The following is a 218,577-nucleotide window of genomic DNA, read 5'->3' as shown; positions in this document are numbered from 1 at the left end:
TGATGTCGTCCTCTTCGGCCAGCAGCCTTTTCAGGCCGTCGCGGAAGATGGTGTGGTCGTCGACGATCAGGACACGGATCATGGCGGCGGCTGCGGCGGCGCTATTGCCCGCCGCGGGGAACGTTGAGGGAAGCAAGGATGCGGTTTTCCTTTTCGACGGATTCCTGCGCGAACTGGCGGTAGGCCGGCCCGTCCAGGTATTGCTGTTCCATATCATAGTTCGCCAGCGCGTCCTGGAACGGCTTTTGCGCCATGGCCTGCCTGAACCCGTCGTGCAGGCGCGCGATGACCTGCGGGGGCGTGCCCTTGGGCGCGGCCAGCCCCCAGGGCGAGGTCTGCACCATGTCGATGCCCACCTCGCGCAGCGTCGGCACGTCGGGAAAGCGCGGCACGCGCTTTTCGGTCCACACCACCAGCAGGCGCATCTTGCCGGAGGTGACGTAGGGCACCCAGGACGAGGCGTCGGCCACCGACATGATGTGTCCGCCCATCAGGGCGGGCAGGGCTTCGGCCACGCCCTTGTACGGGATGTTGCTGAGCTGGATGCCCAGGCTGGCCGAGATCTGCTCCATGGTGAGGTGCTGCGTGGTCAGGCTGCCCACCGTGCCGTAGGTCAGCTTGCCCGGGTTCTGGCGGGCGTAGGCGACGTAGTCGTCGAAGGTCTTGATGGGCGAATCGGCCGCCACCACCAGGCCCCAGGTGAAGCCGGTCAGGCGGATGACGTAGTCCAGGTCGGTGACGGGGTTCCACTTGATGTTGGCGATGTAGGGCAGGCGGAACACGCTGTGCGCGATCAGCCCCACCGTATAGCCGTCGGGCGCGGCGGTCTGCAGCTGGTAGGCCGGCATGACGCCGCCGGCGCCCAGCTTGTTCTCGACGATGATGGGCTGGCCGAAAATGTTCGAGGCGCTTTCGGCCAGCGCGCGCACCACGATGTCGGTCACGCCGCCGGCCGAGAAGCCCACCAGCACGCGGATCGGCTTGGCCGGGAAGGCGTCGGCGGCGCGTACGGCCGAAGGCAGGCCCAGCGCGGCCGCGCCGGCGGCCATGGTGGCGGCGCCGCCCAGTTTGATGAAGGAACGTCTTTGCACAGTAGGTCTCCCGTTACCCTGGTCCATGCCCCGTCGATTGACACGCAACGTTGGGGTCATTTAGTGTGCGGACAGTGTAAAGAGCGGCATGATGATTTATCTGTCAGATTTACCCGATTTATTTGTCATCTTTTTCTTACCTTGCGCCGACGTCCATGCATGATTTTCGCTGGCCCCTGGACCAGGATGATGCCAATTATCGCTTGCTGTTCGAGGGTTTGATCGAGCAGTCGGTGGCCGGCATCTACCTGCTGCAGAACGCCCACCTGGTGTACGTGAACGAGGCCTTCGCGCGTATGTGCGGCGTGCCGCGCGAGAAGCTGATCGGCCGGCCGCTGGCCAGGGTGGCGCCGCCGCAGCAGCGCGAGTCGCTGCTGCAGCAGTACGAGCGGCGCCTGACCGGCGGCGACAAGGACGCCACGTTCATGGTGCACGTCCAGCGGCCCGACGGTCAGCCGGTGGCGATCGAGATCCATGGCAGGCTGATCGACTTCCGCGGCCAGCCGGCCGTCATCGGCGTGGGTATCGACGCCACGCTGCGCCTGCGCCGGCAGGAGGAGCTGCAGCAGTCGCGGGCGGCGCTGTCCGAGCTGGTCAGCCATATCGAATCGGTGCGCGAGGCCGAGCGCCAGCGCATCGCCATGGAACTGCACGATGCGGTCGGCGGCATGCTGTCGGCGCTGAAGTTCGACATGTCGCGCCTGGCGCGCCATATCGACCGGACGCTGGCCGGGCCGGGCCAGGACGAGCGGCGCGCGCAGCTCGAAGGCGTGGTGGGCGAGTGCCTGGGCCTGGTGCAGGACACCATCGCCACGGTGCGGCAGATATCCGAGGACCTGCACCCCAGCGCGCTGCCGCACCTGGGCCTGGCGGCGGCCATCGCCAACCACCTGCGGCAGTTCGAGGCGCGCTACGGGATCGCGTGCCGCTATGCCGGCGAGACCGGCGAGCTGGGGCTGGACATGGAAGCCATGGGGCACCTGTACCGCATCTTCCAGGAAAGCATGACCAACGTGGCCAAGCACGCGCAGGCCAGCGAGGTGCGGGTGCGGCTGGGCCGCGACGCGGCGACGCTGGTGCTGTCGGTGCGCGACAACGGCGTGGGGCTGTCGGGCGATGACCGGCGCCCGGGCGCCTACGGCCTGCTGGGCATGCGCGAGCGGGCGCGCCGCCTGGGCGGCACGCTGTCGATCGGCGCGGCGCCCGAAGGCGGCACCGTGCTGACCGTCGAGATTCCCGCGCCGGGCGGCTAGCGGCCCTGGAAGCGCGCGTCGCGGCGCTCGATGAAGGACTGGATGCCTTCCTTGAAGTCCTCGGAGGCGAACACCTTGGCGCGGATGTCGGGGATGCAGGCGATGGCGGCCGGCTCGCCGCCTTCCAGGTATTGCAGCGCGGCCTGCTTGGTGGCGCGGATGCCCAGCGGCGCGTTGCGGCAGATGCGGCGCGCCAGGTCGAGCGCGCGCTCGATGTGCTGGCCGTAGGGCACCACTTCCTGCACGAAGCCCAGCTCCAGCGCCCGCTGGGCGCCGAACTCCTCGCACAGGAACAGGTGATACATGGCGTTGCCCCAGCCGGTGCGGGTCAGGTAGCGGAAATGCGCCCCGCCCAGCGGCGCGATGCCGCGGCGCGACTCGAGCTGGCCGAAGCGCGCCGTGTCGGCCGCCACCACGATGTCGCAGGCCAGCATGATCTCGATGCCGATCGTGAAGGTAATGCCCTGCACGACGGCGATGACCGGCTTGGTGGTGCGCCGCTTCAGGCCGAACGGATCGACCCAGGCGTCCGGGCGCGGCTTGGCGGTGGCGTCGGGGCCGAAGAATTTCGGCATGTCCAGGCCGGCGGTGGTGTGCTCGCCGGCGGCGCACAGCACCGCCACCCACAGGCTGTCGTCTTCCTCGAAGGCGGTCAGGTGCCGGGCCAGCTGGTCCATCATCTCCGGCGAGAAGGCGTTCTTCTTGGCGACGTTGTCGACCGTGATGATGCACAGCGGGCCGTCGCGCTCCAGGCGCACTTCACCGGCTTGCTTGGCTGCTTCCATGTCTGTCTCCGTGCGGGGGCTCAGGATACGGCCTTGGCGCGCTTGATGGTGGAGTCCAGCCCGCGCTTGAGGTGGGTCTGGAATTCCTCGGTGACGTGCGAGAGCTGGTGCACGTCGAAGTGGGCCTGGACGGCGGCGCGAAAGCCCTGCGCGTCCCAGGTGCGGTTCAGCGAGCGCTTGGTGAAGCGCAGGCCGTAGGGCGGCGCGGCGGCGACGGTGTTGGCCAGTTCCAGCGTGGCCTGCTCCAGCTCGGCCAGCGGCACCACGCGGTTGATCATGCCGATCTGCAGCGCCTCGGCGGCGGGCAGGCGCGCGCCGGTGAAGATCAGTTCCTTGGCCTTGCGCATGCCCATCACCCACGGGTGGATCAGCACTTCCAGGCTGGCGGTGCCCATCGAGTGCGCCACCGGGTCCGAGAAGAAGGCGTTGTCGGCGCAGACGATCAGGTCGCACATGTTGGCGACCATGTAGCCGCCGGCGATGCAGGCGCCCTGGACCTGGGCGATGGTGGGCTTCTTCAGGTCGTGGATGCGCAGGCAGTATTCGAGGAAGTGCTCCTCCTCGTACTCCCAGCGTTCTTCCACGGTGGGGTTGGGGCGTTCGACGCGGGCCGACTTCAGGTCGTGGCCGGCCGAGAAGTGGTCGCCGACCGCGCCGATGATGAGCACGCGCACGGCGTCGTCGGCTTCGGCGGCGCGCACGGCGTCGTCCAGCTCGCGCAGCAGCGAGCGGCTCTGGGCGTTGCGCACCTCGGGGCGGTTCAGGTAAATGCGGCAGACCGGGCCGAGGTGCTCGACGCGGATGAACTCATAAGACATGGCGATCTCCTACGCTGCGGCCGGGTCGGCCGTCTCGATGAAATACGGGATGGTGAACGTGGCCAGGGCGTCGCGTACCTGCTGCGGCGCCATGCCGGGTTCGAGCAGGCGGATGCGCACGGCCGGGCCGTCGGCCAGCGCCAGCGCATAGCCGCTTTCGATGCCGGCGTCGCGCAGCGCCTTTTCGAAGCCGCGCAGCATGGCGTCCTCGCGCAGCCGGTGCTTGAGGATCTTGCCCACCGGCGACTTGGGCAGCGCGGCCATCAGGTAGCAGTCCTTGGGCACGGCGGCGCGCTCGGCGATGTCCGGCCGCACCGCGGCCAGCAGGCGGGCCGCGTCGAGGTCGGCGCCGTCGACCAGCTGCACATAGGCCACCGGCACTTCGCCGGCGTAGCAATCGGGGCGCGCCACCACGGCCGCCTCCAGCACCTGCGGATGGCGGTAGAACGCCTCTTCGACCGCCTTGGGGTCGATGTTGTGGCCGCCGCGGATGATCAGGTCCTTGGTGCGTCCGGTGATCCAGATATAGCCGTCGGCGTCGATGCGCGCCACATCGCCCGTGTCCAGCCAGCCCGGCTCCAGGAAGCCGCCCTGCGCGCCGGCCGCATAGCCGTCGAACACGGTGGGGCCCTGCAGCGCCAGCACGCCGGTCTCGCCGGGCGCGCAGTCGCGCGGCGCGGCGCCGGGCTCCAGGCGCACCACGCGCGCGCGGTGGTACGGGAACAGCAGCCCGACCGAGCCGGTCTTCACCGGCCCGCCGCGCGGGTTCATCATGCAGACCGAGGTGGTTTCGGTCATGCCGTAGCCCTCGCGCACCGGCAGGCCGGTCAGCGCCAGGAAGCGCCGCGCCACGCTCTCGGACAAGGGGGCCGAACCCGACAGCACGCCCTTGACGCACGAGATATCGTGGCCGCCGATGGGCAGCTGCACCAGCTGGTTCATGATGGTGGGCACGATGGTCAGGTAGTTGACCTGGCAGGCCTGCACCACTTCCCAGATGCGCGGCAGCAGCTGCGGGTGCTTCCAGCCGACCGAAGTGGCCAGCACCAGGGTGCCGCCGCGCGCCAGCGTGGCCAGCGAACCGGCGAACGCGCCCACCACGTGGTAGAGGGGGGTGGCCGACAGGCGGCTCTCGCCTTCGACGATGCCGGCCACCGCGGCGCTGAGCCAGGCGCTGACCACTTCGTTCCAATGGCTGTGGCGCACCAGCTTGGGGTCGCCGGTGGTGCCGCCGGTGGGAAACAGCGCGGCGAGATCATGCGGCTCGATGGCGCGGGCGAAATCCAGCGCGTCGGCGCGGTAGCCGTCGATCACCGCGTCGTAGTCGAGGAAGCGCCGGCCGGCCGGGGCGGCGCCGGTGCGCGAGCCGCCCAGCCGCACGATGGTGCGCAGCTGCGGGCACAGTTCGGCCACGCGCAGGACCTTGTCCCAGATGTCGAGCTGCGCGTCGCCGCCGTAGGCCATCAGCATGCGCGCGCCGGCCGCGCGCACGATGGCGGCGATCGCCTCGGGCTCGAGCATCCAGTTGATCGGGTTGACGATGGCCGCGGCCTGGCCGCCCCACAGCGCGTACTGGCCCTGCGGCGTGTTCGGCAGCAGCAGGCTGACCACCTCGCGCGGGCCCACGCCCTCGGCGTGGATCAGGTTGGCGGTCTGGTGCACGCGTTCGAGCAGGCGGCCGAAATCGATGTCCTCGCGTTCCTGGCAGGCGGCCGGGTCGGGCAGGTAGCGGATGGCCGTGGCGCGCGGCGCCTGGCGGCAGCTGCGCGCCAGGAAGGCGTAGGTGCTGTCCGGCAGGCCGCGCTCGTGCAGCGGCACGGCTTCGAACTGCCGGATGCGCTCGGCCGTGGACAGGTCGGCGCGGACCCAGTAGCGGGGTGTCTCCATATGCTCTTCGGGACGGCGCGCGGGCTTCAGGCGGCCAGCGCGCAAGGGGTTGTCAGGCAGTCGGCGGGCACGAACAGCCGCCGCAGGCGCATTTCGGTCTCGGGAAACAGGTGTTCGAAGTAGAAACGCGCCGTGGCCAGCTTCTCGGCCCGCAAGGGGTCGTCTTCCGGCAGCCGGGTCAGCGCGGTTTGCGCGGCCCGGCTCCAGAAGTAGCCGTATACCAGATGTCCGACCAGGCGCAGGAAGTCGGTGGACGAGGCGCCCACCTGGGCGGGGTCGCGCGCGGCCAGCTCGGCCAGGCGCGGCACGGCGTCGGCCACCTGTCCGGCCAGCTCGCGCAGCGGCTGGCCGAAGCGCGCGCCGCCTTCGACGGCGCTCACCGCGGCGGCCTGCGCCTGCGCCATCGCCAGCAGCTGGTTCAGGCGCGCGCCCTGGTCGGCCAGCACCTTGCGCGCCAGCAAGTCATGCGCCTGCACGCCGTTGGTGCCTTCGTAGATGGGCAGGATGCGCACGTCGCGCAGGGTCTGCTCGATGCCGGATTCGACGATGTAGCCGCTGCCGCCATGGACCTGCACCGCCAGGTTCACCGACTCCACCGCGTTGTCGGAAACGAAGGCCTTGGCCACCGGCGTGAGCAGGCTGAGCAGGCCGCCGGCGCGGTCGCGCTCGGCCGGGTCGGCGGCGTGCAGTTCGGTATCGATCTGCAGCGCCAGCCAGTAGAGGAACATGCGGGCGCCCTGCGCCCAGGCCTGCTGGGTCAGCAGCATGCGGCGCACGTCGGGCTGCAGGATGATGGGGTCGGCGCGCGTGATGGCCTTTTCCTGGCCGGGCGCGCGCGATTGCAGGCGCTCGGCGGCGTAGGCCAGCGACTTCTGCAGGGCCGTCTCGGTCAGGCCCAGCGCCTGCGCGCCGGTGCCCAGGCGCGCCGAGTTCATCATGACGAACATGGCGGCCAGGCCCTTGTCGGGTTCGCCCACCAGGTAGCCGCGGGCGTTCTCGAAGCGCAGCACGCAGGTGGCGTTGGCGTGCAGGCCCAGTTTGTGCTCGATGGCGTCGCAATAGACGCCGTTGCGCTCGCCGGGCTCGCCTTGCGCGTCGGGCAGGCGCTTGGGCACCAGGAACAGCGAGATCCCGCGCGTGCCGGCCGGGGCGTCGGGCAGGCGGGCCAGCACCATGTGCACGATGTTGGACGCCAGGTCGTGCTCGCCCGAGGAGATGAACATCTTGCTGCCGGTGATCCGGTAGGCGCCATCGCCGTCCGGCTCGGCCCGGGTGCGCAGCAGCCCCAGGTCAGTGCCGGCCTGCGATTCGGTCAGGCACATGGTGCCGGTCCATTCGCCGCTGGCCAGGCGGGGCGCGTAGATCGCCTGCAGCGCCGCGCTGGCGTTGGCGCGGATGCAGCGGTAGGCGCCCTCGGACAGGCGCGGGTAGAGCGCGAACGAGATGTTGGTCGCGCCCAGCATTTCGCCGACGATGGCCGAGGCGACGGTGGGCAGGCCCTGGCCGCCATGCTCGGGGCTGGCGCACAGGCCCGACCAGCCGCCTTCGGTATAGGCGCGATAGGCCTCGACGAAACCGGCGGGGGTGCGCACTTCGTGGCCTTCCAGGCGGCAGCCGGCGCGGTCGCCGCTGGCGTTCAGCGGCGCCAGCACGCCGTGGCACAGGCGGTCCGCGCCCTCGATCACCTGGTCCAGCGTCTCGCGGTCGATGGCCATGGGGGCCGCGCGCCGGGCCAGTTCGCCTTCGATGTCCAGCACGTCGTAGAGCGCAAACTGCATATCGCGCTGAGGCGCCGTGTATAGCCCGTCTTTCATGTCGTCCTGCCGCTCCTATCTGTGATGCATGGCAGTGTGCATCAGTCATTACCATGAGGTAATGTCAGAATTTGACTATGTATCTGTCAGATAAATCTGAATAGTGGCGGGATGTCCATGGACGAAGGCATTGCCGCCGCGGCGCGTGCGCTGGCCCTGGGCGACGCGCTGGCGGCGCTGAACCGGGTGGCCTTGCGCGACGACGCGCCGGCGCTGGCCCTGCGCGGCATCGCGCTGGCGCAGCTGGGCGATTTTGACCGGGCGCGCGCGCTGGTGCGCCGCGCCGCGCGCGCCTTCGGGCCGGGCAATGCCCTGGCCCGGGCGCGTTGCGCGCTGGCCGAAGGCGAGATTGCGCTGGCCGCGCGCGACCTGGCCTGGCCGGGCGCCGCGCTGCGGGCCGCGCAGCGCACGCTGGCCACGCATGGCGACCCGCGCAACGCGGTTTATGCGCAGTACCTGGAGGTGCGGCGCCTGCTGCTGGTGGGCGAGCTGGCGCGGGCGGCCGAACGGCTCGACCGCCTGGCTGACCCCTCGCAGCCGCACGACCTGCGCGCCATCCACGATTTGCTGGCCGCCGGCCTGGCGATGCGCCAGTTGCGGGCGGGGGCGGCGCGGGCGGCGCTGGCGCGCGCCGCCCAGGCCGCACGCCAGGCCGCCATCGCGCCGCTGGCCGCCGAAGTCGCGCGGGCGGCCAGGCTGCTGGATGCGCCGGTGGCGCGGGTGCGGTCGGGCGGCGGCGAGCGGCCGGCGCGGCTGGACGAGGTCGAGGCCTTGCTGGCCGGGCCGGTGGTGGTGGTCGACGCCTGCCGTTACGTGGTGTGCGCGGGCGCCGCGCGGGCCGTGCTGGCCCGGCGTCCGGTGCTGTTCGCGCTGGCGCGGGCGCTGGCCGAGGCCTGGCCGGGCGAAGTGGCCCGCGAGGCGTTGATTGCCCAGGTGTTCCGCATGCGCATCCCGGATGAAACGCACCGCGCGCGCCTGCGGGTGGAGATCGGGCGCCTGCGCACGGCGTTGCGCGGCATGGCGGCGCCGCGGGCCACCGGCCGCGGCTACGTGCTGGCGCCGGACGGGGCGCGCCAGGTGGCCGTGCTGGCGCAGCCGGTGGAGACGCCGCACGCGGCGGTGCTGGCCTTGCTGGCCGATGGACAGGCGTGGTCGAGTTCGGCGCTGGCCCTGGCGCTGGATGCCAGCCAGCGTTCGGTGCAGCGGGCCTTGCGGGCGCTGGCTGCGGCCGGGCGCGCGCAGGCCCTGGGCCGGGGACGCACGCGCCGCTGGGTGGCCGCCCCGGCCGTCCCGTTCGCGACAAACTTGTTGCTGTGCACCGCCTTGCCGGCGTTCTAGCATGGGGCCGTATCCACTTTCTTCCGGAGCCAGCCATGAAGCGATCCCCCGCCCATATCGTCCGCGAATACGGCCCGTTCGCGGGCGTCGAACAGGTGCACGGCCTGACCTATGACGGGCGCCACGTCTGGTTCGCCGTGGGCGACAGCCTGGCCGCGCTGGAGCCGGACAGCGGCGAAGTGGTGCGCCGCATCGATGTGCCGGCGCAGGCCGGCACCGCCTTCGACGGCCGGCACCTGTTCCAGATCGCCGGCGAGGTGATCCAGAGGATCGACCCGGCCAGCGGGCGCGTGCTGGGCACCATCCCGGCGCCGCCGGGCGCCTGCAACTCGGGCCTGGCCTGGGCCGAGGGCATGCTGTGGGTGGGCCAGTACCAGCCGCGCCAGATCCTGCAGCTCGACCCGGCGACCGGCGCCGTCCTGCGCACGCTGCAATCGGACCGCTACGTCACCGGCGTGACCTGGGTGGACGCGCAGTTGTGGCACGGCACCTGGGAAGACGGAACGGCGGACCTGCGGCGGGTCGACCCCGCCACCGGCGAGGTGCTGCATGTGCTGGAAATGCCCGCGGGCGCGGGGCTGTCGGGGCTGGAGTCCGACGGCGCGCAGCGCTTCTTCTGCGGCGGCGGCGACCGCGGCGTGGTGCGCGTGGTGCGCCGGCCCGCCGCCGAATAGCGCCCGCGCGCCTAGCGAGCGCGGCCGCGCGCGGTCTTGCGCGGCGTGGCGCGGGCGCTTTCGCGCGCCGCGGGGGCGGCGCTGGCGGCGAGTTGCTCCAGCCAGCCCAGCGCGTCCACGTACGACAGGAACTGCTGCAGGTAGCCGGGCGACAGCCCTTGCATCAGCGACAGAGAGCGGTGCGCCAGATGGCTGGAGTTCAGCGGGCCGGCGTTCTCGGGCACCAGTTGCTCGGACTGGCGCAACTGCCGGTCGGTGCTCAGGCGGGTCCACGTCTGGCGGAACTCGTCGAGCAAGGGCAGTTCCGGATAGGCGGGCCGCGCCGGCGCGGCCGCCGCGATCTGCGCGCATAGCTGGCCCAGCGGGCCAGGCGTGCGCGCCTGGTCCGCTTCGGCCCGTTGCGCGGACGCCGGGGTGTCGGGGCAGGCGGCCATCAGGCCGGCCAGGCGTTGGTCCAGCAGCTGGCGCGCCTGGCCCTCGTGGCGGGCGGCGCGGCGCGCCAGCGCCTGCAGATAATGAAAGCGCACCGGGTCGGCGAGCTCGCCGCCGCGCTCGCGCCAGGCGTCGAGCCGGGCCTGGGCCTGGCGGGCGGCGTCGTCAGTCACGGGCTTGCACCTGGTCGGCGGATTGGCGCGGAATGGGCGCGATCTCGACGCGCCGGTTGCGCGCCCGGCCGGCCTCGTCGGCGTTCGAGGCCACCGGCTGCTCGGCGCCGAACGCGGCGGCGAAGACCGCGGCGGCCGGGATGCCGGCGTCGATCAGCGCGCGCGTGACGGTCAGGGCGCGCTGCGCGGACAGCTCCCAGTTGTCGGCGTAGCGGCGATTGCCCTGGTGCACCTGCTGGTCGTCGGTGAAGCCGCTGACCATCAGGATTTCGTCATGGGCGCGCAGATAGGCCGACAGCGGCGCCACCAGGCTGGCCAGCACCTCGCGGCCCTCGGGCTGCAGCTGGTCGGAGTTCAGGGCGAACAGCACGTTGCCGCTGATGCCGATCCGGCCGTCGACCAGTGTGACGCGGCCGGCTGCCAGCGGCGCGGCCAGGGCCTGCTCGAGCGCCTCGCGGCGCTGCGTCTCGGCCTGGCGCTGCTCGACCTCCGCCTCCAGCCGGGTGGACAGTTCGATCTGCACGCCGATCACGCCCACCAGGATCAGCACGAAAGCGCCCAGCAGCACCGACATCAGGTCGCCGAACACCGCCCAGGTGGGCACGGCGGCGTCGGGGCCGGCGTCCGGATGCTCGTTCATGGCGTTTCGGCGGCTTCGGCGCCGGCCGGCTCGGGTTGCTGCGCCAGGCGCTGCAGGTCTTCGAGGATCTGCTTCTGCGACAGGACGCTGAGGTCGACCACTTCGCGCGCTTGCGCCACGTAGTAGGCCAGCTGCTCGTCGCTGCGCGCCAGCGATTTGTCCAGCGCCGTTTCGATGCGGCCCAGCTGCTCGGCCAGCCTGTCGTTGGCGGCGCCAAACACCTGCGCCGCGGCGCCGAAGGCTTCGCCCAGGCTGGCCACGTCGGCCGCGCTGGCGGTGGCCTGCGCGCTGGCCGCCTCCAGCCGGCCGGCGCCGCTTTCTATGCTGTCGGCAAAGCGCGCGCCCACGCGCTCGAGCAGGTCGGCCGACGAGGCCACCAGGGCGTCGATCGCCTCGCGCTGCTCGCTGGAGGCGTGATTGACCGCGCCCAGCAGCGTCTCGACCGTGGCCAGCAGGCGGCTGCGTTCCTCCAGCATGGCGTTGTCGCGCTCCATGCTGTCGACCAGCTTCTGGCGCAGTTCGGCCACCACGTCGGCCGCGGCGCGCGGCGCCTGCGCGGCCGCTTCGAGCAACTGGCCGATCTCGGCCACGGTGCGGGTGGCGTGTTCGCGCGATTGCAAGGAGATGTCCTGGGCGGTCTGCGCCAGGGTGGCGCAGATCTCGCGCTGTTGCTCGGCTGTCTGTGCGCCGGTTTCCTGCCAGGCGGCGCGCAGCTGCGCCGCCATGGTTTCCAGCGCCTGGGTCCAGGCGCTTTCGCGTTGCGCGTCGCGCGCGGCCAGCTCGGCCTGCAATTGCGTCTGCGACTGCTCCACCGCGTGCAGCAGCTCGGCCGTATGGCGTGCGAAGGCGCCGGCCGCCTCGGCCACGGTCTGGCCTTGCTGGCTGGCCAGCGCGGCGGCCGCCTGTTCCTGCCGCGTCACGGCGTCGCGCCAGCCGTCGCGCACCTCGTCGGTGGCGCCTTGCAGGCGCGCCGCCACGGTGTCGAGCAGGGCCGCCGAGCGCTGCTCGAAATGCGTCGCCAGCTGCTGTTGCGCGCTGCGCAGCGATTCGGCCAGCGACTCGCTGGCTTGCTGGTGCCGCGCCAGGGCGTCGTTCCAGATGCCGGCCACGCCGGCGGTGCTGGCTTCGAAGCGGCCCGACAGTTCGGCCAGTTGCTGTTGCACGGCTTGCCCGATGGTTTCGCGCCAGGCGGCCGTCTCGCTGGCCAGGCCGGCCAGCGTCGCCTGCACCGCCGGCTGGATGGCCGCGCCGGCGGCCTGGGCGCTGGCCGCGACGCTGTCGTCGAGCGTCTGCCGCACCGACGCCGCCAGCGCGGTATAGGCTGCGCCGGCTTTGTCGTGGAAGGCGTCCTGGCTGGCGGCCAGCCGTTCGGCCATCGCCTGGCTGTGCTGGCCAAGGGCGTCGGCCACGGTCCGGCCCTGCAGGTCCAGCCTGGCCGCCAGCTCGCGCGTTTCGCCGGCCAGCGTGCCGGCCAGCGATTCGCCCTGTTGTGTCAGGGCGGTGGCCAGCGATGTGTTCTGTTCGGTCAGGGTGGCGGCCAGCGTATCGCCCTGGCGCGCCAGGCCGTCGGCCAGCGCGGCGCCTTGCCGCGTCAGCGTGCCGGCCAGCGATTCGCCTTGTTGCGTAAGCGTCTGCGCGAGCGCGCTGCTTTGCCGGGCCAGGGTGTCCGAGAGCGAATCGCTTTGGCGGGTCAGGCTGGCGGCCAGCGTCTGGCTGTGCTCGCCCAGGCTGCTGGCCAGGGTCTGGCTCTGCCGGTCCAGGCGCTCGGCCAGGGTGTCGCTTTGCCGCGTAAGCGTATCGGCCAGGGTCTGGCTCTGGCGGGTCAGGGTGTCGGTCAGTTGGCGGCTTTGCTCGGCCAGGCCGTCGTTGACCGCCTGGCTGTGCCGCTCCATGGCGGCCAGCATGGCCTGCAGGCGATCGACCAGGGCCGGCATGCCCTCGGCCTGGCGCTGCAGCAGCTGGAAGCTGGCTTCGCGCTGGTGGGCCAGCGAATGCGGGCGCAAGGTGGAGGCGATCCGCGCGTCCAGCGCCTGGCCGGCCTGGATGCGTTCGCGCCGGCACAGCGCCGACAGCAGCCCCAGCATGGCCGAGGCTGCCACGCCGGCCACCGAGGTGCCGAAGGCGAAGCCCAGGCCCTTGACGGGCGCGGCCAGCGAGGCGCGGATGGCCTGCAGGTCGGTGGCGGTTTCCAGCGCGATGCCGGTGCCGCGCAGCGTCGCCACCATGCCCAGGAAGGTGCCGAGCATGCCCAGCAGCACCAGCAGGCCCACCAGGTAGGGCGTCAGCGCGGGGCCGGGCAGGGCGGCCCGCTCGCCCTCGATGCGCAGCCGCGTGGCGTTGCGCAGGCTGGGATGCAGCGGCGCCAGCCAGGCGGACAGGTCGGCGGGCGGCTCGGTGGTGGCGGCCAGCGTGCGGTTCAGGGTGGCGGTGGCGCGCTGGTAGCGGTACAGCTCGAGCGCGCCGGCCAGGTAGATGGCGCCCACCAGGGCGGTGATGGCCAGGCCCAGGGGGTTGGAGCCGACATAACCGGCGCCGATCCAGCACACGGCGCCCAGGCCAGCCAGGAAAACGGCAATGTTGATGAGGGTTCTGATCATGGGTTTCTGGTTAGCTGGCGCGAAGGGCCGCCAGCAGCCCCTCGACCGGTTGTAAACGGATATCGAGCTCGGCCAGCAGCACGCTGCGCATGTCGCGGCCGAAGGTCGCCAGCCACGCGCCGGGCTGCGGCGGGGGCGCGTCGCCGGCCTCTTGCGGCCCGGCCAGCGCGGCCTGGCGCAGGCGCTCGAAGTGGCGCTCGAGCAGCGTCGGCACGGCGGCCAGCAGCGTGCGTTCGCGCGCGCCCAGCGAGCGTTCCATGATGGCGTCGACCACCGCCAGGCGCGTGAGCGCCGGCGCGCGCGCGGCCAGCGCGGCGCGCAGGCGGCCGCGCAGGACGGCGATGGTGTTTTCCATCGTCTGCTGCAAGGCCTGGTAGCGCTGCCGATACTCGGTGTATTCGACGTCCTCGTCGCGCGGCGCGGGCCGGGCCGGCGCGCGCGCGCGGTTGCGGGCGGCGGCCCCCTTGCCCTTGCCGGCAATGGCCTCGATCAGCGTGGCGCGCACGCGCTCGCATTCCTGGGCTTCGGCGCTGCCGTCGGCGGGCTGGCCGCGCGGCACGGCCGGCGGTTCGCCGTTGAGCGCCGCCGATAGCGCGATGGCGTCGGTCCAGCCGAGCCAGTGGCTCAGCCGGTCCGAGAGGGACTGTCGGGATTCCGGAGCATCGACCTCGGTCAGGCGCGTAAGCAGGCGTACGAGCGTCGGACCGCTGAAACCGGTTCGCTGTGGCACTTGCACCATACCGGCAGAGTCAAAAACCGTGCAGTTTACACGCGGGGCGGGCCGGCTCCTACTGGAACGGCCTGGCGGCGGCCGCCAGACGGGTCCGAGTGGCCGTGGATTGAAGTGATTTGATACAAAGCGGGGGAATCCGCCGCACTGTGTCGCGGCGGGAATGGCGGTTGCGCGCCCGCGTAGACCGGTCCCGTCCCGGGGCCGGATCGAAAGGAGGACCGCCATGAAACCCGAAATCGCTCCCGGCCGCCGCCTGGCCGACTACGTCCTGCCCGACCACACCAAGACGCCGCGCCGGCTGTCGGCCCTGCAGGGCGACGACCCCATGCTGCTGGTGCTGATCCGCGGCTTCTTCTGCCCCAAGGACCGCGAGCAGCTCAAGGCGCTGACGCGCTTTCATCCGCAGCTGGTGGTCGGCAACTGCCGCCTGGTGGTCATTACTACCGACGACTGGCACACCACCAACAACCTGCGCCAGCAGCTGGGCGCCCATTATCCGTTCCTCTACGACGAGGAGAAGCGGGTGCGCGACGACCTGGACATCCTCGAATACACCGATCCGCAGCACGAACCCATGGTTCCGCATACCTTGCTGCTGGCACCGGGGCTCGAGATACGGCGCATCTGGAACGGCTATTACTACTGGGGCCGTCCGTCCACCGCCGAGTTGCACGACGCCTTGCGCGAGGTGACGCGCGACATCCGGCCGGACTGGGATCTGTCGGATCCGGAGCTCAAGCGCCGCTGGGCGGCCGGCGACAAGTCGGCGTTTTTCCCGTATGGCAGCAAATCGATGGAGCAGACGCTCAAGGAGATGGCGGGCGCCGTCGACCAGTACGCCGGCCGCGCCTGAACCGCCGATTCCCGTGCGTGGCCGCCAGCCCCGCGCCCGCGGCCGGCACGGCGGTTGCTGAAGGAGCGGCGGTCCGCAGGTTGGCTGCGGCCGCCTTTTCCAGGAGCAAGCCATGACTCGCAAAACCCTGCAGGAACTGTTCATCCACGAGCTATCGGACATCTACAGTGCCGAGAAACAGCTGACCAAGGCGCTGCCCAAGATGGCGCGCTCGGCCAGCGACCCCAAGCTGGCCGAGGCGTTCTCGGCCCATCTGGAGGAAACGCGCGGACAGGTCGAGCGCATCGACCAGATCGTCGAAGGCTCGGACTTGCGCCTCAAGCGCATGAAGTGCGCCGCCATGGAGGGGCTGGTCGAGGAGGGCAAGGAAGTGATGGACGAGATCGAACCAGGGCCGGTGCTGGACGCGGCGCTGATCGCCGCCGCGCAGAAGGTGGAGCATTACGAAATTGCCAGCTACGGCACGCTTTGCACCTTCGCCAAGCAATTGGGCGAGACCAAGGCGCTGGCGCTGCTCAAGGAAACGCTGGCCGAGGAAAAGGCCACCGACGAGAAACTGAGCATGCTGGCGCTCAAGCAGGTCAACGCCGAAGCGGCCGCCGCCGGCAAGGCGAAATAGCGTGGCCTAGCGGCGCTTGGCGCCCGCCGGCTTGCCGGCCGGGCGCGGCGCCGCGCTGTCGACGTCGGGTTGGCCGGCGATGCGGGCGGGCTTGCGCGCCGGCGCGGCGCCATGGTCTTTGCTGTCGCTCATGAGGGGGCTTCTTGCGTCGGCCAGGTCCGACGCCGTCACGCGCACGCCGCCGTCCAGCGTGCTGGGCGCCAGTTGCCGCGCCACGGCATGGATGCGCGGCCAGTGGGCGCGATAGCCTTGCAGCAGGCCCGGCCCGCTGTTGTCGGCGCCGCAGTGCTCGACCAGCGCCTTGGCCGTGACGGCCACCACCGTGGGGCCGTGCGGCGACTGCAGGGTGAAGCGCACGCAGGCGCCGTCTACGGTGGCGTTGTCGTCTCGTTTCATGGCGGTCTCCTGGAGCCGCGGCCTGCCGCAAGGCGCGTGCCCGCGGCGGGCGGCGTGCTCACAGCCCCAGCGCCACCAGCATCAGGAAGGCGGCGAACAGCACGAAGTGGGTCATGCCCTCGATGGCATTGGTCTGGCCGTCATTGAGGTTGATGGCCGCCGCGATCAGCGTCACCAGCATCATCACCGTCTGCAGCGGCGTCATCGCCATGCGCAGCGCCTGCCCGCTGTAGAGGGCCATGGCCTCCATGGCGGGCACGGTCAGGATGACGGTCGACAGCGATGCCCCCATCGCGATGTTGACCACGGACTGCATGCGATTGGCCAGCGCGGCGCGCAGGGCGGTGAGGATTTCCGGCGCCGCCGATATGCCGGCGATGATGAGCGGCACCACGCCGGCCGGCACGGCGACGCCGTGCAGGCCGCGCTGCATCGAATGCGACATCAGCTCGGCCAGCAGGCCGACGATGGCGATGCCGGCGATCATGACCCCGGCCGAGCGGGGCGTGTGCACCGGCACGGGCGCTTGCCTGCGCCGCGCGTTCTTTTCCGGATAGCTGTAGCTGAAGAAATAGCTGTGCGGGCCGGTCTGCATGCGCAGGAAGACGCCGTACAGCAGCACCATGACCACGATGGTGAACACGCTGTAGGCGCGCCAGCGCGCGCCCGGGATGAATTCGGGAATGATCATGGAAACGGCCACGGCCGTCAGGATCATGACGCCGTACGTACGTGCCGAGTCGTCGTTGTAGGCCTGTTCGCCGTGCTTGAATCCGCCGATCAGCGCCGCCAGCCCCAGGATGCCGTTGATATCCAGCATCACCGCCGAATAGATACTGTCGCGCACCAGTTCCGGCGAGGCGCCGCCGCGCGCGACGATGCCCAGCACGATTACCTCCACCAGCACCGCCGACAAGGTCAGGATCATGCTGCCGTAGGGATCGCCCAGCTTGCGCGCGATCAGCTCGGCGTGCCGCACCACGCTGAGCGATGCCGCCAGGATGGCCGCCACCAGCACGACCGTCTCCGCCATCGCGGCCGCGGCGCCGGCGTGCCGCCAGGGGCCGGGCAACAGGTCCGCCAGCGCCGCCAGCAATGCCAGGACGATGAATTTCTCCTCGCGCAGCAGTTGGATCATGGGTGCGGAACTCCGGGGCGGGCCGCCCCTGTCCGCAGCAAGTCGCTTGCCTGGCCCGGCGCCTCGCAAACGCCCGCCTCGGGGCGCGGCATTGACGCTTGCGAGATGCGGCGCGGCGGGCATACGCTGGCGTGGTTGCCAGGTTTTCCCGCCGCGCGGGACGCTCGGAAGGCGCGCCGCGCACATACACGAGGAGGTCCGAAATGCGATTCATGGTACTGGTCAAGGCCGACCGCAACAGCGAAGCCGGCGTCATGCCCGAAGAGCGGCTGCTGGCCGAAATGGGCAAGTTCAACGAAGCGCTGGTGCAGGCCGGCGTCATGCAGGCCGGCGAAGGCCTGCACCCCAGCTCGCGCGGCGCGCGCGTGCATTTCTCGGGCAAGGACCGCAAGGTCGAGCGCGGCCCGTTCGAGACGCCGGGCCTGATCGCGGGTTTCTGGCTGTGGCAATGCGCCTCGCTCGAGGAAGCGATCGACTGGGTCAAGCGCTGCCCCAATCCCATGCCGGGAGACTCCGAAATCGAGATCCGCCAGGTTTTCGAGGCTGAGGATTTCGGCGAGGCCTTCACGCCCGAACTGCGCGACCAGGAAGCGCGTTTGCGCCAGCAGATCGACGCGCAAGCCCGCAAGCCGTAGGGCGGCCGCGGGCGCCTGCGCGCCGGTTCTGCATGGATGCACAGATCATGACATAATGACGTCATGATGTCTGAGTCGAACCATGCTCCGCTCTATGCCCGGGTCGAGGCCGTGCTGGCCGAGGCGATCGCCGCGGGCGAAATGGCGCCCGGCAGCCAGTTGCCCGCCGAGGACGGCCTGATCGCACGCTTTCAGGTCAGCCGCACCACGGTGCGCAAGGCCATCCAGAACCTGGCCGAGCGCGGTCTGGTCGAGATCCGGCGCGGCAAGGGTACGTTCGTGGCGCAGCCGCGGGTGGTGCAGGAGCTCACCGAGCTCACCGGTTTCGTGGAAGACATGCAGGCGCTGGGCCGCGTGCCCTCGGCGCGCCTGCTGGATACGGCGATCGTGGCCGCCGACGAGGCCGTGGCGCGCCAGCTGGCGGTGGCGCCGGGCACCCAGGTCATGCGCATCCGGCGCGTGCGCCTGGCCGATGGCGTGGCCATGTCGCTGGACGAAACCTACCTGCCGCGCGAGATCGGCGAGCGGGTCGTCACGCACGACCTGGAGGCCGAGCCCATCTTCGCGCTGCTCGAGCAGAAGTACGACCTGCCGCTGGTCGAGGCCGAATACCGGCTCGAGGCCGCCATCGCCACGCCCGAGGTGGCGCGGGCGCTGGAGGTGCCGCCCGGCAGTCCGGTCTTCCTGATCGAGCGCACCTCGTATTGCGCGGGGCCCCGGCCCATCGACTACGAAAAGCTGTACTACCGCGGCGACCTGATCCGCTTCGTGACGCGGCTGGCGCGGCGCTCGCGGCCCACGCCGGCATGACCGTGGCCGGCCTGTGGCTGTTCGCGATGGCGCTGGGCGCCAGCGCGCTGGGCGGCATGCTGGGCATGGCCAGCGGCATTTTCATCGTGCCCCTGCTGGTGCTGTGGGGCATCGACGTGCACGCCGCCATCGCGGCCAGCATTGTTTCGGTGATCGCCTGTTCCTGCGGCAGCGCGGCGGCTTTCCTGCGCAGCGGGCTGACGCATGTGCGGCTGGCGGTGGTGCTGGAGACGGCCACCACGCTGGGCGCGCTGACCGGCGTATTCCTGGTGGGCGTGGTGCCGGTGGCGGCGCTGTACGCGCTGTTCGCCGTGGTGCTGGTGGTGTCCGCGTGGCAGATGCTGGCGCGCCGGCGCGACCCGGCGCGCGCGGACGGCGCGCCGGCCTGCCGCTGGGCCGGCGCCTTGCGGCTGCACGGCCGCTACCATGACCCCGCCGTCGGCCAGCAACGGCACTACCACGTGCAGCGCCTGCCGCTGGGCATGTCGCTGATGTACGGGGCCGGCGTGCTGTCGGCGCTGCTGGGCATCGGCAGCGGCGTGCTCAAGATTCCGGCGATGGACAGCGCGCTGCGCCTGCCCCTGAAGGTGTCGTCGGCGACTTCCAATTTCATGATCGGGGTGACGGCGGCGGCCAGCGCCGCGGTGTACTTCGCGCGCGGCGAGATCGATCCGGTGATCGCCGGGCCGGTGGCGCTGGGCTCGGTGGCCGGCTCGGTGCTGGGCGCACGCATCCTGATGCGGGTGTCCGGCGAGCGGCTGCGCCTGCTGTTCGTGGCGGTGCTGGCGGTGCTCGCGGTGCAGATGCTGCTGATGGCGCTGGGCGTGCAATGGCCGGGAGGCGGCCGATGAGCGCGCGCGCCGGGCAAGGGCTGGAGATGCGCCTGGCCGCGCTGCTGCGCGCCGGCACCTGGGCGGCCTGCCTGGTCGTCGCGGCCGGCATGGCGCTGGGCATGTACGACGCGCCGGCCGGCGCGCGCGTGGTGAGCGCGGGCATCGTGCTGTTCATCGCGCTGCCGGTGGCGCGCCTGCTGGCCATGCTGGCGGCCTTCGCGCGCCAGCGCGACTGGCGCTATGCGCTGATCGTGGCGCTGGTGCTGGCCATCATCGCGGCGGGCCTGGCGCTGGGCTTGCGCGCGGGCTAGCTAGGGCTTGACCATCGAGCGGGGCAGGTTGATGAGAAAGTCGGCCAGGCCCTTGGCGCCTTGCGCCAGGCTGATGTGGCGCATCATCATCCGGTGCGCGCGCTCGGGGTCGTGGGCCAGGATGGCCTCGACCAGTTCGCCGTGCTGCTCATACGAGGCGCGCACCCGGCCCACCGCGATGAAGGCGTGGCGCAGATAGGCGCCGGTGCGCGCGCGCAACGCCAGCAGCTGCTCGCGCAGGTAGGGATTGCGGCAGCCGTGGTACAGCACTTCGTGGAAGCGGTGGTTGGCGTCGCGCCAGGCCTGCGGGTCGTCGGCCTGCACCACCGGGGCGGCCTCGCGATGCACGCGGGCCAGCTCGGAGCGCTCCTCGGCCGTCATGCGCTGGCACGCCATGCGGGTGCACACGCCTTCCATCTCCGCCATCAGCTCCCAGATCGCCAGCAATTCCTGCACGTCCATGCGCGCCACCACCGAGCCGCCGCGCGGCTGGCTGTCGAGGATGCCCTGGACCTTCAGCTGCAGCAGCGCTTCGCGCACCGGGGTGCGCGAAACCTGGTGGCGGGCGGCCAGTTCGTGTTCGTCGATGGCATCGCCCGGCAGCAGGACGCCGTCGCGGATATCGGCTTCGAGCGCCAGCCGGATGCGGTCGCTGACCTTCATGGCGTAGGGGCAAACGTGGCTTGCATGAAATTATTCGGTAGTCTATAAATATATTTATACTCTGATTAAATAATACATCAAGGGGTGTTTGGGTATGCAGGATAAACCGCTGGCGCCGCCTGACCCGGCTGTCGCGCCGCCCGACGAAGCCGCCGTGCGCGCCCTGTTGGCGAGCCAGGGCATAGCCGCCACCGAGCGCGAGGCGCGCGCGGTGGCCAGGGCGCTGGCGCGGCTGGCGGGCGCCGCGCCGGGAGGCTCGGCATGACCCCGGCCGGACTGCCCGACACCATTGCCGGCCTGCGCGCGCAACTGGCGGCGGGCGCGCTGGACGTGGCGCAGGCGCTGGCGCTGCAGCGCCAGGCCTGCGAGGCCGATGCCTGGCATTGCGTGGTGGCGCTGCCCGACGAGGCGGACGAGGCGCCGCCGGCATCCCTGCCGCTGGCCGGCGTCGGGCTGGCCCATAAAGACATCTTCGTGCTGCCCGGCCGCGTGCCCGAGTGCGGCGCGCGCCATCCCTGGCCGGACGCGCCGGTGCGGGCCGCCACGGTCATCCGCCGCCTGGCCGCCGCCGGCAGCCGGCCGCTGGCGGCCCTGGCCATGGCCGAGCACGCCAGCGGCGCCACCGGCGAAAACCCGCGCTATCCCTTGCCGCGCAATCCGCTCGACGCGGACGCTGCGGTGGGCGGTTCTTCCAGCGGCTCGGCCGTGGCGGTGGCCGCGGGCCTTTGCTATGGCTCGCTGGGCACGGATACGGCGGGGTCGGTGCGCATCCCCGCGGCCACTTGCGGCGTGGTGGGCCTGATGCCGACGCGCGGCCTGCTGCCCGGCGATGGCGTGGCGCCGCTGGCCGGCGAGCTGGACACGGTGGGCGTGCTGGCGCGTTGCGCCGACGACGCGCAGGCGGTGCTGCACGCCGCGCTCGACGCCGCGCAGGCGGCCGCGCTCGATGCGTTCATCGCGCCGGCCATGGCGCAATGGCGCATCGCCACGTGCTGGATCCATCCCGACCCGGCGGTGCGCCTGGATGCGGCCGTGCACGCGGCGCTGGAGGACTTTGCCGGCCTGTGCAGCGCGCGCGGCCGGCGCCGCGAGGCGCGCCTGGCCGCCTTGCCGCAATGGATACGCCTGGCGCAGACGCTGCTGTATGCGGGCAGCGCCGCCGCGCATGCCCAGGCCTTGCGCGGACAGGCGCCGGCGCTGGGGGCGCTGGCGCGCAACCTGGCGCTGACCGGCGCGGCCATGCCGCCGGCCTGGGCGCGCGCCGCCCTGGCGCAACGCCAGGCGCAGGTCGATGCCTTCGTGGCCGAGGCGCTGGCCGACAGCGACGTGCTGCTGACGCCGGCCTTGCCCGGCCCGGTGCCCGACTGGTCGCAGGTGCTCACCAGCTCGCCCGATTTCGAGGCGCGACGCCTGCTGGACCTGTTCTGCTGGCTGTCGTTCGTCAATTACCTGGGCCTGCCGGCGATCGTGTTCCCGATCGGCCGCGACGCGGCCGGGCGGCCGATCAGCGTGCAGGCCATCGCGCGGCCCGGCGGAGAAGCCATGCTGCTGGCGCTGGCGCGCCAGGCCGGGCAAAGCCATTTCGGCGGCCGGGGCTTCGTGCGCCAGCCCGGCGTTCCCCTTATCCCTTCCCGAGGCCGAGCCTGACCATGCCCCAGCTATCCGCTTCGCCGGCATTGCGGCGCTTTCGCGTCCTGGACCTGTCGCGCGTGCGGGCCGGCCCGACCTGCGTGCGCATGCTGGCCGATTTCGGCGCGGACGTGATCCGGATCGAGCCGCCGCCGGGCGTGGACCCCAACGAGGCGATGTTCGCGGCCGACCGCTGGAGCGGCGATTTCCAGAACCTGAACCGCAACAAGCGGTCGCTGACGCTCAACCTGAAAAAGCCCGAGGCGATGGCGGTGTTCAAGCGCCTGGTGGCCGGCGCCGACGTGGTGGTGGAGAACTGGCGCCCCGACGTGAAAGCGCGCCTGGGCGTGGATTATGAATCGCTGCGCGCCATCAACCCGCGCATCATCCTGGCCAGCATTTCCGGCTTCGGGCAAAGCGGCCCGTATGCCGGCCGGCCCGGCTTCGACCAGATCGCGCAGGGCATGGGCGGGCTGATGTCGGTGACCGGGCTGCCCGGCCAGGGGCCGGTGCGCGCCGGCCTGGCGGTGGCCGATTCCAGCACCGGCCTGTATGCCGCCATCGGCATCCTGACCGCGCTGCTCGAACGCGAGCAGTCCGGGCAGGGGCAATGGGTGCATGCCTCGTTGCTGCACGCGCAGATCGCCATGATGGATTTCCAGGCGGCGCGCTACCTGAACGACGGCGACGTGCCCGCGCAGGAGGGCAACGACCATCCCACCAGCAGCCCCATGGGGCTGTTCGCCGCCAGCGACGGCATGTTCAACCTGGGCGCTTCCGGGGAAGGCAACTGGAAGCGCTTCTGCCAGGTGCTGGGGCAGACCGGCTGGCTGGACGATCCGCGCTTCCAGACCGAGAAGCTGCGCGTGCGCAACCGGCGCGATCTCAACGCCCTGATCGGCGCGGTGTTCGCCGCCGGCACCGTGGCGCATTGGGTGGGCCTGCTCAACGAGGCCGGCGTGCCGGCCGGGCCGGTGTACACGGTGCCGCAGATGTTCGACGACGAGCAGGTGCGCCACCTGGAAGTGGCGCGCCGCTGCGCGGCCTGGCAGGGCGGCGAGCGCGTGATGGTCACGCAGCCGGTGACGCTGGCGCGCACGCCGGCCGACATCGCGCGCACCGCGCCGGGCTGGGGCGAGCACACCGACGAAGTGCTGCGCGAAGCGGGCTACGGCGAAGACGAAATCGACAGGCTGCGCGCGGCAGGCGCGGTCTGAACCACAAAGGAACCTGATCCATGAGCACGGACATCCATCCTCCCGGCCGCCTGGCCATCGACGACGCCGACGGGCTGCTGCGCGTGCGCATCGTCAACCCGGCGCGCTACAACGCCATGTCGCTGTCCATGTGGGAAGCGCTGGGCCAGGCAGTGCGCGACGCGCAGGGCCGCGACGATCTGCGCGCCATCGTGCTCGAGGGCGAGGGCGAGCGCGCCTTCGTGTCGGGCGCCGATATCTCCGAATTCGCCTCGCAGCGCAAGGACCCCGCGCAGATCGCGCGCTATGACCGCGCGGTCACGCAGGCGCAGCAGGCCCTGTCCGAGAGCGCCGTGCCCACCATCGCGCTGGTGCGCGGCATCTGCATGGGCGGCGGCATGGGCCTGGCGCTGGCCTGCGACCTGCGCTATTGCAACGAGAGCGCGCGCTTTCGCATGCCGGCCGCGCGGCTTGGCCTGGGCTATGCGCTCGACGGCGTCAAGCGCATGTGCGACATGCTCGGGGCGGCGCGCGCCGCCGATCTGTTCCTCACCGCCCGCACCTTCGGCGGCGCCGAGGCCGGCCGCATCGGCCTGGCGCACGAAGTGTTCGCCGACGCCGATTTCACGCAGGCGGCGGCCGAGCGCGTGGCGGCGGTGGCGGGCAATGCGCCGCTGACGCTGCGCGCGGCGCGGCTGGCCCTGCGCCACCTGCTGGGCGGCGCGCAAGCGCCGTCGGCCGACAGCGTGGACCAGGCCGTGCGGGCCTGCTTCGACAGCGAGGATTACCAGGAAGGCCAGGCGGCCTTCCGCGACAAACGCCCACCGGTTTTCAAGGGGAGGTAGGCCCGCGCCGAACTCCCGCCATCGAACGGCCGCCCGCAGTCTGCTTTGGCCACCATGCAGCAAGCACAAGGGGAAATCGCATGAAAACGCTCCATCGGACGGCCCTGGCCGTCCTGTTTTCCGGGTACGCCGCGGTCGCCGTGGCGCAGTCCGCGCAGCCGCCGGCCGCGCCGCAGAAACAAGTGCTGACCATCGGCTATGTGAAGGTGGGTCATCTGTCGCCCATGATTTTCGTCTCCGAGCCGCTCAAGGCATGCAACGTGGAGGTCAAGCCGGTCGAGTTCGTGCGCTATGCCGACGCGCGCACCGCGCTGCTGTCGGGCTCGATCGACGTGTCCGGCATCGGTCCGGCCGACCTGGCCATCGCGCTGGCGCAGGGCAGCGACAAGATCGTGGGCCTGGCAGGCGTGGCGTCCTCGCCCAAGTACCTGGTCACGCGCAAGGGCGTGAAGATGGACGACTGGAAAGACCTGGCGGGCAAGCGCGTGGGCATCGCACCGGGCTCGGCGGTGTGGTTCCAGTGGGCCGCCACCCTGGCCGAGAAGGGCATTCCGTACAACAGCTTCACGGCCGTCAACATCCAGGGCGGCGGCACTGCGTTCGTGCAGGCGCTGCAGCGCGGCGACGTCGACGCGGTGGCGCTGTGGGAGCCGTTCGAATCGCAGCTGGTGGCCGACGGCACCGCGTTCTTCGCCAAGAACCTGGAATACAGCCAGTCCAAGGCGGTGGGCGCCGAGCTTGGCCTGCTGGCGGCCACGCGCGAGGCGTTGCAGACCAAGCGCGAGGCGGTCAAGTGCTTCCTGTGGGCCTACCAGCGCGCCGAGAAGCAGCTCGAACAGGATCCCGAGGCGTTCGCGCAGGCCTATTCCAAGTACACCAACCTGCCGCTGTCGGTGACGCGCGAGTCGGTCAAGCTGATCAAGCTGGGCGGCGTGCTCGATCTCGACCAGCTGCGGCGCCAGGCCAAGACCTTCAACGAGCTGGGCGTCATTCCCAAGGATGTCAGCGGCCAGATCGACAAGGTCTGGGACCCGACGCTGGCCCGGGAAGTCAGGTAAGCACGTGGCGCGCCGGCGCGTCCGCCGCGTGGCGGGCGCGCCGGCGCCAAGGAGATGGCGGTGAGTTCTTCCATATTGAAACGTCCCGCGGTTCCCGCGCCATCGGCGCCGGCCGGCGCGCCGGCCGGGCGGGCCCTGCGGCGTCTCGGGCTGGGATTGGCCGTGCCCGTGCTGATCCTCGTGGTGTGGCAATTGGTGGGGCAGTCGGCCGCGATGGCCGGCGTGGTGCCCACGCCGGTGCAGGTGGCGCGCGCCTGGTATGCGTGGATCTTCGGCGATCCGGGCATGGGGCTCAATCCCTACCAGGGCACCTGGGTCAGCAACGTGCAGTACTCCACCATGCGCGTGGCGCAGGGGTTCGGGCTGGCCATGGCGGCGGGCATACCGCTGGGCCTGGCCATAGGCTGGAGCCGCCTGACCTCGCAGCTGCTGGACCCGCTCATCCAGGGGCTGCGGCCGATTCCCATCACGGCCTGGCTGCCGTTCTCGATCGCGCTGTTCGGCATCCGCGACATGGGCTCGATCTTCCTGATCTTCCTGGGCGGCTTCTACGCCATCGTGGTCAATACCACGCAGGGCGCGCGCGACGTGGACCGCAACCTGGTGCGCGCCGCCAGCATGATGGGCGCCTCGTCGGGCCAGCTGATGCGCCGCGTGGTGCTGCCGGCGGCGATGCCGTCGATCTTCACGGGCCTGCGCATCGGCCTGGGCATTTCCTGGACGGCGGTGATCGTCTCGGAAATGGTGGCCGTCAAGTCGGGCCTGGGCTATGTGCTGTGGGACGCCTACTACGTGGGCCGCATGGACATCGTGCTGGCCGACATGGTGTCCATCGGCATGATGGGCTTCCTGAGCGACCGGCTCATCGTCGCCATCGAGCACCGCGTCCTGGCGTGGCGCATGCTGCAAAACCACTGAGGCCGCCATGTCGCACATTTCCGTTACGCAACTGAGCAAGACCTATCCCGGCGCGACCCCGGTGCATGCGCTGGACCAGATTGACCTGCAGGTCGCCGAGGGGGAGTTCATCGCCCTGCTGGGGCCGTCGGGCTGCGGCAAATCGACCCTGCTAAACCTGATCGCCGGGTTCGAGGCGCCGTCGGCCGGCGAACTGCGCGTGGGCGGGGGCGCGGTCGAGCGGCCCGGCCCCGAGCGCGGCGTGGTGTTCCAGGAGGCGGCGCTGTTTCCCTGGCTCAACGTCTGGGAGAACGTGGTGTTCGGCCCAAAGATCGCCGGGCTGCCGCGGCGCGAGTACGCCGCGCGCGCCGAGGAGATGCTGGAGATCACCGGGCTGTCGGCCTTCAAGCGGCACCTGCCGGTGCAGCTGTCGGGCGGCATGCGCCAGCGCGTGGGCATCGCGCGCGTGCTGACGCTGGGTTCCAGGGTGCTGCTGATGGACGAGCCGTTCGGCGCGCTGGACGCGCAGACGCGCCTGACCATGCAGGAGCTGCTGCTGTCGGTGTGGCAGACGCTGCGCACCACGGTGGTGTTCGTCACCCACGACATCGACGAGGCCATCCTGCTGGCCGACACCATCTACGTCATGTCGGCGCGCCCCGGCCGCATCGCGACCCGCATCGAGGTGCCCATCGAGCGGCCGCGCTCGCTGGACCTGATCACCGGCGAGGTGTTCAACGGCTTGAAGCGCGAAATCCTCAAACAGATGCGGCACTGAGCCGCCACGCCGGAGCCCGCCATGGCCAACCCCCGCATTGCCCACGCCTTTCCCGACGACCGCGCGCCGTGCGCGCCGCCCGCCGGCGGGCGCATCATGGTGCACCTGGTCGTCAACGTCGAGAACTGGCGCTTCGACCAGCCCATGCCGCGCACCCTCATCACGCCGCCGCATGGCCGCGAGACCGTGCCGGATGTGCCCAACTTCAGCTGGGTCGACTACGGCATGCGCGCCGGCCTGGCGCGCATGCTGCAGGCCATCGGCGAGCGCGGGCTGCCGGCCTCGACCAGCTGCAATGCCAGCGTCATCGACGCCTACCCGCGCGCGGCCGAGGCCATGCTGCGGGCCGGCTGGGAGTTCATCGGCCACGGCATGCACCAGCAGTCGCTCAACCATGGCGACGGCGAGGCCGAGCTGATCGCGCAATGCCTGGACAAACTGCGCGCCTTCACCGGCGCGCGCCCGCGCGGCTGGCTCAGCCCGGGCCTGCGCGAAACCGTGGATACGCCGGATATCCTGGCGGACGCGGGCGTGGAGTACGTGTGCGACTGGGTGGTCGACGACCTGCCCAACTGGATGCGCGTCGAGCGCGGCGCGCTGATCCAGATGCCGTACAACCTGGAGCTGAACGACTCGGTCATCTACGCGGTGGAAAAGCATTCCTCGCCCGAGTTCCTGCTGCGCCTGGAGCGCACCCTGGCCCTGTTCGAGCGCGAGTGCCGGCGCTGGCCGCGCGTGCTGGCGCTGGGCCTGCACCCGCACCTGATGGGCGTGCCGCACCGCTACGGCTATTTCGAGCAGATGCTGGACCTGCTGGCCGGCCACCCCGACGTGGTGTTCATGAACGGCGGCCAGATCGCGGACTGGTTCAAGTCCCAGTATCCTGCTCCCTGACGGACAACCCTGTACAACCGGAGCACATATGGATCTGCAATTGGCGGGCAAGCGCGTATTGATCACCGGCGCGTCCAAGGGCATCGGGCTGGCCTGCGCGCTGTCGTTCGCGCGCGAGGGCGCCACGCCGGTGCTGGTCGCGCGCGACGCGCAGGCGCTGGCGCGCGCGGCCGACGCGGTGCGCGAGCAGACCGGCCAGGCGGCCGAGACCCATGCGCAGGACCTGGCGCTGCCCGGCGCGGCCCAGGCGCTGGCCGAACGCGCCGGCGAGATCGATATCCTGGTCAACAACGCCGGCGCGGTGCCCGGCGGCGCGCTCGACCAGGTCGAGGACGAGCGCTGGCGCGCCGGCTGGGAGCTCAAGGTCTATGGCTATATCAACTTGGCGCGCGCCTACTATCCGCGCATGCGCGCCGCCGGCGCGGGCGTGATCGCCAACGTGATCGGCATGGCGGCGTCCAGCCCGCGCCACGACTACGTCTGCGGCGCCGCGGCCAACGCGGCGCTGGTGGCGTTTACGCGCGCGCTGGGCGGCGAGGGGCCGCGCCATGGCGTGCGGGTGTTCGGCGTCAACCCGTCGCGCACCCGCACCGACCGCGTGCTGGGTTTGGCGCAGCAACGCGCCCAGGCGCGCTGGAACGACCCGGACCGCTGGCAGGAAACCCTCAGCGGCCTGCCGTTCGACCGGCTGATGGAGCCGGCCGAAGTGGCCGACGTCGTGGTGTTCGGCTGTTCGCCGCGCGCGGGCTACCTGAGCGCGACGGTGATCGACCTGGACGGCGGCGAGCAGTACCGCGGCGCCGCGTAACCGGGGGCGCGGCGCCCGCGCGGCGCCGCCGCCTCAGGACAGGCCGGCGGCGCGCGCGCTTTCGGCCGACAAGCCGGCCGACAGGCCGCTGGCCATGCGCGCCGCGTAGGCCATCATGCGCTCGGCGGCGCGTTCCACGCCCAGCGCCATCACCCTGTTCATCGGGCCGGTCAGGCCCAGGCTGTACAGCCCCGCCTCGCCGCCCACCTCGATGGGCACGGCCACGGCCGCCAGCCCTTCGTCGATTTCGCCGATGCAGGTCGCCACGCCCGAGCGGCGGATCGCCGCGTATTCCTCCAGCAGGCGTTCCTTGGACAGGTTGGTCTGCGGCGTCAGCTTCTCGAACGGCTCGCGCAAGGCGCGCTTGAGCGTGGCGGCGTCCTGGAAGGCCAGGATGGCCTTGGCCGACGCAGCCGCGTTGGGGTGCATTTCGTAGCCCGGCAGGATGAAGCCGCGCCAGGGCGTTTCGGGGGCTTCGAACGCGATCGTGCGCACCGAGGCGCCTTCGAGCCGCGCCACGAATGCGGTTTCGCCCATCTCCTGGGTCAGCTCGCGCAGGAAGGGCCGCAGGATGGCCACCACCCATTGCGCGTTGGCGCTCATGAAGGCCAGCTTGCGCAGGCGCGGGCCGGTCACGTAGGTGGCCGAGCCGGGGCTGCTGGTGGCGGCCAGCTCCAGTTCCTGCAGGGTCTTGATCAGGCGATGCGCGCTGGCCTTGGGCAGCTCGATCATCGCCGACAGTTCGCTCAGCGCCAGGCCGTCCGGGAACGCGGTCAGCAGTTCCAGCATGCGGATATAGCGTTCGAGCGGGGGAAGTTTCTCTGTAGCCATGGGTTCGGATAGGAACGCCCGCGCGGGCGGGCCGGAAGGGTTCTGGTCTGGCCGCGCAGCGTACCCCGTCTGGGGCGGCATTGGTGCAAACACCAATGTTCTCACGTCGGCTCCGTTCTTATCATAATCGAAAATAGAGACGAAGTTCCGAAAATCGAGACTTTTCAGGGGGCGGCCCGGCCGGACGCACCTGGTTTTCGAAGCGCAACCCACGCGCCGCCCGCGGCGCCACCCTAGCGAGGACCTTATGCTTCCCACTTCCCTCCTGCGCCGCCTGGCGCTCGTCGCCCTGCCGCTGGCCCTGTCGGCCGGCATGGCGCCCGCCGCCGCGGAACCCGGCGTGACCGCCGACAGCCTCAAGATCGGCATCCTGGGCAGCCTGACCGGCCCGTTCGCCATCTTTGGCTCGGGCAACCTGGCCGGCGCCACGCTGGCCTTCGAGCAGGCCAACGCGGCCGGCGGCATCCATGGCCGCAAGCTGGAATGGCTGTCGCTGGACGACGAGTCCTCGCCGCCCAAGGGCATCGCCGCCTACAAGCGGCTGGTCGGCCCCGAGCAGGTGTTCGCCGTGTTCGGCCCGTCGGCCAGCGCGGTGGGCCAGGCCATGGTGCAGACCTTCAAGACCTCGGCCACGCCGACGTTCATCTCGGTGTTCTCCACGCCCATCGTCACCGACCCGCCGCTGCCCAATGTGTTTCGCACCGGGCCGATGAACGACCGCGAGCAGGGCGTGGCCATCGCCAACTACGCGCTCGACCACCTCAAGGCCAGGCGCGTGGCGCTGATCCGCCAGTCGGACGAGTACGGCAAGAGCGGCGGCGAAAGCGTGCTGCAGCGCCTGAAGGCGCGCGGCGCCGAGCCCGTCGCGCTGGAGGTGTTCAACGTGTATGACACCGACTTCAACGCGCAGCTGACCAAGATCGCCGCGGCCAAACCCGACGTGCTGGTGGTGTACGGCTATCCCAACCCCTCGGCCATCATCACGCGCCAGGCGCGCCAGCTGGGCGTGGAGGGCGTCATCCTGGGCTCGAACTCGGCCGGCAGCCGCAAGTATCCGGAGATCGTCGGCAAGGCCGCGGCCGGCACGCAGAACATCATGACGCTGGAGATCCTGCCCGAGTCGTCCAGCACGCCGCAGGCGCAGGCCTTCCGCGAGGCGTTCGTGGCGCGCTTTCCGGACCTGGCGCGCCAGGGGCGTCCGGACCTGGGCGATGCGCTGGGCTACGGCGGGGCGCTGGTGTTCCTGGAGGGCATCAAGCGCGCCGGCGCGCAGCCCACGCAGCAGGGCCTGGTCAAGGCGCTGGAGTCGCTGCAGGGCTTCGAGACCGGCATCACGCTGCCCACCACCTTCGGCCCCGGCGTGCGCGAGGGCAACCGCGCCACGCGCATCGTGGAGGTCGGCGACGATCTGTCGCGCCGCATCCTGCCCATCGTGGTCAGCGTCGATGGCGTGAAGCAATGAACACGGCCAGCCAGCGCGGTCAAGCCGCCCAGCTGTACGGCGTGGACCTGCGTCCCGGGCTGGCCAGCCATGGCTCGCCCGCGACCATCACCCGCAACGAGAACCTCGGCTTCGCCGCGCTGACCGGCGACAGCCATCCCATCCACTACGACGAGGCGTTCGCGGCGCGCACGCGCCACGGGCGCTGCGTCGTGCACGGGCTGCTGCTGGCCTCGCTGGGCGCGTTCGGCGCCACGCCGCTGTCGCGCCGGATCGAGGACGCCATGGTCGCTTTCGTCGACAGCCAGTTCTCCTTCCTGAAACCGGTATTCATCGGCGATACCGTCACCAGCCATTTCGAGGTGGCGCAGGTCGAGCACAAGCCGGCGCGCAACCTGTCGCTGCTGCGCTTCGACATGTGGCTGACCAACGACGCGGGCGACACCGTCATGCAAGGCAAACACACGTACCTGGTCCGGATGCAGCCGGACGCCTGACAGAGGATCACCAAGCATGTCTCCCGAATACACCGCCGCGTGCCAACAGTTCGACTGGCGCGCGGTGCGCGGCGCGCTGGGCTGGGGCGAAGCCCACGCCGTAGGCCTGGCGCACACCATCATCGACCGCCACCGCGACAGCGGGCGCACGGCCCTGGTCTTCATCGACCAGCAAGGCCGCGAGTCGCGCCACTCGTACGCGGAACTGGCCGAGCAAAGCGACCGCGCCGCCAACCTGCTGGCCCGGCTGGGCGTGCGGCCGGGCGACCGCGTGGCCGGCTTCCTGCCGCGCGGCCCGGAAATCCTGGTCGCGATGCTGGCGGCCATCAAGATCGGCGCCATCTACGTACCCATCTTCACCGGTTTCAAGCGCGACGCCATCGAGTACCGCCTGGGCCACAGCGGCGCGCGCGTGGTCTTCACCCACGCCGCCCTGCGCGGCCAGTTGCCGGCCGTGCTGCCCGGCCAGGCGCGCTGCGTGACCGTGGCGGCCGGCGCCGCCGACACGGCCGCGGGCGATATCGATTTCGCCGCGGCGCTGCGCGAGGCCGAGCCGCGCTTTGCGGCGCGGCCGCGCGAGCGCGAGGACATCGCCGCGCTGATCTATACCTCGGGCTCGACCGGCCGGCCCAAGGGCGGCGCCATCGCGGTCAACTTCCTGGCCGCGGTCTGGCCCTACCTGACCTACGGCGCGGACATGCGCGCCGACGACGTGGTCTGGCCCACCGGCGATCCCGGCTGGGGGTACGGCTTCGTGTGCTACCTGGGCGCGCTGGCCATGGGGGCGACCATCGTGTCGCTGGCGGCCAATCCGACGCCCGAGGCGTGCCTGGACGTGCTGGCGCGCCAGCGGGTCAGCAACTTCGCGACCACGCCTACGCTGTTGCGCGGCGTGATGGCGCTGGGGATGGACGCCGTGCGCGCGCGGCCCAACGCGGTGCGGGCCATCTCCAGCTGCGGCGAGCCGCTCAACGGCGAGGTGGTGGAATTCTTCCAGCAGGCCTGGGGCCGCACGCCGATGGACCATTTCGGCGCCACCGAGTACGGCCTGCCGGTGGGCAACTTCAACGCGGTCGCGGTGCCGGCCAAGGCCGGCTCGATGGGCCTGCCGTTTCCCGGCTACGAGATCGCCGTGCTGGACGACGCCGGCCAGCCGCTGGCCGGCGCGCACGCCAGCGGCTGGCTGGCCAAGCGCCGCAGCGCCGACCGGCTGTATTGGAGCCATTACTGGGACGACGCCGGCGCGACCGCCGAACTGGAGCGCGGCGAATGGATCGTCACCGGCGACCTGGCGCATCGCGACGCCGACGGCTACTACTGGTTCGACGGCCGCGCCGGCGACATGATCAAGAGCGCCGGCTATCGCATCGGGCCGTTCGAAGTCGAGAGCGCGCTGCTGGCGCATGGGGCCGTGGCCGAGGCGGCCGTGGTCGGCGTGCCCGACGCCATGCGCGGCGAGCTGGTCAAGGCCTACATCGTGCTGTTGCCCGGCCACGCGGCCAGCCCGGCGCTGGCCGAGGAGATCCAGCTGTTCGTCAAGAACCATTGCGGCGCCCACCTGTACCCGCGCATCGTCGAATTCGTGCCCGACCTGCCCAAGACCGACACCGGCAAGATCCAGCGCTTCGCGCTGCGCCAGCGCGCCTAGGGCCATTGCAACCACTACGAGGAAACCCAGCATGTCCAGAATCGAAGCCATCGTTCCCTATCCCTGGCATCCCGGCTATACGTACTCGCCGGCGGTGCGCATTGGCAACACGGTCTACCTGTCGGGCACCACCGCGACCGACGAGCAGGGCAATCTGGTCGGGCCCGGCGACATCGAGGCCCAGACCCGGCAGATCTACCGCAAGTTCGACCTCATCATGCGCAGCGTCGGCGGGTCGCTGCGCGACATCGTCGAGACCACCGACTACGTGCTGTCGCTGGACGAGTACCGCAAGACCGCGCGCGTGCGCCGCGAAGTGTTCGGCGACCCCTGGCCGGCGGCCACCGGCGTGGTGGTGGCCGGGCTGATCCGCCCCGACGCGCTGATCGAGATCAAGGCCATCGGAGTGCTGCCATCATGTTGATGCAAATCCTCATCGGCTCGCTCACGGCCGGCGCGGTCTACGCGCTGGTCGCGCTCGGGTTCGTGCTGATCTACAAGGGCACCGGCGTGGTGCACTTCGGCTACGGCGAGCAGCTGACCTTCGGCGCCTACATGGCGCTGATCGGACAGTCGCTGCTGGGGCTGCCGTTCGGCCTGGCGCTGCTGTTCGCGCTGGCGGCCTCGGCGCTGCTGGGCTGGCTGATCTTCGGCCTGTTCGCCGGGCCGCTGCGCCACGCCACGCTGTGGACCCGCATCATCGCGACCCTGGCCATCGGCATTGCGCTGCGCGAGGGGTTGCGGGCCTACATGGGGCCGACGGCCTGGCCGTTTCCGTTCCTGCTGTCGCAGCAGGCCTTCGAGGCGGGCGGCATCTACCTGGTGCCGGCCAACCTCGCGATCGCCGGCATCGCGGTGCTGATCCTGGCCGCCCTGTTCCTGTTCCTGGAGCGCACCCTGCGCGGCAAGGCCATCCTGGCGGCCTGCGAGAACCGCACCGGCGCCAGCCTGGTCGGCATCCGCGTCTCGCGCGTGTACCTGACCATCTGGATTCTGGCCTCGCTGCTGGCGGCGGTGGCCGGCATCCTGATCGCGCCGCAGCTCACCCTCTCGCCCGACATGGGCATCATCGCCATCAAGGGCTTCACGGCGGCGGTGATCGGCGGCTTCGCCAGCCTGCCCGGCGCGGTGCTGGGCGGCCTGCTGCTGGGCGTGCTCGAAGGCCTGGCCGGCGCGTACGTGTCCAGCGCCATGAAGGACGTCATCAGCTACGCCGTGCTCATCCTGGTGATGCTGCTGATGCCGCACGGCCTGTTTGGAAAACTCATCGTCAAGAAGGTGTAGAACATGCTTGCGAAAAAATTGCCGGCATACGCCGCGGCCGCGCTGCTGTTCGGCCTGGCCTATCGATACCTGCCCGAGTACCAGCTCTACCAGGTCAGCCTGATCGCCGCCACGGCCATCATCGTGCTGGGCCTGGTCGTGGTGTGCGGCATCGCGGGCCAGATCTCGCTGGGCCAGGCCGCCTTCGTGGCGCTGGGCGGCTATGGCGCCGCCATCCTGGCCACGCGCCTGGGCGTGCCGCTTTACGCGGGCATACCGCTGGCGGCCGCGGCATGCGCGCTGCTGGGCTACCTGCTGGGCCTGGCCACGCTGCGCGTGTCGGGCCACTACCTGGCGCTGGCCACCATGGCGGTGACGGCCATCGTCCAGTTGGCCGTCATCAACCTCGACGACCTGACCGGAGGCGCGGCGGGCATGCCCATGCCGCCGCTGGAGATCGCCGGCCACGTGCTGGACAACGGCGCCTCGCTGTACCTGGTGATCGTGCCGGTGTTCGCGCTGTCGTATGCGCTGGTGCGCAACCTCATGCGCTCGCGCATCGGGCGCGCCTTCGGCGCGGTGCGCCAGGGCGAGATCGCGGCGGCCGCCATGGGCGTGAACGTGCTGCACTACAAGGCCAGCGCGTTCGCCGCCAGCGGGTTTCTCGGCGCGCTGGGCGGCGGGCTGCTGGGCGCGCTGTCGTCCTATCTCGATCCGTCGCAGTACGGCATCACGCAGACCGTGTATTACCTGGCCATCGCCGTGGTGGGCGGGATGGCCAGCCCGCTGGGCGCGCTGATCGGCAGCGCCATCTTCGTCTTCATTCCCGAAGTGCTGCAGGGCCTGCAATCGTACCTGGGCCTGGTGTTCGCGCTGCTGCTGCTGGCCTTCATCATGCTGCGCCCGGCCGGCCTGGCCAGTTTCATCGTGCGTCCGCGCCCCGCGCCGGCCGCGCTTTCCACCGTGCCCGGGGAGGCGAGCAAATGACCCATCCCATTCTCGAGGTGGCGCGCGTCACCATGCGCTTTGGCGGCATCGTGGCCCTCAACGACGTGAGCCTGCAGGTGCGGCCGGGCGACATCCACGCGGTCATTGGCCCCAACGGCGCGGGCAAGAGCACGCTGCTCAATGTCATCACCGGCATCTATCGTCCGACCGCGGGCGCGGTGCGCCTGCGGGGCTGGCAGCTCGATCGCCTGCCGCCGCATCGCATCTGCCGCCTGGGCGTGTGCCGCACCTTCCAGAACACCGAGCTGTTCGGCGAGATGTCGGCGCTGGAGAACGTGCAGGTGGGCTTGCACCTGGCGCCGCCGTACGGCATGGCCGGCGCGCTGCTGCACGGCCCGCGCTACGCGCGCGGCGAGCGCGCCCTGCGCGCGCAGGCCATGGAACTGCTGGAGCTGGTCGGGCTGGCGCAGGATGGCGACACGCCGGCCGCGGCGCTGCCGTTCGGCAAGCAGCGCCGGCTGGAGGTGGCGCGCGCGCTGGCCACCGCGCCCAGCCTGCTGCTGCTGGATGAACCGGCGGCGGGCCTGCGCGCCGCCGAGATCGAGGGGCTCAACGACATCCTGCTGCGCGTGCGGCGCGAGCGGGGCCTGTCCATCCTGGTGATCGACCACGTCATGGCGCTGGTGATGAAGATCTCCGACCGCATCACCGTGCTGAACTTCGGCCAGAAGATCGCGGAGGGCCGGCCCGAGGAAGTGCGCCAGTCGCCGGCGGTCATCAAGGCTTATCTAGGGGAGAGGGGGCGCGATGCTGTCCTTGCATAATGTGGACGCCGGCTACGGCGGCAAGACGGTCCTGAAGTCGGTCAGCCTGACGGTGCCGCAGGGCGCCATCGTGACCCTGCTGGGGGCCAACGGCGCGGGCAAGAGCACCACGCTCAAGGCCATCGTGGGCCTGGTGCAGCCCACGGCCGGCACGATCGAGCTCGATGGCGCGCCCATGCCCAACCGGCGCGCCGACCAGGCGCTGGCCGCCGGCGTGGCGCTGGTGGCCGAGCAGCGCGAGCTGTTCCCGAGCATGAGCGTGGCCGACAACCTGCTGCTGGGCGGCTACCTGCAGCGCGACCGGGCGCAGGCGCGGCGCGACTACGAGTCGCTGTTCGACCAGTTCCCCCGCCTGCGCGAACGCGCGGCGCAGCCGGCCCGCACGCTGTCCGGCGGCGAGCAGCAGATGCTGGCGATCGCCCGCGCGCTGATGGCGCGGCCCAGGCTGCTGCTGCTCGACGAGCCGTCGCTGGGCCTGGCGCCACAGCTTGTGGACGACATGTTCCGCATCATCCGGCAGATCAACGCCAACGGCACCACCATCCTGCTGGTGGAGCAGAACGTGGCGCTGGCGCTGGACGCGGCATCGTACGGGTACGTCATGGAGACCGGCGCGATCACGCTGGCGGGGCCGGCCGGCGAGCTGGCGCATTCCGAGGCCATACGCGCCTCCTATCTCTGATATCGCCCGGAGGAAAGCATGCCGGCATTGTTCTCCCCCTTGCGGATCGGCGCCCTGGAGCTGCCCAACCGCATCGTCGTGTCGCCCATGTGCCAATACTCGGCGCGCGAGGGCCAGGCCAACGAGTGGCACATGCAGCATCTGATGCAGCTGGCGCTGTCGGGCGCCGGCCTGGTGATGGTCGAGGCCACCGCGGTCGAGCCGCGCGGGCGCATCAGCCACGGCTGCCTGGGCCTGTATTCCGACGAGACCGAGGCGGCGCTGGCGCGGGCGCTGGCCGCCGCGCGCGCCGTGGCCGCGCCGCACGCGCGCCTGGGCATCCAGCTGGCCCATGCCGGGCGCAAGGGTTCGGCCGACGCGCCCTGGCTGGGCGGCCGGCCCCTGGCGCCGCAAGCCGGCGCCTGGACCTGCGTGGCGCCGTCGGCCACGCCGTTCGCCGAGGGCTGGCCGACGCCGCGGGCGCTGGACGAGGAGGGTATCGCCGGCGTGGTCGAGGCCTTCGGCGCGGCCGCGCGGCGCGCGGCGCGGCTGGGGTTCGACGTGGTCGAGCTGCATGCCGGGCACGGCTATCTGCTGCACCAGTTCCAGTCGCCCCTGGCCAACACGCGCGCCGACGCATGGGGCGGGACGGCGGCCGGGCGCCACCGCCTGGCGCTGGCGGTGGCGCGGCGCATGCGCGAGGCCCTGCCGGCCGGCTGCGTGCTGGGCGCGCGCATCACCGGCACCGACTGGCTGCCCGGCGGCCTGGACGTCGAGGATGCCGTGCTGCTGGCCGGGCAACTGCGCCAGGCCGGCGTGGACTACGTGTGCGTGACCAGCGGCTTCGTGGTGCGCGGGGCGCGCATTCCGTTCGGCCCCGGCTATCAGGCCGGGCTGGCCGAGCAAGTGCGCCGCCGCACCGGCATGCCGGTGCGCGCGGTCGGCGGCATCGCCGACCCGCGCCAGGCGCAGGCCATCATCGAGGCGGGGCAGGCCGACCAGGTGGCGCTGGCGCGCGCGTTCCTGGCCGATCCGCGCTGGGTGTGGCGGGCCGCCGAGACCCTGGGCGCGCCGGCCTACTATGCGCCCCAGTACCGGCTGGGCGCCGGGCTGCGGGCGTAGCGCGCCGGCTTCAGGCGTCGTTGGGAAACAGGCGCGCCGCCACGGCGCGCAGCGCGGCGATGTATTCGTCGCGGTTGGCGCTGAAGCGGTCCGACGGGCCGGAGATCGCGATCGCGATGGGTTCGTCGCTCAGCTGGCCGGATACCGCCAGCGCATCGGCGCCGTCGCTGCCTTCGCCACGCGTGTGGTACCAGCCGCGTTCGCGGCTGGCGAGGACTTCCTCGAGCAGGTCCTCGGGTTCGGTGACGGTGGTCGCCGTCAGCCTGCGCAGCTGTTTGGTCTTGAGCAGCCTGCGCGCCTCGTCGGGCGGCAGCCGCCCCAGCAGCGCCTTGCCCATGGCGGAGGCGTGCAGGGCGATGCGCTCGCCCAGGTTGAGGATATAGCGCAGCGGATACCGGCCTTCGCGCACCGCCACGATCTTGACGGCGGCGCCTTCGATGCGTCCGACATAGGCCGTTTCGCCGGTCTGTTGCGACAGCTGTTCCAGTGCATCGCGGGTGGCGTGCACGACGAGGTCGAAGGTGCTGATCTGTTGTGCCGCCTGCAGCAGCTTGCCGGTGGGGTAGTAGCGGCGCGATTGGGTGCGCAGCAGGTAGCCCAGTTGATGCAGGGTGTGCAGCAGGTCGAGGCAGCTGCTGTCGGGCAGTTCCAGCAGGCGGGCGAGGTCCGAGTTGGACAGCTCGCGCTTTTCCCGGGCAAACACTTCAAACACCGCCATAGCCCTGGCGGCGGCACTGACGAAAGTGGGCATATGGCGCTCTGTTGGCAGGGGTTTGCCGCGCGGCCGCCAGGCGGCCGCGCGGCAAAGCGCGAAGGCCGGGCGCGACCGCGGGCCGCCGCGCCGCGCCCCTTTATTTTGCGTCGGCAGTGTATCCCATGTCAGCGAGCAGGGGCAACATTGCGCGGGTCCTGCGCCAGCACGAGGTCCCACAGTTGCTGGCCGATCGGATCCTGGCGTTCTTCATACAGATGGGCCACCAGGCCGCCGGCGCGACCCACCAGCATCAGGCCGCGGGCGATCATGGGATCCAGCCCCATGTCGCAGATGATGGCGCCGACCGCGCCCACCGCGTTCATCGGCAGGTTCTTGCCCTTGTCCTGCAGGAACACGCGTTGCACCGCTTCCATCAGGCGCCAATGCTTGCCGTAGTAGCCCAGCTCTCGGGCCAGGCGGCGCAGGGTCGGCACGCGCGGGTCGCCGTCGATGTGGATGGGGTGGCCGATGCCGTAGATGGGCTGTTTCCTCTCGCGGCTGGCCGCCATCAGCGCGCGCGCGGCCGCGTCGATCTCGGCGTCCGGGGCGTCGGGCGTCAGGCCGGCGCCGCCGGCGGCCAGGATCTCGGCGCAGTTCTGCGTCGTGCCCAGGAACACGCTGCCCGCGCCCAGCAGGCCGGCGGCCACCGCCGCCTGCATGGCCTCGGGCGCGCCCAGATAGGTCAGGCGCGCGCTCATGGCGCTGGGCGTCAGGCCATGATCGCAGGCGGTGACCAGGATGTGGTTGACCATGGTCTTCTCCGCCGCGCTGGGCAGGTGGCCGAAGATGGTCATGAGCATCATGTCGACGAAGTCGACCTGCCCCAGCAATTCGTTGGCCAGGTCTTTGCCGCGGACGGTGATGCGCTCGGGGGTGGTGTAGCCAATTTCGGTCTTGACCAATTCATGCCTCGTTCGGTTGGAAGTCGGGGGAGGGGCCGCGGCGCGCCACCAGCAGCTTGGCGACGCAGGCGCAGACGGTATCGCCATGCTGGTTGATGCCCAGGCGCTCGAACTCGACCACGCCCCGGCGCGGGTCGCTGGAGGGACGGCGCGCCGTCACCGTGATGCGCACCTTGATGGTGTCGCCCACGAAGGTGGGCCGGGTGAAGCGGTACGTCATTTCCAGCAGGCCCAGGATGGATGGCTCCAGGCATTGGTTGAGCACGGTGCGGGTGTTCAGGCCCGACATGATGGAGGCCACCAGCATGCCGTGCGCGATGCGCTGGCCGAACTTGCTGGCGCCCGCGTACACCGCGTCGGTGTGCAGCCGGTTGTAGTCGCCGCTGAGCGCGGCGAAGCCCACCACATCGGATTCGGTGATGGTGCGCGCGGCGGACTCGACCACCAGGCCGGGCTCCAGGTCTTCCCAGCCGTAGCGCAGGGCTTCCAGCGCGGTCGGCGGCAGGGTGTCCATGGCCGTCATGCCTTGTTCTCCGCGGCGTTGATGGCGGACATGCCCAGCACTTCGCGTCCGACGATCAGGGTCTGCACTTCGGCGGTGCCCTCCGGGATGACGCCGCCGCTGGTGTCGCGGAAAATGCGCTCCAGCGGATATTCGGTGGAGTAGCCCAGGCCGCCGTGCACGCTGAGCGCGATCCTGGCGACCTCATGCGCGGCCTCGGCGGCGTACAGCTTGGCGATCGAGCATTCGATGCGCGCCGGCTGGCCCTTCTGCAGGGCCGCGGCCGCCTTGTAGCCCAGCGCGCGCGCCGCCTCGGTGCGCACCATCATGTCGACGATGTGCTTCTGTATCAGCTGAAACTCGCCGATCGGGCGGCCGAACTGGCGGCGCGTCTTCGCGTACTCGACCGACAGGTCCAGCGCCGCCTGCGCGGCGCCCACGGCGCCCATGGCGATGTTGAGCCGGCCGTAGTTCAGTCCGGCCAGCATGGTCTTGAGCGCCACGCCCTCGGCGCCCAGCAGGTTTTCCTTCGGCACGCGCACGTCGTCGAAGCTGAGTTCGGAGGTGCCCGAGGCCTTGAGCACCATCTTGTCCACCAGCCGCGCCGCGTAGGGCGAGGCGGCGCGCTCGACCAGGAACAGCGAGGGCTTGCCCTGGCAGGTGTCGCTGTACGTGCGAGCCAGCACGATGGCGTAATCGGCGTTCACGCCATTGGTGATCCACAGCTTGCTGCCATTGAGCAGGTAGTGGTCGCCGCGGTCGTCGGCGCGGCACTCGATGCCGGCCACGTTGGAGCCGTGGTTGGGTTCGCTGATGGCCACGCACACGCTTTTCTCCCCGGCCAGCACCGGTGCGAGGAAGCGTTCGCGCTGCCGCGGCGTGCCGTGGCCCTGGACGAGGCGCAGGAAGATGTTGGTGATGTTGACGATGGTGCGCAGCGAGCCCCAGCAGTAGCCCGCCTCCTCGACCATCATGGCCCAGGTGACGAAGTCCAGGTCGAAGCCGCCGGCGTCCTCGGGCAGCAGGCCGCCGATGTAGCCGAACTGGGCCAGGCCTTGCAGCAGGTCCTGCGGAATGCGGCGCTCGGCCTCGCAGGCGTCGATGCGCGGGGCCACTTCGGCCTTGAGATAGCGGCGAATGCTGTCGCGCAACGCCTGTTGGTTGGAGTCGAAATCGAAATCCATGTCGTCCTCGAATGATGGCGGCGCGCCGCTCAGGAAGAAAAGCGTCCGCCGGTGACATACAGCGTCACCCCGGTGATGTAGCGGGCCCGCTCCGATGCGATGAAGGCCACGGCGTCGGCGATGTCGCCAGGCTGGCCCAGGAAGCCTACCGGGTTGCGCGCCAGCGCGCCGTCGCGCAGCCGCTCGTAGGTGGGCAGCGACCGCATCAGCTCGGTTTCGACGAAACCCGGCGCGATGGCGTTGACGGTGATGCCGAACTTGGCCTGCTCCAGCGAGAGCGCGCGGGTGAATCCCACCAGACCCAGCTTGGCCGTGGTGTAGTTGGTCTGGCCGGGGTTGCCGAACACCGAGCGCGACGCGATGTTGACGATACGGCCCCAGCGCTTTTGCATCATGCCGGGCAAGACGGCCCGGCTGCAATGGAACGCGCCCTTGATGATGGTGTCGACCACGGCGTCCCAGTCGTCCTCGGCCATTTTGCCCAGGTACTGGTCGCGGGTGAACCCGGCGTTGTTGACCAGGATGTCGACGCCGCCGTAGGCCTTGGTGGCGGCGGCGACCAGGGCGTCGACGTCTTCGCGCCGGCAGACGTCGCACTTGACGCCGATCGCCTCGTGTCCGTCGGCGCTCAGCCGCGCCGCGGTCTCGCGCGCCGTTTCCTCGTTGATGTCGGTCACGACCACGCGCGCGCCTTCCTCGGCCAGGGTGCGCACGGTCTGGGCGCCGATGCCGCGCCCGGATCCGGTGACCACGGCGACTTTTCCTGCAATTTTCAGATCCATGGGGTGTGCTGCTCCTGCGCGGACCGCGCCAGCCGGGCGGTCCGCTTGCGATTCAGAAAAAGGGGCGCCAGATGCCGCCCGGCCCGTCTCCGGCCGCCGGCGATCCACGCTTAAATTCATAATATCGTATTAAACAACGATATGTCGAATTATTTGTTCGTTGACTGGTTCGATATATCGAATTAAAATTCGGCACATCGTATCAAAGAGCCGGATTCACGCCCCAGGCAGGTCCGGACATTCAGCCAAGGAATCGCATGTTCCAGAACCTCGCGCCCCTGTTCGCGCCCGAATCGCTGGTATTGATAGGCGCCTCGGATCGTCCCGCCAGCATTGGCCAGCGCACGCTGGTCAATATCGTCGAGCACTCCCGCTTCGACGGCGAACTGTTCCTGGTCAACGCCACCAAGGACGAGGTCATGGGGCGACGCGCCTATCGCTCGGTGCTGGACTTGCCGCACGCGCCGCAGACCGCCATCGTGGTGGTGCCGGCCAAGGCAGCGGTGGCGGTGCTGGCCGAGTGCGGGCGCAAGGGCGTGCGCTTTGCCATCGTGCTCAGTTCGGGTTTCGGCGAAACCGGCGAAGCGGGGCGCCAGCTCGAGGAACAGATGCGCGCCATCGTGCGCGAGACCGGGCTGCGCATCTACGGGCCGAACTGCCCGGGTATGACCAACAACAATCGCGGCCTGGGCTTCACGTTCTCGCCCGCCTACCAGCACGACCGCATGGCCGGCCCCATCGGGTTGGTGACGCAGGGCGGCGGCCTGGGCCGCACGTTCCTGCAGGCCTGCGGGCGCGGCGTGGGCATCGGACTGTGGTGCTCCAGCGGCAACGAGGCCGACCTGACCGCCAGCGACTACATCAATCACATGGTGGAGATGCCCGAGATCAAGGTCATCGTGGCGCTGCTCGAAGGCATCAACGATCCTGCGCGCTTCGCGCTGGCGGCGCTGAACGCGGCGCGCCAGGGCAAGCCCATCGTGGCGCTGAAAGTCGGCAAGTCGGCCTACGGCGTGCAGGCGACGCAATCGCATACCGCCGCGCTGTCGGGCAGCGCCGAGGTCAACAGCGCCGCGTTCCGCCAGTTCGGCATCGTCGAGGTCGACGACATCGACGAACTGATCGACACCGCGGCCCTGCTGGCGCGCGGCGCGCCGGCGCGTTCCATCCGCGCCGCGGTGTATTCGTTTTCCGGCGGTACGGTCGCGCTGGCGGCCGACATGCTGGGTTCGGCCGGGCTGGAGCTGTCGCGCTTCGAGCCGGCCACGCGCCAGGCACTGGCCGGCATGCTGCCCTCGTATGCCGCCATCGACAATCCGGTGGACACCACCGCCGAGATCCTGGTGCAAAGCGACATCAGCTACGGCTCGCTGCTGTGCGTGGCGCGCGACCCCAACGTCGACGTGGTGCTCTACCCGATTCCCATGGAGTACGGCGACACCACGCTGGCCGCCTGCCGCAACATGGTCAAGGCGCAGGCCGAGGTGGAAGTGCCCATCGTGCCGGTATGGATGAGCGACAAGCTGGGCACCGGCTTCCAGTGCCTGGTCGATGCGGGGCTGACGCCGGTGCGCACGCTGGGCAAATCCGTCAAGGCGCTGGCGCACTGGAACCGCCATGGCCAGTGGGTGCGGCGCTTCGAGCGTGACTGGGAGCCTGCCATGGTGCGGTCCGCGGGCGCCCCGGCGCGCTCCGAGCCGCGCACCTACGCCGAACTCGAAGCCAAGCAGATGCTGGCCGCCGCCGGCGTGGCCGTGCCTTTCGGGCAGGTGTGCCGCAGCGCCGACGAAGCGGTGCAGGCCGCCGCGCAATGCCAGGGGCCGGTGGTGGCCAAGATCGTCAGCGCGCAGATTCTGCACAAATCGGATATCGGCGGTGTGGCCGTCGGCCTGCGCACGCCGCAGCAGGTGCGCGACGCCTGGGAGACCATCGACGCCAACGCGCGCGCCGCCTGCCCCGACGCGCGCATCGACGGCATTCTGATCGAGCAGATGATAGGCGGGCCGGGCGTCGAGACCCTGGTCGGCGTGCACGAAGACCCCTTGTTCGGCCACGTCATGACTTTTGGCCTGGGCGGCGTGTACGTCGAGGTGTTCAAGGACGTCAGCCGGCGCCTTTTGCCGCTGACCCCCCAGGATGCGCGCGACATGATCCGCGAGACGCGCTGCCACCAATTGCTGCAGGGGTGCCGCGGCCAGGCCGCGGCCGACATCGAGGCGCTGGAGCGCCTGCTGCTGGCGGTGTCCGACTTCGTCGTCGACGGACCGTGGCATATCAAGGAACTGGACCTCAACCCCGTGCTGGCCGGGCCGGCCGGCGCGACAGCGCTCGACGCGGTGCTGATCGGCGCGCCGCGCTGACAGCCCAGCCAACCCGCCGCGCTAGACGGCGACTTCAACCCCAGGAGACTCCACATGTTCAACAAGCACGCCTTCATCGCGGCGCTGGCGGCGCTGGCCGCCTGCGTGGCCGCGCCCGCGCTCGCGCAGGCCTATCCGGAACGGCCGATCCGCTTCGTGGTGCCGTTCACGGCCGGCGGCATCACCGACAACGTTGCGCGTACCGTGGGCGCGCGCGCCGCGGAACTGCTGGGCCAGCCCATCATCGTGGAAAACCGCGCCGGCGCCGGCGGCAACATCGGCACCGAGTACGCGGCCAACAGCAAGCCGGACGGCTACGTCATCTTCCTGGGCACCCAGGGCACGCAGGTGACCAATCCGTTGCTCTATACCTCGGCGCCCAGTTCGGCCGACCGGCTGCAGGCCGTGCAAGGGCTGACGGCCATTCCCAACATCGTGGTCGTCAATGCCGAGCGCCCCTACGATACGCTGGCCAAGCTGGTGGATTACGCGCGCGCCAATCCCGCCAAGCTGAACAATTCCAGCGCCGGCGCGGGCACCGGCACGCACTTGGCCGCCGAATTGTTCCAATCGGTGGCGGACGTGAAGTTCAGCCACATCCCGTTCAAGGGCAGCGCGCCGTCGATCACCGCCCTGATCGGCGGACAGGTCGATCTGTCGTTCGACTATCCGGTGTCCACCGAAGCCTACGTCAAGGCCGGCAAGATCCGCGCCGTGGCGGTGACGGGCGAAGCGCGTCTGGGTTCTCTGCCCGACGTGCCGACGCTGGCCGAACTGGGCTACCCGCAGGCCACCTCCGTGTCGTGGATGGGCGTGTTCGTGCCCGCCGGCACGCCGGACGCCGTGACCGCCAGACTGCGCCAGGCCTTCGCCGCCGCCATCGCCGAGCCGCAGATCGCCGCCAAGCTGGTCGAGTTCGGTGGCGTGCCGCTGCAGAAGTCGGGCGCCGATTTCACCGCGTTCGTGCAGGACGAGGCGGTGAAGTGGGGCAAGGTGGTCAAGGCCGCCGGCGTCAAGCTGGATTGAGGGCGGACGCCATGACCCGCGCCGCGCCGCTTGCCGGCATCTCTGTCGTCGATTTCTCCGAATTGCTGCCCGGGCCGTTTCTGACCCAGAACCTGCTGGAGCTGGGCGCCACGGTCGTCAAGGTCGAACGTCCGCCGCACGGCGACAACGCCCGCCGTCTCTACCCGGGCGTGTACGCCTCGGTCAACCGCGGCAAGCGCAGCGAAATGCTCGACCTGAAACAGGCCGAAGGGCGCGCCCGGGCGCGCGAGCTGGTGGCGGGGGCCGATGTGCTGGTCGAGGGGTTCCGGCCCGGCGTCATGGCGCGGCTGGGGTTGGACTACGAGCAGGCCCGCGCGCTCAACGAGCGGCTGGTCTATGTATCGCTCAGCGGCTACGGCCAGGGCGGCCCTCAGGCGCTGCAGCCAGGGCACGACATCAACTATCTGGCGGCCGCCGGCGCCCTGGCGCTGGCCGGCAGCGATCCGGCCAGGCCGGCGCCGGGCGCCGGGCTGCCCGTGGCCGATCTGTGCGGCGCGATGTATGCGCTGTCGAGCACGCTGGCGGCCCTGCTGCAGCGCCAGCACACCGGCCGCGGCCAATGGCTGGACATCGCGCTGGCCGATTGCGTCATGCACTGGATGAATCCGCGACTGGGCCAGTTTGCCTCGGCCGGCCTGGCCACGCTGGCGCAGCAGCGCCAAGACGTGCTGTGCAAGCCGGCCTACGGCGTATTCCGCACCGCCGACGATGCCCATGTGGCCATCGCCGCGCTGGAGGACCACTTCTGGCAGGCGCTGCGAGGCGCCTTGCCGCTGGAGGGGCTGGCCGGCCCGCTGGCGACCTACCGCGAACGCGAGGCCCTGGCCGGCCCGATCAACGACGCGCTGGCGCGCGCCGTGCGCGACCGTACGTGCCAGGCGCTGATGGAAGCCCTGACGGAGGCCGACGTGCCGGTGTCGCGGCTCGAGCTGCCCGGCGAACTGGCGCAATCGGCGCTGGCGCGCCAGCGCGGCCTGTTCGACGCTGGCGACGGCTACGCGCGCTATCCGGTGCGGCTGGATCACATGGGGGCGGCGTGAATGGACGCCCCGCGCACCGGCCTGGACGCGGCCGGGCTGTCGGCCCGCGAGACCTATCGGCTGTTGACCTCGTGTCTGGTGCCCCGGCCGATTGCCTGGATTTCCACCTGCGACGCGCGGGGCACGGGCAATCTCGCGCCGTTCAGCTTCTACACCATGGTGTCCACCGTGCCGCCGCTCATCGCATTGAGCATCAGCCTGCACCAGGGCCAGGAAAAGGACACGCTGGCCAATATCCGCCAGACCGGCGAGTTCGTCGTCAATGTCGTGACGCGCGAATTGCTGGCGCCCATGCATGCCTGCGGCGAGCGCCACGCGCCCGGGGTCGACGAGGCGCAACTGCTGGGCGTGCGGATGCGGCCCAGCCAGCGCGTGCGTCCGGCCGGCGTGGCGCTAAGCCCCGTGCGGCTGGAATGCCGGCTGTCGCAGGTGCTGGAATTCGGCGTGCACGCGGCGCGCCTGGTGGTGGGCGAAGTGCTGCACTTCAGCATCGACAGCGAATACATGCGTGACGGCCGCCTCGACGGCGCGCGCCTCGACCCGGTATGCCGCCTGGGCGGCCCGTGGTACGGCGTGCTGGGCGAGCGCCTGGCAGCGCCTGACCCATCCACTCCTTCAACCTGATTGCGGCATTCTCCATGAGCCAGTACCGAGCCCCTTGGGGCGACATCGAATTCCTGCTCGAACACGTCTTTGCGCGCGACGACCAGGCCGCGCTGGACCTCGACCTGGCGCGCTCGGTCGCGCACGAGGCCGGCAAGTTCGCGCAGGCGTTTCTCGAACCGGCCAACCGCCGCGGCGACCAGGCCGGCGCGCGCCTGGAGCAGGGCGCGGTCGTCACGCCGCCCGGCTTCGCCCGGGCCTACGCGGCGTTCTGCGAGGCCGGCTGGAACGGCCTGCGCCATCCCGAGCGCTTCGGCGGCCAGGGCCTGTCGGCCGTCCTGTCGACCCTGACAGAGGAAATCTGGCATGCCTGCAATGCCAGTTTCGCGCTGTGCCCGATGCTGACCGGCGGGGCCATCGAGGCCTTGCTGGCGGCGGCCGACCCCGCGTTGCAGGCGCGCCTGCTGCCGCGCCTGGTGAGCGGCGAGTGGACCGGCACCATGAACCTGACCGAACCTGGCGCGGGTTCGGACCTGGGCGCGGTCAAGACGCGCGCGGTGGCGCGCGGCGACGGTACCTACGCGATCACCGGACAGAAGATCTTCATCACCTACGGCGACCACGACATGGCCGCCAACATCATCCACCTGGTGCTGGCCCGCACCCCCGACGCGCCGGCGGGCGTGAAAGGCCTGTCGCTGTTCGCGGTGCCCAGGCACCTGTTGCGCGACGACGGCTCGCCGGGCGAACCGAACCGCGTGGCCTGCGTGGCGCTGGAGCACAAGCTGGGCATCCACGGCAGCCCTACCGCCGTGATGCAGTTCGGCGATGACGAGGGCGCGACCGGCTACCTGGTGGGCGCGCCGAACGACGGCCTGAAGACCATGTTCGTCATGATGAACGAGGCCCGCCATGCGGTCGGCATCCAGGGACTGGCCCTGTCCGAGCGCGCCTACCAGCACGCCGTCTGGTACGCCGGCGAGCGCCGCCAGGGCCGCATCGTCGGCGAGGACGGCTCGCGCGGCGATACGATCCTGCGCCACCCCGACGTGCGGCGCCTGCTGCTGGGCATCAAGAGCCGCATCGACGCCATGCGCGCGCTGGCGATCTACCTGGCCTTGCAGCGCGACCAGGCCCACGGCGGCACCCAGGCGTCGCCGCGCGCGGCGGCCCAGGCGCGGCTGGACCTGCTGGTTCCGGTGATGAAGGGCTGGTTCACCGAGACCGCCCAGCGGGCCACCTACGATGCCATGCAAGTGTTCGGCGGGATGGGGTACATCGAGGAAACCGGCGCGGCGCAGTACTACCGCGATGCGCGCATCCTCACGATCTACGAGGGCACCACCGCGATCCAGGCCAACGATCTGGTGGGCCGCAAGACGGTGCGCGACCAGGGCGCCGAAGCGCGACGGCTGCTGGAAGAAATCGCCGCCGCCGCGCGGCCCGAGCTCGATGGCGAGGGGCTGGGCGAGGCGTTGGGCGCGGCCTGCGCGGACTTGCGCGCCGCCGTCGACGCCATTCTCGAACAGGCCGGCTCGGCACCGCGCGCGGCCTACGCGGGCGGCGTGCCGTACCTGGAGCTATGGGGCGTGGTGGCTGGCGGCTGGATGCATGCCCTGCGCGCGCGCGCCGCCGCGCGTCTGCCCGAGGCACGACGCCAGGCCGTGCTGGCCAGCGCCGCTTTTTATGCCCGGCATGTCCTGCCGCAGGCCGCTGCGCTGCGCCAAGCCATCGTCCAGGGCGGCACGCAGGCGGATGCGTACCCGGACGACTGCTGGGTGGGGTAGGAGGGCGAGGGCGCCTGGAGCAGGTGCCAGGCTCCCGCGGCGCGGCTCGTCTCGTGCAAGCAGGCCTGCGCAGCGGGTGCCTGGCACCGAAGTGCCGTCGCCTCGGGCACGGCCCCAGGGTGTCAGGCACCCGCCCAAGGTGTCAGGCGCTCGCCATGGCCGCGGCGCGCTGTCCGCAGTGGGCGGCCAGGGCGTCGCGCAGGTCGCGTCCGGCCGCGCCCAGCCGGGCGCGCGCGTACAGCCCCAGCTGCAGGCCGTCGACCGGCGCGAATCCATCGCGCTTGCGCAGCTCCCGCAACTGCCCGCCGGCGCTGGCCGCCGGCAGCAGGCTCACGCCCAGGCCGGCGCCGACCGCCGCCACCAGGCCGGCCAGGCTGGTGCTGGCGTAGCGGATGTGCCAGGGCCGGCCGCCGGCTTCGAGCATGCGCGTCATTTCCTGGCGGTACAGCGCGCCGGCCGGGAACACCACCAGCGGCACCGCCTCGCCGGCGGACAGGGTGGGGCCGTCGCGGGCGGCCACCCAGCGCAGCGGCTCGGGCCAGTGCGCCTGGCAGTCCGCGTCCACCTCCCATTGCTTGACCAGCAGCAGGTCGAGTTCGCCATCCCGGTAGCGCCGCAGCAGCTGGTGGCTCAAGCCGCTGTCGAATTCCAGCCGCAGCAGCGGATAGCGCGCCAGCAGCGGCGCAAGCACGGGCATCAGCGCCGCGCCCATGAAGTCCTCCGGCGCGCCCAGCCGCAGCACGGCGTTGCCCTGGGCCGCCGCCACGCTTTCGCGCGCCTCGTCGGCCAGCCGCAGGATGCTGCGCGCGTAGCCGAGCAGGCGCTCGCCTTCCTCGGTGGGCAGCACGTGGCGCTGGCCGCGGTCGAGCAGCCGGCAGCCCAGGTTTTCCTCCAGGCGGATCACGTGCTGGCTGACCGTGGACTGGGTCAGGTGCAGGTGCTCGCTGGCGCGGGTGAAGTTGCCGGTATCGACCACCGTGACGAAGCTGCGCAGCAGTACGGGATCTAGCATCGCGTTTCCCACTGATGTTCATTAAACCAATTAATTTCATAATACTTGAACAAACGCCGATACTGGCGGCATGTTCAAGCATGGAGGGTTGGAAATGCCCATCATCAGGTTTTACCGGTGCTGGCTGGCCGCGTTTCTCGTGTCGCTGGGCGGCGCGTCCGTGGCGGCCGGCGACGCCGGCCAGGCCTTGCTGCGGGCGGCCGCCGACGGCGACGCGGCGCGCGTGAAGACGCTGCTGGCCGATGGCGCGCCGCTGGAGGCGCGCGACGCGCAAGGCAACACGCCGCTGCTGCGCGCCACGCAGGGCAACCATGTCGAGGCGGCCGGCGCGCTGGTCGAGGCCGGCGCCGACGTCAACGCACAGAACCGCATCCAGGACAGCGCCTACCTGCTGGCCGGCGCGCGCGGTTACCGCGACATCCTGGCCTTGACCCTGGCGCACGGCGCGGACCTGAAAAGCACCAACCGCTACGGCGGCACGGCGCTCATCCCGGCCTGCGAACGCGGCCATGTCGAAGTGGTCGACATGCTGCTGCGCGCCGGGGTGGACCCCGACCACGTCAACCGGCTGGGCTGGACCGGCCTGCTCGAAGCCATCATCTTGGGCGACGGCGGCACGCGCCACCAGGCCATCGTGGCGCGCCTGATCGAGGGCGGCGCCGACGTGAACCTGGCCGATGGCGATGGCGTCTCGCCCCTGCGCCACGCCCGCCAGCGCGGCCAGACCGCCATCGTCCAGCTGCTGGAGGCCGCCCATGCGCGCTGATTCGAACCCGGGCGTCGCCGCGCCGGATGACGACACCCTGTTGCGCGAAGCGATCGCGCTGGCGCGCGCCAACGCGCGCGCCGGCGGCCGGCCGTTCGGCGCGCTGGTGGCCAGGGACGGCGTGGTGCTGGCGCGCGGCGTCAACCGCATGCTGGCCGACCACGATCCGACCGCGCATGCCGAGTTGCTGGCGCTGCGCGAGGCGGGCAGGGCGCTGCGCTCGGCGCGGCTGGACGGCTGCGTGGTGTACGCCAGCGGCCAGCCTTGCCCGATGTGCCTGGCGGCCATGCGCATGAGCGGCGTGGCGCGCGCCGTCTACGCCTATTCGAACGAGCAGGCCGAGCCCTATGGCCTGTCCACCGCGGCGCTGGCCGCCGAGCTGGCGTTGCCGCCGCAGCGCCAGCCCGGCTTCGCCTTCGAGCACCGGCCCGGCGCCGCCGCGCCGGACGCGGACTTGTACCGCGAGTGGCGGGACGGGCCGCACGCGCCATGACGGCCGCGCGCTTGGGCGCCGCGCCGCGCGCCTGGGCCATGCTGGCGCTGGTGGCGCTGATCGGCCTGAACCTGCGTCCGTTCCTGACCGGCCCAGGCACGGTGCTGGCCGGCATCGAGGCCGACACCGGGCTGGGCCACCTGGGCGCGTCCATGCTGACCGTGCTGCCCATGCTGCTGATGGGCGTGGGCGCCTTGCTCGCGCCCGCGATCCAGGCGCGCGTGGGCACGCGGCGCGGCGTGCTGGCCGCGCTGCTGGCGCTGGCCCTGGGGTCGGCGCTGCGGCTGGCGGCGTGGGACGGCGCGCTGCTGGTGGGCACCGCCGCGCTGTGCGGCTTGGGCGTGGCCTATATCCAGGCCGTGTTTCCGGGCGTGATCAAGGACCGCTTTCCCGGCCGCATGGCGGCCGTCATGGGTGTGTATTCGGCCATGATGATGGGCGGCGGCGCGCTCGGCGCGCGGCTGACCTCGCGGCTGGCCGGCGGCGCCGGCGACTCGTGGCGCGTCGCCCTGGCCTGGCTGGCGGTGCCGGCGCTCATCGCCTTCGCCGCGGCCTGGCGCTGCCTGGCCGAGACGCCGGCGGCGCGGCGCGATGGCGCGCTGGCCGGCACGCTGATGCGCCGGCCCCGCACCTGGTTGCTGATCGCGGCGTTCGGACTGGTCAACGGCGGCTATTCATCGATGGTGGCGTGGCTGCCTGCGGCCGTGCAGGCGCAGGGCTGGAGCATCGCGCAAAGCGGCGACCTGATGGTGGCCATGACCATCGCCCAGGCCGCGGCGGCGCTCGCGCTGCCGGTCCTGGCCGCGCGCCGCGCTGACCGTCGCCCGTGGCTGTACGCCACGCTGTCGATGCAGGCGGCGGGCTTTGCCGGCATGGCGTTCTGGCCGGCGGCGGCGCCGCTGGCCTGGGCGGTGATCGGCGGCGCCGGCCTGGGCGGCTGTTTCGCGCTGACCTTCATCGCCGCGCTCGATCATTTTTCGCAGGCCGAGCCGGCCGGCGTGCTGGCCGCCCTGATGCAGGGCGGGGGCTTTCTCATCGCCGCGCTGGCGCCGTTCGCGGTGGCGGCGCTGCGCGCGGCCACCGGCGGCTTCGCGGCCGGCTGGGCGATGCACCTGGCTTGCGTGGCGATCGCGTGCCTGCTGTACCGGCGGCTGGATCCGGCGCGCTACGCGCGGGTCATGGCGGCGGAGCCTGCCGCGGCAGCGATACGTCGCGCACCCAGCGCCTGAAGGTGTCGAGCGCCGGCGAGCGGCGCTTGTAGCCTTCGGGCGGCAGCACGAAGTAATAGGTGTAGTCGCCCTGGTCCACGCTCAGGTCGAAGGGCGTGACCAGGCGGCCCTCCTGCAGGTCCTTGTCGATCAGGGCCTTCTGCGCGATGGCGATGCCGTAGCCTTCCAGCGCGGCCTCGTAGGCCAGCGCCGACGATTCGTACTTCATGCCGCGCTGCACGTCCACGTGCTTGACGCCGGCCGCGCCCAGCCACGCCACCCAGTCGTCGGGGCGGCCGAACACGTGCAGCAGCGTCTCGTCGGCCAGGTCGGCCGGGTCGCGCAGCGCGCGGGCCTTGTGCGGCGCGCAGACCGGGATCAGTTCGTTGCGTATCAGCATGTGGCTGACCAGGCCCTTCCACTGGCCGCGTCCCAGCATCACGCCGGCGTCCAGGTCTTCGCGTTCGAAGTCGGGCGGCGTCAGCGAGGTGTGCAGCTTGACGTCGATGTGCGGATGCGCGGCATGGAAGCGGGCCAGCCGCGGCAGCAGCCAGCGCATCGCGATGCTGTGCGGCGCGCGCACGGTGAAGACCGCGCGCTGGCGCGGCCTGGCCGCCTCCGAGGTGGCGCGCCGCACCTCCACCAGGGCCTTGGAGATATCGCCCAGGTACTGGTGGCCGATGGTGGTGAGGACGACGCCGCGGTGCTGCCGGACGAACAGCTTGCGGCCCAGGTGTTCCTCCAGCAGCCGGATCTGCCGGCTGACCGCCGAAGGGGTGACGCACAGCTCGGCGGCCGCCTCGGTAATGCTGCACAGCCGGCCTGCTACCTCGAAAGTCCGCACTGCATTGAGAGGCGGCAAACCATCCATGCCCGATCCCGCGTTCGCTTAAGAAAATGTAAACCATCCTAGCGATAAAGTCGTTTGAGCGCAATCTCGCCAACCCTCACTATGGCCCCGCATCCGGCGCCGTCGGCGGCCGGACGATCACAAGCACAAAGGGGGTTCAAATGAGTCGTGGATTGAGGCTTGCCTGCGCCAGATGGCTGCTGGCCTGCATGGCGCCGCTGGCGGGCGCGGCGGCCGTGGCCGAAACGTATCCGGCGCGCCCGGTCACCATCGTCGTGCCCACCACCGCGGGCGGCACCGCGGACATCCTGGCCCGCCTGATCGGGCCCAAGCTGACCGCGCTGTGGGGCCAGCCGGTGGTGGTGGAAAACCGCTCGGGCGCCGGCACGCTGATCGGCACCGAGTTCGCCGCGCGCGCCCAGCCCGACGGCTATACGCTGATGATCACCTACTCGGAGCTGGCGACCCTGCCGGCGCTGAACAAGAACGCGCGCATCGACGTGGTCAAGGACCTGACGCGGGTGGGCAAGATCGGCAGCCTGCCGGTGTTGATCCTGGCGCATCCGTCGATGCCGGCCAACACCATGGACGAACTGGTCGCCCGCCTGTGCGCGGACCCCGGCAAGTATACGTACGCCTCCAACGGCATCGGCTCGGCGCTGCAACTCTATACCGAGATGTTCCGCCAGGCGGCCAAGGTCGACATCATGCACGTGCCGTACCGCGGCGCGCTGGAAGCCTCGCGCGCCGTGCTGGGCGGGGAGGTGGACCTGCTGGTCCAGCTGGGCAATGGCAACGTCATCGGCTACGTGACCAGCGGCAAGGCCAAGGCCTATGCCGTGGCTTCGCCGCAGCGGCTGGCCGCCTTGCCCGACGTGCCCACCACCGCCGAAGCGGGCCTGCCCGGGTTGCAGCTGGAGGCGTGGTACGGCCTGTTCGCGCCGGCCGGCCTGCCGCCCGAGCAGGTGGAGAAGCTCAACCGCGACCTGGCCACGGTGCTGGCGATGCCGGAGATCCGCGATCGCCTGGTGTCGTTCGGCATGCAGGTGCAGCCCGGCACGCCGCAGCAGTTCGACGCGTTCTTCCATGACGAATATCAGCGCTGGACGCGTCTCATCGAAGACGCCGGCATCCAGATCAACTGAGCCGGCCGACCGCCCGGTTCATTACCCAGGAGCAGACCTTGAATTACCACCCGAGTACGCACACTCCCCTGACTTTCCATGACCGCACGCAAGCGTTCCTGGACGGCGGCGATTCGCCGCGCGACTACCTGGAGCGCTGCCTGGACACGATTGCCCGGCGCGAACCGGTGGTGCAGGGATGGGTGGTGCTCAACGAGGCGGGCGCGCGCGAGGCGGCCGACGCCTCGGCGCGCCGCTATCGCGAAGGCCGCCCGCTGTCGGCCATCGACGGGATGCCGGTGGGCATCAAAGACCTGATCGAAACCCGCGACATGCCCACGCAGATGGGCAGCCCCGCCTACACCGGCAATTTTCCCAAGCGCGACAGCGCCGTGGTGCGCGCGCTGCGCGAGGCCGGCGCGATCGTGCTGGGCAAGACGGTGACCACCGCGCTGGGGTTCCTGGATCCCGGGCCCACCACCAATGCGTTCGACCCCGAGCGCACTCCCGGCGGCTCGTCGAGCGGCTCGGGCGCCGTGGTGGGCGCCAACATGGTGCCGGTGGCGGTCGGCTCGCAACTGGTCGGCTCCATGCTGCGGCCGGCCAGCTTCAACGCCAACTGGGTGCTCAAGCCCACCTATGGCGGCATGAACCGCGGCGAGCGCCAGGGCTTCAGCCAGTCGCACGTCGGCATCCATGCCGGCAGCGCGCAGGATATGTGGACCACCTCGATCGAGATCGTGCGTCGCGTCGGCGGCGACCCTGGCCATCCGGGCCTGTACGGCGAGGCGGCGCCGCCGGCCGGGCGCAAGCCCGCGCGGCTGGCGGTGATCGAGACCGAGGGCTGGGAGCGTCTGGACGCCGCTTCGCGCGCGGCCTTCGAGGCGGCGCTCGAGCGCATCGCCGGGCAGGGCGTGCGGATCGTGCGCCGCGCCGACTGCTCGCTGGTCGACGGCCTCGAACGCGCCATCGCGCAGGCGGGCGCGCTGTCGATGCGCCTGATTTCCTGGGAGCACCACTGGAGCCTGAAGAACATGGCCGAGCAGCATCCCGGCACGCTCGGCCCCAGCCTGGTGCGACAGCTGGAACTGGGCCAGGCCATGACGCTGGAGCGCTATCGCCACGACATGCTGGAGCGCGAGGCGGCGCGCCAGCGGCTGGCGGCGCTGGCCACCCAGTGCGACGCGCTGCTCAGCCTGGCTTCGAGCGGGCCGGCCCCGCGCATCGCCGACCTGCGCGGCACGCCTTATCCCACCGGCGATTATTCGTTCAGCTGCGTGTCCTCGCTGCTGGGGGCGCCGGCGATCAGCGTTCCGGCGCTGGGCGTGGACGGCATGCCGGTGGGCCTGCAGGTGATCGGCCAGCCGCATCGCGACGAGCAGGTCACCGCCATCGGCCGCTGGCTGCACGAGCTGCTGGCCGCGCCGCGCTGAGCGGCGGCGCCTGGCCGGCCCGGCCGGCCGGGCCGGCTTACTTCAGCGCCGGCGGGCGCACGAAGTCTTCCAGGCTCAGGCCCTTCTCCTTGAGGATCGCCTCGAGCACGGGCTGCAGCCTGCCCAGGCTTTCCTGCACGGCTTCGCGCACCGTGTCGACCACCACCTGGGTGCTGCGCTCGATTTCGATGTTCAGCGCGTCGCCGGCCTGCTTTTCCTCGAACACCGTCATGCGGCGCGTTTCGGGAATCAGCCAGACCTCGAACCAGCCTTCTTCGCGGTCGACTTCCGAGACGGTCAGGCTGGCGCCGTTGACGGCGATATAGCCCTTGGCGAACACATACTTGCGAAACGCCGGCGGGATGCCGATGCGCAGCACGCGGTTGTTGTCCAGGGTCTGGACGCGTTCGACGGCGGCGGCGAAATCGATATGGCCCGACAGCGGGTGGCCGCCGATCTCGGCGCCGTCCCGGGCGGCGCGCTCGACGTTCACGCGCGCGCCGACCGCATAGCCGCCCAGCGTGGTGATGTCCAGGCTTTGCAGCATGACGTCGAAGGTGGCGGTGTCGGCCGACACGATGCGCGTGACGGTCAGGCACACGCCGTCGACCGAGACGCTGGCGCCGATGGCCAGGTCGACGCAGAAACCGGCCGGGAAATCGATGGTGAAGGTGCGCAGGCCTTGCCGGTCGGCGATGCCGGCGATGGTGGCGGTGCCTTGGACGATGCCAGTAAACATACAACTCCTGATGCGGGCGAGGCGGCGGGGCGCCTGGACAAACGAGGAGAGTAACCGACTTCGCCGCCGGCCGACGCGGCGGCGCCGCGCCCGCCCGGATCGCCTATAGTGAAAAATAGCCGCACGATATAACGAATAATTGTAAGGGATTACCCTGCGAGCCGGGATATATTAGAAATTAATTTCCGGTTTGACGGTTTTCGAGCCAGAAGTCGCAAATATATTTTCCTGCGCGACTTCCATAATGCCGGGAACGGGGGCTGATGCTGGCAAGGCGCAGCCATACAACACCTCTCTAGGGGAATTTCCAATGAAGTCCATTCAATCCCGCCTGCTGGCGACCTGGGCCGTATGCGCCGCCGCGGGCATGCTGGCCGGCCCGGCCGTGGCGAGCGGGGCCGCGTATCCGAGCAAGCCCGTGACGATGATCGTGTCGTTCCCGCCAGGCGGCAGCTCGGATTTCTTCACGCGCCTGGTCGCCAACAATCTCAGCAAGATGTGGGGCCAGCCCGTGGTGGTCGAGAACCGGCCCGGCGCCGGCGGCAATATCGGCGCCCAGGCCGGCGCCCACGCGCCGGCCGACGGCTACACGCTCTACATGAGCTCGATCAACACGCACGCCATCAACCCGGGCCTGTACCAGAACCCGGGCTACGACCACGTCAAGGACTTCGCGCCGATCTCCGAGATCGCCACCGTGATGAACGTGCTGGTGGTCAACCCGTCGGTGCCGGCCAAGAGCGTCGGCGAACTGCTGGCCTATTTCAAGGCCGATCCGTCCAAGGCGTTCTACGCCAGCCCGGGCGCCGGCACTTCGCCGCACCTGTCGTCCGAGCTGTTCAAGCGCATGACGGACACGCCCATCACGCACGTGCCGTACAAGGGCAGCAACGCGGCGCTGACCGATGTGATGGCGGGCATGGTGCCGATGGCGATCGACAATCTTCCCGCCGCCCTGGCGCATATCAAGGCGGGCAAGCTGCGCGCGCTGGCGGTGACTTCGCCCAAGCGCTCGCCCGACCTGCCCGACGTGCCGACCATGGACGAGGCCGGGGTCAAGGGCTACGACGTGACGACCTGGTGGGCGCTGTTCGCGCCGGCGGGCACGCCGCAACCGATCATCGCCAAGATCAACAAGGACGTGAACGCCTTGTTGGCGCTGCCGGATGTCAAGCAGAGCATTGCCAAGCAGGGCGCCGAGCCGGCGCCGTCCACCCCCGAGGAACTGGCCCAGCTGGTCGAGAAGGAAACCGCGCGCTGGGGCAAGGTCATCAAGGACGCCAAGGTCACCATCGATTGAGCGGTACGGCCGCGGCGGGCGCGCCCGCCGCTCATCCCGGCGCGGACGGCTTCCCTGGTGGGGCCGCCGCGCCTTTTCATGGCGGTGCGAACATGGATGCCACAGACAGGAAGATCATTGCGATTCTCCAGGAGAACGCGGAGACGCCGATCCAGTCCATTGCGGACCAGGTCAGTCTCTCTACCACGCCATGCTGGCGGCGGGTGCAGAAGCTGAAGGAAAGCGGGGTAATCCGGCGCCAGGTCGCGCTGTGCGATCCCGTCGCGCTCAACGTGGGGGTGACGGTCTTCATATCGGTCAAGACCAACCAGCATTCGCAGGCCTGGCTGGACCGCTTCGCCGACCACGTGACCGACATCCCCGAGGTGGTCGAGTTCTATCGCATGAGCGGCGACATCGACTACCTGATCCGCGTGGTGGTGCCCGATATCGCCACCTACGACACGGTCTACAAGAAGCTGATCCGCATCGCCGACCTGCACGACGTCAGCTCGTCGTTCGCCATGGAGCAGCTCAAGTACACCACCGCGCTGCCGGTCGACTACGCGTCGTAGCGCCGGCGGCCGCCCTCAGGCGGCGCGGGCGATGCGGTTGACGTGCGTGGCGACCCGCTCGCCTTCGACGCCGTAGACGTGCAGCGAGATCGCCGTGCCGGCGCCGACGTTGCGCAGCCGGTGTATGGCGTCCAGCCCCGCCAGGCTGGCCACGCAATCGCCCGGCGCGCGCGCCACCACGCGCGTGGCCAGCGCGCGCTGGCCGGCCGCGTCCCAATCGTATTGTTCTTCCTGCATGGCGCCGCGCAGCACCGCGTAGGCGCACCAGGTGAAATGGCCATGCACCGGCGTGCATTGCCCCGGCTGCCAGGCCAGCGCCACGATGCTGAAGCGCCCCAGCGGATGGGCGTAGAGCAGGTGGCGGGCGTAGTGTTCGGCGCTGCCGGCCTGCTGCGCCGGCGTCAGCAGTTCGTCGGGTTCGCGGTAGGCGGCCAGCACGCCGGCCACCGCGGCCGGGGTCTCGGCCGCGCTGGCCGCGGCGACGGCGCGGTCGATGTCGGCCGCCAGGCCGTGCAGGCGTTGCGGCTGCGCGGCGCCGGCAACCGATGTGGCATTGAAGCGCATGTCTCCACCTTCTTGATCTGATGGATCCATGCTACGCCCCGGCGCGTGGAAAATAAGTGCCTTCTCGGGCGTGTCCGGGCCCGGAATTGGAATGGGCTGCTCATCGAGCAGCCCATTGCCGATCGGCCCCGCCTTTTCGCGCTACGCCTCGGCCTGGGCGCGCTGCGCCAGGGCGCGCCGGTCCACCTTGCTGGTGGCGGCCAGCGGCAGCGAATCGACGAAGAACACGCGGCGCGGATGCTGGTAGGCGGGCGCATTGGCCAGCACGTACGACTTGACGTCCTGCTCCGACAGGCTCATGCCCCGCTGCAGCACCACGAAGGCCACCGGCTTCTGGCCCTTGATCTCGTCGGCCACCGGCACCACGCAGGCCTGCATGACCGCGGGCAGGCGCTCGATGACCTGCTCGATCTCGCCCGGGTAGATGTTCTCGCCGCCGCAGTTGAACATGTCGTCGGCGCGGCCGATGAAGTAGTAGCAGCCGTCGCCGTCGCGCCGGAACACGTCGCCCGAGATATACCAGCCGTCCTCGGTCAGGACCTGGCGGGTCTTCTCGGGCAGGTTCAGGTAGCCCAGCATGTTGGCGGGCGTGCGCATCCACAGCTCGCCTTCGTCGGCGTCGCGGCCCTGCGCGTCCACCAGGCGCACTTCCACGTCCGGCAGCACCCAGCCCAGCCCGCCGCCGCCCGGCAGCGCGCGCCCCTGGGTGGGGCCGAAGACGATGGGGCCGGCCTCGGTCGTGCCGTAGCCGCCGGCGATCGCGGCATTGGGAAAGGCGCGCCGCACGGCCTCGTAGAGCTGGTCGGTGGCCGGCGCCGAGCCCATGCGAATATAGCGCACGCGGGCGGTGTCGATCTGCGCCAGCGCCTGCTTTTCCTTGACCACCAGGGCCATCATGGTCGGCACCGAGGTGATCCACGTCACGTCGTGCCGTCCCAGCGCCTCGATGAAGCGGTGCGTGTCGAACTGCGGCAGCAGCACGATGCTGGCGTGGGCGGCCAGCGCGAACTTGCAGTTGGCCAGCGCGTTCATGTGGAACATCGGCGCGGCCACGATGAAGCGCTCGTTGTCGAAGTCCTTGCGGTTCAGGAAGCGCGAGCGGATGGTCCAGAGCTGGCCGTCGTGCGACAGCTGCACGCCCTTGGGACGGCCGGTCGAGCCCGAGGTGTACAGGATCATGGCGGTGGTGCGCGGCGGCGGCGCGTACGTCTCGAACGGACCCGGGTCGAGGAAGTCGTCCCATTGCGCGGTGTCGAAGCGCACCGTGTCCAGCCCGGCCGGCGCCAGCGCCGCGCGCGGCTCGTCGACGAAGGCCAGCCGCGCCTGGCAGTCTTGCAACAGGTACGACAGGGTGTCGGGCGCCAGCTTGTAGTTGACCGGCACGGCCACCATGCCGGCGCGCATGATGCCGAGGTAGGCGATCAGGAACTCGGCCCGGTTGATGCCCATCAGAGCGACGGCGTCGCCCGTTTTCAAGCCCTTGCGCAACAGGCCGCGCGCGCAGGCGTTGGCCAGCCGGTCCAGGTCCCCGTGGGTGTAGATCCGCGGCGCCTCGTGGTCGAGGCAGTCGATCAGCGCGATGGCGGCGGGGTTCTTGTTAGGGTCCGTAAGCTGGCCCAGATTCAACGACATGATTTCACCTGTAAACGGCATATCTCGAGCGGGAAAACGAAAAAAAATTCCAGAACCATTCCGTAGAATGAGTTGAATTTGCCAACCCACGCCTTGGAGTCAATGTGCACGCATCCGATCCTTTCTCCGAAACCTATGCGCAGGCCCGCGCCAAATTCCTGGAAGCGGCGCGTGCCGCCGGGGCCGCTATCCATTCCTATTGCCACGATACACAGCGCGGCCCGGACGGTGAAGCGCTTTATCTGGACGTGGCGCGGCTGGGCGGCGAGCAGGCCAGCCGGATGCTGGTGGTGGGCTGCGGCACGCACGGCATCGAAGGCTACAGCGGCTCGGCGGCGCAGACCGATTGGCTGCGCCGTCTCGATCCGTCGAGCCTGCCGCGCGATACCGGCGTGCTGCTGCTGCACGCGCACAACCCATGGGGGTTCGCGCACGCCTTGCGGTTTACCGAGGAAAACGTCGACCTGAACCGCAACTTCGTCGACTTCAGCCAGCCCCTGCCGCAGAATCCGCGCTACGCCGAGGTGCATGCGCTGATCGCGCGCGATCACTGGGACGAGCAGGACGTCGAGGCGATTTTCCGCAAGCTGTCGGATTTCCGCGAATCGGTGGGCGAGCAGGTCTACTCGGATGCCTTCAACGGCGGGCAGTACAGCCACCCGACCGGCATCTTCTATGGCGGCACGCGCCAGCAATGGTCCAACCGCGCCTTGCGCGAGGCCATCGCCACCCATCTGGCCGGCGTGCGCCAGGCCGCCTTCATCGACCTGCACACCGGCATCGGCCCCGAGCGCGGCCATGTGTTCCTGTGTTTCCACGAGGCCGGCAGCCCGGCCTACGAACGGGCGCGGCGCTGGTGGGGCGAGCGCGCGGTCAACCGCGAAGGCGTGACGCACAAGGCCGTGGCGCGCTACCAGGGCCTGCTGGTCGATGCCTTCGTGGCCATGCTGCCCGAGACCGAGACCACGGCGGTGGTGGTGGAGTTCGGCACGCTGCCGCGCCCGCGCATGCAGCGCGCCTCGATGGCGGCGCGCTGGCTGTGGGAGCACCAGGACGCCGACAGCGCGCTGCGCGCCACGCTGATGCGCGACATCCGCGAGGCGTTCTACCCCAGCGCGCCGGACTGGCGCGCCGGGGTATTGGTGCAATCGCGCGAGATCTTCGACCGCGCCTTGGCGGGGCTGGGGCAAGATTAGCGCCTACTCGGTGAGGGTCCGCCCGGCTTCGCCGCGGTCCCAGAACACCAGCTTGCGATGCAGGGCCCTGATCAGCTGGCTGCCGGCGATGCCGAGCACGGCCAGGCTGATCAGCGCGGCGAACATGGTGCTGGTGTCCAGCGTGGTCGTCGCCGCGTTGATCAGGTAGCCCAGCCCCTTCGACGACGAGACGAACTCGGCCACCACCGCGCCGATCAGCCCCAGCACCACCGAGATCTGCAGCGCGGCGAAGATGTGGCTGGCCGCCGACGGGATCTTGATGCGCGTCAGGATATGCCAGCGGCTGGCCGAGAACGCCCGCATCAGGTCCAGCAGGGCCGGGTCGGTGGCCTTCAGGCCCACCGCCGTGTTGATGAACATGGGGAAGAAACAGACCAGGCCCACCATGATGGCCTTGGACTCCAGCCCGAAGCCGAACCACACCAGGATCAGCGGCGCCAGGGCCACCTTGGGCATGGATTGCAGGGCCAGCACGAAGGGATACAGCAGGCGTTCCAGCCAGCGGTACTCGGCGAACAGCACGCCGATGATGAAGGCCGCCGTGCAGCCGCCCAGGTAGCCGATCGCCATGGACGCCAGCGTGAAGCCGAAATCGCCCCAGAAATCGCCCTGCACGTAGCCGCGGTACAGCGCCGACAGCACGCCTTCGACCGGCGGCAGCACGTAGTACGGCACGCCCAGATAGCGGTTGGCGATGAACCACAGCGCCAGCAGCGCGGCCAGCAGCAACAGGGGATGGACGATGGATTTGGTGCGCTCTTTCATGTCGGTTCCCTAGTGCGCCACGTTGGAGAACAGCGAGCGCAGTTCCGCGCACAGCTGGGCAAACTTCGGGCTGGCAAGCGTTTCCTCGGTCCGCGGGAAAGGCAGGTCGATGTCGATCTCGCGCAGCACCCGGGCCGGCCGGGGCCCCAGCACCACCACCTTGCTCGACAGGAACACCGCCTCGGGAATGGAGTGGGTAATGAACATGACCGACTTGCGGGTCTCGCTCCAGATGCGCTGCAGTTCCACCATCATGGTCTCGCGCGTCATCGCGTCGAGCGCGGCGAACGGCTCGTCCATCAGCAGCAGGCTGGGGTCGTGGATCAGGCCGCGCGCGATGCCCACCCGCTGCTGCATGCCGCCGGAGAGCTCGTGCGGGTAATGCTGCTCGAACTTCTCCAGCCCCATGGTCTTGAGCAGGGCATGCGCGCGCGCGGTGCCCGCCGCGATGTCCATGCCCATGGTGCGGATCGGCAGCAGCACGTTGTCCAGCACGTTCTGCCAGGGCAGCAGGGTGGCGTGCTGGAACACGATGCCGACGTCGCGCCGTGGGCCGCTGATGGCCTGTCCGCGCAGCTCGGCCACGCCGGCCGAGGGCTTGAGCAGGCCGGCGGCCACCTTGAGCAGCGTGGACTTGCCGCAGCCCGAGGGGCCGAGTATGGACAGGAATTCGCCTTCGGCGACCGTGGTGCTGAACCCCTCGAGCGCCGTGGTGGGGCCGCGCGAGGAGCGGTAGGTCACCTCCAGGCCCTGGACGCGGAATACCGGTGCGCTGCCATTGTGTTGTGCCTGATTCACGCTGCCGGCTCCTAGTCCTTGAATGCCTTGGCCTGCGCCTGGACGGCAGCCGTGTCGAAGTCGGAGAACTTGTCCACGAACGCATTCGTATAGACGCTGTCCAGGTCCACGTCGAGCGTTTCGAGCTGCCCGCCCTCATACAGGGCGGCGGCGAAATCGCGCCAGGTGTCCGGATTGAACTGGCCCCACTGGCGCGGCTTGCCTTCCGGGAACACCAGCATCTTGTTGAAGCGCGCCGAGAACACCTTGACGCTGTCGGCCAGCACCTTGGCGTCGTCGCCGGCCGGCTTGGTGTTGGGATACTCCTTCCAGAACAGCCGCACGCAGGCCTCGCGGTTGGCCTCGCAGAACACGGTCGCCTTGGCCATGGCCCGGCCGAACCCGGCCAGCACCTCGGGCTTGTCGCGGATCATGTCCTCGTGCGCCACCATGCCGTTGCTGAACAGCGCCTCGTAGCGCGGCAGCTGCGGCAGGCGCCGGATGGCGGTGCCCTGCGTCTCCAGCGTGGCGTGCTGCGAATCGAACAGGTTGAGCGCGTCGATCTGCTTGTTCTGCAGCGCCAGGAAGGCGGCGCTGCCGATGCCCACCGGCACCATGCTGGCGTCGATGCCCAGTTCCTTGAATTCGGCCTTGGTGATGGGCACGTTGCCGAAGGTCATCGCGCCCACGCCGACCTTGCGGCCGTCGAGGTCCTTGAGCGACTTCAGGGGCGAGTCCGCCAGCACGGCGAACTCCCACCCCGAGGCGCGGGTGGCGTTGTAGAAGAACTTCAGCGGCAGCTTGTCCTTGCCCGGCGCGCGCGAAATGATCAGCGTGTCCGGGTTGGGGTAGCCGATGTCCACCCGCTTGGCGAGCATCTGCGGGATCAGGGTGCCCGTGCCCTTGAATCCCATCAGCTCCACATCCAGCCCTTCCTCCTTGAAGTAGCCGAGCTGCTTGGCGGCGACCATGGGCGCCTGCGACAGCGTCATGTCGGTGACGTTGCCGTATCGCAGCTTGGTCAGTTCGGCATGCGCCGGGGAGTACAACACCGTGGACATCACAATGGCGCAGGCGGCCCGCGCAAGGTTACTCGGTACAAGCAGCATGTTCGGCTCCTTCAGGTTCGGCCGGTTTGCGGAAGTTCAGCCCGTGATCGGCACATAGGTGCCGCGCCCGATGGCCACCAGCTTGCCGGCCGGGCACACGATGTCGATATCGACCACCGCGGCCGACTTGCCGGCCTTGCGGACCACGGCCACGCCGTCGACGTAGTCGCCCACGGCGGGGCGCAGGTAGTCGATGCGCAGGTTCATGGTCGGCACGCCGCCGCCCACCAGCATGCCGATGGCGAAGTCGCCGACCACGTCGATCAGCGCCGCCAGGGCGCCGCCGTGGAACTGCTTGGTGCCGGGGGCGCCGCGCTCGTAGGTGTCCTGCAGCGGCATGCGCACCGAGAAGCGCGAGCCGGCATGGTCGATGTCGAGGATCTCCAGGTTCATCGCGCTGATGAACCGGGAACGGGCGAAGATGGCCTCGATGTCGGCCTTCTCCAGTTTGCGTGCGGCTTGCTGACTCATGGTTTCACCAGGATTTTGCCGAAGACCTGGCGGTCTTCGAGTTGACGGAACGCGTCGTTGATATCGGCCAGCCCGTAGGTGCGGTCGATGATGGGCAGCAGCTTGCCGGCGCGCACCTGTTCGAGCAGGGCGATCAGCTCGTCGCGGGTCCAGCCGTTCGAGCCTAGGATCTGCAGCTCGTAGCTCCAGATGAAGCGCAGGTCTTCCTTGGGATCGTAGCCGGCGGTGGCGCCGCAGGTCAGCACGCGGCCGTTGCGGTGCAGCGTGCGCAGCGACTTGACCCAGGTGTCGCCGCCGGTGAAGTTGACCACCACGTCCACGCCGTTCTCGTAGAGGCGGCGGTGCGGCTTGCCGAACTTGGCGAAGATCGCCTTCATGAAGTCTTCCTGCTTGTAGTCGATCACGTGATCGGCTCCCAGCTCGGTCAGGCGCGCCAGCTTCTCGGGGCTGGAGGCCGCGGCGACGACTTCGGCGCCGGCCATCTTGGCCAGCTGCACGCAGCAGGTGCCGACCCCGCCGGAGGCGCCCAGGATGAGCACGCGTTCGCCGGACTGGATCTTGCCGATGGTCTGCATCATGCGCCAGGCCGTGCCGTAGGCCACCGGCAGGCAGGCGGCGGTCTCGAAGCTGACGTCGTCGGGCAGGCGCACCAGGTGATGGTCGGGCACCGCACAGTACTCGGCCAGGCCGCCGTGGCGCGCTTCGCCGATGACGCCGCCGAAGGTCTTGCGGTCCGAGGGGTCGACCAGCACGCGGTCGCCCACCTTCCAGTCCTTGACGTCCGCGCCGACTTCGACGACTTCGCCGGCGAAGTCCAGGCCCATGATGATGGGCATGGGCACCGTGATGCCGGGCATGCCGTTGCGGGTGAAGACGTCGTGGTAGTTCAGCGTGGCCGCGCCGACCTTGAGGATGACCTCGTCGGGCTTGGCGACCGGGTCGGGGAAGGCGGTCTCGTACTTGATGCTGCCGGGACCGCCGTGTTCGTAGATGACTGCTGCTCTCATTGCATTTCCTGTCAGGAAGGGGTTATCGGGTGTTATTGGAAGGTTATCGGGCCTGGATGAATTGCAGCGCCGCGCTGCTGGCCTGCGCGGGCGCCACCCAGATGGACGGCGCGGCGCCGTCCAGGTACGGGGCGGCGACGTAATCGATCTGGCGGGCTTGCAGGTATTCCTGCAGCGCCGGCAGCGACCGGACCTCGATGCAGGCGGCGGCGACCCGGTGCACGGGCCCGTCGCGCAGCACCGGACAGTGCGCGCGCATGGCCGCCTCGGACATCACCCAGAAGCGGCCGCGCCGCAGCTCGAAGCAATAGGCGTCGCCGTGCGCGCTGGGCGTGCCCAGCAGGCGCTGGAAGCGCTCCAGCGTGGCCGACAGGTCGGCGGCGGCGAAGTACATGGCCGCCAGGCCGGTGGCGCCGTTCGGATGGTCGAGCAGGTGGGGTTGCCACAGCACGTCGCGCGTGCCGTGCTCGATGACGATGAAGCGCGCCTCGGGATAGGCCTCGCCGTCCAGGTTGATGTTGCGAAAGCGCGCGCGCCGGGTCTGGTCGTTGGCCGGCCCGAACGCCGCGTCGCGCTCCAGCGTGGCCGGCGCCGGCGCCGGCACGCCCGCCGCCGTCAGCCGCGGGTGCATGGCGTCGGCCGACTCGCAGTCCATGGCCACGATGTGCAGGCCTTCGTAGCGGTCCAGCATGCGGCGCGCGGTGCTGGGCTTGTCCGGCTCCACCAGTCCCAGCAGTTCGAAGTAGCCGTTGCGGAACATGGCGCAATGGTTGCCCGATCCCCAGGGCACCACCGGGCCGCCCGGGGTCAGCGCGCCGGCGTGCATGCTGCGCGGCGTGAGGGTGAAGCCCAGGCGTTCGAAGGCCTGGCGCGCGTCTTCCAGCTTGAAGACGATCAATCCGGTATGGTCGAGGCTGAGGTTCAGGTTGGGCATGCCGATGGTGTCGTGGTCGGTGGAGTGCGAGGTCAATCGCGGGCAGCAATGATGGTACGCGGCGCGCGGCGAAATAACGTGCTCATGAAAACTGTGAAATCCCGGAAAAGTAGTTTTTTTTTCCAGAACGGAGTTTGACCTGAGTTTCGCATACTAAAACTAGGGTTTTCCATGAAATTTTAGGCTGGTGTTTATACGCTTTAGGCATATAGGGAGGCCCGCGGCGGGCGCGCCGCGCCTGTCAGAGCCGCGATTGGCTATAGTCCGGTTCCGGGCCGCCGCAGTGGCGGTGCCGGCCTTCCAGTGAACTTGCAAAGGGAACCCATGCCGCAACACGACAAATCGCGCCTGGTCCGCATCGATACGGGCCCCATGATCAACCCGGTGGCGGGCAAGCCCAGCCGGCCCATTGCCGGCGACGCGTCGTTTCGCACGGTGACCGCCTTCGAGGGCGGGCAGGGGAAGGTCGAGTCCGGCGTGTGGGAGAGCACCCGCGGCAGCTTCCAGTCCAACACCACCGGCTACATCGAGTACTGCCACATCATCGAGGGCGAGGCGCGCCTGGTGGACCCGGACGGCACGGTCCACGCGGTCAAGGCGGGCGACGCCTTCATCATGCCCGAGGGCTATACCGGCCGCTGGGAAGTGGACCGCCACGTCAAGAAGATCTATTTCGTCACGCATCTGGCATAAAGGCGCGCGACGCCGGCGCTTGACCTTCCAATAATGGCAAGGTCTACAGTGGGGTCATGTTATCGATCCCCATTGTTTGAAGGAGCCGTGATGAATGCCAGTTCCCCAGCCGGCGCGCCCTCGGCGGGCGCCATCAGCCTGCCTGTCGAGGGCATGACTTGCGCCTCGTGCGTTGGGCGCGTCGAGCGCGCGCTGAAGGCGGTGCCGGGCGTCAGCGACGCGGTGGTCAACCTGGCGACCGAGCGCGCCGACGTGCACTTTGCCGGCGCGCCGGATGTCGGCGCGGCGGTGCGGGCGGTCGAGCAGGCCGGCTACAGCGTGGCCGCCAGCACCATCGAGCTGGCCATCTCGGGCATGACCTGCGCCTCCTGCGTGGGGCGCGTCGAACGCGCGCTGAAGGCGGTGCCGGGCGTGCGCGCGGCCAGCGTCAACCTGGCGACCGAGCGCGCCCATGTCGAAGTGGCGGGCACGCCGGCGCCGCAGGCGCTGGTCCAGGCGGTGGCCGCCGCCGGCTACGAGGCCCGTGCGCTGGATAAGGGCGGCGCCGCCGCCGATGCCGCGGCCCAGCGCCAGGCGGCCGAACTGCGGGGCCTGCGCCGCTCGCTGACCGTGGCCGCGGTGTTCGCGCTGCCCGTGTTCGTGCTGGAAATGGGCTCGCACATGATTCCGGCCTTCCACCATGCCGTGGCAAACGGCATCGGGGTGCAGAACAGCTGGTACATCCAGTTCGTGCTGGCCACCATCGTGCTGTTCGGCCCCGGGTTGCGCTTTTTCCGCAAGGGGGTGCCGGCGCTGCTGCGCGGCGCGCCCGACATGAACTCGCTGGTGGCCGTGGGCACGGCGGCCGCCTATGCGTATTCGGTCATCGCCACGTTCGCCGCCGGCGTATTGCCCCCGGGCACGGTCAACGTCTATTACGAGGCGGCCGCGGTCATCGTGGCGCTGATCCTGCTGGGCCGCTACCTGGAGGCGCGCGCCAAGGGCAACACCTCCGAGGCGATCAAGCGCCTGATGGGCCTGCAGGCCAAGACGGCGCGCGTGCGGCGCGACGGCGCCACCGTGGAAGTGCCGATCGCGCAGGTGGCGGCGGGCGACGTGGTCGAAGTGCGGCCGGGCGAGCGCGTGCCGGTGGACGGCCAGGTGACCGAGGGCACCAGTTTCGTGGACGAATCCATGATCAGCGGCGAGCCCGTGCCGGTCGAGAAGCAGCCGGGCGCCGAGGTCGTGGGCGGCACGGTCAACCAGAACGGCGCGCTGGCGCTGCGCGCCACCAAGGTGGGCGGCGACACCGTGCTGGCGCAGATCATCCGCATGGTCGAGCAGGCGCAGGGCTCCAAGCTGCCCATCCAGGCGCTGGTGGACCGCATCACCATGTGGTTCGTGCCGGCGGTCATGGCGGTGGCCCTGGCGACCTTCGCCGTCTGGTTCGTGTTCGGCCCCGATCCGGCGCTGACCTTCGCGCTGGTCAACGCGGTCGCGGTGCTCATCATCGCCTGCCCGTGCGCCATGGGCCTGGCCACGCCCACCTCCATCATGGTGGGCACCGGCCGCGCCGCGCAGCTGGGCGTGCTGTTTCGCAAGGGCGAGGCGCTGCAGGCCCTCAAGGACGCCCGCGTGGTGGCGGTGGACAAGACCGGCACCCTGACCAAGGGCCGTCCCGAGCTGACCGACCTGGTGCTGGCCGAGGGCTTCGAGCGCGCGGCGGTGCTGGGCAAGGTGGCCGCGGTCGAGGCCAAGTCCGAGCATCCCATCGCGCGCGCCATTGTCGATGCCGCGCAGCTCGAGGGCGCCATCCCGGGCGCGATCGAGGCGTTCGAGTCGATCACCGGCTTCGGCGTGGCGGCGCGGGTCGACGGCGCGCGGGTCGAGATCGGCGCCGACCGCTACATGGCGCGGCTGGGGCTGGACGTGGCCGTGTTCGGCGCCGAGGCGGCGCGCCTGGGCGACGAGGGCAAGACGCCGCTGTACGCCGCCATCGACGGCCGCCTGGCCGCCATGATCGCGGTGGCCGACCCCATCAAGGACACCACCGCCGCGGCCATCCGCGCCCTGCACGGCCTGGGCCTGAAGGTGGCCATGATCACGGGCGACAACCGCCGCACCGGCGAGGCGATCGCGCGCCAGCTGGGTATCGACGAGGTTATCGCCGAAGTGCTGCCCGACGGCAAGGTCGACGCGGTCAAGCGCCTGAAGGCCGAGCACGGCGCGCTGGCCTATGTGGGCGACGGCATCAACGACGCGCCGGCGCTGGCCGAGGCCGACGTGGGCATCGCCATCGGCACCGGCACCGACATCGCCATCGAGGCGGCCGACGTGGTGCTGATGTCGGGCGACCTGGGCGGCGTGCCGAACGCCATCGCGCTGTCGCAGGCCACCATGGCCAACATCCGGCAAAACCTGTTCTGGGCCTTCGCCTACAACGTGGCGCTGATCCCGGTGGCCGCCGGCGTGCTGTATCCGGTCAATGGCAGCCTGCTGTCGCCGGTGTTCGCGGCCGGCGCGATGGCGCTGTCCAGCGTGTTCGTGCTGAGCAACGCGCTGCGGCTGCGCCGCTTCGCCGCGCCGTTCGCGGCGGCGCGCTAAGATCGTCGTTTCGGGCCGCCGCGGCGGCCCCCACGGAGGCCCGGACGATGACAAACCCTGGAGACGGCGCGGCAGGCGCGGCGCAGCGCGCCGCCCTCGAGCACTGGCAGCCGCGCCTGGCGGCCATCGCCGTGGAGGCCGGCCAGGACGACGCCGCGCATGACCTCGGGCACCTGCGGCGGGTGTGGGACGCGGCGCGCGCCATGCTGCGGTCGCACCCCGAGGCCGACGCGCTGGTCGTGCTGGCCGCCAGTTACCTGCACGATCTGGTCAACCTGCCCAAGAACCATCCCGAACGCCACCTGGCGTCGCGCCGGGCCGCCGCGGCGGCGCGCGAACGCCTGGCGCGGGCGGGCTTTCCGGCCGCGCGCCTGGACGCCGTGGCGCACGCCATCGAGGCGCACAGTTTCTCGGCCGGCATCGCGCCGCGCACCATCGAGGCCCGCATCGTGCAGGACGCCGACCGCCTGGACGCGCTCGGCCCGGTGGGGCTGGCGCGCATGTTCCAGGTGGGCGGCAGCCTGGGCCGGGCCCTGGCCCATCCGTCCGATCCGCTGGCCGCGCGGCGAACGCTGGACGACAGCCGCTATACGCTGGACCACATCGAGGCCAAGCTGGCCCGCCTGCCGCAAGGCATGCAGACCGAGGCCGGCCGCCGCCTGGGCGAGCAGCGCCTGGCGTGGCTGCGCGACTTCCGCGCCGCCTTCGCGGCGCAGTGGGGCGGCGGCGAGGTTCGATAAAATCCTGTTACCGTGTCGGTATCCGCGGGCGCGGGCGTGCCCGCGCCGTTATTCATTGTAGGAAGCCGTTCCATGTTCGAGCACGTCCAAGCCTATCCGGGCGACCCCATCCTCAGCCTGAACGAGGATTTCCAGAAAGATCCCCGTGCCGGCAAGGTCAACCTGACCATCGGCATTTATTTCGACGAGGCCGGCCGCATTCCCGTCATGGCCGCCGCCCGCGAGGCCGAGGCCGCGCTGCTGGCCGACATCGGGCCGCGCCCCTACCTGCCGATGGGCGGCCTGCCGGCCTATCGCGACCTGGTGCAGGAACTGGTGTTCGGCGCCGGCAGCGCCGCGCGCCGCGCCGGCCGCATCGCCACCGTGCAGACGCTGGGCGGGTCGGGCGCGCTGAAAGTGGGCGCCGACTTCCTCAAGCGCTATTTCCCCAAGTCGGAAGTCTGGGTCAGCGACCCGAGCTGGGAAAACCATCGCACCATCTTCGAGGGCGCCGGCTTCGCGGTGCACACCTATCCCTATTACGACGACGCCAGCGGCGGCCTGCGCTTTGACGAGATGATGGCCACGGTGGGCGGCCTGCCGGCCGGCAGCATCGTGCTGCTGCATGCCTGCTGCCACAACCCCACCGGCGTGGACCTCGATCGCGCCCAGTGGGACGCGCTGATTCCGGTGCTGCGCGAGCGCGGCCTGATCGCCTTCGTCGACATGGCCTACCAGGGCTTCGGCGACGGCCTGGACGACGACGCCTATGCCGTGCGGGCCCTGGCCGAGGCGGGCGTGACCTGTGTGGTGGCCAACTCGTTCTCGAAGAATTTCTCGCTGTACGGCGAGCGCTGCGGCGGGCTGAGCGTGGTGTGCGAAACCGCCGAGCAGGCCGGCTGCGTGCTGGGCCAGCTGACCAGCACCATCCGCGCCATCTACAGCAACCCGCCCACCCATGGCGCGCGCATCGTGGCGCAGGTGCTGGGCACGCCGGCGCTGCGGCAGTCGTGGGAGGCCGAGCTGGGCGCCATGCGCGAACGCATCCAGGCGATGCGGCGCGCCATCCATGACGGCCTGGCCGGCCGCGTCGAGCCGCGCATGCTGCAGCGCTACCTGTCGCAGCGCGGCATGTTCACCTATACCGGCCTGGGCGCCGAACAGGTGGAGACCTTGCGGCGCGACCAGGGCGTGTACCTGCTGCGCTCGGGCCGCATGTGCGTGGCGGGCCTGAACCGCGACAACGTGGCGGTGGCCGCCGACGCCATCGCCAGCGTGCTGGCGCGCGGCTAGCCCGGCGCCACCCCGTAGCGCATCGCGATGCGCAGCAGCAGCGCATCGAGTTCCTGCAGGATGGGGCGGTGATCGTCGATGCGCCGCACCAGCGCCGACGGCATGGCCGGCAGGTCGATCTCCACGAAGGCGATCTGCGGGGTGGCGTAGTAGCTGGCGGCGCGCTTGGTCAGCATCAGCAGGCCCTGGCGCGCGTTGACCGCCTCGATGCCTTCGCGCACGGTGCGCACGATGGGCCCGTCGCCGATCGGCTTGCCGCGCGGCGTATGGCGCGGGAAGTGGTAATCCTGCCACTCCTGGTTGACCGAACCCGGCACCATGCGCACCAGGCGCTCGCGCGCCAGCAGTTCGGGGTCCAGCAGATGGGCCGAGGCGAACGGATGGTCGTGCGGCACGCACAGCATGCGCTGGTCGCGCAGCACGATGGGGCCGTGGCACAGGCCGTCGGCGCCTAGCGGCAGGCGGCAGAAGGCGACATCGACCGAGCCGTCGGCCACGGCGGCGTAGTGCGTGACATAGGTCAGTTCGGTGAAGTCCAGTTCGATGCCCGGATGCGCGGCCGTGAATTCGGCCACCAGCGGCCGGTACAGCTCGTAGAATCCCCCGCCCAGAAAACCGATGCTCAGCCGGCGCTGCTTGCCGCTGGCCTGGCGCCGGCAATCGTCCAGCGCGGCCTTGAGCATGATGACCGCCGGCGAGGCGCCCTGGCGCAGCGTCTCGCCCAGCGGCGTGAGCGCCACCCGGCGGCTGGTGCGGTCGAACAGCGGCGCGCCCAGCGCGCGCTCCAGCGCCTTGACGGCTTCCGAGACGGAAGACTGGCTCATGTACAGCTTTTCGGCGGCGCGGCCGAAGTGCAGCTCGCCGGCCACGGCCAGGAAACAATCGAGTTGGCGCAGGTCCATGATGCGAATTGATCGGATATTCCGATTGATTGAGTGAATAATACCGCTTGTTCCCGGCTTGGCGGCTGGGCAGAATCTGCTCCATTCTAGCTTTGTTTACAGGGAGGAGACAGATGATGAACGAATCCTGGCATGGGCGCCCGGCGCCTGATGGATCGGCGGAGCCGATTGAATTCATGCTCGACGGCGATTGCATCCGCGGCACGTTCTACCGCCCGGCCGGCGCCAGCGCGCCGGTGCCGGCCGTGGTGCTGGCGCATGGCTGGTCCATGGTGGCCGGCGGCGACCTGGAGGACTATGCCGCGGCGGTGGTCAACCGTGGGCTGGCGGCGCTGACGTTCGATTTCCGCAACCTGGGCAAGAGCGATGGCATGCCGCGCCAGGAAATCGATCCGTATCGCCAGGTCGAGGATTTCCGCGCCGCCATTTCGTACGTGCGCGGCCGTCCCGAGGTGGACCGCGAACGCATCGGCATCTGGGGCAGCAGCTACAGCGGCGGCCACGCCCTGACGGTGGCGGCGATCGACCGGCGCGTCAAATGCGTGGTCAGCCAGGTGCCGACCACCAGCGGTTTCACGGCCGCCCAGCGGCGCGTGCGCTACGACAAGGCGCAGGCGCTGCAGGCCGCCTTCGAGGCCGACCGCGAGGCGCGCTTCGCCGGCGCCGAGCCGGCCACGCTGCGCATGGTCGACCCCGATCCGGAAGCGCCGGTCGCCTATCCCGGCCCCGACTCCTACCACTACATGACGGGCGAGGCGCGCCGTTGCCCGCAATGGGTCAACGCGGTGACCCTGCGTTCGCTGGAGCTGGCGCGCACCTACGAGCCCGGCGTGTATGCGCGGCGCATCGCGCCCACGCCCTTGCTGATGATCGTGGCGGCCAGCGACGGGCTGACCCCGGCCGACCTGCAGCAGGACGCTTTCAACAACGCGCAGCAACCCAAGGAATTGCTGCTGCTGCCTGGCGGGCATTACTCCGTCTATACCGACCACTTTGACCGCACCAGCCAGGCGGCGGCCGATTGGTTTGCCCTTCACCTGCGCTGACGCGCGCATACCGGAATACAAGAAAATGACACAACAAATCATGGAGACACAGGACCTGCGGCGCCGCCTGACGTCGCTGCGGGCGGCCGCCGTCGGCAACGCGCTGGAGTGGTTCGACTGGACCCTGTACGGCACGTTCTCGGCCTACCTGGCGATGAACCTGTTCGACCCGGCCGATCCGACCTCGGCGCTGCTGGCCACGCTGGGCGTGTTCGCCGGGGGCTTCCTGGCCCGCCCGGTGGGCGGCTGGCTGTTCGGCCGCATCGGCGACCGCTACGGGCGCAAGTTCACGCTGGTGCTGACCATGTGCCTGCTGGCCCTGACCAGCCTGGCCATCGCGCTGCTGCCCACCTACGAGCAGGCCGGCGTCTACGCGTCGATCCTGCTGTTCGTGTGCCGCCTGACCCAGGGCCTGGCGCACGGCGGCGAGTCGGGCGTGGCGTATACCTATGTGGCCGAGATCGCGCCGCCTGCGCGCCGCGGCCTGTGGTCCAGCTCGGTGTTCATCAGCGTGACGCTGGGCGTGATGGCGGCCACCGCGCTGGCCGCCTTGCTGACCTCCATGCTGGGCAAGGAAGCCATGGAGGCCTGGGGCTGGCGGGTCGGCTTCGGGGTCGGCGCGCTGCTGGGCGTCTATGCGCTGTACATGCGCCGCAGCGCCAGCGAAAGCGAAGTGTTCGAGGAGCATGCGCGCCAGGCCGGCGGGCGGCCGGCCGGCCCGGCCATGACGCGCGGCCAGGCGCTGCGCATCGCCCGCAACATCGTGATGATCGCCGCCGCCTCCAACGCCACCTACTACACCTGGGTGACGTTCGCCCCGGCCACCGCCATTGCCACGCGCGGCATGGACCCGTCCGGCGCCTACACCGCCAGCCTGATCGCGCAGCTGGTGTGCCTGCTGTGGCTGCCGGTGTGCGGCTGGCTGGCCGACCGCTACGGCCGCAAGCCCATCGTGATGGCGTTCGGGCTGGGCGTGGCGCTGGCCGTGTTCCCGGTGGCGCACATCGTGACCTCGCAGCCCTGGACGCTGTTCGTGGCGCAATTGATCGGCCTGCTGGTGTGGGCGCTGCTGGCGGCGATCTTCCCGGCCTTCATCGCCGAACAGGTGCCGACCCAGGCGCGCGCCATGGGCGTGGGCTTCATCTCCTCGCTCTCGGTGGCGATCTTCGGCGGCACCGCGCCCTATATCAACGCCTGGCTGGGCGCGCACGACCTGGGCTGGGTCTACACCGCCTATGTCGCGGCGCTGGGCGTGATGGCCTTCATCGGCGCCTTCCTGATCCGGGAAACCGCGGGCATGGACCTCAACGACATTCCCTTGCCGGGCGAACCGGACCATGCGGCCGCCCCGCGGCGCGCCGCCTACAACTGAACCTCGACTCTCATGCAGCAGAACAACATGCAATATCAGGATCTGGCAGGAAAAATCGCCGTGGTGACCGGCGCGGGCGGCGGCATCGGGCGCGCCATCGTGGCGGCCCTGCGCGAGCAGGGCGCCCGGGTCGTGGCCACCGACCTGGACCCGCAGGCGCTGGCCCAGGCCATGCGCGAATCGGGCCAGGACGTCGATTGCCGCGCCCTGGACGTCGCCGACCCGGCCGCCTCGCGCGCGCTGGCCGACGCCGTGGCGCAGCAGTACGGCGCGCTCGACATCTGGGTCAACAATGCCGGCTTCATGGCGCGCATGCCGGCGCTGGAGCTCGACGAGCAGACCTGGCAGCGCACCCTGGACATCAACCTCAAGGGAACGTTCTTCGGCGCCCAGGCGGCGGCGCGCCACATGACGCGCCAGGGCAGCGGCGCCATCATCAACCTGTCGAGCTATGCGGGCATCAAGCCCCGCCCCAATTGCGCCGACTACGCGTCGGCCAAGGCGGGCGTGGCGCACCTGACGCAGTGCCTGGCGCTGGAGTGGGGGCCGCTGGGCGTGCGCGTCAACGCGATCGCGCCCGGCTTCATCGACACGCCCATGAGCAGCTGGATGCATGGCGACGCGCAAACCTACGCCGAGTACATCGCCCGCATCCCGTCGCGCCGGCTGGGGCAGCCCGATGACATCGCCGCGGCGACGCTGTACCTGGCGTCGCAGGCGTCGTCCTATGTCACCGGCCATGTGCTGATGGCCGATGGCGGCGTCTCCAAGGCCTGAGGAGGAGCGCATCATGACGCAATACTGGGAAGGCAAGGCCGTGGTGGTGACCGGCGCGGCGCGCGGGCAGGGCGCCGCCGAGGTGCTGCGGCTGCTCGCCGCCGGCGCCATCGTGCACGCGCTGGACGTGCTGCCCGCCGATGACGCCTGCTGGCGCGAACTGGCGCAGGCCGCCGGGCCGGCGGCGCCGCGCCTGCATCCGCGCGTGGCCGACGTGGCGCGCGAGGCAACCTGGAGCGCGCTGGCGGCCGACCTGGCCGCGGCCGGCGCGCCGCTCTACGGGCTGGTCAACAATGCCGGCATCACGCTGCGCAAGACCGTCACCGAAACCGCGCCCGAAGAATGGCGGCGCTTGCTGGAGATCAACCTGGACGGGCCGTTCCTGGCGATCCGGGCGCTGGCGCCGCTGATGCCGCGTGGCGCGGCCATCGTCAACACGTCGTCGACGGCCGGCCTGACCGGCTATTTCAGCGCCGCCTACACGGCCAGCAAATGGGGGCTGCGCGGGCTGACCCGCGCCGCCGCGCTGGAGCTGGCCGACCAGGGGGTGCGGGTCAACACGGTGTGTCCGGGCCTGGTCGAGACGCCCATGATCATGCAGCCCAATGCGGTGCACGACGCGGCGCGCGCGCGCCTGTTCCACGACGGCAACCGCGACGCCACGCCGCTTGGGCGCGGCGCCGATCCCGACGAGATCGCCGCGGCGGTGGTGTTCCTGCTCGGGCCGGACGCCTCGTTCATTACCGGCGCCGACCTGCCGGTCGATGGCGGCATGACCGGCGGCGGCATATATTGGCGTATCGGCAAGGCCACGGGCAATCTCTGAACGCGCCGCCGGCCCCTCGGCGTCCTGTATCTGGAACGCTGAGGGGCCGATTCTGCATCTAGGCGGAAGCGGGGCGCCGGCCTTATCTTGTTCTCCTGTTCAACGCGCGCGCCGGGCCCACCCTGCCGCGGCGCGCGGATCCTGGGTACCCACGAAGGAGCACATCATGGGCAAACGCTATGCCAAGCTGGACAAGAACAACGTCGCCGTACTGATGGTCGACCATCAGGTCGGCCTGCTGTCGCTGGTGCGCGACATCGACCCCGACAAGTTCAAGAACAATGTGCTGGCCATGGCCGACCTGGCCACGTATTTCAAGCTGCCGACCATCCTGACCACCAGCTTCGAGGACGGCCCCAACGGCCCGCTGGTGCAGGAGCTGAAGGACCAGTTCCCCGAGGCGCCGTATATCGCCCGCCCGGGCCAGATCAACGCCTGGGACAACGAGGACTTCGTCAAGGCGGTCAAGGCCACCGGCAAGAAGCAGCTGCTGATCGCCGGGGTGGTGACCGAAGTGTGCGTGGCCTTTCCGGCCCTGTCGGCCATCGAGGAGGGCTTTGAAGTGTTCGTGGTGACCGACGCCTCGGGCACCTTCAACGAAGTCACGCGCCATTCGGCCTGGAGCCGCATGGAGCAGGCCGGCGCCCAGCTGATGACCTGGTTCGGCGTGGCGTGCGAACTGCATCGCGACTGGCGCAACGACATCGAGGGCCTGGGCACGCTGTTCTCCAACCACATTCCCGACTATCGCAACCTCATCGCCGCCTACACCACCGTCAAGGGCGGCAAGTAAGCGGCGCCGCGCCCGGGCCCGCGCGCGCGGGCCGGGGGCGGCGGTGTCAGTCCTGCGCCGGCGGCGGCGTGACGCCCGGCCCGCGCATCACTTCCACGCCCATGCGCGCCAGGATGTCGCGCGTGGCCGTATCCGGCACGTCTTCGGCGTACACCTCGATATTCAGCGCGCGCGCGGTATCGATGACCGAGCCGGCCAGTTGCCGGCTGCCCGGGCTTTGCGACATGCCGCCCACGAAGCCGCCGCCCAGTTTCACGTAGGCCAGCGGCAGCGAATGCAGGCGCGACATGGCGCCGAACTGCTGGGCCAGGCGGCGCAGGCCGAGATGCGCGCCGAAATGCGCGGCGATGCGCTCCAGCGCGATCACGTCGCCTTCGCGGTCGACCAGCCCGTGCGCATCCACCTCCAGGTAGAGGCGGCCCACCTGGGCGCGCCGGTCGGCCAGCATCAGCTCCAGCTGGCGCAGGAAGCTGCGCTTGCCCAGCGACGGCAGCGACAGCCGCACCGCCAGCTCGCCCGGCTGGGCGGCCAGCCAGTCCAGCGCCAGGCGCACGGCCTGCAGGTCGCATTCGGCCGACAGGTTCAGCCTTACCGCGGCCGGGATGAACAGCATCGCGGGTATGGGTTCGCGCGCGTCGTCGTTGTGCAGCATCAGCATGGCTTCCATGCGCACCAGCCTGCCGTCGGCGGCGCGCAGCGGCTCGAACGACAGGCTGAAGCGCTGCTGGTCGAGCGCGGTGACCAGGGCGTCCATCCAGGCCGACTGGCCGGTGGAGGAGAACGGGTTGGCGTTGTCGGGGCCGACCAGCACGGCGTGGTCGTCGCCCGAGCTTTCGGCCCGGGTCAGGCCGAAATCCAGCCGCGCCAGCACGCCGTTGAACTGCGCGCCTGGCGCATAGTCGGCCAGCGCCATGGCCCAGCGGCACAGGCCGCCTTCGCCCACCGGAATGCGCAGCGTGCGCAGTTCGGCGCGCACCAGGTCGGCGATGACCTGGGCCTGCGGCTCGGCGCAATGCGGCAGCAGCACGGCGAAGTCCGAGCCGTTCAGGCGGGCCACCAGCGACTGCGCCAGGCCCTGGGCGGTGACCAGGGTGTTGATGCGATCGCATACCGATTGCAGCCACTGGTCGATGAACTGGCGCGGCATGTGCCGGTTCAGGGCCGTCAGGTCGCGCTGGCGGAACACCAGCACATGGCCGCCGGCGCTCGACAGGCGGGCCGGCAGCGCGGGCGTGTCGGCGGGCTTTTCGTCCAGCGCGCGGCGGAACTCGTTGATGAAGTACTTGCGGTTGGCCAGGCCGGTGACCGGATCCTGGTTCAGCTCCACTTCCAGCGATTCGATGCGGCTGCTCTGTTCCTCGGCCGTGGCGCGCACGCGCTCGCGGGTCTGCGCCAGGGCGTCGACCACGCCGGAGAATTCCGCCACGCGCGCGAACGCCTGTTCGCCGCTGGCGCGGCCGTCGATGGCGCGCACCTGTTCGCTCACCTGGAACAGCAGGCGCTTCTCGATCCAGCGCACCAGTGCGAAGGCGAACAGCGCCCACAGCAAGCCGGCGCCGGTGATCAGCGCCGTCATGCGCAGGCTGCTGGCCCACAGGGTCTCCCAGGCATAGGCGTCGTTGGCGACCAGCGTGACCTCGCCGATCTGGCGCCAGCCGTCGCTGACCGCGTGGCTGGCCGCGCGGTTGGCCAGCGGGGCCAGCGCCTGGAACCAGCCCGGCACGCTGGCGGCGGGCTGCGCGCCGCGCTCGACCATGACCGCGCCCTGCGGGTCGGCCAGCCGCACCAGCGCGAAGTGCCCGCCGTCGAACAGCGCCGACACCAGCAGCTCCTGCGTCACCGGGTCGTTGTTGGCCGGCTGTGACAGCGACAGCGCCAGCGATACCGCGGCGTCGGTGCTTTGCACCTGCAGCTGGTCCGACAGGTAGCCGCGCGCCGCGTTGATGCTCAGCACGAGCGTGCCCAGCAGGATGATCCCGATGGCGAGGGTAAGGCTGAGCAGCAGTCGACGAAGTATGGACATAGGATTTCCTGGATCTCAGGGCCGCAGGCCCTCGCGCTCCATGCGCAGGAGCAGGTCGCGCCACCGGCTGAGCCGGTCCACCGGGCTGGCCTGCTTGCCGTCGACGTAGACGCCGTCGGCATTGAAACTGAAAACGGGCGTCAGGTCGCGCCGCTCGTTGGCCGGCATGATGGTCGAGATCAGGCTGTCGAGCACCAGCGGCACGGCGTTGGGCGTGGGATAGTAGCCCAGCACCATGTGCGCGATCTGTTGATTGCTGTACGGTCCGCCGATGCGGGCCCGCACATAGATGAAACGCAGCTTCTCGGTGGGCACGCCCAGCGAGATCAGCGAGAAATACTTGCCGATGACATAGTCCTCGCAGTCGCCGGCCCCCTTGCCCAGGGTTTCCAGCGGCGTGGCCCAGTAATCGGCGCGGCCCCAGATGTGCATGTCCTCGCCGGACAGCACGCGCTGGTTCCAGAACGCGTTGACGCGCGCCAGCTTGTTGGCTTCGGTGGCGGAGGTGTCGTTGCGCAGCAATTGCAGCCAGTCATCCACGGCGCGCGCGCCGCGCGCGCCGTAGCGGCTGGCCGCCAGGCTTTGCAACTTGCCGGTATCGACATCGAGCGCGTGGACGCCACCCCACCCGCAAGCCAGGCTCAGCAGGGCTGCCAGCGCCAGGCGCGGCGCTTTACGGGGACGGGTGGACAATGGCATGAAACATATTTTGACATTTTCCGCGTTCCCGCGCCGCCGGCGGGCGGCACGCCTTGCGGCGCACCGCCCGCGCACCGGGCTTACTGGTCAACTTGCAGCTTGCTGCGGCTGATCAGGTCCTGGATGATGGCGGCGTCGTCCTTGGTGCCGCCAGCCGTCAGGTCGATGTTCTCCAGCACGATGGTCTGGTCCGCGCCCTGGGAATTCACATTGCCCTGGGTGTTGACCTGGATCACCGTGTCCTGGCCGTCGCTGGAGAACTTCAGGAACTCCGTCAGATTGCCGCTGTTCTCGCCCTGCAGCAGCTCGCGCAGGTCAAGCACGTCGCCGCCGTCGGCGATATCGGCATTGGAGAAGTCCTTGATCGTGTCGCGCGCCGGCGCGCCCACCACGCCCTGGTCGTTGAGCTCCCACTTGAAGGTGTCGCTGCCGTCACCGCCGTACAGGATGTCATCGCCCTGGCCGCCGATCAGCAGGTCCTTGCCGTCGCCGCCATGCAGCTCGTCGTTGCCGGCCCCGCCGCGCAGCTCGTCGGTGCCCGCGCCGCCATACAGGATGTCGTCGCCGTCGCCGCCGTACAGCTTGTCGTTGCCGCCCTGGCCGTACAGGATGTCGTTGCCGGCGCCGCCATGCAGCTCGTCGTTGCCGCCGCGCGTATCACCATCCACGTCGAACAGCGCGTGGTTCTCCGAGATGTACTTGTGCAAGTCGGCATCGGTGGGCTGCACGCCGTTCTTGAGGAACAGGAAGTCCTTGAGCGCCTCCAGGCCCGAACCGTTGGGCAGGTCGGCCGGCTTGGCCGGATTGCCCGCCACGCCCCACGGCAGGTTGTCGGTGTTGATCGCGTCGCCGAACAGGATGTCGTTGCCGTCGCCGCCATACAGCTTGTCGTTGCCGACCGGCGCCAGCTCGGTGCTCTGGCTGCCGCCGATCAGGGCCGACTCGAGGTCCGACGGATCGAGCACGGTCTGCGAGTTGCCGGTGCGGCCCGACGTGTAGCTGCGGATGGTGTCCACTGTGGCATAGAACTGGCCGCCGCCGCTGTTGTCGTTGACGATGAACTGGAATCCGTACTGGCCGGGGCCGTGGATACCCGTGCGAGTGCTGGCGTCGGTGCCGCGCTCGACCTCGTTCCACTGCGTGCCGTCCCACTTCATCAGGACCCATTCGAACTTGTCGGCCGGGTTCTTGTTGCCCATGCTGAGCGCGAAGCTGAACGAGGCGCCGCCGGCGCTGGTGACGTTCATCCTGTGGTCGGGGTTCATGGTTACCTTGAACGCCTGGCCATCCGCGGTCGTATCCGTGATACGCATCGCGTTGTCGTTCTTGGTCACCGTGCCGGTGCCGTCCTTGTCCCAGGTGTTGACGTTGTTGGCGTTCGAGTTGCCGGAGAAGTTGACGTGGGTTTCCTGGCCGCCCGTGTAGTAGCCGCCGGTGTTGTCGTACTTGTTCAGCGTGGACGTGGAAACGCCCGAGCCGATCCCGATGCCATGCACATCGCTGATCGCGGCCAGCTCGGCGAACTCGTTGTCGCGGTTGTAGCTCCACTCGGTGCTGGGTTCGCCGTCGGTCAGGAAGAACGTCAGGTTCTTGTAGGGCTTGCCTTCGCTGTCCACCGTGGGCTGGCCTTCGAACCACTGCGTGGTCCGGTCGAACGCCGCGCCGTACGGCGTGGTGCTGCTGGCCTTCAGACCCATCAGGATGTCGACCATCTCATCGACGTTGTCCGGCGTCAGGCCCGTGATCGACTTCTTCAGCGCGCTGCTGGAACCGTTGAAGGTGATCAGCGACACGTTGATTTCGCCGTCATGGACGGCCAGCTGGTTCTCCAGCAGGGCCTTGAGCGCGTCCTTGGCGGTTTGCAGGCGGGTCGGCTTGTTCGAGCCCGAACCCCACTTGTCGTTCATCGAGTCGGACAGGTCCAGCACCAGCGCGATGTTGTAGCTGGTGCCCGCGGTCACGTTCTGCTTGATGCCGCCCTGGTCGCCCAGCATCACATCGTTGCCGGCGCCGCCGGTGATGGTGTTGTTGTCGTTGGATCCGGCCACGAACTGGTCGATGTTGATCGTCAGCGTGGTCGAGGTCAGGTCGCCGTCGGCGTCGCGCACCGTGTAGGTGAACACGTCCTGGCCATCGCCGGGCAAGGCGCCCTGGCCGCTGGCGTTGGCCTTGTAGCTGTAGCTGCCGTCGGCATTGAGCGTCAGCTTGCCGTACAGGCCGTCGATGGCCTGGCCCACCTTGCCGTGCGAGATGACGCCGGTATCGCCGGCCGCCACGCCCACGATGGCGCCGGCATGGTGCCAGCCGTCGGCGCTGGTGTCGTTGGCCAGCACGCCGTCGGCGGCGGACACGTTCTGCGTCACGCCTTCGGTGACGTTGCCCAGGTCGGCGTGCGCCGTCGGCACCGAGTCCAGGATCTGGATGACCAGGTCGCCGCTGCGCTCCTGGCCGTCGCTGTCCGTGACCGTGACCGTGAAGTCGTCGTGCACGCTGTTCTTGCCGTTGCCGTGGTTATGGGCCTGGCCTTTCTCGGTATAGGTGTAGCTCAGCGCGCCGGTCTGCGGGTCGTAGCCGGTCACGACCAGCGTGCCCTTGCCGGTGTTGAAGGTGACCGGGTCGGCCTGCGTGGCGTTCGTGACGTCCCTGCCGTTGACGGACACGCTCACGACGGCAAGCGCCGTGGAGAGCTGGACCGAGCCGCCGACGGTATCGCCCGTGTCTTCCATGACGCGGTTGAACGCGTCCACGACGGCCGCCTCGGCGCCGGAAGTGACGTCGAACTCGGTCTGCGCCGGGTCGCCGTCGCCGTCGGTGCCGGTGACGTGCACCGTGAAGTCCATGTCCTCGGCCGGCACGCTGTTGGTGTACGACAGCGTCGTCAGCGAGACCTTGAGGCCGCCGACGCCTTCCAGGGTCGCGGTGGTGAACTCGCCGAACGAGATCGGCGGGTTCAAGGCGGCCGCGGCGTCCTCGATCTGCGCCTGCGTGATGCTCAGCGAGGTATCCCCCGCATTGACCGGAACCGTGAGGACCAGCGTATTGACGCCGTCGAACAGCGTGACCTTTACCGACCCCGGGTTGTTCACCGTGGCGATGCCGAAGTTGAAGTTCAGCATGGGCGAGTCGAAGGTCATCTGGAAGCTTTCGCCGCCTTCGAACCAGGTATTGCCGATGCCGAACTCATGGCTGACGTTCGGAACGTTCGACCCCTTGCCGTTGAATTGCCCCTGCTGGTTGCTGTGCAGCACCGTCACCGACGCAATGCCGAAGTCGTAGCTGGCCTGCGGCGAGTTGGTGATCTGCGAACCCATGTTCACGGACTCGGTCGTTCCGGGCCGGGTCGCCAGCTGCTCGACGGTGTAGGTGCCGTCGGTGTTCAGCGTGACCGTGAACACGTGCGTGCCGTCCGGCGAGAAGATGTTGACGGACGCATTGTTCAGCGCGCTCGTCGTCCAGTCGCCCGGCAGGCCCGTGATGTTGGTGATGTTCAGCGAGCCCAGGCCGTCGGCGCCGCTTTCGAATTCCAGCGTGCCGGTCTGCGTCTGGCCCGCTTCGTTGGCCAGCACGGTATCGGTCACCGTCTGGAACGTCGGCACGTCGTCGACGATGGTGATGTTGAACGAGCTGCTCGTTTCGCTGTCGCCGTTGCCGGTCACCGTCACGCCGATGTTGTCGGTGATGGTGTCATTGCCCGGCTGGCTGTGGGTCTGCGCCTCATTCAGCGTGTAGCTGAACGTGATGTCGGCGCTCTTGCCATCGGCCGAAGGCGTGTAGCCCGTGATCGTCAGCGTGCCCTCGGTCGTATCGATGGTCGGCAGGCTGCTCAGGTCGCCGCTCAGCTGCGCAACCGTGAAGGTCTGGCCGCCGATGGTGACGCTGCTGATGCCGTCGCTGGCCGAAACCGTGATCGTGCCGCTGGTCGTTTCGCGGTCGTCGGCCGGATTGTCCAGGCCGGCTTCGTACACCTTGCCATCGTCGGCGCCCAGGTTCACGGAGACGGTGCCGGTGTCGTTGACGCCCGTCACGGTGACCGTGAGGGTCGTCGTGGAGGTGCCGCCTTCGCCATCGGAAACCGTGTAGCTGATGGAGGTCTGGGCGCTTTCGCCCTGGCGCAGATGCTGGAAGGCATTGCCCGGGTTGAACGAGTAGGTGCCGTCGGCGTTGAGCGTGAAGGTGCCGCCGTTGTCGCCAGCGATGGCCGCGCCCACATTGCCGGGCTGGCCGTTGACCGCCGAGACGTGCAGGTCATCGTTGTCCGGGTCGGTGTCGTTCTTGAGCACGCCCTGGGCCGGGTCGGTGACCGACAGGGTGGTGTCCTCGTCGGTCGCGCCGGTGTCGGCCACGGCGGTCGGGCCGGGGTTGGCGACATCCCACTCGAAGGTCTGGCTGACCGAGGCGCCGTTGGCGTCGGTAGCGGTGATTTTGACGGTGTAGACGCCGTCATTGTTGGCGCCGCCTTGCGAGGCGGAGTTGTCCAGCGTGCCGGAGATGATGCCGGTGGCCGGGTCCAGCGTCAGGCCGGGGGGCAGGCCCTCGGCGGTGAAGGTCAGCGTATCGCCGACATCGACATCCTCGAACTGGCCGGAGATATCGACCGGGGTGATGGCCTCGCCGTCGTCGTTGGCCTGGTCGGCCAGGGTCACGCCCGGGGTCAGGATGGGCGCGTCGTTGGTGCCGGTGACGGTGATGGTCAGCGTGGCCGTGGAGGTGCCGCCTTCGCCGTCGGAGACGGTGTAGGTGATGGACGTGGTGGCGGTGGCGTCCTTGGCCAGGTTCTGGAAGTCAGGACCCGGGTTGAAGCTGTAGGTGCCGTCGGCGTTGAGCGTGAAGGTGCCGCCGTTGTCGCCAGCGATGGCCGCGCCCACGTTGCCGGGCTGGCCGTTGACCGCCGAGACGTGCAGGTCATCGTTGTCCGGGTCGGTGTCGTTCTTGAGCACGCCCTGGGCCGGATCGGTGACCGACAGGGTGGTGTCCTCGTCGGTCGCGCCGGTGTCGGCCACGGCGGTCGGGCCGGGGTTGGCGACATCCCACTCGAAGGTCTGGCTGACCGAGGCGCCGTTGGCGTCGGTAGCGGTGATCTTGACGGTATAGACGCCGTCATTGTTCGCACCGCCTTGCGAGGCCGAGTTGTCCAGGGTGCCGGAGATGATGCCGGTGGCCGGGTCCAGCGTCAGGCCGGGGGGCAGGCCCTCGGCGGTGAAGGTCAGCGTATCGCCGGCGTCGACATCCTCGAACTGGCCGGAGATATCGACCGGGGTGATGGCCTCGCCGTCGTCGTTGGCCTGGTCATCCAGCGTCACGCCCGGGGTCAGGATGGGCGCGTCGTTGGTGCCGGTGACGGTGATGGTCAGCGTGGCCGTGGAGGTGCCGCCCTCGCCGTCGGAGACGGTGTAGGTGATGGACGTGGTGGCGGTGGCGTCCTTGGCCAGGTTCTGGAAGTCAGGACCCGGGTTGAAGCTGTAGGTGCCGTCGGCGTTGAGCGTGAAGGTGCCGCCGTTGTCGCCGGCGATGGCCGCGCCCACATTGCCGGGCTGGCCGTTGACCGCGGAGACGTGCAGGTCATCGTTGTCCGGGTCGGTGTCGTTCTTGAGCACGCCCTGGGTCGGATCGGTGACCGACAGGGTGGTGTCCTCGTCGGTCGCGCCGGTGTCGGCCACGGCGGTCGGGCCGGGGTTGGCGACATCCCACTCGAAGTTCTGGCTGACCGAGGCGCCGTTGGCGTCGGTGGCGATGATCTTGACGGTATAGACGCCGTCATTGTTCGCACCGCCTTGCGAGGCGGAGTTGTCCAGGGTGCCGGAGATGATGCCGGTGGCCGGGTCCAGCGTCAGGCCGGGGGGCAGGCCCTCGGCGGTGAAGGTCAGCGTATCGCCGGTATCCGGATCGGTGAATTGACCGGAGATGTCGACCGGGGTGATGGCCTCGCCGTCGTCGTTGGCCTGGTCGTCCAGGGTCACGCCCGGGGTCAGGATGGGCGCGTCGTTGGTACCGGTGACGGTGATGGTCAGCGTGGCCGTGGAGGTGCCGCCTTCGCCGTCGGAGACGGTGTAGGTGATGGACGTGGTGGCGGTGGCGTCCTTGGCCAGGTTCTGGAAGTCAGGACCCGGGTTGAAGGTGTAGGTGCCGTCGGCGTTGAGCGTGAAGGTGCCGCCGTTGTCGCCGGCGATGGCCGCGCCGACATTGCCGGGCTGGCCGTTGACCGCGGAGACGTGCAGGTCGTCGTTGTCCGGGTCGGTGTCGTTCCTGAGGACGCCCTGGGCCGGGTCGGTGACCGACAGGGTGGTGTCCTCGTCGGTCGCGCCGGTGTCGGCCACGGCGGTCGGGCCGGGGTTGGTCACGTCCCATTCGAAAGTCTGCGTGACGCTCTTGCCGCCGGCATCGGTGGCGGTGATGGTGACCGTATAGACGCCGTTGTTGCCGCCTTGCGAGGCGGAGTTGTCCAGCGTGCCGGAGATGATGCCGGTGGCCGGGTCCAGGGTCAGGCCCGGAGGCAGGCCGTTGGCCGTGAAGGTCAGCGTATCGCCGTTGTCGATGTCCTGGAACTGGCCGGAGATATCGACCGGGGCGATGGTCTCGCCGTCGTCGTTGGCCTGGTCGGCCAGCGTCACGCCCGGGGTCAGGGTGGGCGCGTCGTTGGTGCCGGTGACGGTGACCGTCAGCGTGGCCGTGGAGGTCGCGCCGGACGGGTCGGTAATCGTATAGGTGATGGTGGTGGTCGTCGTCTCGCCTTCGCCCAGCGCCTGGTGCTCATTGCCCGGCACGAAGGTGTACGAGCCGTCGGGCTGCACGGTGAACGTGCCGCCGCCGCTGCCCGGCAGCGTCAGGCCGCCGGCAGTCATCGGCCGGCCATTGACGGAAACCACGGTCAGCGGATCGCCGTCCGGATCCGAGTCGTTCAGCATCAGGTTGCCGCGCAGCGCTTCGCCCTGGCGGGTCTGGCCCAGGTCGTCCAGCGCGTTGGGCGCCTGGTTGGCGGGCGCGGGCGCGGCTTCGTCGTCGGCGCCGGCGGTGGCGCCGCCCAGGAAGGTGCGCACGCCGTCTTCGCCGCGGCCCGGATTCGGGTACGCCAGGTCCATCGGGGTCGTGGTTTCGAGAATCTTGGCCAGGCGTACGAAGCTGCTGCCGGCGCTGTCGCCGCTGCCGCCGATGACCGCGGCCGTGGGGTCCAGGTCGTCGAACGGGTCGCGGCCATCCTGCAGGGCGGCCAGCAGGCGCTCCGAATCGGTCGTGGTCGGCAGGGCCACCGCGGCCTCGGAGGCGTCGCCGCCGCCGCCATTCAGGTCCGGCGTGACGGCCACTTCGCGCCCTTCGCCGATCACCAGCGGCATGCCGCCGTCGACCTGCAGGGCCACCGTGGAGCCCGAGGCCGTGACGATGTCGCTGCCCTGCGGCACCTTGCTGCCTTCATGCAATTCGGTCAGCGAACCATCGCTGTTGCGTATCCAGGCACGGCCGGTGACGGCGGTGACGACGGCGGGGGAAGAATTGGCCATGGCGATCCACTCCGGGATTGACTGAGATGACCATGATGGTACGGACGCGCCGCCGCGCCGGGTATTGTCCTCGAGGACAGGTTTGGCGCGAGAAATGTTGCCGGCGCGCGGCAATCAGCGGGCGCCGGGCCGCGTGAGGGGCCGGCACGATCCTGGCGGCTGGCGTCGATGACGTGCCTGTCCCGGCGGGGACAGGCACCCGATTTCAGGGGCGGGGAGGGTGGTGTGGGGGGACAGGTGCCCTAACGGCCGTCGGTCCCCGTGCGGGGCGCAGGCGCGCGGGTGGAGATGCCGTGCACGCACAGCGCCAGTTGCAGGCGGTCGGAGACGCCCAGCTTTTCGAAGGCGGCCGAGAGGTGCGCCTTGACGGTGCGTTCGGTGATGCCCAGTTCGCCGGCGATGTCGGCGTTGGAGTCGCCGTGGGCCGCGCGCAGCGCCACCGCGTTCTCGCGTTCGGTCAGGCGCTCGTGCTGCCAGGGAGCCGGCGCGCTGGGCACGCGTTCGTCCACCAGCTTGAGCAGGCGGGTGACCAGCGAACGGCCCATCCAGATGCCGCCGCCGGACACGACTTCGAGCACCTGCGCCAGCGAGGCCAGCGGGGCGTGGCTGTGGCAGTAGCCATAGGCGCCCGCGCCAAAGACCTGGGTGCCCTGGGCGTCGCTGGGCCGCGAGCTGGCGACCACCAGGCGCAGGCCGGCGGTAAGCTCCTGCCATTGCGGGGCGTCCCAGGCCGGCAGGCGCGCCACGCTGGCGTCCAGGACCACCAGCTGGCGGCCCTGGCCGCGCCATTGCTGCAGCGAGGCCAGGCCGCGTCCGCGCGCCGGCAGCCAGCGCGCCGCGTCCAGGCCGCGCCAGTGTTGCCAGAGCAAATCGTCATCGGTAACCAACAGAACCGGAGTGGCGTGCATACTCAACCTCGCAGATCTCCCTCAACGTTCGGTAAACGCGTTCGCCTTGGCGCGCAGGATGGGCTTGAGCAGGTATTGCAGCACCGTGCGCTTGCCCGTCAGGATGTGGACTTCGGCCACCATGCCCGGGATGATGGGCAGTTTCCTGTCGCCCAGCGTGGCGCTATTGGTGCGCACACGCACGATGTAGAACGAATTGCCTTTCTCGTCGGTGACCGTGTCGGCGCCGATCTGCTCCACATGCCCTTCCAGTCCGCCGTAGATGGCGAAGTCATAGGCGGTGAATTTCACCTCCGCCTTCTGGTCGGGATGCAGGAAGCCGATGTCGCGCGGCAGCACCCGCACTTCCAGCAGCAGCGTGTCGTCGGTCGGGACGATTTCGATGATGTCCTTGCCCGGCTGCACCACGCCGCCCACCGTATTGGAGAACAGCGACTTGACGGTGCCGCGCACCGGCGAGCGGATGTCGGCCAGCTTGACGCGGTCGGCCAGGGCGGCCTGGCCTTCGCGCAGGGTGGCCAGCTTGGTGTTGGTCTCGGACAGTTCGCTGCGCGCCTGGTTGCGGATGTTCAGTTCCGCTTCCTGCAGCTTGCTCTGCGCTTCCTTGATCGAGGCGCCGATGCGGTCGATCTGCGCTTCGGCGCCTTTCTGCTCGCCGCAGTAGCGCGCCACGTCGCGCTGCAGGCGCAACAGGTCCACTTCCGAGACCGCGCCGCTCTTGAGCAGCGGCCGGGTCACCTGCAGTTCGCGCGAGGTCAGGCCGCAGCTGGCCGCGGCCTGGTCGCGCTTGGCGATGGTCTCGCGCAGCTCTTCCTCGCGCTGCTTGAGCTGCTCGCGGGCCACGTTGACGGTGGCGTTCAGTTCGTTGGTGCGCGCCTGCCAGGTATTGCGCTCCATCTCGACGATGGCGGGCGCCTCCTGCAGCACTTTCTCGGGCGCCACGAAAGGCTCGCCGGTGGCCAGCGCCTTCAGGCGGGCCGCCTTGGCCAGCAGCGAGAGGTATTCGGCATTGTTCTCGCCCAGCGACGAGGCAAAGCGCGTCGGGTCGATCTTCAGCAGCACCTGGCCGGTCTCGACGGCTTCGCCGGGACGCACCAGGATTTCCTCGACGATGCCGCCGTCCAGACTCTGCACGATCTGCACCTGGCGCGAGGGCACCACCTTGCCTTCGCCGCGCACCACCTCGTCGATATAGCCGAAGCCGGCCCACAGCAGCAGCGCCAGCGTGGCCAGCAGCGAGGCCCACAGCAGCACGCGCGAGCCGCGCGCGTCGGCCTGGCGGATGGCCCATTCGGCGTTGCCCACGTAGTTGGCCGGGCTGGGGCCGTCCTTGCGTTCGGCGCCATCGAGCAGGCGGTCGAACAGGCCCATGACCCAGCCGCGCGGCACGCGCCACAGCGCGCCCAGCAGCGAGCCCCGGCGCGCCGGCGGCGCGGCAAGCGTAGCGTTCTGCGTGTTCTGCATGATCAGCTCCCGCGGCCCACGCGGCCCTGGCGCAGCGCTTCCACCACCTGCTCCTTGGGGCCGTCGGCCACGATATGGCCGTTGTCGATGACGATCAGGCGATCGACCAGGTCGAGCAGGGCGGTGCGGTGCGTCACCAGCAGGATGGTCTTGTCGGCGCTGGCGGCCTTCAGACGCTTGCGCAGCTGCGCCTCGCTCTGGTGGTCCATGTTGCTGCTGGGCTCGTCCAGCAGCAGGATGGGCGGGTCGTTGATCAGCGCGCGGGCGATCGCCACCGATTGGCGCTGGCCGCCCGACAGGGACTCGCCGCGCTCGCCGATCATCATGTCGAAGCCGTTGGGGTGCACGTTGGCGAACTCGGTCACGCCGGCCGCGTCGGCGGCGGCCAGGATGCTGGCGTCGTCGGCGTGCGGCGCGCCCATCGCCAGGTTGTGCCTGAGGCTGCCGTAGAACAGCACCGGATCCTGCGGCACGTGGCCGATGGCGCGGCGCAGGTCGGCCGGGTCGATCTGGCGCACGTCCACGCCGTCGACCAGTACCGCGCCCTCGGTGGGCTGGTACAGGGCCAGCGCCAGCTTCTCCAGCGTGGTCTTGCCCGAGCCGATGCGGCCGATGATGCCGACTTTCTCGCCCGGGGCCAGCTTGAACGACACCTTCTTCAGCGCCGGCTGGCTGGTGCCCGGGTAGGCGAACGTCACGTCGCGGAACTCGATGCCGCCCTCGAACACCGGGCGGTGCAGGAATTCGGATCCGGCCGGGCGTTCCACCGGCAGGTTCATGTAGTTGTCGATCGAGCCCAGCGAGGTGCGCGCATTCTGGTATTGCATCAGCAGGGCGGCGACCTGGCCGAACGGCGTCAGGCAGCGGCCGGCGATCATCGAGGCGGCGATGATGCCGCCCATCGACATGGCCGATTCCTGGGCCTGGAACACACCGATGATGACCACCGCCACCGACACCAGCTGCTGCATGGCCTGCACGAAACCGACCGTCGAGGCCGAGATCAGCTTCAGCTTGCCGCCGTTCTGGGCGATGAATTCGGTCGAGCGCTCCCAGTTGCGCTGGATCGCGCCCTGGCCGTTGAGGGTCTTGACGGCCTCGAAGCCGGCCAGCGCCTCGACCAGGGTGGCGTTGCGCTGCGCCGAGGCCTGGTACGAGGCCATGGTCAGCGTTTCCATGCGCGCCTGCGCGGCCAGCGACACCACCAGGATCAGCACGATGGCCACCAGCGGCGGCGCGATCAGCCAGGGCGAAATCCACGCCAGCGCGGCCAGGAACAGCACCGTGAACGGCAGGTCCACCAGGGTGGTGATGCTGGCCGAGGCGATGAAGTCGCGGATCGATTCGAACGAGCGCAGGTTGGCCGCGAACGAGCCCACCGAGACCGGCCGGCCCTCCATGCGCAGGTCCAGCACGCGCTCCATGATCTGGGCCGACAGGCGGATGTCCACGCGCTTGCTGGCGCTGTCGACGACATGCGCGCGCGCGGTGGTCAGCACGAGGTTGAACAGCACCACCAGGCCGATGCCCAGCGCCAGCACCCACAGGGTCTCGATGGCGTTGTTGGGCACCACGCGGTCGTACACGTTCATGGTGAACAGGGGCATCGCCATGGCGAACACGTTGATCAGCAGCGCGGCGATCAGCGCGTCGCGGTACAGCCGGCGGTTCTCCGCGATGGCGGCCCAGAACCAGTGGCGGCTGCGCACCTTGACGACTTCCGGCGCGCGCGCATCGAAGCGGAATTGCGGCCGCACGAAACAGACCAGACCGGTGTAGTCCTCCTGCAGCAGGTCGGCGTCCATCTCCACGGCGCTGGCGCCCAGCTCGGGATGACTGATCAGGTACTTGCCGCCCGGCGTCGTGCCCAGCAGCAGGCAGGCGCGCTCGCCGCGCAGCAGCAGGATGGCCGGCAGCAGCTCGGGCGAGATTTCCTCGAGCGTGCGCTTGACCGTGCGCGCGGACATCTGCGCGCGCGCGGCCGCGCGCGGCAGCAGCGCCGGCGTCAGGCGGTGCTCGACCAGCGGCAGGCCGGACGCCAGCGCCTGCGCGGTGGCGGGCACCCCGTGGATGCGCGTCAACTCGACCAGGCAGTCGAGCAGCGGGTCTTCGTGGGATGCGTGGGGATCCGCGCGCCAGTTGCGGGTGGCGGGATCAGAGAACTTGTCCGTCGTCATCGTCCAGCAGATCGAGATCCTCGGCAAGACGGGCCCGATGCCGCTTGCGCTCGGTGAGTTTGCGTTGCGCCTGCGGGGGCAGGTCGGTCAGGCGCAGGGTTCCGTTCTTGATGAGGGCGTCGATCAAGTCTTCGAGGACGCGGACAAAGTCCGCGTCCAGCCTGGAAAAACCGTTGTCGTTGCTGGAGGACATGGACAGGGCGTCAGGGCCGGGCCTTGTCGGCCGGCACGAACGTCGGCGGCTTGGCGCCGCTGTTGTAGATCACCTTTACGGGCGCCAGGCGCGACACATCGGGCACGGGCGAGTTGCACAGCTTGAGCACTTCGTCGGTCGTCTCCAGCACGGCGTTCTCTTCCGGCATTTCGTCGCGCGCCGGCTGCACGGACAGCGCCGGCAGGATCTTGTGCGACAGCGCCAGCCAGCGGTACTGGGCCAGCTGCAGGTCGGCCAGGCCATTGGTCAGGGCGCGGCGCGATTCGAACAGTTCGTTTTCCGTGTCCAGCAGGTCCAGCAGCGAACGCTGGCCGATCTGGAACTGCTCGCGGTAGGCGTTGCGCACCTTGGCGGTGGCGATCTCGTGGTCGCGCAGGAAGGGAATCTGCTCGCGCAGGCGCACGATGTTGTTCCAGGCCACGGCCAGGTCCTGCTGCACGTTGCGGCAGGTGTAGTCGCGCACGTCGCGCGCCGCGTAGGACTGCTCGGTGGTCTGGCGCACGCGGGCCGAATCGGCGCCGCCGCGGTACAGGTTGTAGCTCATCACCAGCTGCACGCTCGAGCTTTGCACGTCGCGGTATTGCGGCTCGGGCTGTTCGCGGTCGCGGCCGGTGGCGGCCACGAACTCGAACTTGGGCGAGAAGGCGCCCTTGGCCGAGGCCACGCCGGCGTTGGCCGCCTGCAGGTAGGCCTGCTTGGCCAGGAAGCTGGGGTTCATGCGCAGCGAGTCGTCGAAATTGGCCGGCTGCTGCGGCAGCTTGCCCGCCACGTCGGGAATGGGCTGCAGATCGACCGCGGGCGTCATGCCGGTGATGCGCTGGAAGCGCTGCTGCACGTCGATCAGGTTGGCGCTTTCGGTCATCAGGTTGGTCTGCGCCAGCGCCAGGCGGCCGCCGGCCTGTTCCAGGTCCACCCGGCGGCCCACGCCCGATTCGGCGCGTTCGCGGATCTGCTTGAGCGTGTCCTCGTGCAGCGAATAGTTCTGGCGCGCCAGCAGCTCCATCTCGCGGTAGCGCTGCAGGTCCACATAGGCCTGCACCGCCGAGTAAGCGGTGCTGTCGCTGGTGGCCAGCAGTTCGTAGAAGCGGCCCAGCTTGTCGTAGCCGGCCTGCTTGATGTCATTGCTGGTGCGGAAACCGTCGAAAATCAGCTGGCGCAGTTCCACGCTGTAGCCGGGACGGCTCCAGTTGTACGAGCCGCGGTCCGGCACGTTGCTGCGCCATTCCTTGCCTACGAAGCCCTGGGCGTTGACCTGCGGGCGCAATCCGCCGCGCGCAACATTCTGGCCTTCCATGGAGGCACGGAAGTCGTGGTACTTGGCCTGGATTTCCGGGTTGCTGAGCAGCGTCTGCTCCACAACCTGGTTCAGGGTGGTACCGGCCTGTTGCTGTGCGTACGCGGCAGGCGCAAACAGGACGGCGACGATGGCGGTCGTGCGTTTGAACGAAAACGTAGGCATAGTCGGTCTCTAGTTATAGTTTGGAACAAACGGCCGACAGTTTGTACGAGAATGTTATTTTAATCGACTAAAAATTTGTTAATTCTTTGCGCAAACACAATCTTTGCGTCATCATACCCGCAAACATACTTGGTGATGTTTAAAAAACTCTTATAAATCAACATCATATCCGTTTTTTGCGCATAAAATCTTTTTATTTCAAAGCGCTTCCCAAGCCGGATTATTGTCAAGAATCGACAATTTCGACGCGATGTGGGTTGATCGATTTAGTTACAAGTAACGATTCCGGCGGCGCATGAAACGTCATGTTTCTGTCAATGTTTCACGTTGGTGCGCCGATTTCGGTAACTATTTATAAACCGTCGCGCAGCCGGGCCAGCACGCCGCGGCCCGCCACCACGCCGCTGGCCATGACCGCGGTCAGCAGATAGCCGCCGGTGGGCGCTTCCCAGTCCAGCATTTCGCCGGCGCAGAACACCCCCGGGGCGCCGACCAGCATCAAGCGGGCGTCCAGCGCCGCGCGCTCGACCCCGCCCGCGCTGCTGATCGCCTCGTCGATGGGGCGCGCGCGCAGCAGCCGCAGCGGCAGCGCCTTGATGCGGCGCGCCAGCAGGCCGGCATCGGCGTAGGCTTCGGCGCCCGCGCATTCGCGCAGCAGGGCCGCCTTCACGCCCTTGATGCCCAGGCGGCTTTGCAGGTGGCTGGACATCGAGCGCGCGCCGCGCGGATGCATCGCCGCGGCCGCCACCCGTTCGGCCGGCCAGTCGGGCAACAGGTCCAGCCAGGCGGTGGCCGCGCCGTGGGCGTCGATGGCATCGCGCAGGCCCGCACTGCATGCGTAGACCAGGCTGCCCTCGATGCCGCTGTCGGTGACCACGAATTCGCCGCGCCGCCATGGCCCGTCCTGCGCCAGCGCCATCGCCACTGCCTTGACCGGCTGGCCGGCCGCGCGTTGCCGCATGGGTTCGGTCCAGTCGGCCTCGAAGCCGCAGTTGGCCGGGCGCAGCGGCGCCACCGCCACGCCGTGTTCGCGCAGCGTGGCGGTCCAGGCGCCGTCCGAGCCCAGGCGTGCCCAGCTTGCCCCACCCAGCGCCAGCAGCGCCGCATCGGCCTGGACCGTCAGCGCGCCGTCCGGCGTGCCAAAGCGCAGCGCCCGCGGGTCGGCCGGCTCGCCGGCCGGCCACCCCAGCCAGCGATGCCGCATGTGAAAGCCCACGCCGGCGGCGCGCAGCCGCGCCAGCCAGGCGCGCAACAGCGGCGCGGCCTTCATCTCGCGCGGGAACACCCGCCCCGAAGTGCCCACGAAAGTCTCCACGCCCAACCCGTGCGCCCAGTCGCGCAACGCCTGGGCATCCCACTGCGCCAGCCATTGCGCCACCCAGTCGGCGCGCGCGCCGTAGCGCGCCCCGAACGCCGGCGGCGCCTCGCTGTGCGTCAGATTCAGGCCGCCGCGTCCGGCCAGCAGGAACTTGCGGCCGACCGACGGCATGGCGTCGTAGACATCGATGCGCAGGCCATGGCCGGCCAGGGTCTCGGCGGCCATCAGGCCGGCCGGGCCGGCGCCGATGATGGCCACGCGCGCGGCGCGCGGGGAGGGCGCGCCGGCTTGCGGCGCCGCTGCGGCGGATAGGGAATCAGGGGGCATGCAAGGGCGGGGCGGGCGCGGCCGGATGCCGCGATGGCGGATTTTCGCACGCCGCGCGCCCGGCTCAACGCAGCCGGCGGCCCTGCGCGTCGAGCACCGCCTCGCCGTCCTCCTTGGCGAACGCGCGGCGCGGCGGCGGCGGCAGGATATCCAGCACCACTTCCGACGGGCGGCACAGCCGCACGCCCAGCGGCGTGGCCACGAACGGCCGGTTGATCAGGATCGGGCGCGCCAGCATGGCGTCGAGCAAGGCCTCGTCGTCCAGCGCCGGGTCGTCCAGCCCCAGTTCCGCGTAAGGCGTGCCTTCCTGTCGCATGGCCGCGCGCACGTCCAGGCCGGCCTGCGCGATCAGCGCCCGCAGCGTGGCGCGGTCGGGCGGCGTGGCCAGGTATTCGACGATGCGCGGCTCGATGCCGCAATGGCGGATCAGCGCCAGGGTATTGCGCGACGTCCCGCACTGCGGGTTGTGATAGATCGTGGTCGTTGCCATGGCCGGGTCCGCCTCATGGATAATATTTCGACTATACTCGAAATATGGAAACCAACGCCGCCATCAAAGCTCTGGTCGCCCTGGGCCACGCGTCGCGCCTGACCGCGTTCCGCCTGCTGGTGCAGGCCGGCGCCGACGGCGTGGCCGCCGGGCAGCTGGCGCAGGCCATGGGCATCGCGCCCTCGTCGCTGTCCTTCCATCTCAAGGAACTGGTCCAGGCCGGCCTGCTGGAGGCGCGCCAGGATGGCCGCTTCGTCATCTACGCCGCGCGCTACGACACCATGGCCGGGCTGATCGCCTATCTCACCGACAATTGCTGCCAGGGCGCGCCCTGCGACGCAGCGCCTTGCACCCGCGAACCCCGAGCATGATCACCGCCGCCGTCATTTTCCTGTTCACCCTGACGCTGGTGATCTGGCAGCCGCGCGGGCTGGGCATAGGCTGGAGCGCCTGCCTGGGCGCGGCCATCTCGCTGGCCACCGGCGTGGTGCACTGGAGCGACATTCCCGTGGTGTGGGGCATCGTCTGGAACGCCACCGCCGCCTTCATCGCCATCATCATCGTCAGCCTGCTGCTGGACGAAGCGGGCTTTTTCGAGTGGGCCGCGCTGCACGTGGCGCGCTGGGGCCGCGGGCGCGGCCGCATGCTGTTCGCCTGGATCGTGCTGCTGGGCGCGGCCGTCTCGGCGCTGTTCGCCAACGACGGCGCCGCGCTCATCCTCACCCCCATCGTCATGGCCATGCTGGCCGCGCTGGGCTTCGGCGCCGGCGCCACGCTGGCCTTCGTCATGGCCGCCGGCTTTGTCGCCGACACCGCCAGCCTGCCGCTGATCGTCTCCAACCTGGTCAACATCGTCTCGGCCGACTACTTCGGCATCGGCTTCAACCGCTATGCCGCGGTGATGATCCCCGTGACGCTGGTGTCGGTGGCCGCCACGCTGGCGGTACTGCTGCTGCGCTTCGGCGCCAGCGTGCCGGCGCGCTACGACGCCACCCAGCTGAAAGCGCCGCGCGCGGCCATCCGCGACCCGCGCACCTTCCGCGCCGGCTGGATGGTGCTGGCCCTGCTGCTGGTGGGGTTCTTCGGCCTGGAGCCGCTCGGCGTACCGGTCAGCGCCACGGCGGCGGCGGCCGCCGCCGTGCTGCTGGCGGTGGCCGGGCGCGGCCATTTCATCAGCACGCGCAAGGTCATGCGCGAAGCGCCCTGGCACATCGTGGTGTTTTCGCTCGGCATGTACCTGGTGGTGTTCGGCCTGCGCAACGCCGGGCTGACGCAATCGCTGGCGGACTTGTTCGGCTGGTTCGCCTCGCACGGCCTGTGGGCCGCCACCTACGGCGTGGGCCTGGTCACCGCCTTGCTGTCGTCGGTGATGAACAACCTGCCCACCGTGCTGGTGGGCGCCCTGTCGATCGACGCCAGCAGCGCCAGCGGCGCGGCGCGCGAGGCCATGGTCTACGCCAACGTCATCGGCAGCGACCTCGGCCCCAAGATCACGCCCATCGGCAGCCTGGCCACGCTGCTGTGGCTGCACGTGCTGGCGCGCAAGGGCGTGCGCATTTCGTGGGGCTATTACTTCAAGGTCGGCATCGTGCTGACCCTGCCGGTGCTGCTGCTCACGCTGGGCGCGCTGGCGCTGCGGCTGTCGTGAGGGCAGGGCGGGGCAGGCCCGCCCCGCCGCCAGCCGCTTACTCGGGCTGCAGGTTCGCCTCGCGCATGCGGCGGCCCCAGGTGTCGAGCTGCGACTGCACGAACTGCTGCTGTTGCGCCAGCGTGTTGGGCGCCGTGGTCATGCCCAGGCCCTTGAACTTCTCCTGGATCTCGGGGCGCGCCAGCGCCTTGTTGACCGAGTCGTTCAGGCGCTGGGCGATCTCCGGCGGAATGCCCGCCGGGCCGGCCAGGCCTACCCACACCACCAGATCGAAGGCCTTGTAGTCGGTCTCGGCGAAGGTCGGCACGTCGGGCAGGTCGGGCAGACGCTGCTCGGTGCTGACCGCCAGCGCGCGGATCTTGCCGGCGCGCAGCAGCGGCGTGGCCACCGACAGGTCGCCCAGCACGTAGTCCACCTGGCCGCCGGCCAGGTCGGTCAGCGCCGGCGGCTGGCTCTTGTACGGCACGCCTTCGGCGCGAATGCCGGCGATGTTGTTGAACGCCACCGCGCCCACCTGGCCGCCGGGCGAGCCGTAGCCGTAGTTCAGCGAGCCCGCCTTGGCTTTCTGCACCAGCTGGTCCATCGTCTTGATGTCGCTGTCGCCGCGCACCAGCAGCAGCATGGGCATGGTGGTCAGGCGCGAGATGTGCGTGAAGTCCTTCTGCGCGTCGTACGGCAGCTTCTTGAACAGGCCCGGGTTGATCGAGTTCAGCGAGCTGCTGGCGATCGTCAGCGTGTAGCCGTCGCCGGGCTGGCGCACGGCGTACTCGGTGCCGATCAGGCCCTGCGCGCCGGGCTTGTTCTCGACCAGGACGTTGGCGCCCAGGTCCTTGCGCAGCTCTTCGGCGATGATGCGCGCGCTGGTGTCGGTGGCGCTGCCGGGCGAGAAGGCGGCCACGATCTTGATCGGCTTGTCGCCCGGATAGGTGTCGGCCGCGCCCGCCGTGCCGGCGGCCAGGGCCAGGACGGCGCCGGCCAGCAGCGCGGATTTGAAGCTATGCATGAGTGGTCTCCTGTGCTTTATAGGAATAGGAATGGGCAAGCGCTCAGCGCCTGGGCGGCGGGGCCGCCATTTCTCCCAGCGCGGGCGGACCGCGCCGGATCGCCGCCGGGGTGTGCGACAGCTTGATCGGAATGCCCGGGCCGGTGTAGTCGGGCTGTTGCACCACCATGCGGCGGTGCGCCGTGTGCGGCGCGGCCGCCACGGCGGCGATATCCAGGATGGGCGCGGCCGGCACGTTCTGCGCCAGCAGCTGCTGGCCGAACGGCTCGCCGTCGACCTGCGCGAACGCCTGCGACAGCGCGGCGTCCAGCGCCTCGCGGTTGACCACGCGCTGGCCGTTGGTCGCGAAGCGCGCGTCGCCGGCCAACTCGGCCACGCCCAGTTGCGCGCACAACTTGGCGAACAGCCGGTCGTTGGCCACCGCGATGAACAGCGGGCAGGTGCGCGTGCGGTACACGTTGTACGGCACGATGTTGGGATGGCCGTTGCCGCTGGGGCCGGGCGTCTTGCCCGAAGCCAGGTAGTTGGTCAGGAACGGATGCGCCACCGACACCGCCGAGTCGTACAGCGCCACGTCGGCCATCTGGCCGCGGCCGGTGCGGTGGCGCGCCTGCAGCGCCAGCAGCACCGCGATGGCCGCGTTCATGCCGGTGGTCAGGTCCACCACCGGCACGCCCAGTCGCACCGGCGGGCCGCCGGCCTCGCCGTTGATGCTGAGCAGCCCCGCGATGGCCTGCACCGCCGCGTCGTAGCCCGGCAGCTGGCCCAGCGGCCCGTCGTCGCCGAAGCCCGTGATGCGGCAATGCACCAGCCGGGGAAAGCGCGCGGTGATCTCGGACGGATCGGCGACGCCCCAGGCGCGCAGCGTGCTGGCCTTGAAATTCTCGATCAGCACGTCGGCCGTCTCCAGCAGCTGCCACAGCGTCTCGCGGCCGGCCTCGCTGTTCAGGTCCAGCACCATGCTGCGCTTGTTGCGGTTGACGGCCCGGAAGTACGCCGACGCGCCGTCCACGAAGGGCGGCCCGAAACCGCGGCACTCGTCGCCTTCGGGCGACTCGATCTTGATGACGTCGGCGCCGTGGTCGCCCAGTATCTGGCCGCAGAATGGCCCGGCCAGGACGCGCGAGGCGTCGATGACGCGCAGGCCGGCCAGCGCGCCGCCGCTATCGGTGCTTTGCATATCGTGATCTCCTTTGCGGGACGCGGCGCTCAGGCGCGCGCGATGCGCCACTCGAATTCATGGCCGGCCGCGCCGCGGCGCACCGTGCCCTGCAGCGCCAGCCGGTGGTTGTGCGCGTCCAGCGCGCCGGTCAGCAAGCCTTGCCAGGCTTGCGCCACGCAGGGGTGCGCGTCCTGCACGTCGTCCATCAGCGTCCAGCCCGTCTGCCGCACGCGCGCTTCGCCATCGGCCTCGACGACCTCGCAGGCGTCGCCCTGCGCCTGGCCCAGGGCCTGCATGAAGCGTGCGAACTGCGCCGCCGTGCCGTCGGGCTCGAAGCCCAGCGCGCGCGCCGTCTCGTGGTAGAACTGCATGCCTATCATGTGCGCCGTCACGCGCAGCAGATGCGTGGCCTCGTCCGGCCCCCACAGCATCACCGCCGTCGGCAGCGCCGTGCGCACGTACTCCATGGCGTAATTGCGGCTGGCCTTGGCCAGGCGCGTGGCCGGCCAGGTGGCGGTGGGCAGCACCGGCGCGGCCGCCGGGTCGAAATCCGGCGCGTCCTCGTCGCGCGCGAAACGCAGCCGCTCGTGCGGCAGCAGGTCGCGGTCGTACTCGTAGTAATAGCCCTCCAGGCCCGACTGCCCGTCGGCCGCCTGCTTGGTGCACACGAAGCCCAGGCGCGGGTTGTTCAGCGTCACGCCGTTCTGCGCATGCCAGCCCGCCAGCATCGCGCGCGACACCTCCGAGGGAATGCCGCACAGCGCCGTGCCCGACCAGATCCAGCGCGGCGCCGAATAACGGATCCACGCCTTGCGGTCGGACTCGTACATGTATTGCACCGCCACCCCGCCGATGTGGTTGGACAGGTAGTGGTATTGGGCGGCGGCCACCGCCGGCGGCAGGTGCGCGATGCCCAGCTTCTCCAGCCCGGCCAGGAAGCGCTGGTTGCGCTGCCGGCAGAAAATCTCGTAGACCAGCTCGGCCGCGCGCGGGGTGCCGCGCCGCGTCACCGTCGACAGCACAATGCCGGTGAAATAGGCGTGATACCACTCGGCCACCGCGCGCCACGCGCGCTCATCCTGTTGCGGGTTCTGCATCGTCAATTCCCAGAAAAAGTTCAGATCGCCGGCAGCGGCATCACGCTGCCCACGATCGCGTCGGCAATCCCGTGCGCGATCGACTCGCGCTCGGCCTCGGTCTCGCCCTCGCGCGGGCGGTACCACAACGTCGTCCAGTTCAGCGCGCCCAGCAGCGGCTTGACCGCCAGCGCCGGCGGCGCCGCGCGAAACTGCCCGGCCGCCACGCCCGCTTCCACCACCGCGCGAAACAGCGATTCATAGCGGTCGCGCAATTGCACCAGTTCTTCCAGCTCGGCGCGCTGGCCCGCCGTGGTGCGCCCGGCCAGCCGCAGCTCGATGCCCTGCACCGTCACGCGCTGGTAGGGCAGGTGCGCCATCATCAGGTGCGTATGCGCGTGCGCCATGTTCCACAGGCGCCGCGCCGGCGTCACCGACAGGTCCGCCGCCAGCGGCTCGACCGCGTCCAGGTTCAGCTGCATGGCGCGCCGGTGCACCGCGAAGAACAGGTCCGTCTTGCTGCGGTAGTAGTAATACACGCTGCCCTTGGTCACCCCGATCAGGTCCGCCACCGAATCGATCGTCGCGGCGCTGAACCCCATCTCGGTGAACGCCCGGGCGGCCGCGTCCAGCAGCTCCACCTGGCGCAGCGGCATCTCCTCGTACGCGACCGCGGGCCGGGCCTTCATCGTCAGCCTCGCGCCGCCAGCACGCTTTTCTTGATCGCGCGCGCCAGCACCACCCGCTGGATCTCCGAGGTGCCTTCGTAGATCTCGGTGATGCGCTGGTCGCGGTAGCAGCGCTCGGCCGCGCTCGGCTTCACGTAGCCGCGCCCGCCCAGCACCTGCATGGCGTCGTCGACCACCGTATGCGAGACTTCGCTGGCCAGCAGCTTGGCCATCGCGCCCAGCGTGCCGATATCCTCGCCCGCGTCGTACGCGCGCGCCGCTTCGTACACCATCATCCGCGACGACGACATGCCCGTCATCGCATCGGCCAGCTTGAAACCGATGCCCTGGTGATCGATGATGCTGCGCCCGAAGGTCTCGCGCGACACCGCGAAATCGCACGCCTCGTCATACGCGCACAGCGCGATCCCGTTGGCCTGCGCGGCCACCACCACCCGGCCGATCGTCAGCGTCGCCAGGGCCAGCTTCAGCCCATGGCCCAGCTCGCCCACCAGCGCGTCCTCGGCCACCCAGGTATCCAGCTTCAGGTTGGTGGTCGTCGTGCCGCGGATGCCCATCTTGTCTTCGTAGAAATCGACCGCCACGCCCTCGGCCTCGCGCGCCACCACGAACGCGCTGATATTGTTGCGCTGCCCCTCGGGCCCGGTGCGCGCGAACACGATGAAATGGTGCGAGTGCCCGCCATTGCCCAGCCAGCACTTCTCGCCGCGGATGCGCCAGCCCGCGCCCTCGCGCTCGGCGGTGGCCTGCACCGCACCCGCGTCCGAGCCCGCGCCGCGCTCGCTCAGCGCGAAATTCACCGCGCGGCCCTCGCGCGCCAGCCCGCCCAGCAACGCCGACTTCTGCGCCGCCGTGCCGCCCAGCAGCACCGGAAACGCGCCCAGCGACAACGCCGCCAGGATCGCCGCGGTCGACGCGCAGCCCTGGGCCACCGTCTCGACCACCGCGATCACCGAGGTCAGCGAAGCGCCGCCGCCGCCGTACTCCCTGGGCACGAACATCCCGGAAATCCCGCTCTCGCGCAGGGGCGCCAGATGCTCCTCCGGATAGCGCTGATCCCGGTCGATCTCCGCCGCCAGCGGCGCGAAAACCTCGCGCGTCAACGCCGCGGCCTTGTCCCGCCAGGCCGCCGCTTCCTGCGTCAGCGCCGGTTGCCAGATCCCATGCATAGGTTCGTCTCCGTGATACATACTACTCAGTATTTAATTTGCTGGAGAGAAAGATACTACTCAGTATTTGATAGCGGGATTGGGGGAAACCCGCATCATACGACCGGCCGCCTCGCCCGTTTGGCGGACAGCCCCGCGCGCCCCGCCGCGGCACAATCGAGGCGCACGCGCCCGCGGCGCAAGGGGAGGGAGCATGGACGCGGAAAAAGCCCTGGACCATGGCGCCTGGCAGAAAATCGTGCTGTACGTCGTGCCCGGCGCCATCGTCATCATCAGTTTCACCCTGGCCTTCGACGTGCACCAGCGCGTGCTGCAGAACGAGGAAGGCCGCTGGCTGGCCGCCGCCATCTTCCTGGTCTGCGTCGTCGCCATGGGCAGCCTGCTGGAAGAGCTGGCCGGCCGCTTCGAGGCGCGCTGGGTCGACGGCCGCCTCTACCCCTGCCTGCGCGGCCTGGCCAAATGGCGCCGCACCCTGGACCGCATCCCCGGCAACCGCCCCAGCCGCGCCGCCTACGTGCACAGCCTGTGCGCCGTCTGGGAGCAATACCTGGAACTGCCCGCCAGCCCCGCGCTTGCCAGCGTGCGCTGGCGCTATTACGAAAACCTCGTCATCCGTTACCGCGCCTCCATTGCGCTGGGCCTGGCCAGCGGGCTGTCGCTGCTGACCTGGGCGGCGGCGATCGCGCTCGCCAGCTGGAGCGCGGGCGGCTGGGCCGGCGCGGGGCCGCAGGGGTTCCGGCTGGCCGCGGCGGGCCTGTTCCTGGTCCTGGCGGCCTATCTGTTGCTGATCGAAGTGCCGTCGTCATGCGCCATCCTGCACTGGCACCGGGTGAAGCTGGTCCAGCGGTACCGCAGGCGCCGCGATGCGCTGCCTTGATCCTGCTTGACGCGCCAAGCCGGTTCCCGTAGTCTTTTATACCGATCGGTATAAAAGGAGCCGCAGACATGGAATTCCAAGGCAAGGCCGCCCTCGTCACAGGGGGCACGCGCGGCATCGGCGCCGCCATCGTCCGCCGGCTCGCGCAGAAGGGGGCCGCCGTTGCCTTCACCTACGCCAGCTCGGATCGGGCCGCCGCCGAACTCGCACGCGAACTCGGCGCCAGCGGGGCCAGGATCCTGGCCATCAAGGCCGACAGCCGCGACCCGCTCGCCGTCCGGGCGGCGGTGGCGCAGACGGCCAGGGAACTGGGCGGCCTGGACATCCTGGTCAACAGCGCTGGCGTATTCCCCGCCGGGCCCATCGAGGACGCCACGCTCGACGAGATCAACGACACGCTGGCCATCCACGCGGCGGCGGTCTTCGTGGCCTCGCAGGCCGCGCTTGCCCATATGGGCGAAGGCGGGCGCATCATCTCCATCGGCTCGTGCTTCGCGCAGCGGGTGCCGTATGGCGGCGTGACGCTGTATGCGATGAGCAAATCCGCGCTGATCGGCTTCACCAAGGGCCTGGCGCGCGAGGTCGGCCCGCGCGGCATCACGGTCAATATCGTCGACCCGGGCTCGACCGACACCGATATGAACCCCGCCGACGGCCCGACGGTCGACGCCGAGCTGGAACTCATGGCGGTCAAGCGCTACGCCCAGCCCGACGAGATCGCCGCCGCGGTCGGCTACCTGGCGGCGGCCGAGAGCCAGTTCATCACCGGCGCCTCGCTCGCCATCGACGGCGGCTTCACCGCATAGCGATGCCCATGCCTCCCCACACAGCCTGGATGCTCCTGGCGCTGGCCGGCGCGCTGGAAATCGTCTGGGCCCTGGCGCTCAAGCAGGCGGACGGACTCACCCGGCTGTGGCCCAGCCTGATCGGCATAAGCGTGGCCATGCTCAGCCTCGTCCTGCTCGCGCTGGCGCTCAGGCACCTGCCGGTGGGCACCGCCTACGCCATCTGGGTGGGCATCGGCGCCTTCGGCGTGGCGGTCTTCGGAACGCTGGTGCTGGGCGAGCCCATGTCGGCGGCCAAGCTGCTGTTCCTGGCGCTGATCGGCATCGGCGTGGCGGGCCTGCGGATGATCGAACCATGAGCGCCAAACCCGCATCCCCGCCCGCCCCGAAAATCGGCCGCCCGCGCGCCTTCGACCGGGACGCGGCGCTGCTGGCGGCCATGCGCACCTTCTGGACCCAAGGCTACGAAGGCACCTCGATCCAGGACCTGGTGCAGGCCATGGGCGTGAACAAGCCCAGCCTGTATGCCACCTTCGGCTGCAAGGAAGAAATCTTCCGCGAGGCGGTCGAGCTCTACGACCGCCTCGAGGGGCGCGCCACCTCGCAAAGCCTCGCCCAGGCCCGCACCGCCCGCGAGGCCGTCGAAACCATGCTGCGCGCCAACGCGCGCGCCTATGCCGTGGCCGAGGGGCCGCGCGGCTGCATGATCGTGCTGTCATCCCTGCTAGGCGCGCCCGAGAACGCGCGCGTGCGCGCGTTCCTGGCCGACAACCGCCTGGCCGGGGAAACCCTGCTGAAAGACCGCCTCGCGCAAGGCATCGCGCAAGGCGACCTGGCGCCCACCGCGGACATCGCCCAGCTGGCCGCCTTCTACACCACCGTGCTCGAAGGGCTCTCCATCCAGGCCCGCGACGGCGCCGGCGCGGACAAACTCGGCATGATCATCGATGCCGCCATGCTCGCCTGGCCGGCCTGACCCCGCCCGGCCGCGCCGGCGAACCGGGCGCGCGCGCGGGCGCCGCGATACCTCGCTACGGCCGCGCGCCGTTTTGCCCGGCCACCAGGTCCTGGACGTATGCGCGCAGCGAGCGCGGCTCGCGGCCCAGCGCCGCGCGCAGCGCAAGACTGTTGCCGCCCAGCCCATAGGCTCGGTAGTGCTCCATCACCTTGGCCAGCAGCTGCAACTGCGCCTCGCCATAAGGCAGGCGCGCATGCGCCGCCCATTCGTCGAAACCCGGCTGCAGCGCCGCGACCGGCGCGCCCAGCGCCTCCGACAGGGCCGCCACGACATCCAGGCGGCTGTACATGCCGGCGCACAGCTCCAGCGTCGCGAAAGCCAGCCGGTCCTGCGTCAACGCAATCGCCGCCGTTTCCGCGACGTCGCGATAATCCACCCGGGCGATGCGCGTGTCGTTGGGAAAGGGTTCGGCAAAGCGGCCATGATCGCGGATCGACGCCCACGCCAGGCCTATGTTCTGCATGAAATTGGCCGGGTGCAGAATCGTGTACTCCAGCCGGGAAGAATAAAGCGCATCCTCCACCGCAATCTTGCTGGCGTGGTTCGCCAGCCGGATATTGGTCGGCTGGATCACCGAAGAAAACACGAACTTGCGCACCCCGCTGCGCTGCGCCGCCTCCACCAGGGCCACCCCCATCGCCGCCTCGTCGGCGGCGAACGCCGGCCCGATATGAAACACCCCGTCCACGCCGCGCGCCGCCTCGGCCAGGCTGGCCGCATCGCGCAGATCGCCGATGGCGATCTCGGTCGCGCCCAACGCACGCGCCACCGCCGCGCGCGCCTCGTCGCGCACCAGCGCCCGCACCGCGACATCGCGCCGGCGCAACGCCGGCACCACCAGGCCGGCAAACTTGCCGGCCGCCCCTACAACCAACACAACGGATCGAGCGCTGCCCACTGGCTTCTCCCTGGTAACGATGAATCGATGCAGCCAGTCTAGATACTCGCCATGGGCCAAACAATACGCGCCCACAGTGAAGCTGAATCACGAAAATCGAGATAACCATGAGCCGCCTCGAAGACCTCGAAACCTTCATCCACATCGCCGAAGCGGGCAGCCTCACCCAGGCCGCGCGCCGCCTCGACCGCTCGCTGCAGGGCGTCAGCCGAACCCTGGCGACGCTCGAACAAGACCTCGGCGTCCAGCTCGTCCACCGCAGCACGCGGCGCCTCGCGCTCAGCGAAGCCGGCCAGGCCTACTACCACCGCATCAAACCCGCCATCGCCGCCATCGCCCAAGCCCGCCTGGAAGTCGCCGAGCGCCGCGCGGCGCCGTCCGGCACCTTGCGCATCGGCGCCCCGGTCCTCTTCGGACCCGACTTCCTCGTTCCCGTCATCGCCGACTACATGCGCGCCTACCCGCAGGTCCACGTCGACCTGCAACTCACCGACGACTTCGCCGACCTGGCCGGCGAGAGCCTGGACCTCGTCGTGCGCATCGGCGACCTGCCCGACTCCGGCCTGCAGGGACGGCGGCTCGGCGCCCTGCGGCGCGTCGTATTCGGCGCGCCCGCCTACTTCGCACAGCACGGCCGCCCCACGCATCCCGAGGAACTGCGCCAGCACGCCTGCATCGTCCGTACCGTCGACCCGCATCCGGGCCGCTGGGCCTTCCAGATCGCCGGCAAGCGCCGCACGGTCACCGTGCGCGGCGCCTTCCGCGCCAACACCATGGCGGCCATCTACAGCGCCGTCGGCGCTGGCCTCGGCCTGGGCTACTCGCCGCGATGGCAGATCCAGCGCCTGCTGGACGCGGGGCAGGTCGAAACCGTGCTCGAAGACTTCGAGCCCAGGCCGGTGCCCATCCACGTGCTCTGGCAGGAGAACAGGCTGATGCCGGCGAAAGTGCGGGCGTTCGTGGATTGTTTGGTGGCGGGGGGGAGGTTGGAGGGGGTGTAGGGGGCGACACGGAAGGCGCCCGTTTGTATGCCCGATGCTGTGCACTGTTTGGAACCGACAATGAGGGTGGTTGGCGGGCAGCCCGGGGAGAAATATCAGGTAGGTATGAAGGGCACGCTAGTAAACGCCGATATTTACCTCGACGCAAAGCGGAATGTTTAGTTGTACATTGCGCGCGGCTGAAAGCAACGTGTTTGGGTAGGAACGAGACGCGAACTTCACGAAGAGATGTAACATACGGCGCAGAGGAAGAAATAAAAATTCCGCTCAACCAATGAAAGCCGAGCGTCAATTGAAACCGAAGCGCTATGCGGCGGGAGTTAATTTAAGCTCTAGGCCCGAACGGGGAAACCAATGGAAGCTGCACTCTGGGGACTTCTTGGCACAATTGCCGGCGCTGCCGCAAGCATTGCGACTACTGTAATCGCCTCCCGAAATGCCGCCAATCTGCAATCCTCCGCAGCGATGCTAGAACGCAACGAGAAGGTAAGAGTATTCCAACTCGATACGCTCATTGAGTTGCAAGACGCTGTTCACGATGAGGTGCGGGCTGCGGTGCTCGTTTACCTGGCAGATGAAGCAGCTTTCCGAGAGACGGGTACATGGGGACGAAACCTTCTCGGTGAAGAACTTAACAACAAAGTGCTCTTAGCGAGCAGGCGAAGCCTTCTGCTTGCGCAACGTGTGGCTGACGACGGTCTGCGAGATCGTCTAAAGGCGTTACGAGCATTGCTTACGGAGATGCAAATGGCTCGTGATATTGGTGCCGCGGAGCGTGCGCATTTCGTTGCTATGGAGATGGGGACGTCTGTTATGGAGCAGATTGGCAGCATTGTTCGCTCGTTGTATTCGAGCGGCGAGCGTAGCAATTAATTCAAGCCGACGCCGCTGTGTAAATAGGTTTAACCCAGTTCTATAGATCACAGGATCAGTATTGGACAGCAAGAAGGCCGCCGCACTGAGTACCAAAATTGAGGAACTCGAATCCCTCATGGTCGCGTATGCGACCGATGGTAGAACATCTGATCAGCCGTACAGGTATCGTCGCCTATACGCTGAAATCACAGTGGAGCTCGAGGAGGCAAAGTACGCGAACCCGAATCCTCACAAATCGCTCGAAGTTTTCTATGCCTTCTGCAAGTTGAAGGCAATGGCGAAGTATGCTGAGCGCCGAGCCTATGTGAGTGAACTCTATGCTGAAGTCCTGCTTGACCTCAAGCGAGTTCAAAGCAACATGCCTACGCCAAAGGTGTGGGGTAAGGCAAATGCTGTGCTCGACGATGAGTTAAGCCCGATTCGCACTCAGTGGCTGAAGGCCAAGAACTTCATTTATGCAACTCCAAGTGATTATGAGAATTCTATCAAGGAGTCAATTGGTTCGGTAGAGTCTTGTCTTATGGTCTTGCTTAATGAACCGACAGGAACGCTAGGTAAGATCATCAAGCGCGCAAAGCTCGATGAAGACATTGAGCGATTAATCAGCCAGGCATACGGTCTGGCAAGCAACAAAGATTTTGTGAGGCACGGTGGCGTCAATCCGTCTTCACTTTCCGCACCGGAAGCAGAATTTTTTCTCGAGTTCGCGGGAACATCAATTCTCTATATTACAAAGAAGCTGAAAGGTGGTGGGCGTGATCTCTAACCTTTCATCGACGAGGCACCGGTTCGATAGAACATGCTGCAACTCGGCACAGAGGCGTTTGGAGTTTCAGCTTGCAGGCGACTTCTGGATGACACAGGCTTCCAGAATGTCGTGTAAGCCCAATCGAGGCCATGGGCATTCTCGGTTTCTTGCGCGAGCAGGTGCGGGGGGCCATGCTGTACCGCCTGGCCGGCCGTCCGCAGCGCGGGGTCAGGCGAATCGAGGCAGTGGCGGAGGAGGCCGGCGCGCAATTGGCGGCCACGGCGCCCAGGCCGAACAAGGATTCGGTGCGCGCGGCATTGCTGGTCGCGATCGCGCTCTATGTCGAATTGCGGGTGGACGAGCCGCCGTCTGAAGCGGTGAGCCGGATGCGGGAAGCGCTATATGACTATGTGGGCAGGCATGCTGGCGTTTCGTGCGAGTGAAGTTGCTAGGGCCGCGGTGGTAGAGGGGCCATGCCGCCTCAGATTGAGGCGAATGTCTGATTACGACCCAAAGCGGGCATTCGGCAATGCTGGTCCTCTTGGACTACTACTCGTAGTACGTCTACATCCGTAAAACGCGGACGACAAGATCGATGCCGAAACCGTAGAAGTGTAGTGAACCATGGACATCCGCCCGATCCGCACCGATGCAGGCTACAGGGCTGCGCTCAAGACAATTTCCCGGCTCATAGGGAATGACCCGAGCCTCTGCACGCCGGATGGCGACCGTCTGGATGTACTCGTCACACTCGTTCAGGCGTACGATGCCAAGGCGTTTCCCATCGACCTGCCAGACCCGGTGGAAGTCATCAAGTGCCGCATGGAATAAGCCAGCTTGACGGCGAAAGATCTCGAGCCGATGATCGGGAAGCGCAACCGCGTGTACGAAATCCTCAACCGCAGGCGCTCCCTGACGCTTCCCATGATCTGGAGGTTGCACAAAGGCTTGGGCATTCCTGCTGAAAACCTGATTCAGCCTTCAACGCACGCACTTTGATTGCCGGAAATCGGCTGGGTCCGTCTGGACGAACTGACGACGGCGCGTGGCGAACTGGGCTGCTGATCGAGCGTAGCCGGTCTTTCCTGGCCGAGAAGCGACTTAGCTGCCTACATCCCTGATGCGCGGCTGAGTGAGATGCGGGCGCCCACGCTCGATGGGCGGAAGGCGAGCCACTTAAGTGCCACTGTCCAAATTTTGGCCTGCTATTGTTGCTTTCAGTTGATCCATAGTTAGCCACTTTCGCCGCGAATGAACAACTCGATGACAATTCGAACAGAGTAAGACCAAGTCTGCCACTTTGGTCTTTTCGCCCGCCTCCATTGTGTGGACAGGTTTCGTGTGGTGCACATCAATGAGATTGGTGCCCGCGTCGCCATACTTCTTTGCAAAGTCAAAACCACACGCCGCGCAGAAGAGCCGTCCATGCTTCTTCAGCGCCTGGGCGTTTACCTCGGCCACGAGCCGCCTGTCTCGCTCCCTGTACCGGTGAATACGCGTAGCGATCTTTCCTTCTTCTGCTTCCTCAATGCCCGGCTCATCGGGTCCAGCCAAATCGACATCGGCCTTGTGTTCAACAATCCCCTGCCGAATGAATCGCGCCACTTCGGCTAGACGCTCAGGATCATCAGCAAACTGATCCCAAACCCTTAGCTCGTCGTGGTTGCCTCGCGTCAGGCCTGTCTTGCCATCAGACGTGTACGCTGGATCGAGACGCCGGAAGTTCATCAACTTCATGTAGACGCCGTTCGTGTTCCGGTAGGTCGTACTGGTCCGCTGCCCCAATACCGCGCCAAGCTGATTCAGCACCTCAGAAAGCTCCGCAATTGCCTGGGAGTCCTTCGCTGGAAGCGATCTACGATTGCGGATGTAGAGATCCAATGCGAGGATCAATTCATCCCTTGACCAAATGGCGTTGCGCCTGGCCATCCTCTCTTCGACCACCGCTTCATCAGGCTCCCCGCTAGTGAAGCTGAACGCCCAGGCGCGGATCGCTTCTTCTTCCCCAGCCAAGGCATGGTCCCAAATCGAGTGCGCTTGGCCAGGAAGCGATTGCGTATGCCGCAAGATGTTGTCGAAGTCATCGTCCGTCCACGCCCTTAGTTGTGCAGCACGCTGCATCGCCTCGAGGGGAAACGCCCAAGTCCTATTCTCTTGCGACCATGCGAGGTCAAACGGTTCTTCGGCCGTAAGGCCTAATGGAGGCAGGCCTGTCTGATAACACGCAAAGTCGATCCTAGACTGCACGCTACCGTGCACTCGGCCGTACTTCTGCATATCAGACAATCCGATAGCAGCGGCCGCTTCTTCATTCGTAAACAGTGCGATGATCCCATCGTTGTTGTTAGCTGCCTTTTTGAACCATCCTATCAATGCGGCAGTCCTCGTCTGGGTATCGCTACTAGATTGTGCGGGGGGGCCGGGCAAGGCATTCGGCAAACCCAAAGCGCGCCGGGCGTACCAAAGAGCGCGTGGGCTGAACTCTCCAGGATGATCTATGACGATTTGCTCATAGGAGATATCACCGTGGTTTGCCTCCCTAAGCGTGCGGAAACCCTCCGTGGGTCTCGGTCGGCAGACCGAATTTTCCGCAGCACCGATCAGTCCGCGATTGCGTAGTTGATCGAACGTACGGGTGGCGTGTCTAGATTGAAGACGCTTTATGGCGACATACTGGCTCACAGCCAGCACAATCTTTTCTTCAGCAGCGGAGAGGCTATTCAGGTTCAAGCCTGTCTTATCCGCGATTAGTTCGCGACCAAGCTCAACGGCCCGACGATCTAGCGCGCTCAGGACCTCGGAACTTAGGCGGCCTTGGGCGGCAGCGTTTTTCTTGAATTCCTGATGTTCCTCCCAGTCACCCAAGCCTGCAATTCTCCGAGCAATTTTTTCTTCCATCGGCTTTATATCCACGACATTGGTTAGCCACTCGCAGCTCCAGCACCATACAACAATTCTTTCAGCTATCCAAAGGCTGAAATCGATCCAAAGCAGACAGCCACTAACGTCGGAGTTCAGCGGCGGCCGAAAGTCGCCCGCTGCGATGAAGGGTTAGACGTCAGGGTATGTGCGATTGGCTTCGGCATTCAAATTCTCAAGAAGGTGCTCCACGTCATATAGAAAGCCGTTGCGGATAGCTATTTTGGTTCTTTCTAGACTTCCAAGCATGTGGTTTACAGGGACCTTGGTCTTGCCAAAGGTAAATGAAGTTGATGCAGACACTCGTTGGCGCTCGTTCACTGGACTGGCGATCACGGCGAAGAGCAAGGAGCCAAGTAGTGCTAACGGGAACTGCATCCTTCCGCTGAACGTGCCGATGTAGGGAGCGTTGACAAACTCCACCTTGTCCGAGAGCTCGCCGTCGTGGAGTAGAGAGCAGCGCATGACTTTGTAGACAAGATCTTCGAACCCAATGCGTTCGCTTGACCCGCTAGAACTCGAAATTTCGAACGAAAGTCTACCCGTTTTGGTCGGTGTTCCATTGCTTAGTGACCAGAGGATGAAAGGCAGGCTGTCTTTCAAGAATTTTTTACAGCGCTCAGAGGTCTTCTTTCCTGGATAGAGCTGCTTGGCTGTGCCGTCGATAGCAATTACAAGTTGTATGAACGCATTTTCGGCATCTCCTAGGCCGAGCTTGTCAGTGCACTCCTGAATTCGCGCAGCGATGGTCAATAGCGACTCTCCTGAGGTTTAACGCCTGAATTAGGCCGCGAAGCGACGTCGGCTTGAGTTGGCCATCATATTATGCGCAAGAAAATATAGCTGTCAGACTACAATTTCTCAATTCTTGGCCAACTTTTAGTCTGATACTTTAATCCTAGATTCGGGAAGGCTCCATATAGGAGAAGCTCACCAATGGACCGTCATTCACGGATCCAAGCACTTGAAGCCGCATTTCCGTTGCTGCCGCTACCGGAAATGTCGCTGCATCAAGCGTATCTGCTGGAACGATGCACAGGCATGGGAGATCTCCAGCGCCGAGTGGGTGGCAGCCGGGCGACAAGATGCCTGGCGCAGTTGGCAGGACTATAGCGACGATGAGTTGATTCGTTGTGAAGCGGCACTGGCCCATCTGCATCCGGCGGGCTGGGTCTACTACCTGCTTGCCTTTCTTTTGTTCGCCCTGCGGCATTGTGGAGTGCTGTCGTCGAACCCCGCTTGGTCACTGGCTAGCAGCGTTGTGTTCATCGTGACGCATCGCTCAGCCTACAGCTTGAGCCGGTAGCGGAGCCTATCGCCTGAGCGACGTGAAGCCATTGTTGCCTTTCTCCAGTATGTCGCTGTGCACGGAGGAGACAATGCCGCAGGCGCGGATAAGGCGCTGGAGCGCTACTGGAGAATGCTAAGGGTGTCTTGAGACCACGGTGGTCGGCACGGCGCAGGTTCGTGCGCGTCAATGATGTTAGGTCGAGTAAAGGGAAATTGAGTGTGCATCTACGGAGGGGCGCTATCCGACTCAAAGCGATCGTTCGTCCATTAGAAAAGAAAACTCCAGCAAAGTCTGAATTCACCGGATTGCGGGGCTTTTCGCACAGGTCTGGTGAAATGACTGGGGGCCGGCATCACAGGTGATATCAGCTCGCGCGGTTATCGAGATGTGACGGCAGCCAGCCTACAACAACGATTTGGCTCTCATCATCCCAAAAAAAGTAGAGTCGGAAACCGTATCGTCTATCTCGTGAGTCACTTCCCTTTAGATGTCGATCAAGAGGCCGGCGGCCCCCTCCATATTGGACAGAGTAAAGATCTGCGGCATATTTCACACCTTCGCCAGTCGCGCTGTCTTCGAGCTGAAGTGCATGTAGTGCTTCTTCATATGATCGCCTGCGTTCAGGTGTCCCTTCAACTCGCATTGGCACGTATTGATCACGAAGAAGCAACAGCGCGCGGTAGATAAATTGGGGGTCGTGAAACTCCGACTTTCGCACACCTTGATAAGCTCGATTAGCTATTTCAACTGATCCCGCCAAGTGCTCCTTGCACCAAGTTTCGAACTCATCCAATGTATCTGGGATTGGCGTTGGTTGCGGAGCGACAGACTCGGCGAGCCTTTTTTCAAGCAGCCGAATTCTGTGAAGTCGTTCCAGGGCCTGTGCTTTTGCAGAATTTGCCTCCTGCATAGCCGCCTCTCGCTCTGCGTCGGCGGTGAGAAGCAACCCGTCATACTGTCCCTTCTGCTCTTGAAGATCCTTCCGCAATTGATCATTGTCCTGCTCGAAGAGTCGAATCAATTCAGCGTCCGTGCCACCTGCCTTCCTAAGTCTCTCTCGCTCCATCTGTGCGGAAAGTTGGCGAACAGTGTTGAAACTAGGAAGTCGTTCTTCGCGTCCTGGTGCATGTGCCGCATTACTTAGCGATTGGTTCACCAGCCATTGCTCAAACTCTCCAGGGGCGGTCTCAGACCACGACGCTATTCGGTCAGGCAGAGCCAAAGGATGTTTAGATGGTTCGTCGACCCAAGCACGGAAGCCTGGGCGGTACGTACGCACAGCTTTCCTAAAAACTGATAACTCGCGCCCTACGCGATCAGTTAGGAGAAAACTGGCTGGCCCAGCGAGTACATAGACATGGGCGGCCCCAAGGGTGGCATTGTGCACCGAGTTGGCGGACGCGGCGGCCTCAGATGGATTGCTTGATCCATCAGGGAGCGCGAATACCAATACGTCGGCTTGTCGGTGTGGGTTCTCGAGTAAGGTGACTAGCTGCTCAACCTCGGAAGCAGTGGAAATCAACGATATGTCGCGCGTAAGGGGAACGCCATCGATTTCCGTTGGCCCATCGCCTATGATGGCACGTACAAAACCGGGAACGGTTCGCTGAAATGGTTCGTCAGCACCGCGACTAACGCAGATGAGGCGTGCTCCAAAGAGGGTGTCGCCGTTGGCGTCCATGCCGACACCGATTTCTGTCACCCACGTGCGTAGCGGTACGGTCTTGTCTGCATCGTCAAGGCGAGCAGCCCAAAATTGGTGCTCTGGTAGAGCAATTGCGGCAGTGCGTTGTGCGCCTATGTCAGTCAGTTCAAATGATTGGCCCCGCCATGCAGCGCCAGGAAGGTTACGACCGGCCCGACGATTCATCCATTTAAGGATGTGCTTGATGCTCTCAGTAAATCGGTCATGTCCTTTCGCCGGCCTAAGCTTTAACGTAACTTGGCTTACAGGTCGCACGACCGAGAGGCCTTCCCGCGGTTTTTCTGCAATAAGGGCTAGCTGTTCTTTGATGTCTTGGCTCGGTAGATTCATAGTCGTATGGGTGACGCCGAACGTTTGGGTACCAAACTAGAAAACGCAGCGACAGAAGAGTACGGGCTGGTTACCGTTGATGCTAATTGTTACCTTTTTACTGTATACCCTCGATTACGGCTTATGGCAATGGCTGGCCGCTACTGGCCGGCAAGCGACCGCTCGCCGGCCCGGATGTATCAAACCTCAGTTTGCTCAGTCAACTCAAGAGCATCGTCGACCTCTATGCCAAGGTAGCGAATTGTGCTTTCAAGATTCACATGCCCTAGCAGCAACTGTATAGCTCGAAAATTCTTCGTCCGGCGGTAGATCAGCGAGGCTTTTGTACGGCGCATAGTGTGGGTTCCATATGCGGTATCGTCGAGGCCAATCGATGCGACCCAGCGATGCATAATCCGGGCGTACTGCCGCGTTGACAGATGCGGCGACGTATGCAACCGGCTCGGAAACAGAAAATCCGCCGACTTTCGCCCTCGCGCCTCGACCCATGCTTCAAGGCTCTCACGGGTTTCCTCCGTGATCTCGAATTGAACCGGACGGCGGGTCTTTGGTTGCATGACGTTGGCCCTCGCGGCCACGTGGCTCCCGTGACGGATGTCCTGCACCTGCAATCGCGTGAGATCACACGCCCGAATCTTGCTATCGATTGCGATTGAACATCGCGAGTTTCCGGATGTGCGACGCCATCTGAAGTCTCGTTCGGATTGTCCAAATTTCTCCGAGCTTTAGGGGCGGCTTCTATGCGGTGAGTTTTCCCTTGTTCCATGGCGCACGACTGCCAACTGCGGCATTCTTGGATTCCATGACAATCTCCTTTCGAGTAAAGGGAGATTCAGTGTGGTCCTACGGAGGGGCGCTATCCGACCCAAAGCAGTCGGTTAAGATGGATTCCCGATGTGAGTCCAGGTCAGGAAATAAGGAGGTTATCTTTGCGATAGACGGATCGTCGCCCAATGGCAGAACCCCAGTGTTGGGGGATAGAGAGGCATAGCTTTCACGGGGATTACCGCATTTTCCTATAACCAGCCTGCTGATTGATAGGGCCAGCGTTGAGATAAAAAAAATAGACGGAGAGGACACATATGTTTGGAAGCGTCGATAAAAGCAAGGGCCTACTCTTTTGTACCTACGACCTGTCGAGTACGATTAGAAATGTGCAGGACACTATGCGCCAGGAGATCGAGAAGCTCGACGGCAATCGGCTCCTAAATACCGCACCCTCTGATCTGGCCACGTATTTTTTCGAAAAATTCAAGATTGTGCCTATCAGGTTGCTTCGTGATGAATGGTATGCGGAGACCACCGAAATTCAGGTTGATGTGCGGTACGACCGGAGACGCTACATTCCTGATACGAGCAGGCCCGCGCTAGTTCCTGGCGAAAGGACGGAGGTTCGTATCCCGTTCGAGGGAGACGCTAATCTCTTCTATTCACAATCGAATAAGATGACCATGAGCCCTCCGCGAGCGGTTATCACTGGCAATGAACTGGTCCTTCGTTATGAAAGCCCGGCAGACTCACCGCAAGAGGTGCGTCCACTGATTGATAGTGAATTGCGGGACATCGAAAGCTACATTAGCTGGCAAATACCGATGATCGAGGCACACAACTCTGCTTTGCCTAGCCTAGCACTTCAGGCGATCGAACAGCGAAGGGCCAGACTGCTTGCTCAGTCGCAGCGCGCCGCTGCTCTTGGTATTCCGGTAAGACGACGTGACGATGCGCCAAGGACCTATGCCGTCCCTATGATGCGTCGTAACGCCACACCATCCTTGCCTCCGGCTTCCTCTGCGCCGTTCACGCCGGAACCAACGTGGGCGATGGATCAATACGAACAGGCCCTGAAGATCATGCAGGACATGGCAGTTGTCATGGAGCGTAGCCCTAGGGCATTCAAGTCGATGAACGAAGAGGCACTGAGGCAGCACTTCCTCGTGCAGTTGAATGGCCAGTTTGAAGGCAAGGCCACTGGAGAGACCTTCAACATGGAGGGCAAGACCGATATCCTTCTGCGCGAAGGTGACCGCAATGTATTTATTGCCGAGTGCAAGATATGGAAGGGACCAAAGGCATTTGATGAAGCAATCAACCAACTGCTTGGCTACGCCACCTGGCGTGATGGAAATACGGCCATCCTTCTGTTCAATCGCGGAGTGGGCACTAGTACGGTTCTTGCAGGCATCGATACAACGATGAAGCAGCATCCCAACTTCAAGCGGTCTGTGAGCTGGCCTCATGAAAGCGGGTTTCGCTATATCTTAAGTAGCAAAGGTGATGCCAACCGGGAGCTCATTTTGACAGTGCTGGTTTTCCACGTACCGACTTAGTCGAACGACCATTAACGGTCGAGACTGGTGTCCGCTTCCGGCCGAGAGCAGCCATCACCCCTAAAGGTGTCAGCCTTTCCGCTCCCAAACGGCACTCACAACACACCCTTCGAGCGAGACCCCCCTCTCCTTACCCATCCAAAGTGCCAAACCCAGCCGTAACCGCTATTCTGAACCTCCCTTCGGACAACGCCATGCTTCCTGAGCTGCCTCCTCTGCACAGCCAATTCCTGGAAAAAATCCACACCGCAGTCGCCACCGACCCGCGGCTGACCGCGCTGCTGGCCGCCGGCTCATATATCCACGGCGGCTTCGACGAGTATTCGGACCTGGATTTCGTCATCGTCTGCGATGATCGTAGCTACGACGAGGTCATGGCCTCACGGCTCGAGTTCGCGCAGCGGATGGGCGGGCTGCTGTCTGCCTTTACCGGCGAGCATGTGGGCGAGCCCAGGCTGTTGATCTGCCTGTACGGGCCGCAGCTGCTGCACGTGGACTTCAAGTTCGTGACCTTGGGGGACCTGGACCGGCTGGTGGAGCGCCCGGCCGTGCTGTTCGCGCGCGACGCCCAGGCGGTGGAGGCCCGGCTGGATGCGGCGGCGATAGCCTGGCCCGAGGCCACGCCCGATTGGTTCGAGCGCAGGGCCTGGATCTGGCTGCATTACGGTGCGAGCAAGCTGGCGCGTGGCGAGCTGTACGAGGCCATCGGGATTCTGGGGTTCTTTCGCGAGCAGGTGCTGGGGCCCATGCTGCATCGCCGGGCGGGGCGCCCGCAGCGCGGGGTCAGGCGGATCGAGGCGCTGGCGGGGGAGGCCGGCGCGCAACTGGCGGTCACGGCGCCTGGGCCAGACATGGATTCGGTGCGCGCGGCGTTGTTGGCTGCGATCGCGCTCTATGTCGAATTGCGGGCGGACGAGCCGCCGTCCGAGGCGGTGGGCGGGATGCCGGAGGCGCTGCTTGATTATGTGGCGGGGCACGTAACCATTTGATGATTGCGCTGATGCAGCGACGGCTGAGGTTGGCGAGGGCCGGCCTGGGCCGAAACGATCTTTGGATCGTGCCGGCCGCCGCGCATTGTCAGTGCGTCAAGGTCGTCACCGGGCGGATCACCTGCAAGACTTGCCAGGCCAGCGTCGCAAACGCGATGGCGATTGCCGTGGTCGTGGCGATTATCTGGGTGCGGCGGCCGCTCTTGAGCGCCTGCTGCAGTTGCGACACCTCGGCCTGGGCATGCGTGAGGCCGTCCGCGGTGGCGCGCAGGTCGGCACTCATCTGCGTCAGGGTGCTTGAGAATGCGTCGCGCTGGGTTTGCTGTGCGAGTTCGAGTTGCTGGTTGGCTGTATCGAGTTTGCGTGCCAGATCCTGCGTGACGGAACCCAGTTTCAGCTCCAGCGCGTTTGTTGCAGCCGCCAGTTTGAGCGCCACATTCGAGTCCTGCGCTTCGATCTTGCCGTCGAACGCCTGGATGTTCGCCTGAAGGGTCCGCTCCAGGCCGGCATTGAGTTCTTCCAGCCGCTCGAGGCACACAGTGTTCGAATCCTGTACGTAGCGTTCCAAACTTTGGGTCAACTCCTGGTTGGCCGCATCAATCCTTTTTTCCGCTTCGGTTACCAGGGCCACGCACCCCACCAGCTTTTGAGCCTGCTCCTGGCTGATACCCTTGGCTTCCATCAGCCCCTTGTTGGCGGCATTGATTTCCTGCTGCTGGCGTTCCAACGCTTTTTGCTGGTCAAGGATCTGGTTGTTCTGCTCCTGCAGCGTGCTGGCCTGTTGCTGCAACTGGTCCTGCTGCTGCAGCAGGATGCCTTGCTGATCGTGCAAGACCTTGGAAATGGCGGTATTGACGATCAGCAGCTGCGAGGTTTTCTCCGTCAGCGTGCCGATGGATCGGTTAAGGTCGATCTGTGCATCCTGCACCGCATCATTACGGTCGTTCCACCAGTTGGTGATCGCGTTGCCGTTTTTCTGCTCGCTACGCGCCCGTTCCAGCTGCTTGGTGGACGCCTTTACCGACGACTGGGCGGCGGTCATGTCCTTGAGCAATTCCTTGATATTGCTTTCACGGATGACTTGATCCGGCACGACCGCCAAGGAAAAGGCTTCGACGATTTGCAGTTCCTGCTTGCTGGCGCTCTGGCTGCGTCCCACTTCAGAGTTTCTCCAAAAAAGATTCTATGTCCCGCTGGCTGGATTCGATGTACTCGATCATCGCCACACTGTTGGCGACGTGATCGCGGGTATCCTGGATGGTGCTTTCAAGACTGACCAAGGTGGCGCCGGCCGCCACCCCCGAGGCGCCTAGCGTTCGTCCGATACCCTGGTATCGGGCAACGGATTCGCTGTACCGGCTGACGTTGCCCAACGACGTTTCGGACAGCTGGACCAGGCCATGCACGAACTCGTCGCTGCGTTTTGCGTTGGATACCAGTTCGTCCATCAGCTGTTCGTTGTAGCGGGCACGGTCGAAGAGGCTGTCGATCTGATAGGCCACGAACGCTGACAACAGGCCGGCCAGCGTGCCGACCAAGACCGATGACAATATTTCGGCGACGGGCAGCAGAAATGGCAGGGTGGCGATAAAGGCGGTCACCGTTTCCTGAAGCAGAATACCTACCGACGACACCACTACCGCGGAGAGCACCTTCAGGCCTGCTTGCAGCGCTTCATCGGCGCTCATGTCCTTGGGCGGAAACATGATCAGCTTGAAGGCTTTCACGAGTCCGATCAGCCCCTCGCGGATCACCGTCACGAAACGCTTGGCCGTGGACAGAAAGCCGTTGATCATGAAAGTAAGCAGATTGCTCATGAAACCGCTGATGCCCCCTTCGAACATCTGGGCGGTCGCGTCGGGGATCTTCTTCACGACACTTTCAACCACGCGCGCCAGGCGCTGGCGTATGTCGTCGAACAGAGTCTTGCCCTGTTCGACGCCATGCTTGATCAATACTTTGATTTCATTGAACAGGCCGTTGACCAGTTCGGTCAGCAGCACCCCCAACGCCTGCCGCAAACCCATTTGCGCGGCTTGGGATGCACCCGTCGAGAGAAGTTCTCCCGCCTGCTTGGCCATGATGGCGCGGTCGGCGGTTTTTTCCAGATGCTGCTCCGAACGCTTCTTGGCGGCGCGCAATCGATCGAGGTCCATGCCCAGGCGTTCTGCATTGGTCTGGCCGTCCACCACTTCGTTGGCGAACTCGAGCAAGTCCTTCGCTCTTTTGGGATTGTTGATCTCCCGGTGGGTCGGCTCCAGGTTTTCACGACTATTGGCAACCTCGGACAGCCGGTCGAAACCGTTACCGGTATTGAAAGCCAGGTGATTTTTCTTGGTGTTGACGATTTTCTTGAGCGGCGTGACATGATCGACCTCCAGCTTCGTGGGGTCGACCGCCTTGCCCGTGTAGCCGTCCACGCCCGGGGCCTTGAGTTTGTCTTTGTCCGTTTTCTTGATGTCTTTTATTTTGTCGCGGTCATACTTTTCCCGGGATGCGGCGTAAGCGCCCTGGTCTTTTTCGGCAACGTAATCCGCGCTCGCGTTCTCGAAGTTGTGCACGGTGGTGACATTGCCCCCATCGCGGTCCTGGAACATGGCCGGAGATAAACCGAAAGGGCCGATGATCTGGGCGACGACCTGTTGCTGGCAGTCGGCAAACAGTTTTTGCAGGCGCTGCGCCTTCTGTTGGGAAATGCTTTGCTCCATACCGTTATCCTTGTTGATTCGAAACCGCCGGCGGGCGGCGTTCAGAAGAAACCGCGCGACCAGGCCGAGAAATTTCGCCCCTTGATCTTGCGCGCGCCATCGTCATGCCACACGCTGATGACCTGGCCCACCGAGCCGCCTTCGGCTGGCGCAAGATCCAGGCAGAGGTAGTCTCCCGAGCCATTGGCGGCGAAGGGGATCCACTTCGTGTTCCACCAGTTGGCGTGCACACCGGCGGCGGGCTCGGCATCGCCATCGCGCAAGCTGCTGCTTTCGGACTGCTTTTTCCAGAATGCCCAGGCGTCCAGGATTCGGTCGCTGGAGAGGAACTCGTAGTCGCCAAACAGCGAGTCTGCATGGCCTTTCTGGCCGTCGTGGCCACGTAGAAAGTCGAGGAAATCTTCAGGCAGATCGACGCCGAGCTGCTGTTGCAGAGAGCGCAAAGTCTCTTCGGTGGCGGGTGGGTTGAGGTCCGCCAGTAGTGCTGGCGCGTTGCCCCGTAAGTACGCTTCGAATGCGGCCCATTGAGCGGTCATTGCACGGTTCTTTGATTCGGTCCCGTGGTGCCCAAGCCATGTGCCTTCAATTCATGAAGCCGCTGGCGGCACCCGAGATCATGGAGGTTCAGGACGCGGCGCCACGCGTAACGGCGCTGCAATATTTGCACACAGATATAATCAAAAGAGGCTATATTAAACTAAATATTTCAGAATTTTCCAGTATTTCGCTGCATGCCGAGCCGTTTACGCGTCGACCCCAAACTGGGCCCGTTGCATTGGGACATCCTCGATATCCTTCAGCGCGCAGATGAATGGATTTCTTCCCGGGTTCTGCATGCGAAGTTGCGACCTGGGTACGGTCATTCGGATGCCGCGGCCAAGACCATCCAGCGAGCCCTCCGTCGTCTGCTCGATGCGGGTTTTATCGAAGGTAGAGGCCGGGGCAGCGCGCGCTCGTGGCGCAAGTTTCCTGACCGCAGTCCGAACAAGACCGATGTGCCGAGCGTCGAACTGGCCGTGGCGCTGTTGCAGCTGGAGCAGTTCGCCGCGAATCAGCTGCCGCCGGATTCGCTGAAAATCCTGCGCGACCATTGCGACCGCAGCCGCGAATTGCTCCATAGTCATCCCACTTATCCGCGCTATCTTCAGGGCCGGGCCTGGTTGGGCAAGGCGGCGGTGATCGATTCGGGCTATCCGCTGATTCCGCCGCCACAAGATGACGCCATCATGCGCACGATTCTGGACTGCCTGTATCGCGGCCTGCAGTTGTCCCTGCATTATCGGAATGCCGCGGTCGAGACGGCGCAGGCGGCAGCATACGAGGTAACCCCGCTGGCCTTCGTCGAGCGCGGCAGCGTCCTGTACCTGGTATCTTGCCGCCGCTCCCGCCGCACAGGCCGACACACTCGCTACGTGCAGCGCCTGGACCGCATTGTCGAAGCGGAAGTCACGCGGAATCCGGCGGATCCGGATCCGGACTTCGAGCTTGAGCGCTTCCTGCGAGAGGAGCACACGCTGCTTTTTTTTCCGGAACATCTTCAGCGCATCACCTTGAAGGTGCGCGAACGAGGGTTTCGCAGCCGCCTGCGCGAGTATCGGTTGTCGGAAGACCAGGTTATCCGGGAGCTGGAGAACGGTTTTGAATTGACCGCCACGGTCCGGCCGTCGCTGACCTTCAAGCAGTTCCTGCTGGGATTGGCGCCAGACGCGATTTTGATCGCGCCGCCGGCGCTACGCGACGAGTTGCGCGAAATCTTGGCGGCGGGTGCCATGGCCTATTCTCGCGGCGAGTTTCCGGCCGAAACCGTCTGACCGCCATGCCATTCGAAACCGACCAGCCCGTCGACGCGTGCCACGCCATCGAGCGTCATCGGAGTGGCCGCCGCGTGCGCGAGGGCATGGATACCCGCTTCGACCAGTGTCCGGTCAAACACGCTGCGCGCGACGCCGGCGACGCACAATGCGACAGGCGGCACGATGGACCCCAGTCCGCGCAGCATTCCGGCGAAATCGGCGTCGCCCAGTTGTGCGATCGTGACAGCAAGCAGGTCGGAGCGGACCAACTCGCGTACGGCGGTCCAATCTTGCATCGCCCGATAGCCATGTTCCGGCTTCCACTCCAGGGCGGCCAGGGCCCTGGCAAGACTGGCAAGTTTGACTTCCCATGCGTCGACGGTCGAAGCCACCCACACTCCTTGCCGCAACGAGGGCAGGCGGCTGACGCGGCCGCGGCATACGGCGATGGCCGGATCGCCGTGCTGCCGCGCCGCACGCATGGCTTCGACAGGCCCCAGCGCGTTCCAACTGGCTTGGCCGTGCCCGCCGACCAGTGCCTCGACATCGACAAGCATCAGCGTCAAAGCTCCCGGCATTGCCGCATTGCCCGTATGCCAATGGAGGCTGGATGTGCTGCGATTCAATTGCTCGGCGATCGCCTCGATTTCCGCAGCGGGCACGCCCCAGCCTTCCAGATGGATAGCGGCATTCGGTTTGACGGACAACATCGGCATCTCCTTCGGATTGGCTAAAAAAGCCAGTCTGAAGTCCGCTCTGGACAGTTGCTGTCCAGAATCAATAACGCTTCTGGCCGCGGGCCGCGCATCCTGCAGCGGGTGTGTGATCCGACAGCTGTTCAATTCCAGGCGCCGTGGATGCGCCGCCGTCCGAGGTGGAGGGCGGAATGCCGCAGGCGTTGCAGGGCTACGTGAGCAGGCATGTCGGCGATTGATGGGGACTGGCCGGGACCGCAACGGTCCTGAAATCGTTCGGAGGGTCGCGGGAAGGTTGGTGGGGCGGAAAGGCGTCAAGTTTGGAATAAATATTCACAATTCGTTATTTATGTTGCAGAATCGGGTTTGCGTGGACCCGCCCGCCTCCTCTGCCGAAGGACCTGTCAATGCGCACTGCAAGCCGTTTGCTGGAAGACTCGTATCGCCGGGCCGACCGGGCGATGTTGCCGTTGCTCTGGGTGCTGGTCATCGTCGGCCTTTGCATGGCGCCGCAGTACGGCCGATGGACGGCCGCTGTCACGGTAGGCGTACTGGCGGCTGGGCTTCCCACGCTGTTGATCCTCTGGCGTCCCGGCAAGCTGACGACCCGCCTGGCCGTCGCCTGTGGACTGATGGTGTTGGCGGGGCTGCACATCCACCTCATGTCGGGCATGACCGAAATCCACTTCGGCATCTTCGTACTGCTTTCGCTGCTTCTGGCATATCGGGACTGGCGGACCATTCTGTGCGCGGCCGTGGTGACGGCGGTGCATCACCTGTCGTTCAATTTTCTCCAGCAATGGGGATATGGCGCGATCTGTTTCACCGAGCCCAGCCTGGGGATGGTGCTTTTGCATGCCGCCTATGTCGTGGTGCAGGCCGCGGCGCTGGGGTGGCTGGCCTGGCGGATGGAGCGCGCCGCCGTGGCCGCCGAAGAGCTGGCCCGGCTTAGCGCACGGATCGGCCGCGAGCCCGGGGTCTTCGACCTGCGATTCGGCGGCTCGGACATGGAGAGCGGGCTTGGCCGCGCGTTCAAGGCCACCATGGACGCGGTGCATCGGACCATGAGCGAAGTTCGGGAGACCGCGACGTCGCTGTCGGCGGCCTCGCGCGAAATGATGCGGGGCAACCTGGATCTGGAAGAGCGCTCGCGCGCACAGGCCGAGTCGCTGGCGCGGACTGTCGCGTCGATGCGCGACCTGGCCGCCAATGTCCATGCCAATGCGGCGCATGCCCTGCAGGCCGGGCAACTGACCGACCAGGCCCGCCAGAGCGTCGGCACGGGCAGCGCGGCAGTCGCTGGCGTCGCGACCGTGATGGGAGAGATCCAGCACGAAGCGCAGAAAATCTCGGAAATCATCGGCGTGATCGACAGCATCGCGTTTCAGACCAACATCCTGGCCCTGAACGCGGCGGTGGAGGCGGCCCGCGCGGGCGAAAGCGGCAAGGGCTTTGCGGTGGTGGCCTTCGAAGTGCGCGCGCTGGCCGAACGCAGTGCCGGCGCGGCGCGCGAGATCCGCGGCCTGATCGAGGGCTCGCTGGAGAAGACCAGCAAGGGATTCCGTCAGGCCGACGACGCCGCGGGCATGATCCGTGAAGTGGTTGCCAGCATTGACGAGGTCGCCGGCGTGGTCGGCCAGATCGGCGATGCGGGCCGTGCCCAAGGCACGGACATCGAAGAGGTGAACCGGGTCGTGGCCAGGATGGACGAACTGACCCGGCAAACCGCCGAGCTGGTCGCGCAGGCCGCCAGCGCCTCGACGGCCTTGCAAGGCCAGGCGGCCCAATTGCTGCAGGCGGTTGGCGTGTTCCGCTTGCAGGATCGCCGGCCGTCCGATGAACCGGTGGCGTCGACAGGGGTTGAGTCGTTTCGGCTTGCCACGCCGGCGTTGGCTGCTTCCTGAGCAGCGCGCGGGCAGAGGTCCTGGCCCACCGGCCCAAGTGGCCGCTTATGGCTGCATGCGGGGCATTCGTGGGCGCTGGTTTGCGGCGCTGAGCAGCCAACGGATCAATGCCATAGGCCTGTCATTCCACGGGCAAGAATCTTTCGATTCTCCGTCATCGCCTGTCTTGCGGATGCGCTGGTCCGTGCCCTCTCACGACGCAATCCGGTCACTCGCTGATCCCCCATCGCTCCACAACCCATCCTCCTCGAACAACGCCGCCACCCACTGGACGAAAACCTGCACGCGCGCCGACAGCTGGTGGGTCTGGGGGTAGACGACGGACATGGGCATGCTGGTCAGGGTCCAGTCGGGCAGGATTTCGCGCAGGGCGCCGGCTTCGAGCAGGGGGCGGGCCTCGGCGCGCGGCAGGGCGGCGATGCCCAGGCCGGCGGCGGCGCCGGCGGTGACGGCGTTGCCGTTGTTGAAGTAGAGGTGCGGCGGGTGGTCCAGCGGGTGGCTGTCGCGCTGTTTGCGTAGCGTGGCGACGAACCGTTTGCCGGTGCCGGGAAACCGGAAGCCCAGGTGCCGGTGCTGGGCGAGCTGGGCGGGGTGGGTGATGGGCGGATGCGCGTCCAGGTAGGCGGGGGCGGCGCACAGGCAGAAGCGCATCTGGCCGACGCGGCGCGCGATGAGGTCCTGGTCGGCGATGTCGCCGCCGCGGATGGCGCAGTCGATCCCTTCCTGCACCAGGCCGACGACGCGTTCGCTGCAGCCGATGTCCAGCCGGATGTGTGGGTACCGGTCGGTGAAGCCCTGCAGGGCGGGGATGACGAGGTGGATGCCGACGGGGGTGGGCATTTCGATGGCGACGCGGCCTTTGACGACGGCGCGGCTCAGCGAGACCGAGGCTTCCAGGTCGTCGATGTCCTCGATGACTTTGCGGGCGCGCTGGTAGTAGGCCAGGCCTTCGTTGGTGGGGTGGACTTTGCGCGTGCTGCGGTGAAGCAGCCTGATGTCGAGCAGGCGCTCCAGCGCCTGTATCTGCCCGGACAGGGTGGTGCTGGCCACGCCGAGGGCGTCCGCGGCGCGGGTGAAGCTGCCGAGTTCGACGATGCGGCAGAAGGCGCGCATTGCCTCGATGCGATCCAGGGCCATTTATGCGAGTACTCGTTTAAATAAACCGAGTATAGGGCGTTTATCCGGGAAAAATAATCAAATAAAGTGGTCGCCATGCCCTCTATTTTGGGCGGTAAGGAGCAAGCGATGCGTATTTCAATCAACCGCGGCCTGGCGGCCGCGCTGTGCGCCGCGGCGCTGTCGCCGGCGGCTCCGGCCGCCTGGGCCCATGGGGGCGGGGAGCGGGTGGCGGTGAATTTCGAGGAAGCCATTCCGAATATCCCCGGCAAGTCGCTGGTCGCCGTCGAGGTGGCGTATGCGCCGGGGGCGGCGTCGGCGCCGCATCTGCATGCGAAGTCGGCGTTCATCTACGCGTATGTGGTGTCGGGGGCGATCGAGTCCAAGGTCAACGATGGGCCGGCGCGGGTCTATCGGGCCGGCCAGAGCTGGTCCGAGCCGCCGGGCGCGTCGCATTCGATCAGCCGCAATGCGAGCAAGACGGAGCCGGCCAGGCTGCTGGCGGTGTTTGTGGTGGACAGCGCGGACAAGGCGCTGACCGTTCCTGTTGCCGATCAAGGAGTGAAGCCATGACGATGCGTATCGATTACAACCAGGCCGCGCCCGGGGCCGCGGCGGCCCTGGCCGGGGTGTATGGCTATGTGATGAAGAGCGGGCTGGCGCCCGCGCTGGTGGAGCTGGTTTATCTGCGGGTGTCGCAAATCAATAATTGCGCGTTCTGCCTGGATATGCACACGCGCGATTTGCTGAAGCAGGGCGTGGCGGTCGAGAAGCTGGCCTTGCTGCAGGCGTGGCGCGAGGCGGGCGGGCTTTTCGATGTGCGCGAGCGGGCGGCGCTGGCGTGGGCCGAGTCGGTGACGCTGGTGGCGCAGACCGGCGTTCCGGACCAGGACTACCAGGATGCGCGCTCGGTTTTCGGCGAGAAGGAGCTGGTGGACCTGACGGTGGCGATCGGTTTGATGAATGCCTACAACCGGATGGCGATCGGTTTTCGGAGTACGCCCAAGGCCGCCACGTAGGCTCACGGGGCCAGTTGGTAGCCCGAGATGGTCTTGCCGTCATCCTCGGGCCAGAACAGGACGTTCCGGGCGCCGTCCATGCCCAGCAGGTCGTCGGGCGAGCGCTGCGGCAGCCGCTGCCACGACAGGCCGCCGTCGGCGGTCCAGAATTGGGCGGTGGCCGATATGCTGGCTGGCGCGTCGCCCCAGGGGTAGAGCAGGCGCGGCACGGTGTGGTCGGCCCACAGGGAGACGACCTGGGCCCGGTTGGAGACGCGCAGGGCGGTGACGCTCTGGTAGGCGGGCAGGCCCAGGGGAAAGACGCGCGGCAGGGGGCGTTCGTCGGTCCACTCCAGGGTGGCGGGGTCGAGCCGGGCCAGGGTGGCGTTGCCGCCGGTGCGGGTCAGCACCGCATGGATGGCGCCGTTGGGGGCCTGGGCGATCTGAGCGATGCGTACGCCGCGCTGGCGCGTGATGCCGGCGATGCGCCAGTCCTGGCCCTGGCGCTGCAGCAGCACCTGGGTGGTGAGGTAGGCGATGGCGCGGCCCTGCGCCGATTGATAGCCGATCCAGTGGGTGTACCAGCCCAGCGCGCGGTCGGGATCCAGCACGGCGAGGTGGCTTTGGTCGCTGTCGTAGCCGGGGTCGAACAGTCTTGCGTTGTGCAGCGCGGGCCCGAAGTCGGCAGGCGCGGGAAACAGCGAGGTTTCGCTGTACACCTGGGTGGCGGTGCGCCCCTGGTCTTCGGAGTAGTACCAGCCGGTGGGAAAGCCCGCCGGGGTCTTGCGGCGGTCGTCTTCGCGCATGTCCTGGATGTCGTGCACGCTCCAGGCGCGCCGGGCGTCGATCCAGTGGATGTCCTGGTGCGAGGCGACCAGGGCGGCCTGGGCGAACAGGCCCTGTTCCTGCCATTGCCAGCTGGCTCCGCCGTCGTCGGAGCGAAACACCAGGGTCTGCTGCACGCCCGGCTGCGTGCCGTGCTGCGCGCGCAGCGCGGCGCTGTCGAGGGTGCTGAGCAGGAACAGGCTGGCGCCGTCCGGCGTGGCGGCCAGGCAGGCGGAGTCGGTGACGGCGGCGGCGATGCGGAAGCTGCCGTCGGCGTCCAGGCGCCACAGCGCGCTGTAGTCGCGGGCGCGGATGTCGCGTTCGGGCGGCTGCCGCGCGACGCCCTGGGCGCTCAGCCAGTTGGCCTGGGGGCCGGCGTTCTGCCTGGCGATGAAGCCGGGGGTGTCGCGCCCCAGCATCCAGGTGTGCGCGCCGGCGCGCGTGATGCCGGTGCAGTACGGCGTGACGGCGGCGGCGGTGCCGTCGGGGGCCTGGCCGACCGTTTCGACGGGCGGCGTGGCGAAGGTCCAGGCCTGCTCGGCCCACAGTATGGCGCCGGCGTAGCCCGCCAGGGCGAGGACAAGGACGGCGGCGGCGATGCGGACGACGGTTCTGCTGCGGGGCATGGGCATGGCGGCGAGGGGGCTGAGTGCATGACTTTACCCTGTCCGGGCGCCTGCTTCGGGCGCGCGCGGCGGCGCGCCTTACACTGGCGCGAAAACCACAAGGAGAGCGCATGGCGCAACCAACCTCGACCAAATCTCGCGCCGCGCCCGGCGGGCGCCGTTTCTGGTTCGTTTCGCTGGCGGGCATCGTGCTGGCCAGCGGCTACGACATCCTGCAGGCGTCGCAGGGCAGCGGGGCGGCGGCGCAACGGCTGGTGGTGCCCGTGCTGTTGCTGCTGTGGCTGTACCGCGGCAGCGATTGGGCGCGCTGGATCCTGATGGTGATGCTGCTGGGTTTCGGGGTGCTCAATATGTACCTGGGCACGGGCCTGCTGCGCTATGGCGTGGAGAGCTGGCTGCACATTTACGTGTTCAGCGCCTTCATGGTGGCGACGGGCCTGTACCTGGCGCTGGCCCGCAAGGATTTTGCCCGCTACCGCAGCCATGTCGCGGCGCGCCGGGCGCGGCGCGCCGCGAGCCAGGGCTAGGCCGTCGCCGGGCGCTACGTTCGTGCCGCTTCAACTCAGCTTTTCAATAATACCAACGCTCGCCGACGGGGGCTGACCTACACTTTCTTCCGGGATTCTGAGGCCTTTTGCAAGCGGTTCGGCGCGGCGGAAAACAACAGAATTGGTTCGACCAATCCATCTTCGGAGGAAAGACATGCTGGGTAACAAGCGGTGGACGCGCGCGCTGTGCGGTTTGGGTATGGTGTTCTCGATGACGGCGCACGGCGCCAGCGATTTTCCGTCGCAATCGGTGCGGCTGATCGTGCCGTTTCCGCCCGGCGGTTCGGTCGATATCGTGGCCCGCACCTACGCGCAGGAACTGCAGGGCATCCTGGGCCAGACGGTGGTGGTGGAAAACCGCGCCGGGGCCAACGGCATCATCGGCGCCAACGCGGTGGCCAACGCCAAGCCCGACGGCTACACGCTGCTGCTGGCTTCGAGCGGCACTTTCACGATTTCGCCGGCGCTGCAGAAGGTGCCTTTCGATCCGTTCGGCAGCTTCGACTACCTGGGGCTGGTGGTCAATTACGCGAACGTGCTGCTGGTGAACACCGAGTCCAAGTACCAGAGCCTGGGCGACCTGATCGCGCAGGCGCGCAGCCAGCCCGGGGCCGTGACTTTCGGCTCCTCCGGCGCCGGCGGCTCGAACCACCTGGGCGGCGAGCTGCTGGCCTACCAGGCCAAAGTGAAGATGCTGCACGTGCCGTACAAGGGCAACGCGCCCGCGATGACCGACCTGCAGGGCGGCCGCATCGATTTCATGTTCGACATCACCACCACGGCCAAGGGCCACATCGAGGGCGGCAAGGTGCGGCCGCTGGCGATTACCTCGGCGCAGCGCAATCCCGCCTTCCCCAGCGTGCCGACCACCGCCGAGGCCGGCGTGGCGGGCGTGGAGTTCGAGGGCTGGTTCGGCCTGATGGCGCCGGCCGGCCTGCCGCAGGACGTGGCGCAGAAGCTGGTGAGCGCCAACCAGAAGATCGTGGGCGGCGCGGCCTTTGGCCAGAAGCTCAGGGACTGGGGCTACAGCGTGCCGTCGACCGACCCGCAGGTGATGCGCGAGCGCGTCAAGGCCGACCTGGACAGCGTGACCGCCCTGGTCAAGAACGCGGACATCAAGGCGAACGACTGATATGAAGTACACAGTGGGAGCCTTGCTGGCCGATTGCCTGGCCGCCAACGGCGTGGATACGGTTTTCGGCATCGTGTCGGTGCACAACATGGCCATCATGGACGCGATCGCGGCGCGCCCGGCCCTGCGCATGGTGATGACGCGCGGGGAGACCGGCGCGGCGCACATGGCCGACGGCCATGCGCGGGCGCGGCAAGGCCTGGGCGTGGTGGTCACCAGCACCGGCCCGGGCGCGACCAACGCCGTGCCGGGGCTGGCCGAGGCGCAATTCGCCGGTACGCCCGTGCTGCACATCACCGGGCAGACGGCCACGCCCTACCTGGGCAGCGGGCGCGGCACGGTGCACGACATGCCGAGCCAGCAGGACATGCTGCGTTCGGTCGGCAAGGCGGTGCTGCGGGTGACCGACGCCGACGGCGCGCTGGCCGTCATCCAGGAGGCGATCCGCGTGTGTCTGCAGGCGCCCGCCGGGCCGGTCAGCCTGGAGATCCCGGTCGACCTGCAAGGGCGCGAGGTCGCCATGCCGGACCCCGCGTCCCTGAAGGTCGCGCCCGCCGCCGCGCCGCCGGCCGAGCCGGCCGCCATCGCCGAGCTGGTGCGCCGGGTCAAGGCGGCGCGCCGGCCCATGCTGTGGGTGGGCGCGGGCGCCAAGGGCGCGGCCCGCCAGCTGGCCGCCCTGGTCGACCTGGGTTTCGGGATGGTGTCGAGCTGGTCGGGACGCGGCGTCGTGGACGACCATCATCCGCGCAACCTGGGCGCCTTGAACGGCGCCGGCGCGCCCGCCGTGCTGGATCTGTACCGGTCGGCCGACCTCATGCTGGTGGTGGGCTCCAGGCTGCGCGGCCAGGAAACCGATAACCAGGCGGTGCCGCTGCCCACGCCGCTGGTCCGCGTCGATATCGACGCGGCGCGCGACAACCTGGGCTACGCCAACGCGCTGTTCGTGCAGGGCGATTGCGCCGAGGTGCTGGACCGGCTGCTGGCCGGCCTGGCCGATGGGCTGGACATCGATCCGGGGTTCGACGCCGACGTGCGCGCCGCCAGGCAGGCGGCCATCGACGACTACCTCGGCCGCCTGGGCCCGTACCGGGATTTTCCCGCCATGCTGCGCCGGGTGCTGCCCGATGACGCGCTGTGGGTGCGCGACATCACCAAGAGCAACAGCACCTGGGGCCATCGCCTGTTCCCCTTGCGCAAGGCGCACCAGAACATCTATCCGGTCAGCGCCGGCATCGGCCAGGGCCTGCAGCTGGGCATCGGCGCGGCGCTGGCCAACCCGGGGCGCAAGACGGCGGTGCTGACCGGCGACGGCGGCTTCTACTTCAACATGACCGAGCTGTGGACCGCCGTGCAGGAGCGGCTCGACATGCTCGTCATCGTCATGAACGACCAGGGGTACGGCGCGATCCGCGGCATCCAGGACGTCGTCTGCGACGGCCGCCACCGCTACGACGCGCTGGGCGGGCCGGCCTTCGCCAGCATCGCGCAGCTGGCCGGCGCGAAGTTCTGGAAGGTCGAGGCGGCGCGGGACTTCGAGCGCATCGCCGCCGAGGCCTACGCCAGCCCCGGCCTGTGCGTGGTCGAGGTGGACATGGTCGCCATCGGCGCCTTGCCCATGTATTACCCGTATATCAAGGCCGGCACGCCGCGGCAGGACAAGTAGGAAGCAATCGAGATGTCGACGCAGCAATACCGCAGTTTCGTGGCGGGCCAGTGGCAGGATGGCGGCGAGCCCGTCGCGCTGTACAACCCGTCGGACCTCCAGGAAGAGGTCGGGGTCTACATGCATGCCCCGGTGGAGGTGGTCAACCAGGCCGTGCGCGCGGCCGAGGCGGCGCTTGACGCCTGGCGCGGCCTGCACGCGATGGCGCGCAGCCGCCTGCTGGACGGCATCGCCGACGGCCTGGTGCGGCGGCGCGACGAGCTGGCCATGGCGATTGCGCGCGAACAGGGCAAGCCCCTGCGCGACGCGCTGGCCGAGGCGACGCGCGCCGCCGATATCTTTCGCTATTTCGCCAGCGAGGCGATCCGGCAAAAGGGCTATACCTATGCGTCGATCCGCCCCGGCGTGCGGGTCGAGGTGCAGCGCAATCCCGTGGGCGTGGTGGCGCTGGTCACGCCGTGGAACTTCCCGGTGGTCATCCCGGCCTGGAAGGCGGCCGCGGCGCTGGCCTACGGCAATACCGTGGTGATGAAGCCGTCGGAGATCGCGCCGTGCGGCGCCTGGATCCTGGCCGACGTGATGCGCGAGGCCGGCCTGCCCGCGGGCGTGTTCAACCTGGTGCTGGGCGCGGGCCAGGCGGGGGCCGCGCTGGTGGCGCACGAGGCGGTCGCGGCCGTCAGCTTCACCGGCTCGGTGGCCACGGGCAAGCGCATCGCCGCCGCCGCCGCGGGCAAGCGCATCCAGCTCGAGATGGGCGGCAAGAACCCGCTCATCGTGCTCGATGACGCCGACCTCGATACCGCCGTGGCCTGCGCCATCGACGGGGCCTTTCTGTACGCGGGGCAGCGCTGCACCGCATCGAGCCGCATCATCGTCACCGAGGGCATCCAGGCCGCCTTCGTCGAGCGTCTGCTGGCGCGGACCGCCAGCCTGGCCGTGGGCCACGCGCTGGACGAGGCCACCGTCATCGGCCCGGTGGTCAACGCCGAGCAGTTCGAGAAAAACCGCCGCTATGCCGAGCTGGCGCGCCAGGAGGGCGGCACGGTGGCCGGCGGCCGGGCCCTGTCGCGCCCGACCCGGGGCCATTACTTCGAGCCGTGCCTGGTCACCGGGCTGGACAACAGCGCCACCGTGTGCCGCGAGGAAGTGTTCGGCCCGTTTGCCTGCGTGCTGACGGCGCGCGACTACGAGCATGCGCTGGCCATCGCCAACGACACGCCGTTCGGCCTGTCCAGCGGCCTGTGCACCACGAACATGAAGTACGCCCAGCACTTCAAGGCGCACACCAAGAGCGGCCTGGCCTCGATCAATACCTCGACCTCCGGGGTGGATTTCCACGTGCCATTCGGCGGCAACGGCGCATCGAGCTACGGCCCGCGCGAACAGGGCGAGTTCGCCATCGAGTTCTTCACCACGCTGAGAACGGTGTACATCGGCGACTGAGCGCCGCACCGGCTTTCGAATCAAACAAGTCTGGAGTAGTCATGCTTCACAACGCGCTGCGCGGCGTCAAAGTGCTGGACCTCTCGCGCATTCTCGCCGGCCCCTGGTGCACCCAGAACCTGGCCGACATGGGCGCCGAGGTCATCAAGGTGGAACAGCCCGGCAGCGGCGACGACACGCGCGGCTGGGGGCCGCCCGACCAGAAATCGCCTGACGGCCAGGCCTCGATGTCGGCCTATTTCATGGCCTGCAACCGCGGCAAGCAGTCGATCGAGCTGGACTTCTCGCAGCCGGACGGCGCGCAGACCGTGCGCCGGCTGGCGGCCGAGGCCGACATCCTGGTCGAGAACTTCAAGGCCGGCGGCCTGGCCAAGTACGGCCTGGACTACGCCTCGCTGGCGCGCGTGAACCCGCGCCTGATCTATCTTTCGATCACGGGCTATGGCCAGAGCGGCCCCATGGCCGGCAAGCCGGGCTACGACTACGTCTTCCAGGGCATGGGCGGCCTGATGAGCTATACCGGCCAGCCCGACGGCATGCCGGGCGCGGGCCCCTTGCGCACCGGCGTGGCCGTGGTGGACCTGATGACCGGCATGTACGCCACCTCGGCGGTGCTGGCGGCGCTGCGCCAGCGCGACCAGACCGGCCAGGGGCTGCCGCTGGATATCTGCCTGCTGGACGTCGCGGTCGCGCTCAACGCCAACCAGGGCGCCAATTACCTGGTGTCCGGCAAGACCCCGCAGCGCACCGGCAACGCCCATCCCAACTGCGCGCCGTATGAAGTGTTCTCGTGCGCCGACGGCCACCTGATCCTGGCGATCGGCAACGACGGCCAGTTCGCGCGCTTCTGCGAGGTCGTCGGCCGTCCCGAGTGGGCCGGCGACGCGCGCTACGCGACCAACAGCGCCCGGCTCGAACACATGCCCACGCTGCGCCCCTTGCTGGCCGCCGCGCTGGCCGGCGCGCCGCGCAAGACCTGGACCGACGCCTTCGACGCCGCGGGCGTGCCGTGGGGGCCCATCCACACGCTGGACGAAGTGTTCGCCCATCCGCAGGTGCGGCACCGCGAATTGCTGCAGACCGTCCGGCATCCCGTACTGGGCGAAATGCGCCTGGTGCGCAACCCGTTATTGGCCGGCGCGCCGGCCCGGGCGCTGCAGGCCTGCCCGCCGTTGCTGGGCGAGCACAGCGCGGCGGTGCTAGGGCGCGACGCCGCCCAGGCCCGCGCCACCGAATCTTGATTTCAGGAGTACAGCAATGACCAACGCAGTGTATTCAGGCGCCCATGCGCAGGCCGTCATCGAGGACAACGGCATCGCCACGCTGACCATCCGCGACGCCGGGGTGCTCAACATCCTGGGCACGCCCGTGATCGAGAGCCTGCGCGAAGCGCTGGCCTGGCTGAAGGAACAGCCGGGCGCCCGGGTGCTGATCCTGCGCGGCGCCAGCGACCGCGCTTTCATCGCCGGCGCCGACATCGCCGAGATGGCGCAGCTCGACGAAGCCAGGGCGCGCCAGTTCATCTCCAGGCTCAAGGCGCTGTGCGACGACGTGCGCCATCTGCCGGTGCCCGTCATCGCGCGCATTCCCGCATGGTGCCTGGGCGGCGGCCTGGAATTCGCGCTGGCGTGCGACCTGCGCGTGTGCGCCGACACCGCCCAGTTCGGCATGCCGGAGGTCAAGGTCGGCATCCCCTCGGTGATCCACGCGGCGCTGATGCCGCGCCTGATCGGCGCGGCCCACAGCGCCTGGATGCTGCTGGCCGGCGAACTCATCGACGCCCGCCAGGCGCTGGCCTGGGGGCTGGTCACGCGCAGCGTGCCGGCCGAGGAGCTCGACAGCGCGGTGCGGCAGATGGCCCTGGGCCTGGCGCAGCTGGGCCCGGCGGTGCTGCGCCAGCAGAAGCGGCTGCTGCGCCGCTGGGAGACCATGTCGGTGGACCAGGCCATCGACGACAGCGTGGCCGAATTCGGCGCCGCCTTCAACACCGGCGAGCCGCAGAAATTCATGAACGAATTCCTGGAAAGCAAGAAAAACCGCGGCCGCTGAGCGGCCCTCAGGCGGGGTCGGGCCGGGTCGCCGACACGGTCGGGTCGCCCAGCAGGTGCGCGGTCACCTGCTTGACGATGGGCGACAGCGGACCTTCGGAGGCCGTCACCAGCGTCAGCTCGCGGCGCGCCCACGGTTCGTCCAGCGGCGCCACCGCGATGCGCTGCTTGTCCAGCGCCTCGGCCGCCACGCTGCGCGGCACCAGCGCCACGCCCACTCCGGCCTGCACCATGGTCAGCAGGGCCTCGAAGGTATGCGCGTGGATGCGCACCCGCGGCGACTTGCCGGTCAGCTTGGCCATGTCGCGCAGGAACACGAAATTGCTGCTGGCCCGGCTCATGCAGACGAACTCGATATCCAGCACGTCGGCGAACTTCACCGGCCCGCCGGCGGCCACGGGATGCGCGCGTGGCGCGGCGATGACCAGCTCGTCCACCGCATAGCGGGTGGGCAGCACGCCCACCGACTGCGACTGCCCGGCGAAAATGCCGATGTCCGCCTCGTGCCCGGCAATGGCCGCCTCGATGGTATTGCTGGGGCGCTCTTCGAGCAGGATGTTGACCTGCGGATTGGCGGCCAGGAAGCGCCCCAGGCTGGGCACGATGAAACCGTTGAGCGAGCTGCTGTTGGCGAACAGCTTCACGCTGCCGCGGATGCCGCGCGCGAAGCTGCTGACCTCGCCCTGCATGGTCTCGACCCCGGCCAGGATCGCGCGCACGTGCTTGAGCACGAACTCCCCCTCGGCCGTCAGTTCCATGCCGCGCGCCTCGCGCTTGAACAGCGGCACGCCCAGCGCCTGCTCCAGGTTCTTCAGGCGGTAGCTGGCGGCCGAGGTCGTCAGGTGCACCGCGTTCGCGCCGCCGGACAGACTGCGCGCATCGGCAATCGCGACGAATAGCCGCATATCGGTAAGTTCGTATCGCATCGGGCGCAAGAGGGCGGGCGTAGGGAAGGGGTATTTGAACATAGGGGCATGGGGGCGTTCAGGGCATGCACGCGCCATGGAACCCTCCTATACTTCCCTCCACGCCCGGAAACACCACGAACGCCGGGAAAAGCCGGTTCGGCGGCCGGCCAGGGAGGGGAGCGAACAACGTGTTGCACAACCAAGGCAGGCGCGCACAGCCCATGCAGCGGATCGTGCGCCACGTGACGCTGGGCCTGGCCCTGGCCTGGCTGGCGCTGGTGGCGGGCCTGGGCTGGTGGATCTCGCAGCGTATCGTGACGGCGCAGCTCGACCGGCTGGCGGCCAGCGCCGAGTACGAGGCCAAGACCACCGCGCGGGTGATGGACCGGCTGTTCACCGAAATGGCCAGCGTGGCCAATATGGTGGCGCGCCAGGGCCTGGTGACCGAGCTCGCCGCCCGCTATCGCACCGATCCGCCCGGCGCGGCCGCGCTCACCCGGCAGCAGCGCGCCGCGCTCTTCACGCGCGACCCCCTGGTGCGCAAGGTGGGCGACTTCATGAACGCGCTGGCCAGCGACCTGCGCTACGCCCGCATCTACATGAACAACATGTCGGACGACACCGTGACGGCCAGCAATTGGGCCGAACCCGACAGCATCGTCGGCATGGTCTACGCGGGCCGGCCCTATCTGATCGACGCCTTGCGCACCGGCAACGGCTATTCGTTCGGCATCGCGCGCCTGAACAAAAGCCCTTCGTATTTCGTGGCCAGCCGCATCGAGGACGCCAACGACACGCCGCTGGGCTCGGTCACGGTCAAGTTCGACGCGCCCGAGGTGGCGCTGTACCTGACGGGGCGCCACACCGCGCTGATCGTCAACCCGCAGGGGCGCGTGATCACCGCGTCCGCCGAGCCCTTCATGCTGCGCAACGTGGCCGCGCTGCTGCCGCCGGGCTCGGTGCTGCCGCCGGACGGCGAAGAGGCGCCGGGCGAACCCATGGACGTGCGCGCGGCCGGCGGCGCCGGCCGCGCCGAGCAATGGCTGATCGAGGGCAAGCCCTACCTGGTGCGGCGCCAGCCGCTGTCGGGCACGCATTACCGCCTGCTGACGCTGGCTTCGCTGGAACACCTGGCGCCCCTGCGCACGCAGCACGTCTGGGTGAGCACGCTGGTCGCGGCGGTCGGCCTGGTGGTGATCCTGCTGTCGGGCCAGGCGGCCCGGCAGATGGTGATGCGCCGCCAGGACGAACGGTATGCGGCCAACTACGACGCCCTGACCGGCCTGCCGAACCGGCGCGCCGTGCTGGCCGAGCTGGGCCGGCTGTTCGCGCTGGCCGAGCGCTTGCAGCAGCGCGTGCTGGTGGCGTTCATCGACCTGGATGGATTCAAGGCGATCAACGACACCTATGGGCACGAGGTGGGCGACAAGTTCCTGGTCGAGGCGGGCCGGCGCATGTCGGCCGGCCTGCGGGCCAGCGACACGCTGGGCCGGTGGGGCGGCGATGAGTTCGTCGTGGTGGGGCTGGTGCCCGCGTCCGCATCGGGCGACCCGGACGCGGCCGCCGCGGCCATGCGCGAGCGCCTGGCGCCCTTGCTGGTGGGCGCCTACCGCTTCGCCGATTGCGGCTTCGATTATCCCGGCGCGAGCCTGGGCGTGGTCAGCGTGGATCCGTCCGCGAGCTCCGTGCCAGCCGTGCTGAAGGAGGCCGACCGCTTGATGTATGCGGACAAGCAGGCAAGGCGGGCGGCGGGCGTGATGGGCGGCGAAGGGCCTGTGCCGGCCTGAGGGGCCGCCGCCCGCCTGCCGGCAGGGGCGGCTCAGGAACGGCGTGCGGCGCTCAAGGCGTTACCTGGTAGCCGCGCTGCTGCATGCAACTGCTGTAGGCCGAGGACGCGGCCGTGCCTTGCTGGGCGTCGTTCCTGCGGTCCTGGCGGCGGTCCTGGCGCTGCCGCGAGCCGCCCACGACCATCCCCGCCACCGCGCCATCCTTGGCCTTGTTCTGCCGGTACTCCTGCTTGACGTCATCGTCCACCCGGTCATAGACCTCTTCGTGCTGCCGGCCGCGCACGCCTGCGACCGCCGCGCCGGCAGCCGCGCCGGCGGCCGCGCCGCGCACGCGTCCGCCGGACCGCGAACTGTCGGCGCTGGCGCTGCCGGTGCTGCCAGCCTGGGCCTGGCAGGCAGCCATGTCTTGCTGGGTGGTTTCGGGAGACTGCCCTTGCAGCGGCGTCACGGTCTGGGCGGCGGCGCCCAGGCCGAACAGGCAGAGCAGGGAAGCCGCGCAGGGGAATATGGACTTTTTCATGAAAAACTCCATGGATGTTCAGGGGCCCTGGAAGTTGCAGTGTAGCCCGGCGGCCGGGGCAATTCCTCTACTTTCATGCCGCCCGGCGCGGCGCTGACGCAGACCCCGCATTGCGAGTAAGGTATGAGGCTGGAGGCCTTGATTGCCCGGCACTTCGGCCTGTGCCGCCAGCTGGAACCTGAACATCATGAACACCCTTTTTTTGGCATTGCGGCCATTGCTGGTCGCGGCCGCGTGCGCGTCGATGGCGGCCTGCGCGGACAATCCGCCCCGGCAGACCGGGCTGGATTACCGGAGCCCGCCAGCGGCCACGAACCAGGGCGCCAACCGCGCCCCTGGCTCCTCGGGCCAGCGCCTGACCATACAGTCCGGCGAGGGCGAGAAACTGAACCTGCCCTGGTTCATCCAGGATACGCAGGACTGGGTCAACAGCAACTGAGCCCGGCGCGGCGTGCGCCGTGGTTTCACATGAACCCCGGGTTGCGCGGCAGATAGCGGTTCCAGCCGTCGCTGTCGTGCGAGGACATCAGCACCATCGGCAGCACGAACCGCATGCCCAACCCGACGGCCGCGGCCAGCGCCGCGCTGGCGCCGGGGACGAACACGGAGACCTGCCCGGCCTGGCTCGCGGCGGCCAGCGCCAGCGCGGCGTGAAACGCATCGGGCAGCGCGCCGGCATGCATGACCGCCAGCGGGCCGACGTGGCCGGTTGCCGCGACGTAGGCGTAGCCGACCGGTCCGGCCGTATCGTCGAGGAACACGCCGCGCGTGCCGGGGGCCTCTTGCAGCAGGTAGCGGTGATGCTTGGCGCGCGACACGCCCAGGCTGGCCAGGTCCAGTTCCTGCAGCAGGCCGAAGTCGGCGGGCGTGGCCTGGATGGGCCGGGCGCGCAGGGCCGGGCGCGGCAGCCGCCGCGCCAGGGATGCGCGTTCGGCGCTGCACAGGTGGATGGGCAGGCGCGGCAACAGGCCGTGCCGCACGTACAGCCCCTGCGACACCGTGTTGAAGGCGAAGGTGATCAGGCTTTTCGTGCCGGCGCCGGCGTGGCGCGCATGCTCCAGGGTGCGGCCCAGCAGTTCGTTGCCGATGCCTTGCCCCTGGCCGCCGGGGGCGACGAACAGTTCCGCCAGGAACCACAGCCGCCCGCTCGTCCAGCTCAGCGCGAAGCCGCGCATTTCGCCCGCGTCTTCGGCCAGCCACGCGCCGCGCGGGTCGTCGCGCAGGCAGAACGCCTGGAAGTCGGGCGGGCGCGGCGTGGCGATGGCGCCAAAGCCGTGGCGGCCGGTCAGGTCGTTGATGCTGTGGGCAACCAGCTCCGCCGCGCGCGCCAGCTCCTCGCGTCGGGCGGGTCGGATAACGAGGGACATGGGGCACCTCCTTGGCGACGGCGCCTGGATGTCCAGCATAGGCCCGCGGGCGCCGCGCGCCAAGCGGCATTTTGCGCGCCGCCGGGCTTGCGCCCGGACAGCCGCCATTTGTTAGCATCGCGCTATGGACAAAGACCTTGCCTCTGCCATCGAGCCGCAGCTGTCGCGCGCCTGCGCCGTGCTCGAACGGCACCTGGCGCCGCATATCGTGGCGATCCATCTGTTCGGTTCGGCGGTCGACGGCGGGCTGCGGCCCCATAGCGATATCGACCTGCTGGTGACGGTGGACGCGCCGCCCGATGCGGCCGCGCGGCAGGCGCTGATGCGCGAGCTGCTGGACGTGTCGGCGTATCCCGGCGCCTCGGCCTCGCTGCGCGCGCTGGAGGTCACCGTGCTGGCGCTGGCCGATGTCGCGCCGTGGCGCTATCCGGCGCGGCGGCAGCTGCAGTTCGGCGAGTGGCTGCGCGACGATATTATCGCCGGCGTGATCGAGGGGCCCATGCCCGATCACGACCTGGCCATCCTGCTGACCAAGGTGCGCGCGCACAGCGCCGCGATCCGCGGCCCGGCCGCGCGGGCGCTGTTTGCGCCGGTGCCCCGGGCCGACCTGGTGCGCGCGCTGCTGGATACGGTGGCGCAATGGAATACACCGCAGGACTGGGCGGGCGACGAGCGCAACATCGTGCTTGCGCTGGCCCGCGGCTGGTACACCGCTGCGACGGGCGGCATCGCGCCCAAGGACGCGGCGGCGACCTGGCTGCTGGAGCGGATCGCGCCCGAGCATCGGCCGGTGCTGGGCATGGCGCGCGCGGGCTACCTGGGGCAGGCCGCCGACGGGCTGGACCGTCGCCCGGACGAGGTGGCCGCCTTCATCGCCTGCGCCCGCGGCGAGATCGAACGGATTTGCGCGGCCTGAGCCGTTCAGGCCCGCGCAGCCTCGCGCGCCCCGTCCCGCACTCCCGCCGGCACGCCGCCCGCCACGCCCAGGCAGGCCTCCACCAACGCCGCCACGTCCAGCAGCCATTCGTCCTGGTACAGCCCGGCCGCCAGCTGCAGGCCGACGGGCAGGCCGCCGGCGCTGAATCCGGCCGGCAGCGAGATGGCCGGGTGGCGGGTGAGGTTGAACGGGTAGGTGTAGGGGTTCCAGTCCAGCCAGTCCTGCGAGGCCGCGCCCTCGGGGGCTTCGCGGCCGGCGGCGAAGGGCAGGATGGGCACGGTGGGGGTGAGCACGAGGTCGAACTGCGCCAGGTGGGCGGCCATGGTTTCGCCCAGGCCCAGGCGGCCGATCATGGCCTGGTAGTAGGCCGGCAGGGCGAGCTCGCGGCCGCGGGCGGCGGCGGCCTGCAGGCCGGGGTCGAGCAGGGCCTGGCGCTGCGGCGGGATCCGCGCCGCCAGCCACGCCGCGCCGGCTTGCCAGTGGGCGCGGATGAGGCTGTCGCAGCCTTCCAGCGGCAGGCGGGTGTCGATGATCCGGGCGCCTTGCGCGGCCAGCCGTTGCGCGGCCTGGCCGATGACGGCGGCGACCTCGGGGTCGCAGGCGTCGCGGTCCAGGTGCAGGCCGATGCGCAGGCCTTGCAGGGTGGCGGGCGGCGCGCGCTCGTGGCGCGGGGCCGGGACGGCGTGCCAGTCGCGCGGGTCGGGCTGGCCGATGATGCGCTGCAGGCAGGCCAGGTCGGCGACGTTGCGGGCCATGGGGCCGACGTTGGACAGGGTCAGCATGGGGCCGGCGGGCCAGGCGGGAACGCGGCCGAAGGTGGCTTTCATGCCGACGATGCCGCAGAAGCTGGCGGGGATGCGGGTGGAGCCGCCGCCGTCGGTGCCGACCTGCAGGGTGCCCATGCCGGCGGCCGCGGCGCAGGCGGCGCCGCCGCTGCTGCCGCCGCTGGTCAGGCGGGTGTCCCAGACGTTGCGGGTGACGCCGGTGAGCAGGTTGTCGGCGGTGCCCTTCCAGCCGAACTCGGACGTCGTGGTCTTGCCGACGAAGACGCCGCCGGCCTCGCGCAGGCGCGCCGCGGCGGGGGCGTCCTCGGTGGCGGGCTGGGCCACGCGCGCGGCGCGCGAGCCGTAGCCGGTGGGCGCGCCGCGCGCCAGCAGGATGTCCTTGATGCCGTAGGTGACGCCGTCGGCCGGGCCGAGCGGGGCGTTGTTCATCCAGCGCGCTTCGGAGGCGGCGGCCTGCTGCAGGGTGAGCGTGCGGTCGAGGTGGCAGTAGGCGTTGACGACGGGGTTCCAGCGGTCGACCATGGCCAGCACGGCGCGCGCGTGGTCCAGCGGCGAGACGGTGCGGGCGCGGTAGAGCCGCGCCAGCTCGGCGGCGCTGGCGTAGGCGAGGTCGTGCGGGGTGGGGGAGGCGAGGTCCATGGGGTTCAGTTCTCCATCAGCCTGACCAGCGCGAGCGAGAGGCCGGGCACGTAGGCCAGGATGAAAAGCACGACGATGGCGGCCAGCACGAAGGGCAGCACGCCGCGCACGACGACTTCGTAGGGTTGCCGCGATACGGATACGGTGGTGAAGAGGTTCAGGCCGAAGGGCGGGGTGAAGAAGCCCACCACTAGGTTGACGCAGAACACCACGCCGAGGTGGATGGGGTCCACGCCCAGCACGAGGCCGATGGGCACGAGGATGGGGGCGAGGATGATGATGCTCGCGCCCGCGTCCATGATGCAGCCGACCAGCAGCAGGAACACGGTGAGCAGCGCCAGGTAGACGAACTGGCTGTCGAGGATGGGCGCCAGCTCGGTGGCCAGCAGGGTGGGGATGCGCGCCGAGGCGAGGATCCAGCCGAAGATGCCGGCGCCGCCCAGGATGAAGCCGACCATGGACGAGGTTTCGACCGACCCCACCATGACGCGCCACAGCTTGCGCGCCGTGAACTGCCGGTAGCACAGGCCGAGCGCGAGGCTGAGCGCCACGCCGACGGCGGCGGCTTCGGTCGGCGTGAAGACGCCGCCGTAGATGCCGCCTAGGATGACCACGGGCATGAGCAGCGGCGGCACGGCGCGCCACACGACCAGGGCGGCCTGCCCGGCCGTGTAGGCGCGCGCCGGCTGGCGCGGCACCCGCAGCCGGCGCGCCAGCAGGAAGTTGGTGACCATGAAGGCCAGCGCCATCAGCAGGCCCGGGACGATGTTGGCCACGAACAGCTTGGGGATGGAGACGTTGACGGTGGCGCCGTAGAGGATGAGCGCGATGCTTGGCGGGATGATGTTGCCCAGCGCGCCGGCCGAGGCGGTGACGCCGGTGGCCAGCTGCGGCGGGTATTTCTGCGCGATCATGGCCGGCATCATGATGGCGCCGATGGCCGCCACGGTGGCCGGGGCCGAGCCGGTCAGCGCGCCGAACATCGCGCAGGCGAGGATGGTGACGTAGCCCAGCGCGCCATGCAGCCGGCCCACCAGCATGTCGATGAGGTCGATCAGGCGCCGCGACAGGCCGGCCTTCTCCATGAGGTTGCCCATCAGTATGAACAGCGGGATGGCCAGCAGCGGGAACGAGTCCAGGCCGGCCATGACCCGCTGCGGCACCACGATGAGCGGGCGCAGGCCGGTGGCCACGAGGAAGATCGCGCCGCACAGCAGCAGCGAGAAGGCGATGGGGATGCCGGCCAGGAACAGCGCGAACATCAGCGAGAACAGCAACAGGGCGTCTTGCATTCATTTCTCCGCGTCGGGGGCGGCGGCGCGGTCCCGCGCCAGGGCGGCGAGGCTTTGCACGGCGATGAACAGGCCGCCTGCCGGCAGCGCCGCGTAGACATAGCCCATCGAGACGCGCATGGCGGGGCTGAGCTGGTTGTGGACGATGGCGACGATGCCGATGCCCTGGACGACCAGGATGGCCGCGGCCGCCAGGATGGCGCCGTTGACGAGGACGGCGTGCGCGCGGCGGGTGTGGCCTTCGAAGCGGGCGACCAGGATGTCGATGACGGCGTGGCCGTTGGCCCTGACCAGCACGGCGGCGCCGAGCATGGTCATCCAGATGAAGCTGTAGCGGGTCAGCTCTTCGATCCAGGGAGGCGAATAGCCCAGCAGGTAGCGGCCGGCGACCTGGGCCGTCGCCGCGATGGCGATGATGGCCAGGAAGGCGGCGGCCAGCGCCTTGCACAGGGCGTCGCAGCCCAGGCTCGTTCTGGCGAGCCCGGCGAGTAGTGCGCGTTTCATGTCGGGGTTCTCTCGGTGGCGACGATCGGCCTACTGCGCCAGCGCCTGGGCGCGGGTCACCAGCTCGGGGTCGATGGTGTTCTTGTAGCGTTCGTAGACCGGCGCGGCGGCCTGGCGGAACGCGGCCTTGTCGACGTCGCTGTTGATGGCCACGCCGGCCTCGGCCAGCTTCTTCTCGGTGGCCGCCTCGGTGGCCAGCAGGAACTGGCGCTGCGCGGCGATGGCTTCGTCGGCGGCCTTCTGGAAGGCGGCCTGCTGCTCGGGCGCGAGGCTGGTCCAGACCCGCGCGGACACGACGATGGGGATGGCCACGTAGACGTGCTCGGTCTTGGACAGGTATTTGGCCGCCTCGTAGAAGCGGCTGGTGTAGTAGAGCGCGGTGGGGTTCTCGGCGCCGTCGATGGTGCGCTGCTGCAGGCCGGTGAACAGTTCCGGGTAGGCCATGGACGTGACGTTCACGCCCAGCGCCCGCCAGGTGTCCACGTAGATGGGGTTCTCGGGCATGCGCACTTTCATGTCCTTGAGATCGGCCAGCGTCCTGATGGGCTGCTTCGAGTTGTACAGGTTGCGAAACCCGCCGTGGCCCCAGCCCAGGACCTTGAGGCCGGTTTTCTCGAGATCGGCCTCGATGCCGTCGGTGAAGGACGAGTCCAGCGCCTGGAAGGCGGTGGGGTAGTCCTTGAACAGGTAGGGCAGGTCGAAGACCATGGCCTTCTTCTCGAACGCGCCCAGCGCGAAGCTGGCGATGACGCTCATGTCTATGCTGCCCAGCTGCATGCCTTCGGCGACGTCGCGTTCGCCGCCCAGCTGCGCGCCGCCCAGCACCTGCACCTTGACCGCGCCGTTGGTGTGCCGGGCCACGCGTTCGGCGAAGCCGGCGGCCAGGTGGTGGTACATGTCGTCGTCGTTTTCCACCGATACGTGCGCCAGCTGCAGCGTGCGCGGCTGCGCCCCGCTGGCGGCCTGCGGGCGGTCGGCGCCGCCCTTGTCGCAGGCGGCAAGCAGCGCGGCGGCCGCGATGATGGCGAGCGTGGTCCTTGCGGTACGCAACATGGTTGTCTCCTCGTTTTATGGATGGGTGTAGCGGGATGGCTAGGGGGCCGCGGGCGCGGCGGCGTGGGCGCCGGTGCGGCCGGCCAGCACGTCTTCCAGGAAGGGCAGCCGGTCCTGGCCCCAGAACAGGTGGCCGTTGCACAGGTAGAAAGGCGAGCCGAACACGCCATGGCCGATGGCCTCGCGCGTGTTGCCGGCCAGGCGCTCGCGGATGTGCGGCGCCTGCGCCCGTTGCAGGATCGCGTCGGCGTCCAGGCCCAGGCCGCGCGCGATGTCGCGCAGCGTCTGCGGATCGGAGATGTCGCGCTCCTGCGCCCAGATGGCGCGCAGCACGGCGTTGGCGTAGTCGCCGGTGGCCATGCCCAGCTCCTGCGCGGCCAGGATGGCGCACGAGGCCGGGATGTCGTCGACCGGGTAGTGGCGCGGATGCAGGGTGATGGGGATGCCCAGGTGGTCGCGCCAGCGCTCCAGCTCGGTCACGCGGTAGGCCTGGCGCTGCGTCGAACGCTGTTGCAGCAGGATGCCGCCGGTCTGCTCGTAGACGGCGGACAGCTGCATGGGCTTGTGGCGGATCGTCGCGCCATGGCGGCGGGCGAGCCGTTCGAGGCGTTCGCCGCCGAAATAGGCCCAGTCGGACACGACGGAAAAGTAGTAGTCGATGTGCATGCTTGCTTCCTGGTTGCCGTGGCGGGCGCGGCGGTGGGCCGCGCCTTGCCTCAGTTGCGCGGGATCGCGGTGATGCCGAGCTGGCGCAGCTGGCCGGCCAGGTCGATGTAGATGGTTTCGCTTTCGATGCGCGCGTCGTCGAAGCCGAACACGTTGACCAGGCGCACGTTGAACGACTTGCCCGAGCCCGGCAGCCCCAGGTAGGCGCCGCGATGGGTGCCGGTGTAGATGGCTTCCATGACGACGACGCCTTCCTGCTCGGTGTAGCGCACCGGGCGCACGTTGAAATCCGGGAAGGCCTGCCACAGTTCGGCGTAGCGCGCGGCGACCTGGTCCTTGCCGCGGTAGACGCGGCCGGCCACTTCGTCGCGCACCGGGTCCTCGTCGGCCAGCGTGGCCAGCATCTCGTCCATGAGATGGCGGTTCTCCACGTCGATGTGCTGCGCAATCAAATCCACTCTCCACGTCATCGAAGTCTCCTTGGGTAGATGAAACAGGACAGCCGGGCCGGCGGCCGGGCGTCGCGCGTTCGGCGTCGGGCGCGCAAAAAAATGGGATCCCAAAATTTCTATATCGGGATCCTATTTGGGCGGGGCGTGTTTGTCAACGGCGCACGGCGAATGAATTCGGGCGCAAGCAGGCCGCCCGCGCGCGGCGCGCGGTCGGCGGGTCGGGGGAAGCGGTGGGGGCTGGCGGCCTAGCCGCGCCGGTCGCGCATGGCCTGCGCCATGTCGGCCAGCGCGCCGTCGTCGAGCAGGCGCTCGGCCAGCGGCAGCAGTTCTTCGTCTTCGCGGCGCAGGTGGGCGCGGTAGGCGGCGATGAAGTCCTCGGCCTGGCCGGGCGCGAAGGCGGCGGGCTGGCCGTCGGCGACCTGCTGCAGCACTTCGCGCACGCGGCGCCAGGCGCTGCCCAGGGCGCGGTGCTCGTCGGTCAGCGAGCCCACCAGCTGGCGCAGGCAGACGGCGTCGGAGCCGGCCATGGATTCGATGAGGGCGGGAAAGAGGTCCTGTTCCTCGTCCTGGTGGTGCTTGACGGCGGCGCTGTCGAAGTAGCGCATGACGCTGGCGGCGGCGGTGCGCGCCGCGTCGTCGCTGCCGTGCGCGCTCAGGTGGGCGGCCAGGCGCTCGAGCGTGGCGCACTGCCGTTCGATGCGGCCGTGACAGGCGGCCAGCAATTGCAGGGGCTGGTCGAAATCGGGGGCGGGCGCGGGAAAGGCGGAGGGCATGGCGGCAATTCCGGATGGCAGGAGCGTCCCGCCTGTTTTACTCCATGGCGGCGCGCTTGTGGGCGCGGGCGGTTTTCCAGGCGGCGTAGGCCTGCGGCATGCAGACCGCGCAGGGACGGTAGCCGGCGGCGATGGCGCTGGCTTCGTCCAGGAAGAAGACGCGCTGGGCGGCATAGCCGCCTCGCGCCAGCGCGCGCGCGGCGGCGCGGCAATCCAGGCGGCCGTAGAGGCGGCCGCGGCGGTGGCCGCCCAGCGTGCCGGGCTCGGCGCTGAAAAAGGGCTGTCCGTCGGCGCCGATCAGGCGCCAGCGGCGCGCGGGCGTGTTCATGGCAGCAGCGCCAGCCCGATGCGCCGGCCGGCGCGCACCGGGCTGATGGCCTGCCGCAGGCTGGCGCGGTAGAAACCGTGCGCGCCGCGGCAGGGCCGGTGCGCGGTGGGAATCAGCGCGGCGTCGCCCTGGCGCAGGGGGATGACGATGGGGCGCGATTGCATGCGCGGGCGCTGCTCGGTGAGCACGAGTTCGCCGCCTTCGAAGTCGCGCCGCGGGGCCGACAGCAGGGCGACGAGCTGCAGCGGAAAGACGTCGGGCGCGGGTTCGTGCTGCGTCAGCGGCCGCGCATCGCCGGCCTCGACGATGTCCAGGCGGATGCCGGGTTGGGCGCCGGCCGGCGCCGCGGCCGGATAGCGCCAGCCGGTTTGCAGGGTTTGCGCCCAGGCGTTGGCCAGCGGCGCCAGCTGCGCGTAAAGCGCGGCATGCAGCGGCGCGAACGCGCCGGCCGCGATATCCGGGCCTTGCGGCGGCACGCAGGCAAGCAGCGCGGCGATGGCCGGCGCGTCGAGCAGCCCGGGCAGCAGGGCCCAGCCGTCGCGGTCCAGCCGCGCGTGCAGGGCGGCGCGGTCCAGGGCGGCCACGGCCGCGGCGCCGGATTGCAGAAGGCCGGGCGTCAGGCCGGGCGTCATGGGATGGCCGCTTCGCGGCGCAGCAGTTCGCGCTTGCGGTCCACGCCCCAGCGGTAGCCGGACAGGTCGCCGTCGCGCCGCACCACGCGGTGGCAGGGGATGGCCACCGCGATCCGGTTGGCGCCGCAGGCCTGCGCGACGGCGCGCACGGCCTTGGGCGCGCCGATGCGCTCGGCGATGTCGGTGTAGCTGACGGTGGCGCCCGGCGGCACTTCGCGCAACGCCTGCCAGACGCGTTCCTGGAAGGCGGTGCCGCGCACGTCCAGCGGCAGGTTCAGGCCCAGGGCGGGGGCTTCGACAAAACCCACCACCTCGGCCACCAGGCGTTCGAAGCCGGCGTCGCCGCCGATCAGCGTGGCGCGCGGGAACATGTCCTGCAACTGGCGCACCAGGCGGTCGGGATCGTCGTCGAGCAGGATGGCGCAGATGCCGAGCTGGCTTTGCGCCACCAGGATGGCGCCCAGCGCGCACTGGCCGACCGCGAAGCGGATGCGGGCGTTGGCGCCGCCGGCGCGGTAGGCGCGCGGCGCCATGCCCAGCATTTGCTGCGAGGCTTCGTAGAAGCGGCTGTTGGAATTGAAGCCGGCGTCGTAGATGGCCGCGGTCACGCTGGCCGACTCGCCCAGTTCGGCGCGCAGGCGGCGCGCGCGCTGGGCGCTGGCGTAAGCCTTGGGCGTGAGGCCGGTTTCGGCCTTGAACAGGCGGTGCAGGTGGAACGGGCTCAGGCCCACGTGAGCGGCCAAGGCCTCCAGCGTGGGCGGGGTGTCGGCTTGCTCGATGTGGCGGCAGGCGGCGGCCACCAGCGCGCTGTGCTGGTGCGCGGTGACGGTGCGGTCGGCCGCGTTGTGGCGGCTGGGCCGATAGCCGGCGGCCCGCGCCGCCTCGGCGTTGTCGAAGAACTCCACGTTCTCGCGGCGCGGCAGGCGCGCCGCGCTGCTGGGCCGGCCGTACACGCCGGTGGTGCGCACGGCATAGACGAAATGGCTGTCGGCCGCAGGGTCGCGCGCCTGGACGGCGGCCCAGCGCGCTTCGGGCGTGGCGTAGGCAAGGGTGGGGCGGACGGGGACGTTCATGGCGGGGTCCGGGCAGTGGGGTATGACTGCAATGTAGGGCGCGATTGCACCGCAAGCACTACGTTTCTTGCGCGCGAATCCGCGCCTCGGGCGGCACGCGCCACAGATACCAGGCCGCCAGCGTGCGGTACGGCCCCCAGGCCTGGCCGATGTCGCGCATCTGGCGCGCGGTGGGCGTGGCGGCGGCGCCCTTGAGGCGCCGGTAGCCGTCGCGCACGCCGAAATCGTCGGCCGGCAGGATGTCGGCGCGCGCCAGCGTGTAGATCAGCAGCATTTCCACGGTCCAGCGGCCCACGCCGCGCAGCGTGGTCAGGCGCTCGACCAGCGCCTGGTCGCTCATGCGCCGCGCGGCGCGCCGGTCCGGCACCACGCCATCGCGCGCGGCCTGGGCGATGCCCAGGATGGTCTGGGTCTTGGCGGCCGAAAAGCCGCAGGCGCGCAAGGCGGCCGGGTCGGCCGCCAGCAATTGGCCGGGAGCGGGAAATGCGCCGCCCGGAAACAGCGCCAGCAGGCGTCCCACGATGGCGTCGCCGGCGCGCGCGTGCAACTGCTGGTAGGCGATGGCGCGCACCAGCGCTTCGTAGGGTTCGCGCGCCGGCAGGGGGCGGTGCAGGCAGGGGCCGGTGGCGGCGACGTGCCGGCGCCAGTCGGCGTCCAGGCCGGCGAGAAAGCGCTCGGCGTGGGCGTAGGCGGCGGGGCTGAGGGTGGCGGCGGTCATGGTCGGCGTGGGCGCGGCGGGCGAAAGGCCATGACACTAGGATAGCGCGCGCCAGCGCGCACCCGGTTTCTTGCCCGGGCTTGCGCCGGCCCCGCGGCCGGCCGCTAGCCGCCCGTCTTGCCTGCCTGCTCGGCGATGTCGGGGCAGGGCGGCGCGTTCCGGGCGGCCTCGGCGATCTGCTCGGGCGTGAGGTCCTGCTTGTGGGTGGCGATGGACCACAGGTGGCCGAACGGGTCGCGCACCTGGCCGTAGCGGTCGCCCCAGAACATGTCGGTGACCGGCATCACGGACGTGGCGCCGGCCGCCACCGCCTGCGCGTGGGCGGCGTCCACGTCTTCGACGTACAGGTGCAGCACGACCGGCGTGCCGTTGAGGGCCTTGGGATCGGGCGTGTCCCACTCGGGAAAGGCGTCCATCAGCATCAGGGTCGAATCGCCGATGCGTACGGCGCCATGCATGAGCCGGCCGTCGGGGCCGGCCAGGCGCGCCATTTCGACCGCGTTGAATGCCTTGATGTAGAAATCGATGGCGCGCGCGGCGCCGGCGCAGATGATGTGGGGCGTGAGGGTGTGCATGCCCTCGGGGATGGGCTTGACGGCGGTGGCCATGGGGTGTTCTCCGGCAGGAAGGGGAGGCGCCGGCGGCGTCGGCCCGGGGCAGGCGCGGCGGGGCGGGCGGTGAGTGCAGCTCTCACTGTGCCGCAAAAAACGCGCGCCCGCGACGGGCGATTGCGACAATGTGCCGGGGTGTTTGCGACAGGCGCGGCCGGGGCCGGATCAGGCCCGGACCAGGCGCACCCGGGTGATCTCGGAGGGGGCGCCCAGGCGCTTGGGCGGGCCCCAGTAGCCGGTGCCGCGGCTGGTGTAGACCCACATCGGGCCGTAGCGGTGCAGGCCGGCGGTGAAGGGCTGCTGCAGGCGCACGAACCAGTTCCAGGGCAGGAACTGGCCGCCGTGGGTGTGGCCGGACAGCTGCAGCGTGTAGCCCAGCGGCGCGGCCGCGGCGGCGCTGCGCGGCTGGTGGGCCAGCAGCAGGCGCACGGCGGCCCGGGCCGGCGCGCCGGCCAGGGCCTGCGCGGGGTTGCTGCGCTGGCTGGCGTCGAACGCCCCGGCGCCGTAGTCGGTGACGCCGGCCACTACCAGCGCGGCGTCGCCGCGTTGCACGACGCGGTGTTCGTTCTGCAGCACGCACAGGCCCAGGCGGCGGAATTCCTGCACCCAGGCCGCCGCGCCCGAATAGTATTCGTGGTTGCCGGTCACCAGGTAGACGCCGTCGGGCGCGCGCAGCGCGGCCAGCGGCCGGGTGTGCGGCGACAGGTGCGCCACCGGGCCGTCGACCACGTCGCCGGTGACGGCGACGAGGTCCGGGCCGGCCGCATTGACGGCGTCGACGACGGCCTGCAGGTAGCGCCGCTTGATGGTGGGGCCGACGTGCAGGTCGCTGATCTGCACGATGGTGTAGCCCTGCAGCGCGGCGGGCAGCGCGTCGATGGGCACGTCCACCGTCACCACGCGGGCGCGCCGCCGCGCGTTGGCCAGCCCGAGCAGCGTCGCGGCCAGCGCCAGCAGCGGCACGGCCGGCGCCGAGGCGGCGCGCAGCGCATGCATCGGCACGGGCAGCGTGGCCAGCGCGGCCAGCCAGGCCAGCAGCAGCGCCGCGTCGCGCAGCACGGTCAGCACGAACAGCGACGAGAAATACCCCATCGCCGCCAGGCCCACGGCGGCCAGCCGGTCGCCCCACGGCTGGCGGCCCGAGGCATGGCTGGCCATGCCCAGCGGGATCAGCACGCAACTGGCGCACAGGGCCACGATGGCGGCGGCGACCCCGGCGGCCGGCAGGCCGGCGTCGGGAATCAGGCGCGCGCCCACGTACACGTGCGCCAGGGCGCCCAGCGCTAGGAAGCGGATGAAGAAGGCGGAGCGGCGCAGCGACATGGCGGGCGGGGAGGGCGGCGATGCCTTGCATCTTAGCGTGCGGCCGGGCGAGGCCGTCAGGCGCCTGAAGGCCGGCCGTGCGCATAATGGCGTTTTGACGCGATTGGGGGCGCATGTCCATGGCGCAGAACATCTACGACGATCCCGCCTTCTTCCAGGGCTACAGCCAGTTGCCGCGCTCGCGCCTGGGGCTGGACGGCGCGCCCGAGTGGCCCGCGCTGCGGGCCTTGCTGCCGCCCTTGCGCGGTCGGTCGGTGGTCGACCTGGGCTGCGGCTATGGCTGGTTCTGCCGCTGGGCGGCCGCGCAAGGCGCCGCCTCGGTGCTGGGCCTGGACGTGTCCGAGAAAATGCTGGCGCGGGCCCGCGCCGATACGGCCGGGGCGGCGGTGCGCTACGAGCGCGCCGACCTGGAAACCCTGGCCTTGCCGGCCGCCGCGTACGACCTGGTTTACAGCTCGCTGGCCCTGCACTACGTGGCCGATCTGGCGCCCTTGCTGGCCACCGTGCGCCGCGCCCTGCGGCCCGATGGCTGGCTGGTGTTCTCGACCGAGCACCCGATCTACATGGCGCCGGCCTCGCCCGGCTGGGAGGTCGACGCGCAAGGGCGCAAGCGCTGGCCGTTGGACGGCTACCACCGGGAAGGCCCGCGCGTCACCGACTGGCTGGCGCCGGGCGTGGTCAAGCACCATCGCAAGCTGGGCACGCTGCTCAATGCCCTGATCGGCGCGGGCCTTGCCATTGCCCATGTGGACGAGTGGGGCCCGAGCGAGGCCCAGGTGGCGGCCAACCCGGACCTGGCCGACGAGCGCGAGCGGCCCATGCTGGTGCTGGTGGCGGCCCGGGCCGCGTGAGGGGCGCGGGTCCGGGCGCCTGTCTGCGCGGGGGGGAGCTGACATCCGCGACGGGGCGGGCCTGTCCCGGCGGGGACAGGCCCTGCCGCACCCTTTCACAACTGATATGCTTTTTTAAGCATGAATTGAATCTGTACTGATATCCGCGCGCTGCGTAGCATCGAAGCCGTGATCCGGGACCTTTCCGGAGACCGTTTTTCACAGGCACGACGCCCGGGGAGCCACACATGATGACCAGCGAAGCCCTGCTCCTGGCCCGGATTCAGTTCGGATTCACGATTTCCTTTCACATCGTCTTTCCGGCCATCACCATCGGCCTGGCGAGCTATCTCGCCGTGCTGGAAGGATGCTGGCTGCGCACCCGCGATACGGTGTATCGCGATCTGTACCATTTCTGGAGCAAGGTGTTCGCCGTCAACTTCGGCATGGGCGTGGTCTCGGGCCTGGTGATGGCTTACCAGTTCGGCACCAACTGGAGCGCCTTCTCCGAGTTCGCCGGCGGCATCACCGGGCCGCTGCTCGCCTACGAAGTGCTGACCGCGTTCTTCCTGGAGGCGGGCTTCCTGGGCGTGATGCTGTTTGGCTGGTCGCGCGTGGGGCCGCGCCTGCATTTCTTCTCGACCATCATGGTGGCGCTGGGCACACTGGTCTCGGCCACCTGGATCCTGGCTTCCAACAGCTGGATGCAGACGCCGGCCGGCTACGAGATCATCGACGGGCGGGTGGTGCCGGTGGACTGGCTGGCGGTGATCTTCAATCCCTCCTTTCCGTACCGCCTGGCGCACATGGGCATCGCCGCCTTCCTGGCCACCGCGCTGCTGGTGGCCGCTTCGGGCGGCTGGCATCTGCTGCGCGGCCATCGCACGCCGGCGGTGCGCAGGATGTTCGCCATGGCGCTGGGCATGCTGGCCATCGCCGCGCCGCTGCAGGCCGTGGTGGGCGACATGCACGGCATCAATACGCTCGAGCACCAGCCGGCCAAGATCGCCGCCATCGAGGGGCATTGGGACAACGTGCCGGGCGAGGGCGTGCCGCTGCACCTGTTCGGCGTGCCGGACATGCAGGCCGAGACCACGCGCTACGCGCTGAGCGTGCCGCGCCTGGGCAGCCTGATCCTGACCCACAGCCTGGACGGCCAGTTCCCGGGCCTGAAGTCGTATCCGCCGGCCGACCGCCCCAACGCCACCGTGGTGTTCTGGAGCTTCCGCGTGATGGTGGGGCTGGGCCTGCTGGCGATCGCGCTGGCCGCCTGGGCTGGCTGGGCGCGGCTGCGCGGCCGGCTGTACGACTCGCGCGGGCTGCAGCGCTTCGCGCTGGCGATGGGGCCGTCGGGGCTGGTCGCGATCCTGGCGGGCTGGTACACGACCGAGATCGGCCGCCAGCCGTGGATCGTGCAGGGGCTGATGCGCACGGCCGACGCGGCGACCCCGCACGGCGTGCCCGAACTGACGCTGACCCTGCTGCTGTTCGTGTTCGTCTACCTGATCGTGTTCGGCGCCGGCATCGTCTACGTGCTGCGCCTGATCGCGCGCGGCCCGTCGGGCGGCGCGCCGGCCGGCGGCCAGCCGGGGCTGGTCCAGCGTCCGCTGGCCGTGGCGCGGCAGGGAGGGCTGTGAAATGGGTGTCGATCTTTCGCTGATCTGGGCCATCGTCATTCTGTTCGGCGTGATGATGTATGTGGTGATGGACGGGTTCGACCTGGGCATCGGCGTGCTGTTTCCCCTGCTGCCCGGCAAGTCGGACCGCGACGTGATGATGAACACGGTGGCGCCGGTCTGGGACGGCAACGAGACCTGGCTGGTGCTGGGCGGCGCGGGCCTGCTGGCGGCCTTTCCGCGCGCGTATGCCGTGGTGCTCGGCGCCCTGTACCTGCCGCTGGTGTTCATGCTGCTGGCCCTGGTGTTTCGCGGCGTGGCGTTCGAGTTCCGCTTCAAGGCCGACGAGCGCCACCGTCCGTTCTGGGACCGCGCCTTCATCGGCGGCTCGGTGGCCGCGGCCTTCTTCCAGGGCGCCACGCTGGGCGCGTACCTGCAGGGCATCGAGCTGGCCGGCGGCGCCTACCAGGGCGGCCCGTGGGGCTGGGTCACGCCGTTTTCGCTCTTTTGCGGCGTGGGCCTGGTGGTGGCGTACGCCTTGCTGGGCTGCACCTGGCTCATCATGAAGACCGAGGGCGCGCTGCAGCGGCGCATGATCGCGGTGGCGCGCCCGCTGACCGGCGCGCTGCTGGCGGTGATCGCGGTCATCAGCGTCTGGACGCCGCTGATCGAGCCGGCCATTGCCCGGCGCTGGTTCAGCCTGCCCAATTTCTACGCGTTCGCGCCGGTGCCCGTGCTGGTGCTGGCGGCGGCCTGGGGGCTGTTGCGCGCGCTGCGCGGCCAGCCGGACATGGCGCCGTTCCTGCTGACGCTGGCGCTGGTGTTCCTGGGCTACAGCGGGCTGTGCATCAGCCTGTGGCCCTACGCGATCCCGCCGGACGTCACCCTGTGGGAGGCGGCCGCGCCGCCGCAAAGCCAGGGCTTCGCGCTGGTGGGAGCGCTGTTCATCGTGCCCATCATCCTGACTTACACTGCCTGGTCGTACTACGTGTTTCGCGGCAAGGTGCGCGCCGGCGACGGTTATCACTGAGGGGGCGCCATGACGGACCATGCCTTGGAAAAAACCGCCTCGACGCTGCGCCGCCTGGGCTGGCTGGCGCTGTTCTGGGCCGGCGGCGTGGCCGGCCTGGGGCTGGCGGCCGGCGCGCTGAAACTGATCATGAGACTGGCCGGCTTGACGCCGTGACCACTGGGGCCGCGAATTGAAGCTGAAGCGCTATGAAGTGCTTGCCGACGAAATCACCGCATCGATCCAGGCCGGCACGCGCCGCGCCGGCGACCGCCTGCCGTCGGTGCGCCAGACCAGCGCCAGCCGCGGCCTGAGCGCCACCACGGTATTCAAGGCCTATTACCTGCTGGAGGCGCGCGGCCTGATCCGCGCGCGCGACCGCTCGGGCTACTACGTGGTGGGCAAGCCCAAGGCGCTGCCGCCCGAACTGGAGGCCGGCGCGCCGGCCGAGTCGCGCCGCGTGGACGTGGATGTCAGCGACCGGGTGCTGCACGTGCTGCAGCTGACCATGCGGCGCGACGTGGTGCCGTTCGGTTCGGCGTTTCCGCATCCTTCGCTGTTTCCGCACGCGCGGCTGGCGCGCGCCATGGCCTCCAGCGTCGCGGCGCTGGACCCCTGGAGCTCGGTCGACGACCTGAGCGCGGGCAATACGCGGCTGCGCCGCGCCATCGCGCTGCGCTACCTGGCCGACGGCGTGCAGGTGCGCACCGAGGACATCGTGGTCACCAATGGCGCGCTGGAGGCCCTGAACCTGTGCCTGGGCGCGGTGACGCGGCCGGGCGATTCGGTGGTCATCGAATCGCCCACGTTCTATTCGGCGCTGCAATCGCTGGAGCGGCTGGGCCTGCGCGCCATCGAGGTGCCGGCCCACCCGCGCGAGGGCATCGAGCTCGACGCGCTGGCGCGCGCCATCGACACGCACCGGCCGGCCGCCTGCTGGCTGATGACCAATTTCCAGAACCCGCTGGGCAGCCTGATGCCCGAGGACAAGAAGCGCGCCCTGGTCCAGCTGCTGGCCGCGCGCGAGGTGCCGCTGATCGAGGACGACGTCTACAGCGAGCTGTATTTCGGCGCGCAGCGGCCGCTGCCGGCCAAGGCCTACGACGAGCGCGGCATCGTGATGAGCTGTTCGTCGTTCTCCAAGAGCCTGGCGCCGGGCTGGCGCATCGGCTGGGTGCTGGGCGGGCGCTACGCCGACCGCATCCTGCGCGGCAAGCTGGCGCTGTCGCTGTCGACCTCGGCGCCGTCGCAGGCGGCGCTGGCCACCTACCTGGAGCACGGCGGCTACGACCGCCACCTGCGGCAATTGCGCCAGACGCTGGAGCAGCAGCGCAACCAGGTCATGGAGGCGATCGCCCGGCATTTCCCGCCGGGCACGCGCACCACCCACCCCGACGGCGGGTACTTCCTGTGGGTGGCGCTGCCGCCGCAGGTCGACGCGCTGGCGGTGCACCGCGCCGCGCTGTCGCTGGGCGTGAGCACCGCGCCCGGGCCGATCTTCTCGGTGCAGGACCGCTTTCGCCATTGCCTGCGGCTGAACTACGGCCACCCGTTCGACGCGCGCGCGCAGGACGGTCTGGCCACGCTGGGCAAGCTGATCGCGCGGCAGTGCTGAAAGCCCGCTCCGCATCTCGGCGCCTGTCCCCACGGGGACAGGCGCCTCATACGCCTGAACGTGACGCCAGCAGGTATCATGCAAGCCTGTTTCGACGGAGTGTCATGACATGTATCGCGGCCACGAAGCGATCAAGCAATTCATGCAGGCCATCGGCCTGCCCTGGACGCCGGGCCAGCCCGAAAGCGCCGAGCTGCGCGCCAGCTACCGTATCGGCAGCGGGCGGCCGCTCAATATCGACCGCACGCGGGTCGAGTTCCATTGCGACGACGCGCGCGCCAAGGTGTGGGTGCCCGAGTTCGCCCGCACCAGCTTCCACCAGTGGTTCGAGGTGGCCTACCAGGATTTCGAGTACTCGCCCGGCGCCTCGATGCTGAAGATCAAGGCCGCCGCGCGCGGCAACGCGGCAGCCTACAGCGTGGGCCTCAAGCCGCTGGCCTGAGGCCCGCCGCCTAGGCCTTTTCCAGCCGCGCCGGCAGGCCCTGGCGCACCGCGGCGCCGGATACCCAGTCGATCCACACGTTGTCGCGCAGCGCGCGGGTGGCGTCGCCAAAGCCCAGGTCATTGAGATTGACGCCGGCGGCCAGCGCCGGGTCGTGCGGCGTGGGCTGGCCGTCGATCACGTGGGCGCGCGCGCCCAGTTCCGTGTGACCGTAGCCGTGCTCGATGGCGATGGCGCCCGGCTGCACGCCGTCGCGCACCAGCGCGAGTCCGGTGACCGCGCCGCCGGGCGTGACGATGCGCACCGCGTCGCCATTGCCGATGCCCAGGCGCAGGGCGTCGGCGCGGTTGATCGAGACCGGGTTGTGCGGGTGCACCTGGCGCAGCCAGCTCACGCCGATCGACATCGAGCTCATCAGGTTGGACTTGAACGAACTCAGCAGGAACGGCCAGTCGGCCTGCGGATATTGCTCGCGCATGGCGCGGCCGTCGGCCAGCCGGGTGGGGTACCAGGTGGGGCAGCCGCTGTAGGGCTCGCCGGTCATCGCATGGCGCATGCGCGCCAGATCTTCGCTCCAGACATGCAGCGGCTTGCGGTACGGCGGGTGCACGCGGCCGTCGCGCCAGACGTCCTCGGCCGCGTCGAAGCGGCCGCCACGGCTCATCAGCAGGGCGACGCGGCGCCACTCTTCTTCGTGCAGCGTGCGCCGCAGCAGGTCGGCGTGGCGGTCCACGCCGGTCAGGGCCAGGTCGTCCTCGCTGGCTTCGGCCACCGGCGCGCCGCCGGCATAGGCCATGTTGGCCATCCCGCGCAGGAAGAAGTCGCTGGCCGTATCCAGCGCATGGCGCCGGCCGTCGCGGCCGGCGATCGCGTCGGCGCCGAAGCCGGGCATGCCCAGGCGCTTGGCGCAGGCGATCAGGAACGATTCCAGGCACACCGGCTCGCCGTCCGCGGTGCGCGCCACGCGCGGCGCCACCGCCGGCCAGCGCACGGTCGAGGCCTTGGCCTGCACGTCGGCCCAGGGCGCCGACACGCCCCAGCTTTCGTAGGTGATGGTGTCCGGGACGATGTAATCGGCCAGGGCGTTGGTTTCGTTGATGAAGGCGTTGATCGACACCGACAGCGGCAGCAGGCCGGGGTCGCGCAACTTGTCGGCGATCACGTTCTTCAGCCCCGCGATGGCGTAGACGGGGTTGCTCATGTGGTTGAGCCACACCTTGGCGCGATAGGGGTAGCCGGCCAGCGCCGAGGCCAGCATTTCCGAGCTCAGCGCGCCGGTCGCCGGATACCAGGGCGACTGCGCCGGGTAGGGCGGTTGGCCCGCCTCGGCCTTGCGGCGGTATTCGCTGCTTTTCTCGTACGGAAAGCGGTTGCGCGACAGCGAGACGCCGCGCGGCGCGACGCGGCCGGCAAAGCCGGCGATGTCGTAGCGCGGGCCCTTGCCGTAGGGCGCGAACGGGCCGCCGTCGAGCACCAGCCCGCCGGCCACGTTGAGGTTGCCCACCAGGGTGTTGAGCATGGCGATGGCGTAGGCCGTGTAGAACCCGGCGCCGCTCATGGTGCCGCCATGCGCGTCGGCCACCGCCTGCTTGCCGTGGCTGGTGAAGCGTTCGGCCAGGGCGGCGATCCGCGCGGCGGGCACGCCGCTGTGCCGGGCGTATTCGTCCAGCGTCATGCGGCGCGCCTCGCGGCGCAGCAGCGCCAGCGCCGAGCTGACGCGCACCCCGCCCAGGCCGGGCGCCGCGCCCTCGGCGGGCAGGTCGCGCTCGACGAACAGCGCGGCGGGGCCGGCGTGGGTATGCGGGGCCAGCGCGCCGCCGGGCAGTTGCACCACGTAGACGTCCTCGGCCTGCGGGTCGGCGCCGGCGCGCGGCCAGCCCAGGTCGGCGCCGCGCAGGCAGCTGCCGTGGCGGGCGTGCCCGGGGGCGTCGATGACCAGGTGGGTGGCGTTGGTCCAGGCGGCCTCGCCGGCCGCGTCCATGGCGGCCGGGCCGGGCTGCGACAGCATGGCGGCATCGTAGCGGTCGTGCTCGAGCATCCAGCGGATCATGCCCATGACCAGCGCCAGGTCGCCGGCCGGATTGACCGCCAGCCATTCGTTGCCGCTGCCGGCCGCCAGGCTGGCGCTGGCGGGCAGCACCGGCGAGACCACCACGTAATGGAAGCCCGCGCCGTCGTCGCGCACGCGCGCCTCGGCCAGCTGGCGGCCCTGGCGCTGGAACGGATTGCCCGATTGCGCCGGCGCCGTGCCGATGAACAGGCCGAAGCGCGCGCGCGTCCAGTCCGGCTTGCCGTGCGGCATGCCCTTGAGGTCGCCGAACGCGGCGCCGGTGCCGACCCGGAAGCTCTGGCCGCAGTACGAGCCGTGGTTGGACACGTTGACGGTGCCGAACGATTGCGCCGCGAAGCGCTGGATCAGCGGCGTGCGGCCCTCGTTGGCCGAGTCGGTGAACAGCAGCTGGTTCGAGCGCGGCCCGTATTCGGGGTTGTCGGGGTCCAGCGGCGTGACCGGGTCGTAGATGGCGCGCAGGCCGTCCACCTGGCCTTCGCCGAACAGGTCGCCGCCTTCGCATACTTCTTCCACCAGCTGCTCGAACGAGATGGTGCGCCACTGGCCGGCGCCGCGCGGGCCGACGCGCTTGAGCGGGCGCAGCACGCGGTAGGGGCTGGTCAACTGTTCCAGCATGGCCGAGCCGCGCGCGCACGAGGTGGCGCGGCCTTCCAGGCCGTTGTCGCCACCCAGCCGGGCGTAGACCTCGCGCACCGGCGCATGCATGGGCGCCGGTTGCGTGGTGGCCAGCGGGTGGTAAGGGTTGCCCGCCACGCGCAGGATGCGGTTGGTTTCCGTGTCCACGCGCAGGCGCACGCCGCATTGGGTCCAGCAACCCAGGCAGCTGGAGGGGCTGACGGTCTGGCCCGGCTGGGCCGACAGCGCGCCGGTGACGGGATCGAGGCGGAATTCAGGGGTGAGCGAATTGCCGCGCAAGGCGTCGGCGGCGGGCGCGCCGGCGCTGCCCTGTGCCAGGCCCTTGACGGCGCGGGCCACGGTTTCGCCATAGCCGGCCGCGAAGGCGGCCATGCCGCCGGCCACGGCGCCGCCGCGGGCGATCAGCTTGCGGCGGCGCGCGTCGGCCGGCGCGTTGGTGTCGGGGGTGGGGTGCTGCTTGGGCATGGAATGTCCGTATCAGGTATTCGGGTTCAGCGGGCCGGGGCGGCGGCGCGCGCGGGAAAGCGCTCCAGCGCCCAGGCAAGGGCGGCGACCAGCGCCACGCACAGGCCGAGCACGCCCGCCATGCCCAGCAAGCCGTCGCTGCCCCAGGGCATGTCGTACAGGTAGAGGCCGGCGCCGTACTTGGGCACGCCCTGCACGTTCATGAAGACGACCCAGCGGAAGATCCAGGCGGCCGCCAGCAGGGTCAGCGCCAGGGTCAGCGAGGCGGCCGGGCCGGCCAGCCGGGCGGGGCGCATCTGCAGCAGCGCCACCATGCATACGGCGGTGGCGATCGCGCCGGCCAGGCTGGCGCGCCAGGCCGGGAACTGCGTGAACAGGCGCAGCGCGGCGTCGAACGAGGGCTCGCGGCCCAGCGCGCCGAGCACGGCCCAGGCGCCCGCGCTCGCGGCCAGCGCCGCCAGCGCGACGATGGCCAGGCGGCGCAGCAGCGCCATCGGCAGGGCGGCCAGGCCGCCCGGCAGCCAGCGGCCCAGCAGCAGCATGGCGCCCAGCGCGCCCAGCCAGCCGGTCAGCGCGAAATTGATCGGCAGGAATACGGTGTGCCACAGCGGACGCGAACGCAGCACCATGACTTCCGAGCCGGTATAGACCAGGATGGACAGCGCCGACAGCGCCAGGGGCATGGCCAGCGCCCGGATGGCGCGCCGCCAGCCCAGCCACCACGCCGCGCACAGGCCCAGCGCCAGCGCCGCATACAGCGGCAGCAGCAGCGCGCCCAGCCACATCCACGACCAGGGCGTGGCCTGCGTGTAGAAATGCCAGAAACGGCCGGGCTGGTGCAGGTCGGCCAGCAGCGACACGGGCGCGGCCACCGCGCTGACGGCCAGCACCGCGATGGCGGCCGGCAGCAGGCGCACGCGCGCCGAACCGGGCCGGCCGAAGGCGCAGGCCGCCGCCGTCAGCGCGGTGGCGGCGCTGATGCCGATGAGGAAGAAATACTGCACGGCCCAGGGCAGCCAGGCCGCGTCGTAGACGGGGGTGATGAGTTCCGAGATGCGCATGGTCGCCTCGCCTTCAGTGCCGGCCGGCCAGGCGCACGCCGGCCTGGCCATCGACCTGGCTGACGAACGCATCGGGCAGGCCGATGTAATACACGTGCGGATCGGTGCGCATGTCGGGCTTGAGCACCTTGATTTCGTCGCGGTGCTCGGCCAGCAGCCGCGAGACCGCGCTGGCGGGGTCGTTCAGGTCGCCGATCACGCGCGCCCCGCCCACGCAGCTCTCCACGCAGGCCGGCAGCAGGCCCGCCTCCAGGCGGTGCTCGCAGAAGGTGCACTTGTCGGCGGTCCGGGTCTCGTGGTTGATGAAGCGGGCGTCGTAGGGGCAGGCCTGCACGCAGTAGCCGCAGCCCACGCAGCGTTCGTTGTCCACCAGCACGATGCCGTCCTCGCGCTGGAAGGTGGCCTGCACCGGGCACACCGGCACGCACGGCGGGTTGTCGCAGTGGTTGCACAGGCGCGGCAGCATCACCATCGAACAGGGGCCGCCATCGTCGGGCAGCACCTCGTACTGCAGCACGGTGGTGCGGAACTGCCCGATGGGCGGCAGGTTTTCCATCGAACAGCTGACCGTGCAGGCCTGGCAGCCGATGCATTTGCGCATGTCGACCACCATGCCGTAGCGCTTGCCCGCGGCGCCGGGGCGGCGCGGCGGCTGGGCGTTCATGCCGCCGCGCGCTTCGGCGGCGATGGGGATGACGGTGGCCGTGGCGGCCAGCCCCAGCAATTCCTTGAGAAAACCGCGTTTGCCGGGCGCGGGCGGCCGGTCGGAGGAGGGCGCTTTATGCATAGTCGTGCAGCTTGTCTTTGGGCCGGTGGCCGCTGCCGCCCGGGCCTGGGTGCGCCGCCTGTCCCGTTCCCGGTGATTCGAGCCATGAACTTATCACTTGTGGTTATATAAGACCTTGATATGGGTCAAGACGGTAGTAAAGCGACGCGCTATTCATGAGCCGATGTAAAAGACGTGCCGCTTCATTTCCGCCCGGCGCGAGGCCGTCACTTTTTTCGGGGCGAGATGCTAAGGTGTCTGCCACGTTGGCCGGCGGGCGCGGCGTTGCGGCGCCCGCCCGTGGCCTGTCATCAACACACATCGAGGCAAGCATGAAGAAAACGATCATCGTGAGCGCGGCGTGCGCGGCGCTGCTGGCCACCTCGGGCGCGGTCCTGGCCCAGTCGGGGGCGAGCCTGACGCCGGACCAGCTGCGGCACCTGGACACCGACAAGAGCGGCGGCGTCAGCCAGCAGGAGTACCAGGCCTTCATGGAGGCGTCGTTCGCCAGGCTGGACGCCAACGGCGACGGCAGCCTCACGCGCCAGGAGCTGCCCCAGGAGGTCTCCGACGCGCAGTTCACCGCGATGGACGCCGACAAGGACGGGCGCATCAGCCGCCAGGAGTTCCTGGGCCAGGTGATGCGCGACTTCGCCGCCGCCAGTCGCGGCGGCGAGCTGAAGTAGGCGCGGCCGGCGCCCGCCGCGCTCAGGGCGGCGGGAAGTTCGGCGTGGCGTGCACCCGCTGCAGGAACGCGCGCGTCAGCGCCACGATGGGCGCGAGATGGGTTTCCAGCGCCCAGTGCCCAGCCTGCAGCAGGTGCAGTTCGGCCTCGGGCAGGTCGCGCAGATAGGCGCGCGCGGCGGCTTCGGGCATGTAGCCGTCGTGCACGCCCCAGACGATCAGCGCGGGCGGCTGGCGCTCGCGCAGGTAGGCCTGGTAGCGCGGGAACCAGGCCAGGTTGTCTTCCAGCCCCTCCATCAGTCCCACCATGATTTCGCGGCGGCGCGGTTCGCGCAGCTGCGCCCAGGCCAGCTTCCACATGTCCGGGGTGATGCGTTCGGCCTGCTCGTCGGGCAGGTCGTTGAGGAATTCGTCGCGGAATCCATCCTCGCTGACCGCCAGGCTCAGCTTGTAGCGGCCCTCCAGCGTAGGGTCGGCCCAGTAGGCCTGCAGCGGGGCATAGCGCGGGCCCAGCTCGTCCGCGTAGATGTCGCCGTTCTGGATGATCAGGCCGCTTACCTTGTCCGGTTCGCGCAGGGCCAGGCGCAGGCCGATCTGCGAACCGTAGTCGTGCAGGTAGAGGGCGTAGCTGGGCAGCCCCAGCGCATGGGTGAACTGCTGCAGGAAGTCGGTGTAATGCTCGAAATCGCAGGCAAAGCGCGCCGTGTCCGGCGTGTCGCTGTAGCCGAAGCCCGGGAAGTCCGGCGCCAGCAGCCGCCATTGGTCGGCCAGCGCGGGCATGAAGTCGCGGTACTGGAACGACGAGCAGGGATAGCCGTGCGGCAGCAGCACCACCGGCGCGTCCGCGGGGCCCGCCTCGCGATAGAAAATGCGCAGGTCGTCGAGGTCCAGGTAGCGATGCTTGACACTGGCGTCCGCGCTCGGGGAGGTGGTCTGGCTGGATTGGGTCATTGGCGGACTCCCACCGCGGCGGGCCGCGGCATGGTGGACACGCGCGCCGGTCGGCGCGCCCGGGCTTGCCTGCCTATGATAGAAATCCAGCCCGTAACAAGCGTCACAGGACTCGTCCAGATGCGTGCAGTCGTATGCCCGCCCGGGGCGTCGCGACCAGGGCCGACACCTTTCGATACCGGCGTTCCGCGCGGCGCGCGATTGAAGCCGCTGCGCCTGTCCCCGCCGGGACAGGCGCCTGGAGGCCGCCCTAGCCCGTCGCCCGCGCCGCCGGCTCGTCGTCGGCCTGGGCCGACCGGGGTTCGTCGCCCAGCGCGCAGCGCAGCGCGTCCTCGACGCGGTCCAGCAGCACGAAGCGCAGCTTGCGGCGCGCTTCGGCCGGCACGTCGTCGAGGTCCTTCTCGTTGCGGCGCGGCAGCATCACGGTGGTGATGCCGGCGCGCAGCGCCGCCAGGGTTTTTTCCTTGACGCCGCCGATGGGCAGCACCAGCCCGCGCAGGCTGACTTCGCCGGTCATGGCCACGTTGGCGTCCACCGGCCGGCCCGACAGCAGCGAGGCCAGCGCCACGAACATCGCCACGCCGGCGCTGGGGCCGTCCTTGGGCGTGGCGCCGGCCGGCACGTGGATGTGGATATCGACCTTCTCCAGCGCATCGCCGCTCCAGGTCTTGGCCAGCGTCAGCGCGGCCTGGGCCGACTCCTTCATGACGTCGCCCAGCTGCCCGGTCAGGATCAGGCGGCCGCTGCCGGGCACCTTGCTGGCCTCGATGAAGAGGATGTCGCCGCCGACCGGCGTCCACGCCAGGCCGGTGGCCACGCCCGGCAGGCTGGTGCGCAGCGCGACCTCGTTCTCGAAGCGGCGCGGGCCCAGGATGGCGCCCAGCTCGGGGGCGTCGATGGAGACGTGCTGCGCCTTGCCTTCGGCCACCTGCATGGCGGCGTGGCGCAGCACCGAGCCGATCTCGCGCTCGAGGTTGCGCACGCCGGCCTCGCGCGTGTAGTCGCCCACGATGGCGGCCAGCGCCGCATCGGTGATGTCGGCCTGCTCGGGCCGCAGCCCGTTGGCTTCCAGCTGGCGCCGGATCAGGTAGCGCCGCGCGATCTGGATCTTCTCTTCCTCGGTGTAGCCGGGCAGGTCGATGATCTCCATGCGGTCGCGCAAGGGGCCGGGGATGGTATCCAGCACGTTGGCCGTGCAGATGAACATCACGTGCGACAGGTCGTAGTCCACCGCGAGGTAGTTGTCGCGGAATTTGTGGTTCTGCTCGGGGTCCAGCACTTCCAGCAGCGCGCTGCCCGGGTCGCCGTGAAAGCCGCCGGCGCCCAGCTTGTCGATTTCGTCGAGCATCAGCACCAGGTTGCCGGTGCCGGCGCGGCGCATGGCCTGGATGATGTTGCCCGGCAGCGCGCCCAGGTAGGTGCGGCGGTGGCCGCGGATCTCGGCCTCGTCATGCACGCCGCCCAGCGCCACGCGCTGGAAGGCGCGGCCGGTGGCGCGCGCGATGGACTGGCCCAGCGAAGTCTTGCCCACGCCCGGCGGGCCGACGAAGCACAGGATGGGGCTGCGGCCTTCCGGGTTCAGCTTGCGCACCGCCAGGTATTCGAGGATGCGGCGCTTGATCTTGTCCAGCCCGAAGTGGTCTTCGTCCAGCACGCGGCGCGCCTCGGCCAGGTCGATGGCCTGCTGCGGCTCGTGCTTCCACGGCAGTTCGGTCAGCCACTCCAGGTAGGTGCGCAGCATGGCGTATTCGCCGCTGCCGTCGCCCATGCGCTGCAGTCGGCTCAGCTCCTTGCGGGCATGGTTGAGCACTTCCTCGGGCATGCCGGCCTGTTCGATGGCCTCCTTCAGCTGCGCGGCCTCGGCCGCGCCGTCGTCGGTCTCGCCCAGTTCCTTCTGGATCTGGCGCAGCTGTTCGCGCAGCACGGTCTCGCGCTGGCGTTCGTCGAATTGCGCGCGCGTGCGCTCGCCGATTTCCTTGGACAGGCGCAGCACTTCCAGGCGCGCGGCCAGCAGTTCGATGACCTTGTCCAGGCGGCGCGCCAGGTCGAAGGTCTCGAGGATGTCCTGCTTCTGCCCGGCCTTGATGTCGATCAGGTTGGTGACCATGTCGGCCAGCAGCGCGGGCGATTCGATGCCGCGCACCACGTCGGCCAGCTCGTCGGGCACGTTGGGCAGCAGCGCGATGGCGTCGATGGTCTGCTGCTTGAGTTGCAGGAAGCGCGCCTCGGTCTGGCTGTCGCCGGCCGCGGGCGTGTCGACCAGGGCCACCCGCGCCACCAGGAACGGCCAGCCTTCCAGGAATTCGAGCACGCGAAAGCGCGCCTGGCCCTGCACCAGCAAGTGGTGCGCGCCCTCCTGGCCGGTGATGTAGCGCGCCACCGGCCCCTCAGTGCCGACCCAGTACAGATCGTCCGGGCCGACGTCGTTCTTCTGCGGATCGCGCTGCAGCAGGAAGCCCAGCGGGCGTTCGTTCTTGACGGCCTCCTGGGCGGCGGCCACCGAACTCTGGCGGTGTACGGTAACGGGCGAGAGCACGCCGGGAAACAGCACGGCGTCGCGCAACGGGATGATGATGCGTGCGTCTTCGGGCAGGGTGCGCGGGTCCGTCATGGGGCCTCCCTCAGTTTTTTCAGGGTCAGGGTCAGGCAGCCGTCGGCCAGCGTGGGGGCCTCGGGCTCCAGGGCGTGCAGGGGCAGGCGGATGCGCCGCTGGAAGCGGCCATAGGGGATTTCCAGCCCGTGGATGCGGGCGTTGCGCAGCGCCGGCAAGGGGCGCACGCCGGAGATGCTGATGCCATCGGGGTCGAAGCGCACCACCACGTCGCCGGCGGCCACGCCGGGCAGCGCCACGTAGATCAGGACGGCGCCCTCGGTTTCGATCATGTCCACGGGAGGCTCCCAGCAGGGCGCCTGCGCCGGGCCGGTGCGCAGCAGTTGCCGGTGCAGGCGATCGGCCTGCTGCAGCAAGGACAGGGCATCGCCCCAGATCCAGGATGAAAAGTCGCGCGATCTCATGTACTCGCCCTCTGTTGCATACAGGGTAAGTGGCGACGCCACGCTGGCTTTTCAAGCTGGCAAGCCGAGCGCGGCGGCGCTCGCAAGTCAAATCCAGTGTAGACCCTTGCGCGCCGTCGCGCTCGGCGTATCGGTCCCCATGCGGGGACCGACGCCCGCTTACCAGCGCGCCTGCATGACCTGGTAGGCGCCCAGCAGCGCCAGGCTGGCGTACAGGCACAGGCGGAAGCGTTGCGGCGACAGCGCGTGGCGCAGCCGCTGGCCGCACACCATGCCCGCCAGCGCCGGCGCCAGCATGGCCAGCGAGATGGCGGCCGCGCCGCCGCCGTAGTGGCCGGTCAGGCCCAGGCCCGCGGCCAGCGCCAGCGTGGAGACCGAGAACGAGATGCCCATGGCCTGCACCAGTTCGTCCTTGTCCAGGCCCAGCGCCTGCAGATAGGGGACGGCCGGCACCACGAAGACGCCGGTGGCCGCCGCGACCAGGCCGGTCAGCGCGCCGACCGCCGGGCCCAGCCAGGGCTGGGCGCGCGCCGGCACGCGCGGCGGGCGTCCCAGCAGGCCCCAGCCGGCGTAGGCCAGCAGCGCGGCGCCCAGCGCGCCGGCGGCCCAGGCGCCTGCAGGCGCGCCGAACCACCAGGCTCCGCCCAGCGTTCCCACGCATACGCCGGCCTGCATGCCGGCGATGCGGCGCCAGACGCGCCGCAGGCTGGCCAGCGGACCGGCCTGCCACAGGTTGGTGACCAGCGAGGGCACGATCAGCAGCGCCGCGGCCTGCGCCGGCGGCATGAGCAGCGCCAGCAAGGCCATGGAAATCGTCGGCAGGCCCAGGCCCACCACGCCCTTGACCGCGCCGGCCACCAGGAAGATCGCGCCGGCCAGCGCCAGCGCGGCGGGAGCGCCCAGGCCCGCGGCGTCGATGCCGCTCATGGCTGGCAGCCGGCCGGCAGCTGGGCGCGCGGGCGCGCGAATACCGCGGGCGGCGCAGCGCCCTGGGCGCGCGCGGCGCGGGCCAGCCAATGGCGCGCCGCGCAGGGGTCCGAGGCTATGGCCGGGCCATAGAGTGCCGGGCCGCCCAGCAACGCCAGGCCCAGTGTCTGCTGCGCCGGCACGTGGCCGGCGCCGGCGGCGCTTTGCAGCAGCGCGAGCATGCGGGGATAGTCGCCGGCGGTCTGGGCTTCCAGGGCCAGGCCGTATTGCTGCGCGGGGCTGTCGGCCTGCGCGGCGAACGCCGGCAGCCAGGCGAGCAGGACGGCGGCGATGCGGGAAAGTGGATGCATGGCGGGGCTCCGAAGGCGCCGCGAGCGCGGCGGGAGCGTTCATTGTGCGGCGCCGGCGCGCCGTGGCCTATCGGGATGTCTCATAGCCAGGTTCAGGACAGGCCAGAGGCTGGCCGTGCTACGCTGGGCCATGCGTTTCGATCTCACCGACCTGCGCCTGTTCCTCGATGTGTGCGAGGCCGGCACCATCACCGCCGGCGCGCGGCGCTCGCACATGACGCTGGCCTCGGCCAGCGAACGGGTGCGCGGCATGGAAGGCGCGCTGGGCGTGCCGCTGCTGCTGCGCGAGCGCTACGGCGTGCAGCCCACCGCGGCGGGCCGCACGCTGCTGCACCACGCGCGCGCGGTGCTGCTGCAGATGGACCGGCTGCGCGGCGAACTGGGCCAGTACGGCCAGGGGCTCAAGGGGCACGTGCGCCTGCTGTGCAACACCGCCGCGCTCAGCGAGCACCTGCCGGCGGTGCTGGCGGGTTTCCTGGCCGAGCACCCGCAGGTGTCGGTCGACCTGGAGGAGCGCCTGAGCCGCGAGATCGCCGATGCCTTGCGCGCCGGCACGTGCGATATCGGCGTGCTGGCCGATTCCGCCGACCTGCACGGCCTGCAGGCGCGCACGTTCCGCCATGATCCGCTGGTGGTGGCGGTGCCGCGCGGGCACGCGCTGGCCGGCCGGGCCACGGTCAGCCTGGCCGACGTGGCGGAGCTGGATTTCGTCGGCCTGGTCGAGGGCAGCGCCTTGCAGGCGCATATCGGCCAGCATGCGCGCCGCGCCGGCCAGGTGCTCAATTACCGCGTGCGCCTGCGCAGCTTCGACGCCATTTGCGACATGGTCGGACATGGCATCGGCGTGGCCATCGTGCCGCGCACCGCGGCCTTGCGCGCGGCGCGCGCGGGCCGCATCCGGCGCCTGCGCCTGTCCGACGCCTGGGCCGAACGCGACCTGATGCTGTGCGTGCGCGATCCCGACGCCTTGCCGCCCTATGCGCGCCAGTTCGTGGCCCACGCCCTGGCCGGGGCCCCCTAGCGCGCCAGCCGCGCGATCAGGTCGGCCTGCGCGGGATACAGGCGCCGCAGCGCGGCGGCGTCGGCCAGCTCGAATTCGCTGAATTCGAAGCCGGGCGCCACCGTGCAGCCGGCCAGCGCGTAGCCGCCCGGCTGAGCCAGTTCGGCGGCGAACCAGCTGCCGGCCGGCACGGCAGCCTGGAACTCGGCGCCGGCATCCTCCAGCGTGTTGCCCAGCCGCAGGCGCCGGTAGCCGCCGTCGGGCGCCAGCACATGGATGTGCAGCGCCGCGCCGGCATGGAAATGCCACAGCTCGTCGGCGCGGATGCGGTGCCAGGTGGACCAAGCGCCGTCGCACAGCAGGTAAAGAATGGCGGTGCTGGCCGCGCGGAGGGCGCCGTCGGCGCGCGTCACCGCATCGGCGGCGCGGTAGGTTTCGCGGTAGTGGCCGCCTTCGGGGTGCGGCAGCAGGCCCAGGCGGCGGATCAGGGTGGCGGCGGGGTCGGTCATGGCGGCGGGTCGCGAACGTCGGTGGCGCCAGTCTAAACCCAATGCCGCCGTCCGGCCGGCTAACATTCCGTCGTGACCGATTGCGGAAGACCTATCATGTACGACTGGCTCAATGCCCTGCCCAAGGCCGAACTGCACCTGCACCTGGAAGGCACGCTGGAACCCGGGCTGCTGTTCGAGCTGGCCCGGCGCAATGGCGTGGCGCTGCCGTGGCCGGACGTCGAATCGCTGCGTCGGGCGTACGACTACGACAACCTGCAGGAATTCCTCGACCTGTATTACCGGGGCGCCGAGGTGCTGCGCACCGAGCAGGATTTCTACGACCTGACCTGGGCCTACCTGCTCAAGTGCCGCGAGCAGAACGTGGTGCACACCGAACCGTTCTTCGATCCGCAGACGCACACCGATCGCGGTATCGCCTTCGAGGCGGTGCTGGCCGGCATTACCCAGGCGCTGGAAGATGGCCGCAGGCAGCTGGGCATCCAGGGCGGCCTGATCCTCAGCTTCCTGCGCCACCTGCCCGAAGAGGCGGCCATGCGCACGCTGGAGCAGGCGCTGCCGTACCGCGACGCGTTCATCGCGGTGGGGCTGGACAGCAGCGAGCGCGGCTTTCCGCCGCGGCTGTTCCAGCGGGTATTCGACCGCGCGCGCGCCGAGGGGCTGCCCGCGGTGGCGCACGCCGGCGAAGAAGGGCCGCCCGAATACATCTGGGAAGCGCTCGACCTGCTGCGGGTGCGGCGCATCGACCATGGCGTGCGCGCGGTCGAGGACGAGCGCCTGATCGAACGGCTGGTCGATACGCAGATACCGCTGACGGTGTGTCCGCTGTCGAATACGCGGCTGCGCGTGTTCGACAGCATGGCCGAGCACAACATCCTCGAACTGCTCGAGCGCGGCGTCAAGGTTACGGTCAACTCGGATGACCCGGCCTATTTCGGCGGCTACGTCACCGAGAACTTCCATGCCCTGTACGAGCACCTCGGCATGACGCAGGACCAGGCGCGCCGGCTGGCGGCCAACAGCCTGGACGCGCGCCTGGCGGGCGGCTAGCCGCCGCCGGCCTTACTCGAGCTGGATGCCGGCCTGCTCGATCAGCGCCGTCCACTTCTTGGTGTCCTGGCGCACCAGCGCCTCGAGCTGCCGCGGCGTGCTGGCGACGAACTCCACGCCCTCGGACTCGAACTTGCGGTTCAGCTCGGGGTTCTTCAGGGTCTCGACCACGGCCTGGTTCAGTTTTTCCAGCGCCTCGGGCGGCGTGCCGGCCTTGGCGAACAGGCCGTACCAGGTGGTGTATTCCATGCCGGGCAGGGTCGCGGACACCACGGGCAGCTTGCTGGTGTCGGCGCCGCTGCTGGGCGCGCTCATGGCCAGCGCCTTGACCGCGCCCTTGTCGATCATGGGCTTGAGCGACGGCATGCTGCTGAACAGCGCCTGCACCTGGCCGGAGGCCAGGTCGGTGATGACCTGCGAGGTGCCGCGGTAGGGCACGTGCACCACGTCGACCTTGGCCTGGCTCTTGAACAGTTCCATGCCCAGGTGCGCGACGCCGCCCACGCCGGCCGAGCCGAAGTTGACCTTGCCCGGATGCGCCTTGGCGTAGTCGATCAGGCCCTGCACCGAGTCCACCGGCAGGCCGGCGGTGACCACCAGCACGTGCGGGCTCTGGGTGAGCTGGCTGATCGGCGCCAGCAGCGTGAGCACGTCCTTGCCCTGCATGGCCTTGGACGGAATGGTCATGTTGCCCGAGGCCGGCATCAGCAGGGTGTAGCCGTCGGCAGGCGCGCCCAGCACCTGGTTGAGGGCCGGCACGCCGTGCCCGCCGCCGGCGTTGACCACCACCACCGGCTGGCCCAGCGCCTGGCCGAACAGCTGCGCGAATTCGCGGCCCACGATGTCGGCCGGTCCGCCGGCGGCGAACGGGATGACCATGCGGACGGGGCGTTCGGGATAGTCGGCGGCGGCCGGGCCGCCCGGCAGCAGGCCGAGCGCCAGCGCCAGGGCGCCGAGCGTGTGCTTCAAGGACATTGTCTTCCTCCAGTGTGTAATGGGTATGGGGTCAGGCGGATTCGCCGGTGTCGATGGGCGCGCGCGCCAGCGCGTCGTCCAGCCAGGCCGGCCGCAGTTCGCCGCGGGCAATCGCGGCCATGCGGGCGGTTTCGGCTTGCTGCTTGGCCAGCGCGGCGGCCAGCACCGCCTCGGCTTCGCCGTCGCGGTACACCACCACGCCGTCGTCATCGGCCATGATCCAGTCGCCCGGGTGCACCTCGACGCCGCCGCAACGGATCGCGCGGCGCACCGTGCCGCCGCCGCGCTTGGTCGGGCCGGCCGGCGAGCCGCCCAGCGCGTACGCCGGCAGGGCGCCGGCGCGCAGCTCGGCCAGGTCGCGCATGGCGCCGTCGATGACGACGCCGGCCAGGCCGATGGCGGCGGCCTGGGCGCACATGATGCCGCCCATGACGGCGCGGTCCAGGTAGCCCCGGGCGTCGATCACCAGCACTTCGCCGGGGCGCGCCTGCGCCAGCGCGGCGTGGATGGCCAGGTTGTCGCCGGCATCGACCGACACCGTCAGCGCGCGGCCGTGGACATGCCAGCCGGCGCGCAGCGGCTTGATGCCGGCGCTCATGACGCGGGCGCCGGCGTCGGCCAGCAGGGTGCTGCTCAGGTTCCGGACAAGGGAGGTGGACATGGCGCTCACTCCACGAAGGCCGGCACGACGGCCGGGAAAATGCTCTGGTAGGCCTCGGCGTAGGCCGTGGCGGCGGTCTTGGCGCGGCGGCCGGCCTGCGCGCCGCGCTGCAGCGCGACGCGCTCGTAGTAGGCCCACAGGTTGCGCTGCGTGGCCATGGCCTGCATGGCACGCTGCTTCCGTTCCCACACCGCGCTGATGTCCAGCAGCAGGTTGGGCCGGAAGCCGCACAGCTCGGACTGGTGCGGCTCGAAGCACAGCACCTGCGGCGGCACGATGTAGTCCGCGCCGTGTCCGGGCGCCATGGCCTGCATGCGCGCGCGCAGCACCATGTCGTAGGCGCGGCAGTGATCCAGGTTGGAGGGGTCGTGTTCGGGGTGGGTGATCACCGCCGCCGGGCGCACCGCGCGCAGCGTCTGCGACAGGCGCCGCACCGCGTCCGGCGATTCGGGCATGGGGTAGTCGCCCAGGTCGTAGAAGTCCACGCCGGTTGCGCCCAGGATGGCGGCGGCCGCCTCGGCCTCGGCGCGGCGCACCTGCTTGACCGCGTCGCGCGCGCCATCGGGGTTGGCCTGCCACGCGGCGTTCGACTCGCCGTTCTCGCCATAGCTCAGGCACACCAGGCGCACGTCCACGCCGCGCTGGGCATGCAGCGCCATCGCGCCGCCGCAACGCCATACGAAATCGCCCACATGGGCGGTCACCACCAGGATCGCGCTTGCCACTGCCTTGCTCCTCGAATTGTGCAAGGCCTCATTATATTTTTATGAAACGTCGTTGTATCATGTACAACAATCAAGCATTCATGCGGCTTTGGAGACGAAATGAGTAATGACGGCGTAGTGGCGGTGGAGCGTGCCCTGGCGGTGCTGGACTGTTTCAGGCCGGGCGACGAGCGCCTGGGGCTGGCCGAGTTCGCGGCCCGCCTGCCGCTGCACAAGACCACCATCTTCCGCCTGCTCAATTCGCTGGCGCGCTGCGGCTACGTGCTGCGCGAGCCGGATGGCCGCTATTCGCTGGGACCGCGCGTGCTCTATCTGGCGCGCGTCTACGAGCGCGGCTTCAACCTGTCGGGCGTGGTGATGCCGGTGCTCGAAAGCCTGTCGGGGCAGACCGGCGAAAGCGCCGCCTACTACGTCGAGGGCGACCAGCCGGGCCAGCGCCTGTGCCTGTTTCGCCACCAGCCCTATGTGGGCCTGCACAGCCAGGTGCTGGCCGGCAGCGTCATGCCGCCGGACCGCTCGTCCACCGGCCGTGTGTTCGCGGTGTGGGCGCAAGGGCAGCCCGGCGGCGACGAGCGCCTGCCATTCTTCTCGTGCGGCGCGCGCGACCCCTATACCTCGTCGTGGTCGGTGCCGGTGGTAGGCGACGACGACCGCTTCGTCGGCGCGCTGACCGTGGCCGGGCCGTCCGAGCGCCTGCGCACGGTGGACGTGCCGCGCTTCGAGCGGCTGGTGCTCGAGCACGCCGACGACCTGGCGCGCCGCCTGGGCGCCAGCGCCACGATCCGCGCCGCGCTCTACGGCGATTGAGTCGCGGCGGTCAGCCCGCCAGCCGGCCGATGCACGCGTTCAGCTCGGCCTGCAGCTGGCGCATCAGCGTGGCCGCCGGCACGCCGCGCGACAGGGCGGCGGCCTGGCCGGCCCATTGCGCGGCGTAGCTGGCGTCGCCGCGCGCCTTGGCGGCGGCGTGCAAGGCCTTGCCGGCATCGTAGGCGATGGGATAGTCGGGCGTGGGCGGGCAGTCGGCGGCCGCGCCCAGTTCGGTGTAGCGGTTGGCGATGCTGCGCGCCGGCCGGCCCGAGATGGCGCGCGTCAGCGTGGTGGCGACCTCGGCCTGCTCCAGCAGGGCATGGCGGTGCGGCATGTCGGCCGACGATTCGGGGCAACTGATGAAGGCGGTGCCCAGCTGGGCGGCCTGCGCGCCCAGCGCCAGCGCCGCGGCCACGCCGGCGCCGTCCATGATGCCGCCGGCGGCGACCACCGGCGCATCGAAGCGGCGCGCCAGCAGGCGCGTCAGCGCCAGCGTGCCCAGTTGCTCGTCGCGCGCGGCGGGGTCGAACATGCCGCGATGGCCGCCCGCCTCGATGCCTTGCGCCACGATGGCGTCGATGCCCGCTTCAGCGATGCGCGCCGCTTCCCGCGTATCGGTGGCGGTGGCCATCAGGTAGATGCCGGCCTGGCGCAGCGCCGCGATGCGCGAGGCCGGCGGCAGGCCGAAGTGCAGGCTGACCACTTCGGGCCGCTCGGCCAGCAGCATGTCGAACATGTCGTCATCGACCAGGAAGCTGGTGTAGATCTCGCGCAGCGTGGCGGGCGGCTGCGCGCCGAACTCGGCGAAGCGCGGCGCCAGGTATTGCAGCCAGCGCGCCTGGCGCGCGGCGTCGGCGGTGGCCGGCGCGTGGCAGAACAGGTTGACGTTGAAGGGCCGCGTGGTCTGCTCGCGGGTCAGCGCGATGGCCTGCCGGGCGGCGTCGGCGTTCATGGCGCCCAGGCCCAGCGAGCCCAGGCCGCCGGCATTGCTGACGGCGGCGGCCAGCGCCGGCGTGCTGACGCCGGCCATGGGCGCCTGGACCACCGGCAGGGTCAGGCCCAGGCGCTGGGCGAACGGGGTGGCGGCATAGGCGGCGGGCATGGCGGACTCCTGGTCGGCGTGGATCATGGGGCGGGCGGCGCTTGCAGCGCGCGCAGCAGGGCGAGTCGGGCGGCGCTGTCGTAGCCGTCGCGGTGGATCAGGAAGCAGGGCACGGTGCGCACCGGCACGGTGCGCGCCAGCGCCGCGCCGGGGTGCAGGGCCAGCACCGAGCGCGGCAGGATGGCCATGGCCGAACCCGCCAGCACACCGGCCATCATGGCGTGGTAAGACGCCATTTCGATGACACGCACCCCGGCCATGTCCAGCCATTGCTCGGCGCACAGCCGGTAGGTGCAGCCCTGCGCGAACGCGGCCAGCGTGCGCACTTGCACGTCTTGCGGCGTGCGCGCCGGCGGGTGGCCGGGCGGCAGCGCCAGCAGCAGTTCTTCGGAGTAGAGATAGGCGCCGCGCAAACTGGCGTCCAGCGGCGCCATGACGGTGTCGGCCGGGCTGGCGGCGGGGTGCGCGATGACGGCGCAATCGAGCCGGCACGCGGCGACCTGCCCGGCCAGCCATTGCGTGGTGCCGGTGCGCAGGTCGATGGCCAGGTCCGGCCACTGCGCGTGCAGGCTGGCCAGCGGTTGAGGCAGGCGGCTGGCGGCGGCGCTTTCCATCGCGCCCAGGCGCAGCCTTCCGGCCGGCGTGTCGGCGCGCATGGCCTGGCGGGTTTCCTCGGCCAGGGCCAGCAGGCGCTCGGCATAGGCGAGCAGGCGGTGGCCATCGGGGGTCAGCGTCATGCGCTTGTTCTCGCGCAGGAACAGCGTCACGCCCAGGCTGTCCTCGAGCTGGCGCAGCCGCGTGGTGACGTTGGAGGGCACGCGCGCCAGCGCGTGCGCGGCGCGGGTCACGCTCTCGGTGCGCGCGACGGCGCGGAAGATTTCCAGTTCGGCCAGTTCCATCGGCGGGCTCGGGTAGCAGAGCCGCCAGCATAGCGCTTTTGTCCTGAAAAAAGAATAATTTCCTAGTTAATATTCTCTTTTTCAGGTTCATTGCGGCCGGCCGGCCGCAGCGCCAGCACGGCGGCCAGCACGCAGCCGATGCCGGCGGCCTGGCGCGGCCCGATGGCTTCGCCCAGCGCCAGCGCGGCCAGCAGCACGGCGGCCACCGGCGCCAGGGCGGTGAACAGCGCCGCCTCGCTGGCGCTGGCGCGCGCCAGCCCGGCGTACCAGAGCACGAAGCCCGCCACGGTGGGCAGCCACGCGTAGTAGGCCAGCACGGCCAGGGCGGGGCCGCTCAAGGCGGTGTGCCAGGGCGCCTCGGCAAGCGCCGCGGCGCCGGCCAGGGCCGCGCCGATGGCCGTCAGCGCCGCCGACAGCGGCAGCGGCGCGATGGGTGTGCGCAGGCGTTTGTTGAGCAGGATGAACAGCCCCTCGCAGACCACCGCGCCCAGCACCAGCAGGTTGCCCGCCAGCGAGCCGGATGCGCCGCCGGGCCGGCCGCCGACCAGCACCAGTACGCCCGCGGCGGCCAGCGCGATGGCCGCCAGCGTGCGCGGCGCAGGCCGCTCGCGCAGCAGCGCCATGGCCAGCAGGGCGGTCACGGCGGGCAGCGTGCCGATGACGACGGCCGCGTCGGCGGCCGAGGTCAGGCGCAGGCCGGCGATCAGCAGCGCGGTATACCCGACGCTGCCGGCGGCGGCCTGCAGCGCCAGCAGGCAGGCATCGCGCCAGCCGGGCCGTGGCCAGCGTGCGCCGGTCGCGCGCATCAGCAGCAGGAAGACCGGCAAGGCCAGGCCCAGCCGGATGGCGGTGGCGGTAAAGGGCGCCACCTCGGCGGCGATCAGCTTGCTGGCCGGCACGGTGCTGCCGGCCAGCACCATGGCCAGCGCCAGGCAGGCATGGCCGCCGCGCGCGGGGCGGCCGGGGGCAAGGGGCGGCGAAGAAGAGCGGGACATGGCCGGCAGCATAGGCGCGCGCCAGCCCGGCGGTCTTGAACGAAATTGCGGCGCGGCGGGCCTAGCGCGCGGCGCGCGCGTAGCGGCCGGGCGTCATGCCGTAGCTGCGCGCGAACAGCCGGTTCAGGTGGCTCTGGTCGGCGAAGCCGCAGGCCGCCGCCGTCTCGGCCAGCGGCACGCCTTGCAGGATGAGGCGGCGCGCCAGTTGCAGGCGGCGCTGCGTCTGGTAGGCGTGCGGCGGCAGGCCGGTGGCGTGGGCGAACCCGCGCAGCACCTGGTAGCGGCTCAGGCCGCTGGCCTGCGCCAGGTCGGCCAGCGTGAGCGCCGCGGCGGGGTCGTCGTCGATCCGTTGGCGCGCCCGCGCGATGGCGGGGTGGGGCGGGGGCTCGGGCGCGCGGCCGGGGTCGGTGCGGCGCAGCCCCGCCAGCAGTTGCAGCAAGGCGGCGTCGCGCGCCAGCGGGGCGGCGCCGGGCGTGGTGACGCAGGCATACAGGCGCGCGAACGCGGCGGCCAGCGCCGCGTGCCCGAGCACCGGCAGGTGGAATTCGTAGCTGCCCGCGCCGCCGTCCAGCCCGCCGGCCGCCTGGGCGATCAGGGCCGGCTCGAAATACAGCATGCGCCAGGCGCGCTCGCCCTCGCCCAGCGGGGCGCCGTCATGCACCTCGCCCGGATTGACGGTGATGAGCTCGCCGGCGCGCGCCTGCACGGGGCCGCGTCCGCTGGCCGAGCGCTGCGCGCCGTGCGTCATCAGGCCCACGCCGTACTGGTCGTGCGTGTGGCGGGCGAAGACGTGGCGCGATTGCGCGGCGACCGCGCTGACGCCGGGCTCGGCGCTGCGCAACGCGATGAAGCGGCCTTGCGGCATGGGGCCTCCGGAGGGCGTGGCGGGTTCGGCCAGCATACCGCGCCGGCGGCTTCAGGCGGGCGGGCGCGGCGCGCCTCGCCGTCCCAGCGGCGAGGGCGCCGGCGTGCCGACCGCGCTGGCGCGGTCGAAGACGACCCGGCCTTCCTTGACGGTCTGCAGCACTTTCAGGCCGGCCAGCGTGGCGGGCGGGACTTCCAGCGGGTTGCCCGAGAGCACAACGAAATCGGCCAGCTTGCCGCGCGTGATGGAGCCCTTGTCGTTTTCCTCGAAGTGCTGGTAGGCCGCCCACAGCGTCATGCTCTTGAGGGCCGTGAGCGGATCCAGCCGTTGTTGCGGCCCGAGCACGTGGCCGCTGCGCGTGGTGCGGTTGACGGTTGCCGACAGCACCCGCATCGAGTCGGGGAAGGCCACCGGCGCGTCGTGGTGCGAGGTGACCGGCATGCCGGCGTCGGTCACCCAGCGCATCGGCGAGATGTTCTCGGCGCGCTGCGGGCCCAGCACCGAGTCGCGATGCCAATCGCCCCAGTAGTAGGTGTGCATGGGAAACAGCGAAGCCAGCACGCCCAGCGACTTCAGCGCCGGGATCTGGTCCTGGCGCAGCGTCTGGCCGTGGATCAGCACCGGGCGCACGTCCACGCCGGGGTGGGCCTGCTCGGCCTGGCGCAGGGCGGCGATCATCTGGTCGATGGCGCGGTCGCCGTTGGCATGGGTGAGGATCTGCCAGCGGTTGGCCAGCGCCATCCCGTACAGTTGCGCCGCGCGCGCGTCGCTGACCACGCCGTAGCCGGCGTATTTGCGGTTCTGGCCGGGCGGCGGGACGAAATACGGCTCGCTCAGCCAGGCCGTCTTGGCCTGCGGCGAGCCGTCCAGCGTCAGCTTCACGCCGCCGATGCGAAAGCGCCGCTGGTAGCGCACCGGCTCGCCCGCCGGCCGGAACCAGGGCGCCTGCATCAGGGCGGGCGTGCCGGGGGCCAGGATGTCGGGATAGGCCACCACGTCGGCCACCAGCTTGCCCTGGCGGGCGGCCAGTTCGGCGATGCGCACCTGCTCGGGCGCGGCGCGGCCGTCCTGGATGGTGGTGTAGCCGTTGCGGATGTACAGCCGCTGGCCGGCGTCGAGCATGGCCACCGCCTGCTCGGGCGTCAGGCGCGGGAACAGGCGCCCCAGCGCGGCGAAGAAGGCGTTTTCCTCGAGCACGCCGTCGGGCTCGCGGCTGCCCTTGCGCCGGCCGATGACTCCGCCATCGGGCGCCGCGCTGGCAGGGCCGATGCCGGCGGCGGCCAGCGCGGCGCTGTTGAGCACGCCCACGTGGCCCGACTGGTGGATGGCCACCACCGGCAGGTCGCGCGCCACCGCGTCCAGGTCATCGCGGTTGGGGTGGCGGCGTTCCTGCAGTTGCGAGTCGTCGTAGCCGAACCCCAGCAGCATGCCGAACTGGCGCGGCAGGTCGGAGTTGCGGCGGAATTCGCGCAAGGTGTTCTGCAGGTCGGCGATGCCGGCGTTGGGCCCGTCCGGCGGCGGCAGCAGATTGGCGCTGAGGGCCTGCATGCCGACGGTGCTGACATGGCTGTGGGCATCGACGAAGCCGGGCAGCAGCGTGGCGCCGCGCAGGTCGTGCATGCGGGTGTCGGGGCCGCGATAGCGCAGGACGGCGTGCTCGCGGCCCACCGCCATGATGCGGCCGTCCTTGACCGCGACGGCGCGCGCCGACGGCGTGTGCGCATCGATGGTGACGATGGGGCCGCCGAACCAGATGGCGTCGGCCATCGCGGTGCCGTCGGCGGGCGGCAGCTGGCTGGCGCAGCCGCTCAGGAGCGCCAGTGCGGCGGCGGGAAGCAGGCGGGAACGGATCATGGAGACTCCTTGCGGACGGGCTGGTTCGCCAGCGTAGCGCCGCGGCCGCGACGGCGCGGCCGGGCGGCGCCGCGGCAGGCCGCCGAAAGCGCCGGCGGCGCGGTTCGCGGGCTGCCGATGGCCCGCGCCGGGCCCGCCGGGCGGCCGGTTGACAAGGCCATGGGCTTGCGATGTGATCGGCGATGCAGCGGGCGCGGCCGGCCGCCGGGCCCTTGCGCGATTTTTTCCGGCCCTGCCAGGAGGAAGCCATGTTTCCAGAGTATCGCCATGTCATTACCCGACTCAAGGCGGAGGACCCGCATTTCACGGCGCTGTTCCAGCGCCATAACGAGCTCGACCAGGAAATCCAGAACATGGAGGCCGGGATCGTTCCCGCCTCCAGCGGCAACATCGAGAACCTGAAGAAGGAAAAGCTGCGCCTGAAGGACAAACTGTACGATATCCTGCGCGCCGCCGACCGCGATGGTTCGTAGGCGCCATGCCGAAGTCCGCGTTGTCTGATACTGTCCCTGCAATGAAAAAGTCCACCTCCAGAAAACCCCAGCGCGTGGTCTCGCCGCGCACCGGACCGCCCGCCCGCTCGAGGCGGCGCGGCGAAATGCCCGTCCAGACGGCCGAGCAGGCCGAGCGCCAGACCGTGCAGGCCGCCATCGAGGCCGCCGCCGTCGACCAGGCCGCCAGCCTGCTGGAAGTGCTGCGCAATACCTCCAAGGTCGAACCGGCGCGCGTGCGCGACACGGTCAAGACCATGCTCGACGGCCTGTCGCCCGACGAAACCGCCCAGCTGCGCGAATTGCTGCTGACCGGCGGGCAGGCGCCGTGGCGCGCGCGCGATCCGAGCCACCCCGACGACGAGCTGGCCACCGACTGGCGCGAGGGCGGCTATCCGTACCGCAACCGCATGTCGCGCCGCGCCTACGAAAAGCAGAAGTACCGCCTGCAGGTCGAGCTGCTGAAGCTGCAGGCCTGGGTGCGCGAAACGCGCCAGCGCGTGGTGATCCTGTTCGAAGGGCGCGACGCGGCCGGCAAGGGCGGCACCATCAAGCGCTTCATGGAACACCTCAACCCGCGCGGCGCGCGCGTGGTGGCGCTGGAAAAACCGTCCGATTCCGAACGCGGCCAGTGGTACTTCCAGCGCTACGTCCAGCACCTGCCGACGGCCGGCGAAATCGTGCTGTTCGACCGTTCCTGGTACAACCGCGCCGGCGTCGAGCGCGTCATGGGTTTTTGCTCGCAGGACGAGTACGAGGCCTTCATGCACCAGGTGCCCGAGTTCGAGCGCCACCTGATCCGCAGCGGCACGCACCTGATCAAGTTCTGGTTCTCGGTCAGCCAGCAGGAGCAGCATCGCCGCTTCAAGGAGCGCCAGGTGCATCCGCTCAAGCAGTGGAAGCTGAGCCCGGTGGACATGGCCTCGCTGGACAAGTGGGACGCCTACACGCAGGCCAAGGAAGACATGTTCGCGCATACCGACACGGCCGATTCGCCGTGGATCGTGGTGCGTTCGGACTGCAAGAAGCGCGCGCGCCTGAACGCCATGCGCTACGTGCTGCACAAGATGTCTTACGCCAACCGCGACTTCGAAAGCATCGGGCCGGTCGACGCGCTGCTGGTGGGCCGGGCGATCTAGCGGCGCGGGCCGGCTAGTAGTGCGGCGGCAGTTCGTCGCGCAGGCTGCGCGGCGCGCCGGCGCCGCCGGCCGGCACCTGCTGGCGCAGCTCGGCCACTTCGCGCGCCAGCGCGTCGATCTGGCGCTGCTGGCGCGCCACGATCTGGTTGAGTTGTTCGAGCAGGTCTTCCGCGAAGCCGGCCTTGATCTCCAGCTCGGTCAGGCGCTGCGCGGGGTCGTGGGTGTGTTCCATGGGCGTATTAGAGCGCATCGGCGCGCCGGGCCGAAACGGGGGCCTCCCAATCGCCGCGCCATGGCCCATAATGCCCGCATGAACATCTGGGTCGATGCCGACGCCTGTCCGGCAGAAGTGAAAGACATCCTGTGGCGCGCCGCGCAACGCTGGCAGGTGCCGGTGACGCTGGTCGCCAACCAGCTGCTGCGCGTGCCGGCCTCGCCGTGGATGCGCGCGGTGCAGGTGCCGCGCGGCTTCGACGTGGCCGATGCGCACATCGTGGCCAGCGCCGTGCCCGGCGACCTGGTGGTCACCGCCGATATCCCGCTGGCCGCCGAGGTGGTGGGCAAGGGCGTGGCGGCCATGAGCTGGCGCGGCGAGGTGTTCGACGCCGGCAGCATCGGCGAGCGCCTGACCATGCGCGACATGATGGAAGAACTGCGCGCCGGCGGCGTCGATATCGGCGGGCCGGCCGCGTTCGGGCAGGCCGACCGGCGCGCCTTCGCCAATGCGCTGGACGGCGTCCTGCAGCGCTGGGCGCGCGCCCGCGGCGCGGGCGGCAAGCCGGGCGCCGTTTGACGGCGCCGCCAAAAGGGAATAACGTTGCCGCTTATGGATCCGCGTGCGACTTCCCCCGGCCAGAGCATTATTACCGCCATTCCAGCAGTGGCGGGTTAGCCTACGAATTCCCAGAAAACCCGCCCTCGAGGCGGGTTTTCCTTTTCTGTCTCCTGGGCGTATCCGAAACCAGGAGCCTTCATGTCCGATACCGCCACCGTCCCGACGACCGCCGCGCCGCGCACCGCGCCGCCGGCGGACGCCGACCTGCTTGCCCGCTACGCCCGCAAGACGCTTTCCGCGCCGGTCTACGACGTCGCGCTGGAGACGCCGCTGCAGGCGGCGCCGCGCCTGTCGCGCCAGCTGGACTGCCGCGTGCTGCTCAAGCGCGAAGACCTGCAGCCGGTGTTCTCGTTCAAGATCCGCGGCGCCTACAACCGCGTTGCGCAATTGAGTCCGGACGAGCGCGGCCGCGGCGTCATCGCCGCCTCGGCCGGCAACCATGCGCAAGGGCTGGCCCTGGCCGCTGCGCGCCTGGGCATTCCGGCGCTCATCGTCATGCCGCGCACCGCGCCCGAGCTGAAGATCGACGGCGTGCTGGCGCATGGCGCGCAGGTGGTGCTGCATGGCGACGCCTTTCCGGCGGCGCTGGCGCATGCGCAGGAACTGGCCGAGCGCGAGGGCCGGGTGTTCATCCCGCCGTACGACGACCCCGACGTGATCGCCGGCCAGGGCACGGTGGGCATGGAGATCCTGCGCCAGCACCCGGGCCGCCTGGACGCCATTTTCGTGCCGGTCGGCGGCGGCAGCCTGATCGCGGGCGTGGCCGCCTACGTCAAGCATGTGCGCCCGGAGATCCGCATCATCGGCGTCGAGCCGGTGGATTCGAACTGCCTGCAGGCCGCGCTGGCGGCCGGCCGGCGCGTGGTGCTCGACCGCGTGGGCACCTTCGCCGACGGCGTGGCGGTGGCGCAGATCGGCCATCACAACTTCGAGATCTGCCGCGATCATGTCGACGAGGTGATCTGCGTCACCAACGATGAAATCTGCGCCGCCATCAAGGACATCTACGACGACACCCGTTCCATCACCGAGCCGGCCGGCGCGCTGGCGGTGGCGGGCCTGCGCAAGTACGCCGAGCGCGGCGAGGCGGCCGGGCGCACCCTGGTGGCGATCGATTCGGGCGCCAACATCAACTTCGACCGCCTGCGGTACGTGGCCGAGCGCGCCGCGCTGGGCGAACAGCGCGAAGCCCTGATCGCGGTCACCATCCCCGAGCGGCCGGGCAGTTTCAAGGCTTTCTGCGCGGCATTGGGGCCGCGCCAGATCACCGAGTTCAACTATCGCTACCATCCCGGCGACGAGGCGCAGATCTTCGTCGGCGTGCGGACCCACCCCGAGCACGACCGGCGCGACGCGCTGCTGGCCGGGCTGCGCGGCCAGGGCTTCGCGGTGCGGGACCTCAGCGACGACGAACTGGCCAAGCTGCATGTGCGCCACATGGTCGGCGGGCGCGCCAACCAGATCGACGACGAGCAGGTGTTCCGCTTCGAGTTTCCCGAGCGTCCCGGCGCGCTGTTCGACTTCCTGAGCAAGCTGGGCGGCCGCTGGAACATCACCATGTTCCACTACCGCAACCACGGCTCGGCCGATGGCCGCGTGGTGGCCGGCCTGCAGGTGCCGGCCGACGAGCGTCATCTGGTGCCGCAGGCGCTGGCGCGCATCGGCTATCCGTTCCGGGACGAGACGGCCAATCCCTCGTATCGCCTGTTCATCCGGTGAGGCAGGCGAGGTGCCAGTCCCCCTTCGGGGGCAGGCACGCCGGGAAGGGGGTTTGTCTCCTTTTCACCACCTTTCGGCGGTTTTTGCCGGCAAAACCAGGACGGGCGCGGGTTTTGGGCACATCATGTCCCCGTGGCGGCAGTGCCGGCCGGGGACATGGCCGGCGTCACGCAGCGTGAGTTCAACCGATGTATCTATCCTTGCGGAGGGCATCATGGATTCAGCCACCATCATCAATCTCATCATCCAGCTCGTGGCCGGAGCGGCCGGCGGCAATGGCCTGGCCAAGGCGGCGCATTCGCTCAATCTCGGCACGACCGGCAACACCATCGCGGGCGCCATAGGCGGCCTGGCCGGCGGCAGCTGGCTGGGGCCGGCCATCGCGGCCATGACCGGCGGCGCGGCCAGCGGCATGAACGTTGGCGCCATCGTCGGCGACGTGGTGGGCGGGGGTATAGGCGGGGCGGTGCTGACGCTGATCGTCGGCATCATCCGCAACCTGTTCGCCAACAAGGGTTCGGCCGCCTGATCCTGCGGCGCGCGCGCCCCTTCAGGCCGCGTCGGCCAGCCGGCCGCGCGGCCGGCACCAGGCGTCGAAGCGGCGTTCGCCTTGCGCGGTGACGCGCAAGGCGCGCGAATCCAGCTGCTGCGCGACCCAGCCATGCTGCAGGCAGCACTGCAGCAGCGCCGCGCCCAGCGCGCCGCCCAGGTGCGGGCGGCGCGCGCTCCAGTCCAGGCATGGATAGGCGTGGCGGCGCCGCTGGCGGCCGATGGCGCCCAGGTCCAGTCCCAGGCTGCTCAGCGCCGCCGCGCCGGCCGGGGTGACCCGGTAATCGCGTCCATCGGGCCGCAGCCAGCGCTGCGCCAGCATGGCGTCGTGCAGGCGCACCGCCACCGTGCCGGCCATGTGGTCGTAGCAGGTGCGGGCATGGCACAGCGGTCCGGGCGTGCTGGGCTTGAACGGCGCGCGCGGCACGCCGGCCACCACCAGCAGCGCTTCCAGCGCCTGCGCCACGTCGGCGTCGGCCAGCCGGTAGTAGCGGTGCTTGCCCTGCACGGCCAGTTCGACCAGGCCCTGCGCGCGCAGGCGGGCGAAGTGCGCGCTGGCGCTGGAGGCGCCGATGTCGGCCAGCGCGGCCAGCTCGGTCGCGGTTCGCGCGCAGCCATCGAGCAGGCTGCACAGCATGCGCGCGCGTGCCGGATCCGCGATCGCGGCGGCGACGGCGGCCAGGCGGGTATCGGCGTGGTCTGCATCCATGATTCGTCAATCTCATAAATGTGGTTGCAAGCCCGCAGCTTAGCGCCGTCGCGCGTGGCGGCACAACCCCGCGCCCGCGCGCCGCGATAGATGGCGTGTATTGCACGAGACGCAATCGGTATTTCCGCTTTGCGCACGGACTCCCTAGCATAGGTTCACCGCGGTGATGCCGCCATCCGAACCCATCAGGAGAGCGTCCGTTCATGGACTCCACGCTGTCGCCCGAACATCACGAAATCCGCGACGCCATCTTGCAGGCGTGCCGTCCCTTCGACGCCGATTACTGGTATCGCAAGGATCAGGACGGCGGCTTCCCGGACGATTTCCACCGCGCCATCGCCGCGGCCGGCTGGCTGGGGATCTGCATTCCCCAGGCCTATGGCGGCTCGGGGCTGGGCATTACCGAGGCCGCGGTGATGATGCAGGCGGTGGCCGAGTCGGGCGCGGGCATGAGCGGCGCGTCGGCCCTGCACATGAACATCTTCGGGCTCAACCCGGTGGTGAAGTTCGGCACCGAGGCGCAGAAGCAGCGCGTGCTGCCGCCCCTGATCCGGGGCGAGGATCGCACCTGTTTCGCGGTGACCGAACCCAATACCGGCCTGAACACCACGCAACTCAAGACCATGGCGGTGCGCAAGGGCGCGCGCTATGTCGTGCATGGCGCCAAGACCTTCATTTCCACCGCCAGCATCGCCGAGAAGGTCCTGCTGCTGGCGCGCACCACGCCGCTGGAGCAGGTCGGCAAGAAGACCGACGGGCTCAGCCTGTTCTATACGGACTTCGACCGCGCCCGCATCGAGGTACGCGAGATTCCCAAGATGGGCCGCAAGGCGGTCGACTGCAACCAGCTGTTCATCGATGGCCTGGAAATCCCGGCCGACGACCTGGTCGGCGAGGAGGGCAAGGGCTTCCATTACATCCTGCATGGCATGAATGCCGAGCGCGTCCTGGTCGCGGCCGAGGCGGTGGGGCTGGGGCGCTGCGCCCTGGCGCGCGCCGCCCGGTACGCCCGGGAACGGGTCGTGTTCGATCGCCCCATCGGCCAGAACCAGGGCGTGCAGCATCCCCTGGCCGAAAGCTGGATGGAGCTGGAAGCGGCCAGCCTGATGACCTTCCACGCGGCGGCCCGGTTCGACCGCGGCGAACCCTGCGGCACCGAGGCCAGCGCCGCCAAGTACCTGGCGGCCGAAGCGGGCTTCAAGGCATGCACGGCCGCGGTGATGACGCATGGGGGCTACGGCTACGCGAAGGAGTACCACGTCGAGCGCTACCTGCGCGAGGCCCTGATTCCGCGCATCGCGCCCATCAGCCCGCAGATGATCCTGAATTTCGTCGCCGAGAAAGTGCTCGGACTGCCCAAGTCCTATTGAGGAGCTCGCCGTCATGACCCTGCTCGATACCGAAGTGCGCATCTACTGGGAAGACCTGGAGCCGGGCGCGCGCTTCGGCACCCGCAAGCGCACCGTCACCGAAACCGACCTGGTCAGCTTCGTCAATCTGACCTGGCTCACCGAGGAGCTGTTCAGCAACGGCGAACCGGCCGACCGCGCGCACATGGGCATCGCCGGGCGCGTGGTGCCCGGCGGGCTGGTCTACGTGTTCGCCGAAGGGCTGGTCGCGCCTTCCTTCCAGGCCGCGGGGATCGCCTTCCTGAACGCCGAACTGGACATCAAGGGCCCGACGTTCGTCGGCGATACCCTGCATGTGCAGTGCGAGGTCGTGCAGCGGCGCATGACGTCCAGGCCCGGCCGCGGCCTGGTGCGCACCCGCAATACCGTGGTGAACCAGCACGGAGTGCCGGTTCTCGTCTATACGCCGTTGCGCATGATGCGCACCCGCCAGATTCCATAACGACAACAGACCAGGGAGACACGCATGAACAGCAATCGTCGCCGCATGCTTGCCGCGATGGCGGGAATGGCCGGCATGACCGCCTTTCCGTTCGCGCGCGGGAACACCGGCGCCTGGCCCGACCGGCCCATCCGCCTGATCCTGCCCTATGCCGCCAGCGGGCCGACCGATGTCGTGGCGCGCCGGATCGCCGCCCGGCTTGCCGAACGGCTGGGCCAGCAGTTCATCGTCGAGAACAAGCCCGGCGCCGGCGGCAACATCGCCAGCGAGTTCGTCGCCAGGTCCGCTGCGGACGGCTATACCGCGCTCTACCACTCGTCGGGCATCGCGATCGCGCCGGCCCTGTACAGCAAGATGGGCTACGACCCCGCGCGCGACCTGGCCGCCGTGGCGATGCCGGCCTCGATTCCCGCCATCATCATCGCCGGCCCGGCCTTGCCGGCCAGCGTCGCCACGCCCGCGCAATTCGTGCAGTACCTCAAGGACAATCCGGGCCAGCTGAGCTACGGCTCGGGCGGCGTGGGCAACATCACCCACCTCGCGGTCGAACTGATGCTGCAGGAAACCGGTACGCAGGCGACGCACGTCCCGTACAAGGGCACGGCGCCGGCCATGGTGGACCTGATCGGCGGCCGGGTGCATTTCATGCTCGACGCCCTCAGCACGGCGCTGCCCGCCATCAGGGAAGGGCGGGCGCGCGCGATTGCGGTCACCAGCCCGCAACGCGCCGCGGTGCTGCCGGAGGTGCCGACCCTGGCCGAAACCGTGATTCCGAAATTCGCGGCGACCACCTGGCATGGCGTGTTCGTGCCGGCGTCGACGCCGCCCGCCGTGGTGGCGCGCCTGAACGCGGAGATCAACCTGGTGGCGCAGGAACCCGAACTGGCGCGCCAGTTCGCCGAGCAGGCGGTGGAGCTGCATGCCTCGACCCCGGCGGCGTTCTCGGCCTTCCTGGGCGAGGAGATCGCGCGCTGGGGCGCGGCCGCGCGCGACGCCGGCGTGATGCCGGCCTGAGGCGGCCGGCGCTCAGGCGGCGGGCGACGGCGCGGCGGCGTGGACGGCGCGGGTGTTCTCGACGAAGCGCAGCGTCGCCGCCGAGGCCGTCTGCGCGTCGTAGCCCAGCGCAATGCCGATGCGCAGCGACGCGGGCAGGTCCGCCACCGGCAGCAAGCGGGCGCCGGTGCGCAGATAGCGGGCCGCCGCCGACGGCACCAGGGCCATGCCGATGCCGCTTTCGGCCAGCGCGATCGCGGTCGGCACCTGGACGATCTGCTGCACCACCTTGGGGGTGACGCCGGCCTCGTCGAAGGCCAGGCTGATGATGGCGTGCATGGCCGGCACCTTCTCGCGCGAGAACGCGATGAAGCGCTGGCCATCCAGGTCGGCCAGCCGCGCCGAGCTCCGCTGCGCCAGCGGATGGCCGGCCGGCACCGCCAGGATGAAATGGTCCTGCTCCAGGTCGATCAGCTCGGCGTCGCAGGCGTCGAACAGCGGCGTGCGCAGCAGCGCCACGTCCACGGTGTGGGCCGCCAGCTCGCCCACCAGCTCATGGGTGGTCGATTCGTGCAGCACCAGCTCGACGCGCGGGTAGCGCGCCTGGAAGCTGTGCAGGATGCGCGGCAGCACCGAGTTGCTGGCGGTGTTGGAGAAGCCCACGACGATGCGCCCCTGGTCGCCGCTGACGTATTCCCGGGCGCAGCGCTGCAGTTCGTCGACGTTGCTCAAGGTGCGGCGGGCGTGCTTGAGCATGGCCGCGCCCGCCACCGTCAGGGACAGGCTGCGCGGCTTGCGGTCGAACAGCACGATGCCCAGCTCGTCCTCCAGCTTGCGGATGGCGGTCGACAAGGGCGGCTGGGCCATGTGCAGGCGCTCGGCGGCTCGATGGAAATTGAGGGTTTCCGAAAGCACGACGAATTGCTGCAACTGACGAAGATCCATGGGTACGAGCCTGGCGGCGAAGCGGAAGGAATGGCACGAATATAGGCCAACCCGGGCATGTGCAGGGTTGGGCGGGGCGGCCGGCATGGCGCGGCCGATTTTGGCACTTTTTCTTGGGAGCGGGACATGGGTCCATTGCAGGGAACGCGCGTCGTGGAGCTGGCCGGTATCGGGCCGGCGCCCATGGCCTGCATGTTGCTGGCCGACCTGGGCGCCGATGTCGTGCGCATCGAGCGCGCCGAGCCGGTCGAACTGGGCGTGGCGCGGCCCGCCCGCTACAACCTCCTGATGCGCAACCGCTGCCTGGTCGCCGCCGATTTGAAGCAGCCCGCCACCGTCGAGCAGGTGCTGGACCTGGTCGCGCGCGCCGATGTGCTGGTCGAAGGGTTCCGGCCGGGCGTGGCCGAGCGGCTGGGCCTGGGGCCGCAGGCATGCCAGGCGCGCAACCCGCGCCTGGTGTACGGCCGCATGACCGGCTGGGGGCAATCGGGGCCGCTGGCGCAGGCGGCCGGGCACGACCTGAACTACGTCGCGCTGACCGGCATCATCCACGCCATCGGGCGCGCCGGCCAGCCGCCGTCGATACCGCTGGCCCTGACCGGCGACATGGCCGGCGGCGCCCTGTACCTGGCGCTGGGCGTGCTGGCCGCCTTGCTGGAGCGCGGCCGTTCGGGCCTGGGCCAGGTCATCGACGCGGCCATCGTCGACGGCGCGGCGTCGCTGGCCACGGTGTTCTACGGCCTGTGCGCGGCGGGGCTGTGGCAGGACGCGCGCGGCACCAACATCCTGGATGGCGGCGCGCCTTTCTACGATGTCTACGAATGCGCCGACGGCGCGTGGATCTCGGTCGGCCCCATCGAGGCGCGCTTCTACGCGCAATTGCTGGAGAAACTGGAACTGCGCGCCGAGGATGTCGGCGCGCGCGACGAACGCGCCGATTGGCCGCGCGCCAAGATGGCCATCGCCAGCCGCTTTCGCACCCGCACCCGCGACGCATGGTGCGCCTTGCTCGAGGGGTCGGATGTCTGCTTCGCGCCGGTCCTGTCGTTCGAGGAGGCGCCGGCGCATGCGCACCTGAAGGCGCGCGGCACGTTCGTCGAGGTCGACGGCGTCGTGCAGCCGGCGCCCGCCCCGCGCTTCGGCCGCACGCCGCCGGCCGCGCCCCGGCCGCCGTCCGAGTCGCCGGACAGCACGCTTGCGGGGGTGCTTGCCCGCTGGGCCGCCGAGGACGGCGCGCGGCGCGCCTAGGGCGCCTGCTCGCGCGGCGTGCGGGCGAGCCGCGCGATCAGGCCCAGGGCGGCCAGCGCCAGCAGGCCGACCCAGGCGGCCACCCATGGCCAGCCCCAGGTGCCGGCAATCGCGCCGGCCACCGCCGGACCGACGAGCAGGCCGGTGTTGTTGCCCTGCATGATGATGCCCATGGTGGCGCCGGCCAGCTCGGGCCGGGGGGCATGCTGCGGCGCGCCCGCCAGCAGGGCGGTGGGCACCAGCCCGCACAGCGCCGAGGAGGCCAGGCAGGCCAGGTAGGCGGCCGCGCCCGGCACCCCGGGCGCCATGGTCGCGGCCGTGCCCAACGCCAGCAGGACGAAGCCGGCCGCCATCAGGCGGGTGCGGCGCACGCCGCGCGCCAGCAGCGCGCCGCCGCCCAGGTTGCCGGCCACGCAGGCGGCGACCACCAGCGCGGCCAGCGGCCCGGCGGCCCAGGGCGCGACATGCAGGCGTTCGGCCAGGATGGAGGGCAGGAAGCCGAAGATGGAAAAATAGGCCGCGGTGTACAGCCCGAACAGCGTCGCGTACAGCCGTGGCCCGGGCGCGGCGACGGTGGCGCGCAGCCCGGCCAGGGTGGTGCGGCGCGCCGCGGCCATGCCCGGCAGGCCGCGCGTGCCCCAGGCCAGCCAGCAGGCGTAGGCAAGCAGCGCCAGGCCATAGAGGCGCCACATGCCGGACCAGCCCAGGTATCCCAGCGCGGGGGCGCTCAGCATGGCGGCGGCCACGCCCAGCGGCATGAAGGTGCTCCAGGCCGCCAGCGCCCGCGCGCGCGCCGGCGCCGTGCCGGTCGCGGCCACGATGAGCGACGGCGCCGATACCACGACGGCCAGAAAACCTATGCCCTCGGCCACGCGCAGCGCCAGCAGCCAGCCGATCGCGCCGGCCATCGCGCCCAGCAGCGACGCGACGCCCTGCACCAGCATGCCGGCCACCGCCATGCGCCGCGCGCCCCAGGCATCGACCGCCATGCCGATGCCCGCGCCCAGCGCGGCGCCGATGGCGGCGAACGCGGACAGCAGCCAGGACGCCTGGGCCAGGCTGGCCTCCAGCGCGGCGCGCAGCTCGGGCAGGGCGGCGGGCACCTTGCCGACCTGCATGGCCGAGACAATGCCCGCCCCGACCACCAGCGCGACCACGCGCCCGTGGCGGGCGGGGGCGGCGCCGGCGGCGGGCAGGGCGGGGGCGAGCGGGCGGGACATGGCGCGGTTCCTGTGGGCGGGCATGGCACTACTGTGCCAGCCTTTCATGTTCCATGAAATTAGATATTTTCGTCCAGGTTGATCTATGCTTTCGATCATGCTGGACAACCTCACGCTCGACCAGATGCGCACCTTCGCCGCCGTGGCGCAGGCCGGCAGCTTTCGCGCCGGGGCGGCGCGGCTGCATCGGGTGCAATCGGCCGTCAGCCACGCCATCGCCAACCTGGAGGCGCAACTGCGTGTCACCTTGTTCGACCGTTCGGTCTACAAGCCGGTCCTGACGCCCGCAGGCCAGGCGCTGCTGGCCGACGTGCGCATCATCCTGGCCAAGGTCGACGCCCTGCGCGCCCATGCGCATGAACTGGGCGAAGGGGTCGAACTGGGCCTGTCGCTGGCGGTCGATACGCTGTTTCCGCCCGATGCGGTGGCGCATGCGCTCAAGGCCATGCACGCGCGCTATCCCAGCGTGGGGGTGCGGGTCGAATATGCCTCGCTGGGCGGGCCGGCGCAGGCGCTCAAGGCGCGCCGCTGCACGCTGGCGGTCGCGGTGCTGGAGCGGCCCGACGACCAGATCCGGCGCCGCTTCCTGGCGCCGGTCACCACCTGGGCGGTGGCCGCGCCGGGCCATCCGCTGGCGCGCGGCGAGGCCGGCACGGAGCTGGCCGACCATCTGCAGGTGGTGGTCGAGGACTTGTCCGCCGCCACCCGCGGGCGCGATTACGGCGTGCTGTCGCCGCGCACGTGGCGGGTGGGCGACATGGTCACCAAGCTGGCGCTGCTGCGCGCCGGCGTGGGCTGGGGCAGCCTGCCCGCCTGGCTGGTGCGGGCCGACCTGCGGGCCGGCACCCTGGTGCGCCTGCCGCTGGCCGAGCTCGGCCCGGACGGCGCGGTGCAGATGCGCGCCTATCTCAGCCACCGCGCCGACGAGCCGCTGGGGCCGGCGGCGCGCAGCCTGTGCGACAGCCTGCGCGCGGGCGCGGCGGCGCTGCGCGGCTGACGCCGCGCCGGTGTATATATGTCCCGTGGCGAGGCCGGCATGCCGCCGGCCGCAATCCTACTTCCTGCACAGGGCGGGCCGCGCGGCTCGCGAGTCCCTCATCATGTTCCAGCATTTCGAATTGGCGCAATTGCCCATCAGCCCATGGCGCAACGGCGGCGGCGCCACGCGCGAAGTGGCGCGCCACCCCCAGGCCGCCGGCGCGGACGGTTTCGAGTGGCGCGTCAGCGTTGCCGACATCGGCGCGGACGGGCCGTTCTCGGCCTATCCGGGCATCGACCGCAGCATCACCCTGCTCGAAGGCGATGGCGTGCGCATGCGCTCGGCCGACGGCGCGCTCGACCATCTGCTCGACGCGGCGCTGCGGCCGTTCGCCTTCGCCGGCGAACACGCCATCGACGCGACCTTGCTGGGCGGACCGTCGCGCGACTTCAATGTCATGACGCAGCGCGGCCGCTGGCGCGCCGACACGCGCGCGCTGCACGGCCAGGCAGTGCTTGCGCCGGCGCAAGCCGGCGTGCTGTACGCCGCCCGGGGCGATTGGCGCGTGCGATGCGACGCCGGCCAGGCGCTGCTGCGCGCCGGGACCGGCGTGGTGTGGCGCGCGGCGGCCGGCGCCATCCACGCCACGCCGCTGGGCGGCGAGGGCGGGCTGATCGCGGTGCGCCTGCTGGAGGTGGGCGCGCTGACGGTCGCGCGGGGCGCGTGACCGTTCCATGGGTGGGACGCTGAGGGTGCGATTCCCCCTCTACCGGAACCGGGCCGCCGGCCTTATCTTGCTTACATGCATCCCTGCGCCGCGAGGCGCCTCGCAAGGAGGAAACCATGAAGCAAGTCATCGGCACGCACAGCGCTCCGCGCCCCCACTGGGTGGGCGACGGTTTCCCTGTCCGTTCGCTGTTCTCGTACCACAACCTGGGCCGTGAGCTCAGCCCGTTCCTGCTGCTGGACTATGCCGGTCCGGCGCAGTTCGACGCCACAGCGCGCCAGCGCGGCGTGGGCGAGCATCCGCACCGTGGCTTCGAGACTGTCACCATCGTGTACGAAGGCGAAGTCGCGCACCGCGATTCGACCGGCAAGGGCGGGGTGATCGGTCCGGGCGACGTGCAATGGATGACGGCCGGCGCCGGCATCCTGCACGAGGAGTTCCACTCCGAGGCCTTCGCGCGCCGTGGCGGTCCGCTCGAAATGGTGCAGCTGTGGGTCAACCTGCCGGCTCGCGACAAGATGACCGCGCCGACCTACCAGAGCATCCTGGACAGCGACATCCCGCGCCTGCCGCTCGACGGCGAGGCCGGTACGGTGCGCGTCATCGCCGGGGCGTTCGGCGCGGCCGGCGCGGGGCCCGCGCGCACCTTCACGCCGGTCAACGTGTGGGACGTGCGCCTGGCGGCGGGCAAGCAGGCCGTGCTGCCGGTGCCGGACGGCCACAACGCGGCGCTGGTGGTGCTGCGCGGCACGGTGCTGGTCAATGGCGCGGAAGTGCTGCGCGACGCCCAGATGGCCGTGCTCGAGCGCGGCGGCGCGGGCGTGCAGGTCGAGGCCAACAACGATGCGGTGCTGCTGGTGTTGAGCGGCGAGCCCATCGACGAGCCGGTGGTCGGCCATGGGCCGTTCGTCATGAACACCCAGGCCGAGATCGTGCAGGCCATCGACGACTTCAACCGCGGCGCGTTCGGCCGCATGGGCTGAGGGGCCATCCCCACGACGGGGGCCTGTCCCCACCCGTGGCAAGGAGGGCCTGTCCCGGCGGGGATAGGCACCTCCTATGCTCAGACATTTCCCGCTTTACGTGGAGCAAATGCCTGACGCTGGCGCGGACATCTGCGAGTTATTCTGGCTTGCCTTCGTAGCAACCTCTGCCGGCGTTCATCCGCCGGTTTTTTTTGTCCGGCCAGCCATGTCCCCATCTCCCATCATCTCGCATCGCGCGGCGTCGGCCGATCTGGCCGGCATGGTGCGCCAGGCCCGCCAGCGCATCCTCCTGCAAGGCAGCGTGCCCGGTTTCGACGTGGCGCGCCAGATCGAACTGCTGCACGGCCTGGCCGAGTCCGAGCTGGGGCGCTTCCTGCTGCTGTACCGCGGCCTGAACGCCGAATGGACCCATCGCCTGGTCACCCACCAGCCCGGCGGCGGCGAGCTCGCCCCGCTCGAGCGCATGTTCTACGAGCGCCTGCCGGCCGTGCTGGCCACGCGCGAACGCCATGGCCATTTCCGGCGGGCGCTGCAGCGGCACCTCCGCCCGGGTTGCGTGGTGGCGTCGGTGCCGTGCGGCTGGATGAGCGAATTGCTGGCGCTCGACTACGGCGCGTGCCCCGGCGTGCGGCTGATCGGCATCGACTGCGATCCCGAGGCCCTGGACGGCGCGGCGCGCCTGGCGGCCGGGCACCCGCTGGCCGGGCAGCTCGCCCTGCATCGCCAGGACGCCTGGGAGCTGGACACGCGCGAGGGCTTCGACCTGCTGGCCAGCAACGGCCTGAACATCTACGAGCCCGACGACGCGCGGGTCACCGAGCTCTACCGGCGCTTCTGGCAGGCCCTCAAGCCGGGCGGCGTGCTGGTCACCAGCTTCCTGACCCCGCCGCCGGCGCTGTCGCCCGATTCTCCGTGGGACATGCAGGCGATCGATCCGCACGACCTGCAACTGCAGCAGCTGGTGTTCACGCGCCTCATCCAGCCGCGCTGGAACGCCCTGCGCACCCACGCCCAGACGCGCGGCCAGCTCGAGGAAGCGGGCTTCACCGACCTGCGCTTCGAGGACGACCGGGCGCGGCTGTTCCCCACCGTGATCGCCCGCAAGCCGGACTGACGCCGGTAACAGGGACGCATGGTGGCCGGCGCGCCGGCGGGGCCGCGCGGATCACACTACAATAGGCGCCGTCCCTGCCGGGACGCCCACGACGCGCCGCCTTGCAGGCCTGCGCGCCCATCCCGGGCCATGCCTGCCGCCGCCCGGGAAACCGCCGCCGCGGATCGCCGCGATCCGCGCTCCCTCCGTAGTCTTGATATGTCCGGTAGTTCCGCCCTTTCATTCCTGCGCACGCTGTGCAGTCTGCGCTGGCTGGCCATTGCCGGCCAGGCGGTCACCATCGTGGCGGTCAGCAGCGTGCTGGAGCTGGACCTGCCGCTGCGGCCGCTGTGGCTGGGCGTCCTGGTCCTGGTGGCGTTCAATCTCTATGCCAGCTGGCGGCTGCGGCGCCTCTCGGACGTGTCCTATGTCACGGCGTTCGCGCACCTGCTGGTGGACATCGGCGTGCTGGCGTGGATGGTGGGCTGGAGCGGCGGGATCACCAACCCGTTCGGCCTGATGTTCCTGATCCTGACCGCGCTGGCGGCGCTGGCGCTGCCCAGCAACTGGGCCCTGGCCACCGGGCTGGCCAGCCTGGCGGGCTACACGCTGGCGGCGATTTTCGGCCAGCCGCTGCGCCACGAGGACACCTACACGCTGCTGCTGGGCGGGCTGGCGTTCAACTTCGTGATCTCGATAGGCGTGGTGCTGTATTTCTCGACCCGCCTGGCGGCCGACATGCGCGCGCGCGAGCGCGAGCTGGCCGCGCTGCGCGAACGCTTTACCCGCAACGAAGGGATCGTGGCGCTGGCCACCCACGCCGCGGCCATGGCGCACGAACTGAACACGCCGCTGGCGACCATGACGCTGCTGGCCGACGAGATCGCCGCCCAGGCCAGCACGGTGGACCTGCGCAACGATGTCGACACGCTGCAGCAATTATTGACCCTGTGCCGGGAACGTATCCGCAATCTCGCGGTCCCAACCGAGGTCGATCTGGTGCGCGTGGTGGGGCAGTGGCGGCTGGTGCGGCCCACGGTGGACCTGCACCGCACCGGTTCGCTGCCCGCCAGCCTGCGGGTCGATCCCGCCATCGCGCACCTGCTGCAGGCGTTGCTGAACAACGCCGCCGACGCGGGCGAGGCGGCCGGCGAGCCGCGCGTGGACCTGCGGCTGGACTACCGCGACGGCGTCCTGACCGGCGAGGTCAGCGACCATGGCGCGGGTTTCGACCCCAGCCACACGCTGCTGCCGGCCACCAGCCTGTTCAACAGCGGCAAGCCCGGCGGGCTGGGCGTGGGGCTGGCGCTGTCGCACGCCACCGTCGAGCAGCTGGGCGGCGCCATGACCATGACCGCGGCCGAAGGCGGCGGGGCGCGCATCCGTTTTACTTTACCGCTCGGCCTGGGCCGGGCATCCGCGAAGCCATGAATCTATCCGAACCGGGACTCCTGATCGACGACGACGAGCTGTACCTGCGCACCCTGCAGCGCAGCCTGGCGCGCCAGGGCCTCGAAACCCGCACCGCCGCCAGCATTGCCGAGGCGCTGCGCGTGGCCGAGGACATCCGGCCTTCCTTCGCGCTGGTGGACCTGCGCCTGGGCGAGGAAGACTCCGGCCTGACGCTGATCCGTCCGCTGCGCGCGCTGCGGGCCGACATGCGCATCCTGCTGGTGACCGGCTACGCCAGCGTGGCCACGGCGGTCGAGGCCATCAAGCGCGGCGCCGACGATTACCTGCCCAAGCCCGCCACCGCGCCCATGATCCTGCGCACGCTGGGCCTGCTGAAGGCAGACAACGTTACGATTGAATCCACCATGACGCCGTTGCACCGCCTAGAATGGGAGCACATCCAGCAGGCGCTGTCCGAAACCGGCGGCAATGTATCGGCGGCCGCGCGCCTGTTGGGCATGCATCGCCGCTCGCTGCAGCGCAAGCTGGCCAAGAAGCCAGGCCCGGAGCGCGAAGCGCAGCTTGATTGAAATCAAGTGGTGCGACATTTTGTCGCACTTGGCGCAGCCGGCCGCGCGCCGCCGCGGCAGGGCCAGCCGTACGGTTTGTGCACTGCAATGGTGCATCCGGCCCCCGACTGTGCGACTTTCTGTCGCATCCCACACCTCCACGTACTGCCTAACATAGGAAGGTTTGCTGCTGCGCAGCACCTCTTTCCCACATCGTAGAAGGCTGTACGTGAAACACCCCCACCTTGCGACCATCGCGCGCACGCTCGGCGTCGGCGCGGTCCTCCTGCTTGGCGGCTGCACCCTGGAAGTCCTGTCTCCCAAGGGAGACATCGGCGCCCAGGAAAAGACGCTCATTCTCACCGCCCTCGGGCTGATGCTGATCGTCGTGGTGCCGGTCATCCTGATGACGCTGTACTTCGTCTGGAAATATCGCGAGGGCAGCGTGCACGCGCAGCGGGAATACGCGCCCAAGTGGTCGCACTCGAACGCCATCGAGGCGGTGGTCTGGACGGTGCCCTGCATCATCGTGGCCATCCTGGCCGTGCTGACCTGGAAGTCCTCGCACGCGCTCGACCCCTACCGCCCGATCGAATCGGACGTCAAGCCGGTCAACATCGACGTGGTGTCGCTGGACTGGAAGTGGCTGTTCATCTACCCGGACTACGACATCGCCACGGTCAACGAGATCGTCTTTCCGGTCGACGCGCCGGTGCAGTTCCGCATCACCTCCGCGTCGGTGATGAACTCGTTCTTCATCCCCCAGCTGGGCAGCCAGATCTACTCGATGGCCGGCATGGAGACCAAGCTGCACCTGATCGCGCGCGAAGCCGGCACCTACGACGGCCTGTCGGCCAACTACAGCGGCGCCGGCTTCTCGGGCATGCGCTTCAAGGCCATCGCCACGACGGACCAGGGCTTCGAGGACTGGATCGCCAAGATCCGCGCCACCGACAACCCGCTGACGCCCCAGGCCTACGCCGATCTGGCCAGGCCGAGCGAGCGCACGCCGGTGACCCTGTACTCGACCACGCCCACGGGCATGTTCGATTTCATTATGCATAACCAGATGAGTAAGCTGGCCGGCGTTGACCCGTTCAACTGCACGCCCGCGACCAAGAATCTGATCGCTACCGCGGAGTAATTGATGTTCGGGAAACTCTCTCTAGAGGCCATTCCGTTCCATGATCCCATCATCATGGGCACGATGGTCGTCGTCATCCTGGGGGGCGCCACCCTGCTGGGGGCGATCACTTACTTCGGTAAGTGGAAATACCTGTGGACCGAATGGTTTACCTCGGTCGATCACAAGAAGATCGGCATCATGTACATCATCGTGGCCCTGGTGATGCTGCTGCGCGGCTTCGCCGACGCCATCATGATGCGCACGCAGCAGGCCGTGGCCTCGGCCGACTCGGCCGGCTTCCTGCCGCCGCACCACTACGACCAGATCTTCACGGCCCACGGCGTCATCATGATCTTCTTCATGGCGATGCCGTTCATCACGGGCCTGATGAACATCGTCGTGCCGCTGCAGATCGGCGCGCGCGACGTGGCCTACCCGTTCCTGAACTCGCTCAGCTTCTGGCTGTTCATGGTCGGCGTGGTCCTGCTGATGCTGTCGCTGTTCGTGGGCGAATTCGCCGCGACCGGCTGGCTGGCGTATCCGCCGCTTTCGGGGCTGGACTACAGTCCGGGGGTAGGGGTCGACTACTACCTCTGGGCCCTGCAGCTATCAGGGCTGGGCACGACACTGAGCGGCATCAACTTCATCGTCACCATCATGAAGATGCGCGCGCCCGGCATGGCGCTGATGAAGATGCCGGTGTTCACCTGGACGGCGCTGGTCACCAACATCCTGATCGTGGCCGCCTTCCCGGTGCTGGCCGCCACGCTGGCCCTGCTGACGCTGGACCGCTACCTGGACATGCACTTCTTCACGAATGACCTCGGCGGCAACGTGATGATGTATGTCAACCTGATCTGGATCTGGGGCCACCCGGAGGTGTACATCCTGGTCCTGCCGTGTTTCGGCGTGTTCTCGGAAATCGTCGCCACCTATTCGAAGAAGACCCTGTTCGGCTACAAGTCCATGGTCTACGCGACCGCCTCGATCGGCGTGCTCTCGTTCCTGGTCTGGCTGCACCACTTCTTCACCATGGGCGCGGGCGCCAACGTCAACGCGTTCTTCGGCATCATGACGATGATCATCTCCATCCCCACGGGCGCGAAGGTGTTCAACTGGCTGTTCACCATGTACCGCGGCCGGGTGGAGTTTTCGCTGCCCATGCTGTGGACCATCGGTTTCATGATCATCTTCGTCATCGGCGGCATGACCGGCGTGCTGATGGCCATCCCCGCCGTGTCGTTCGTGCTGCACAACAGCCTGTTCCTGGTCGCGCACTTCCACAACACCATCATCGGTGGCGTGGTGTTCGGGTGCATCGCCGGCATGGTGTACTGGTTCCCCAAGGCCTTCGGCTTCAAGCTGAACGAGCGCCTGGGCAAGTACTCGTTCTGGTTCTGGTTCGTCGGCTTCTTCCTTACCTTCACGCCGATGTACATGCTGGGCTTCAAGGGCATGACCCGTCGCCTGAACACCTACGACAACCCCGAGTGGCAGCCCTACCTGCTGGTGGCGCTGGTCGGCGCGACCCTGATCATGCTGGGCATCTTCTTCCTGCTGCAGCAGGTGTTCGTCAGCATCCGCGACCGCAAGGAAAACATGGACGTCACGGGCGACCCGTGGGGCGGCCGCACGCTGGAGTGGTCCACTTCCTCGCCGCCGCCGTTCTACAACTTCGCCCACGTGCCGCACATCGACTCGCTCGACCAGTTCTGGGAAGACAAGGAAAACGGCCGCGCCTACCAGCGTCCGGCCAAGTACGAAGACGTGCACATGCCGCGCAACACCGCCGCGGGCATCTATATCGGCGCCTTCGGCCTGGCGATGTCCTTCGGCCTGATCTGGCACATGTGGTGGCTGGCCATCGTCGGCTTCCTGGGCATGATCGTTTCCTTCGTGGTGCGCTCGTATGACCGCGACGTCGATTACTACGTGCCCGCCAAGGAAGTTGAAGAGATCGAAAACGCTTACTTCGGAAAGTTGCAGCAGAAGGCTGCCTGAACCATGACCAACGCCGTAGCTACCCATCCTCACGCCGGTGACCATCACGGTCACCACGACGATGGATCCAAGACCGTCCTCGGTTTCTGGATCTACCTGATGAGCGACTTGCTGATCTTCTCGGTACTGTTCGCGACTTTCGCCGTGCTCTCCAGCGCCACCGCTGGCGGGCCTGGCGGCAAGGACCTGTTCGACCTCTCGTTCGTCCTGGGCGAGACCATGCTGCTGCTGGTCAGCAGCTTCACCTTCGGCATGGCCATGCTCAACCTGCACGCAGGCAACAAGGGCAAGGTCATCGCCTGGCTGTGGGTCACGTTCCTGTTCGGGGCGGGGTTCATCGTCATGGAGGTGTACGAGTTCCATCACCTGCTCAGCATCGGCGCCGGTCCGCAGACCAGCGCCTACCTGTCGGCGTTCTTCACGCTGATCGGCACGCACGGCCTGCACGTCACGTTCGGCCTGATCTGGATCCTGGTGATGATCCACATGCTCAGCCGCTATGGCATCGACCCGATCACCACGCGTCGCCTGTCCTGCCTGAGCCTGTTCTGGCACTTCCTGGACATCGTCTGGATCTGCGTTTTCACCTTCGTTTACCTGATGGGAGCCCTCTGATGTCGCACGCGGTTACCTCCGAGGACCACGGCCACGCCGATCATGGCAGCCTGAAGTCCTATCTGATCGGTTTCGCGATCTCGCTGGTCCTGACCTTCGGTTCGTTCGGCCTCGTGATGGCGGGCACCGTGCCGCGCGGCATCGCGCTGGCCGGCGTGGTCGTCCTGTGCGTGGCCCAGCTGCTGGTGCAACTGGTGTTCTTCCTGCACATGGGCGGCTCGAAGAAGCAGCGCGACAACGTCACGACGTTCGTGTTCACCATCCTGATCATCGCCATCATCGTGGGCGGATCGGTGTGGGTGCTGCACAACATGAACGCCAACATGATGCATCCCATGCCGGGCTGATCCGGACATCGATGCAAAAGGCCGGCGCCATGGCGCCGGCCTTGTTTCGCCGACCAACCCCCTGGCTTGCCGGGGGGTTGTCGTTTGCGGGGGCGGGCAGCGGGGCCGCCGGCTCAGCGCTGCGCCAGGTTCCTCGCCGTGGTTTCCTCGGTCAGCGCGTCGTTGCGCACGGCGCCCAGCAGCGTGTCGAGCAGGCCGGGAAAGCGCGCATCCAGGTCATCGCGGCGCAGCGACAACAGGTTCTCCCGTCCATTGGGCCGCTGCCAGATGACCCCGCTGTCGCGCAGCACGCGCCAGTGATGGGTCAGCGTGGATTTGGGGATGCCCTGCAGCACGGCGCTGCACGAGCATTCCCCGCCGGCCGCCAGCGCGCGCACCACGGTCAGGCGCAGCGGGTTGCCGAGCGCGTTCAGTACGTTTTCCAGGCGGATTTGCCCGCGGTCAGGGTGGTTGGGAAGCATGCCGGCAGTCTATTCCATGGTACGCGTATCTACAAACCAACGCGGTTCATCGGTTTTGCGGATTTTTATTGTTCGATTGTCCTCGTACTATTATAGTACGTATGTTTTCGTACTATCGAACTCTATCTGGAGAATCGTCCATGCCTTCCCTTTCCGCCGCGGGCGCCCATCGTTCGCTGGGCTGGAGCCTGGCGCTGCTCGCCTTCGCCCAACTCATCTACTCCCTGGATATCAACATTGTGTTCGTGGCCTTGCCGGAGATCGGCGCGGGCCTGGGCTTTTCCGAGCAGACCCTGCAATGGGTGGTGAGCGCCTATACGGTGTTCTGCGGCGGCTTCCTGCTGCTGGGCGGGCGCGCGGTCGACCTGCTGGGCCAGCGGCGCATGTTCATCGGCGCGCTGTGGCTGTACGCGTTGTCGTCGCTGGTCGGCGGGCTGGCCTGGAGCCCGGCGGTCATCGTGATCGCGCGCGCGGTGCAGGGCATCGGCGCCGCGCTGCTGTTTCCGTCCACGCTGTCGTTGATCAACCGCCTGTTCGAGGAAGGCCCGTCGCGCAACCGCGCGCTGGCGATCTGGGGCGGCGCCGGCGCCAGCGGCCTGACGCTGGGGTCGCTGGCCGGCGGCGTGCTGACCAGCGCCTATGGCTGGCCGTCGGTGTTCTTCGTCAACGTCCTGCTGGCCGGCATCGCCATCGTGGCGGCGTTTCTGGTGATCCCCAAGGATGCCCCGCGCGCAGCGCGGCGCGGCTTCGATATGCCGGGCGCGCTGACGGCGACGGCGGGGGCCACGCTGCTGGTCTATGCCCTGGTGCAGGGGCCGGAGGACGGCTGGCTGGCCACGCCGATATTCGCGTCGCTCGCACTGGCCGCCGTGCTCCTGCTGGCCTTCGCGGTGATCGAGTCGCGCAGCCGCGACCCCTTGATGCCGATGCGGCTGTTCGGCAACCGCAGCCTGGTGGTGGGCATGATCCTCACGTTCATATTCATGGGCACGTTCGGTGCGTTGCCGTACTTCCTGACGCTGCTGTTCCAGAACGTGCAGGGCTACAGCGCCTTGCAGACCGGACTGGCCTTCATCGTGCCGTCGCTGGCAATTTTCCTCGGCACGCAGTTCGGGGCCCGGCTGGCCAACCGGCTGTCCACGCGCAATACGCTGGTCGCGGGTTTCGTGACCGGCATCGCCGGTACGCTGGCGCTGGCGCCCGCCGCTTTCGTCGGCGCATCCTATGCGCTCATCCTGCCCGGCCTGGTCGTCTCGGGCATCGGGCAGGGCATCGCCTGGACCGCCATGTGGATCGTCGCGGCCTCGGGCGTGGCGCACCACGAGCAAGGCATTGCCTCGGGCATGGCGTCGACGACGCTGAACGTGGGCAACGCCATCGGCATCGCCGTGCTGGTGGCCTACGCCAACCGCGGCATCGGCGGGCTGCACGGCGATGCGCTGCGCGCAGGCCTGGCCACGGGCGCGCAGCATGCCTTCTACCTGGCGGCGGCCGGGCTGGTGCTGGGCCTGCTGGTGTCGCTGGCGTACTCGCCCAGGGCCGGCGCCGGCGCCCATGTCGGCACGGCCTGAGCAGGCCCGGCCGCCACAGGCTCCGGCGGCGTCAGGCCTGGCGCCGCGCGCAGCGGCGCGCCAGCCAGGCGTCCAGCGAGATGCTGCCGGGGCCGCGCGCGACCAGGTACAGCAGCACCGTGGCCCATACGCCATGCGTGGCGTAGGCATCCGGATAGACGAATGTCTGTATGGTCAGGGTCATCAGCAGCAGGCCGAGCGCCGACCATCGGGTGGCCAGCCCCAGGATCAGCAGGACGGGCAGGAGGTGCTCGGCGCCGGCCGCCAGCAGGGCGGCCAGCCCGGGAGACAGCAGCGGCACCTGGTATTCCTCGCGAAACAGGCTGACGGCCGATTGGCTCAGCATGGGCCAGCCGAGGTCGAATTCGCCGGCCAGTACGTTGACGGCGAATCCTTCGACCTTGGTCTGGCCCGACAGCCAGAAGGTGGCGGCGATCGAGCAGCGTCCCAGCAGGGCGATCAGGCAGTGCGGGATCCGCTCGAAGCAGCGGATGGCATGGGCGTGCAGGCGGCAGGCGAAACGGGGCATGGCTTATTCCTCGATGGAGATGATGGCGCCGTGACGGATCAGCAGCGCCAGGAGACGGTCCAGCGCCAGGCCGGGATCGGCGGCCTGGCCGTGCGCGGCGCCTAGCGGCAGGCCGGCGCGCAGGGCGCGCACGAAGGCGGCGGCGCTGGCCGCCAGCGGGATCGCGAGCACCGCGCCGGCGGGGTCGCGCAGCACCAGCGCGCCTTGCGCGGCATACGGGTCGACCTCGGCGATGCCGAGCGCGCCCTGGTGCGCCGCCCACAGCGCATGGATGGCGTAGGGCGAGGCCAGCGCGCGCGCGGCCGGATGCAGGCGCAGCCGCGCGGCGGCGGGCTCGCTCAGGGCGGCGATGCGCGCGCCGGCCGCGGCCGCGTCCAGCGCGACGGCGTCCGCGGCGTAGTAGGCCCGCACGCGCAGGTATTCCAGCCGCGCCATGTCGGCCAGGTAGGGCACGCCGGCGGCCGGCGCATGGGCGGCCACGAAGGCGGCGAACGCGCCGCCGTAGCGGGCCAGCACGGGGCTGCGCGGCAGCCGCCGCGCCACATAGGCGTGCGCCATGGCATGGAAGAAGTCCGGCCCGACCAGTGCCCGGCAAACCGGGAAGGTGTCGGCCAGCGCCTGGATCAGCGAGGCCACGACATTGTTGCGGTAGATGGCGTAGCGTTGCGCCGGGTCGGCGCCGCCGGCGCGGCGCAGCCCGGGCGGGCAGGGCGCCAGCGGGTCCAGCAGGGCGCGGGCGAAGGCGGCCTGGGGATGCATGCGCGCCGCCGGGATCAGGCCGCCAGGGCCAGGCCGCGCGCCAGGCAGGCGGCGACGCGGCCGGTTTCGGCCAGCAGTCCGGCCAGCGGCGGAATGTTGCCGTCGCGCTCGAGCAGCGTGGCCACCGGTCCGGTCAGGGCCAGGGCGTATTCGTACAGATCCCAGACCGCTTCGTCCACGGGTGCGTCATGGCTGTCTATCAGCACGGTACGGCCATGGGCATCGCGCTGCCGGGCGTGGCCGGCGAGATGGATCTCGCCCACCGCCGCCAGCGGCAGGCGCGCCAGGTAGGCGCGCGCGTCGAAGCCGTGGTTGAGCGCGCTGACGTACACGTTGTTGACGTCCAGCAGCAGCCCGCAGCCGGTGCGCGCGACCAGTTCGCACAGGAACTGCGCCTCGTCGATGTGCGAGGCCTCGAAGCGCACGTAGGTGGCGGGGTTCTCGAGCAGGATGGGCTGGCCCAGGCATTGCTGGAACTGGTCGATGTGGGCGCAGACGCGGCGCAGCGCCGCGTCGTCGTACACGATGGGCAGCAGGTCGTTGAAATAGCGGCCATCGTGGCGCGACCAGGCCAGGTGCTCGGAGATGCTGTCGGGCGCGTAGCGGCGCTGCAGCTGGCGGTGCCCCGCCAGCAGGCGCGCATCGAGCGGATCGTGCCCGCCCAGCGACAGCCCGACCCCGTGCACCGAGATGGCGTAGCGCTCGCGCAGCCACGCCAGCTGCGCGTGCGCGGGCCCGCCGGGCACCATGTAGTTCTCGGCGTGGATCTCGAAGAATCCGAGGTCGGGCGGCTGTTCGAGCAGGGCGGCATAGTGCTCGGGCTTGAAGCCCAGGCCTGCCCGGGCGGGCAGGCCTGGCGCCGGACGAGACGCGCGCGTGGGCATGGCCGGGAGGCTCAAGACCCGGTCTTGACTTCCTTGAATGCCTGCCGCTGGCCGAAGCCGGTGGGGGAGGTGGGCGACTTGATTTGTTCGCACGTGCCTTTCGGAACCTGCTTCCATGCATTGCCTTGGTAGTCGATCTTCGAGGTGCCCGCGCAAGTGGTGCCGGCGCCGGCCTTGCAGTCGTTCTTGCCCTTGAGCGCCACGCCGTAGCATTTCTCCATGTCGTCGGCGTGGGCGGCCGGGGCGGCCGCCAGGACGGCGGCGCTGCTCAGGGCCAGGGTGAGCATGGCGGTGGTGGATTTCTTCATGAATGAGCTCCGTAAAGTGAAGAACACGGCGTACGGTGGCGCGCCGGGATGGCGCGCACGCGCAGTGTGCGCGGACCGTATCGGCTAGTCGCGCGAGCCGGTGCTTTTCTTACAGGCCGCGGCCGGGCATGTCAGTCACGGGCAAGCCGGCGGATCGCCGGACTCGTCGTCCCCGGGGTAGCGCTGCGCCATGCGGCGCAATGCCGCCAACTGGCGGCGGAAGGCGCGGCAGCCCGGACACAGCGGCAGATGCAGGCGCAGGGCAAGGCGCTCGCCGGCCGTCAGGCGGCGCTCCAGGGCATCGGAGGCCAGTCGGGTGGCTTGCCTACATGTGATCATCGGACCTCGCCTCGCGGGCGAACCAGCGCATCTCCAGACAGCTGCGCAGGCGCAGCCGGGCGCGATGCAGCGTGACGTGCAGCGCGCTGACCGTCATGGCCAGGCGCTGGCAGATCTCGCTGCTTTCGAAGCCCAGGTACTCGCGCATCATGAACACCCGCGCGCTGTGGGCGGGCAGGCGCGCCAGGCAGGTGTCGAATACGTGCCAGAACTGCTTGCTGGCCATGGACTCGTCAGGCGCGGCCCAGGCGGCCGGGCGGGTGTACGGGTGCCATTCGCCATCGGCGCCGAAGCAGGCGTCCAGCACGCCGGCCTCGTCGTCGCCGCCGGCCAGGTCGGCCAGCGCCACCAGGCGCGACTGGCGCCGGATCTGGTCGACGATCTTGTGCTTGAGTATGCCGAACACCCAGCGCTTGTAGCCGGCGCTGTCGCAAGGCGCGCCGCGTTCGGCCAGCGCAGCCGCCAGGCTTTCCTGCACGACGTCCTGGGCGGTCTGCGCGTTGCCCAGCTGCACGCTGGCGAAACGCAGCATCTGCGCGTGAAAGGCGGACAACCATCGCGTATCGGCGCAGGGCGGGTTTGTTGTCATGGCGCGAAATTCTGCAAGGCAAGCGCGCGGCGGGCAAGATGACGCGATTGTCAGAAGATTGTGCGCGAGTGTGGGAAACCGCTGTTTATAATCCTGGACCATGATCCAGATCGGCTCGCGCTCTCGTCGCCTGCTTGCCAGGCCGCTCGCATGGATCGCCTTGCTGGCGATCCTGTGGGCCGCCTGCGCGCCGCTGCTGATGCAGCTGGCGCCGCAACGGCATGCGCCGCAGGCGCTGTCGGTCGACTATTGCACCGAGCAGGGGACGGCGACCGTGACGGTGCCGCTGCTGCTGGCCGACGCGGTCCAGGCCGATGACCAGGATGGCCATGGCGCGCATCACGATGGCCTGGGCCACCTGGAACATTGCCCGTTCTGCCGCCATGCGCAGGGCGACCTGGCCCTGTTGCCGGTGATGCCGCGCGTGCAGCCGCTGCCGGCGCGCGCGATTTCCTATCCTCCCCTCTATTACGTTGCCCGGGCGTCGCAGCATGCCTGGACCGGCGCGCAGCCGCGCGCCCCGCCCGCCGCCGCCTGAGCGCGGCAGGCTTTTCGCGGCTTGCGCCGCGCTCACACGCTCCGAGACCAGCGCCCACGGCCAGCCGTGCCCGTCCGCCTTGCGGCCAGGCCGGCGGCGCGCCGCGCGCTGCCCGTCATCGACATGCCCGCCGGCCGCCGGCGCGGCGCCACAACGTGTGATCATGAAACAGACTTCCCTTTACTACGCCACCCTGGGCCTGGCCGGACTGGCGCTGGCCGCGCCCGCGCGCGCGCAGGAGCAATCGCTTCCCGTCCAGCTCGCGCCCGTGGTCGTGCATGGCGCGCCCGAGGCCAACGGCCCGCTGGATCTCGACGCGGTCGACAGCACCGGCAGCCGCCTGGGCCTGACCCTGCGCGAGACGCCCGCCTCGGTGACCGTCATCAACCGCGAGCAGATCGAGGCGCGTGGCGCGCTCGACACGCAGGAAATCGCCCGCGGCATCGTCGGCGTGGACAATGCCTCGCCGCCCGGCTCGGCCGGTTCGGTGAGCTACCGCGGTTTCTCGGGTTCGCAGGTCAGCCAGTTGTTCAACGGCATTTCGGTGCAGTACGACGTGGTCGCCGCGCGTCCGATCGACAGCTGGATCTACGACCGCGTCGAAGCCATCGGCGGGCCGTCCAGCTTCCTGTTCGGCGCGGGCGCGGTGGGCGGCGCCATCAACTACGTGACCAAGGTGGCGCAGCGCGATACGTTCTACGACGGCCAGCTGCGCCTGGGTTCGTACGGCGCGCGCCAGGCATCCGTGGGCCTTAACCGGCAATTGGCCGGCGAGCCGGGCGGGCGCGGCCAGTACCTGCGCATCGACGCCAACGCCAACGCGAGCGACGGCTGGGTCGACGGCAATCGCTCGCACGCCGAGCAGGTGGCGGCCTCGCTGCTGTCGGACCTGGGCGAACGCGTGACCCATACGCTGGCGCTGGAGTACCAGCACGAGACGGTGCACCGGCCTTACTGGGGCACGCCGCTGACCACCGATGGCGACGGGGTGGTGCGCGGCGAAGGGCACATCCGCGGCGGGACGCGCTTCAAGAACTACAACGTCGACGACGGCCGGTACGAGCAATCGGTGTGGTGGCTGCGTTCGCTGACCGAGTGGCAGGCCAGCGACCGCCTGAGTTTGCGCAATACGCTGTACTACTACCGCGCCGACCGCGATTTCCAGAACCTCGAGACCTACCGCTACAACCTGGGCAACAGCCAGGTGCTGCGCTCCGGCGCGTTGCTGCAGCGCCACGAGCAGCGCCTGCTGGGCAACCGCATCGAAGCCCTGTACCACGGCAGCCTGGGCGGCCTGCGCAGCGACTGGTCGTTCGGCGCCGACTACAGCGTCAACCGCCAGACGCGCTACCCCACCAGCGTGGCCGGGCAAGTCGACAGCATCGACCCGTACGAGTTCGATCCGGGCGAGTTCTACGACATCCCGGGCATGCGGCGTGGCCACGTGCCTGACCGCGACAACAAGGTGCGCACCCTGGCCTTCATGCTGGAGAACCGCACCGAAGTGGGCGGCGGGGTCGCGCTGGTGACGGCGCTGCGGCACGACATCATCGACCTGGACCTGACCAACCGGCGCGCGGCCAGCGCGGCGTCGCCCGGGCATGCCTCGCGCCGCTACAACCCGACCACCGGCCGCGTCGCCGTCAACTGGGAAGTCAGCCCCGGCGCGACCCTGTACGCGCAATACGCCACCGCCGCCGATCCGCCGTCCGGCGTGCTGTCGACCGCGACCTTCGCCGATGTGCTGAACAACGACAAGCTGACCACCGGCACGCAGGTCGAGGCCGGCGGCAAGTTCGCGTTCTGGGACGGCCGCGGTACGGCGACGGTGGCGGTCTACGAGATCAAGCGCAAGAACCTCGCCACGCCCGATCCGCTCAACCCCGGCAGCAGCCTGCCGGTGGGCAGCCAGTCGGCCCGCGGCCTGGAGCTTGCGGGCGGATTGCAGTTGACCCGCGCCTTGTCGCTGCAGGCCAACCTGGCGCTGGTTGATCCCCGCTATGACGATTTCTCGCAGAACGTCGGCGGGGTGGCCGTCTCGCGCAATGGCAAGGTGCCGGTCAACACGCCGCGCCGGCTGGCCAACGTGTGGCTGGACTACGCCTTCGCGCCCGATTGGCGGGCCAGCCTGGCGGCGCGCCACGTGGGCAAGACCTATGCCGACGCGGCCAACACGGTGTGGGCGCCGGCCTATACCGTGTTCGACGCGGCGCTGTCGCATCGCATCGACCGCCATTTCAGCGTGACGGCGCGGGTGCGCAACCTGACCGACAAGGTCTACGCCGCCAGCGTCACCGGCGCGCCCATGTACTACCTGGGCGCGCCGCGCAGCGTCGAACTCGCGCTGCAGGCGCGCTTCTGAGGGGGCCGGCGATGACGACCCTGGTCTCGCGCGCGAAGCGCTGGCTGTATTTGCTGCACCGCTGGATGGGCGTGGGCCTGTGCCTGCTGTTCGTGCTCTGGTTCGCATCCGGCGTGGTGATGATGTATGTCGGCTATCCCAAGCTGACGCCGGCCGAGCGCTTGGCGCACCTGCCGCGGCTCGATGCCGCGCAGGTGCGGCTGGGCCCGGCGCAGGCCTTGCGCGCCGCGGGCCTGGAGCAGGCCGCCGAGATCCGCCTGGCCGCCAGCCGGGCCGGGCAGCCGTTCTACGCGGTCGTGCCGGCGGCGGGCGGCCGAACGTTGCAGGTGGACGCGGCCAGCGGGCAATTGGCGGGGCGGGCCACGCCGGCGCAGGCCAGAGCCAGCGCGCTGGCGTACTTCGGCGATCGCCATGCGGCCCGCGAGGGCGGCATGGTCGACGAGGACGCCCACACCCACACGCGCACGCTGGATGCGCATCGTCCGCTCTATGTGTTCGAGATGGACGATCCGGCCCGCACCCGCCTGTATGTGTCGTCGTCGACCGGCGAGGTGGTGCGCGACGCGCCGCGCCTGGAGCGCGGCTGGAACTACGTGGGCGCCTGGCTGCACTGGCTGTATCCGCTGCGCGGCGCGTATTGGCACGACATCGTGGTGTGGCTGTCGGTGCTGGGCGTGGCGCTGACCGTCAGCGGCACGGTGGTGGGCCTGTGGCGCTGGCGTTTCGCGCGCCCTTACGCCAGCGGCAGCCGTTCGCCTTACCGCGAGCGCTTCATGCGCTGGCATCACATCGCCGGGCTGCTGTTCGCCGCGACCACGCTGACCTGGATATTCAGCGGCCTGATGTCGATGAATCCATGGCAGGTGTTCGGCGCGCGCGCCACGCAGCTGGACCGCGCGGCGTATCGCGGCGGTCCGCTGCAGGCCGGCAACCTGCCGGCCGAGCCCGCCGCGGCCATGCCGGCGCGCGAACTGGTGTGGACCCGCGTGGCCGGCCAGACGCTGCTGCGGGTATATGGCGCGGCGGGCGCGCCGGCGCTGCGCACGGCCGACGGCGCGGCCCCGCAGGCGCTGGCGCCGGCCACGCTGAGCGCGGCGCTCGGACGGCTGTTGCCGGGCCAGGCGCCGCCGCGCATCGAGGTGCTCGACGGCTACGACAGTTACTACTACGCGCGCGCGCCGCACACCATGCTGGGCCACGTGGAAAAGCCGCTGCCGGTATGGCGGGTCGTCTATGACGATCCGCCCGGCACCTGGCTGCACGTCGATCCGCGCAGCGGCGAGATACTGGGCAGCCTGGACCGGCCGCGCCGCGTCAGCCGCTGGCTGTTCGCCTTCCTGCACAGCTGGGATTGGCTGCCGCTGCTGCAGCGCCGTCCGGCCTGGGACGCGGTGCTGATCGTGCTGAGCCTGGGCGGGCTGTTGCTGAGCGGGGCGGGCGTGGTGATCGGCTGGCGGCGCGTGGGCCGCAAGCTGCGCTGAGCTCAGCCGGCCAGCGCGCCGGCGGCGGCGCACAGCGCGACGATGGCCAGCGGCGGCAGCCGGCCCCAGGCCAGCAGGCCGAAGGCGCCGGCGGCGATGGCGAAATCCGGCCGGCTGGCCACCGCGCCGGTCCAGACCGGATCGTACAGGGCCGCCAGCAGGATGCCGACCACGCCGGCGTTGACGCCGGCCAGCGCCGCGCGCACCGCCGGCCGGCCGCGCAGGACGTTCCAGAACGGCAGCGCACCCACGAGCAAGAGCGCGCCGGGCAGGAAAATCAGCACCGTGCAGGCCAGCGCGCCAGGCCAGCCGCCCAGCGGGGCGGGCAGCAGCGCGCCCAGGAAGGCGGCAAAACTGAACAGCGGACCGGGCACGGCCTGGGCGGCGCCATAGCCGGCCAGGAACGCGGCCTGCGACACCTCGCCGCCGGGCACCACCGCGGCCTGCAGCAAGGGCAGCACGACGTGCCCGCCGCCGAATACCAGCGCGCCGGCGCGATAGAAACCATCGGCCAGCTGCCAGGCGGACGAGCCGCTGGCCGCCGCCCACAAGGGCAGGCCCGCCAGCAGTACGGCAAACAGCAGCAGGGCGCACAGGCCGGTGCGCCGGCCCACGCCCGTGGCCAGCGCCGCGCCGGCCGGAGCGGGCAGGGCGGGCAGCAGCCGCCAGCCGGCCAGCCCGCAGGCCAGCATGATGCCGACCTGCATCCAGGCCGCGGGCAGCAGCAGCGCCGCGATGGCCGCGCCCAGGGCCAGCGCCTGGCGCGCGCGGTCGGGGCACAGGCTGCGGCCCATGCTCCAGACGGCCTGCGCCACCACGGCGACGGCGGCCAGTTTCAGCCCATGCAGGGCGCCGGAGGCGGCCAGGCCGTCGAGGCGGCCCAGGCCCAGCGCGAACGCCAGCATGAACAGCGCCGAGGGCAGGGTGAAGGCGATCCAGGCGGCCGCCATGCCGGCCCAGCCGGCGCGCGCCAGCCCCAGCGCCATGCCGGTCTGGCTGCTGGCCGGACCGGGCAGGAACTGGCACAGCGCCACCAGCTCGGCGTAGGCGGCGTCATCGAGCCAGCGGCGTCGCTGCACGAACTCGTGGCGGAAATAGCCCAGATGGGCCACCGGGCCGCCAAACGAGGTCAGGCCCAGGCGCAGGAAGGCGCCGAAGACCTCGCCCACGCCGCCGGCCCTGGCTTGCGAGGGCGGCGTGCAAGGGGCGGGCGGGCGTGGCGTGGCGGGCATGGGCGAGGCGGTCCTGTGGCGTGAAACCGCTAGGATACGCAAGCCGCGCGGCTTGCGCAGCGCAGCATCGGGCAATTTCTTGGTACCCTTGGGCATCGCGCGCCGCGCGCCGCCCATCGCCGACCCTGTTTTGCCGCCTCTTTCAGTGCCCCGAATCGCGTGTTTCCGCCAGCCATCCGAGCCCCCAGCGGCCGGCAGGCGGCTGTGGCGCCCGCTGCGCGCGCTGCTGGCGGCGCTGGCGCTGGCGCTGCTGGCCGCCTGCGGATCGACCTCGGGCGGCAGCGGCGGCGCTTTCTACCGCGTGCAAAGCGGCGATACGCTGCACAGCATCGCCCGCAAGCACGGCCAGAGCGTCAGCGACCTGGTGCGCTGGAACAAGCTGGCCAACGCCAACCGCATCGAGAAGGGGCAACTGCTGCGCGTCAAGCCGCCGGGCAGCGGCGGCAGCGCCAGCCCGCCGCCGCGCGCCGCCGGCAAGAGCGCCGGCCAGGCGCCGGCCAAGCCGGCCGCGCCGATACGCGGCATTACCCTGGTGTGGCCGGCCGACGGCAAGGTCACGCGCCACTTCAACGGTTCCAGCGTCCTGGGCATCACCATCGCCAACAGCGCCGGCACGCCGGTGGTGGCGGCCGCCGGCGGCACGGTCGCCTACGCCAGCAATGGCTTGCGCGGCTACGGCAATCTGGTCATCGTGCGCCACGACGGCAGCTTCCTGACCATCTACGCGCACAACCGCAAGCTGCTGGTCAAGCAGGGCCAGCGCGTGTCGCAGGGCCAGCGGATCGCCGAGATGGGCGACACCGACAGCAGCCAGGTCAATCTGTATTTCGAACTGCGCCGCGACGGCAAGGCCGTCAACCCGGCCGGCGCCTTGCCCCGCCGCTGACATGAATCGTCATCTGGGTGCAATCCCGGGGGTGCCGGGCGCGCCTTGTCGTCGTAAGCTGTAGCGGGTGCCGCCATGCAGCCCGCGCGGCGCATGCCTTCATGTTCGACCAAGGAAAACCATGGCGACCGAAATCTATGTCAATCTGCCGGTCGCGGACCTGCCGCGGTCCGTCGCGTTCTTCAAGCAACTGGGCTATGCGTTCAATCCGCAGTTCACCGACGAGAACGCCACCTGCATGATCGTGGACGACAACATCTACGTGATGTTGCTGGTCGAGCCGTTTTTTCAGACCTTCACGCCCAAGGCCGTGTGCGACGCGCACACGCAGACGGAAGTGCTGCTGTGCCTGTCGATGGACAGCCGGGCCGAGGTCGATCGCATGGTGCGGCGCGCCGTGGCGGCTGGCGGCAAGACCTACAACGAGGCCAAGGACCACGGGTTCATGTACCAGCACGGTTTCCAGGACCTCGACGGCCATATCTGGGAGCTGGTCTACATGGACCCGACCGCCGCGCCGCCGCAGGGCGACTGAGGCGGCCTCAGGCCAGCATCAGCACGGCCAGGATCACGACGGCCAGCGCCAGGTTGAAGGCCACCCAGCCCCGTATCCGCGCCATGGCGGCGCCGCCGGCCGGCCAGTCCTGCGCGGCCACGGCGCCGGCCAGCCGGCGAAACAGCACGTAGCGCACGTGCACGAACACCAGCGCCATGAGCACGCCCAGGCCGGCCATGACGTGCCAGCCGACGGGCGGACGGCCCAGGCCGGCGCCCATCGCCTGCGCCATCATGACGGCGCCGGTGGCCAGGACGACCAGCACCGCGTACTGGGTGGCGCGCAGGAACCGGCCCAGCACGTCGTGCATCAGGCGCAGGCGCGCCGGCGGCTCCAGCGCCGCCACGGCCGGCCGCAGGAAACAGTGCGCGAACGCCATGCCGCCCACCCAGAGGATGATGGACAGCAGGTGCAGGAATTTCAGGCTGGCATAGAGCATTACGGGTTCCTTGTCGTGAGGCGGGGAAAGCAGGCCGCGAGGGTTTCATGCCACAATGCCGGGCATTGGCGCCGGCCGCACGTGGCCGTGCCGCCGATCATGTATCCGTCTTTTTTACAGGACCCGCGCCATGCCCAGCTTCGATGTTGTTTCCGAGGTCGACAAACACGAATTGACCAACGCCGTCGACCAGGCCAACCGCGAACTGTCCACCCGTTTCGATTTCAAGGGCACCAATGCCAGCTTCGAACTGGAGGGCTACGTGGTTACCCAGGTCGCGTCCAGCGCGTTCCAGCTCAGGCAGATGCTGGATATCCTGCGCGGGCGCCTGTCTGCACGCAGTATAGACGTGCGTTGCATGGACGTGGCCGACCCGCTCGAAAACCTGGGCGGCGCCCGGCAGAAAGTGACCATCAAGCAGGGTATCGAGCAGGCCATCGCCAAGAAGCTGATCGCGGCCATCAAGGCCAGCAAGATCAAGGTCGAGAGCCAGATCAACGGCGAGAAGCTGCGCATCACCGGCAAGAAGCGCGACGACCTGCAGGCTGTCATCGCGCTGCTGCGCAAGACCGACGTCGACCTGCCGCTGCAATTCGAGAACTTCCGCGATTGAGTCCACGGGGTGCCTGTCCGTTCGGGGACAGGCACCCGACTGATAGATGCTTCATTCTTGCGAGTGAGAGGTCGAGATGCAAAAAACGTCGGTTTTCGCCGCGCTGGCGTGCGCCCTGTCGATCGCGCTGGCCGTCCCGGCCTGGGCGGCGCCGCCCGAGGGCAAGGGCAACAGCGGCCAGGGAAACAGCGGCAAGGGCAACAATGGCAAGGGCAATAGCGGCAAAGGCAACAGCGGCAAAGGCAACAGCGGCCAGGGCAACAACGGCAGCAACGGCAAGGGCAACAGCGGCAAGGGCTCCGGCGACGGCGGCGTCAGCATCGAACTGCGCCACGCCGGCATCACGATTTCCACGGCGCGCGGCTACGCGGTCGAGTACGGGGTTACCGGATACGGCTCGCTGCCGCCGGGCATCCGCAAGAACCTGGCGCGCGGCAAGCCGCTGCCGCCCGGAATCGCCAAGAAGGCCGTGCCGCCATCCATGCTGGCGCGCCTGCCGGCCTATCCCGGCTACGAATGGCGCGTGGCCGGCTCGGACCTGATCCTGGTGGCGCTGGCCACCGCGGTGGTGGCGGACGTGCTGGCGGACGTGTTCCGCTGAGCTTTTCGCCAGGCGTCTGTCCCCGGATGGAGGCTGGCGCCGGCCGGCGGGAATAATCGGCCATGCGTTATCGTCTGTAGTGGTGATGTACCCACCTCACCAGGAGATTCGCCATGAGCATCCGCCATACCGCCGCACTGTTGCTGGTTTCCTCCCTCTACGCCGGGGCCGCCCTGGCCCAGGCGCCCGCCATGGAAAAGGGCGGGATGCTGGTCGACGCCAAGGGCATGACGCTGTATACGTTCGACAAGGACGCCGGCGGCAAGAGCGTCTGCAATGACCAATGCGCCAAGAACTGGCCGCCCCTGATGGCCGCCGGCGACGCCAAGGCCCAGGGCGACTGGAGCGTCGTCAAGCGCGACGACGGGTCCAGCCAGTGGGCCTACAAGGGCAAGCCGGTCTATCTGTTTGCCGCGGACGCCAAGCCGGGCGACATGACGGGCGACAACAAGAACAACGTCTGGCACGTGATCAAGCCGTGAGGCCGCGCGGACCGGGCGCGGTGGCCGGGCCGCGGCGCGGCTGACGGCGCATGCGCCCCGAAGACGAGGCCCTGATCGTGGCCTGCATCCCCAGCCTGCGCCGCTACGCGCGCGGGCTGACGGGCGAGCGCGACCGGGCCGACGACCTGGTCCAGGACACGCTGGAGCGTGCCTGGGGCCGGTTTTCGCGCTGGCAGCGGCGCGGGGAGCTGCGCGCCTGGATGTTCGGCATCATGCACAATCAATTCATCGACAGCCTGCGGGCGCAGAAGCGCCAGCCCGACTACGGGGCCGAGACCGAGATCCCGGAGCTGCCCGTGCGCGCGACCCAGGCCGACCGGCTCGAAGTGCGCGACCTGGACCGGCACCTGCAACGGTTGCCGGCGGACCTGCGCGCGGTGCTGTTGCTGGTGGCCGTCGAGGAGTTCACCTACCGCGAGGCCGCGCAGGTGCTGGAGGTGCCGATAGGCACTGTCATGTCCCGCCTGTCGCGCGCCCGCGAGCGCCTGGCCGCGTTGCTGCAGGCGCGGGCCGAGGCGCCTGCCGCCAGTCCCGTCCAGCGGATCAGAGCCACATGAGCGAGCACCCGTTCCACGTTCTCGATGTTCCCGGCGCGCCGATCGGCGAGGCCGACCTGCACGCCTATGCGGACGGCCAGCTGGGCGACGCGCGCCGGGCGGAGGTCGCGGCTTTCCTGGCGGCCCACCCCGAGGCGCATGCGCGGGTGGAGGGCTGGCGGCGCCAGAATGCCGGCCTGCGCGCCTTGCTCGACCCGGTGCTGGAAGAGCCCTTGCCCTTGCGCCTGCCGCTGGCGCCGCCGCCGGCGCGCTATCGCTGGGGCATGCTGGCGGCCGGGGTGGCGATCGCGGTGACCAGCGCCAGCGCCGCCTGGCTGGTGCGCGGCGAGCTCGACGCGCGCCAGGCCGTGGCGCAGCGCCAGGCGGCGGCCGAAGGCATGGTGTTCGCGCGCCGCGCCGCGGTCGCGCACGCGGTCTATGCGGCCGACGTGCGCCGGCCGGTCGAGATGGGCGCCGAGCAGGAGCAGGCCCTGGTGACTTGGCTGACGCGCCGCCTGGGCGCGGCCGTGCACGCGCCCAACCTGGCGGCGGCCGGCTATCACCTGATGGGCGGGCGCCTGCTGCCGGGGGGGCAGGGGCCGGTGGCGCAATTCATGTACGGCGGGCCCGGGGGCCAGCGCCTGACCCTGTACGTGACCCGCGAGGCGCAGGGCGACCAGACCGCGTTCCGCTTTACGCAGGACGGTCCGGTGCGGGTGTTCTACTGGGTCGAGGGCAAGTTCGGCTATGCCCTGTCGGGCGAACTGGAGCGCGACGCGCTGCTGAAGGTGGCGCAGGAAGTCTATCGCGAGCTGGGCTAGGCGGCGCGCGCCGCCGCCCTCAGGCGTGCCAGGCCAGCAGCGCCGCGACCAGCGTTTCCAGCACCTGGCGCAGAGGTTCGGCGCGCTCCGGCTGCCAATGGAACGGCGCTTGTTCGGTCATGTAGGCCGACAGCGCCATTTCCAGCTGCAGGGCGTGATAGCCCTCGGCCGGCCGCCCGTAGTGGCGGGTGATCCAGCCGCCTTTGAAGCGTCCATTGACCGCCGTGGTGAAGCCGTCGGCCTGCAAGGCCCGCGCGGCCGCGTCCTGCAGGCCGGGCGGGCAGCTGGCGCCGTCGGCGGTGCCCAGGTTCAGGTCGGGCAGCTTGCCGTCGAAAAAGCGCGCGCAGTGCGAAATGATGGAGTGCCCGTCCAGCAGCACCGCATAGCCGTGGCGCGCATGCACGCGCGCCAGTTCGGCGGCCAGCTGGGCATGGTAGGGGTCGAAGTACCGG

Annotated in this window: 218 protein-coding genes and 2 pseudogenes (2 of these 220 cut by a window edge); 116 read left to right on the top strand and 104 right to left on the bottom strand. The window is 69.4% G+C overall.

Annotated elements, in window-relative coordinates:
• Together CAL11_RS18810 and CAL11_RS18805 are read right to left on the bottom strand one after the other, a co-directional pair.
• Positions 1-82: the start of a response regulator gene (locus CAL11_RS18810; RefSeq protein ID WP_086093830.1), read on the bottom strand. It extends 545 nt beyond the left edge of the window; only the first 82 of its 627 coding nucleotides appear in the window; its start codon is at positions 80-82; its stop codon lies beyond the left edge, outside the window.
• Between the two features lie 19 nt (positions 83-101).
• Positions 102-1,091 (bottom strand): tripartite tricarboxylate transporter substrate binding protein, encoded by a 990-nt coding sequence (locus CAL11_RS18805; RefSeq protein ID WP_033447018.1) that lies wholly within the window; start codon positions 1,089-1,091, stop codon positions 102-104.
• Between the two features lie 155 nt (positions 1,092-1,246).
• Between CAL11_RS18805 and CAL11_RS18800 the strand changes: the two genes are divergently transcribed.
• Entirely contained in the window at positions 1,247-2,344 is a 1,098-nt protein-coding gene (locus CAL11_RS18800) for a PAS domain-containing sensor histidine kinase (RefSeq protein WP_015064415.1), read from the top strand.
• Here CAL11_RS18800 and CAL11_RS18795 read toward each other — a convergent pair.
• Genes CAL11_RS18795 through CAL11_RS18780 form a run of 4 tightly spaced genes read right to left on the bottom strand, consistent with a single transcriptional unit; the run spans position 2,341 to position 7,648 of the window.
• Positions 2,341-3,129, bottom strand: a complete 789-nt coding sequence (locus CAL11_RS18795; protein ID WP_086093829.1) for a crotonase/enoyl-CoA hydratase family protein — start codon at positions 3,127-3,129, stop codon at positions 2,341-2,343. The two genes, CAL11_RS18800 and CAL11_RS18795, sit on opposite strands and share 4 nt — an antisense overlap.
• A 20-nt stretch (positions 3,130-3,149) precedes the next feature.
• Positions 3,150-3,947 carry an enoyl-CoA hydratase gene (locus tag CAL11_RS18790; protein ID WP_086093828.1) on the bottom strand — a complete coding sequence of 266 codons (798 nt, stop codon included), beginning with the start codon at positions 3,945-3,947 and terminating at the stop codon, positions 3,150-3,152.
• 9 nt (positions 3,948-3,956) lie between these two features.
• Positions 3,957-5,834, bottom strand: coding sequence for an acyl-CoA synthetase (locus tag CAL11_RS18785; RefSeq protein ID WP_086094632.1), 1,878 nt, complete (start codon positions 5,832-5,834; stop codon positions 3,957-3,959).
• Between the two features lie 26 nt (positions 5,835-5,860).
• On the bottom strand, positions 5,861-7,648 hold the full coding sequence (locus CAL11_RS18780) for an acyl-CoA dehydrogenase C-terminal domain-containing protein (protein WP_086093827.1): 1,788 nt from the start codon (positions 7,646-7,648) through the stop codon (positions 5,861-5,863).
• 117 nt (positions 7,649-7,765) lie between these two features.
• Between CAL11_RS18780 and CAL11_RS18775 the strand changes: the two genes are divergently transcribed.
• Positions 7,766-8,986, top strand: a complete 1,221-nt coding sequence (locus tag CAL11_RS18775; protein WP_086094631.1) for a helix-turn-helix domain-containing protein — start codon at positions 7,766-7,768, stop codon at positions 8,984-8,986.
• Positions 8,987-9,021: 35 nt separating this feature from the next.
• A complete protein-coding gene (locus CAL11_RS18770) occupies positions 9,022-9,660 on the top strand; it encodes a glutamine cyclotransferase (RefSeq protein WP_086093826.1) in 639 nt (212 codons plus the stop codon).
• An 11-nt stretch (positions 9,661-9,671) separates the two neighbouring features.
• Here CAL11_RS18770 and CAL11_RS18765 read toward each other — a convergent pair whose 3' ends face one another.
• From CAL11_RS18765 to CAL11_RS18750, 4 genes are read right to left on the bottom strand one after another with little or no spacing between them, the layout of a single operon-like run.
• Complete coding sequence (locus tag CAL11_RS18765; RefSeq protein ID WP_086093825.1) at positions 9,672-10,265, bottom strand: DUF2894 domain-containing protein; 594 nt, start codon at positions 10,263-10,265, stop codon at positions 9,672-9,674.
• Positions 10,258-10,905, bottom strand: a complete 648-nt coding sequence (locus tag CAL11_RS18760) for an OmpA family protein (protein WP_068925223.1) — start codon at positions 10,903-10,905, stop codon at positions 10,258-10,260. Before CAL11_RS18760 ends, CAL11_RS18765 begins: the two co-directional genes overlap by 8 nt.
• Entirely contained in the window at positions 10,902-13,502 is a 2,601-nt protein-coding gene (locus tag CAL11_RS18755) for a DUF802 domain-containing protein (protein WP_086093824.1), read from the bottom strand. Before CAL11_RS18755 ends, CAL11_RS18760 begins: the two co-directional genes overlap by 4 nt.
• 10 nt (positions 13,503-13,512) lie before the next feature.
• The gene (locus CAL11_RS18750) at positions 13,513-14,241 is read right to left on the bottom strand and encodes a DUF3348 domain-containing protein (protein ID WP_086093823.1); all 729 of its coding nucleotides are present in this window, start codon (positions 14,239-14,241) and stop codon (positions 13,513-13,515) included.
• A gap of 217 nt (positions 14,242-14,458) precedes the next feature.
• Between CAL11_RS18750 and CAL11_RS18745 the strand changes: the two genes are divergently transcribed.
• Both CAL11_RS18745 and CAL11_RS18740 read left to right on the top strand, forming a co-directional pair.
• A complete protein-coding gene (locus tag CAL11_RS18745) occupies positions 14,459-15,088 on the top strand; it encodes a peroxiredoxin-like family protein (RefSeq protein WP_086093822.1) in 630 nt (209 codons plus the stop codon).
• Between the two features lie 112 nt (positions 15,089-15,200).
• Positions 15,201-15,707, top strand: coding sequence for a ferritin-like domain-containing protein (locus CAL11_RS18740; RefSeq protein ID WP_033447094.1), 507 nt, complete (start codon positions 15,201-15,203; stop codon positions 15,705-15,707).
• Positions 15,708-15,713: 6 nt separating this feature from the next.
• On the opposite strand, the gene CAL11_RS18735 is transcribed toward CAL11_RS18740, so the two are convergent.
• Together CAL11_RS18735 and CAL11_RS18730 are read right to left on the bottom strand one after the other, a co-directional pair.
• Entirely contained in the window at positions 15,714-16,103 is a 390-nt protein-coding gene (locus CAL11_RS18735) for a DUF1488 family protein (protein WP_086093821.1), read from the bottom strand.
• A 58-nt stretch (positions 16,104-16,161) separates the two neighbouring features.
• Entirely contained in the window at positions 16,162-17,241 is a 1,080-nt protein-coding gene (locus tag CAL11_RS18730) for a calcium:proton antiporter (protein ID WP_086093820.1), read from the bottom strand.
• Positions 17,242-17,444: 203 nt separating this feature from the next.
• On the opposite strand from CAL11_RS18730, the gene CAL11_RS18725 reads away from it, so the two are divergent.
• The 4 genes from CAL11_RS18725 (at position 17,445) to CAL11_RS18710 (ending at position 19,830) form a co-directional block, all read left to right on the top strand.
• The gene (locus CAL11_RS18725; RefSeq protein WP_086093819.1) at positions 17,445-17,876 is read left to right on the top strand and encodes a YciI family protein; all 432 of its coding nucleotides are present in this window, start codon (positions 17,445-17,447) and stop codon (positions 17,874-17,876) included.
• 63 nt (positions 17,877-17,939) lie between these two features.
• Positions 17,940-18,686 (top strand): GntR family transcriptional regulator, encoded by a 747-nt coding sequence (locus CAL11_RS18720; protein ID WP_086093818.1) that lies wholly within the window; start codon positions 17,940-17,942, stop codon positions 18,684-18,686.
• Positions 18,683-19,537 (top strand): sulfite exporter TauE/SafE family protein, encoded by an 855-nt coding sequence (locus tag CAL11_RS18715; RefSeq protein WP_086093817.1) that lies wholly within the window; start codon positions 18,683-18,685, stop codon positions 19,535-19,537. The genes CAL11_RS18720 and CAL11_RS18715 overlap by 4 nt, the downstream gene beginning before the upstream one ends.
• A complete protein-coding gene (locus CAL11_RS18710; RefSeq protein WP_086093816.1) occupies positions 19,534-19,830 on the top strand; it encodes a DUF1634 domain-containing protein in 297 nt (98 codons plus the stop codon). The genes CAL11_RS18715 and CAL11_RS18710 overlap by 4 nt, the downstream gene beginning before the upstream one ends.
• Here the strand turns inward: CAL11_RS18710 and CAL11_RS18705 are convergent, their stop codons facing one another.
• Positions 19,831-20,493, bottom strand: a complete 663-nt coding sequence (locus CAL11_RS18705; RefSeq protein WP_086093815.1) for a GntR family transcriptional regulator — start codon at positions 20,491-20,493, stop codon at positions 19,831-19,833. It lies immediately after the preceding gene.
• Positions 20,494-20,587: 94 nt separating this feature from the next.
• Between CAL11_RS18705 and CAL11_RS24435 the strand changes: the two genes are divergently transcribed.
• The 9 genes from CAL11_RS24435 (at position 20,588) to CAL11_RS18665 (ending at position 28,598) form a co-directional block, all read left to right on the top strand.
• Positions 20,588-20,758 (top strand): hypothetical protein, encoded by a 171-nt coding sequence (locus CAL11_RS24435; protein WP_155273257.1) that lies wholly within the window; start codon positions 20,588-20,590, stop codon positions 20,756-20,758.
• A complete protein-coding gene (locus tag CAL11_RS18700; protein WP_086093814.1) occupies positions 20,755-22,140 on the top strand; it encodes an amidase in 1,386 nt (461 codons plus the stop codon). Before CAL11_RS24435 ends, CAL11_RS18700 begins: the two co-directional genes overlap by 4 nt.
• 2 nt (positions 22,141-22,142) lie before the next feature.
• Positions 22,143-23,339: a CaiB/BaiF CoA transferase family protein gene (locus tag CAL11_RS18695; protein ID WP_086093813.1), complete on the top strand. Its 1,197-nt coding sequence runs from the start codon at positions 22,143-22,145 to the stop codon at positions 23,337-23,339.
• Positions 23,340-23,359: 20 nt separating this feature from the next.
• Positions 23,360-24,163 carry an enoyl-CoA hydratase gene (locus CAL11_RS18690; protein ID WP_015064400.1) on the top strand — a complete coding sequence of 268 codons (804 nt, stop codon included), beginning with the start codon at positions 23,360-23,362 and terminating at the stop codon, positions 24,161-24,163.
• A gap of 80 nt (positions 24,164-24,243) precedes the next feature.
• On the top strand, positions 24,244-25,221 hold the full coding sequence (locus tag CAL11_RS18685) for an ABC transporter substrate-binding protein (RefSeq protein WP_015064399.1): 978 nt from the start codon (positions 24,244-24,246) through the stop codon (positions 25,219-25,221).
• Between the two features lie 60 nt (positions 25,222-25,281).
• On the top strand, positions 25,282-26,139 hold the full coding sequence (locus tag CAL11_RS18680) for an ABC transporter permease (protein ID WP_033447163.1): 858 nt from the start codon (positions 25,282-25,284) through the stop codon (positions 26,137-26,139).
• A gap of 7 nt (positions 26,140-26,146) precedes the next feature.
• Positions 26,147-26,896 carry an ABC transporter ATP-binding protein gene (locus tag CAL11_RS18675; protein WP_086093812.1) on the top strand — a complete coding sequence of 250 codons (750 nt, stop codon included), beginning with the start codon at positions 26,147-26,149 and terminating at the stop codon, positions 26,894-26,896.
• Positions 26,897-26,917: 21 nt separating this feature from the next.
• A complete protein-coding gene (locus CAL11_RS18670) occupies positions 26,918-27,790 on the top strand; it encodes a polysaccharide deacetylase family protein (RefSeq protein WP_015064396.1) in 873 nt (290 codons plus the stop codon).
• Positions 27,791-27,818: 28 nt separating this feature from the next.
• A complete protein-coding gene (locus CAL11_RS18665; RefSeq protein WP_086093811.1) occupies positions 27,819-28,598 on the top strand; it encodes an SDR family oxidoreductase in 780 nt (259 codons plus the stop codon).
• Positions 28,599-28,631: 33 nt separating this feature from the next.
• Here CAL11_RS18665 and CAL11_RS18660 read toward each other — a convergent pair whose 3' ends face one another.
• Positions 28,632-29,429 carry an IclR family transcriptional regulator gene (locus tag CAL11_RS18660; RefSeq protein WP_086093810.1) on the bottom strand — a complete coding sequence of 266 codons (798 nt, stop codon included), beginning with the start codon at positions 29,427-29,429 and terminating at the stop codon, positions 28,632-28,634.
• A 247-nt stretch (positions 29,430-29,676) separates the two neighbouring features.
• Between CAL11_RS18660 and CAL11_RS18655 the strand changes: the two genes are divergently transcribed.
• From CAL11_RS18655 to CAL11_RS18615, 9 genes are read left to right on the top strand one after another with little or no spacing between them, the layout of a single operon-like run.
• Positions 29,677-30,891 carry an ABC transporter substrate-binding protein gene (locus CAL11_RS18655; RefSeq protein WP_033464747.1) on the top strand — a complete coding sequence of 405 codons (1,215 nt, stop codon included), beginning with the start codon at positions 29,677-29,679 and terminating at the stop codon, positions 30,889-30,891.
• Complete coding sequence (locus CAL11_RS18650) at positions 30,888-31,367, top strand: MaoC family dehydratase (RefSeq protein WP_015064392.1); 480 nt, start codon at positions 30,888-30,890, stop codon at positions 31,365-31,367. Before CAL11_RS18655 ends, CAL11_RS18650 begins: the two co-directional genes overlap by 4 nt.
• Before the next feature lie 16 nt (positions 31,368-31,383).
• A complete protein-coding gene (locus CAL11_RS18645) occupies positions 31,384-33,015 on the top strand; it encodes an acyl-CoA synthetase (RefSeq protein ID WP_086093809.1) in 1,632 nt (543 codons plus the stop codon).
• Positions 33,016-33,046: 31 nt separating this feature from the next.
• Positions 33,047-33,439 carry a RidA family protein gene (locus tag CAL11_RS18640; RefSeq protein WP_003808978.1) on the top strand — a complete coding sequence of 131 codons (393 nt, stop codon included), beginning with the start codon at positions 33,047-33,049 and terminating at the stop codon, positions 33,437-33,439.
• Positions 33,433-34,299: a branched-chain amino acid ABC transporter permease gene (locus CAL11_RS18635; RefSeq protein ID WP_086093808.1), complete on the top strand. Its 867-nt coding sequence runs from the start codon at positions 33,433-33,435 to the stop codon at positions 34,297-34,299. The genes CAL11_RS18640 and CAL11_RS18635 overlap by 7 nt, the downstream gene beginning before the upstream one ends.
• Before the next feature lie 3 nt (positions 34,300-34,302).
• On the top strand, positions 34,303-35,265 hold the full coding sequence (locus CAL11_RS18630; RefSeq protein WP_086093807.1) for a branched-chain amino acid ABC transporter permease: 963 nt from the start codon (positions 34,303-34,305) through the stop codon (positions 35,263-35,265).
• A complete protein-coding gene (locus tag CAL11_RS18625) occupies positions 35,262-36,050 on the top strand; it encodes an ABC transporter ATP-binding protein (RefSeq protein WP_086093806.1) in 789 nt (262 codons plus the stop codon). Before CAL11_RS18630 ends, CAL11_RS18625 begins: the two co-directional genes overlap by 4 nt.
• Positions 36,043-36,732 (top strand): ABC transporter ATP-binding protein, encoded by a 690-nt coding sequence (locus CAL11_RS18620; protein WP_086094630.1) that lies wholly within the window; start codon positions 36,043-36,045, stop codon positions 36,730-36,732. The genes CAL11_RS18625 and CAL11_RS18620 overlap by 8 nt, the downstream gene beginning before the upstream one ends.
• Before the next feature lie 18 nt (positions 36,733-36,750).
• Positions 36,751-37,833 (top strand): NADH:flavin oxidoreductase/NADH oxidase, encoded by a 1,083-nt coding sequence (locus CAL11_RS18615; protein ID WP_086093805.1) that lies wholly within the window; start codon positions 36,751-36,753, stop codon positions 37,831-37,833.
• A 10-nt stretch (positions 37,834-37,843) separates the two neighbouring features.
• On the opposite strand, the gene CAL11_RS18610 is transcribed toward CAL11_RS18615, so the two are convergent.
• The 5 genes from CAL11_RS18610 to CAL11_RS18590 all read right to left on the bottom strand — a co-directional run bounded on the left by CAL11_RS18610 (position 37,844) and on the right by CAL11_RS18590 (position 41,957).
• A complete protein-coding gene (locus tag CAL11_RS18610; protein ID WP_086093804.1) occupies positions 37,844-38,584 on the bottom strand; it encodes an IclR family transcriptional regulator in 741 nt (246 codons plus the stop codon).
• Positions 38,585-38,712: 128 nt separating this feature from the next.
• Positions 38,713-39,489, bottom strand: coding sequence for a citryl-CoA lyase (locus CAL11_RS18605; protein WP_086093803.1), 777 nt, complete (start codon positions 39,487-39,489; stop codon positions 38,713-38,715).
• Between the two features lies 1 nt (position 39,490).
• Positions 39,491-40,012: a MaoC family dehydratase gene (locus CAL11_RS18600; protein ID WP_086093802.1), complete on the bottom strand. Its 522-nt coding sequence runs from the start codon at positions 40,010-40,012 to the stop codon at positions 39,491-39,493.
• Positions 40,009-41,175, bottom strand: a complete 1,167-nt coding sequence (locus CAL11_RS18595; protein ID WP_086093801.1) for an acyl-CoA dehydrogenase family protein — start codon at positions 41,173-41,175, stop codon at positions 40,009-40,011. Before CAL11_RS18595 ends, CAL11_RS18600 begins: the two co-directional genes overlap by 4 nt.
• A 29-nt stretch (positions 41,176-41,204) precedes the next feature.
• The gene (locus CAL11_RS18590) at positions 41,205-41,957 is read right to left on the bottom strand and encodes an SDR family NAD(P)-dependent oxidoreductase (RefSeq protein ID WP_086093800.1); all 753 of its coding nucleotides are present in this window, start codon (positions 41,955-41,957) and stop codon (positions 41,205-41,207) included.
• 257 nt (positions 41,958-42,214) lie between these two features.
• Between CAL11_RS18590 and CAL11_RS18585 the strand changes: the two genes are divergently transcribed.
• The 5 genes from CAL11_RS18585 to CAL11_RS18565 are packed head-to-tail and all read left to right on the top strand — an operon-like array spanning position 42,215 to position 48,794.
• Positions 42,215-44,317, top strand: coding sequence for an acetate--CoA ligase family protein (locus CAL11_RS18585; RefSeq protein ID WP_086093799.1), 2,103 nt, complete (start codon positions 42,215-42,217; stop codon positions 44,315-44,317).
• Between the two features lie 54 nt (positions 44,318-44,371).
• Positions 44,372-45,343, top strand: a complete 972-nt coding sequence (locus tag CAL11_RS18580; RefSeq protein WP_086093798.1) for a Bug family tripartite tricarboxylate transporter substrate binding protein — start codon at positions 44,372-44,374, stop codon at positions 45,341-45,343.
• A gap of 11 nt (positions 45,344-45,354) precedes the next feature.
• Positions 45,355-46,404, top strand: coding sequence for a CaiB/BaiF CoA transferase family protein (locus CAL11_RS18575; RefSeq protein WP_086093797.1), 1,050 nt, complete (start codon positions 45,355-45,357; stop codon positions 46,402-46,404).
• Entirely contained in the window at positions 46,405-47,028 is a 624-nt protein-coding gene (locus tag CAL11_RS18570) for a flavin reductase family protein (protein WP_086093796.1), read from the top strand. It abuts the gene before it with no gap.
• Between the two features lie 14 nt (positions 47,029-47,042).
• Positions 47,043-48,794 (top strand): acyl-CoA dehydrogenase, encoded by a 1,752-nt coding sequence (locus CAL11_RS18565; protein ID WP_086093795.1) that lies wholly within the window; start codon positions 47,043-47,045, stop codon positions 48,792-48,794.
• A gap of 142 nt (positions 48,795-48,936) precedes the next feature.
• On the opposite strand, the gene CAL11_RS18560 is transcribed toward CAL11_RS18565, so the two are convergent.
• Positions 48,937-49,806 (bottom strand): LysR family transcriptional regulator, encoded by an 870-nt coding sequence (locus tag CAL11_RS18560; RefSeq protein WP_086093794.1) that lies wholly within the window; start codon positions 49,804-49,806, stop codon positions 48,937-48,939.
• A 70-nt stretch (positions 49,807-49,876) separates the two neighbouring features.
• Between CAL11_RS18560 and CAL11_RS18555 the strand changes: the two genes are divergently transcribed.
• The 3 genes from CAL11_RS18555 to CAL11_RS18545 are packed head-to-tail and all read left to right on the top strand — an operon-like array spanning position 49,877 to position 52,294.
• The gene (locus CAL11_RS18555) at positions 49,877-50,572 is read left to right on the top strand and encodes an ankyrin repeat domain-containing protein (protein WP_086093793.1); all 696 of its coding nucleotides are present in this window, start codon (positions 49,877-49,879) and stop codon (positions 50,570-50,572) included.
• The gene (locus tag CAL11_RS18550) at positions 50,562-51,065 is read left to right on the top strand and encodes a nucleoside deaminase (protein ID WP_086093792.1); all 504 of its coding nucleotides are present in this window, start codon (positions 50,562-50,564) and stop codon (positions 51,063-51,065) included. Before CAL11_RS18555 ends, CAL11_RS18550 begins: the two co-directional genes overlap by 11 nt.
• Positions 51,062-52,294, top strand: coding sequence for a cyanate transporter (locus tag CAL11_RS18545; protein WP_086093791.1), 1,233 nt, complete (start codon positions 51,062-51,064; stop codon positions 52,292-52,294). Before CAL11_RS18550 ends, CAL11_RS18545 begins: the two co-directional genes overlap by 4 nt.
• Here CAL11_RS18545 and gcvA read toward each other — a convergent pair.
• A complete protein-coding gene (gcvA, locus tag CAL11_RS18540; RefSeq protein WP_086093790.1) occupies positions 52,242-53,144 on the bottom strand; it encodes a transcriptional regulator GcvA in 903 nt (300 codons plus the stop codon). The genes CAL11_RS18545 and gcvA overlap by 53 nt on opposite strands.
• A gap of 140 nt (positions 53,145-53,284) precedes the next feature.
• Between gcvA and CAL11_RS18535 the strand changes: the two genes are divergently transcribed.
• Together CAL11_RS18535 and CAL11_RS18530 are read left to right on the top strand one after the other, a co-directional pair.
• Positions 53,285-54,268, top strand: a complete 984-nt coding sequence (locus CAL11_RS18535) for a tripartite tricarboxylate transporter substrate binding protein (RefSeq protein WP_244172835.1) — start codon at positions 53,285-53,287, stop codon at positions 54,266-54,268.
• A gap of 38 nt (positions 54,269-54,306) precedes the next feature.
• Positions 54,307-55,680 (top strand): amidase, encoded by a 1,374-nt coding sequence (locus tag CAL11_RS18530; RefSeq protein ID WP_043172339.1) that lies wholly within the window; start codon positions 54,307-54,309, stop codon positions 55,678-55,680.
• A gap of 37 nt (positions 55,681-55,717) precedes the next feature.
• On the opposite strand, the gene CAL11_RS18525 is transcribed toward CAL11_RS18530, so the two are convergent.
• Positions 55,718-56,419 carry a riboflavin synthase subunit alpha gene (locus CAL11_RS18525; RefSeq protein WP_086093788.1) on the bottom strand — a complete coding sequence of 234 codons (702 nt, stop codon included), beginning with the start codon at positions 56,417-56,419 and terminating at the stop codon, positions 55,718-55,720.
• A gap of 310 nt (positions 56,420-56,729) precedes the next feature.
• Here CAL11_RS18525 and CAL11_RS18520 point away from each other — a divergent pair, with 310 nt between their 5' ends.
• Positions 56,730-57,719 (top strand): Bug family tripartite tricarboxylate transporter substrate binding protein, encoded by a 990-nt coding sequence (locus CAL11_RS18520; protein WP_086093787.1) that lies wholly within the window; start codon positions 56,730-56,732, stop codon positions 57,717-57,719.
• A gap of 92 nt (positions 57,720-57,811) precedes the next feature.
• Entirely contained in the window at positions 57,812-58,273 is a 462-nt protein-coding gene (locus CAL11_RS18515) for an Lrp/AsnC family transcriptional regulator (protein WP_086093786.1), read from the top strand.
• A gap of 15 nt (positions 58,274-58,288) precedes the next feature.
• On the opposite strand, the gene CAL11_RS18510 is transcribed toward CAL11_RS18515, so the two are convergent.
• Both CAL11_RS18510 and CAL11_RS18505 read right to left on the bottom strand, forming a co-directional pair.
• On the bottom strand, positions 58,289-58,837 hold the full coding sequence (locus CAL11_RS18510; protein ID WP_033447499.1) for a cysteine dioxygenase family protein: 549 nt from the start codon (positions 58,835-58,837) through the stop codon (positions 58,289-58,291).
• Positions 58,838-58,978: 141 nt separating this feature from the next.
• The gene (locus tag CAL11_RS18505; RefSeq protein ID WP_086093785.1) at positions 58,979-60,469 is read right to left on the bottom strand and encodes a class I adenylate-forming enzyme family protein; all 1,491 of its coding nucleotides are present in this window, start codon (positions 60,467-60,469) and stop codon (positions 58,979-58,981) included.
• Between the two features lie 104 nt (positions 60,470-60,573).
• Here CAL11_RS18505 and CAL11_RS18500 point away from each other — a divergent pair, with 104 nt between their 5' ends.
• Positions 60,574-61,665 carry a M14 family metallopeptidase gene (locus CAL11_RS18500; protein ID WP_086093784.1) on the top strand — a complete coding sequence of 364 codons (1,092 nt, stop codon included), beginning with the start codon at positions 60,574-60,576 and terminating at the stop codon, positions 61,663-61,665.
• Between the two features lie 3 nt (positions 61,666-61,668).
• Here CAL11_RS18500 and CAL11_RS18495 read toward each other — a convergent pair whose 3' ends face one another.
• Genes CAL11_RS18495 through CAL11_RS18470 form a run of 6 tightly spaced genes read right to left on the bottom strand, consistent with a single transcriptional unit; the run spans position 61,669 to position 66,785 of the window.
• Positions 61,669-62,451, bottom strand: coding sequence for an ABC transporter permease (locus CAL11_RS18495; RefSeq protein ID WP_086093783.1), 783 nt, complete (start codon positions 62,449-62,451; stop codon positions 61,669-61,671).
• Between the two features lie 9 nt (positions 62,452-62,460).
• A complete protein-coding gene (locus CAL11_RS18490) occupies positions 62,461-63,249 on the bottom strand; it encodes an ABC transporter ATP-binding protein (protein WP_050458144.1) in 789 nt (262 codons plus the stop codon).
• Positions 63,250-63,260: 11 nt separating this feature from the next.
• Positions 63,261-64,337, bottom strand: coding sequence for an ABC transporter substrate-binding protein (locus CAL11_RS18485; RefSeq protein ID WP_033464705.1), 1,077 nt, complete (start codon positions 64,335-64,337; stop codon positions 63,261-63,263).
• 36 nt (positions 64,338-64,373) lie between these two features.
• Positions 64,374-64,808, bottom strand: a complete 435-nt coding sequence (locus CAL11_RS18480) for a PaaI family thioesterase (protein WP_033464704.1) — start codon at positions 64,806-64,808, stop codon at positions 64,374-64,376.
• Positions 64,805-65,815 (bottom strand): zinc-binding dehydrogenase, encoded by a 1,011-nt coding sequence (locus CAL11_RS18475; protein WP_086093782.1) that lies wholly within the window; start codon positions 65,813-65,815, stop codon positions 64,805-64,807. The genes CAL11_RS18480 and CAL11_RS18475 overlap by 4 nt, the downstream gene beginning before the upstream one ends.
• A 43-nt stretch (positions 65,816-65,858) precedes the next feature.
• The gene (locus CAL11_RS18470) at positions 65,859-66,785 is read right to left on the bottom strand and encodes a VOC family protein (protein WP_086093781.1); all 927 of its coding nucleotides are present in this window, start codon (positions 66,783-66,785) and stop codon (positions 65,859-65,861) included.
• A gap of 288 nt (positions 66,786-67,073) precedes the next feature.
• Here CAL11_RS18470 and CAL11_RS18465 point away from each other — a divergent pair, with 288 nt between their 5' ends.
• From CAL11_RS18465 to CAL11_RS18450, 4 genes are all read left to right on the top strand, one after another.
• Positions 67,074-67,442, top strand: coding sequence for a cupin domain-containing protein (locus CAL11_RS18465; RefSeq protein ID WP_086093780.1), 369 nt, complete (start codon positions 67,074-67,076; stop codon positions 67,440-67,442).
• Positions 67,443-67,532: 90 nt separating this feature from the next.
• Positions 67,533-70,025: a heavy metal translocating P-type ATPase gene (locus CAL11_RS18460; RefSeq protein WP_086093779.1), complete on the top strand. Its 2,493-nt coding sequence runs from the start codon at positions 67,533-67,535 to the stop codon at positions 70,023-70,025.
• Between the two features lie 47 nt (positions 70,026-70,072).
• The gene (locus tag CAL11_RS18455) at positions 70,073-70,765 is read left to right on the top strand and encodes an HD domain-containing protein (RefSeq protein ID WP_086093778.1); all 693 of its coding nucleotides are present in this window, start codon (positions 70,073-70,075) and stop codon (positions 70,763-70,765) included.
• Positions 70,766-70,837: 72 nt separating this feature from the next.
• A complete protein-coding gene (locus tag CAL11_RS18450; RefSeq protein ID WP_086093777.1) occupies positions 70,838-72,037 on the top strand; it encodes an amino acid aminotransferase in 1,200 nt (399 codons plus the stop codon).
• Here CAL11_RS18450 and CAL11_RS18445 read toward each other — a convergent pair.
• The gene (locus CAL11_RS18445; RefSeq protein WP_086093776.1) at positions 72,034-72,939 is read right to left on the bottom strand and encodes a LysR family transcriptional regulator; all 906 of its coding nucleotides are present in this window, start codon (positions 72,937-72,939) and stop codon (positions 72,034-72,036) included. The two genes, CAL11_RS18450 and CAL11_RS18445, sit on opposite strands and share 4 nt — an antisense overlap.
• Before the next feature lie 116 nt (positions 72,940-73,055).
• On the opposite strand from CAL11_RS18445, the gene CAL11_RS18440 reads away from it, so the two are divergent.
• The 5 genes from CAL11_RS18440 (at position 73,056) to ycaC (ending at position 77,753) form a co-directional block, all read left to right on the top strand.
• The gene (locus CAL11_RS18440; RefSeq protein WP_086094629.1) at positions 73,056-73,985 is read left to right on the top strand and encodes an alpha/beta hydrolase; all 930 of its coding nucleotides are present in this window, start codon (positions 73,056-73,058) and stop codon (positions 73,983-73,985) included.
• Positions 73,986-74,010: 25 nt separating this feature from the next.
• A complete protein-coding gene (locus tag CAL11_RS18435; RefSeq protein ID WP_086094628.1) occupies positions 74,011-75,357 on the top strand; it encodes an MFS transporter in 1,347 nt (448 codons plus the stop codon).
• Positions 75,358-75,384: 27 nt separating this feature from the next.
• Positions 75,385-76,134, top strand: a complete 750-nt coding sequence (locus CAL11_RS18430; protein ID WP_086094627.1) for an SDR family NAD(P)-dependent oxidoreductase — start codon at positions 75,385-75,387, stop codon at positions 76,132-76,134.
• 13 nt (positions 76,135-76,147) lie between these two features.
• Positions 76,148-76,960 (top strand): SDR family NAD(P)-dependent oxidoreductase, encoded by an 813-nt coding sequence (locus tag CAL11_RS18425; protein ID WP_033453908.1) that lies wholly within the window; start codon positions 76,148-76,150, stop codon positions 76,958-76,960.
• Positions 76,961-77,126: 166 nt separating this feature from the next.
• Positions 77,127-77,753: an isochorismate family cysteine hydrolase YcaC gene (gene ycaC, locus CAL11_RS18420; RefSeq protein ID WP_086093775.1), complete on the top strand. Its 627-nt coding sequence runs from the start codon at positions 77,127-77,129 to the stop codon at positions 77,751-77,753.
• Positions 77,754-77,799: 46 nt separating this feature from the next.
• Here ycaC and CAL11_RS18415 read toward each other — a convergent pair whose 3' ends face one another.
• From CAL11_RS18415 to arsC, 10 genes are all read right to left on the bottom strand, one after another.
• Entirely contained in the window at positions 77,800-79,776 is a 1,977-nt protein-coding gene (locus CAL11_RS18415; protein ID WP_086093774.1) for a bifunctional diguanylate cyclase/phosphodiesterase, read from the bottom strand.
• Between the two features lie 15 nt (positions 79,777-79,791).
• The gene (locus tag CAL11_RS18410) at positions 79,792-80,475 is read right to left on the bottom strand and encodes a transglutaminase-like cysteine peptidase (RefSeq protein WP_086093773.1); all 684 of its coding nucleotides are present in this window, start codon (positions 80,473-80,475) and stop codon (positions 79,792-79,794) included.
• A gap of 80 nt (positions 80,476-80,555) precedes the next feature.
• Positions 80,556-87,968 carry a retention module-containing protein gene (locus CAL11_RS18405; RefSeq protein ID WP_086093772.1) on the bottom strand — a complete coding sequence of 2,471 codons (7,413 nt, stop codon included), beginning with the start codon at positions 87,966-87,968 and terminating at the stop codon, positions 80,556-80,558.
• Positions 87,969-88,210: 242 nt separating this feature from the next.
• Positions 88,211-88,876 (bottom strand): response regulator transcription factor, encoded by a 666-nt coding sequence (locus CAL11_RS18400; RefSeq protein ID WP_086093771.1) that lies wholly within the window; start codon positions 88,874-88,876, stop codon positions 88,211-88,213.
• A 21-nt stretch (positions 88,877-88,897) separates the two neighbouring features.
• On the bottom strand, positions 88,898-90,340 hold the full coding sequence (locus CAL11_RS18395) for an HlyD family type I secretion periplasmic adaptor subunit (protein ID WP_086093770.1): 1,443 nt from the start codon (positions 90,338-90,340) through the stop codon (positions 88,898-88,900).
• Positions 90,341-90,342: 2 nt separating this feature from the next.
• Positions 90,343-92,517, bottom strand: coding sequence for a type I secretion system permease/ATPase (locus CAL11_RS18390; RefSeq protein WP_086093769.1), 2,175 nt, complete (start codon positions 92,515-92,517; stop codon positions 90,343-90,345).
• Positions 92,495-92,710, bottom strand: coding sequence for a hypothetical protein (locus CAL11_RS18385; RefSeq protein ID WP_033454069.1), 216 nt, complete (start codon positions 92,708-92,710; stop codon positions 92,495-92,497). Before CAL11_RS18385 ends, CAL11_RS18390 begins: the two co-directional genes overlap by 23 nt.
• A gap of 10 nt (positions 92,711-92,720) precedes the next feature.
• Positions 92,721-94,190, bottom strand: coding sequence for a TolC family outer membrane protein (locus CAL11_RS18380; protein ID WP_086093768.1), 1,470 nt, complete (start codon positions 94,188-94,190; stop codon positions 92,721-92,723).
• A 352-nt stretch (positions 94,191-94,542) separates the two neighbouring features.
• A complete protein-coding gene (locus tag CAL11_RS18375) occupies positions 94,543-95,733 on the bottom strand; it encodes a TIGR03862 family flavoprotein (protein ID WP_244172959.1) in 1,191 nt (396 codons plus the stop codon).
• 166 nt (positions 95,734-95,899) lie between these two features.
• Positions 95,900-96,325, bottom strand: a complete 426-nt coding sequence (arsC, locus tag CAL11_RS18370; RefSeq protein WP_086093766.1) for an arsenate reductase (glutaredoxin) — start codon at positions 96,323-96,325, stop codon at positions 95,900-95,902.
• Positions 96,326-96,369: 44 nt separating this feature from the next.
• On the opposite strand from arsC, the gene CAL11_RS18365 reads away from it, so the two are divergent.
• Both CAL11_RS18365 and CAL11_RS18360 read left to right on the top strand, forming a co-directional pair.
• A complete protein-coding gene (locus CAL11_RS18365; protein ID WP_086093765.1) occupies positions 96,370-96,696 on the top strand; it encodes an ArsR/SmtB family transcription factor in 327 nt (108 codons plus the stop codon).
• Positions 96,693-97,973, top strand: coding sequence for an arsenic transporter (locus CAL11_RS18360; protein ID WP_086093764.1), 1,281 nt, complete (start codon positions 96,693-96,695; stop codon positions 97,971-97,973). The genes CAL11_RS18365 and CAL11_RS18360 overlap by 4 nt, the downstream gene beginning before the upstream one ends.
• 37 nt (positions 97,974-98,010) lie before the next feature.
• Here CAL11_RS18360 and CAL11_RS18355 read toward each other — a convergent pair whose 3' ends face one another.
• From CAL11_RS18355 to CAL11_RS18335, 5 genes are read right to left on the bottom strand one after another with little or no spacing between them, the layout of a single operon-like run.
• On the bottom strand, positions 98,011-98,976 hold the full coding sequence (locus tag CAL11_RS18355) for a Bug family tripartite tricarboxylate transporter substrate binding protein (RefSeq protein ID WP_086093763.1): 966 nt from the start codon (positions 98,974-98,976) through the stop codon (positions 98,011-98,013).
• Between the two features lie 43 nt (positions 98,977-99,019).
• On the bottom strand, positions 99,020-100,156 hold the full coding sequence (locus tag CAL11_RS18350; RefSeq protein ID WP_086094626.1) for a CaiB/BaiF CoA transferase family protein: 1,137 nt from the start codon (positions 100,154-100,156) through the stop codon (positions 99,020-99,022).
• Positions 100,157-100,185: 29 nt separating this feature from the next.
• A complete protein-coding gene (locus CAL11_RS18345; RefSeq protein ID WP_080699842.1) occupies positions 100,186-101,241 on the bottom strand; it encodes a hypothetical protein in 1,056 nt (351 codons plus the stop codon).
• Between the two features lie 14 nt (positions 101,242-101,255).
• Complete coding sequence (locus tag CAL11_RS18340; RefSeq protein WP_086093762.1) at positions 101,256-101,903, bottom strand: TetR/AcrR family transcriptional regulator; 648 nt, start codon at positions 101,901-101,903, stop codon at positions 101,256-101,258.
• Between the two features lie 2 nt (positions 101,904-101,905).
• Positions 101,906-103,072: an acyl-CoA dehydrogenase family protein gene (locus CAL11_RS18335; RefSeq protein ID WP_086093761.1), complete on the bottom strand. Its 1,167-nt coding sequence runs from the start codon at positions 103,070-103,072 to the stop codon at positions 101,906-101,908.
• Between the two features lie 193 nt (positions 103,073-103,265).
• Here CAL11_RS18335 and CAL11_RS18330 point away from each other — a divergent pair, with 193 nt between their 5' ends.
• The 4 genes from CAL11_RS18330 to CAL11_RS18315 all read left to right on the top strand — a co-directional run bounded on the left by CAL11_RS18330 (position 103,266) and on the right by CAL11_RS18315 (position 105,710).
• Entirely contained in the window at positions 103,266-103,949 is a 684-nt protein-coding gene (locus tag CAL11_RS18330) for a hypothetical protein (RefSeq protein ID WP_033454855.1), read from the top strand.
• Between the two features lie 68 nt (positions 103,950-104,017).
• A complete protein-coding gene (locus tag CAL11_RS18325; protein WP_086093760.1) occupies positions 104,018-104,755 on the top strand; it encodes an SDR family oxidoreductase in 738 nt (245 codons plus the stop codon).
• Between the two features lie 2 nt (positions 104,756-104,757).
• The gene (locus CAL11_RS18320) at positions 104,758-105,093 is read left to right on the top strand and encodes a DMT family transporter (RefSeq protein WP_086093759.1); all 336 of its coding nucleotides are present in this window, start codon (positions 104,758-104,760) and stop codon (positions 105,091-105,093) included.
• Complete coding sequence (locus CAL11_RS18315; RefSeq protein WP_086093758.1) at positions 105,090-105,710, top strand: TetR/AcrR family transcriptional regulator; 621 nt, start codon at positions 105,090-105,092, stop codon at positions 105,708-105,710. The genes CAL11_RS18320 and CAL11_RS18315 overlap by 4 nt, the downstream gene beginning before the upstream one ends.
• 55 nt (positions 105,711-105,765) lie before the next feature.
• Here CAL11_RS18315 and CAL11_RS18310 read toward each other — a convergent pair whose 3' ends face one another.
• Positions 105,766-106,650 carry an NmrA/HSCARG family protein gene (locus CAL11_RS18310; RefSeq protein ID WP_086093757.1) on the bottom strand — a complete coding sequence of 295 codons (885 nt, stop codon included), beginning with the start codon at positions 106,648-106,650 and terminating at the stop codon, positions 105,766-105,768.
• Between the two features lie 107 nt (positions 106,651-106,757).
• Here CAL11_RS18310 and CAL11_RS18305 point away from each other — a divergent pair, with 107 nt between their 5' ends.
• The 5 genes and pseudogenes from CAL11_RS18305 to CAL11_RS18295 all read left to right on the top strand — a co-directional run bounded on the left by CAL11_RS18305 (position 106,758) and on the right by CAL11_RS18295 (position 110,274).
• The gene (locus CAL11_RS18305; protein ID WP_086093756.1) at positions 106,758-107,651 is read left to right on the top strand and encodes a LysR family transcriptional regulator; all 894 of its coding nucleotides are present in this window, start codon (positions 106,758-106,760) and stop codon (positions 107,649-107,651) included.
• Between the two features lie 354 nt (positions 107,652-108,005).
• Positions 108,006-108,524, top strand: a complete 519-nt coding sequence (locus tag CAL11_RS24430) for a hypothetical protein (protein WP_157668866.1) — start codon at positions 108,006-108,008, stop codon at positions 108,522-108,524.
• 61 nt (positions 108,525-108,585) lie between these two features.
• Positions 108,586-109,293 carry a hypothetical protein gene (locus CAL11_RS24425; protein WP_157668865.1) on the top strand — a complete coding sequence of 236 codons (708 nt, stop codon included), beginning with the start codon at positions 108,586-108,588 and terminating at the stop codon, positions 109,291-109,293.
• Between the two features lie 131 nt (positions 109,294-109,424).
• Entirely contained in the window at positions 109,425-109,718 is a 294-nt protein-coding gene (locus tag CAL11_RS18300) for a hypothetical protein (RefSeq protein WP_244172832.1), read from the top strand.
• 181 nt (positions 109,719-109,899) lie between these two features.
• A pseudogene (locus CAL11_RS18295) lies at positions 109,900-110,274 on the top strand (helix-turn-helix domain-containing protein).
• A gap of 177 nt (positions 110,275-110,451) precedes the next feature.
• Here the strand turns inward: CAL11_RS18295 and CAL11_RS24525 are convergent.
• Both CAL11_RS24525 and CAL11_RS24420 read right to left on the bottom strand, forming a co-directional pair.
• Complete coding sequence (locus tag CAL11_RS24525) at positions 110,452-112,173, bottom strand: HNH endonuclease (RefSeq protein WP_208617560.1); 1,722 nt, start codon at positions 112,171-112,173, stop codon at positions 110,452-110,454.
• Between the two features lie 153 nt (positions 112,174-112,326).
• Complete coding sequence (locus CAL11_RS24420; RefSeq protein WP_157668864.1) at positions 112,327-112,947, bottom strand: hypothetical protein; 621 nt, start codon at positions 112,945-112,947, stop codon at positions 112,327-112,329.
• Between the two features lie 211 nt (positions 112,948-113,158).
• Here CAL11_RS24420 and CAL11_RS24415 point away from each other — a divergent pair, with 211 nt between their 5' ends.
• Complete coding sequence (locus CAL11_RS24415) at positions 113,159-113,500, top strand: DUF6714 family protein (RefSeq protein ID WP_157668863.1); 342 nt, start codon at positions 113,159-113,161, stop codon at positions 113,498-113,500.
• A 349-nt stretch (positions 113,501-113,849) separates the two neighbouring features.
• On the opposite strand, the gene CAL11_RS24410 is transcribed toward CAL11_RS24415, so the two are convergent.
• The gene (locus CAL11_RS24410) at positions 113,850-115,520 is read right to left on the bottom strand and encodes a hypothetical protein (protein WP_157668862.1); all 1,671 of its coding nucleotides are present in this window, start codon (positions 115,518-115,520) and stop codon (positions 113,850-113,852) included.
• Positions 115,521-115,699: 179 nt separating this feature from the next.
• Positions 115,700-116,234: pseudogene (locus tag CAL11_RS18280) on the bottom strand (tyrosine-type recombinase/integrase).
• A 368-nt stretch (positions 116,235-116,602) separates the two neighbouring features.
• Here CAL11_RS18280 and CAL11_RS24405 point away from each other — a divergent pair.
• Positions 116,603-117,847: a hypothetical protein gene (locus CAL11_RS24405; RefSeq protein ID WP_157668861.1), complete on the top strand. Its 1,245-nt coding sequence runs from the start codon at positions 116,603-116,605 to the stop codon at positions 117,845-117,847.
• A gap of 194 nt (positions 117,848-118,041) precedes the next feature.
• Positions 118,042-118,836: a hypothetical protein gene (locus CAL11_RS18270; protein WP_086093753.1), complete on the top strand. Its 795-nt coding sequence runs from the start codon at positions 118,042-118,044 to the stop codon at positions 118,834-118,836.
• An 88-nt stretch (positions 118,837-118,924) separates the two neighbouring features.
• Here CAL11_RS18270 and CAL11_RS18265 read toward each other — a convergent pair whose 3' ends face one another.
• Genes CAL11_RS18265 through CAL11_RS18255 form a run of 3 tightly spaced genes read right to left on the bottom strand, consistent with a single transcriptional unit; the run spans position 118,925 to position 122,080 of the window.
• Positions 118,925-119,995, bottom strand: coding sequence for a hypothetical protein (locus CAL11_RS18265; RefSeq protein ID WP_086093752.1), 1,071 nt, complete (start codon positions 119,993-119,995; stop codon positions 118,925-118,927).
• Position 119,996: 1 nt separating this feature from the next.
• Positions 119,997-121,544, bottom strand: coding sequence for a hypothetical protein (locus tag CAL11_RS18260; protein WP_086093751.1), 1,548 nt, complete (start codon positions 121,542-121,544; stop codon positions 119,997-119,999).
• Between the two features lie 41 nt (positions 121,545-121,585).
• Positions 121,586-122,080 (bottom strand): SMI1/KNR4 family protein, encoded by a 495-nt coding sequence (locus tag CAL11_RS18255; RefSeq protein ID WP_033464669.1) that lies wholly within the window; start codon positions 122,078-122,080, stop codon positions 121,586-121,588.
• Positions 122,081-122,275: 195 nt separating this feature from the next.
• Here CAL11_RS18255 and CAL11_RS18250 point away from each other — a divergent pair, with 195 nt between their 5' ends.
• Entirely contained in the window at positions 122,276-123,355 is a 1,080-nt protein-coding gene (locus CAL11_RS18250) for a helix-turn-helix transcriptional regulator (RefSeq protein ID WP_086093750.1), read from the top strand.
• Here CAL11_RS18250 and CAL11_RS18245 read toward each other — a convergent pair.
• A complete protein-coding gene (locus tag CAL11_RS18245) occupies positions 123,319-124,047 on the bottom strand; it encodes a hypothetical protein (protein WP_157668860.1) in 729 nt (242 codons plus the stop codon). The genes CAL11_RS18250 and CAL11_RS18245 overlap by 37 nt on opposite strands.
• 392 nt (positions 124,048-124,439) lie before the next feature.
• Here CAL11_RS18245 and CAL11_RS18240 point away from each other — a divergent pair, with 392 nt between their 5' ends.
• Positions 124,440-125,936 (top strand): methyl-accepting chemotaxis protein, encoded by a 1,497-nt coding sequence (locus tag CAL11_RS18240; protein WP_086093748.1) that lies wholly within the window; start codon positions 124,440-124,442, stop codon positions 125,934-125,936.
• A 192-nt stretch (positions 125,937-126,128) separates the two neighbouring features.
• Here the strand turns inward: CAL11_RS18240 and CAL11_RS18235 are convergent, their stop codons facing one another.
• Positions 126,129-127,073: a LysR family transcriptional regulator gene (locus CAL11_RS18235; RefSeq protein ID WP_086093747.1), complete on the bottom strand. Its 945-nt coding sequence runs from the start codon at positions 127,071-127,073 to the stop codon at positions 126,129-126,131.
• A gap of 108 nt (positions 127,074-127,181) precedes the next feature.
• Between CAL11_RS18235 and CAL11_RS18230 the strand changes: the two genes are divergently transcribed.
• A complete protein-coding gene (locus CAL11_RS18230; RefSeq protein WP_086093746.1) occupies positions 127,182-127,625 on the top strand; it encodes a cupin domain-containing protein in 444 nt (147 codons plus the stop codon).
• A complete protein-coding gene (locus tag CAL11_RS18225; RefSeq protein ID WP_086093745.1) occupies positions 127,622-128,071 on the top strand; it encodes a carboxymuconolactone decarboxylase family protein in 450 nt (149 codons plus the stop codon). Before CAL11_RS18230 ends, CAL11_RS18225 begins: the two co-directional genes overlap by 4 nt.
• A 2-nt stretch (positions 128,072-128,073) precedes the next feature.
• Here the strand turns inward: CAL11_RS18225 and CAL11_RS18220 are convergent, their stop codons facing one another.
• On the bottom strand, positions 128,074-129,501 hold the full coding sequence (locus CAL11_RS18220) for a hypothetical protein (protein ID WP_244172831.1): 1,428 nt from the start codon (positions 129,499-129,501) through the stop codon (positions 128,074-128,076).
• 110 nt (positions 129,502-129,611) lie between these two features.
• On the opposite strand from CAL11_RS18220, the gene CAL11_RS18215 reads away from it, so the two are divergent.
• The 6 genes from CAL11_RS18215 to CAL11_RS18190 all read left to right on the top strand — a co-directional run bounded on the left by CAL11_RS18215 (position 129,612) and on the right by CAL11_RS18190 (position 136,336).
• Positions 129,612-130,028, top strand: coding sequence for a hypothetical protein (locus CAL11_RS18215; RefSeq protein ID WP_033464653.1), 417 nt, complete (start codon positions 129,612-129,614; stop codon positions 130,026-130,028).
• Between the two features lie 175 nt (positions 130,029-130,203).
• Positions 130,204-131,181 (top strand): Bug family tripartite tricarboxylate transporter substrate binding protein, encoded by a 978-nt coding sequence (locus CAL11_RS18210; protein ID WP_086093743.1) that lies wholly within the window; start codon positions 130,204-130,206, stop codon positions 131,179-131,181.
• A gap of 1 nt (position 131,182) precedes the next feature.
• Positions 131,183-132,844, top strand: coding sequence for a thiamine pyrophosphate-binding protein (locus tag CAL11_RS18205; protein WP_086093742.1), 1,662 nt, complete (start codon positions 131,183-131,185; stop codon positions 132,842-132,844).
• Between the two features lie 12 nt (positions 132,845-132,856).
• Complete coding sequence (locus tag CAL11_RS18200) at positions 132,857-134,287, top strand: aldehyde dehydrogenase family protein (RefSeq protein WP_033464645.1); 1,431 nt, start codon at positions 132,857-132,859, stop codon at positions 134,285-134,287.
• A 41-nt stretch (positions 134,288-134,328) separates the two neighbouring features.
• Positions 134,329-135,528, top strand: coding sequence for a CaiB/BaiF CoA transferase family protein (locus tag CAL11_RS18195; protein WP_086093741.1), 1,200 nt, complete (start codon positions 134,329-134,331; stop codon positions 135,526-135,528).
• 16 nt (positions 135,529-135,544) lie between these two features.
• Positions 135,545-136,336 carry an enoyl-CoA hydratase gene (locus tag CAL11_RS18190; protein ID WP_086093740.1) on the top strand — a complete coding sequence of 264 codons (792 nt, stop codon included), beginning with the start codon at positions 135,545-135,547 and terminating at the stop codon, positions 136,334-136,336.
• Between the two features lie 7 nt (positions 136,337-136,343).
• On the opposite strand, the gene CAL11_RS18185 is transcribed toward CAL11_RS18190, so the two are convergent.
• Positions 136,344-137,261: a LysR family transcriptional regulator gene (locus CAL11_RS18185; RefSeq protein WP_086093739.1), complete on the bottom strand. Its 918-nt coding sequence runs from the start codon at positions 137,259-137,261 to the stop codon at positions 136,344-136,346.
• Positions 137,262-137,326: 65 nt separating this feature from the next.
• On the opposite strand from CAL11_RS18185, the gene CAL11_RS18180 reads away from it, so the two are divergent.
• Positions 137,327-139,030 (top strand): GGDEF domain-containing protein, encoded by a 1,704-nt coding sequence (locus tag CAL11_RS18180; protein WP_086093738.1) that lies wholly within the window; start codon positions 137,327-137,329, stop codon positions 139,028-139,030.
• Positions 139,031-139,082: 52 nt separating this feature from the next.
• On the opposite strand, the gene CAL11_RS24560 is transcribed toward CAL11_RS18180, so the two are convergent.
• The gene (locus CAL11_RS24560) at positions 139,083-139,550 is read right to left on the bottom strand and encodes a YMGG-like glycine zipper-containing protein (protein WP_244172830.1); all 468 of its coding nucleotides are present in this window, start codon (positions 139,548-139,550) and stop codon (positions 139,083-139,085) included.
• A gap of 187 nt (positions 139,551-139,737) precedes the next feature.
• Here CAL11_RS24560 and CAL11_RS18170 point away from each other — a divergent pair, with 187 nt between their 5' ends.
• The gene (locus CAL11_RS18170) at positions 139,738-139,989 is read left to right on the top strand and encodes a hypothetical protein (protein WP_086094623.1); all 252 of its coding nucleotides are present in this window, start codon (positions 139,738-139,740) and stop codon (positions 139,987-139,989) included.
• A 25-nt stretch (positions 139,990-140,014) separates the two neighbouring features.
• Here CAL11_RS18170 and CAL11_RS18165 read toward each other — a convergent pair whose 3' ends face one another.
• Positions 140,015-140,917, bottom strand: a complete 903-nt coding sequence (locus CAL11_RS18165) for a GNAT family N-acetyltransferase (protein ID WP_086093737.1) — start codon at positions 140,915-140,917, stop codon at positions 140,015-140,017.
• A gap of 124 nt (positions 140,918-141,041) precedes the next feature.
• Between CAL11_RS18165 and CAL11_RS18160 the strand changes: the two genes are divergently transcribed.
• A complete protein-coding gene (locus CAL11_RS18160) occupies positions 141,042-141,833 on the top strand; it encodes an AadA family aminoglycoside 3''-O-nucleotidyltransferase (protein ID WP_033454009.1) in 792 nt (263 codons plus the stop codon).
• Positions 141,834-141,838: 5 nt separating this feature from the next.
• Here CAL11_RS18160 and CAL11_RS18155 read toward each other — a convergent pair whose 3' ends face one another.
• The 13 genes from CAL11_RS18155 to CAL11_RS18095 all read right to left on the bottom strand — a co-directional run bounded on the left by CAL11_RS18155 (position 141,839) and on the right by CAL11_RS18095 (position 152,703).
• Positions 141,839-143,278, bottom strand: coding sequence for an amidase (locus tag CAL11_RS18155; protein WP_086093736.1), 1,440 nt, complete (start codon positions 143,276-143,278; stop codon positions 141,839-141,841).
• A 5-nt stretch (positions 143,279-143,283) separates the two neighbouring features.
• On the bottom strand, positions 143,284-144,570 hold the full coding sequence (locus CAL11_RS18150) for a TRAP transporter large permease (protein WP_086093735.1): 1,287 nt from the start codon (positions 144,568-144,570) through the stop codon (positions 143,284-143,286).
• Positions 144,571-145,074: a TRAP transporter small permease gene (locus CAL11_RS18145; RefSeq protein ID WP_086093734.1), complete on the bottom strand. Its 504-nt coding sequence runs from the start codon at positions 145,072-145,074 to the stop codon at positions 144,571-144,573.
• A gap of 30 nt (positions 145,075-145,104) precedes the next feature.
• Complete coding sequence (locus CAL11_RS18140) at positions 145,105-146,127, bottom strand: TRAP transporter substrate-binding protein (protein ID WP_086093733.1); 1,023 nt, start codon at positions 146,125-146,127, stop codon at positions 145,105-145,107.
• Between the two features lie 39 nt (positions 146,128-146,166).
• The gene (locus CAL11_RS18135) at positions 146,167-146,793 is read right to left on the bottom strand and encodes a 2-hydroxychromene-2-carboxylate isomerase (protein WP_086093732.1); all 627 of its coding nucleotides are present in this window, start codon (positions 146,791-146,793) and stop codon (positions 146,167-146,169) included.
• Between the two features lie 50 nt (positions 146,794-146,843).
• Positions 146,844-147,263, bottom strand: a complete 420-nt coding sequence (locus CAL11_RS18130) for a nuclear transport factor 2 family protein (RefSeq protein WP_086093731.1) — start codon at positions 147,261-147,263, stop codon at positions 146,844-146,846.
• 227 nt (positions 147,264-147,490) lie between these two features.
• Positions 147,491-148,018 (bottom strand): hemerythrin domain-containing protein, encoded by a 528-nt coding sequence (locus CAL11_RS18125; RefSeq protein WP_086093730.1) that lies wholly within the window; start codon positions 148,016-148,018, stop codon positions 147,491-147,493.
• A gap of 37 nt (positions 148,019-148,055) precedes the next feature.
• On the bottom strand, positions 148,056-148,346 hold the full coding sequence (locus CAL11_RS18120; RefSeq protein WP_086093729.1) for an Ada metal-binding domain-containing protein: 291 nt from the start codon (positions 148,344-148,346) through the stop codon (positions 148,056-148,058).
• On the bottom strand, positions 148,343-148,978 hold the full coding sequence (locus tag CAL11_RS18115) for a 2OG-Fe(II) oxygenase (protein WP_086093728.1): 636 nt from the start codon (positions 148,976-148,978) through the stop codon (positions 148,343-148,345). The genes CAL11_RS18120 and CAL11_RS18115 overlap by 4 nt, the downstream gene beginning before the upstream one ends.
• A complete protein-coding gene (gene ada / locus CAL11_RS18110) occupies positions 148,975-150,051 on the bottom strand; it encodes a bifunctional DNA-binding transcriptional regulator/O6-methylguanine-DNA methyltransferase Ada (RefSeq protein WP_086093727.1) in 1,077 nt (358 codons plus the stop codon). The genes CAL11_RS18115 and ada overlap by 4 nt, the downstream gene beginning before the upstream one ends.
• 58 nt (positions 150,052-150,109) lie before the next feature.
• Entirely contained in the window at positions 150,110-150,769 is a 660-nt protein-coding gene (locus CAL11_RS18105) for a DNA-3-methyladenine glycosylase family protein (RefSeq protein WP_033447575.1), read from the bottom strand.
• 104 nt (positions 150,770-150,873) lie between these two features.
• Complete coding sequence (locus CAL11_RS18100; protein WP_033447577.1) at positions 150,874-151,377, bottom strand: VOC family protein; 504 nt, start codon at positions 151,375-151,377, stop codon at positions 150,874-150,876.
• A gap of 168 nt (positions 151,378-151,545) precedes the next feature.
• On the bottom strand, positions 151,546-152,703 hold the full coding sequence (locus CAL11_RS18095; RefSeq protein WP_086093726.1) for a metallophosphoesterase: 1,158 nt from the start codon (positions 152,701-152,703) through the stop codon (positions 151,546-151,548).
• Positions 152,704-152,822: 119 nt separating this feature from the next.
• On the opposite strand from CAL11_RS18095, the gene CAL11_RS18090 reads away from it, so the two are divergent.
• The 6 genes from CAL11_RS18090 (at position 152,823) to CAL11_RS18065 (ending at position 158,215) form a co-directional block, all read left to right on the top strand.
• Positions 152,823-153,554 carry a class I SAM-dependent methyltransferase gene (locus CAL11_RS18090; RefSeq protein WP_086094622.1) on the top strand — a complete coding sequence of 244 codons (732 nt, stop codon included), beginning with the start codon at positions 152,823-152,825 and terminating at the stop codon, positions 153,552-153,554.
• 227 nt (positions 153,555-153,781) lie between these two features.
• Positions 153,782-155,170 carry a cytochrome ubiquinol oxidase subunit I gene (locus tag CAL11_RS18085; protein ID WP_086093725.1) on the top strand — a complete coding sequence of 463 codons (1,389 nt, stop codon included), beginning with the start codon at positions 153,782-153,784 and terminating at the stop codon, positions 155,168-155,170.
• 1 nt (position 155,171) lies between these two features.
• Positions 155,172-156,179 carry a cytochrome d ubiquinol oxidase subunit II gene (cydB, locus tag CAL11_RS18080; protein WP_086093724.1) on the top strand — a complete coding sequence of 336 codons (1,008 nt, stop codon included), beginning with the start codon at positions 155,172-155,174 and terminating at the stop codon, positions 156,177-156,179.
• A gap of 9 nt (positions 156,180-156,188) precedes the next feature.
• Positions 156,189-156,335, top strand: a complete 147-nt coding sequence (locus CAL11_RS18075; protein ID WP_086093723.1) for a DUF2474 family protein — start codon at positions 156,189-156,191, stop codon at positions 156,333-156,335.
• Between the two features lie 16 nt (positions 156,336-156,351).
• Entirely contained in the window at positions 156,352-157,773 is a 1,422-nt protein-coding gene (locus CAL11_RS18070; protein ID WP_086093722.1) for a PLP-dependent aminotransferase family protein, read from the top strand.
• Positions 157,774-157,882: 109 nt separating this feature from the next.
• On the top strand, positions 157,883-158,215 hold the full coding sequence (locus CAL11_RS18065; protein ID WP_086093721.1) for a hypothetical protein: 333 nt from the start codon (positions 157,883-157,885) through the stop codon (positions 158,213-158,215).
• 10 nt (positions 158,216-158,225) lie between these two features.
• On the opposite strand, the gene CAL11_RS18060 is transcribed toward CAL11_RS18065, so the two are convergent.
• The 3 genes from CAL11_RS18060 to dsrO are packed head-to-tail and all read right to left on the bottom strand — an operon-like array spanning position 158,226 to position 163,235.
• Positions 158,226-161,387, bottom strand: coding sequence for a tetrathionate reductase subunit A (locus tag CAL11_RS18060; RefSeq protein ID WP_086093720.1), 3,162 nt, complete (start codon positions 161,385-161,387; stop codon positions 158,226-158,228).
• A 26-nt stretch (positions 161,388-161,413) separates the two neighbouring features.
• Entirely contained in the window at positions 161,414-162,448 is a 1,035-nt protein-coding gene (gene nrfD / locus CAL11_RS18055) for an NrfD/PsrC family molybdoenzyme membrane anchor subunit (protein WP_086094621.1), read from the bottom strand.
• Between the two features lie 13 nt (positions 162,449-162,461).
• Entirely contained in the window at positions 162,462-163,235 is a 774-nt protein-coding gene (gene dsrO, locus CAL11_RS18050; protein WP_086093719.1) for a sulfate reduction electron transfer complex DsrMKJOP subunit DsrO, read from the bottom strand.
• A 311-nt stretch (positions 163,236-163,546) separates the two neighbouring features.
• On the opposite strand from dsrO, the gene CAL11_RS18045 reads away from it, so the two are divergent.
• Positions 163,547-163,900 (top strand): EF-hand domain-containing protein, encoded by a 354-nt coding sequence (locus tag CAL11_RS18045; protein WP_086093718.1) that lies wholly within the window; start codon positions 163,547-163,549, stop codon positions 163,898-163,900.
• Between the two features lie 22 nt (positions 163,901-163,922).
• Here CAL11_RS18045 and CAL11_RS18040 read toward each other — a convergent pair whose 3' ends face one another.
• From CAL11_RS18040 to CAL11_RS18020, 5 genes are all read right to left on the bottom strand, one after another.
• The gene (locus tag CAL11_RS18040) at positions 163,923-164,849 is read right to left on the bottom strand and encodes an alpha/beta fold hydrolase (protein WP_086093717.1); all 927 of its coding nucleotides are present in this window, start codon (positions 164,847-164,849) and stop codon (positions 163,923-163,925) included.
• A gap of 250 nt (positions 164,850-165,099) precedes the next feature.
• The gene (gene lon, locus CAL11_RS18035) at positions 165,100-167,460 is read right to left on the bottom strand and encodes an endopeptidase La (RefSeq protein ID WP_086093716.1); all 2,361 of its coding nucleotides are present in this window, start codon (positions 167,458-167,460) and stop codon (positions 165,100-165,102) included.
• The gene (locus CAL11_RS18030; RefSeq protein ID WP_033468183.1) at positions 167,457-167,864 is read right to left on the bottom strand and encodes an Hsp20/alpha crystallin family protein; all 408 of its coding nucleotides are present in this window, start codon (positions 167,862-167,864) and stop codon (positions 167,457-167,459) included. The genes lon and CAL11_RS18030 overlap by 4 nt, the downstream gene beginning before the upstream one ends.
• Before the next feature lie 159 nt (positions 167,865-168,023).
• Positions 168,024-168,791: a sulfite exporter TauE/SafE family protein gene (locus CAL11_RS18025; protein ID WP_086093715.1), complete on the bottom strand. Its 768-nt coding sequence runs from the start codon at positions 168,789-168,791 to the stop codon at positions 168,024-168,026.
• Entirely contained in the window at positions 168,788-169,141 is a 354-nt protein-coding gene (locus CAL11_RS18020) for a hypothetical protein (RefSeq protein ID WP_086093714.1), read from the bottom strand. Before CAL11_RS18020 ends, CAL11_RS18025 begins: the two co-directional genes overlap by 4 nt.
• Before the next feature lie 130 nt (positions 169,142-169,271).
• On the opposite strand from CAL11_RS18020, the gene CAL11_RS18015 reads away from it, so the two are divergent.
• On the top strand, positions 169,272-170,162 hold the full coding sequence (locus CAL11_RS18015) for a LysR substrate-binding domain-containing protein (protein WP_033468202.1): 891 nt from the start codon (positions 169,272-169,274) through the stop codon (positions 170,160-170,162).
• Here CAL11_RS18015 and CAL11_RS18010 read toward each other — a convergent pair.
• Positions 170,159-170,650 (bottom strand): cupin domain-containing protein, encoded by a 492-nt coding sequence (locus CAL11_RS18010; RefSeq protein WP_086093713.1) that lies wholly within the window; start codon positions 170,648-170,650, stop codon positions 170,159-170,161. The genes CAL11_RS18015 and CAL11_RS18010 overlap by 4 nt on opposite strands.
• A gap of 96 nt (positions 170,651-170,746) precedes the next feature.
• On the opposite strand from CAL11_RS18010, the gene CAL11_RS18005 reads away from it, so the two are divergent.
• Entirely contained in the window at positions 170,747-171,700 is a 954-nt protein-coding gene (locus tag CAL11_RS18005) for an adenosine deaminase (RefSeq protein WP_086093712.1), read from the top strand.
• A 12-nt stretch (positions 171,701-171,712) separates the two neighbouring features.
• On the opposite strand, the gene CAL11_RS18000 is transcribed toward CAL11_RS18005, so the two are convergent.
• The 3 genes from CAL11_RS18000 to CAL11_RS17990 are packed head-to-tail and all read right to left on the bottom strand — an operon-like array spanning position 171,713 to position 174,061.
• The gene (locus CAL11_RS18000) at positions 171,713-172,675 is read right to left on the bottom strand and encodes a Bug family tripartite tricarboxylate transporter substrate binding protein (RefSeq protein WP_086093711.1); all 963 of its coding nucleotides are present in this window, start codon (positions 172,673-172,675) and stop codon (positions 171,713-171,715) included.
• A gap of 31 nt (positions 172,676-172,706) precedes the next feature.
• On the bottom strand, positions 172,707-173,336 hold the full coding sequence (locus CAL11_RS17995) for an RraA family protein (RefSeq protein ID WP_086094620.1): 630 nt from the start codon (positions 173,334-173,336) through the stop codon (positions 172,707-172,709).
• Positions 173,337-173,341: 5 nt separating this feature from the next.
• Complete coding sequence (locus CAL11_RS17990; RefSeq protein ID WP_086093710.1) at positions 173,342-174,061, bottom strand: PIG-L deacetylase family protein; 720 nt, start codon at positions 174,059-174,061, stop codon at positions 173,342-173,344.
• Positions 174,062-174,160: 99 nt separating this feature from the next.
• Here CAL11_RS17990 and CAL11_RS17985 point away from each other — a divergent pair, with 99 nt between their 5' ends.
• Positions 174,161-174,868: an IclR family transcriptional regulator gene (locus tag CAL11_RS17985; RefSeq protein WP_010926111.1), complete on the top strand. Its 708-nt coding sequence runs from the start codon at positions 174,161-174,163 to the stop codon at positions 174,866-174,868.
• Positions 174,869-174,878: 10 nt separating this feature from the next.
• On the opposite strand, the gene CAL11_RS17980 is transcribed toward CAL11_RS17985, so the two are convergent.
• The 5 genes from CAL11_RS17980 to CAL11_RS17960 form a co-directional block, all read right to left on the bottom strand.
• Positions 174,879-175,997, bottom strand: coding sequence for an NAD(P)H-dependent flavin oxidoreductase (locus tag CAL11_RS17980; protein WP_086093709.1), 1,119 nt, complete (start codon positions 175,995-175,997; stop codon positions 174,879-174,881).
• A complete protein-coding gene (locus CAL11_RS17975; RefSeq protein WP_086093708.1) occupies positions 175,994-176,869 on the bottom strand; it encodes a LysR substrate-binding domain-containing protein in 876 nt (291 codons plus the stop codon). The genes CAL11_RS17980 and CAL11_RS17975 overlap by 4 nt, the downstream gene beginning before the upstream one ends.
• 62 nt (positions 176,870-176,931) lie before the next feature.
• Entirely contained in the window at positions 176,932-177,864 is a 933-nt protein-coding gene (locus tag CAL11_RS17970) for a DMT family transporter (protein ID WP_244172829.1), read from the bottom strand.
• Positions 177,865-177,925: 61 nt separating this feature from the next.
• A complete protein-coding gene (locus CAL11_RS17965) occupies positions 177,926-178,729 on the bottom strand; it encodes an AraC family transcriptional regulator (protein WP_086093706.1) in 804 nt (267 codons plus the stop codon).
• A 51-nt stretch (positions 178,730-178,780) separates the two neighbouring features.
• Positions 178,781-180,583, bottom strand: coding sequence for an amidohydrolase (locus CAL11_RS17960; RefSeq protein ID WP_086093705.1), 1,803 nt, complete (start codon positions 180,581-180,583; stop codon positions 178,781-178,783).
• Between the two features lie 248 nt (positions 180,584-180,831).
• Between CAL11_RS17960 and CAL11_RS17955 the strand changes: the two genes are divergently transcribed.
• Both CAL11_RS17955 and ppk2 read left to right on the top strand, forming a co-directional pair.
• Positions 180,832-181,056, top strand: coding sequence for a YdcH family protein (locus tag CAL11_RS17955; protein WP_033462405.1), 225 nt, complete (start codon positions 180,832-180,834; stop codon positions 181,054-181,056).
• A 125-nt stretch (positions 181,057-181,181) separates the two neighbouring features.
• A complete protein-coding gene (gene ppk2 / locus CAL11_RS17950; RefSeq protein ID WP_033462403.1) occupies positions 181,182-182,213 on the top strand; it encodes a polyphosphate kinase 2 in 1,032 nt (343 codons plus the stop codon).
• 13 nt (positions 182,214-182,226) lie between these two features.
• Here the strand turns inward: ppk2 and CAL11_RS17945 are convergent, their stop codons facing one another.
• Entirely contained in the window at positions 182,227-182,445 is a 219-nt protein-coding gene (locus CAL11_RS17945) for a SlyX family protein (protein ID WP_068925336.1), read from the bottom strand.
• A 78-nt stretch (positions 182,446-182,523) separates the two neighbouring features.
• Here CAL11_RS17945 and CAL11_RS17940 point away from each other — a divergent pair, with 78 nt between their 5' ends.
• The 3 genes from CAL11_RS17940 to CAL11_RS17930 all read left to right on the top strand — a co-directional run bounded on the left by CAL11_RS17940 (position 182,524) and on the right by CAL11_RS17930 (position 185,296).
• Complete coding sequence (locus CAL11_RS17940; protein WP_086093704.1) at positions 182,524-183,006, top strand: YaiI/YqxD family protein; 483 nt, start codon at positions 182,524-182,526, stop codon at positions 183,004-183,006.
• A 180-nt stretch (positions 183,007-183,186) separates the two neighbouring features.
• On the top strand, positions 183,187-184,767 hold the full coding sequence (gene ilvA, locus CAL11_RS17935) for a threonine ammonia-lyase, biosynthetic (RefSeq protein ID WP_086093703.1): 1,581 nt from the start codon (positions 183,187-183,189) through the stop codon (positions 184,765-184,767).
• 214 nt (positions 184,768-184,981) lie between these two features.
• Positions 184,982-185,296 (top strand): hypothetical protein, encoded by a 315-nt coding sequence (locus tag CAL11_RS17930; protein ID WP_033462392.1) that lies wholly within the window; start codon positions 184,982-184,984, stop codon positions 185,294-185,296.
• 21 nt (positions 185,297-185,317) lie between these two features.
• Here CAL11_RS17930 and CAL11_RS17925 read toward each other — a convergent pair whose 3' ends face one another.
• A complete protein-coding gene (locus CAL11_RS17925) occupies positions 185,318-186,025 on the bottom strand; it encodes an ArsR/SmtB family transcription factor (RefSeq protein ID WP_086093702.1) in 708 nt (235 codons plus the stop codon).
• A 203-nt stretch (positions 186,026-186,228) separates the two neighbouring features.
• Here CAL11_RS17925 and CAL11_RS17920 point away from each other — a divergent pair, with 203 nt between their 5' ends.
• Genes CAL11_RS17920 through CAL11_RS17910 form a run of 3 tightly spaced genes read left to right on the top strand, consistent with a single transcriptional unit; the run spans position 186,229 to position 188,890 of the window.
• Positions 186,229-187,395, top strand: a complete 1,167-nt coding sequence (locus tag CAL11_RS17920) for an acyl-CoA dehydrogenase family protein (RefSeq protein ID WP_086093701.1) — start codon at positions 186,229-186,231, stop codon at positions 187,393-187,395.
• Between the two features lie 13 nt (positions 187,396-187,408).
• Positions 187,409-187,876 (top strand): MaoC family dehydratase, encoded by a 468-nt coding sequence (locus CAL11_RS17915; protein ID WP_086093700.1) that lies wholly within the window; start codon positions 187,409-187,411, stop codon positions 187,874-187,876.
• A 24-nt stretch (positions 187,877-187,900) separates the two neighbouring features.
• Positions 187,901-188,890 (top strand): tripartite tricarboxylate transporter substrate binding protein, encoded by a 990-nt coding sequence (locus CAL11_RS17910; protein WP_086093699.1) that lies wholly within the window; start codon positions 187,901-187,903, stop codon positions 188,888-188,890.
• Between the two features lie 12 nt (positions 188,891-188,902).
• Here CAL11_RS17910 and CAL11_RS17905 read toward each other — a convergent pair whose 3' ends face one another.
• Positions 188,903-189,814, bottom strand: coding sequence for a LysR family transcriptional regulator (locus tag CAL11_RS17905; RefSeq protein WP_086093698.1), 912 nt, complete (start codon positions 189,812-189,814; stop codon positions 188,903-188,905).
• 57 nt (positions 189,815-189,871) lie between these two features.
• Here CAL11_RS17905 and CAL11_RS17900 point away from each other — a divergent pair, with 57 nt between their 5' ends.
• Positions 189,872-191,062, top strand: coding sequence for a CaiB/BaiF CoA transferase family protein (locus CAL11_RS17900; protein WP_432206077.1), 1,191 nt, complete (start codon positions 189,872-189,874; stop codon positions 191,060-191,062).
• On the opposite strand, the gene CAL11_RS17895 is transcribed toward CAL11_RS17900, so the two are convergent.
• Positions 191,059-192,282: an MFS transporter gene (locus tag CAL11_RS17895; RefSeq protein ID WP_086093696.1), complete on the bottom strand. Its 1,224-nt coding sequence runs from the start codon at positions 192,280-192,282 to the stop codon at positions 191,059-191,061. The two genes, CAL11_RS17900 and CAL11_RS17895, sit on opposite strands and share 4 nt — an antisense overlap.
• Before the next feature lie 124 nt (positions 192,283-192,406).
• Between CAL11_RS17895 and CAL11_RS17890 the strand changes: the two genes are divergently transcribed.
• The 10 genes from CAL11_RS17890 to cyoD all read left to right on the top strand — a co-directional run bounded on the left by CAL11_RS17890 (position 192,407) and on the right by cyoD (position 202,117).
• Positions 192,407-193,279, top strand: a complete 873-nt coding sequence (locus CAL11_RS17890) for a LysR family transcriptional regulator (RefSeq protein ID WP_086094619.1) — start codon at positions 192,407-192,409, stop codon at positions 193,277-193,279.
• Positions 193,280-193,382: 103 nt separating this feature from the next.
• Positions 193,383-193,988: a HutD/Ves family protein gene (locus tag CAL11_RS17885; RefSeq protein ID WP_086093695.1), complete on the top strand. Its 606-nt coding sequence runs from the start codon at positions 193,383-193,385 to the stop codon at positions 193,986-193,988.
• 116 nt (positions 193,989-194,104) lie between these two features.
• A complete protein-coding gene (locus CAL11_RS17880; protein ID WP_033460844.1) occupies positions 194,105-194,971 on the top strand; it encodes a pirin family protein in 867 nt (288 codons plus the stop codon).
• Positions 194,972-195,179: 208 nt separating this feature from the next.
• Entirely contained in the window at positions 195,180-196,088 is a 909-nt protein-coding gene (locus CAL11_RS17875) for an SAM-dependent methyltransferase (RefSeq protein WP_086093694.1), read from the top strand.
• A 198-nt stretch (positions 196,089-196,286) separates the two neighbouring features.
• On the top strand, positions 196,287-197,498 hold the full coding sequence (locus CAL11_RS17870) for an ATP-binding protein (protein ID WP_033460840.1): 1,212 nt from the start codon (positions 196,287-196,289) through the stop codon (positions 197,496-197,498).
• Positions 197,495-198,049 carry a response regulator transcription factor gene (locus CAL11_RS17865; RefSeq protein WP_033460838.1) on the top strand — a complete coding sequence of 185 codons (555 nt, stop codon included), beginning with the start codon at positions 197,495-197,497 and terminating at the stop codon, positions 198,047-198,049. The genes CAL11_RS17870 and CAL11_RS17865 overlap by 4 nt, the downstream gene beginning before the upstream one ends.
• Before the next feature lie 208 nt (positions 198,050-198,257).
• Positions 198,258-199,172 (top strand): ubiquinol oxidase subunit II, encoded by a 915-nt coding sequence (gene cyoA / locus CAL11_RS17860; RefSeq protein WP_086093693.1) that lies wholly within the window; start codon positions 198,258-198,260, stop codon positions 199,170-199,172.
• Between the two features lie 3 nt (positions 199,173-199,175).
• Positions 199,176-201,155 (top strand): cytochrome o ubiquinol oxidase subunit I, encoded by a 1,980-nt coding sequence (cyoB, locus tag CAL11_RS17855; RefSeq protein ID WP_086094618.1) that lies wholly within the window; start codon positions 199,176-199,178, stop codon positions 201,153-201,155.
• Between the two features lie 3 nt (positions 201,156-201,158).
• Complete coding sequence (gene cyoC / locus CAL11_RS17850) at positions 201,159-201,770, top strand: cytochrome o ubiquinol oxidase subunit III (protein ID WP_033460832.1); 612 nt, start codon at positions 201,159-201,161, stop codon at positions 201,768-201,770.
• A complete protein-coding gene (cyoD, locus tag CAL11_RS17845; RefSeq protein ID WP_003809222.1) occupies positions 201,770-202,117 on the top strand; it encodes a cytochrome o ubiquinol oxidase subunit IV in 348 nt (115 codons plus the stop codon). The genes cyoC and cyoD overlap by 1 nt, the downstream gene beginning before the upstream one ends.
• Before the next feature lie 113 nt (positions 202,118-202,230).
• Here cyoD and CAL11_RS17840 read toward each other — a convergent pair whose 3' ends face one another.
• Positions 202,231-202,578: an ArsR/SmtB family transcription factor gene (locus CAL11_RS17840; RefSeq protein ID WP_033460829.1), complete on the bottom strand. Its 348-nt coding sequence runs from the start codon at positions 202,576-202,578 to the stop codon at positions 202,231-202,233.
• A gap of 140 nt (positions 202,579-202,718) precedes the next feature.
• Here CAL11_RS17840 and CAL11_RS17835 point away from each other — a divergent pair, with 140 nt between their 5' ends.
• Positions 202,719-204,149, top strand: coding sequence for an MFS transporter (locus CAL11_RS17835; RefSeq protein ID WP_086093692.1), 1,431 nt, complete (start codon positions 202,719-202,721; stop codon positions 204,147-204,149).
• Positions 204,150-204,180: 31 nt separating this feature from the next.
• Here the strand turns inward: CAL11_RS17835 and CAL11_RS17830 are convergent, their stop codons facing one another.
• The 6 genes from CAL11_RS17830 to CAL11_RS17805 form a co-directional block, all read right to left on the bottom strand.
• The gene (locus tag CAL11_RS17830) at positions 204,181-204,678 is read right to left on the bottom strand and encodes a DoxX family protein (protein WP_086093691.1); all 498 of its coding nucleotides are present in this window, start codon (positions 204,676-204,678) and stop codon (positions 204,181-204,183) included.
• Between the two features lie 3 nt (positions 204,679-204,681).
• Positions 204,682-205,437 (bottom strand): HvfC/BufC N-terminal domain-containing protein, encoded by a 756-nt coding sequence (locus CAL11_RS17825; RefSeq protein ID WP_033460823.1) that lies wholly within the window; start codon positions 205,435-205,437, stop codon positions 204,682-204,684.
• A 14-nt stretch (positions 205,438-205,451) separates the two neighbouring features.
• Positions 205,452-206,321, bottom strand: a complete 870-nt coding sequence (gene bufB, locus CAL11_RS17820; RefSeq protein ID WP_086093690.1) for an MNIO family bufferin maturase — start codon at positions 206,319-206,321, stop codon at positions 205,452-205,454.
• Between the two features lie 11 nt (positions 206,322-206,332).
• Positions 206,333-206,629 (bottom strand): BufA1 family periplasmic bufferin-type metallophore, encoded by a 297-nt coding sequence (locus tag CAL11_RS17815; RefSeq protein WP_086093689.1) that lies wholly within the window; start codon positions 206,627-206,629, stop codon positions 206,333-206,335.
• A 135-nt stretch (positions 206,630-206,764) separates the two neighbouring features.
• Positions 206,765-206,968 carry a zf-HC2 domain-containing protein gene (locus CAL11_RS17810; RefSeq protein ID WP_033457206.1) on the bottom strand — a complete coding sequence of 68 codons (204 nt, stop codon included), beginning with the start codon at positions 206,966-206,968 and terminating at the stop codon, positions 206,765-206,767.
• Positions 206,955-207,521, bottom strand: a complete 567-nt coding sequence (locus CAL11_RS17805) for a sigma-70 family RNA polymerase sigma factor (protein ID WP_199576863.1) — start codon at positions 207,519-207,521, stop codon at positions 206,955-206,957. The genes CAL11_RS17810 and CAL11_RS17805 overlap by 14 nt, the downstream gene beginning before the upstream one ends.
• 136 nt (positions 207,522-207,657) lie before the next feature.
• Between CAL11_RS17805 and CAL11_RS17800 the strand changes: the two genes are divergently transcribed.
• The 3 genes from CAL11_RS17800 (at position 207,658) to CAL11_RS17790 (ending at position 211,938) form a co-directional block, all read left to right on the top strand.
• Positions 207,658-208,095: a DUF2946 domain-containing protein gene (locus tag CAL11_RS17800; RefSeq protein WP_086093688.1), complete on the top strand. Its 438-nt coding sequence runs from the start codon at positions 207,658-207,660 to the stop codon at positions 208,093-208,095.
• A 163-nt stretch (positions 208,096-208,258) separates the two neighbouring features.
• Positions 208,259-210,457 (top strand): TonB-dependent receptor, encoded by a 2,199-nt coding sequence (locus tag CAL11_RS17795; RefSeq protein ID WP_086094617.1) that lies wholly within the window; start codon positions 208,259-208,261, stop codon positions 210,455-210,457.
• Between the two features lie 11 nt (positions 210,458-210,468).
• Entirely contained in the window at positions 210,469-211,938 is a 1,470-nt protein-coding gene (locus tag CAL11_RS17790; protein WP_086093687.1) for a PepSY domain-containing protein, read from the top strand.
• 2 nt (positions 211,939-211,940) lie between these two features.
• On the opposite strand, the gene chrA is transcribed toward CAL11_RS17790, so the two are convergent.
• Positions 211,941-213,170: a chromate efflux transporter gene (gene chrA / locus CAL11_RS17785; RefSeq protein WP_050458042.1), complete on the bottom strand. Its 1,230-nt coding sequence runs from the start codon at positions 213,168-213,170 to the stop codon at positions 211,941-211,943.
• Positions 213,171-213,315: 145 nt separating this feature from the next.
• Here chrA and CAL11_RS17780 point away from each other — a divergent pair, with 145 nt between their 5' ends.
• Both CAL11_RS17780 and CAL11_RS17775 read left to right on the top strand, forming a co-directional pair.
• Positions 213,316-214,056 carry a peptidoglycan DD-metalloendopeptidase family protein gene (locus tag CAL11_RS17780; protein WP_244172828.1) on the top strand — a complete coding sequence of 247 codons (741 nt, stop codon included), beginning with the start codon at positions 213,316-213,318 and terminating at the stop codon, positions 214,054-214,056.
• A gap of 121 nt (positions 214,057-214,177) precedes the next feature.
• A complete protein-coding gene (locus CAL11_RS17775) occupies positions 214,178-214,591 on the top strand; it encodes a VOC family protein (protein ID WP_086093686.1) in 414 nt (137 codons plus the stop codon).
• Between the two features lie 7 nt (positions 214,592-214,598).
• Here the strand turns inward: CAL11_RS17775 and CAL11_RS17770 are convergent, their stop codons facing one another.
• On the bottom strand, positions 214,599-215,051 hold the full coding sequence (locus tag CAL11_RS17770; protein ID WP_086093685.1) for a CopD family protein: 453 nt from the start codon (positions 215,049-215,051) through the stop codon (positions 214,599-214,601).
• A 130-nt stretch (positions 215,052-215,181) separates the two neighbouring features.
• Between CAL11_RS17770 and CAL11_RS17765 the strand changes: the two genes are divergently transcribed.
• From CAL11_RS17765 to CAL11_RS17745, 5 genes are all read left to right on the top strand, one after another.
• Positions 215,182-215,664 carry a YajQ family cyclic di-GMP-binding protein gene (locus CAL11_RS17765; RefSeq protein WP_086093684.1) on the top strand — a complete coding sequence of 161 codons (483 nt, stop codon included), beginning with the start codon at positions 215,182-215,184 and terminating at the stop codon, positions 215,662-215,664.
• A gap of 76 nt (positions 215,665-215,740) precedes the next feature.
• Positions 215,741-216,265: an anti-virulence regulator CigR family protein gene (locus tag CAL11_RS17760; protein ID WP_086093683.1), complete on the top strand. Its 525-nt coding sequence runs from the start codon at positions 215,741-215,743 to the stop codon at positions 216,263-216,265.
• A 113-nt stretch (positions 216,266-216,378) separates the two neighbouring features.
• Positions 216,379-216,747, top strand: a complete 369-nt coding sequence (locus CAL11_RS17755) for a COG4315 family predicted lipoprotein (protein WP_086093682.1) — start codon at positions 216,379-216,381, stop codon at positions 216,745-216,747.
• Between the two features lie 50 nt (positions 216,748-216,797).
• Positions 216,798-217,325, top strand: coding sequence for an RNA polymerase sigma factor (locus CAL11_RS17750; protein ID WP_086093681.1), 528 nt, complete (start codon positions 216,798-216,800; stop codon positions 217,323-217,325).
• Positions 217,322-218,125: an anti-sigma factor family protein gene (locus CAL11_RS17745; protein ID WP_086093680.1), complete on the top strand. Its 804-nt coding sequence runs from the start codon at positions 217,322-217,324 to the stop codon at positions 218,123-218,125. The genes CAL11_RS17750 and CAL11_RS17745 overlap by 4 nt, the downstream gene beginning before the upstream one ends.
• A 19-nt stretch (positions 218,126-218,144) precedes the next feature.
• Here the strand turns inward: CAL11_RS17745 and hutG are convergent, their stop codons facing one another.
• Positions 218,145-218,577: the 3' portion of an N-formylglutamate deformylase gene (gene hutG, locus CAL11_RS17740; RefSeq protein ID WP_086093679.1), read on the bottom strand. The gene runs 359 nt beyond the window's last position; 433 of the gene's 792 nt are visible here — the last part of the coding sequence; its start codon lies off the right edge, out of view; it ends in the stop codon at positions 218,145-218,147.

The sequence above is a fragment of the Bordetella genomosp. 6 genome (genome assembly GCF_002119705.1).
Lineage (GTDB): Bacteria > Pseudomonadota > Gammaproteobacteria > Burkholderiales > Burkholderiaceae_B > Bordetella > Bordetella bronchiseptica_F.
Note: the sequence above shows the minus strand (reverse complement) of the source record. Positions and strands in the feature narration are given on the sequence as shown.

What these genes read in the sequence shown, in the direction of transcription:
- CAL11_RS18800 (WP_015064415.1), top strand. Translation starts at nt 1,247, where the DNA reads ATGCATGATTTTCGCTGGCCCCTGGACCAGGATGATGCCAATTATCGC.
- CAL11_RS18795 (WP_086093829.1), bottom strand. Translation starts at nt 3,129, where the DNA reads ATGGAAGCAGCCAAGCAAGCCGGTGAAGTGCGCCTGGAGCGCGACGGC.
- CAL11_RS18790 (WP_086093828.1), bottom strand. Translation starts at nt 3,947, where the DNA reads ATGTCTTATGAGTTCATCCGCGTCGAGCACCTCGGCCCGGTCTGCCGC.
- CAL11_RS18785 (WP_086094632.1), bottom strand. Translation starts at nt 5,834, where the DNA reads ATGGAGACACCCCGCTACTGGGTCCGCGCCGACCTGTCCACGGCCGAG.
- CAL11_RS18780 (WP_086093827.1), bottom strand. Translation starts at nt 7,648, where the DNA reads ATGAAAGACGGGCTATACACGGCGCCTCAGCGCGATATGCAGTTTGCG.
- CAL11_RS18775 (WP_086094631.1), top strand. Translation starts at nt 7,766, where the DNA reads ATGGACGAAGGCATTGCCGCCGCGGCGCGTGCGCTGGCCCTGGGCGAC.
- CAL11_RS18770 (WP_086093826.1), top strand. Translation starts at nt 9,022, where the DNA reads ATGAAGCGATCCCCCGCCCATATCGTCCGCGAATACGGCCCGTTCGCG.
- CAL11_RS18760 (WP_068925223.1), bottom strand. Translation starts at nt 10,905, where the DNA reads ATGAACGAGCATCCGGACGCCGGCCCCGACGCCGCCGTGCCCACCTGG.
- CAL11_RS18755 (WP_086093824.1), bottom strand. Translation starts at nt 13,502, where the DNA reads ATGATCAGAACCCTCATCAACATTGCCGTTTTCCTGGCTGGCCTGGGC.
- CAL11_RS18750 (WP_086093823.1), bottom strand. Translation starts at nt 14,241, where the DNA reads ATGGTGCAAGTGCCACAGCGAACCGGTTTCAGCGGTCCGACGCTCGTA.
- CAL11_RS18745 (WP_086093822.1), top strand. Translation starts at nt 14,459, where the DNA reads ATGAAACCCGAAATCGCTCCCGGCCGCCGCCTGGCCGACTACGTCCTG.
- CAL11_RS18740 (WP_033447094.1), top strand. Translation starts at nt 15,201, where the DNA reads ATGACTCGCAAAACCCTGCAGGAACTGTTCATCCACGAGCTATCGGAC.
- CAL11_RS18735 (WP_086093821.1), bottom strand. Translation starts at nt 16,103, where the DNA reads ATGAAACGAGACGACAACGCCACCGTAGACGGCGCCTGCGTGCGCTTC.
- CAL11_RS18730 (WP_086093820.1), bottom strand. Translation starts at nt 17,241, where the DNA reads ATGATCCAACTGCTGCGCGAGGAGAAATTCATCGTCCTGGCATTGCTG.
- CAL11_RS18725 (WP_086093819.1), top strand. Translation starts at nt 17,445, where the DNA reads ATGCGATTCATGGTACTGGTCAAGGCCGACCGCAACAGCGAAGCCGGC.
- CAL11_RS18720 (WP_086093818.1), top strand. Translation starts at nt 17,940, where the DNA reads ATGATGTCTGAGTCGAACCATGCTCCGCTCTATGCCCGGGTCGAGGCC.
- CAL11_RS18715 (WP_086093817.1), top strand. Translation starts at nt 18,683, where the DNA reads ATGACCGTGGCCGGCCTGTGGCTGTTCGCGATGGCGCTGGGCGCCAGC.
- CAL11_RS18710 (WP_086093816.1), top strand. Translation starts at nt 19,534, where the DNA reads ATGAGCGCGCGCGCCGGGCAAGGGCTGGAGATGCGCCTGGCCGCGCTG.
- CAL11_RS18705 (WP_086093815.1), bottom strand. Translation starts at nt 20,493, where the DNA reads ATGAAGGTCAGCGACCGCATCCGGCTGGCGCTCGAAGCCGATATCCGC.
- CAL11_RS24435 (WP_155273257.1), top strand. Translation starts at nt 20,588, where the DNA reads ATGCAGGATAAACCGCTGGCGCCGCCTGACCCGGCTGTCGCGCCGCCC.
- CAL11_RS18700 (WP_086093814.1), top strand. Translation starts at nt 20,755, where the DNA reads ATGACCCCGGCCGGACTGCCCGACACCATTGCCGGCCTGCGCGCGCAA.
- CAL11_RS18695 (WP_086093813.1), top strand. Translation starts at nt 22,143, where the DNA reads ATGCCCCAGCTATCCGCTTCGCCGGCATTGCGGCGCTTTCGCGTCCTG.
- CAL11_RS18690 (WP_015064400.1), top strand. Translation starts at nt 23,360, where the DNA reads ATGAGCACGGACATCCATCCTCCCGGCCGCCTGGCCATCGACGACGCC.
- CAL11_RS18685 (WP_015064399.1), top strand. Translation starts at nt 24,244, where the DNA reads ATGAAAACGCTCCATCGGACGGCCCTGGCCGTCCTGTTTTCCGGGTAC.
- CAL11_RS18675 (WP_086093812.1), top strand. Translation starts at nt 26,147, where the DNA reads ATGTCGCACATTTCCGTTACGCAACTGAGCAAGACCTATCCCGGCGCG.
- CAL11_RS18670 (WP_015064396.1), top strand. Translation starts at nt 26,918, where the DNA reads ATGGCCAACCCCCGCATTGCCCACGCCTTTCCCGACGACCGCGCGCCG.
- CAL11_RS18665 (WP_086093811.1), top strand. Translation starts at nt 27,819, where the DNA reads ATGGATCTGCAATTGGCGGGCAAGCGCGTATTGATCACCGGCGCGTCC.
- CAL11_RS18660 (WP_086093810.1), bottom strand. Translation starts at nt 29,429, where the DNA reads ATGGCTACAGAGAAACTTCCCCCGCTCGAACGCTATATCCGCATGCTG.
- CAL11_RS18655 (WP_033464747.1), top strand. Translation starts at nt 29,677, where the DNA reads ATGCTTCCCACTTCCCTCCTGCGCCGCCTGGCGCTCGTCGCCCTGCCG.
- CAL11_RS18650 (WP_015064392.1), top strand. Translation starts at nt 30,888, where the DNA reads ATGAACACGGCCAGCCAGCGCGGTCAAGCCGCCCAGCTGTACGGCGTG.
- CAL11_RS18645 (WP_086093809.1), top strand. Translation starts at nt 31,384, where the DNA reads ATGTCTCCCGAATACACCGCCGCGTGCCAACAGTTCGACTGGCGCGCG.
- CAL11_RS18640 (WP_003808978.1), top strand. Translation starts at nt 33,047, where the DNA reads ATGTCCAGAATCGAAGCCATCGTTCCCTATCCCTGGCATCCCGGCTAT.
- CAL11_RS18635 (WP_086093808.1), top strand. Translation starts at nt 33,433, where the DNA reads ATGTTGATGCAAATCCTCATCGGCTCGCTCACGGCCGGCGCGGTCTAC.
- CAL11_RS18630 (WP_086093807.1), top strand. Translation starts at nt 34,303, where the DNA reads ATGCTTGCGAAAAAATTGCCGGCATACGCCGCGGCCGCGCTGCTGTTC.
- CAL11_RS18625 (WP_086093806.1), top strand. Translation starts at nt 35,262, where the DNA reads ATGACCCATCCCATTCTCGAGGTGGCGCGCGTCACCATGCGCTTTGGC.
- CAL11_RS18615 (WP_086093805.1), top strand. Translation starts at nt 36,751, where the DNA reads ATGCCGGCATTGTTCTCCCCCTTGCGGATCGGCGCCCTGGAGCTGCCC.
- CAL11_RS18610 (WP_086093804.1), bottom strand. Translation starts at nt 38,584, where the DNA reads ATGCCCACTTTCGTCAGTGCCGCCGCCAGGGCTATGGCGGTGTTTGAA.
- CAL11_RS18600 (WP_086093802.1), bottom strand. Translation starts at nt 40,012, where the DNA reads ATGACGGCCATGGACACCCTGCCGCCGACCGCGCTGGAAGCCCTGCGC.
- CAL11_RS18595 (WP_086093801.1), bottom strand. Translation starts at nt 41,175, where the DNA reads ATGGATTTCGATTTCGACTCCAACCAACAGGCGTTGCGCGACAGCATT.
- CAL11_RS18590 (WP_086093800.1), bottom strand. Translation starts at nt 41,957, where the DNA reads ATGGATCTGAAAATTGCAGGAAAAGTCGCCGTGGTCACCGGATCCGGG.
- CAL11_RS18585 (WP_086093799.1), top strand. Translation starts at nt 42,215, where the DNA reads ATGTTCCAGAACCTCGCGCCCCTGTTCGCGCCCGAATCGCTGGTATTG.
- CAL11_RS18580 (WP_086093798.1), top strand. Translation starts at nt 44,372, where the DNA reads ATGTTCAACAAGCACGCCTTCATCGCGGCGCTGGCGGCGCTGGCCGCC.
- CAL11_RS18575 (WP_086093797.1), top strand. Translation starts at nt 45,355, where the DNA reads ATGACCCGCGCCGCGCCGCTTGCCGGCATCTCTGTCGTCGATTTCTCC.
- CAL11_RS18570 (WP_086093796.1), top strand. Translation starts at nt 46,405, where the DNA reads ATGGACGCCCCGCGCACCGGCCTGGACGCGGCCGGGCTGTCGGCCCGC.
- CAL11_RS18565 (WP_086093795.1), top strand. Translation starts at nt 47,043, where the DNA reads ATGAGCCAGTACCGAGCCCCTTGGGGCGACATCGAATTCCTGCTCGAA.
- CAL11_RS18560 (WP_086093794.1), bottom strand. Translation starts at nt 49,806, where the DNA reads ATGCTAGATCCCGTACTGCTGCGCAGCTTCGTCACGGTGGTCGATACC.
- CAL11_RS18555 (WP_086093793.1), top strand. Translation starts at nt 49,877, where the DNA reads ATGTTCAAGCATGGAGGGTTGGAAATGCCCATCATCAGGTTTTACCGG.
- CAL11_RS18550 (WP_086093792.1), top strand. Translation starts at nt 50,562, where the DNA reads ATGCGCGCTGATTCGAACCCGGGCGTCGCCGCGCCGGATGACGACACC.
- CAL11_RS18545 (WP_086093791.1), top strand. Translation starts at nt 51,062, where the DNA reads ATGACGGCCGCGCGCTTGGGCGCCGCGCCGCGCGCCTGGGCCATGCTG.
- gcvA (WP_086093790.1), bottom strand. Translation starts at nt 53,144, where the DNA reads ATGGATGGTTTGCCGCCTCTCAATGCAGTGCGGACTTTCGAGGTAGCA.
- CAL11_RS18535 (WP_244172835.1), top strand. Translation starts at nt 53,285, where the DNA reads ATGAGTCGTGGATTGAGGCTTGCCTGCGCCAGATGGCTGCTGGCCTGC.
- CAL11_RS18525 (WP_086093788.1), bottom strand. Translation starts at nt 56,419, where the DNA reads ATGTTTACTGGCATCGTCCAAGGCACCGCCACCATCGCCGGCATCGCC.
- CAL11_RS18520 (WP_086093787.1), top strand. Translation starts at nt 56,730, where the DNA reads ATGAAGTCCATTCAATCCCGCCTGCTGGCGACCTGGGCCGTATGCGCC.
- CAL11_RS18515 (WP_086093786.1), top strand. Translation starts at nt 57,812, where the DNA reads ATGGATGCCACAGACAGGAAGATCATTGCGATTCTCCAGGAGAACGCG.
- CAL11_RS18510 (WP_033447499.1), bottom strand. Translation starts at nt 58,837, where the DNA reads ATGCGCTTCAATGCCACATCGGTTGCCGGCGCCGCGCAGCCGCAACGC.
- CAL11_RS18505 (WP_086093785.1), bottom strand. Translation starts at nt 60,469, where the DNA reads ATGTCGTTGAATCTGGGCCAGCTTACGGACCCTAACAAGAACCCCGCC.
- CAL11_RS18495 (WP_086093783.1), bottom strand. Translation starts at nt 62,451, where the DNA reads ATGAAAGAGCGCACCAAATCCATCGTCCATCCCCTGTTGCTGCTGGCC.
- CAL11_RS18485 (WP_033464705.1), bottom strand. Translation starts at nt 64,337, where the DNA reads ATGCTGCTTGTACCGAGTAACCTTGCGCGGGCCGCCTGCGCCATTGTG.
- CAL11_RS18480 (WP_033464704.1), bottom strand. Translation starts at nt 64,808, where the DNA reads ATGAGTCAGCAAGCCGCACGCAAACTGGAGAAGGCCGACATCGAGGCC.
- CAL11_RS18475 (WP_086093782.1), bottom strand. Translation starts at nt 65,815, where the DNA reads ATGAGAGCAGCAGTCATCTACGAACACGGCGGTCCCGGCAGCATCAAG.
- CAL11_RS18465 (WP_086093780.1), top strand. Translation starts at nt 67,074, where the DNA reads ATGCCGCAACACGACAAATCGCGCCTGGTCCGCATCGATACGGGCCCC.
- CAL11_RS18460 (WP_086093779.1), top strand. Translation starts at nt 67,533, where the DNA reads ATGAATGCCAGTTCCCCAGCCGGCGCGCCCTCGGCGGGCGCCATCAGC.
- CAL11_RS18455 (WP_086093778.1), top strand. Translation starts at nt 70,073, where the DNA reads ATGACAAACCCTGGAGACGGCGCGGCAGGCGCGGCGCAGCGCGCCGCC.
- CAL11_RS18450 (WP_086093777.1), top strand. Translation starts at nt 70,838, where the DNA reads ATGTTCGAGCACGTCCAAGCCTATCCGGGCGACCCCATCCTCAGCCTG.
- CAL11_RS18445 (WP_086093776.1), bottom strand. Translation starts at nt 72,939, where the DNA reads ATGGACCTGCGCCAACTCGATTGTTTCCTGGCCGTGGCCGGCGAGCTG.
- CAL11_RS18440 (WP_086094629.1), top strand. Translation starts at nt 73,056, where the DNA reads ATGAACGAATCCTGGCATGGGCGCCCGGCGCCTGATGGATCGGCGGAG.
- CAL11_RS18435 (WP_086094628.1), top strand. Translation starts at nt 74,011, where the DNA reads ATGACACAACAAATCATGGAGACACAGGACCTGCGGCGCCGCCTGACG.
- CAL11_RS18430 (WP_086094627.1), top strand. Translation starts at nt 75,385, where the DNA reads ATGCAATATCAGGATCTGGCAGGAAAAATCGCCGTGGTGACCGGCGCG.
- CAL11_RS18425 (WP_033453908.1), top strand. Translation starts at nt 76,148, where the DNA reads ATGACGCAATACTGGGAAGGCAAGGCCGTGGTGGTGACCGGCGCGGCG.
- ycaC (WP_086093775.1), top strand. Translation starts at nt 77,127, where the DNA reads ATGGGCAAACGCTATGCCAAGCTGGACAAGAACAACGTCGCCGTACTG.
- CAL11_RS18415 (WP_086093774.1), bottom strand. Translation starts at nt 79,776, where the DNA reads ATGTCCATACTTCGTCGACTGCTGCTCAGCCTTACCCTCGCCATCGGG.
- CAL11_RS18410 (WP_086093773.1), bottom strand. Translation starts at nt 80,475, where the DNA reads ATGCCATTGTCCACCCGTCCCCGTAAAGCGCCGCGCCTGGCGCTGGCA.
- CAL11_RS18405 (WP_086093772.1), bottom strand. Translation starts at nt 87,968, where the DNA reads ATGGCCAATTCTTCCCCCGCCGTCGTCACCGCCGTCACCGGCCGTGCC.
- CAL11_RS18400 (WP_086093771.1), bottom strand. Translation starts at nt 88,876, where the DNA reads ATGCACGCCACTCCGGTTCTGTTGGTTACCGATGACGATTTGCTCTGG.
- CAL11_RS18395 (WP_086093770.1), bottom strand. Translation starts at nt 90,340, where the DNA reads ATGCAGAACACGCAGAACGCTACGCTTGCCGCGCCGCCGGCGCGCCGG.
- CAL11_RS18390 (WP_086093769.1), bottom strand. Translation starts at nt 92,517, where the DNA reads ATGACGACGGACAAGTTCTCTGATCCCGCCACCCGCAACTGGCGCGCG.
- CAL11_RS18385 (WP_033454069.1), bottom strand. Translation starts at nt 92,710, where the DNA reads ATGTCCTCCAGCAACGACAACGGTTTTTCCAGGCTGGACGCGGACTTT.
- CAL11_RS18380 (WP_086093768.1), bottom strand. Translation starts at nt 94,190, where the DNA reads ATGCCTACGTTTTCGTTCAAACGCACGACCGCCATCGTCGCCGTCCTG.
- CAL11_RS18375 (WP_244172959.1), bottom strand. Translation starts at nt 95,733, where the DNA reads ATGGCCGCCGAGACCCTGGCCGGCCATGGCCTGCGCATCGATGTCTAC.
- arsC (WP_086093766.1), bottom strand. Translation starts at nt 96,325, where the DNA reads ATGGCAACGACCACGATCTATCACAACCCGCAGTGCGGGACGTCGCGC.
- CAL11_RS18365 (WP_086093765.1), top strand. Translation starts at nt 96,370, where the DNA reads ATGGAAACCAACGCCGCCATCAAAGCTCTGGTCGCCCTGGGCCACGCG.
- CAL11_RS18360 (WP_086093764.1), top strand. Translation starts at nt 96,693, where the DNA reads ATGATCACCGCCGCCGTCATTTTCCTGTTCACCCTGACGCTGGTGATC.
- CAL11_RS18355 (WP_086093763.1), bottom strand. Translation starts at nt 98,976, where the DNA reads ATGCATAGCTTCAAATCCGCGCTGCTGGCCGGCGCCGTCCTGGCCCTG.
- CAL11_RS18350 (WP_086094626.1), bottom strand. Translation starts at nt 100,156, where the DNA reads ATGCAAAGCACCGATAGCGGCGGCGCGCTGGCCGGCCTGCGCGTCATC.
- CAL11_RS18340 (WP_086093762.1), bottom strand. Translation starts at nt 101,903, where the DNA reads ATGAAGGCCCGGCCCGCGGTCGCGTACGAGGAGATGCCGCTGCGCCAG.
- CAL11_RS18335 (WP_086093761.1), bottom strand. Translation starts at nt 103,072, where the DNA reads ATGCATGGGATCTGGCAACCGGCGCTGACGCAGGAAGCGGCGGCCTGG.
- CAL11_RS18330 (WP_033454855.1), top strand. Translation starts at nt 103,266, where the DNA reads ATGGACGCGGAAAAAGCCCTGGACCATGGCGCCTGGCAGAAAATCGTG.
- CAL11_RS18325 (WP_086093760.1), top strand. Translation starts at nt 104,018, where the DNA reads ATGGAATTCCAAGGCAAGGCCGCCCTCGTCACAGGGGGCACGCGCGGC.
- CAL11_RS18320 (WP_086093759.1), top strand. Translation starts at nt 104,758, where the DNA reads ATGCCCATGCCTCCCCACACAGCCTGGATGCTCCTGGCGCTGGCCGGC.
- CAL11_RS18315 (WP_086093758.1), top strand. Translation starts at nt 105,090, where the DNA reads ATGAGCGCCAAACCCGCATCCCCGCCCGCCCCGAAAATCGGCCGCCCG.
- CAL11_RS18305 (WP_086093756.1), top strand. Translation starts at nt 106,758, where the DNA reads ATGAGCCGCCTCGAAGACCTCGAAACCTTCATCCACATCGCCGAAGCG.
- CAL11_RS24430 (WP_157668866.1), top strand. Translation starts at nt 108,006, where the DNA reads ATGGAAGCTGCACTCTGGGGACTTCTTGGCACAATTGCCGGCGCTGCC.
- CAL11_RS18300 (WP_244172832.1), top strand. Translation starts at nt 109,425, where the DNA reads ATGGGCATTCTCGGTTTCTTGCGCGAGCAGGTGCGGGGGGCCATGCTG.
- CAL11_RS24525 (WP_208617560.1), bottom strand. Translation starts at nt 112,173, where the DNA reads ATGGAAGAAAAAATTGCTCGGAGAATTGCAGGCTTGGGTGACTGGGAG.
- CAL11_RS24410 (WP_157668862.1), bottom strand. Translation starts at nt 115,520, where the DNA reads ATGAATCTACCGAGCCAAGACATCAAAGAACAGCTAGCCCTTATTGCA.
- CAL11_RS24405 (WP_157668861.1), top strand. Translation starts at nt 116,603, where the DNA reads ATGTTTGGAAGCGTCGATAAAAGCAAGGGCCTACTCTTTTGTACCTAC.
- CAL11_RS18270 (WP_086093753.1), top strand. Translation starts at nt 118,042, where the DNA reads ATGCTTCCTGAGCTGCCTCCTCTGCACAGCCAATTCCTGGAAAAAATC.
- CAL11_RS18260 (WP_086093751.1), bottom strand. Translation starts at nt 121,544, where the DNA reads ATGGAGCAAAGCATTTCCCAACAGAAGGCGCAGCGCCTGCAAAAACTG.
- CAL11_RS18255 (WP_033464669.1), bottom strand. Translation starts at nt 122,080, where the DNA reads ATGACCGCTCAATGGGCCGCATTCGAAGCGTACTTACGGGGCAACGCG.
- CAL11_RS18250 (WP_086093750.1), top strand. Translation starts at nt 122,276, where the DNA reads ATGCCGAGCCGTTTACGCGTCGACCCCAAACTGGGCCCGTTGCATTGG.
- CAL11_RS18245 (WP_157668860.1), bottom strand. Translation starts at nt 124,047, where the DNA reads ATGTTGTCCGTCAAACCGAATGCCGCTATCCATCTGGAAGGCTGGGGC.
- CAL11_RS18240 (WP_086093748.1), top strand. Translation starts at nt 124,440, where the DNA reads ATGCGCACTGCAAGCCGTTTGCTGGAAGACTCGTATCGCCGGGCCGAC.
- CAL11_RS18235 (WP_086093747.1), bottom strand. Translation starts at nt 127,073, where the DNA reads ATGGCCCTGGATCGCATCGAGGCAATGCGCGCCTTCTGCCGCATCGTC.
- CAL11_RS18230 (WP_086093746.1), top strand. Translation starts at nt 127,182, where the DNA reads ATGCGTATTTCAATCAACCGCGGCCTGGCGGCCGCGCTGTGCGCCGCG.
- CAL11_RS18225 (WP_086093745.1), top strand. Translation starts at nt 127,622, where the DNA reads ATGACGATGCGTATCGATTACAACCAGGCCGCGCCCGGGGCCGCGGCG.
- CAL11_RS18220 (WP_244172831.1), bottom strand. Translation starts at nt 129,501, where the DNA reads ATGCCCCGCAGCAGAACCGTCGTCCGCATCGCCGCCGCCGTCCTTGTC.
- CAL11_RS18215 (WP_033464653.1), top strand. Translation starts at nt 129,612, where the DNA reads ATGGCGCAACCAACCTCGACCAAATCTCGCGCCGCGCCCGGCGGGCGC.
- CAL11_RS18210 (WP_086093743.1), top strand. Translation starts at nt 130,204, where the DNA reads ATGCTGGGTAACAAGCGGTGGACGCGCGCGCTGTGCGGTTTGGGTATG.
- CAL11_RS18205 (WP_086093742.1), top strand. Translation starts at nt 131,183, where the DNA reads ATGAAGTACACAGTGGGAGCCTTGCTGGCCGATTGCCTGGCCGCCAAC.
- CAL11_RS18200 (WP_033464645.1), top strand. Translation starts at nt 132,857, where the DNA reads ATGTCGACGCAGCAATACCGCAGTTTCGTGGCGGGCCAGTGGCAGGAT.
- CAL11_RS18195 (WP_086093741.1), top strand. Translation starts at nt 134,329, where the DNA reads ATGCTTCACAACGCGCTGCGCGGCGTCAAAGTGCTGGACCTCTCGCGC.
- CAL11_RS18190 (WP_086093740.1), top strand. Translation starts at nt 135,545, where the DNA reads ATGACCAACGCAGTGTATTCAGGCGCCCATGCGCAGGCCGTCATCGAG.
- CAL11_RS18185 (WP_086093739.1), bottom strand. Translation starts at nt 137,261, where the DNA reads ATGCGATACGAACTTACCGATATGCGGCTATTCGTCGCGATTGCCGAT.
- CAL11_RS18180 (WP_086093738.1), top strand. Translation starts at nt 137,327, where the DNA reads ATGCACGCGCCATGGAACCCTCCTATACTTCCCTCCACGCCCGGAAAC.
- CAL11_RS24560 (WP_244172830.1), bottom strand. Translation starts at nt 139,550, where the DNA reads ATGAAAAAGTCCATATTCCCCTGCGCGGCTTCCCTGCTCTGCCTGTTC.
- CAL11_RS18170 (WP_086094623.1), top strand. Translation starts at nt 139,738, where the DNA reads ATGAACACCCTTTTTTTGGCATTGCGGCCATTGCTGGTCGCGGCCGCG.
- CAL11_RS18165 (WP_086093737.1), bottom strand. Translation starts at nt 140,917, where the DNA reads ATGTCCCTCGTTATCCGACCCGCCCGACGCGAGGAGCTGGCGCGCGCG.
- CAL11_RS18160 (WP_033454009.1), top strand. Translation starts at nt 141,042, where the DNA reads ATGGACAAAGACCTTGCCTCTGCCATCGAGCCGCAGCTGTCGCGCGCC.
- CAL11_RS18155 (WP_086093736.1), bottom strand. Translation starts at nt 143,278, where the DNA reads ATGGACCTCGCCTCCCCCACCCCGCACGACCTCGCCTACGCCAGCGCC.
- CAL11_RS18150 (WP_086093735.1), bottom strand. Translation starts at nt 144,570, where the DNA reads ATGCAAGACGCCCTGTTGCTGTTCTCGCTGATGTTCGCGCTGTTCCTG.
- CAL11_RS18145 (WP_086093734.1), bottom strand. Translation starts at nt 145,074, where the DNA reads ATGAAACGCGCACTACTCGCCGGGCTCGCCAGAACGAGCCTGGGCTGC.
- CAL11_RS18140 (WP_086093733.1), bottom strand. Translation starts at nt 146,127, where the DNA reads ATGTTGCGTACCGCAAGGACCACGCTCGCCATCATCGCGGCCGCCGCG.
- CAL11_RS18135 (WP_086093732.1), bottom strand. Translation starts at nt 146,793, where the DNA reads ATGCACATCGACTACTACTTTTCCGTCGTGTCCGACTGGGCCTATTTC.
- CAL11_RS18130 (WP_086093731.1), bottom strand. Translation starts at nt 147,263, where the DNA reads ATGACGTGGAGAGTGGATTTGATTGCGCAGCACATCGACGTGGAGAAC.
- CAL11_RS18125 (WP_086093730.1), bottom strand. Translation starts at nt 148,018, where the DNA reads ATGCCCTCCGCCTTTCCCGCGCCCGCCCCCGATTTCGACCAGCCCCTG.
- CAL11_RS18120 (WP_086093729.1), bottom strand. Translation starts at nt 148,346, where the DNA reads ATGAACACGCCCGCGCGCCGCTGGCGCCTGATCGGCGCCGACGGACAG.
- CAL11_RS18115 (WP_086093728.1), bottom strand. Translation starts at nt 148,978, where the DNA reads ATGACGCCCGGCCTGACGCCCGGCCTTCTGCAATCCGGCGCCGCGGCC.
- ada (WP_086093727.1), bottom strand. Translation starts at nt 150,051, where the DNA reads ATGAACGTCCCCGTCCGCCCCACCCTTGCCTACGCCACGCCCGAAGCG.
- CAL11_RS18105 (WP_033447575.1), bottom strand. Translation starts at nt 150,769, where the DNA reads ATGACCGCCGCCACCCTCAGCCCCGCCGCCTACGCCCACGCCGAGCGC.
- CAL11_RS18100 (WP_033447577.1), bottom strand. Translation starts at nt 151,377, where the DNA reads ATGGCCACCGCCGTCAAGCCCATCCCCGAGGGCATGCACACCCTCACG.
- CAL11_RS18095 (WP_086093726.1), bottom strand. Translation starts at nt 152,703, where the DNA reads ATGTCGCTGCGCCGCTCCGCCTTCTTCATCCGCTTCCTAGCGCTGGGC.
- CAL11_RS18090 (WP_086094622.1), top strand. Translation starts at nt 152,823, where the DNA reads ATGGCGCAGAACATCTACGACGATCCCGCCTTCTTCCAGGGCTACAGC.
- CAL11_RS18085 (WP_086093725.1), top strand. Translation starts at nt 153,782, where the DNA reads ATGATGACCAGCGAAGCCCTGCTCCTGGCCCGGATTCAGTTCGGATTC.
- cydB (WP_086093724.1), top strand. Translation starts at nt 155,172, where the DNA reads ATGGGTGTCGATCTTTCGCTGATCTGGGCCATCGTCATTCTGTTCGGC.
- CAL11_RS18075 (WP_086093723.1), top strand. Translation starts at nt 156,189, where the DNA reads ATGACGGACCATGCCTTGGAAAAAACCGCCTCGACGCTGCGCCGCCTG.
- CAL11_RS18065 (WP_086093721.1), top strand. Translation starts at nt 157,883, where the DNA reads ATGTATCGCGGCCACGAAGCGATCAAGCAATTCATGCAGGCCATCGGC.
- CAL11_RS18060 (WP_086093720.1), bottom strand. Translation starts at nt 161,387, where the DNA reads ATGCCCAAGCAGCACCCCACCCCCGACACCAACGCGCCGGCCGACGCG.
- nrfD (WP_086094621.1), bottom strand. Translation starts at nt 162,448, where the DNA reads ATGCGCATCTCGGAACTCATCACCCCCGTCTACGACGCGGCCTGGCTG.
- dsrO (WP_086093719.1), bottom strand. Translation starts at nt 163,235, where the DNA reads ATGCATAAAGCGCCCTCCTCCGACCGGCCGCCCGCGCCCGGCAAACGC.
- CAL11_RS18045 (WP_086093718.1), top strand. Translation starts at nt 163,547, where the DNA reads ATGAAGAAAACGATCATCGTGAGCGCGGCGTGCGCGGCGCTGCTGGCC.
- CAL11_RS18040 (WP_086093717.1), bottom strand. Translation starts at nt 164,849, where the DNA reads ATGACCCAATCCAGCCAGACCACCTCCCCGAGCGCGGACGCCAGTGTC.
- lon (WP_086093716.1), bottom strand. Translation starts at nt 167,460, where the DNA reads ATGACGGACCCGCGCACCCTGCCCGAAGACGCACGCATCATCATCCCG.
- CAL11_RS18030 (WP_033468183.1), bottom strand. Translation starts at nt 167,864, where the DNA reads ATGAGATCGCGCGACTTTTCATCCTGGATCTGGGGCGATGCCCTGTCC.
- CAL11_RS18025 (WP_086093715.1), bottom strand. Translation starts at nt 168,791, where the DNA reads ATGAGCGGCATCGACGCCGCGGGCCTGGGCGCTCCCGCCGCGCTGGCG.
- CAL11_RS18020 (WP_086093714.1), bottom strand. Translation starts at nt 169,141, where the DNA reads ATGCATCCACTTTCCCGCATCGCCGCCGTCCTGCTCGCCTGGCTGCCG.
- CAL11_RS18015 (WP_033468202.1), top strand. Translation starts at nt 169,272, where the DNA reads ATGCGTTTCGATCTCACCGACCTGCGCCTGTTCCTCGATGTGTGCGAG.
- CAL11_RS18010 (WP_086093713.1), bottom strand. Translation starts at nt 170,650, where the DNA reads ATGACCGACCCCGCCGCCACCCTGATCCGCCGCCTGGGCCTGCTGCCG.
- CAL11_RS18005 (WP_086093712.1), top strand. Translation starts at nt 170,747, where the DNA reads ATGTACGACTGGCTCAATGCCCTGCCCAAGGCCGAACTGCACCTGCAC.
- CAL11_RS18000 (WP_086093711.1), bottom strand. Translation starts at nt 172,675, where the DNA reads ATGTCCTTGAAGCACACGCTCGGCGCCCTGGCGCTGGCGCTCGGCCTG.
- CAL11_RS17995 (WP_086094620.1), bottom strand. Translation starts at nt 173,336, where the DNA reads ATGTCCACCTCCCTTGTCCGGAACCTGAGCAGCACCCTGCTGGCCGAC.
- CAL11_RS17985 (WP_010926111.1), top strand. Translation starts at nt 174,161, where the DNA reads ATGAGTAATGACGGCGTAGTGGCGGTGGAGCGTGCCCTGGCGGTGCTG.
- CAL11_RS17980 (WP_086093709.1), bottom strand. Translation starts at nt 175,997, where the DNA reads ATGATCCACGCCGACCAGGAGTCCGCCATGCCCGCCGCCTATGCCGCC.
- CAL11_RS17975 (WP_086093708.1), bottom strand. Translation starts at nt 176,869, where the DNA reads ATGGAACTGGCCGAACTGGAAATCTTCCGCGCCGTCGCGCGCACCGAG.
- CAL11_RS17970 (WP_244172829.1), bottom strand. Translation starts at nt 177,864, where the DNA reads ATGTCCCGCTCTTCTTCGCCGCCCCTTGCCCCCGGCCGCCCCGCGCGC.
- CAL11_RS17965 (WP_086093706.1), bottom strand. Translation starts at nt 178,729, where the DNA reads ATGCCGCAAGGCCGCTTCATCGCGTTGCGCAGCGCCGAGCCCGGCGTC.
- CAL11_RS17960 (WP_086093705.1), bottom strand. Translation starts at nt 180,583, where the DNA reads ATGATCCGTTCCCGCCTGCTTCCCGCCGCCGCACTGGCGCTCCTGAGC.
- CAL11_RS17955 (WP_033462405.1), top strand. Translation starts at nt 180,832, where the DNA reads ATGTTTCCAGAGTATCGCCATGTCATTACCCGACTCAAGGCGGAGGAC.
- ppk2 (WP_033462403.1), top strand. Translation starts at nt 181,182, where the DNA reads ATGCCCGTCCAGACGGCCGAGCAGGCCGAGCGCCAGACCGTGCAGGCC.
- CAL11_RS17945 (WP_068925336.1), bottom strand. Translation starts at nt 182,445, where the DNA reads ATGGAACACACCCACGACCCCGCGCAGCGCCTGACCGAGCTGGAGATC.
- CAL11_RS17940 (WP_086093704.1), top strand. Translation starts at nt 182,524, where the DNA reads ATGAACATCTGGGTCGATGCCGACGCCTGTCCGGCAGAAGTGAAAGAC.
- ilvA (WP_086093703.1), top strand. Translation starts at nt 183,187, where the DNA reads ATGTCCGATACCGCCACCGTCCCGACGACCGCCGCGCCGCGCACCGCG.
- CAL11_RS17930 (WP_033462392.1), top strand. Translation starts at nt 184,982, where the DNA reads ATGGATTCAGCCACCATCATCAATCTCATCATCCAGCTCGTGGCCGGA.
- CAL11_RS17925 (WP_086093702.1), bottom strand. Translation starts at nt 186,025, where the DNA reads ATGGATGCAGACCACGCCGATACCCGCCTGGCCGCCGTCGCCGCCGCG.
- CAL11_RS17920 (WP_086093701.1), top strand. Translation starts at nt 186,229, where the DNA reads ATGGACTCCACGCTGTCGCCCGAACATCACGAAATCCGCGACGCCATC.
- CAL11_RS17915 (WP_086093700.1), top strand. Translation starts at nt 187,409, where the DNA reads ATGACCCTGCTCGATACCGAAGTGCGCATCTACTGGGAAGACCTGGAG.
- CAL11_RS17910 (WP_086093699.1), top strand. Translation starts at nt 187,901, where the DNA reads ATGAACAGCAATCGTCGCCGCATGCTTGCCGCGATGGCGGGAATGGCC.
- CAL11_RS17905 (WP_086093698.1), bottom strand. Translation starts at nt 189,814, where the DNA reads ATGGATCTTCGTCAGTTGCAGCAATTCGTCGTGCTTTCGGAAACCCTC.
- CAL11_RS17900 (WP_432206077.1), top strand. Translation starts at nt 189,872, where the DNA reads ATGTGCAGGGTTGGGCGGGGCGGCCGGCATGGCGCGGCCGATTTTGGC.
- CAL11_RS17895 (WP_086093696.1), bottom strand. Translation starts at nt 192,282, where the DNA reads ATGTCCCGCCCGCTCGCCCCCGCCCTGCCCGCCGCCGGCGCCGCCCCC.
- CAL11_RS17890 (WP_086094619.1), top strand. Translation starts at nt 192,407, where the DNA reads ATGCGCACCTTCGCCGCCGTGGCGCAGGCCGGCAGCTTTCGCGCCGGG.
- CAL11_RS17885 (WP_086093695.1), top strand. Translation starts at nt 193,383, where the DNA reads ATGTTCCAGCATTTCGAATTGGCGCAATTGCCCATCAGCCCATGGCGC.
- CAL11_RS17880 (WP_033460844.1), top strand. Translation starts at nt 194,105, where the DNA reads ATGAAGCAAGTCATCGGCACGCACAGCGCTCCGCGCCCCCACTGGGTG.
- CAL11_RS17875 (WP_086093694.1), top strand. Translation starts at nt 195,180, where the DNA reads ATGTCCCCATCTCCCATCATCTCGCATCGCGCGGCGTCGGCCGATCTG.
- CAL11_RS17870 (WP_033460840.1), top strand. Translation starts at nt 196,287, where the DNA reads ATGTCCGGTAGTTCCGCCCTTTCATTCCTGCGCACGCTGTGCAGTCTG.
- CAL11_RS17865 (WP_033460838.1), top strand. Translation starts at nt 197,495, where the DNA reads ATGAATCTATCCGAACCGGGACTCCTGATCGACGACGACGAGCTGTAC.
- cyoB (WP_086094618.1), top strand. Translation starts at nt 199,176, where the DNA reads ATGTTCGGGAAACTCTCTCTAGAGGCCATTCCGTTCCATGATCCCATC.
- cyoC (WP_033460832.1), top strand. Translation starts at nt 201,159, where the DNA reads ATGACCAACGCCGTAGCTACCCATCCTCACGCCGGTGACCATCACGGT.
- cyoD (WP_003809222.1), top strand. Translation starts at nt 201,770, where the DNA reads ATGTCGCACGCGGTTACCTCCGAGGACCACGGCCACGCCGATCATGGC.
- CAL11_RS17840 (WP_033460829.1), bottom strand. Translation starts at nt 202,578, where the DNA reads ATGCTTCCCAACCACCCTGACCGCGGGCAAATCCGCCTGGAAAACGTA.
- CAL11_RS17835 (WP_086093692.1), top strand. Translation starts at nt 202,719, where the DNA reads ATGCCTTCCCTTTCCGCCGCGGGCGCCCATCGTTCGCTGGGCTGGAGC.
- CAL11_RS17830 (WP_086093691.1), bottom strand. Translation starts at nt 204,678, where the DNA reads ATGCCCCGTTTCGCCTGCCGCCTGCACGCCCATGCCATCCGCTGCTTC.
- CAL11_RS17825 (WP_033460823.1), bottom strand. Translation starts at nt 205,437, where the DNA reads ATGCATCCCCAGGCCGCCTTCGCCCGCGCCCTGCTGGACCCGCTGGCG.
- bufB (WP_086093690.1), bottom strand. Translation starts at nt 206,321, where the DNA reads ATGCCCACGCGCGCGTCTCGTCCGGCGCCAGGCCTGCCCGCCCGGGCA.
- CAL11_RS17815 (WP_086093689.1), bottom strand. Translation starts at nt 206,629, where the DNA reads ATGAAGAAATCCACCACCGCCATGCTCACCCTGGCCCTGAGCAGCGCC.
- CAL11_RS17810 (WP_033457206.1), bottom strand. Translation starts at nt 206,968, where the DNA reads ATGATCACATGTAGGCAAGCCACCCGACTGGCCTCCGATGCCCTGGAG.
- CAL11_RS17800 (WP_086093688.1), top strand. Translation starts at nt 207,658, where the DNA reads ATGATCCAGATCGGCTCGCGCTCTCGTCGCCTGCTTGCCAGGCCGCTC.
- CAL11_RS17795 (WP_086094617.1), top strand. Translation starts at nt 208,259, where the DNA reads ATGAAACAGACTTCCCTTTACTACGCCACCCTGGGCCTGGCCGGACTG.
- CAL11_RS17790 (WP_086093687.1), top strand. Translation starts at nt 210,469, where the DNA reads ATGACGACCCTGGTCTCGCGCGCGAAGCGCTGGCTGTATTTGCTGCAC.
- chrA (WP_050458042.1), bottom strand. Translation starts at nt 213,170, where the DNA reads ATGCCCGCCACGCCACGCCCGCCCGCCCCTTGCACGCCGCCCTCGCAA.
- CAL11_RS17775 (WP_086093686.1), top strand. Translation starts at nt 214,178, where the DNA reads ATGGCGACCGAAATCTATGTCAATCTGCCGGTCGCGGACCTGCCGCGG.
- CAL11_RS17770 (WP_086093685.1), bottom strand. Translation starts at nt 215,051, where the DNA reads ATGCTCTATGCCAGCCTGAAATTCCTGCACCTGCTGTCCATCATCCTC.
- CAL11_RS17765 (WP_086093684.1), top strand. Translation starts at nt 215,182, where the DNA reads ATGCCCAGCTTCGATGTTGTTTCCGAGGTCGACAAACACGAATTGACC.
- CAL11_RS17760 (WP_086093683.1), top strand. Translation starts at nt 215,741, where the DNA reads ATGCAAAAAACGTCGGTTTTCGCCGCGCTGGCGTGCGCCCTGTCGATC.
- CAL11_RS17755 (WP_086093682.1), top strand. Translation starts at nt 216,379, where the DNA reads ATGAGCATCCGCCATACCGCCGCACTGTTGCTGGTTTCCTCCCTCTAC.
- CAL11_RS17750 (WP_086093681.1), top strand. Translation starts at nt 216,798, where the DNA reads ATGCGCCCCGAAGACGAGGCCCTGATCGTGGCCTGCATCCCCAGCCTG.
- CAL11_RS17745 (WP_086093680.1), top strand. Translation starts at nt 217,322, where the DNA reads ATGAGCGAGCACCCGTTCCACGTTCTCGATGTTCCCGGCGCGCCGATC.